This window comes from Mycolicibacter minnesotensis, assembly GCF_010731755.1.
Taxonomy (GTDB): domain Bacteria; phylum Actinomycetota; class Actinomycetes; order Mycobacteriales; family Mycobacteriaceae; genus Mycobacterium; species Mycobacterium minnesotense.
Genome location: NZ_AP022589.1, coordinates 225,274 through 450,428 on the forward strand (window position 1 = coordinate 225,274; position 225,155 = coordinate 450,428).

The 225,155-nt window shown below is 67.0% G+C and carries 227 protein-coding genes, 2 tRNA genes and 1 pseudogene (2 of these 230 only partly in view); 83 read left to right on the forward strand and 147 right to left on the reverse strand.

Annotated features, from left to right (window positions below):
- Positions 1–662: the end of a type I glutamate--ammonia ligase gene (gene glnA, locus G6N09_RS01160; protein ID WP_163752612.1), read on the forward strand. 775 nt of this gene lie to the left of the window's left edge; the window shows 662 of its 1,437 coding nt (coding positions 776–1,437); its start codon lies beyond the left edge, outside the window; it ends in the stop codon at positions 660–662.
- A gap of 22 nt (positions 663–684) precedes the next feature.
- On the opposite strand, the gene G6N09_RS01165 is transcribed toward glnA, so the two are convergent.
- The 6 genes from G6N09_RS01165 to G6N09_RS01190 all read right to left on the reverse strand — a co-directional run bounded on the left by G6N09_RS01165 (position 685) and on the right by G6N09_RS01190 (position 7,462).
- A complete protein-coding gene (locus G6N09_RS01165) occupies positions 685–1,170 on the reverse strand; it encodes an SRPBCC family protein (protein ID WP_083027906.1) in 486 nt (161 codons plus the stop codon).
- 30 nt (positions 1,171–1,200) lie between these two features.
- Entirely contained in the window at positions 1,201–2,223 is a 1,023-nt protein-coding gene (locus G6N09_RS01170; RefSeq protein WP_083027907.1) for a nitronate monooxygenase, read from the reverse strand.
- 4 nt (positions 2,224–2,227) lie between these two features.
- On the reverse strand, positions 2,228–3,550 hold the full coding sequence (locus tag G6N09_RS01175; RefSeq protein ID WP_083027908.1) for a M16 family metallopeptidase: 1,323 nt from the start codon (positions 3,548–3,550) through the stop codon (positions 2,228–2,230).
- Complete coding sequence (locus G6N09_RS01180; RefSeq protein ID WP_083027909.1) at positions 3,528–5,786, reverse strand: polyribonucleotide nucleotidyltransferase; 2,259 nt, start codon at positions 5,784–5,786, stop codon at positions 3,528–3,530. The genes G6N09_RS01175 and G6N09_RS01180 overlap by 23 nt, the downstream gene beginning before the upstream one ends.
- 311 nt (positions 5,787–6,097) lie before the next feature.
- The gene (rpsO, locus tag G6N09_RS01185) at positions 6,098–6,367 is read right to left on the reverse strand and encodes a 30S ribosomal protein S15 (protein ID WP_083027910.1); all 270 of its coding nucleotides are present in this window, start codon (positions 6,365–6,367) and stop codon (positions 6,098–6,100) included.
- Between the two features lie 117 nt (positions 6,368–6,484).
- Complete coding sequence (locus tag G6N09_RS01190) at positions 6,485–7,462, reverse strand: bifunctional riboflavin kinase/FAD synthetase (RefSeq protein WP_083027911.1); 978 nt, start codon at positions 7,460–7,462, stop codon at positions 6,485–6,487.
- 25 nt (positions 7,463–7,487) lie between these two features.
- On the opposite strand from G6N09_RS01190, the gene mntR reads away from it, so the two are divergent.
- Positions 7,488–8,186 (forward strand): manganese-binding transcriptional regulator MntR, encoded by a 699-nt coding sequence (gene mntR / locus G6N09_RS01195; RefSeq protein WP_083027912.1) that lies wholly within the window; start codon positions 7,488–7,490, stop codon positions 8,184–8,186.
- 6 nt (positions 8,187–8,192) lie between these two features.
- Positions 8,193–8,624 carry a type II toxin-antitoxin system Rv0910 family toxin gene (locus G6N09_RS01200; RefSeq protein ID WP_083027913.1) on the forward strand — a complete coding sequence of 144 codons (432 nt, stop codon included), beginning with the start codon at positions 8,193–8,195 and terminating at the stop codon, positions 8,622–8,624.
- A gap of 38 nt (positions 8,625–8,662) precedes the next feature.
- Here G6N09_RS01200 and G6N09_RS01205 read toward each other — a convergent pair whose 3' ends face one another.
- The 10 genes from G6N09_RS01205 to G6N09_RS01250 all read right to left on the reverse strand — a co-directional run bounded on the left by G6N09_RS01205 (position 8,663) and on the right by G6N09_RS01250 (position 17,738).
- Positions 8,663–9,922, reverse strand: coding sequence for an acyl-CoA dehydrogenase family protein (locus G6N09_RS01205; protein WP_083027914.1), 1,260 nt, complete (start codon positions 9,920–9,922; stop codon positions 8,663–8,665).
- A gap of 50 nt (positions 9,923–9,972) precedes the next feature.
- Entirely contained in the window at positions 9,973–10,839 is an 867-nt protein-coding gene (locus G6N09_RS01210) for an SDR family oxidoreductase (protein ID WP_083027915.1), read from the reverse strand.
- Between the two features lie 11 nt (positions 10,840–10,850).
- A complete protein-coding gene (locus G6N09_RS01215) occupies positions 10,851–11,717 on the reverse strand; it encodes a MaoC/PaaZ C-terminal domain-containing protein (protein ID WP_083027916.1) in 867 nt (288 codons plus the stop codon).
- A gap of 1 nt (position 11,718) precedes the next feature.
- Positions 11,719–12,159 (reverse strand): type II toxin-antitoxin system Rv0910 family toxin, encoded by a 441-nt coding sequence (locus tag G6N09_RS01220; RefSeq protein ID WP_083027917.1) that lies wholly within the window; start codon positions 12,157–12,159, stop codon positions 11,719–11,721.
- Positions 12,160–12,183: 24 nt separating this feature from the next.
- Positions 12,184–13,389, reverse strand: a complete 1,206-nt coding sequence (locus G6N09_RS01225; protein WP_083027918.1) for a lipid-transfer protein — start codon at positions 13,387–13,389, stop codon at positions 12,184–12,186.
- 113 nt (positions 13,390–13,502) lie between these two features.
- On the reverse strand, positions 13,503–14,138 hold the full coding sequence (locus G6N09_RS01230) for a TetR/AcrR family transcriptional regulator (protein ID WP_083027919.1): 636 nt from the start codon (positions 14,136–14,138) through the stop codon (positions 13,503–13,505).
- Between the two features lie 109 nt (positions 14,139–14,247).
- Positions 14,248–15,225, reverse strand: a complete 978-nt coding sequence (locus G6N09_RS01235) for a DUF2804 domain-containing protein (RefSeq protein ID WP_083027920.1) — start codon at positions 15,223–15,225, stop codon at positions 14,248–14,250.
- Between the two features lie 7 nt (positions 15,226–15,232).
- The gene (truB, locus tag G6N09_RS01240) at positions 15,233–16,120 is read right to left on the reverse strand and encodes a tRNA pseudouridine(55) synthase TruB (RefSeq protein WP_083027921.1); all 888 of its coding nucleotides are present in this window, start codon (positions 16,118–16,120) and stop codon (positions 15,233–15,235) included.
- A complete protein-coding gene (pptT, locus tag G6N09_RS01245) occupies positions 16,117–16,776 on the reverse strand; it encodes a 4'-phosphopantetheinyl transferase PptT (RefSeq protein WP_083027922.1) in 660 nt (219 codons plus the stop codon). Before pptT ends, truB begins: the two co-directional genes overlap by 4 nt.
- A complete protein-coding gene (locus G6N09_RS01250) occupies positions 16,773–17,738 on the reverse strand; it encodes an ACP phosphodiesterase PptH (protein ID WP_083027923.1) in 966 nt (321 codons plus the stop codon). The genes pptT and G6N09_RS01250 overlap by 4 nt, the downstream gene beginning before the upstream one ends.
- 125 nt (positions 17,739–17,863) lie before the next feature.
- Here G6N09_RS01250 and G6N09_RS01255 point away from each other — a divergent pair, with 125 nt between their 5' ends.
- Together G6N09_RS01255 and G6N09_RS01260 are read left to right on the forward strand one after the other, a co-directional pair.
- Positions 17,864–18,448: a DUF3558 domain-containing protein gene (locus tag G6N09_RS01255; RefSeq protein WP_083027924.1), complete on the forward strand. Its 585-nt coding sequence runs from the start codon at positions 17,864–17,866 to the stop codon at positions 18,446–18,448.
- A gap of 3 nt (positions 18,449–18,451) precedes the next feature.
- Positions 18,452–20,092: a CocE/NonD family hydrolase gene (locus G6N09_RS01260; protein ID WP_083027925.1), complete on the forward strand. Its 1,641-nt coding sequence runs from the start codon at positions 18,452–18,454 to the stop codon at positions 20,090–20,092.
- Here G6N09_RS01260 and G6N09_RS01265 read toward each other — a convergent pair.
- Both G6N09_RS01265 and G6N09_RS01270 read right to left on the reverse strand, forming a co-directional pair.
- Entirely contained in the window at positions 20,069–20,851 is a 783-nt protein-coding gene (locus G6N09_RS01265) for a DUF5642 family protein (protein WP_244959511.1), read from the reverse strand. The two genes, G6N09_RS01260 and G6N09_RS01265, sit on opposite strands and share 24 nt — an antisense overlap.
- Positions 20,848–21,099: a hypothetical protein gene (locus tag G6N09_RS01270; RefSeq protein WP_133053106.1), complete on the reverse strand. Its 252-nt coding sequence runs from the start codon at positions 21,097–21,099 to the stop codon at positions 20,848–20,850. The genes G6N09_RS01265 and G6N09_RS01270 overlap by 4 nt, the downstream gene beginning before the upstream one ends.
- Positions 21,100–21,463: 364 nt before the next feature.
- Here G6N09_RS01270 and G6N09_RS20190 point away from each other — a divergent pair, with 364 nt between their 5' ends.
- From G6N09_RS20190 to sfnG, 5 genes are all read left to right on the forward strand, one after another.
- Positions 21,464–21,592 carry a hypothetical protein gene (locus tag G6N09_RS20190; protein ID WP_264073103.1) on the forward strand — a complete coding sequence of 43 codons (129 nt, stop codon included), beginning with the start codon at positions 21,464–21,466 and terminating at the stop codon, positions 21,590–21,592.
- Between the two features lie 23 nt (positions 21,593–21,615).
- Entirely contained in the window at positions 21,616–21,849 is a 234-nt protein-coding gene (locus G6N09_RS01275) for a hypothetical protein (RefSeq protein WP_133053107.1), read from the forward strand.
- A gap of 118 nt (positions 21,850–21,967) precedes the next feature.
- Positions 21,968–22,276, forward strand: coding sequence for a hypothetical protein (locus G6N09_RS01280; protein WP_083027929.1), 309 nt, complete (start codon positions 21,968–21,970; stop codon positions 22,274–22,276).
- Between the two features lie 661 nt (positions 22,277–22,937).
- On the forward strand, positions 22,938–23,111 hold the full coding sequence (locus G6N09_RS01285; protein ID WP_163752615.1) for a hypothetical protein: 174 nt from the start codon (positions 22,938–22,940) through the stop codon (positions 23,109–23,111).
- Positions 23,112–23,140: 29 nt separating this feature from the next.
- Complete coding sequence (gene sfnG, locus G6N09_RS01290) at positions 23,141–24,271, forward strand: dimethylsulfone monooxygenase SfnG (RefSeq protein ID WP_083027930.1); 1,131 nt, start codon at positions 23,141–23,143, stop codon at positions 24,269–24,271.
- A 50-nt stretch (positions 24,272–24,321) separates the two neighbouring features.
- On the opposite strand, the gene G6N09_RS01295 is transcribed toward sfnG, so the two are convergent.
- Complete coding sequence (locus G6N09_RS01295) at positions 24,322–24,873, reverse strand: DUF1802 family protein (protein WP_109559037.1); 552 nt, start codon at positions 24,871–24,873, stop codon at positions 24,322–24,324.
- A gap of 33 nt (positions 24,874–24,906) precedes the next feature.
- Here G6N09_RS01295 and G6N09_RS01300 point away from each other — a divergent pair, with 33 nt between their 5' ends.
- Positions 24,907–25,665 (forward strand): enoyl-CoA hydratase, encoded by a 759-nt coding sequence (locus G6N09_RS01300; RefSeq protein ID WP_083027931.1) that lies wholly within the window; start codon positions 24,907–24,909, stop codon positions 25,663–25,665.
- Positions 25,666–25,840: 175 nt separating this feature from the next.
- Here the strand turns inward: G6N09_RS01300 and G6N09_RS01305 are convergent, their stop codons facing one another.
- From G6N09_RS01305 to rimP, 8 genes are all read right to left on the reverse strand, one after another.
- Positions 25,841–26,401 carry a sugar O-acetyltransferase gene (locus tag G6N09_RS01305; protein ID WP_083027936.1) on the reverse strand — a complete coding sequence of 187 codons (561 nt, stop codon included), beginning with the start codon at positions 26,399–26,401 and terminating at the stop codon, positions 25,841–25,843.
- An 11-nt stretch (positions 26,402–26,412) separates the two neighbouring features.
- Positions 26,413–27,729 carry an MATE family efflux transporter gene (locus G6N09_RS01310; protein WP_083027932.1) on the reverse strand — a complete coding sequence of 439 codons (1,317 nt, stop codon included), beginning with the start codon at positions 27,727–27,729 and terminating at the stop codon, positions 26,413–26,415.
- Positions 27,726–28,751 (reverse strand): DHH family phosphoesterase, encoded by a 1,026-nt coding sequence (locus G6N09_RS01315; RefSeq protein WP_272937510.1) that lies wholly within the window; start codon positions 28,749–28,751, stop codon positions 27,726–27,728. Before G6N09_RS01315 ends, G6N09_RS01310 begins: the two co-directional genes overlap by 4 nt.
- Positions 28,705–29,184 (reverse strand): 30S ribosome-binding factor RbfA, encoded by a 480-nt coding sequence (gene rbfA, locus G6N09_RS01320; RefSeq protein ID WP_083027934.1) that lies wholly within the window; start codon positions 29,182–29,184, stop codon positions 28,705–28,707. The genes G6N09_RS01315 and rbfA overlap by 47 nt, the downstream gene beginning before the upstream one ends.
- A 2-nt stretch (positions 29,185–29,186) precedes the next feature.
- A complete protein-coding gene (gene infB / locus G6N09_RS01325; RefSeq protein WP_163752618.1) occupies positions 29,187–32,012 on the reverse strand; it encodes a translation initiation factor IF-2 in 2,826 nt (941 codons plus the stop codon).
- Positions 32,013–32,078: 66 nt separating this feature from the next.
- The gene (locus tag G6N09_RS01330; protein ID WP_179959862.1) at positions 32,079–32,462 is read right to left on the reverse strand and encodes a YlxR family protein; all 384 of its coding nucleotides are present in this window, start codon (positions 32,460–32,462) and stop codon (positions 32,079–32,081) included.
- Positions 32,463–32,554: 92 nt separating this feature from the next.
- Positions 32,555–33,589 carry a transcription termination factor NusA gene (gene nusA / locus G6N09_RS01335; protein WP_083024031.1) on the reverse strand — a complete coding sequence of 345 codons (1,035 nt, stop codon included), beginning with the start codon at positions 33,587–33,589 and terminating at the stop codon, positions 32,555–32,557.
- Positions 33,586–34,119, reverse strand: coding sequence for a ribosome maturation factor RimP (gene rimP, locus G6N09_RS01340; protein WP_083024034.1), 534 nt, complete (start codon positions 34,117–34,119; stop codon positions 33,586–33,588). Before rimP ends, nusA begins: the two co-directional genes overlap by 4 nt.
- A gap of 247 nt (positions 34,120–34,366) precedes the next feature.
- Here rimP and G6N09_RS01345 point away from each other — a divergent pair, with 247 nt between their 5' ends.
- Together G6N09_RS01345 and G6N09_RS01350 are read left to right on the forward strand one after the other, a co-directional pair.
- Positions 34,367–34,822, forward strand: a complete 456-nt coding sequence (locus G6N09_RS01345) for a hypothetical protein (RefSeq protein ID WP_234806959.1) — start codon at positions 34,367–34,369, stop codon at positions 34,820–34,822.
- Positions 34,819–35,277, forward strand: coding sequence for a ferritin-like domain-containing protein (locus G6N09_RS01350; protein WP_083024039.1), 459 nt, complete (start codon positions 34,819–34,821; stop codon positions 35,275–35,277). Before G6N09_RS01345 ends, G6N09_RS01350 begins: the two co-directional genes overlap by 4 nt.
- Before the next feature lie 10 nt (positions 35,278–35,287).
- On the opposite strand, the gene G6N09_RS01355 is transcribed toward G6N09_RS01350, so the two are convergent.
- The 4 genes from G6N09_RS01355 to mqo form a co-directional block, all read right to left on the reverse strand.
- Positions 35,288–37,033, reverse strand: coding sequence for a proline--tRNA ligase (locus G6N09_RS01355; RefSeq protein ID WP_083024042.1), 1,746 nt, complete (start codon positions 37,031–37,033; stop codon positions 35,288–35,290).
- A gap of 79 nt (positions 37,034–37,112) precedes the next feature.
- Complete coding sequence (locus G6N09_RS01360) at positions 37,113–38,600, reverse strand: MFS transporter (RefSeq protein ID WP_234806960.1); 1,488 nt, start codon at positions 38,598–38,600, stop codon at positions 37,113–37,115.
- Between the two features lie 126 nt (positions 38,601–38,726).
- Positions 38,727–39,944: a uroporphyrinogen-III C-methyltransferase gene (cobA, locus tag G6N09_RS01365; protein WP_083024046.1), complete on the reverse strand. Its 1,218-nt coding sequence runs from the start codon at positions 39,942–39,944 to the stop codon at positions 38,727–38,729.
- 20 nt (positions 39,945–39,964) lie between these two features.
- A complete protein-coding gene (gene mqo, locus G6N09_RS01370) occupies positions 39,965–41,410 on the reverse strand; it encodes a malate dehydrogenase (quinone) (RefSeq protein WP_083024516.1) in 1,446 nt (481 codons plus the stop codon).
- 62 nt (positions 41,411–41,472) lie between these two features.
- Here mqo and mtr point away from each other — a divergent pair, with 62 nt between their 5' ends.
- The 3 genes from mtr (at position 41,473) to G6N09_RS01385 (ending at position 46,107) form a co-directional block, all read left to right on the forward strand.
- Positions 41,473–42,852 (forward strand): mycothione reductase, encoded by a 1,380-nt coding sequence (mtr, locus tag G6N09_RS01375; protein ID WP_083024048.1) that lies wholly within the window; start codon positions 41,473–41,475, stop codon positions 42,850–42,852.
- A gap of 12 nt (positions 42,853–42,864) precedes the next feature.
- Positions 42,865–44,661, forward strand: coding sequence for an acyl-CoA dehydrogenase family protein (locus G6N09_RS01380; RefSeq protein WP_083024050.1), 1,797 nt, complete (start codon positions 42,865–42,867; stop codon positions 44,659–44,661).
- A gap of 84 nt (positions 44,662–44,745) precedes the next feature.
- Positions 44,746–46,107 carry an HNH endonuclease signature motif containing protein gene (locus G6N09_RS01385; RefSeq protein WP_083024051.1) on the forward strand — a complete coding sequence of 454 codons (1,362 nt, stop codon included), beginning with the start codon at positions 44,746–44,748 and terminating at the stop codon, positions 46,105–46,107.
- A gap of 15 nt (positions 46,108–46,122) precedes the next feature.
- Here the strand turns inward: G6N09_RS01385 and G6N09_RS01390 are convergent, their stop codons facing one another.
- From G6N09_RS01390 to G6N09_RS01455, 14 genes are all read right to left on the reverse strand, one after another.
- Positions 46,123–46,899 carry a 3-oxoacyl-ACP reductase gene (locus G6N09_RS01390; RefSeq protein ID WP_083024054.1) on the reverse strand — a complete coding sequence of 259 codons (777 nt, stop codon included), beginning with the start codon at positions 46,897–46,899 and terminating at the stop codon, positions 46,123–46,125.
- Positions 46,896–48,260 carry an aldehyde dehydrogenase family protein gene (locus G6N09_RS01395; protein WP_083024518.1) on the reverse strand — a complete coding sequence of 455 codons (1,365 nt, stop codon included), beginning with the start codon at positions 48,258–48,260 and terminating at the stop codon, positions 46,896–46,898. Before G6N09_RS01395 ends, G6N09_RS01390 begins: the two co-directional genes overlap by 4 nt.
- Positions 48,261–48,309: 49 nt before the next feature.
- Positions 48,310–49,134, reverse strand: a complete 825-nt coding sequence (locus G6N09_RS01400; RefSeq protein ID WP_407662706.1) for a gamma-glutamyl-gamma-aminobutyrate hydrolase family protein — start codon at positions 49,132–49,134, stop codon at positions 48,310–48,312.
- A complete protein-coding gene (locus tag G6N09_RS01405; RefSeq protein ID WP_083024057.1) occupies positions 49,100–50,464 on the reverse strand; it encodes a glutamine synthetase family protein in 1,365 nt (454 codons plus the stop codon). The genes G6N09_RS01400 and G6N09_RS01405 overlap by 35 nt, the downstream gene beginning before the upstream one ends.
- 107 nt (positions 50,465–50,571) lie before the next feature.
- Positions 50,572–51,135: an alpha/beta hydrolase gene (locus G6N09_RS01410; protein ID WP_083024059.1), complete on the reverse strand. Its 564-nt coding sequence runs from the start codon at positions 51,133–51,135 to the stop codon at positions 50,572–50,574.
- Positions 51,136–51,203: 68 nt separating this feature from the next.
- The gene (gene map, locus G6N09_RS01415; protein WP_083024061.1) at positions 51,204–52,061 is read right to left on the reverse strand and encodes a type I methionyl aminopeptidase; all 858 of its coding nucleotides are present in this window, start codon (positions 52,059–52,061) and stop codon (positions 51,204–51,206) included.
- A gap of 22 nt (positions 52,062–52,083) precedes the next feature.
- On the reverse strand, positions 52,084–52,668 hold the full coding sequence (locus tag G6N09_RS01420; RefSeq protein WP_083024063.1) for a DUF1707 SHOCT-like domain-containing protein: 585 nt from the start codon (positions 52,666–52,668) through the stop codon (positions 52,084–52,086).
- A 115-nt stretch (positions 52,669–52,783) separates the two neighbouring features.
- Complete coding sequence (locus tag G6N09_RS01425; RefSeq protein ID WP_407662707.1) at positions 52,784–54,565, reverse strand: penicillin-binding transpeptidase domain-containing protein; 1,782 nt, start codon at positions 54,563–54,565, stop codon at positions 52,784–52,786.
- 134 nt (positions 54,566–54,699) lie between these two features.
- Positions 54,700–55,551 (reverse strand): GNAT family N-acetyltransferase, encoded by an 852-nt coding sequence (locus G6N09_RS01430; protein WP_083024067.1) that lies wholly within the window; start codon positions 55,549–55,551, stop codon positions 54,700–54,702.
- Between the two features lie 6 nt (positions 55,552–55,557).
- The gene (gene ispG, locus G6N09_RS01435; protein ID WP_083024070.1) at positions 55,558–56,709 is read right to left on the reverse strand and encodes a flavodoxin-dependent (E)-4-hydroxy-3-methylbut-2-enyl-diphosphate synthase; all 1,152 of its coding nucleotides are present in this window, start codon (positions 56,707–56,709) and stop codon (positions 55,558–55,560) included.
- 13 nt (positions 56,710–56,722) lie between these two features.
- On the reverse strand, positions 56,723–57,937 hold the full coding sequence (locus G6N09_RS01440; RefSeq protein ID WP_083024072.1) for a M50 family metallopeptidase: 1,215 nt from the start codon (positions 57,935–57,937) through the stop codon (positions 56,723–56,725).
- Entirely contained in the window at positions 57,934–59,115 is a 1,182-nt protein-coding gene (gene dxr / locus G6N09_RS01445) for a 1-deoxy-D-xylulose-5-phosphate reductoisomerase (RefSeq protein ID WP_083024074.1), read from the reverse strand. Before dxr ends, G6N09_RS01440 begins: the two co-directional genes overlap by 4 nt.
- Positions 59,116–59,119: 4 nt before the next feature.
- Positions 59,120–59,512: a VOC family protein gene (locus tag G6N09_RS01450; protein WP_083024077.1), complete on the reverse strand. Its 393-nt coding sequence runs from the start codon at positions 59,510–59,512 to the stop codon at positions 59,120–59,122.
- Positions 59,466–60,302 carry a helix-turn-helix transcriptional regulator gene (locus tag G6N09_RS01455; RefSeq protein ID WP_083024521.1) on the reverse strand — a complete coding sequence of 279 codons (837 nt, stop codon included), beginning with the start codon at positions 60,300–60,302 and terminating at the stop codon, positions 59,466–59,468. Before G6N09_RS01455 ends, G6N09_RS01450 begins: the two co-directional genes overlap by 47 nt.
- A 161-nt stretch (positions 60,303–60,463) precedes the next feature.
- Here G6N09_RS01455 and G6N09_RS01460 point away from each other — a divergent pair, with 161 nt between their 5' ends.
- Entirely contained in the window at positions 60,464–60,718 is a 255-nt protein-coding gene (locus G6N09_RS01460) for a DUF2631 domain-containing protein (RefSeq protein WP_083024080.1), read from the forward strand.
- On the opposite strand, the gene rlmN is transcribed toward G6N09_RS01460, so the two are convergent.
- The 4 genes from rlmN to pyrH are packed head-to-tail and all read right to left on the reverse strand — an operon-like array spanning position 60,715 to position 64,089.
- On the reverse strand, positions 60,715–61,824 hold the full coding sequence (gene rlmN / locus G6N09_RS01465) for a dual-specificity RNA methyltransferase RlmN (protein WP_083024082.1): 1,110 nt from the start codon (positions 61,822–61,824) through the stop codon (positions 60,715–60,717). The genes G6N09_RS01460 and rlmN overlap by 4 nt on opposite strands.
- Before the next feature lie 24 nt (positions 61,825–61,848).
- Complete coding sequence (locus tag G6N09_RS01470) at positions 61,849–62,715, reverse strand: phosphatidate cytidylyltransferase (RefSeq protein ID WP_083024084.1); 867 nt, start codon at positions 62,713–62,715, stop codon at positions 61,849–61,851.
- Between the two features lie 23 nt (positions 62,716–62,738).
- Positions 62,739–63,296 (reverse strand): ribosome recycling factor, encoded by a 558-nt coding sequence (gene frr / locus G6N09_RS01475; protein WP_083024086.1) that lies wholly within the window; start codon positions 63,294–63,296, stop codon positions 62,739–62,741.
- 43 nt (positions 63,297–63,339) lie between these two features.
- Positions 63,340–64,089 carry a UMP kinase gene (gene pyrH / locus G6N09_RS01480; RefSeq protein WP_083024088.1) on the reverse strand — a complete coding sequence of 250 codons (750 nt, stop codon included), beginning with the start codon at positions 64,087–64,089 and terminating at the stop codon, positions 63,340–63,342.
- Positions 64,090–64,289: 200 nt separating this feature from the next.
- Between pyrH and G6N09_RS01485 the strand changes: the two genes are divergently transcribed.
- From G6N09_RS01485 to G6N09_RS01520, 8 genes are read left to right on the forward strand one after another with little or no spacing between them, the layout of a single operon-like run.
- Positions 64,290–64,619: an ArsR/SmtB family transcription factor gene (locus tag G6N09_RS01485; protein WP_083024090.1), complete on the forward strand. Its 330-nt coding sequence runs from the start codon at positions 64,290–64,292 to the stop codon at positions 64,617–64,619.
- A complete protein-coding gene (locus tag G6N09_RS01490; protein WP_083024092.1) occupies positions 64,616–65,095 on the forward strand; it encodes an NADH-quinone oxidoreductase subunit B family protein in 480 nt (159 codons plus the stop codon). The genes G6N09_RS01485 and G6N09_RS01490 overlap by 4 nt, the downstream gene beginning before the upstream one ends.
- A 44-nt stretch (positions 65,096–65,139) precedes the next feature.
- Positions 65,140–67,047, forward strand: a complete 1,908-nt coding sequence (locus G6N09_RS01495; RefSeq protein ID WP_083024523.1) for a proton-conducting transporter transmembrane domain-containing protein — start codon at positions 65,140–65,142, stop codon at positions 67,045–67,047.
- Positions 67,044–68,006 carry a respiratory chain complex I subunit 1 family protein gene (locus G6N09_RS01500; RefSeq protein WP_083024094.1) on the forward strand — a complete coding sequence of 321 codons (963 nt, stop codon included), beginning with the start codon at positions 67,044–67,046 and terminating at the stop codon, positions 68,004–68,006. The genes G6N09_RS01495 and G6N09_RS01500 overlap by 4 nt, the downstream gene beginning before the upstream one ends.
- Complete coding sequence (locus tag G6N09_RS01505) at positions 68,003–68,659, forward strand: hypothetical protein (protein WP_083024096.1); 657 nt, start codon at positions 68,003–68,005, stop codon at positions 68,657–68,659. The genes G6N09_RS01500 and G6N09_RS01505 overlap by 4 nt, the downstream gene beginning before the upstream one ends.
- Positions 68,659–70,125: a proton-conducting transporter transmembrane domain-containing protein gene (locus G6N09_RS01510; RefSeq protein ID WP_083024098.1), complete on the forward strand. Its 1,467-nt coding sequence runs from the start codon at positions 68,659–68,661 to the stop codon at positions 70,123–70,125. The genes G6N09_RS01505 and G6N09_RS01510 overlap by 1 nt, the downstream gene beginning before the upstream one ends.
- Entirely contained in the window at positions 70,122–71,603 is a 1,482-nt protein-coding gene (locus G6N09_RS01515) for a hydrogenase large subunit (RefSeq protein ID WP_407662708.1), read from the forward strand. The genes G6N09_RS01510 and G6N09_RS01515 overlap by 4 nt, the downstream gene beginning before the upstream one ends.
- Before the next feature lie 39 nt (positions 71,604–71,642).
- Positions 71,643–72,062 carry a MarR family winged helix-turn-helix transcriptional regulator gene (locus G6N09_RS01520; protein ID WP_083024103.1) on the forward strand — a complete coding sequence of 140 codons (420 nt, stop codon included), beginning with the start codon at positions 71,643–71,645 and terminating at the stop codon, positions 72,060–72,062.
- Positions 72,063–72,089: 27 nt separating this feature from the next.
- Here G6N09_RS01520 and G6N09_RS01525 read toward each other — a convergent pair whose 3' ends face one another.
- The 3 genes from G6N09_RS01525 to rpsB form a co-directional block, all read right to left on the reverse strand.
- The gene (locus G6N09_RS01525; protein WP_083024526.1) at positions 72,090–73,523 is read right to left on the reverse strand and encodes an amidase; all 1,434 of its coding nucleotides are present in this window, start codon (positions 73,521–73,523) and stop codon (positions 72,090–72,092) included.
- A 113-nt stretch (positions 73,524–73,636) separates the two neighbouring features.
- Positions 73,637–74,452, reverse strand: coding sequence for a translation elongation factor Ts (gene tsf, locus G6N09_RS01530; RefSeq protein WP_083024106.1), 816 nt, complete (start codon positions 74,450–74,452; stop codon positions 73,637–73,639).
- Positions 74,453–74,467: 15 nt separating this feature from the next.
- A complete protein-coding gene (gene rpsB / locus G6N09_RS01535; protein WP_083024108.1) occupies positions 74,468–75,295 on the reverse strand; it encodes a 30S ribosomal protein S2 in 828 nt (275 codons plus the stop codon).
- 464 nt (positions 75,296–75,759) lie between these two features.
- On the opposite strand from rpsB, the gene G6N09_RS01540 reads away from it, so the two are divergent.
- The gene (locus G6N09_RS01540) at positions 75,760–76,245 is read left to right on the forward strand and encodes a M23 family metallopeptidase (protein ID WP_083024110.1); all 486 of its coding nucleotides are present in this window, start codon (positions 75,760–75,762) and stop codon (positions 76,243–76,245) included.
- Between the two features lie 6 nt (positions 76,246–76,251).
- Here the strand turns inward: G6N09_RS01540 and G6N09_RS01545 are convergent, their stop codons facing one another.
- The 6 genes from G6N09_RS01545 to G6N09_RS01570 all read right to left on the reverse strand — a co-directional run bounded on the left by G6N09_RS01545 (position 76,252) and on the right by G6N09_RS01570 (position 81,665).
- On the reverse strand, positions 76,252–77,112 hold the full coding sequence (locus G6N09_RS01545) for an alpha/beta fold hydrolase (protein ID WP_083024113.1): 861 nt from the start codon (positions 77,110–77,112) through the stop codon (positions 76,252–76,254).
- Entirely contained in the window at positions 77,112–78,011 is a 900-nt protein-coding gene (locus G6N09_RS01550) for a tyrosine recombinase XerC (protein WP_083024529.1), read from the reverse strand. The genes G6N09_RS01545 and G6N09_RS01550 overlap by 1 nt, the downstream gene beginning before the upstream one ends.
- A 34-nt stretch (positions 78,012–78,045) precedes the next feature.
- A complete protein-coding gene (locus G6N09_RS01555) occupies positions 78,046–79,206 on the reverse strand; it encodes an alpha-hydroxy-acid oxidizing protein (protein ID WP_083024115.1) in 1,161 nt (386 codons plus the stop codon).
- A 4-nt stretch (positions 79,207–79,210) separates the two neighbouring features.
- Positions 79,211–80,068: a siderophore-interacting protein gene (locus G6N09_RS01560; protein ID WP_083024117.1), complete on the reverse strand. Its 858-nt coding sequence runs from the start codon at positions 80,066–80,068 to the stop codon at positions 79,211–79,213.
- A 198-nt stretch (positions 80,069–80,266) separates the two neighbouring features.
- Positions 80,267–80,995, reverse strand: coding sequence for a GAF and ANTAR domain-containing protein (locus G6N09_RS01565; protein ID WP_083024119.1), 729 nt, complete (start codon positions 80,993–80,995; stop codon positions 80,267–80,269).
- 40 nt (positions 80,996–81,035) lie between these two features.
- The gene (locus tag G6N09_RS01570) at positions 81,036–81,665 is read right to left on the reverse strand and encodes an ANTAR domain-containing protein (RefSeq protein WP_133053078.1); all 630 of its coding nucleotides are present in this window, start codon (positions 81,663–81,665) and stop codon (positions 81,036–81,038) included.
- A gap of 1,062 nt (positions 81,666–82,727) precedes the next feature.
- Between G6N09_RS01570 and G6N09_RS20195 the strand changes: the two genes are divergently transcribed.
- Positions 82,728–86,000 (forward strand): PE family protein, encoded by a 3,273-nt coding sequence (locus G6N09_RS20195; protein WP_163752620.1) that lies wholly within the window; start codon positions 82,728–82,730, stop codon positions 85,998–86,000.
- A 249-nt stretch (positions 86,001–86,249) separates the two neighbouring features.
- Here G6N09_RS20195 and dprA read toward each other — a convergent pair whose 3' ends face one another.
- The 8 genes from dprA to rplS all read right to left on the reverse strand — a co-directional run bounded on the left by dprA (position 86,250) and on the right by rplS (position 92,329).
- A complete protein-coding gene (gene dprA, locus G6N09_RS01580) occupies positions 86,250–87,380 on the reverse strand; it encodes a DNA-processing protein DprA (protein ID WP_083024127.1) in 1,131 nt (376 codons plus the stop codon).
- On the reverse strand, positions 87,377–88,888 hold the full coding sequence (locus G6N09_RS01585; RefSeq protein ID WP_083024129.1) for a YifB family Mg chelatase-like AAA ATPase: 1,512 nt from the start codon (positions 88,886–88,888) through the stop codon (positions 87,377–87,379). Before G6N09_RS01585 ends, dprA begins: the two co-directional genes overlap by 4 nt.
- The gene (locus G6N09_RS01590; protein ID WP_179959863.1) at positions 88,889–89,257 is read right to left on the reverse strand and encodes a YraN family protein; all 369 of its coding nucleotides are present in this window, start codon (positions 89,255–89,257) and stop codon (positions 88,889–88,891) included. It abuts the gene before it with no gap.
- Between the two features lie 118 nt (positions 89,258–89,375).
- On the reverse strand, positions 89,376–90,038 hold the full coding sequence (locus G6N09_RS01595) for a GNAT family N-acetyltransferase (RefSeq protein ID WP_083024133.1): 663 nt from the start codon (positions 90,036–90,038) through the stop codon (positions 89,376–89,378).
- Between the two features lie 39 nt (positions 90,039–90,077).
- The gene (locus G6N09_RS01600) at positions 90,078–90,383 is read right to left on the reverse strand and encodes a DUF2469 domain-containing protein (RefSeq protein WP_012393608.1); all 306 of its coding nucleotides are present in this window, start codon (positions 90,381–90,383) and stop codon (positions 90,078–90,080) included.
- The gene (locus tag G6N09_RS01605; RefSeq protein WP_083024135.1) at positions 90,380–91,084 is read right to left on the reverse strand and encodes a ribonuclease HII; all 705 of its coding nucleotides are present in this window, start codon (positions 91,082–91,084) and stop codon (positions 90,380–90,382) included. The genes G6N09_RS01600 and G6N09_RS01605 overlap by 4 nt, the downstream gene beginning before the upstream one ends.
- Positions 91,085–91,086: 2 nt before the next feature.
- Positions 91,087–91,893, reverse strand: a complete 807-nt coding sequence (gene lepB, locus G6N09_RS01610; RefSeq protein ID WP_083024138.1) for a signal peptidase I — start codon at positions 91,891–91,893, stop codon at positions 91,087–91,089.
- 94 nt (positions 91,894–91,987) lie between these two features.
- Positions 91,988–92,329, reverse strand: coding sequence for a 50S ribosomal protein L19 (gene rplS, locus G6N09_RS01615; protein WP_046188543.1), 342 nt, complete (start codon positions 92,327–92,329; stop codon positions 91,988–91,990).
- Between the two features lie 393 nt (positions 92,330–92,722).
- Between rplS and G6N09_RS01620 the strand changes: the two genes are divergently transcribed.
- On the forward strand, positions 92,723–93,619 hold the full coding sequence (locus G6N09_RS01620; protein ID WP_083024139.1) for a serine hydrolase: 897 nt from the start codon (positions 92,723–92,725) through the stop codon (positions 93,617–93,619).
- Between the two features lie 34 nt (positions 93,620–93,653).
- Here G6N09_RS01620 and trmD read toward each other — a convergent pair whose 3' ends face one another.
- From trmD to G6N09_RS01645, 5 genes are all read right to left on the reverse strand, one after another.
- Entirely contained in the window at positions 93,654–94,343 is a 690-nt protein-coding gene (trmD, locus tag G6N09_RS01625) for a tRNA (guanosine(37)-N1)-methyltransferase TrmD (RefSeq protein ID WP_083024141.1), read from the reverse strand.
- A gap of 7 nt (positions 94,344–94,350) precedes the next feature.
- On the reverse strand, positions 94,351–94,872 hold the full coding sequence (gene rimM / locus G6N09_RS01630; protein WP_083024143.1) for a ribosome maturation factor RimM: 522 nt from the start codon (positions 94,870–94,872) through the stop codon (positions 94,351–94,353).
- Positions 94,873–94,883: 11 nt separating this feature from the next.
- On the reverse strand, positions 94,884–95,126 hold the full coding sequence (locus G6N09_RS01635; protein WP_083024146.1) for an RNA-binding protein: 243 nt from the start codon (positions 95,124–95,126) through the stop codon (positions 94,884–94,886).
- 8 nt (positions 95,127–95,134) lie between these two features.
- Positions 95,135–95,629: a 30S ribosomal protein S16 gene (gene rpsP / locus G6N09_RS01640; protein ID WP_083024148.1), complete on the reverse strand. Its 495-nt coding sequence runs from the start codon at positions 95,627–95,629 to the stop codon at positions 95,135–95,137.
- 156 nt (positions 95,630–95,785) lie between these two features.
- Positions 95,786–96,205: a nuclear transport factor 2 family protein gene (locus G6N09_RS01645; protein ID WP_083024150.1), complete on the reverse strand. Its 420-nt coding sequence runs from the start codon at positions 96,203–96,205 to the stop codon at positions 95,786–95,788.
- A 37-nt stretch (positions 96,206–96,242) separates the two neighbouring features.
- Between G6N09_RS01645 and G6N09_RS01650 the strand changes: the two genes are divergently transcribed.
- A complete protein-coding gene (locus tag G6N09_RS01650; RefSeq protein ID WP_083024151.1) occupies positions 96,243–97,112 on the forward strand; it encodes a D-alanyl-D-alanine carboxypeptidase family protein in 870 nt (289 codons plus the stop codon).
- 81 nt (positions 97,113–97,193) lie between these two features.
- On the opposite strand, the gene G6N09_RS01655 is transcribed toward G6N09_RS01650, so the two are convergent.
- Complete coding sequence (locus tag G6N09_RS01655) at positions 97,194–98,267, reverse strand: metal-dependent hydrolase family protein (protein ID WP_083024531.1); 1,074 nt, start codon at positions 98,265–98,267, stop codon at positions 97,194–97,196.
- Between the two features lie 8 nt (positions 98,268–98,275).
- Positions 98,276–99,835, reverse strand: a complete 1,560-nt coding sequence (ffh, locus tag G6N09_RS01660) for a signal recognition particle protein (protein WP_083024154.1) — start codon at positions 99,833–99,835, stop codon at positions 98,276–98,278.
- A gap of 358 nt (positions 99,836–100,193) precedes the next feature.
- Here ffh and G6N09_RS01665 point away from each other — a divergent pair, with 358 nt between their 5' ends.
- Complete coding sequence (locus G6N09_RS01665) at positions 100,194–101,036, forward strand: PE family protein (RefSeq protein ID WP_083024157.1); 843 nt, start codon at positions 100,194–100,196, stop codon at positions 101,034–101,036.
- Between the two features lie 36 nt (positions 101,037–101,072).
- Positions 101,073–102,260, forward strand: a complete 1,188-nt coding sequence (locus G6N09_RS01670) for a PPE family protein (RefSeq protein WP_109558862.1) — start codon at positions 101,073–101,075, stop codon at positions 102,258–102,260.
- Between the two features lie 849 nt (positions 102,261–103,109).
- Here the strand turns inward: G6N09_RS01670 and G6N09_RS01675 are convergent.
- From G6N09_RS01675 to G6N09_RS01695, 5 genes are all read right to left on the reverse strand, one after another.
- The gene (locus G6N09_RS01675) at positions 103,110–103,940 is read right to left on the reverse strand and encodes a [protein-PII] uridylyltransferase family protein (protein ID WP_308214797.1); all 831 of its coding nucleotides are present in this window, start codon (positions 103,938–103,940) and stop codon (positions 103,110–103,112) included.
- 178 nt (positions 103,941–104,118) lie between these two features.
- A complete protein-coding gene (locus G6N09_RS01680) occupies positions 104,119–104,457 on the reverse strand; it encodes a P-II family nitrogen regulator (protein ID WP_046191364.1) in 339 nt (112 codons plus the stop codon).
- Positions 104,363–105,838, reverse strand: a complete 1,476-nt coding sequence (locus G6N09_RS01685) for an ammonium transporter (RefSeq protein WP_083024164.1) — start codon at positions 105,836–105,838, stop codon at positions 104,363–104,365. The genes G6N09_RS01680 and G6N09_RS01685 overlap by 95 nt, the downstream gene beginning before the upstream one ends.
- 174 nt (positions 105,839–106,012) lie before the next feature.
- The gene (locus G6N09_RS20200; protein WP_163752622.1) at positions 106,013–107,554 is read right to left on the reverse strand and encodes a hypothetical protein; all 1,542 of its coding nucleotides are present in this window, start codon (positions 107,552–107,554) and stop codon (positions 106,013–106,015) included.
- Between the two features lie 48 nt (positions 107,555–107,602).
- Positions 107,603–108,943, reverse strand: coding sequence for a PE-PPE domain-containing protein (locus tag G6N09_RS01695; protein WP_234806949.1), 1,341 nt, complete (start codon positions 108,941–108,943; stop codon positions 107,603–107,605).
- A 204-nt stretch (positions 108,944–109,147) separates the two neighbouring features.
- Here G6N09_RS01695 and G6N09_RS01700 point away from each other — a divergent pair, with 204 nt between their 5' ends.
- Complete coding sequence (locus G6N09_RS01700) at positions 109,148–109,924, forward strand: SDR family oxidoreductase (protein ID WP_083024169.1); 777 nt, start codon at positions 109,148–109,150, stop codon at positions 109,922–109,924.
- Positions 109,925–110,025: 101 nt separating this feature from the next.
- Here the strand turns inward: G6N09_RS01700 and G6N09_RS01705 are convergent, their stop codons facing one another.
- The 8 genes from G6N09_RS01705 to G6N09_RS01740 all read right to left on the reverse strand — a co-directional run bounded on the left by G6N09_RS01705 (position 110,026) and on the right by G6N09_RS01740 (position 118,279).
- The gene (locus tag G6N09_RS01705; RefSeq protein ID WP_083024171.1) at positions 110,026–110,409 is read right to left on the reverse strand and encodes a DUF4267 domain-containing protein; all 384 of its coding nucleotides are present in this window, start codon (positions 110,407–110,409) and stop codon (positions 110,026–110,028) included.
- A gap of 36 nt (positions 110,410–110,445) precedes the next feature.
- Positions 110,446–111,165, reverse strand: coding sequence for an NUDIX hydrolase (locus G6N09_RS01710; RefSeq protein WP_083024173.1), 720 nt, complete (start codon positions 111,163–111,165; stop codon positions 110,446–110,448).
- Between the two features lie 46 nt (positions 111,166–111,211).
- Entirely contained in the window at positions 111,212–111,580 is a 369-nt protein-coding gene (locus G6N09_RS01715) for a SpoIIAA family protein (protein WP_083024175.1), read from the reverse strand.
- 79 nt (positions 111,581–111,659) lie between these two features.
- Positions 111,660–112,637, reverse strand: coding sequence for a glycoside hydrolase family 6 protein (locus G6N09_RS01720; protein ID WP_083024177.1), 978 nt, complete (start codon positions 112,635–112,637; stop codon positions 111,660–111,662).
- Between the two features lie 56 nt (positions 112,638–112,693).
- Entirely contained in the window at positions 112,694–113,950 is a 1,257-nt protein-coding gene (ftsY, locus tag G6N09_RS01725) for a signal recognition particle-docking protein FtsY (RefSeq protein ID WP_234806950.1), read from the reverse strand.
- A gap of 34 nt (positions 113,951–113,984) precedes the next feature.
- A complete protein-coding gene (smc, locus tag G6N09_RS01730) occupies positions 113,985–117,575 on the reverse strand; it encodes a chromosome segregation protein SMC (RefSeq protein WP_083024181.1) in 3,591 nt (1,196 codons plus the stop codon).
- A gap of 19 nt (positions 117,576–117,594) precedes the next feature.
- Positions 117,595–117,876, reverse strand: a complete 282-nt coding sequence (locus tag G6N09_RS01735; protein ID WP_083024183.1) for an acylphosphatase — start codon at positions 117,874–117,876, stop codon at positions 117,595–117,597.
- Positions 117,863–118,279 carry an OsmC family protein gene (locus tag G6N09_RS01740; protein ID WP_083024185.1) on the reverse strand — a complete coding sequence of 139 codons (417 nt, stop codon included), beginning with the start codon at positions 118,277–118,279 and terminating at the stop codon, positions 117,863–117,865. The genes G6N09_RS01735 and G6N09_RS01740 overlap by 14 nt, the downstream gene beginning before the upstream one ends.
- A 125-nt stretch (positions 118,280–118,404) precedes the next feature.
- Here G6N09_RS01740 and G6N09_RS01745 point away from each other — a divergent pair, with 125 nt between their 5' ends.
- Together G6N09_RS01745 and G6N09_RS01750 are read left to right on the forward strand one after the other, a co-directional pair.
- Entirely contained in the window at positions 118,405–119,034 is a 630-nt protein-coding gene (locus G6N09_RS01745) for a DJ-1/PfpI family protein (protein ID WP_083024187.1), read from the forward strand.
- A gap of 32 nt (positions 119,035–119,066) precedes the next feature.
- On the forward strand, positions 119,067–119,840 hold the full coding sequence (locus G6N09_RS01750) for a PIG-L deacetylase family protein (protein ID WP_083024189.1): 774 nt from the start codon (positions 119,067–119,069) through the stop codon (positions 119,838–119,840).
- A 21-nt stretch (positions 119,841–119,861) separates the two neighbouring features.
- Here G6N09_RS01750 and mutM read toward each other — a convergent pair whose 3' ends face one another.
- The 4 genes from mutM to sepIVA are packed head-to-tail and all read right to left on the reverse strand — an operon-like array spanning position 119,862 to position 122,796.
- Entirely contained in the window at positions 119,862–120,707 is an 846-nt protein-coding gene (gene mutM / locus G6N09_RS01755; protein ID WP_083024192.1) for a bifunctional DNA-formamidopyrimidine glycosylase/DNA-(apurinic or apyrimidinic site) lyase, read from the reverse strand.
- A 2-nt stretch (positions 120,708–120,709) separates the two neighbouring features.
- Positions 120,710–121,414, reverse strand: a complete 705-nt coding sequence (rnc, locus tag G6N09_RS01760) for a ribonuclease III (RefSeq protein WP_083024194.1) — start codon at positions 121,412–121,414, stop codon at positions 120,710–120,712.
- The gene (locus tag G6N09_RS01765) at positions 121,411–122,019 is read right to left on the reverse strand and encodes a YceD family protein (RefSeq protein ID WP_083024196.1); all 609 of its coding nucleotides are present in this window, start codon (positions 122,017–122,019) and stop codon (positions 121,411–121,413) included. The genes rnc and G6N09_RS01765 overlap by 4 nt, the downstream gene beginning before the upstream one ends.
- 39 nt (positions 122,020–122,058) lie before the next feature.
- Complete coding sequence (sepIVA, locus tag G6N09_RS01770) at positions 122,059–122,796, reverse strand: cell division protein SepIVA (protein ID WP_083024198.1); 738 nt, start codon at positions 122,794–122,796, stop codon at positions 122,059–122,061.
- 143 nt (positions 122,797–122,939) lie between these two features.
- Here sepIVA and purU point away from each other — a divergent pair, with 143 nt between their 5' ends.
- Both purU and G6N09_RS01780 read left to right on the forward strand, forming a co-directional pair.
- A complete protein-coding gene (gene purU / locus G6N09_RS01775) occupies positions 122,940–123,872 on the forward strand; it encodes a formyltetrahydrofolate deformylase (protein WP_234806951.1) in 933 nt (310 codons plus the stop codon).
- A gap of 41 nt (positions 123,873–123,913) precedes the next feature.
- Positions 123,914–124,468, forward strand: coding sequence for a DUF4334 domain-containing protein (locus G6N09_RS01780; protein ID WP_083024201.1), 555 nt, complete (start codon positions 123,914–123,916; stop codon positions 124,466–124,468).
- Here the strand turns inward: G6N09_RS01780 and G6N09_RS01785 are convergent.
- The 3 genes from G6N09_RS01785 to G6N09_RS01795 are packed head-to-tail and all read right to left on the reverse strand — an operon-like array spanning position 124,465 to position 127,819.
- Positions 124,465–126,450, reverse strand: coding sequence for a 5-oxoprolinase/urea amidolyase family protein (locus G6N09_RS01785; RefSeq protein ID WP_083024204.1), 1,986 nt, complete (start codon positions 126,448–126,450; stop codon positions 124,465–124,467). The two genes, G6N09_RS01780 and G6N09_RS01785, sit on opposite strands and share 4 nt — an antisense overlap.
- Complete coding sequence (locus G6N09_RS01790) at positions 126,447–127,064, reverse strand: urea amidolyase associated protein UAAP2 (RefSeq protein ID WP_083024205.1); 618 nt, start codon at positions 127,062–127,064, stop codon at positions 126,447–126,449. Before G6N09_RS01790 ends, G6N09_RS01785 begins: the two co-directional genes overlap by 4 nt.
- Positions 127,061–127,819 (reverse strand): DUF1989 domain-containing protein, encoded by a 759-nt coding sequence (locus tag G6N09_RS01795; protein ID WP_083024208.1) that lies wholly within the window; start codon positions 127,817–127,819, stop codon positions 127,061–127,063. The genes G6N09_RS01790 and G6N09_RS01795 overlap by 4 nt, the downstream gene beginning before the upstream one ends.
- A 78-nt stretch (positions 127,820–127,897) precedes the next feature.
- Here G6N09_RS01795 and G6N09_RS01800 point away from each other — a divergent pair, with 78 nt between their 5' ends.
- A complete protein-coding gene (locus G6N09_RS01800) occupies positions 127,898–128,623 on the forward strand; it encodes a TetR/AcrR family transcriptional regulator (RefSeq protein ID WP_083024210.1) in 726 nt (241 codons plus the stop codon).
- Here G6N09_RS01800 and coaD read toward each other — a convergent pair.
- The 6 genes from coaD to G6N09_RS01830 form a co-directional block, all read right to left on the reverse strand.
- Positions 128,570–129,049, reverse strand: coding sequence for a pantetheine-phosphate adenylyltransferase (gene coaD, locus G6N09_RS01805; RefSeq protein WP_083024212.1), 480 nt, complete (start codon positions 129,047–129,049; stop codon positions 128,570–128,572). The genes G6N09_RS01800 and coaD overlap by 54 nt on opposite strands.
- Positions 129,050–129,072: 23 nt before the next feature.
- Positions 129,073–129,627: a 16S rRNA (guanine(966)-N(2))-methyltransferase RsmD gene (gene rsmD / locus G6N09_RS01810; protein ID WP_083024215.1), complete on the reverse strand. Its 555-nt coding sequence runs from the start codon at positions 129,625–129,627 to the stop codon at positions 129,073–129,075.
- Positions 129,624–133,007 carry a pyruvate carboxylase gene (locus G6N09_RS01815; RefSeq protein ID WP_083024217.1) on the reverse strand — a complete coding sequence of 1,128 codons (3,384 nt, stop codon included), beginning with the start codon at positions 133,005–133,007 and terminating at the stop codon, positions 129,624–129,626. The genes rsmD and G6N09_RS01815 overlap by 4 nt, the downstream gene beginning before the upstream one ends.
- A 9-nt stretch (positions 133,008–133,016) precedes the next feature.
- Complete coding sequence (locus G6N09_RS01820; protein ID WP_407662709.1) at positions 133,017–133,586, reverse strand: vitamin K epoxide reductase family protein; 570 nt, start codon at positions 133,584–133,586, stop codon at positions 133,017–133,019.
- Positions 133,587–133,624: 38 nt separating this feature from the next.
- Complete coding sequence (locus G6N09_RS01825) at positions 133,625–134,380, reverse strand: DsbA family protein (protein ID WP_083024221.1); 756 nt, start codon at positions 134,378–134,380, stop codon at positions 133,625–133,627.
- A 65-nt stretch (positions 134,381–134,445) separates the two neighbouring features.
- Complete coding sequence (locus G6N09_RS01830; RefSeq protein WP_083024223.1) at positions 134,446–135,558, reverse strand: alpha/beta hydrolase; 1,113 nt, start codon at positions 135,556–135,558, stop codon at positions 134,446–134,448.
- Here G6N09_RS01830 and G6N09_RS01835 point away from each other — a divergent pair.
- Together G6N09_RS01835 and G6N09_RS01840 are read left to right on the forward strand one after the other, a co-directional pair.
- A complete protein-coding gene (locus G6N09_RS01835) occupies positions 135,557–136,402 on the forward strand; it encodes an aldo/keto reductase (RefSeq protein WP_179959864.1) in 846 nt (281 codons plus the stop codon). The two genes, G6N09_RS01830 and G6N09_RS01835, sit on opposite strands and share 2 nt — an antisense overlap.
- A gap of 1 nt (position 136,403) precedes the next feature.
- Entirely contained in the window at positions 136,404–137,243 is an 840-nt protein-coding gene (locus tag G6N09_RS01840) for an aldo/keto reductase (RefSeq protein ID WP_083024226.1), read from the forward strand.
- Positions 137,244–137,264: 21 nt separating this feature from the next.
- Here the strand turns inward: G6N09_RS01840 and G6N09_RS01845 are convergent, their stop codons facing one another.
- From G6N09_RS01845 to G6N09_RS01855, 3 genes are read right to left on the reverse strand one after another with little or no spacing between them, the layout of a single operon-like run.
- Positions 137,265–137,981: an HNH endonuclease family protein gene (locus G6N09_RS01845; RefSeq protein WP_083024228.1), complete on the reverse strand. Its 717-nt coding sequence runs from the start codon at positions 137,979–137,981 to the stop codon at positions 137,265–137,267.
- Entirely contained in the window at positions 137,978–140,209 is a 2,232-nt protein-coding gene (gene recG / locus G6N09_RS01850) for an ATP-dependent DNA helicase RecG (protein ID WP_083024230.1), read from the reverse strand. Before recG ends, G6N09_RS01845 begins: the two co-directional genes overlap by 4 nt.
- Positions 140,210–140,211: 2 nt before the next feature.
- Positions 140,212–141,855 (reverse strand): fatty acid kinase ATP-binding subunit FakA, encoded by a 1,644-nt coding sequence (locus G6N09_RS01855; RefSeq protein ID WP_083024538.1) that lies wholly within the window; start codon positions 141,853–141,855, stop codon positions 140,212–140,214.
- Between the two features lie 193 nt (positions 141,856–142,048).
- Here G6N09_RS01855 and rpmB point away from each other — a divergent pair, with 193 nt between their 5' ends.
- On the forward strand, positions 142,049–142,240 hold the full coding sequence (gene rpmB / locus G6N09_RS01860) for a 50S ribosomal protein L28 (RefSeq protein ID WP_046296269.1): 192 nt from the start codon (positions 142,049–142,051) through the stop codon (positions 142,238–142,240).
- A 73-nt stretch (positions 142,241–142,313) separates the two neighbouring features.
- Here rpmB and G6N09_RS01865 read toward each other — a convergent pair whose 3' ends face one another.
- Together G6N09_RS01865 and G6N09_RS01870 are read right to left on the reverse strand one after the other, a co-directional pair.
- A complete protein-coding gene (locus tag G6N09_RS01865; RefSeq protein WP_083024232.1) occupies positions 142,314–142,994 on the reverse strand; it encodes a uracil-DNA glycosylase in 681 nt (226 codons plus the stop codon).
- 6 nt (positions 142,995–143,000) lie between these two features.
- Positions 143,001–143,933 (reverse strand): thiamine-phosphate kinase, encoded by a 933-nt coding sequence (locus G6N09_RS01870; protein WP_083024541.1) that lies wholly within the window; start codon positions 143,931–143,933, stop codon positions 143,001–143,003.
- 83 nt (positions 143,934–144,016) lie between these two features.
- Here G6N09_RS01870 and G6N09_RS01875 point away from each other — a divergent pair, with 83 nt between their 5' ends.
- Positions 144,017–144,562 (forward strand): DUF3515 domain-containing protein, encoded by a 546-nt coding sequence (locus G6N09_RS01875; protein WP_083024235.1) that lies wholly within the window; start codon positions 144,017–144,019, stop codon positions 144,560–144,562.
- Positions 144,563–144,659: 97 nt separating this feature from the next.
- Here G6N09_RS01875 and G6N09_RS01880 read toward each other — a convergent pair whose 3' ends face one another.
- A complete protein-coding gene (locus G6N09_RS01880) occupies positions 144,660–145,772 on the reverse strand; it encodes a D-alanine--D-alanine ligase family protein (RefSeq protein ID WP_083024237.1) in 1,113 nt (370 codons plus the stop codon).
- Positions 145,773–145,851: 79 nt separating this feature from the next.
- Positions 145,852–146,880, reverse strand: coding sequence for an NAD(P)H-dependent glycerol-3-phosphate dehydrogenase (locus tag G6N09_RS01885; protein WP_083024239.1), 1,029 nt, complete (start codon positions 146,878–146,880; stop codon positions 145,852–145,854).
- Between the two features lie 163 nt (positions 146,881–147,043).
- Between G6N09_RS01885 and cofC the strand changes: the two genes are divergently transcribed.
- The 3 genes from cofC to mutT1 are packed head-to-tail and all read left to right on the forward strand — an operon-like array spanning position 147,044 to position 150,905.
- The gene (cofC, locus tag G6N09_RS01895) at positions 147,044–147,724 is read left to right on the forward strand and encodes a 2-phospho-L-lactate guanylyltransferase (RefSeq protein ID WP_083024242.1); all 681 of its coding nucleotides are present in this window, start codon (positions 147,044–147,046) and stop codon (positions 147,722–147,724) included.
- Positions 147,714–149,921 (forward strand): RNA degradosome polyphosphate kinase, encoded by a 2,208-nt coding sequence (locus tag G6N09_RS01900; RefSeq protein ID WP_083024244.1) that lies wholly within the window; start codon positions 147,714–147,716, stop codon positions 149,919–149,921. Before cofC ends, G6N09_RS01900 begins: the two co-directional genes overlap by 11 nt.
- 51 nt (positions 149,922–149,972) lie before the next feature.
- Entirely contained in the window at positions 149,973–150,905 is a 933-nt protein-coding gene (mutT1, locus tag G6N09_RS01905; protein WP_083024247.1) for an 8-oxo-(d)GTP phosphatase MutT1, read from the forward strand.
- Positions 150,906–150,964: 59 nt separating this feature from the next.
- Here the strand turns inward: mutT1 and G6N09_RS01910 are convergent, their stop codons facing one another.
- The 3 genes from G6N09_RS01910 to leuC all read right to left on the reverse strand — a co-directional run bounded on the left by G6N09_RS01910 (position 150,965) and on the right by leuC (position 153,916).
- Positions 150,965–151,684: an HU family DNA-binding protein gene (locus G6N09_RS01910; protein ID WP_163752624.1), complete on the reverse strand. Its 720-nt coding sequence runs from the start codon at positions 151,682–151,684 to the stop codon at positions 150,965–150,967.
- 188 nt (positions 151,685–151,872) lie between these two features.
- Positions 151,873–152,469 (reverse strand): 3-isopropylmalate dehydratase small subunit, encoded by a 597-nt coding sequence (leuD, locus tag G6N09_RS01915; RefSeq protein WP_083024251.1) that lies wholly within the window; start codon positions 152,467–152,469, stop codon positions 151,873–151,875.
- 28 nt (positions 152,470–152,497) lie between these two features.
- Positions 152,498–153,916, reverse strand: a complete 1,419-nt coding sequence (leuC, locus tag G6N09_RS01920; protein WP_083024253.1) for a 3-isopropylmalate dehydratase large subunit — start codon at positions 153,914–153,916, stop codon at positions 152,498–152,500.
- 54 nt (positions 153,917–153,970) lie between these two features.
- Here leuC and G6N09_RS01925 point away from each other — a divergent pair, with 54 nt between their 5' ends.
- On the forward strand, positions 153,971–154,672 hold the full coding sequence (locus tag G6N09_RS01925) for an IclR family transcriptional regulator (protein ID WP_083024256.1): 702 nt from the start codon (positions 153,971–153,973) through the stop codon (positions 154,670–154,672).
- Positions 154,673–154,722: 50 nt separating this feature from the next.
- Positions 154,723–155,223: a PPOX class F420-dependent oxidoreductase gene (locus tag G6N09_RS01930; RefSeq protein ID WP_083024259.1), complete on the forward strand. Its 501-nt coding sequence runs from the start codon at positions 154,723–154,725 to the stop codon at positions 155,221–155,223.
- Between the two features lie 53 nt (positions 155,224–155,276).
- Here G6N09_RS01930 and G6N09_RS01935 read toward each other — a convergent pair.
- The 4 genes from G6N09_RS01935 to G6N09_RS01950 all read right to left on the reverse strand — a co-directional run bounded on the left by G6N09_RS01935 (position 155,277) and on the right by G6N09_RS01950 (position 157,862).
- Positions 155,277–155,349 (reverse strand) — tRNA-Glu (locus G6N09_RS01935).
- A gap of 73 nt (positions 155,350–155,422) precedes the next feature.
- Positions 155,423–155,494, reverse strand: a tRNA-Gln gene (locus G6N09_RS01940).
- Between the two features lie 110 nt (positions 155,495–155,604).
- Positions 155,605–157,077 carry a glutamate--tRNA ligase gene (gene gltX, locus G6N09_RS01945; RefSeq protein WP_083024261.1) on the reverse strand — a complete coding sequence of 491 codons (1,473 nt, stop codon included), beginning with the start codon at positions 157,075–157,077 and terminating at the stop codon, positions 155,605–155,607.
- Positions 157,074–157,862: a fumarylacetoacetate hydrolase family protein gene (locus tag G6N09_RS01950; protein ID WP_083024263.1), complete on the reverse strand. Its 789-nt coding sequence runs from the start codon at positions 157,860–157,862 to the stop codon at positions 157,074–157,076. Before G6N09_RS01950 ends, gltX begins: the two co-directional genes overlap by 4 nt.
- 96 nt (positions 157,863–157,958) lie before the next feature.
- Between G6N09_RS01950 and G6N09_RS01955 the strand changes: the two genes are divergently transcribed.
- From G6N09_RS01955 to thpD, 6 genes and pseudogenes are all read left to right on the forward strand, one after another.
- Positions 157,959–159,215, forward strand: coding sequence for an MFS transporter (locus G6N09_RS01955; protein ID WP_083024265.1), 1,257 nt, complete (start codon positions 157,959–157,961; stop codon positions 159,213–159,215).
- An 84-nt stretch (positions 159,216–159,299) separates the two neighbouring features.
- Positions 159,300–159,410: pseudogene (locus G6N09_RS19760) on the forward strand (diaminobutyrate acetyltransferase); the annotation flags it as partial.
- Positions 159,411–159,692: 282 nt separating this feature from the next.
- On the forward strand, positions 159,693–159,980 hold the full coding sequence (locus G6N09_RS19765) for a GNAT family N-acetyltransferase (protein WP_234806964.1): 288 nt from the start codon (positions 159,693–159,695) through the stop codon (positions 159,978–159,980).
- A gap of 184 nt (positions 159,981–160,164) precedes the next feature.
- Positions 160,165–161,442, forward strand: a complete 1,278-nt coding sequence (gene ectB, locus G6N09_RS01970; protein ID WP_083024268.1) for a diaminobutyrate--2-oxoglutarate transaminase — start codon at positions 160,165–160,167, stop codon at positions 161,440–161,442.
- Positions 161,439–161,846 (forward strand): ectoine synthase, encoded by a 408-nt coding sequence (locus G6N09_RS01975; RefSeq protein WP_083024271.1) that lies wholly within the window; start codon positions 161,439–161,441, stop codon positions 161,844–161,846. Before ectB ends, G6N09_RS01975 begins: the two co-directional genes overlap by 4 nt.
- A complete protein-coding gene (gene thpD, locus G6N09_RS01980) occupies positions 161,843–162,745 on the forward strand; it encodes an ectoine hydroxylase (protein ID WP_197745889.1) in 903 nt (300 codons plus the stop codon). Before G6N09_RS01975 ends, thpD begins: the two co-directional genes overlap by 4 nt.
- Positions 162,746–162,770: 25 nt before the next feature.
- Here the strand turns inward: thpD and G6N09_RS01985 are convergent, their stop codons facing one another.
- The gene (locus G6N09_RS01985; RefSeq protein ID WP_083024273.1) at positions 162,771–163,574 is read right to left on the reverse strand and encodes an IclR family transcriptional regulator; all 804 of its coding nucleotides are present in this window, start codon (positions 163,572–163,574) and stop codon (positions 162,771–162,773) included.
- Positions 163,575–163,697: 123 nt separating this feature from the next.
- On the opposite strand from G6N09_RS01985, the gene G6N09_RS01990 reads away from it, so the two are divergent.
- Genes G6N09_RS01990 through G6N09_RS02040 form a run of 11 tightly spaced genes read left to right on the forward strand, consistent with a single transcriptional unit; the run spans position 163,698 to position 172,542 of the window.
- Positions 163,698–165,137: a Rieske 2Fe-2S domain-containing protein gene (locus G6N09_RS01990; protein WP_083024275.1), complete on the forward strand. Its 1,440-nt coding sequence runs from the start codon at positions 163,698–163,700 to the stop codon at positions 165,135–165,137.
- Positions 165,134–165,760, forward strand: coding sequence for a 3-phenylpropionate/cinnamic acid dioxygenase subunit beta (locus tag G6N09_RS01995; RefSeq protein ID WP_083024277.1), 627 nt, complete (start codon positions 165,134–165,136; stop codon positions 165,758–165,760). Before G6N09_RS01990 ends, G6N09_RS01995 begins: the two co-directional genes overlap by 4 nt.
- Positions 165,757–166,017: a dihydrodiol dehydrogenase gene (locus G6N09_RS02000; protein ID WP_083024280.1), complete on the forward strand. Its 261-nt coding sequence runs from the start codon at positions 165,757–165,759 to the stop codon at positions 166,015–166,017. Before G6N09_RS01995 ends, G6N09_RS02000 begins: the two co-directional genes overlap by 4 nt.
- Positions 166,014–166,829 carry a 3-(cis-5,6-dihydroxycyclohexa-1,3-dien-1-yl)propanoate dehydrogenase gene (gene hcaB / locus G6N09_RS02005; protein WP_083024282.1) on the forward strand — a complete coding sequence of 272 codons (816 nt, stop codon included), beginning with the start codon at positions 166,014–166,016 and terminating at the stop codon, positions 166,827–166,829. Before G6N09_RS02000 ends, hcaB begins: the two co-directional genes overlap by 4 nt.
- A gap of 4 nt (positions 166,830–166,833) precedes the next feature.
- Positions 166,834–167,562: a 3,4-dihydroxyphthalate decarboxylase gene (locus tag G6N09_RS02010; protein WP_083024549.1), complete on the forward strand. Its 729-nt coding sequence runs from the start codon at positions 166,834–166,836 to the stop codon at positions 167,560–167,562.
- Positions 167,559–168,308, forward strand: a complete 750-nt coding sequence (gene pcaH / locus G6N09_RS02015; RefSeq protein ID WP_083024547.1) for a protocatechuate 3,4-dioxygenase subunit beta — start codon at positions 167,559–167,561, stop codon at positions 168,306–168,308. The genes G6N09_RS02010 and pcaH overlap by 4 nt, the downstream gene beginning before the upstream one ends.
- Positions 168,301–168,852, forward strand: coding sequence for a protocatechuate 3,4-dioxygenase subunit alpha (pcaG, locus tag G6N09_RS02020; RefSeq protein WP_083024284.1), 552 nt, complete (start codon positions 168,301–168,303; stop codon positions 168,850–168,852). Before pcaH ends, pcaG begins: the two co-directional genes overlap by 8 nt.
- Positions 168,849–170,051 carry a 3-carboxy-cis,cis-muconate cycloisomerase gene (pcaB, locus tag G6N09_RS02025; RefSeq protein ID WP_083024286.1) on the forward strand — a complete coding sequence of 401 codons (1,203 nt, stop codon included), beginning with the start codon at positions 168,849–168,851 and terminating at the stop codon, positions 170,049–170,051. The genes pcaG and pcaB overlap by 4 nt, the downstream gene beginning before the upstream one ends.
- Positions 170,048–171,202: a bifunctional 3-oxoadipate enol-lactonase/4-carboxymuconolactone decarboxylase PcaDC gene (gene pcaDC, locus G6N09_RS02030; RefSeq protein ID WP_083024288.1), complete on the forward strand. Its 1,155-nt coding sequence runs from the start codon at positions 170,048–170,050 to the stop codon at positions 171,200–171,202. Before pcaB ends, pcaDC begins: the two co-directional genes overlap by 4 nt.
- Positions 171,203–171,871: a 3-oxoacid CoA-transferase subunit A gene (locus G6N09_RS02035; RefSeq protein WP_083024290.1), complete on the forward strand. Its 669-nt coding sequence runs from the start codon at positions 171,203–171,205 to the stop codon at positions 171,869–171,871. It begins immediately after the preceding gene.
- Complete coding sequence (locus G6N09_RS02040; RefSeq protein ID WP_083024292.1) at positions 171,868–172,542, forward strand: 3-oxoacid CoA-transferase subunit B; 675 nt, start codon at positions 171,868–171,870, stop codon at positions 172,540–172,542. Before G6N09_RS02035 ends, G6N09_RS02040 begins: the two co-directional genes overlap by 4 nt.
- A gap of 92 nt (positions 172,543–172,634) precedes the next feature.
- On the opposite strand, the gene G6N09_RS02045 is transcribed toward G6N09_RS02040, so the two are convergent.
- Together G6N09_RS02045 and serA are read right to left on the reverse strand one after the other, a co-directional pair.
- Complete coding sequence (locus tag G6N09_RS02045) at positions 172,635–173,651, reverse strand: 3-isopropylmalate dehydrogenase (protein WP_083024294.1); 1,017 nt, start codon at positions 173,649–173,651, stop codon at positions 172,635–172,637.
- Positions 173,648–175,234, reverse strand: a complete 1,587-nt coding sequence (gene serA, locus G6N09_RS02050; RefSeq protein WP_083024296.1) for a phosphoglycerate dehydrogenase — start codon at positions 175,232–175,234, stop codon at positions 173,648–173,650. The genes G6N09_RS02045 and serA overlap by 4 nt, the downstream gene beginning before the upstream one ends.
- Before the next feature lie 12 nt (positions 175,235–175,246).
- Between serA and G6N09_RS20415 the strand changes: the two genes are divergently transcribed.
- From G6N09_RS20415 to G6N09_RS02065, 3 genes are all read left to right on the forward strand, one after another.
- On the forward strand, positions 175,247–175,423 hold the full coding sequence (locus tag G6N09_RS20415; protein WP_163752626.1) for a hypothetical protein: 177 nt from the start codon (positions 175,247–175,249) through the stop codon (positions 175,421–175,423).
- Positions 175,424–175,448: 25 nt separating this feature from the next.
- Positions 175,449–176,882: a phytoene desaturase family protein gene (locus tag G6N09_RS02060; protein WP_083024299.1), complete on the forward strand. Its 1,434-nt coding sequence runs from the start codon at positions 175,449–175,451 to the stop codon at positions 176,880–176,882.
- Between the two features lie 189 nt (positions 176,883–177,071).
- The gene (locus tag G6N09_RS02065) at positions 177,072–177,593 is read left to right on the forward strand and encodes a hypothetical protein (protein ID WP_109558867.1); all 522 of its coding nucleotides are present in this window, start codon (positions 177,072–177,074) and stop codon (positions 177,591–177,593) included.
- A 122-nt stretch (positions 177,594–177,715) separates the two neighbouring features.
- Here G6N09_RS02065 and ilvC read toward each other — a convergent pair whose 3' ends face one another.
- The 5 genes from ilvC to G6N09_RS02090 form a co-directional block, all read right to left on the reverse strand.
- Positions 177,716–178,717, reverse strand: coding sequence for a ketol-acid reductoisomerase (ilvC, locus tag G6N09_RS02070; RefSeq protein ID WP_047319386.1), 1,002 nt, complete (start codon positions 178,715–178,717; stop codon positions 177,716–177,718).
- Between the two features lie 54 nt (positions 178,718–178,771).
- On the reverse strand, positions 178,772–179,284 hold the full coding sequence (gene ilvN, locus G6N09_RS02075; RefSeq protein WP_046187763.1) for an acetolactate synthase small subunit: 513 nt from the start codon (positions 179,282–179,284) through the stop codon (positions 178,772–178,774).
- On the reverse strand, positions 179,284–181,158 hold the full coding sequence (locus G6N09_RS02080; RefSeq protein ID WP_083024551.1) for an acetolactate synthase large subunit: 1,875 nt from the start codon (positions 181,156–181,158) through the stop codon (positions 179,284–179,286). Before G6N09_RS02080 ends, ilvN begins: the two co-directional genes overlap by 1 nt.
- Before the next feature lie 206 nt (positions 181,159–181,364).
- Positions 181,365–182,219: a metal-dependent hydrolase gene (locus tag G6N09_RS02085; RefSeq protein WP_083024305.1), complete on the reverse strand. Its 855-nt coding sequence runs from the start codon at positions 182,217–182,219 to the stop codon at positions 181,365–181,367.
- Entirely contained in the window at positions 182,216–182,983 is a 768-nt protein-coding gene (locus G6N09_RS02090; protein WP_244959512.1) for a TetR/AcrR family transcriptional regulator, read from the reverse strand. The genes G6N09_RS02085 and G6N09_RS02090 overlap by 4 nt, the downstream gene beginning before the upstream one ends.
- A 38-nt stretch (positions 182,984–183,021) precedes the next feature.
- On the opposite strand from G6N09_RS02090, the gene G6N09_RS02095 reads away from it, so the two are divergent.
- Entirely contained in the window at positions 183,022–183,360 is a 339-nt protein-coding gene (locus G6N09_RS02095) for a PH domain-containing protein (RefSeq protein WP_083024307.1), read from the forward strand.
- A gap of 21 nt (positions 183,361–183,381) precedes the next feature.
- Here G6N09_RS02095 and G6N09_RS02100 read toward each other — a convergent pair whose 3' ends face one another.
- Positions 183,382–184,197, reverse strand: coding sequence for a DoxX family protein (locus G6N09_RS02100; protein ID WP_083024309.1), 816 nt, complete (start codon positions 184,195–184,197; stop codon positions 183,382–183,384).
- 134 nt (positions 184,198–184,331) lie between these two features.
- Here G6N09_RS02100 and G6N09_RS02105 point away from each other — a divergent pair, with 134 nt between their 5' ends.
- Together G6N09_RS02105 and gjpA are read left to right on the forward strand one after the other, a co-directional pair.
- On the forward strand, positions 184,332–185,453 hold the full coding sequence (locus G6N09_RS02105; protein WP_083024311.1) for a PQQ-dependent sugar dehydrogenase: 1,122 nt from the start codon (positions 184,332–184,334) through the stop codon (positions 185,451–185,453).
- A gap of 332 nt (positions 185,454–185,785) precedes the next feature.
- Entirely contained in the window at positions 185,786–186,811 is a 1,026-nt protein-coding gene (gjpA, locus tag G6N09_RS02110; protein ID WP_083024314.1) for an outer membrane porin GjpA, read from the forward strand.
- 285 nt (positions 186,812–187,096) lie between these two features.
- On the opposite strand, the gene gatB is transcribed toward gjpA, so the two are convergent.
- Positions 187,097–188,599: an Asp-tRNA(Asn)/Glu-tRNA(Gln) amidotransferase subunit GatB gene (gene gatB / locus G6N09_RS02115; protein ID WP_083024317.1), complete on the reverse strand. Its 1,503-nt coding sequence runs from the start codon at positions 188,597–188,599 to the stop codon at positions 187,097–187,099.
- Positions 188,600–188,636: 37 nt separating this feature from the next.
- Positions 188,637–189,305, reverse strand: a complete 669-nt coding sequence (locus G6N09_RS02120) for a TenA family protein (RefSeq protein ID WP_083024319.1) — start codon at positions 189,303–189,305, stop codon at positions 188,637–188,639.
- Between the two features lie 37 nt (positions 189,306–189,342).
- Here G6N09_RS02120 and G6N09_RS02125 point away from each other — a divergent pair, with 37 nt between their 5' ends.
- Positions 189,343–189,729 carry a DUF2237 family protein gene (locus G6N09_RS02125; protein WP_083024321.1) on the forward strand — a complete coding sequence of 129 codons (387 nt, stop codon included), beginning with the start codon at positions 189,343–189,345 and terminating at the stop codon, positions 189,727–189,729.
- 18 nt (positions 189,730–189,747) lie between these two features.
- Here the strand turns inward: G6N09_RS02125 and G6N09_RS02130 are convergent, their stop codons facing one another.
- The 4 genes from G6N09_RS02130 to gatC form a co-directional block, all read right to left on the reverse strand.
- Positions 189,748–190,095: a hypothetical protein gene (locus G6N09_RS02130; RefSeq protein WP_083024323.1), complete on the reverse strand. Its 348-nt coding sequence runs from the start codon at positions 190,093–190,095 to the stop codon at positions 189,748–189,750.
- A 91-nt stretch (positions 190,096–190,186) separates the two neighbouring features.
- Positions 190,187–191,218, reverse strand: coding sequence for an ATP-dependent 6-phosphofructokinase (locus G6N09_RS02135; RefSeq protein WP_083024326.1), 1,032 nt, complete (start codon positions 191,216–191,218; stop codon positions 190,187–190,189).
- Positions 191,219–191,316: 98 nt separating this feature from the next.
- Positions 191,317–192,798 (reverse strand): Asp-tRNA(Asn)/Glu-tRNA(Gln) amidotransferase subunit GatA, encoded by a 1,482-nt coding sequence (gene gatA / locus G6N09_RS02140; RefSeq protein WP_083024328.1) that lies wholly within the window; start codon positions 192,796–192,798, stop codon positions 191,317–191,319.
- A complete protein-coding gene (gene gatC, locus G6N09_RS02145) occupies positions 192,795–193,094 on the reverse strand; it encodes an Asp-tRNA(Asn)/Glu-tRNA(Gln) amidotransferase subunit GatC (RefSeq protein WP_083024330.1) in 300 nt (99 codons plus the stop codon). Before gatC ends, gatA begins: the two co-directional genes overlap by 4 nt.
- A 102-nt stretch (positions 193,095–193,196) precedes the next feature.
- Here gatC and G6N09_RS02150 point away from each other — a divergent pair, with 102 nt between their 5' ends.
- A complete protein-coding gene (locus tag G6N09_RS02150; RefSeq protein WP_083024331.1) occupies positions 193,197–193,862 on the forward strand; it encodes an ACT domain-containing protein in 666 nt (221 codons plus the stop codon).
- A 6-nt stretch (positions 193,863–193,868) separates the two neighbouring features.
- On the opposite strand, the gene ligA is transcribed toward G6N09_RS02150, so the two are convergent.
- A complete protein-coding gene (gene ligA / locus G6N09_RS02155; RefSeq protein WP_083024555.1) occupies positions 193,869–195,959 on the reverse strand; it encodes an NAD-dependent DNA ligase LigA in 2,091 nt (696 codons plus the stop codon).
- Positions 195,960–195,992: 33 nt separating this feature from the next.
- Between ligA and G6N09_RS02160 the strand changes: the two genes are divergently transcribed.
- Complete coding sequence (locus G6N09_RS02160; protein ID WP_083024334.1) at positions 195,993–196,388, forward strand: MmcQ/YjbR family DNA-binding protein; 396 nt, start codon at positions 195,993–195,995, stop codon at positions 196,386–196,388.
- Positions 196,389–196,417: 29 nt separating this feature from the next.
- Here G6N09_RS02160 and G6N09_RS02165 read toward each other — a convergent pair whose 3' ends face one another.
- Complete coding sequence (locus tag G6N09_RS02165; RefSeq protein WP_083024337.1) at positions 196,418–197,431, reverse strand: methionine synthase; 1,014 nt, start codon at positions 197,429–197,431, stop codon at positions 196,418–196,420.
- A 57-nt stretch (positions 197,432–197,488) separates the two neighbouring features.
- Here G6N09_RS02165 and G6N09_RS02170 point away from each other — a divergent pair, with 57 nt between their 5' ends.
- Entirely contained in the window at positions 197,489–198,118 is a 630-nt protein-coding gene (locus G6N09_RS02170; RefSeq protein WP_407662634.1) for a sensor domain-containing protein, read from the forward strand.
- A gap of 29 nt (positions 198,119–198,147) precedes the next feature.
- Here G6N09_RS02170 and G6N09_RS02175 read toward each other — a convergent pair whose 3' ends face one another.
- Positions 198,148–198,780, reverse strand: coding sequence for a TetR/AcrR family transcriptional regulator (locus G6N09_RS02175; protein WP_083024339.1), 633 nt, complete (start codon positions 198,778–198,780; stop codon positions 198,148–198,150).
- Positions 198,781–198,953: 173 nt separating this feature from the next.
- Between G6N09_RS02175 and G6N09_RS02180 the strand changes: the two genes are divergently transcribed.
- Together G6N09_RS02180 and G6N09_RS02185 are read left to right on the forward strand one after the other, a co-directional pair.
- Positions 198,954–201,878: a DUF3500 domain-containing protein gene (locus tag G6N09_RS02180; protein WP_083024342.1), complete on the forward strand. Its 2,925-nt coding sequence runs from the start codon at positions 198,954–198,956 to the stop codon at positions 201,876–201,878.
- Positions 201,879–201,915: 37 nt separating this feature from the next.
- On the forward strand, positions 201,916–202,698 hold the full coding sequence (locus tag G6N09_RS02185) for an SDR family oxidoreductase (RefSeq protein ID WP_083024558.1): 783 nt from the start codon (positions 201,916–201,918) through the stop codon (positions 202,696–202,698).
- 10 nt (positions 202,699–202,708) lie between these two features.
- On the opposite strand, the gene mnmA is transcribed toward G6N09_RS02185, so the two are convergent.
- The 8 genes from mnmA to G6N09_RS02225 form a co-directional block, all read right to left on the reverse strand.
- On the reverse strand, positions 202,709–203,782 hold the full coding sequence (gene mnmA, locus G6N09_RS02190; protein WP_083024345.1) for a tRNA 2-thiouridine(34) synthase MnmA: 1,074 nt from the start codon (positions 203,780–203,782) through the stop codon (positions 202,709–202,711).
- The gene (locus tag G6N09_RS02195) at positions 203,779–204,963 is read right to left on the reverse strand and encodes a cysteine desulfurase family protein (RefSeq protein WP_083024347.1); all 1,185 of its coding nucleotides are present in this window, start codon (positions 204,961–204,963) and stop codon (positions 203,779–203,781) included. Before G6N09_RS02195 ends, mnmA begins: the two co-directional genes overlap by 4 nt.
- Before the next feature lie 62 nt (positions 204,964–205,025).
- Positions 205,026–205,844, reverse strand: a complete 819-nt coding sequence (locus G6N09_RS02200; RefSeq protein WP_083024350.1) for a lysophospholipid acyltransferase family protein — start codon at positions 205,842–205,844, stop codon at positions 205,026–205,028.
- Positions 205,841–206,707, reverse strand: coding sequence for a GNAT family N-acetyltransferase (locus G6N09_RS02205; RefSeq protein WP_083024353.1), 867 nt, complete (start codon positions 206,705–206,707; stop codon positions 205,841–205,843). Before G6N09_RS02205 ends, G6N09_RS02200 begins: the two co-directional genes overlap by 4 nt.
- A 172-nt stretch (positions 206,708–206,879) precedes the next feature.
- On the reverse strand, positions 206,880–207,608 hold the full coding sequence (locus tag G6N09_RS02210; protein ID WP_083024356.1) for an SDR family NAD(P)-dependent oxidoreductase: 729 nt from the start codon (positions 207,606–207,608) through the stop codon (positions 206,880–206,882).
- Complete coding sequence (locus G6N09_RS02215; protein ID WP_234806952.1) at positions 207,605–207,943, reverse strand: hypothetical protein; 339 nt, start codon at positions 207,941–207,943, stop codon at positions 207,605–207,607. The genes G6N09_RS02210 and G6N09_RS02215 overlap by 4 nt, the downstream gene beginning before the upstream one ends.
- Positions 207,944–208,027: 84 nt before the next feature.
- Positions 208,028–208,984, reverse strand: coding sequence for an electron transfer flavoprotein subunit alpha/FixB family protein (locus G6N09_RS02220; protein WP_083024358.1), 957 nt, complete (start codon positions 208,982–208,984; stop codon positions 208,028–208,030).
- Between the two features lie 35 nt (positions 208,985–209,019).
- Positions 209,020–209,811: an electron transfer flavoprotein subunit beta/FixA family protein gene (locus tag G6N09_RS02225; RefSeq protein WP_083024361.1), complete on the reverse strand. Its 792-nt coding sequence runs from the start codon at positions 209,809–209,811 to the stop codon at positions 209,020–209,022.
- A gap of 196 nt (positions 209,812–210,007) precedes the next feature.
- Between G6N09_RS02225 and G6N09_RS02230 the strand changes: the two genes are divergently transcribed.
- The 4 genes from G6N09_RS02230 to G6N09_RS02245 are packed head-to-tail and all read left to right on the forward strand — an operon-like array spanning position 210,008 to position 214,781.
- Complete coding sequence (locus tag G6N09_RS02230; RefSeq protein ID WP_083024363.1) at positions 210,008–210,805, forward strand: class I SAM-dependent methyltransferase; 798 nt, start codon at positions 210,008–210,010, stop codon at positions 210,803–210,805.
- Positions 210,802–212,337 (forward strand): 1,4-alpha-glucan branching protein domain-containing protein, encoded by a 1,536-nt coding sequence (locus tag G6N09_RS02235; protein ID WP_083024366.1) that lies wholly within the window; start codon positions 210,802–210,804, stop codon positions 212,335–212,337. Before G6N09_RS02230 ends, G6N09_RS02235 begins: the two co-directional genes overlap by 4 nt.
- Positions 212,338–212,392: 55 nt before the next feature.
- A complete protein-coding gene (locus G6N09_RS02240) occupies positions 212,393–213,637 on the forward strand; it encodes a glycosyltransferase family 4 protein (RefSeq protein WP_083024368.1) in 1,245 nt (414 codons plus the stop codon).
- A 10-nt stretch (positions 213,638–213,647) separates the two neighbouring features.
- Positions 213,648–214,781, forward strand: a complete 1,134-nt coding sequence (locus tag G6N09_RS02245) for a Zn-dependent alcohol dehydrogenase (RefSeq protein ID WP_083024370.1) — start codon at positions 213,648–213,650, stop codon at positions 214,779–214,781.
- 11 nt (positions 214,782–214,792) lie between these two features.
- Here G6N09_RS02245 and G6N09_RS02250 read toward each other — a convergent pair whose 3' ends face one another.
- The gene (locus G6N09_RS02250; RefSeq protein ID WP_234806953.1) at positions 214,793–216,589 is read right to left on the reverse strand and encodes a flavin-containing monooxygenase; all 1,797 of its coding nucleotides are present in this window, start codon (positions 216,587–216,589) and stop codon (positions 214,793–214,795) included.
- A gap of 74 nt (positions 216,590–216,663) precedes the next feature.
- The gene (locus G6N09_RS02255; protein ID WP_083024371.1) at positions 216,664–217,260 is read right to left on the reverse strand and encodes a TetR/AcrR family transcriptional regulator; all 597 of its coding nucleotides are present in this window, start codon (positions 217,258–217,260) and stop codon (positions 216,664–216,666) included.
- Between the two features lie 53 nt (positions 217,261–217,313).
- Between G6N09_RS02255 and G6N09_RS02260 the strand changes: the two genes are divergently transcribed.
- A complete protein-coding gene (locus G6N09_RS02260; protein ID WP_083024373.1) occupies positions 217,314–217,886 on the forward strand; it encodes a TetR/AcrR family transcriptional regulator in 573 nt (190 codons plus the stop codon).
- A 22-nt stretch (positions 217,887–217,908) separates the two neighbouring features.
- Here the strand turns inward: G6N09_RS02260 and G6N09_RS02265 are convergent, their stop codons facing one another.
- Both G6N09_RS02265 and G6N09_RS02270 read right to left on the reverse strand, forming a co-directional pair.
- Positions 217,909–218,232, reverse strand: a complete 324-nt coding sequence (locus G6N09_RS02265) for a TfoX/Sxy family protein (RefSeq protein ID WP_083024375.1) — start codon at positions 218,230–218,232, stop codon at positions 217,909–217,911.
- Positions 218,232–219,104 (reverse strand): alpha/beta fold hydrolase, encoded by an 873-nt coding sequence (locus G6N09_RS02270; RefSeq protein ID WP_083024563.1) that lies wholly within the window; start codon positions 219,102–219,104, stop codon positions 218,232–218,234. Before G6N09_RS02270 ends, G6N09_RS02265 begins: the two co-directional genes overlap by 1 nt.
- 60 nt (positions 219,105–219,164) lie before the next feature.
- On the opposite strand from G6N09_RS02270, the gene G6N09_RS02275 reads away from it, so the two are divergent.
- Positions 219,165–219,824 (forward strand): winged helix-turn-helix transcriptional regulator, encoded by a 660-nt coding sequence (locus G6N09_RS02275; protein ID WP_083024565.1) that lies wholly within the window; start codon positions 219,165–219,167, stop codon positions 219,822–219,824.
- On the opposite strand, the gene G6N09_RS02280 is transcribed toward G6N09_RS02275, so the two are convergent.
- Positions 219,787–220,734 carry an alpha/beta hydrolase gene (locus G6N09_RS02280; protein WP_083024377.1) on the reverse strand — a complete coding sequence of 316 codons (948 nt, stop codon included), beginning with the start codon at positions 220,732–220,734 and terminating at the stop codon, positions 219,787–219,789. The genes G6N09_RS02275 and G6N09_RS02280 overlap by 38 nt on opposite strands.
- Positions 220,734–222,203, reverse strand: a complete 1,470-nt coding sequence (locus tag G6N09_RS02285; RefSeq protein WP_083024380.1) for an aldehyde dehydrogenase — start codon at positions 222,201–222,203, stop codon at positions 220,734–220,736. Before G6N09_RS02285 ends, G6N09_RS02280 begins: the two co-directional genes overlap by 1 nt.
- 91 nt (positions 222,204–222,294) lie before the next feature.
- On the opposite strand from G6N09_RS02285, the gene G6N09_RS02290 reads away from it, so the two are divergent.
- Both G6N09_RS02290 and G6N09_RS02295 read left to right on the forward strand, forming a co-directional pair.
- Positions 222,295–223,266 (forward strand): LLM class flavin-dependent oxidoreductase, encoded by a 972-nt coding sequence (locus tag G6N09_RS02290; protein ID WP_083024567.1) that lies wholly within the window; start codon positions 222,295–222,297, stop codon positions 223,264–223,266.
- Between the two features lie 40 nt (positions 223,267–223,306).
- Positions 223,307–224,143, forward strand: coding sequence for a class I SAM-dependent methyltransferase (locus tag G6N09_RS02295; RefSeq protein WP_083024569.1), 837 nt, complete (start codon positions 223,307–223,309; stop codon positions 224,141–224,143).
- 15 nt (positions 224,144–224,158) lie between these two features.
- Here the strand turns inward: G6N09_RS02295 and G6N09_RS02300 are convergent, their stop codons facing one another.
- Both G6N09_RS02300 and G6N09_RS02305 read right to left on the reverse strand, forming a co-directional pair.
- Positions 224,159–224,557: a PPOX class F420-dependent oxidoreductase gene (locus G6N09_RS02300; RefSeq protein WP_083024381.1), complete on the reverse strand. Its 399-nt coding sequence runs from the start codon at positions 224,555–224,557 to the stop codon at positions 224,159–224,161.
- Positions 224,554–225,155, reverse strand: the 3' portion of a protein-coding gene (locus G6N09_RS02305) for an FAD-dependent oxidoreductase (protein ID WP_083024384.1). It continues 541 nt past the right edge of the window; 602 of the gene's 1,143 nt are visible here — the last part of the coding sequence; its start codon lies beyond the right edge, outside the window; it ends in the stop codon at positions 224,554–224,556. The genes G6N09_RS02300 and G6N09_RS02305 overlap by 4 nt, the downstream gene beginning before the upstream one ends.

A 225,155-nucleotide genomic window follows, 5' to 3' on the forward strand; every position in this document is an offset into this window, starting at 1 on the left:
CCGTCACCTTCATGCCCAAACCCCTCTTCGGCGACAACGGCTCCGGCATGCACGTCCACCAATCCCTCTGGCAAACCGGCACACCCCTGTTCTACGACGAAGCCGGCTACGCCGGCCTGTCCGACACCGCCCGCCACTACATCGGCGGCATCCTGCACCACGCACCCTCACTACTGGCCTTCACCAACCCCACCATCAACTCCTACAAACGCCTCGTACCCGGCTACGAAGCCCCCATCAACCTCGTCTACAGCCAACGCAACCGCTCCGCCTGCGTACGCATCCCCATCACCGGCACCAACCCCAAAGCCAAACGCCTGGAATTCCGCTGCCCCGACTCCTCCGGCAACCCCTACCTGGCCTTCTCCGCCATGCTCATGGCCGGCATCGACGGCATCAAGAACAAAATCGAACCCGCCGCCCCCGTCGACAAAGACCTCTACGAACTACCCCCCGACGAAGCCGCCCAAATCGCCCAAGCACCCACCTCACTGGCCCAAGTCATCGACAACCTCGAAGCCGACCACGAATACCTCACCGAAGGCGGCGTCTTCACCCCCGACGTCATCGACACCTGGATCAACTACAAACGCGACAACGAAATCACCCCCATCAACCTGCGCCCCCACCCCTACGAATTCGCCCTCTACTACGACTGCTGAGGCCGGGCGCTGAGTAGGGCACTCACGGAAGAGACTGGGCGCCCTGCTCCGCCTTCTCCTTGAGTCGTTCCAGGGTGAGCCGGATGTGATCGGCATTCGCGCCGTTGCGATCGGAGACGCCGCTGATCAGCCGACTGATCCCGATAATCCAGCGGGGCCGGTGATCCCAGGTGCTCTCGGTGACCTGGCAGCCGCCGTCGACAGGGGCGATGTCGTAGGCCCAGCGGGCCACCGGGATGACCGACGATCGCACGTCGAAGGCGAACCGCCGACCGGGCTCGGCGGCAACGACGGTGCAGGTGGTATTCCAGCTGTGTGAGCCGTTGCGGTTGGCGCCGCTGAACTTCGCTCCGGGGGTCGCCGAGTCGCCCTTGCGCCACTGCATGGCAACGGTCTCCTCGGCGCAGTCCGCCAGCGAGGTCAGGTCGGTGATCAGCGCGTAGACCGCCTCGGGGGCGGCCTGAATGTGCATGGTGCCGGTTGCTGAGGGTGGGGAGGTCTCACTCATTCGGCGATCATAACGACGCCGTACCGCTGTTTAAGGCGCCAGCGCAGCAATGATGTCGGCAGCTGAAGCCGCACGGGCACTTCGGTACCCGGTCCCCGCCCACAGGTTGGTCCCGTGCGGATCGTCGTGGGTCACCGCTGCCGCGCGGATCGGCGCGGTCATGTGATTGATCTCGGGGTATCCCACCGGTGCCACGTCCTCGAATGCCCTGGTGAAATCGTTTTCCAGGCCTCGTGCGTAGCGTCCGGAGAAGGCACACGTGACGGTGGTGTTGACGAATTCCGGATTAGTCAACGCAGCTCGATGCGTCGGATTGGTCCCCGCTTCGTGAGCCAGGAGCAGGGCGGTGCCCACCTGAGCGGCAACCGCACCGTTGCGCAGCACCCCGGCTACCTGTGCCGCGGTGCTGAGTCCGCCGGTCGCCACCAAGGGCACATCAGGATGAGCCCGGCCGATCTCAGCCAGCAGGTGTTCCAGGGAATCGGTGCCCGGCCGCACGTCCGGCGCAAAAGTGCCCCGGTGCCCGCCGGCGCCGGGACCCTGCACCACCAGCGCCTCGGCTCCGTGTCCCAGGGCAACACCGGCTTCGTAGGCCGAGGTCACCGTGACCATGGTCAGGATGCGCATCTCCCGCAGCCACTCCAAGTCGTCGGGCGGCGGTGTCCCGAAGGTGAACGACACTACCGTGGGCCGCAGGTGGGCAACCACGTCGAGTTTCTCGGGCCAGCAGTCGTCGTCGCCAAAGCGCGGCTCCCCCAGTTCCACCCCGTAGTGTTCGGCCAGCGGATCCAGCAGGTCAGCGTAATCGTCGAGAAGCACCACGTCGGCGTAACTGGGCTGGGGCACAAACAGATTGACCCCGATCGGTCCGGTGGTGAGTGCGCGCGCGGAGGTGATGTCGTCAGCTAGCTGCTGCGCTGTGCGGTAGCCGCCTGCCACGAATCCCAGTCCACCCGCCTCCGATACCGCAGCTGCCAGCGCCGGCGTGCTGGGCCCGCCTGCCATCGGCGCGCCGACCAGTGGGACTGCGAGTTCGGAGAAGCGGAACGCCATTGCCCTAGCCTGCCATCGACCGCAGCCGACGCGGCAGCGCCCCTTTCGAGCGGTAAGGACCCAAGACGGCGACTCCGTATGGCTGGCTCAGCAGCCGCCGCGCAACGGCATTGACCTCGTCGACGGTGACTGCGGACAGCTCCCGCAGCGTGCGCGCGATGGGCCGCTGACGCCCGTAGTTCAGTTCACTGCGGCCCAAACGATTCATCCGCGAACCGGAATCCTCCAAGCCCAATACCAGTCCGCCGCGCAGCGACCCCTTCGCGATCCGACACTCGTCGGCAGTGATGCCGTCGCGCGCCACGGATTGGAGTACCTCGGCGGTCACGGCCGCGACTTCGGCGAATCGGTCAGGTTGGCACGCGGTATAGACCGACAGTGCTCCTGCATCGGCAAACGTGTCCACCGACGAGTAAATCGAGTAGGCCAGCCCGCGGGTCTCCCGGACCTGTTGGAACAGCCGGGAACTGAGTCCACCGCCCAGAGCGGTGTTGAGCACCGCCAGCGCCTGGCGGTGCTGCCAACTGCGTCCGGGAGCGCGTACCCCCAGAGACATATGGGTCTGGTCGGCATCGCGGTTGACCAGGGTAAGGCCGGGAACACCCGGTACTCGCGCGGCACCGCGCCGCGGAGCGGCAGGCTCTCGACCTCGAACCAGGCGATGCCCGAAGTGTTCTCGCACCAACGCCACGACGGTGCTGTGGTCGATATTGCCCGCGACGGCCACCACCATGCGCTCGGGTGTGTATCGGCGCTGGTGAAATGACCGCAACTGTGCGCGAGTCATCGATGAGACCGATTCGACGTTCCCGATCACTGGGCGTCCGATCGGGTGGTCGCCGAACAGCGTCGACAAGAACACATCGCCCAGCGCGTCCTCGGGATCGTCGTCGCGCATGGCGAGTTCTTCGAGAACGACGTCACGCTCAAGATCGACATCGGCGGCCGCGCAAGAGCCATTGAGGACGACGTCACTCACCAACGCGACGGCCAGCTCGAGATCGGTGTCGAGCACGTGGGCGTAGTAGCAGGTGTGCTCTTTGCCGGTGAAGGCATTGAGCTCACCCCCGACGGCGTCCATCGCCTGGGCGATGCCGGCCGCTGTGCGGCTCGGGGTGGCCTTGAACAACAGGTGCTCAAGGAAGTGCGCCGCCCCGGCCACCGTGGCGCCCTCGTCACGCGATCCGACTCCGACCCAGACGCCCACCGACGCCGAACGAACCGCAGGGAGGTACTCGGTGACCACCCGCAGTCCGCCCGGCAGGGTGGTGCGTCTCAGTGTGGCGCGCGTGGGCGCCGGCGTGTCAGCTCTGGGCGGGCGCGGCATCGGCAGGCTCAGCGGAACCCGCTTCTTGGGTCGCGTCCGCTGCGTCGTCCACTGGCACCAGCGAGATCTTGCCGCGGTTGTCGATGTCAGCGATCTCCACGCGCAGCTTGTCGCCCACCTTCACCACGTCTTCGACCTTGGACACCCGCTTGCCCTTACCGAGCTTGGAGATGTGCACCAGCCCATCCCGGCCCGGCAGCAGCGACACGAAGGCGCCGAAGTCGGTGGTCTTGACCACCGTGCCCAGGAACCGCTCGCCGATCTTCGGCAGCTGCGGGTTGGCGATCGCGTTGATCATGTCGATCGCCGCCTGCGCAGAGGGGCCGTCGGTGGCGCCGACGAACACGGTGCCGTCGTCCTCGATCGAGATCGAGGCACCGGTCTGCTCGGTGATCGAGTTGATCATCTTGCCCTTGGGCCCGATCACCTCGCCGATCTTGTCTACCGGCACCTTGATGGCGGTGACGCGCGGCGCGTACGGGCTCATCTCGTCGGGGGCGTCGATGGCCTCGGCCATCACCTCGAGGATGGTCAGACGCGCGTCCTTGGCCTGAGCCAGCGCCCCCGCCAGAACCGAGGACGGGATTCCGTCGAGCTTGGTGTCCAGCTGCAGGGCGGTGACGAAGTCCTTGGTGCCGGCGACCTTGAAGTCCATGTCACCGAACGCGTCCTCGGCACCCAGGATGTCGGTGAGCGCGACGAACCGGCGCTCGGTCTTGCCGTCGACCTCGACGTCATCGGAGACCAGACCCATTGCGATACCGGCGACCGGAGCCTTCAGCGGCACACCGGCGTTGAGCAATGCCAGCGTGGAGGCGCAGACCGACCCCATGGAGGTCGATCCGTTGGAGCTCAACGCTTCCGAGACCTGACGGATGGCGTAGGGGAACTCCTCGACGCTCGGCAGCACCGGAACCAGGGCTCGCTCGGCCAGGGCGCCGTGCCCGATTTCGCGACGCTTGGGCGAACCGACCCGGCCGGTCTCACCGGTCGAGTACGGCGGGAAGTTGTAGTGGTGCATGTAGCGCTTGGACTTCTCCGGTCCCAGCGAGTCGATCTGCTGCGCCATCTTCACCATGTCCAGCGTGGTCACACCCATGATCTGGGTCTCACCGCGCTCGAACAGTGCGCTGCCGTGCGCCCGCGGCACGATCGCTACCTCAGCCGACAATGCCCGGATGTCGGTGATACCGCGACCGTCGATGCGGAAGTGGTCGGTCAGGATGCGCTGGCGTACCAGCTTCTTGGTCAGGCTGCGGTAGGCGGCACTGATTTCCTTCTCGCGGCCCTCGTAGGTCTGCGCAAGACGCTGGACGACCTCGGCCTTGATCTCCTCGGTGCGCTCGTCACGCTCGGCCTTGCCCGCGATGGTCAGTGCCTTCGCCAGCTCGTCGGTCGCGACCGAGGCCACCGAGTAGTAGACGTCCTCACCGTAGGGCGGGAACAGCGGGTAGTCGGCGGTCGGGCGGGCAGCAGCGTCGGCCAGCTCCTGCTGGGCCTTGCACAGCGCCGCGATGAACGGCTTGGCAGCCTCCAGGCCCTCGGCCACCACCGTCTCGGTCGGCGCCTGGGCGCCGGCTTGGATCAGCTCGATGACGTTCTCGGTGGCCTCAGCCTCAACCATCATGATCGCGACGTCACCGTCTTCGAGGGTGCGCCCCGCCAGCACCATGTCGAAGGCCGCGCCCTTCAGCTGCTCGACGGTGGGGAACGCCACCCAGGTGCCGTCGATCAGCGCCACCCGCGCGGCACCGACCGGGCCGGAGAACGGCAGGCCGGCGAGCTGGGTGGAGGCCGACGCGGCGTTGATCGCCACCACGTCGTACAGGTCGTTCGGGTTCAGGCTCAGCACGGTCACCACGACCTGCACCTCGTTGCGCAGGCCGTCGACGAACGACGGGCGCAGCGGGCGGTCGGTCAGACGGCAGGTCAGGATCGCGTCGGTGGACGGCCGGCCCTCACGACGGAAGAACGAGCCGGGGATACGACCGGCCGCGTACATGCGCTCTTCGACATCGACAGTGAGCGGGAAGAAGTCGAAGTGGTCCTTGGGGGCCTTGCTGGCGGTGGTCGCCGACAACAACATGGTTTCGTCGTCGAGGTAGGCGACGACACTGCCGGCGGCTTGTTGAGCCAGCCGGCCGGTCTCGAAGCGGATGGTGCGCGTGCCGAAGCTGCCGTTGTCGATGACAGCGGTGGCTTCGAATACGCCTTCTTCAATTTCAATTGCAGACATAAAAAGCCGTATGGCCTTTCCTGGTTCATTCAGCTGTTTTGCAACGTCAGACGTGCGTCAGCGAAGGACCTGGATGCGGCTACGGTCGTCGATCGAAGCGGCCGGATCTTTTTGAAACGTGCTTTCAGACCCGGCTGCCACTACCGAAGACCGCCCGACTCGAGGTCTGGCTGATCGCAGACGAACGTGTCTCGTCGTGACGTGCCGGAGTGGCCCACGCGGCTGCACGGGCCACACCGACGTCCGGACCTGGTAGGCCCGGAACGGTTTCACTCTAACAGGCAGCGACTGCTGCCGACCCTGATTCGTCGTCAGCGACGCAGGCCGAGGCGCTCGATCAGCGAGCGGTAACGCGCCACATCGGTCGCGGTCAGGTACTTGAGCAGACGACGGCGCCGACCGACCAGCAGCAGCAGTCCGCGCCGCGAGTGGTGGTCGTGCTTGTGCTGCTTGAGGTGCTCGGTGAGGTCGACGATCCGCTTGGTCAGCATCGCTACCTGAGCCTCAGGCGATCCGGTGTCGGTCTCGTGCAGGCCGTAGCTGGCCAGGATCTCTTTTTTCTGCTCGACGGTCAGCGCCACAACAAATCTCCATCAATCGGTACCGCGAATATCAACCTCAGTGGCCACCGCGGACTGCAGCGCACCGAGGCGCAACTCTAGCAGCGCAGCTGGCGGTCGTCCCAATCGCGCGGGCGATCACTCACCGGGGAGCAGGCCGCGCGTCTTCTCGACGTCGGTGTTCATCACCGCGACCAGGTCGGCCACCGAGTCGAACTTCTCCTGCCCCCGGATGCGGCTGACGAAGTCGACAGCGACTCGCTGTCCGTACAGATCGGCCGTTTCGTCGATCACGAACGCCTCGACGGTCCGCGCGCGCCCGGAGAAGGTCGGATTGGTGCCCACCGACACCGCGGCCCGACAACGCTGACCTGCAACGACAGTGCCGGGAACTTGGCCGTGCCCGAGCACGGTGAACCAGGCGGCGTACACCCCATCGGCCGGAATCGCCGCAAATGCTGACGGCGCGACATTGGCGGTCGGGAAGCCCAGCCCTCGTCCACGGCCGTCGCCGCGCACCACCAGCCCTTCGACCCGGTGAGGCCGCCCCAGCGCCTCGGCCGCCGCGGACACATCGCCGGCGTCCACGCAAGACCGGATATAGGTCGAGGAGAAGGTGACCGACTGCACGGCATCGGCGCGCTCGGCCACCAACGAGACCGATTCGACCCCGAAGCCGAACTGCTCCCCGGCCCGACGCAGCGTCTCGACATTGCCGGCTGCTTTACGCCCGAAGGTGAAGTTCTCGCCCACGACCACTTCCACCACGTGCAGGTGCTCGACCAGCAGCTGGTGGATGTAGCGGTCGGGTGTGAGCTTCATGAAGTCGGGCGTGAAGGGAATCACCAAGAACACGTCGATGCCGAACTGCTCCACCAGCTCGGCCCGTCGCGCCAGCGTGGTGAGCTGCGCCGGATGATTGCCGGGGTAGACGACCTCCATCGGATGCGGATCGAAGGTCATCAGCACCGTCGGCACGCCACGCGCCTGCCCGGCCTTCACCGCATGGGTGATCAACTCCGCATGCCCTCGATGCACACCATCGAAAACGCCGATGGTGAGCACGCACCTGCCCCAGTCTGTGGGGATCTCATCCTGCCCCCGCCACCGCTGCACGAGGACAAGCCTAAACTGTCGGGTTGTGAGCCCTTGGGAGCAGTCGGATGGGCTGAGTAGCGTCGCCCAGGACTATCTGAAAGTCATCTGGACCGCCCAGGAATGGTCACCCGACAGGGTCAGCACCAAAATGCTGGCGGAGAAGATCGGCGTGTCCGCAAGCACCGCCTCGGAGTCGATCCGGAAACTGGCGGACGCGGGCCTGGTAGACCACGAGAAATACGGGGCGGTGACCCTCACCGATGAGGGGCGACGGGCAGCCCTGGCGATGGTGCGCCGACACCGTCTGATCGAGACGTTTCTGGTGCGCGAACTCGGCTACGGCTGGGACGAGGTGCACGACGAGGCCGAAGTCCTCGAGCACGCCGTCTCCGACAGAATGGTCGCGCGGATCGACGCCAAGCTCGGTTACCCGCAGCGCGACCCACACGGCGACCCGATCCCGGCGCCCGATGGTCAGGTGCCCACGCCCCCGGCCCGGCAGCTGTGGGCGTGTGCCGACGGTGAGACCGGCACTGTGGCCCGCATCTCCGACAACGACCCCGAGATGCTGCGTTACTTCGCCCAGGTGGGCATCAGCCTCGACGCACGATTGCGGGTGCTGACGCGCCGCGACTTCGCCGGAATCATCTCGGTGGCTCTGGACGCACCCGAAGGCTCCGATCGCGCTCAGGCAACCTTCGATCTGGGCAGCCCAGCCGCCCAGGCGATTTGGGTGGTCTGAGCTCCCATGGCAAAACTTGAGCTGTCCCGTGAGCTGTCATTGCCGCCGGACGAAGCCTGGACCCATGCGTCGGATCTCGCCAAGTTGGGCGATTGGCTGTCCCTGCACCAGGGGTGGCGCTGCGACATCCCGGCCGAGCTCACCGCCGGTGCGACATTGGTCGGGGTGGCAGGCGCCAAGGGGATGCGCAATCGGGTCACCTGGACAGTCCGCAAAGTCGAACCCCCAGCTCTGCTGGAACTGACTGGGGACGGCGTAGGCGGCACCAAGTACGCACTGACGTTGGGTATCCGTCCCGCTGAGGCAGGATCGACGTTCGTGCTGCGGATGGACCTGGGCGGGCGGCCGCTGTTCGGGCCGATCGGCACCGCTGCCGTACGTGCGGTCAAGGGCGACATCGAGCGCTCAATCAAACAATTCGAATCGCTCTACACCTGAGATAGCGACCGGCCGCCATGCCGGGGAACAGCCGGCAGTCACCCGAGCAGACCCTTGGCGATGTGGGTGACCTGGACCTCGTTGCTGCCGGCGTAGATCATCAGCGATTTGGCGTCCCGGGCCAGCTGTTCCACCCGGTACTCGGTCATGTAGCCGTTGCCGCCGAACAGTTGCACCGCCTCCATCGCGACCTCGGTGGCCACCTCCGAGGAGTACAGCTTTATCGCCGATGCCTCGGCCAGCGTCGGGATCTTGCCGTGCTTGGCCTTCTCCAGCGTCTGGAACACCATGTTCTGCACGTTGATCCGGGCCACCTCCATCTTGGCCAGCTTGAGTTGGATCAGCTGGAATTGGCCGATGTTGCGGCCCCACAGGGTGCGACTCTTGGCGTACTCGACGCAGAGCCGGTGGCACTCGTTGATGATCCCCAGCGCCAGTGCGGCGACCCCGACCCGTTCGGCGACGAAGTTGGCCCGGGCACTGTCACGCCCGTCGCCGCCGGTGTGCTCTTCGGTCTCGCCTAGCAGCCGGTCGCGGCCCAGCCGCACGTCGTCGAAGAACAACTCACCGGTCGGCGAGGAGTGCATGCCCATCTTCTTGAACGGCTTGCCCTGGGTCAGGCCCGGCATGCCGGCGTCGAGGACGAAGGTGAGCACCTTGCGGGTGCGCGGATCGGCGCCGTCCTGTGCCGTCTCTTCGACGAGCTTGGCGTAGACGATGAGAGTGTCGGCGTAGGGACCGTTGGTGATGAACGTCTTCTGGCCGTTGAGGATGTAGTCGTCACCGTCGCGCCGGACATAGGTCTTCATCCCGCCGAACGCGTCGGAACCCGCATCCGGCTCGGTGATCGCCCAGGCGGCGATCTTTTCCAGGGTGACCAGCTCCGGCAACCAGCGCTCCTGCTGCGCCAGGGTGCCGCGCGACATGATCGTGGCTGCTCCCAGGCCGAGACTGACGCCGACCGCGGCGACCAATCCCAAGCTGACGCCCGCGAGTTCGCTGACCAGGATCAATCCCATCGAGGCCTGAGCGCCCAGATCGCCGAAGCCGCCTTCCGACGACGCCGCCGGCCTGCTCTCGCCTTCGGCGGTCTGCCTCGCGTGCGCCTTCTCCAGTCGGCTTTTGATGGCTTCGGCCGCGAGCACGTCGATCCCGAAGTCGGCGAACAGCTTCCGCAGGATCGGATACGGCGGCAGTTCGCCGCTCTCCAATGCGTCGAGGTTCGGCCGAACCTCCCGGTCGATGAATTCCCGGACGCTGTCCCGGATGAGTTCGTCGGTGTCGGACCACTCGATCATCTTTTACTCCGTCTCCTCAGCATCACTTCGTTCTGCATCGTCGCCGGCGGCTATGGCAACCTCGCCGCGATGTCGTCGATCTGCCAGATGCCTTCGGTCTCAATAGTGTCGGTGTCGTGCCAGCCGGCCAGCCGCGAGATGGCACCACCCTGCACCGCATACACCGCGCCGGTGATCGGACACTTCTCGGTAGCCAGGTAGGCCACCAGCGGTGAAATGTTGGCCGGACTGAACAGGTCCAACTCCCCGTCCTCCGGTTCTGCCATCAATGCGCCCATGCCGGGAGTCGCCAAGGTGAGTCGCGTACGGGCGATTGGGGCGATGGCGTTGACCCGCACCCCGTAGCGGTCCAGTTCCTCGGCGGCGATCAGGGTCAGTGCGGCGATCCCGGCCTTGGCCGCGCCGTAGTTCGCCTGCCCGGCGTTGGGCAGCGTAACCCCGGAACCCGAGGCGGTGTTGATCACGGCGGCGTTGGGCTGATCCCCTGCCTTGGACTGCGCCTTCCAGTAGGACGCGGCGTGGTGCAGCATCGCGAAGTGCCCCTTGAGGTGCACCTCGACCACGGCATCCCACTGCGCCTCTTCCATGCCCGGGATGAACGCGTCCCGCAAGATTCCGGCGTTGTTCACCAACACATCCAGCCGACCGAACTCGTCGATGGCCTGCTGGACAAGCCCTTGCGCGCAGGACCACTCGGAGACGCTGTCGGTGTTGGCCACCGCCCGCCCGCCGGCCGCCACGATCTCGTCGACGACCTGCTGCGCGGTGGTGGCGTCAGCACCCTCACCGGCATTGCTTCCGCCCAAGTCGTTGACCACCACCGCAGCCCCTTCGGCCGCGAAGAGCAGCGCGTGCTCCCGCCCGATTCCTCGGCCGGCGCCGGTGATGACGGCGACACGGCCTTCTAGTACACCCATTGATGTTCCCTTCAGTCGGCGATGACGGCCAGGCCGTCGGTGATCGCCATTTCGCCGGCGCCTACACGCGCGGTCTCGAATGCGTACGTCGTGGCGCCGTCGCCGCGACCGCTGGTCCAGATCCGGGTCTCCAGGTCGTCGCCGGGCAGCACCATCTTGGAGAACCGCACTGCCAACCGCCGTAGCCGGCTGACATCTGAGCCGGCCACCTCGGTGAGCACCGCCCAGGACGTGAACGCCATAGTGCACAGGCCGTGCGCGATGATCCCCGGCAGTCCGGCGTCGCGGGCGACGTCCTCGTCCAGGTGGATCGGCATCGGATCACCCGCGGCCGGCCCGTAGCGGAACGTCTGGTCGTGGTCGACGTGCTGGACGACCTTGGCCACCGGCGCCTGCTCGCGCAGCGCGTCATCGAACTTGTGTCCGGGGCTGAGTTCGCCGATCCTTTTGCCCGCATTGTGTCCGCGGAAGAAACAGGTCACGTATTGCTCGTTGACCAGTTCGCCTTCCTCGGTGCGGCATTCGAGCAGAATCGCCGCGCGGGTGCCTTTCTCCAGTCCTTCGTAGCCGATCATCTTGCCGCGGGAGATCAGCTTGTCTCCCGGTCGGATGGGCCGGTGGAACCAGAAGTCCTGTTCGCCGTGCACCACCCGCGGGATCAGCTCTACCGGTGCCACCTCGACGGCTGGGACCAGCAGTGACTCGAACACCGGCACGATCGCGAACACCGGCGGTGCGAGGTCGCCGCCGCGGTGCGCGGCGATCGGGTCGTTGGTCGCCTCGGCGTACTCGACGATCCGCTCGCGGGTGACCTCGAATCGGTCCTCGTCGCTCCATTTGTCCAGCCCGGCATCGTCGAATGCCAGATCGTCGGCCACCTCAGGCCGCCGCCGACGCCAGCGCCTCGAGCTGGGCGAGGGTCTTGTCGAGTTGCTTGGCGCCGTCCTTCTCGACCGCCTTGCCCAGCGCACCCTTGATCAGCGCGCCCTCGAAGTCGCCGGCCACGCTGAATTGGGAGCCGTCACCATCGGGCGTGACCGTGAAGTCGAAGCGGCACTTCACGCCCGCCATGCCGGTGCCCGACAGTGTCAGGCTGGTGGGTGCGTCGACCTTCTCGACGGTCCATTCGATCTTGTTCGCCATCCCGAGCATGACGATCTTGGCGGTCAGTGCCGTTCCTTCGGTGAGAGCGGCCGGCGGCTCGGTGAGCCACTTCTCGTGAATGGTGAACCACTTGTCCCAGCTGGACAGGTCGCCGATGGTGTCCCACAGCGCGTTCGGGCTGACGGCGAGGCTTTTGGTGGCTTCGATGTGTCCCATGGTGCGTCCTCCTCGGGTGATGGCTCAGCGCTCGGCGCGCTGGTAGGCGGTGACCACGGCGGCGCCGCCGAGGCCGATGTTGTGTTGCAGGGCGGCGGTGACATCCGGCACCTGGCGCTTGTCGGCGTCACCGCGGAGCTGCCAGGTCAGTTCCGAGCACTGCGCCAAACCGGTGGCCCCCAGCGGGTGTCCCTTGGAGATCAGTCCGCCAGACGGATTGACCACCCAGCGCCCCCCGTAGGTGGTGTCGCCGTCGTCGATCAGCCGGGGCGCATCACCCTGCGCGCACAGCCCCAGCGCTTCGTAGAGCAACAGTTCGTTGGCCGAGAAGCAGTCGTGCAGCTCGATCACTTGAAAGTCTTCGGGACCCAGGCCGGACTGCTGGTAGACGCGCTGTGCGGCTTGCACATTCATGTCGTAGCCGATGAGATTCTTTGCGCTGCCGTCGAAGGTGGAGCCGAAGTCGGTGGTCATCGCCTGTCCGACGATTTCGACGGCGCGGCCGGCCAGGCCGTGCTTGTCGACGAATGCTTCGCTTGCCAGGATCGCCGCTCCGGAGCCGTCCGAGGTCGGCGAGCATTGCAGCTTGGTCAGGGGGTCGTAGATCATCCGCGAGCCCAGGATGTCTTCGAGGCTGTATTCGTCCTGGAACTGGGCGTAGGGGTTGTTGACCGAATGCTTGTGGTTCTTGTAGCCGATCTTGGCGAAATGCTCGGCGGTGGAACCGTGTTGTTTGATGTGCTCGCGGCCGGCGGCGCCGAACATCCACGGCGCCACGGGGAACAGCACTTCGGAGATCTCGGCCAGCGCGAGCACATGCTTTTCCATCGGCTGGGCGCGGTCGTCGTAGGTGGACCCCAGCGAGCCGGGCTGCATCTTCTCGAAGCCCAGTGCGATGGTGCAGTCGGCCAGCCCGCCCCGGATCGCCTGGGCGGCCAGATACAGCGCAGTCGACCCGGTCGAACAGTTGTTGTTGACATTGACTACGGGAATCCCGGTCAGTCCCAACTCGTACAGTGCCCGCTGCCCCGAGGTGGACTCGCCATAGACGTAACCGACGTAGCCCTGCTCCACCTCGCGGTAGTCGATCCCAGCGTCGGCCAAAGCCTTGGTGCCGGATTCCCGGGCCATGTCGGGGTAGTCCCACGCCGATCCGTCGTCGTTGGTTCGCCGGCCCGGCTTCTCGAACTTCGTCATGCCGACGCCGATTACGTACACCTTGTTCGCCATGGTTCCCTTTCGCGTCCGACCAATGGCCAGAAACATACAGTCCTGACTGCATCTTTACAAGGGTGTCCAGAGCGACGCGGTAGGGCGAGGGTGATGTGTTGTCGGCCTGCGAATCAGCCGGACGGCGGCAAAACGCCGGCGGCGACCTGACGCAGGTGCACGCAGGCGCGATCCCAGCGTCGCCGGGCGCGCAGCGGATCGTCGTCGACGAAGTTTGACACCAGGATGCCGCGCAGCGCGTCCATCGCGGTGTAGACCACGTTGCGAATCGCCTTCTGCGCCGGGTGCCCGGGCATCAGCTGGGCGATCGCGGCAACCAAGGTGGCGTTGACGACGCCTTCTACCCGTTCGATGTGCTGCGCGAGGACCCGGTCGGTGCGGGCGGCGACCCAAAGTTCCACCGTGGCAATGAACATCGGCCCTTGATGCGCTTCCCAAAGGAAGTCCAGGGCGGTTGCCACCGGATCCGGAATCGACCGGACCTGGCCGAGTTCACGAATCGCGGCCTGCGTGCGCTGCTGGGCGAGGTGCTCGACGGCGGCGACGACAAGGTCTTCCTTCGAGCGGAAATGATGGATCTGGGCGCCCCGGGTGACGCCGGCCAGCTCGGCGATGCGCGGCGTCGTGGTGCCGGAGTAGCCGTAGTTCACCAGGCATTCGATGGTGGCGTCGAGCAGCCGCGTCCGCATCGCGGCGCTGCGCTCGGCCTGGGTGCGCCGCACCGCCGGTGCCGTATTGCTCGCCGCCATCCCACCACCTCCGACTCACCGACTCCCACAAGGCCCGCGCGTCAGCATAACGTCCGGGTACACCTTTACCTACGTTCGTGTCGGCATGTAACTGCCTCGGGCGGTCTCCTCACCACACCATGTGCACCTGTTCGGCCCAGCCGAGGAGACCGGTCACGGCGACATCGGTCCCGTCGTCGGTGCGGATGCGCCCGTCGTAGTGCCCGAAACACTGATGGGTGCCGGGCAATGGCGACCGGTGGTGAAATGGGGTGAACGTCAGCTGCACCTGATCGGAGTCGGGCGTTCGGATTGTCCAGGGCCCGCTGTACTCGGGGTAGTGCCAGTCCAACTCGGCGCCGATCTTGCTCAGTCGGCCATCGACGCAGAGCGCGTTTTCGGTGCTCCCGGTGCCAACTGTCCACTTGCCGCCCAGCTGTAGGCCGACCGTGCGTCCGTCGGTGCTACCGGAGGCCGCACCCCAGTTCCATACGATGTTGGCCGGCCAGCGGCCCCGCCCGTGGTCGAGCACACCCCACCCGCCGGCGAAGTCATAGGTCTGGGCTCCTACCCGAACGATTCCCGAAGCGGGCCGCGCGGTGTGCTTGGCGGTGTACTGGAATCTGCTCTCGCTCCACGGCACCACCACTGCCAGCGTCTCGTGCTCGGGCGGCAGCGTGACAAACAGGTCGCCGGCCATCGGGCCGGCAGAGGTCTTGCAGGAGAACCGAATCCGCGTGCCGTCAGGCTCGGTGGTGAGATCGATCGCGATCAGGCCACGAGCGGTTGCCGGTCCATCGCCGAGGCTCGACGGTAGCGCTATCCCCCACCCACCCGGGTGCAGACAACTCCGGCTCACCTCACGCCCGGAATAGTCCAGGAACAAGACGTTGCTCACCCCGAGATAGTCGAGGTCGGCGACGGTGACCGCGATCAGATGGGTGGGCGTCGTGACACACCAGTACTCCCACCGCTTCGTGCGGCCCCAGCCACGCAGGTTGCAGCGGTGCTGCGGAGTTCGGGTCCAACCGATGGCAGCCGGGTTCAGCTGCCCGGTCGAGGTACACAGATCGACGGCCTGAGTGATCTCGCACTCGTTGGTGGCCACCGGCGGACTATAGCGTCGCCGGACGGATGACGACCACCGATTTGGTCCGCCGTCCCGAGTCCTCCAGCAGCGCGATCACCCGGCCGTCGGGAGCGGTGGCCGCATAGATGCCCGCTATGTCGGCGGGCGCCAGCGGCCGGCCGTGGCCGGCATCGACGGCTTCCTCGGCGGAGAGGTCGCGGCGCGGAAACGTCTGTAGGCAGGCATCATCGAGGCTGTAGCTCAGCGCGGGACGCTCCCCCAGTTCCTCGAGGGTGCGGGCCTGGTCCAGCCCGAAGCTGCCGGCCCGGGTTCGCCGCAATGCGGTCAGATGCCCGCCGACTTCCAGGGCGTTGCCCATGTCGCGGGCAAGCGCACGGATGTAGGTTCCCGCTGAACAGTCCACCTCGACGTCCAGATCCACGAACTGCTCTTCGCGCCGTAGCGCCAGCAACGCGAAGCGCGTGATGTGCACCGGCCGGGCGGCCAGCTCGACGGGGTTGCCTTCCCTGGCCAGCTGATAGGACCGCTTGCCGGCGACCTTGATGGCGCTGACCGTCGAGGGCACCTGCGCTATATCGCCACGCAACCCGGCGATCGCCGCACCGATCTGCTGTTCGGTGACGTGCGCCGCCGGTGTCGTCGCCAGGACCTCACCTTCGGCATCCTCGGTCGAGGTGGTCTGCCCCAGGCGGATGGTGGCGGCGTACGACTTCTGCGACGTGGTCAGCAAACCCAGGATCTTGGTGGCACGTTCGATGCCGATCACCAGCACCCCGGTTGCCATCGGATCGAGTGTTCCGGCGTGGCCCACCTTGCGGGTGCCGAAGAATCTGCGACACCGCGCAACGACGTCGTGGCTGGTGATTCCCGCGGGTTTGTCGACGATCACCAGGCCGGCCGGCACTGCACTCACAGCACGATCGCCGTCAGCACCAGACCACCGGCCACCGACCATCGGCCACCCAGCTCGGTCAGCGGCGGTCCGGACAACGCCACGGGGTCAACGAGGATGCGCGAGGAAAACGTGCCGTCGGGATCGAAGGTGATGTGCGCATCTTCGAAACCCAGCCACCGCCTGGTCAACGGGAACCATGCCTTATAGGTGGCCTCTTTGGCGCAGAACAGGATTCGGTCCCAGTGCTGGCCTTCCGGCAACTCCGCGAGTTGGTCGCGCTCGACGGGCAGACTGACGGCTTTGAGCACGCCGTCGGGCAGTACGTCGTGCGGTTCGGCGTCGATCCCCACCGATCGCACCGCCGCGCTGCGGCCCACCACTGCGCCGCGGAACCCCGCGCAGTGCGTCAAACTGCCGACCACGCCCTCAGGCCACGAAGGTTCGCCCTTCTCCCCCTTGAGGATCGCCACCGGCGGCTGACCGAGCTCCTCCAGAGCCAGCCGGGCGCAGTAGCGCGCGGTGACGAACTCGTTGCGGCGCTTAGCAACCGAACGTGCGACCAGCGGCTCCTCCTCGGGGAGCGGCGCCAGTCCAGGCGGATCGTCGTAACGTTCGGCCCAGGCCAGCGATCCCGTCGGAACCCCGTCGAGCACCCTGTCCAGCAACCCGCTCATCGTGCCTGCCGCCTGCGTAGCCGCTCGGTGAATTTCGCGCTGGCCTCCCGCATCTCATCGGTGATGACGAAGTGCCCGCCGAACTCGTTGAGGTAGCCGGGAGCGTACTGCGGTTCCGGCAGGATCTGTCGCAGCCATCGATGCGGCCGGCGGCGGCGCCACTCCCGCGGATAGCCCACCGAAACCTCCTCGAAGCGCACCCCGTCGTAGTACGTGGTGCGCGGGATGTGCAGATGGCCGTAGACCGAACACGTCGCGTTGTAGCGGGTGTGCCAGTCGGCGGTTTCGACGGTGCCGCACCAGAGCGAGAACTCCGGATAGAACAGCGCATCGCAGGGCTGGCGCACCATCGGGAAGTGGTTGACCAGCACAGTCGGCGTCATCCAGTCCAGGTCGTCCAGGCGCTTTCGGGTGACCGCGACCCGGTCACGACACCACGCATCCCGGGTGCCGTATGGCTCGGGCGACAGCAGGAACTCGTCGGTGGCCACCACGTTGTTCTCCCGCGCGATCGCCAGGCCCTCGGCTTTGGTGGACGCTCCGTCCGGCAGGAAGGTGTAGTCGTAGAGCAGGAACATCGGCACGATCGTGGCGGGGCCGCCCTGCTCGGTCCAGACCGGGAAGGGATGCTCGGGCGTGAGGACACCCATCTGGTCGCACATGTCGACGAGGTAGTCATAGCGCGACCGGCCGAACACCTGCATCGGGTCCTTCGTGGTGGTCCACAGCTCGTGGTTTCCCGGAACCCAGATCACCTTCGCGAAGCGTTTGCGCAGCAGGTCCAGCGCCCAACGGATCTCGTCGGTGCGCTCTGCGACGTCACCGGCAACGATCAGCCAGTCGTCACCGGTGGCTGGATGCAGATCCTCGGTGATCGGCTTGTTGCCGAGATGCCCGGTGTGCAGATCGGAGATGGCCCACAGGGTGGGGCCGTCAGCGGCCCTCGGCGTGTGGGTGGTCACGAGGGTTCAGAGTAGCGACGATCAGTGGTCGCGCAGAATTAGAACGTGTTCTTGCCTTCGGGGCAGTGGCCGACGCCACAACTTGTAGACTCCCGGCAATAAACCGGGTGGAAGCGAGGAGTGTCATGCTCACCAAACTGCGCCTGATCACCGCGTTGGGGGCGCTGGTGATGGCCGTCGTGATGGTCTGGCAACAGACACCCCCAGGCCGCGACATCGCCGACGGCTCCGCGGTACAACTGCGCTCCACCGCGCTACCGCTGGCACCGCCGACCACGTCAAGCAAAGCGGTCAACCTCACCAACCCGCGTCCGTTCGACGCCTGCGAGGACATCCCCTACGACGTTATTGCGCAATTGGGGCTGGCATTCACGCCGCCCAAGCCTGTCGAGGGTGTGCGCTGCGAGTTCGATGCCGGCAACTACCAGATGGCCGTCGAGACGTTCGTGTGGCGCAGCTACGACGAGTCCATTCCCGCCGATGCCATCGAGATGGACATCAACGGGCACCGTGCGGCGCAGTACTGGGTCATGAAACCGACCGAATGGAACAACCGGTGGTGGTTCTCCTGCATGGTGGCCTTCAAGACCAGCTACGGGGTGATCCAACAGTCGCTGTACTACTCACCGGTGTATTCCAACCCCGACGTGGACTGTCCCACCGAGAATCTGATGCGGGCTCACCAGCTGGCACCGCACTACAAGTACTGACCCTTGGCCGCCTCCACACCGCGACCGACTGGCCCGCGGCTCACCGACGTTCTGATCAATCGGGCGCTGCGCCGGCTGCCGCCGCCCACCACCGGCTACACCGTGCGCCGCGAGCACATCCCGATGCGCGACGGGGTGCAGCTGCGCGCCGACCACTATCAGCCGGCCGGTGATGTGGCCGGCACGCTGCTGGTGCGCTGCCCCTACGGCCGCGGTTTCCCGTTCTCTGTGGTGTTCGCCCGGCTGTATGCCGCCCGCGGCTACCGGGTGGTCCTGCAGAGTGTGCGCGGCACCTTCGGCTCGGGCGGGGTGTTCGAACCGATGGTCAATGAGGCCGCCGACGGTGCCGACACGGTGGCGTGGCTACGGGCCCAACCGTGGTTCACCGGTTCCTTCGGGACGATCGGATTGTCCTACCTGGGTTTTACCCAGTGGGCGTTGCTGGCCGACCCCCCGCCGGAGTTGAAGGCCGCGGTCATCACGGTCGGAATGCACGATCTGCACCAGTCGACGTGGGGCGTCGGGGCGTTCGCACTCAACGACTTCTTGGGCTGGAGCCACATGATGGCCCACCAGGAGGATCGGCCACGGATCCGGGTGGGCCTGCGGCAGCTGACCGCGCAACGCAAGGTCAAACGCGCCGCGGCCGGTTTGCCGCTCGGTGCGGCGGGCCGGGCCCTGCTGGGCAGCGGCTCCCCCTGGTATGAGTCGTGGGCTGAGCATCCCGATCCCGATGATCCGTTCTGGGACCCGTTGCGCTATCCGGCGGCCCTAGAGCGAGCGCAGGTTCCGGTGTTGCTGCTCAGCGGCTGGCAGGACCTGTTCCTAGATCAGACGCTGACGCAATTCCACACGCTGCGTGACCGAGGCACCGATGTGGCTCTGACTGTCGGCCCGTGGACGCACAGCGAGATGGTGACCAAGGGGCTGGGCACCGTCACCACGGAATCGCTCGACTGGCTGGGCACTCACCTGGCCGGCGAAGACAGACCGTCGCGCACCAGCCCGGTCCGGGTCTATGTCACCGGCGCTGGAGAATGGCGCGAGTTCCCGGATTGGCCTCCCGAGACGAGGAGTCGCAGCTGGTGGCTACAGCCCGGCGGACGGTTGGCGGATGGCCCGTCGACCGCAGCCGGAGCCGAGACGGCCAGCTTCACCTATGACCCTGCCGATCCCACGCCCACAGTCGGCGGGCGGTTGCTCGCACCCGGTGGTGGATATCAGCGCGACGACGCGTTGGCGCGGCGCAACGACGTGCTGACTTTCACCAGCGAGCCGTTGTCCGACGCCGTCGACGTCTTCGGCAGCCCGGTAGTGGAGCTGGCGCATTCCAGCGACAACCCGCACGTCGACGTGTTCGTCAGGATCAGCGAGATCGACGCACGCGGACGTTCACGCAATGTCAGCGACGGATATCGCCGGTTGAACCACAGCGCTGGGACGATCCGCATCGATCTCGATGAGATCGCCCACCGGTTTACCTCCGGAACACGCATCCGGCTGCTGATCGCCGGGGGCTGCCATCCCCGCTTCGCGCGGAACCTGGGCACCGAAGAGCCGGCGATCAGCGGCGCCGCGCTGCGACCGGCGACGCACACCGTGCAGTTCACCGACTCACGGCTACTGCTGCCCACGCACAGCTGAGACGGCCTTGACCAGCAGGTCTGACATCAACCGCTGCGGGTCCAACTGCTGATCCGCACTGCCCATCACAACAACCGAGGTGCTGTCGTCCAGCGCCGCGGTGAACAGGTAGTCCGGCCCCTCCGCTGAGTCCATGACCGTCAGCTTTACCCCCGTCGTCCTGACGCCCCCGACCGCGGGTGCCGCGATACGCTCCACCGTCCCGGTCGCCTCCGGCGAGCCGGACAGCGAGATCCGATCACATCCGGCCGGATCAGGTTCGGCCGCAACAGGATGGGGCGACCGCAGTGCAACCACATACATGCTTCCCTGATCGCCCTGCCCGATCACGCCGACCGCCTCCGTGCCGACCGTCGGATCCGCGTAAGGCGGGATCACCACGGAACGACACTGTGGTGGGTCGAACTGCGCGCCGGTGAACGCAGCGACCGCCGAGCCCCCGAGGTCAGCGGGGCCCAGGGTCTTTGCCGGGTGCGCTTGCGGCGAGAAGCCCTGCGGAAAGTCGTCGACGACGGCGCCGACTCTGGAGATGTCGTACGGTTCCGGGCTGGATTGCCCGGCGGGCGGTGGGACCGCCGCCGGACCCGCCGGCGAGACCTGTGCGCTGGTGTCGCACCCGGCGAGGGCGGTCGTGACGCCGAGCGCGGCCAGCAGAATCGGCGCGCGGCCAGCGGCATGCCAGTCACTCGACATCGCGGTCACCACCACCACCAGTGGTGCCACAGATGGTGGTGCCGCCACCAGTGGTGCCGGCCTCACAGCTGCGGCATGGGTGCCGAGCGCCAATCCGTGGCGAACACGACCTGCGCTGGATCGCGATCTGCGGCGATACCGGGCCCGAGGGCTAGTTGCCCACCAGCCAGGTGGACCGCTGCCGGCGGCTCAACTACCTCCCCCGCGGATGCCTGCGCCGGTTCCATCGGCCCGGCCAACGCCGCGCCGACGACAGCGCAGGCGCCGAGAGCTCCGGCCACAACGCGTCGGCACGCTCTCCGTGAAATCACCATGATTTCCTCCTCGTCGCCAATTGCGAATTCCTTCTATGTTCGGACAATAGCACCGAGAGAAGCGGGCTACAACGGTCTGATTGACAATTTTTTCCCGCTCACGAATTTAGCGTTGGATACGCCCTATAAATGCTACAGATAGCCGTTTATGCAGCTCATAGTCGGTCTACTGATCTACTGATCCACTGATTTACGTAGCTCCGCATTTAATGAACTGCTGACCAAGCAAAGCGATCCACTATTTCATTTCACTTAGGCGGATAATGGTCCGATGGATTGATTGAATTGCGGTCTACGCAGCCGACTCCATCGCGTCCACGGGTCGGGCGTGCGAGTATGCGGTCACCACACGACAGGGAGCAGAATGAAACAGCTCTACGAACGCCACAGCACGGCGACGACCACCGCCCACCTCGATCCGGATCTTCGAGCGGCGATCGAGGACCACGCTCGGGCGACCCAGATCGCGAACACCGGACCGCTGCCCTGCTGACTCCTCGCTACCTGGTGATCGGTGTGGCCGGCGACAAGCGTGGGCTCCACGTCCGCTCCGCGCGCCTCGAGACCATCACCGTCAGCCCCGGCATCGTTGCGACGGCCGACTCCGGTATCAGTCTGGTGGCACAGTGGTCAGGCGAGACCGCCAACCAGGCGACCACTGCGTTCTATCTCGGTCTGGGGAACGACCCAAGCGGCCACGACTTCTCCGACCGGCTCCGCAACGCCATCACCGAGGCCAAGGCACGCTGATCTTCAGAACCCCGAGCCCACGTCCCTGCCAGAGCGCTTTCATCCAACGCCACGGTTGACGAGCTACCCTGGCGGAAGTCCCCAGGGTGAGGTTCCACCGCAACCGAAGGTCCACACGATGAGCGCTGGCAGCAATCCACTCGACAACCGCGGCTACGGAGCCCCGGCCGCCGATTGGACACCGCCACGCGAGAGTGGGATGAAGCCGACTGAGCCGATTCCGCTGCGGCAAACCCGAACCCGCCGCACCGTCGATCTGTCTCCCGCCCAACACCGCGGCCTCGATCTATGGCAACGCGACGCCGCCGACCGGGTGGGATGCGCTCGCATCACCGGGCAGGAAGTCATGACGGCGCTGATCGACCAACTTCTGACCGACCCGGACCTGTCGGCTCAGATCATCCGGACCCTGCGATCCCGGCGATAGCGTCCCGGCCGGCGCCCCCGGTCCCGTCTTCGCCCGAACTGCGGCAACAGAATGTCGATGTCCACCTTGTTCAACAGCGGCGGCTGCTCTTTGGTCCACAGCTCGACGTCCGCACCCAGCGCGCACCAACGGTCCCCCCACAACGGTGATCGCGCCGGCGACCACCAAGAGCTCCGCCACCGCTACAACCAGGAGCCCGCCTAAGAGATCCCTGCGCCTCATCGAATATCGAATGGGTTCTTCATCTTTCGATACCGGCATGCGCGGAATGACTCAGCGCGCGAAACATCGTTGCGCTGTATGGTGATTCAGACGGAATGAAATTCCAGCTATCACTCGTCCACAACTTGCGGCCCACCGTCATTTCACGTTCTCAGAGTCGTGGCCAGCGACTTAGCGCCTGATGAAGATGTGCTCCAGAGCGATCCGAAACGTCGCGTCATCGGCCCGGAGACCAGATCGCACGTCCATCCACCCGACCGGGGTCGAGGGAGTTGAAATCACCTTGCGTTTTGCCCGATTCTGCGATGAATCCGCTGGTCACCAGAGTTCAGCGGGCCTCTGAGGATGGCGGCGGTCTTGCCGCCCGGTAGGCCCTCGGCGTTGGATCTCGTGTCAAAGCCAGACATCCGTTGTGGCCGTTAGTTCCTGAGGAGCGACCATGACTAGCATCGCCGAGCCGGCGGCTGTCAGCGGTGTCTCCTTGGAGGCTGTGTTCGCCACCACCAACCGGGTGGCCGATCAGTTGCACCTTGAGGAGGCGTTCTCCTTCGGTGAAGGTGTACTTCCGATTCTGTCCGAGCGAGGTCCGCTCGCCGACACGCCGACTTGTTGAACCGCTGAAACTCCCAGGGAGACAACGACATGCTGACAGTCCACACCGGACCGCTGAGGTTCGCGTACTGGGTCCCCAATGTCAGCGGCGGACTGGTCACGTCCACGGTCGAGCAACAAACGGACTACCGACACGAATACAACGTCAGTGTCGCGCGCATTGCCGAACAGGCGGGCTTCGAGTACGCACTGACACAGGTTCGCACCATCACCAGCCATGAGGCGGAGTATCACCATGAGTCGACCAGTTTCGCCCTGGCGCTGCTCCTGGCCACCGAACGCCTGAAGGTGATCACAGCCGTGCAGCCGGGGTTGTGGCACCCCGGCGTACTGGCGAGTTGGTTGGCGACCGCTGACCATCTGTCGAACGGGCGGGCCGCGGTCAACGTGGTCAGTGGCTGGCTCAAAGAGGAGTTCACCCAGTTGGGTGAGCCGTGGCTTGAACATGACGAACGCTACCGGCGCAGCGCCGAGTTCATTCAGGTGCTCAAGGCGATCTGGACAGAAAGCCCCGCCAATTACGCCGGCGACTTCTACCGCGTCCACGACGTCACCCTCAAACCCAAGCCGCTGTCCTGGGTGGGCCGGCCCCACCCAGAGATATGTCAGGGCGGCAACTCGACCGCGGACCGCGGCAACGGGGCCCGCTATGCCGACTGGTACTTCTCCAATGGCAGTGACTTCGACGGCGTCACTGCGCAATTGGCCGATCTGCGCAGGATCGCCGCCGACTCGGGCCGCGCTGAGCCTCCCCGGTTCGGCCTCAACGGCTTCGTCATCGTGCGCGATACCGAGGCCGAGGCCCAAGATGCGCTGCGCGAGATCATCGCCAAGGCCCAGGTACCCGCGATTCAGGGGTTCGGAACTACGGTGCGACCGGCCGACGCATCGGCAGCAGACCACCGCAGTATCTGGGCCGATGCCGACTTCGAGGATCTGGCGCAATACAACGACGGCTTCCGCACGCGGCTGATCGGCACTGCCGAACACGTCGCCGAACGCATTGTCTCCTACCGGAAGCTGGGCGTGAACCTGATCCTGGCCGGGTTCCTGCATCCCCAGGAAGAGATCGAGGCCTTTGGCCGCACGGTGCTACCGCTGGTACGCGAACTCGAGGAACACGCCGGCTTGACTACCGCTCCCCTGCCCGCGCTGTCATGACTTTCGATCCGCGCTCCGCATGACGAACCACACCGATCCGGCCCCGCATGTCAGCCGACGGTGTCGCGGACCCGCGCAGTCACCGCATCCAGCTCCTCGAGGGTGCAGATCGGGGCGCCCAGTTCGGGGTCGGCGATCGGCAGCTGAACCCAACTGGCGCAGCCGGCGTAATCGGGGCTGCGATCCAGCCGGACTGGTTGGGACAGCCGGAACACCTGGACCACCAATGCCGTCAGCCGGTGTTTGGGGCGAAAGTCCAGCCGGTCGGCACGCACCGATTCGTCAGTCCAGATGTGCAGGTCAGCGATGCCCTCCAGCGCGTTGGGCCGCTCGACGGGCAGCGCTGCAACGACTTTCGCCGCCGCCCGTATCACCACCTGTTCGGCGGTGGAATCCGCCGACGCCGGCCCGAGCAGGTCGCGGTACTCGGCGCGGACTCGCTCGGCGTGACTGTGTACCGACGTCGGAAAGAGCAAGAACTCGGCCGCGCTGACATCAAACCGCTTCTCGTGAATGCCACCTTTGCGCAGCAGAATTCGTTGCCGACCGGCCAGCAGTGCGGCAACGACAGCGCTCCACTCTTTCAAGGCCATACCGTGCATTGACCTCAGCGTAGCCGGGGCTACGGTGATCCGGTGAGCGACGACATTCTGCTGGTCCAGACGCACGACCGAATCTGCACCGTGACCCTCAACCGCCCGCAGTCGCGCAATGCGCTGTCGGGGGCCCTGCGCGATGCCCTCTTCGCGGCACTGGCCGCCGCCAACGCCGACGACGACGTTGACGTGATCATCCTCACCGGCGCCGATCCGGTGTTCTGTGCCGGCTTGGACCTCAAGGAGTTCGGCAGTTCCACCACCCTTGCGGGGGACATCGCACCGCAGTGGCCGCCGATGACGAAGCCGGTGATCGGTGCCATCAATGGGGCGGCAGTGACAGGCGGGCTCGAATTGGCGCTGTACTGCGACGTGCTGATCGCCTCGGAGCAGGCTCGGTTCGCCGACACCCACGCCCGGGTCGGTCTACTGCCGTCCTGGGGCCTCAGCGTTCGGCTGCCTCAAAAGGTCGGCGTCGGCTTGGCCCGCCGGATGAGCCTGACCGGCGACTATCTGTCGGCGGCCGACGCGCTGCGGGCCGGCCTGGTGACCGAGGTGGTTCCGCACGCCGAGCTGCTGCCCGCGGCCCACCGGATGGCTGCCACGATCGTGGGCAACAATCAGGCCGCGGTTCGTGCGCTGCTGGCGTCGTATCACCGCATCGACGAATCACAGAACGCTGCCGGCCTGTGGATCGAGGCGATGGCGGCCAAGCAGTGGCTGAACACCGTGACCGGCGCCGATGTCGCCGCCAACCGCGCGGCTGTGCTGGAGCGCGGGCGCTCCCAGGTGCACTGACCGCACACGTCCCGGGCGGCGGATAGCCACCCGCCCGGGACCATCAACGGCGACGTCAGCTCCGTCCAGACCCTCAATGGATAGCGAGAATTCCTAGGCATTCTCCCTTCCTGATCACCTTCGTCGCCGGGGGCCGTGCTGTTGAACGCGGGCGTCGGCGGCTGACAACGTCGAATCAGCGCAACGGCCTCAGGACGCGGCAAGGGTTTCCGGCCGCGAGCACCCCTGCGGGGACGTCTCGGGTCACCACGCTGCCGGCCCCCACCACGGTGCCGGAGCCAATCGACACGCCCGGACACACGATCACACCGGCGGCCAGCCAGACGTCGTCGCCGACGGTGATCGCGGCGGCAGATTCCCAGCCGCCGCGGCGCGCATCGATGTCGTCGACGGGGTGCAGGGCTGTCAGAAGTTGGGTGCGGGGACCGATCTGCACGTCGTTACCGATGGTGATGGGCGCGCAGTCCAGAAAGACCGCGTCGTAGTTGATGAAGCAGTTGGCACCGATGGTGATGTTGATGCCGTAGTCGCAACAGAATCGGGGCAATATCTGCGAGTTCTCCCCGAACGAGCCCAGTAGCTCGGCCAGCAGGCCACCCCGCGCATCCGTCTCGTCGGGCCCAGTGGCGTTGAACGCCGTCACCAGGCGCTGACTTCTCAGGCGGCCGGCTACCAGGTCCGGGTCGTCAGGCCGATACAGCGCGCCACGCAGCATCTGATCCCGCTGATCGCTCACGCCCGCCGATCCTACGGCCGACCAGCCTGCACCCATCTACCCGACAGTGCCCGCCATCCGACGAACAGCAACCGCAACACGATGAACGCGCTCAAACCCGACCAGATTCCGGCCAGTCCCCAGTGCAGCGCCAGTGAGATCCAGATCAGCGGCAGAAAGCCGATCAGGGCGCTGAGCACTGTGGCGGTGCGCATGAACGCTGCGTCCCCGGCGCCCAACAGCACCCCGTCCAGTGCGAAAACTATTCCAGCGATGGGTAACTGAGCAACCAGGTACCACCACGGCACGGCGATCGCGGTCAACACCGCGCCGTCCCCGGTGAACAGGCCTGGCAATATCCCCGAGCCCGCGGCGAGCAGCGCGGCCAGTATCCCGGCGGCAAGGGCCGAGAACGCCGTGACCCGGGCCGCTACGGACCTGGCCTGGCCGCCGTCGCCGGCCCCGAGCGCCGCGCCCACCAGGGCCTGCGCGGCGATCGCCAGCGAATCAAGCACCAGTGCCAGAAACGTCCACAGCTGCAGCACGATCTGATGGGCGGCCAGCGCTGCGGCGCCGAACCGGGCCGCCACTGCGGCCGCCGAGACAAAGCAGGCCTGGAATGCCAGCGATCGGACGATCAGGTCGCGGCCCATCACCAGCTGAGAGCGCAGCACCGCCGAGTCCAACCGTAGCGAGATCCGCTCCGAGCCAAGTGCCCGCAAGAACAGCAGCGCCGACAGCCATTGACCCGCACAATTGGCAATCGCTGATCCGGCCAGACCCCAGTTGGGCAGACCCAGCGCTCCAAATACCAGCACCGGGCATAGCACTGCCGAAAGCGCAAAGCCCGCAACCACATAGAGCGGCGGCCGCGAGGTGTCCTGCACCCCCCGCAACCATCCGTTGCCCGCCAGGGACACCAGGATTGCCGGCGCGCCGAGGATCGCGATCCGCAACCACGGCAAGGCGGCCTGGGCAATGCTGTCCCGCCCGGCGACCGCCGCGACCACCGGTGCCGCCGAAATCTGGACCACCATCACGGTCAGCGCACCCAAGCCCAGCGCCAGCCACGTCGCCTGGACGCCCTCGGCGACCGCGGCGCGACGGTCACCGGCACCGAAGTGTCGTGCAGCCCGCGCCGTAGTGCCGTAAGACAGGAAGGTGGCCTGCGAGGCCACCAACCCCAGGATCAGCCCGCCGATCGCCAGGCCGGCCAGGCTCAGTGCGCCGAGCCGGCCGACCACAGCGGTGTCGAAGAGCAAATACAGCGGTTCGGCAGCCAGCACCACCAGCGCCGGCACCGCTAATGCCACGATCTGGCGGCCGCCGGCGGCGGTACCTTCCGTCACCGCCCGAGCGCGGCAACCAGCGCGGCGACCACGTCCTGCGCCGTACCGGTACCCGTGTATCCGGCCGCCAGCCGGTGCCCGCCGCCGCCGAATCGGCAGGCCACGGCGGCCAAGTCCACCGCCGACTTCGCCCGCAGAGACACCGCCCAGCTGCCTGGCTGGATCTCCTTGAACACCGCAGCAACCTCGGCCTCATCGGTGGTGCGGATGATATCGACGATGCTCTCCACCTCCTCGGACCGCGCCGAGGTCCACTCGGCATGATCGACCAGGGCATAGACCAGTCCGCGCCCGTCCACCGCCTCCGGCAGCAGGCATGCGCCGGCCAGCACCCGCGACAGCATCGTGAGCCAGCCGAATGGGTGGGTGTCCATCACGGTCCGGGTGACCTCGGCGTTGTCGACGCCTGCGTCCACCAATCGCGCCGCCAGGCGGTGCGCACGGGCGCTGGCCCACCGAAACGAGCCGGTGTCGGTGACCAAGCCGGCATACAGGCAGTGCGCCACGTCCGCATCGATTGGCTCGCCTAGGGCATCGATCAGCTCGGCGACCATCATTGTCGTCGAATCCGCTTTCGGGTCAACGAAATTAGCCGTCCCGAACAGTTCATTGGATGCGTGGTGGTCGATCACCAGCAGCGCACCGGCGGACATCGCCAGCGCCTGCAGCCCTCCGAGCCGGTCGGCGCTGGAGACATCGACAGTCACCACCAGATCGACATCATCGCGCACAGCGTCTGGGCCGACCAGCAACTCACTGCCGGGCAGCGACTGCAGCGACTGCGGCAACTGAGCGGGGTGAGCGAAGCTGACCGTCACCTCCGTGCCGCGCCGGCGCAGGACGGCCGCCAGAGCCAACCCCGCGCCGATGGTATCGGCATCGGGATGCACGTGACAGATCACGGCCAGCGAGGTCGCACCCGCCAGCAGTTCCGCGGCTCCGGCGACGTCGACCCGCCGGCCCGCGGGCAACGAGTCAGTCGCCCGTCTGCTCACCATCACCGCTGTCGTCGGCACCCGCATCTGCGGGAGCCTCCCGGTAGGGATTGGGGTCCCCCACCGGCTGCTTACCTTCCCGAATCCTGGCCAGGTCAGCGTCGGCGGCTTGAGCTGCGGCCAGCAACTCCGCCATGCGGTGCGCCGAGTCGGGCACCGTGTCGCGGACAAATGTCAGCGTCGGGGTGAACCGCACCCCAGTGCCGGCACCGACCTTGGAGCGCAGCACGCCCTTGGCCCCCTCCAACGCGGCAGCGGCGCCGCCGTAGTTGGGGTCGTCCTCCAGCGAACGTCCCAGCACCGTGTAGTACAAGGTCGCGTCGTGCAGGTCAGCCGTCACCTTCGCGTCGGTGATCGTCACGCCGGCCAGCCGCGGATCCTTGATCTCGTACTCGATCGCCGAGGCGACGATCGTGGAGATCCGCTTAGCCAGCCGGCGTGCCCGTGCCGGATCAGCCACGACTAGGTCCGCGCCTTCTCGACGAGTTCGTAGGCCTGGATGACGTCGCCTTCCTTGATGTCGTTGAAGGTCAGCGTCAGACCACATTCGTAGCCTTCGCGAACTTCGGTGGCATCGTCTTTCTCCCGCCGCAGCGAGGAGATCGTGACGGTCTCGGCGATCACCATGTTGTCACGCAGCAACCGGGCCTTGGCGTTGCGGCGCATGATGCCCGAAGTGACCAGGCAGCCGGCGATGTTGCCCACCTTGGAGGACCGGAACATGGCGCGAATCTCGGCACGCCCCAGCTCCTTCTCCTCGTAGATCGGCTTGAGCATCCCCTTCAGGGCGCTCTCGATCTCGTCGATGGCCTGGTAGATCACCGAGTAGTACCGGATCTCCACGCCTTCGCGGTTGGCCAGCTCGGTGGCCTTGCCCTCAGCACGGACGTTGAAGCCGATGATGATGGCATCCGAGGCCGACGCCAGGTTGACGTTGGTCTCGGTGATGCCACCAACACCGCGGTCGATGACCCGCAACTGCACCTCGTCGTCGATCTGAATTCCCATCAAGGCCTCTTCCAAAGCCTCGACGGTACCGGCGTTGTCGCCCTTGAGGATCAGGTTCAGCTGGCTGGTTTCCTTCAGCGCCGAATCCAGGTCCTCCAGCGAGATCCGCTTGCGCGAGCGCGCGGCCAGCGCATTGCGCTTGCGTGCGCTGCGCTTGTCCGCGATCTGACGAGCGATCCGGTCTTCATCGACCACCAGCAGGTTGTCGCCGGCACCCGGAACCGAGGTGAAGCCGATGACCTGAACCGGCCGCGACGGCAACGCCTCTTCGACGTCGTCGCCGTGCTCGTCGACCATGCGCCGCACGCGGCCATAAGCGTCGCCGGCGACGATCGAGTCGCCGACCCGCAGCGTGCCGCGCTGGATCAGCACGGTGGCCACCGGACCGCGACCGCGGTCCAGGTGCGCCTCGATCGCCACACCCTGAGCCTCCATGTCGGGGTTGGCCCGCAGGTCCAAGGCAGCGTCAGCGGTCAACAACACGGCCTCTTCCAGCGCCGCGATGTTGGTGCCCTGCTTGGCGGAGATGTCGACGAACATGGTGTCGCCACCGAAGTCCTCGGCCACCAGTCCGTACTCGGTGAGCTGCGACCGGATCTTGGTCGGATCCGCGCCCTCCTTGTCGATCTTGTTGACCGCCACCACGATCGGCACGTCAGCGGCCTGGGCGTGATTGATGGCCTCCACCGTCTGGGGCATCACACCGTCGTCAGCCGCGACCACCAGGATCGCGATGTCGGTGGCCTTGGCGCCACGGGCACGCATGGCGGTGAACGCCTCGTGGCCCGGAGTGTCGATGAAGGTGATGAGACGCTCGGAGCCGTCGAAGTCGACCGAGACCTGGTAGGCGCCGATGTGCTGGGTGATACCGCCCGCTTCGCCCTCGCGGACGTTGGCCTTGCGGATGGTGTCCAGCAGTCGGGTCTTGCCGTGGTCGACGTGACCCATGACGGTCACCACCGGCGGCCTGCTCTGCAGGTCGTCTTCGCCGCCCTCGTCCTCGCCGTAGGTCAGGTCGAACGACTCCAGCAGCTCGCGGTCCTCGTCCTCGGGCGAGACCACCTGGACGACGAAGTTCATCTCGCTGCCCAGCAGCTCGAGCGTCTCGTCACCGACCGACTGGGTGGCGGTGACCATCTCACCGAGGTTGAACAGCGCCTGCACCAGGGCAGCCGGGTTGGCGTCGATCTTCTCGGCGAAATCGCTCAGCGATGCGCCGCGGGCCAGCCGGATGGTCTCACCGTTGCCGTGCGGCAACCGCACACCACCGACGACCGGCGCCTGCATGTTCTCGTACTCGGCGCGTTTCGCCCGCTTCGACTTGCGACCCCGCTTGGGTGCGCCGCCGGGCCGGCCGAAGGCACCGGCCGCGCCACCACGCTGACCTGGCCGGCCGCCACCGCCACCGCCCCCACCGGGACGGCCACGGAAACCTCCAGCTGCAGCGCCCGCGGGACCGCCGCCGCCGCCGCCGGGACCGCCGGCGCCGCCGCCGCGGTAGTTACCACCGGGACCACCGCCGGGACCACCCGGACGGCCACCGGGCGCACCCGGACGGCCAGCGCCACCGGGACGTGGCGGACCACCGGGACGCGCCGGGCGTGCCTGCGCGCCGAAGTTGCTGCTGCGGCCGGGCATATTGCCCGGAGTGGCGCCACCGCCGGGACGAGGCATGCCGGGCCGGGGGGCTCCCCCTGGCCGGGGCGCCTGCGGGTGCGGACGCGGAATCGCACGCTCCACCGGCTGGGCCGAGGAGAACGGGTTGTTACCGACGCGCGGGGTGCGGGCGCCGGGCTTAGGACCGGGTGCCGCCGGCCGGGGGCCGGGGGCGGGCGGCGCGGCCGGTGACGCTGCTGCGGCGGCTGCCGCGGGCGGGGTCTCGGCCGGGGCAGCCGGTGGCGCAGCCGGAGCCGCTGGGGCAGCCGGTTTCGCCGGGCCCGGAGTCGCGGCCGGTCCCGGAGTCGCGGCCGGAGCCGGAGTCGCGGCCGGAGCCGGAGCTGCGGCCGGAGCCGGAGCTGCGGTCGGGGCAGGGGCCGGTTTCGCCGGTCCCGGAGTCGCGGCCGGAGCCGGGGTCGGGGCGGTCTTGGCCGGCGCTGGGGCCGCGGCCTGCGGGGCGGGCTTGCCGCCCCCGAAGGACTCACGCAACCGGCGCGCTACGGGGGCTTCCACGGTTGAGGATGCCGACTTGACGAATTCGCCCTGTTCGCTCAGACGGGCGAGAACTTCCTTACTGGTAACACCGAGTTCCTTAGCCAACTCGTGTACGCGGGCCTTTGCCACTACATCTCCTGTCTATGAGGCGACAGCGGTGGTGGGCCGCGCCTCGGGTTTAGCTATGACGCATGGTCATCGGGACTTCACGGTGTGCTCATGTTCTTCGCTACCTGTCCTGTTGACCGGGGCGGCGGATCGACCTTCAAGTCCTTCGAAGTACTCCTCCACCCCGGATACATCCGGGGAACTGCTGATCCGCAGCGCGCGTACGAATGCCCGTCGACGAATCGCCGCGTGCAGGCAATCCGGCGCGTGATGCAGCCATGCACCCCGCCCCGGTTGGTTGCCTACGTGGTCAACGATCACGGCTACGTTGCCGCTCTCGGTTGACCCCACGACCACCCGAAGCAATTCGACGGTCAACGCACGTTTCCGGCATCCGACACACGTGCGCACCGGTCCCTGCGGGGAGCGGTGCGTCCGCGAGCCGGCTGACGAAGTCTCGCGCTGGATCACGGCTCAGTCTACCCATACAACCGCGATGCCCCGAACCACTCGAATCCGAATCCGAACGGCGCGCTACCGGACGCTCCGTGGTGGGGTCTGGATCAATGCTCGTGTGCCACGCCGCGGCCCGCCTCATGCTCGGTGCCGGGCTCCGGGGTGTCACTGCGGATATCGATTCGCCAGCCGGTCAGCCGGGCCGCCAGCCGGGCGTTCTGGCCCTCCTTGCCGATAGCCAGGGAAAGCTGGAAGTCAGGGACCACCACCCGGGCGGCGCGCGCCACCGGATCGATCACCGTCACCGACATCACCTTGGCGGGTGACAACGCATTTCCGACAAACCGTGCCGGGTCCGCGTCGAAATCGATGATGTCGATCTTCTCACCGGCCAATTCACTCATCACGTTGCGCACCCGCTGACCCATCGGACCGATGCAGGCACCCTTGGCATTCAATCCCGCAACCTGGGACGCCACCGCGATCTTCGAACGATGTCCGGCCTCACGGGCGACGGCGACGATCTCCACCGACCCGTCGGCGATCTCGGGGACCTCCAGGGCGAACAGCTTGCGCACCAGGTTCGGGTGCGTACGGGACAGTTCGATGCGCGGCTCGCGCGGACCACGAGTCACGCCGATCACGTAACAACGCAGCCGATCGCCATGCTCGTAGGCCTCGCCGGGCGCCTGTTCAGCCGGCCGGATGACACCGTCGAACCCCTTGGCCTCGGTACCCAGACGCACCACGATGACACCGCGGGCATTCTCTCGGGCGTCTCGCTGGACTACCCCGGCGACGATGTCGCCCTCCCGGGCGGAGAACTCACCGTAAGCCTTTTCGTTCTCGGCGTCGCGCAGCCGCTGCAGAATCACCTGGCGGGCCGTGGTCGCGGCGATACGCCCGAAACCCTCTGGCGTGTCGTCATACTCACTGATGACGTTGCCGTCGGTGTCGGTCTCGCGGGCCAGCACGCGCACCACACCGGTTTTGCGGTCCACGTCGATCACGGCGGCGGACGAATGCCCCTCGGTGTGGCGGTATGCGGTGAGCAGCGCCGACTTGATCGTGTCCACAACCACGTCGACCGAGATGCCCTTGTCGGCCTCGATCGCATGCAGCGCAGCCATATCGATATTCATTCGCCGGCCTCCGTTCCCGCATCCCGGGCCTGTACGCCCGCCAACTCCAACTCACGTTCACTCGGCGGCGCGAACTCCACTTGAACCACCGCTCGGCTGATGTCACTCAGCGGCAGGCGACGCCGGTTCCAATCTCGTCCGGCGCGCACCACCAGCGTCAAGACGTCGTCATCGACGATGCCGACCCGACCCGTCAGGCCGGACCCGTCGGACAGCGTCAGGTCCACTTTGCGGCCATGCGCACGCCGGAAATGCTTCGCGGTCGTCAGCGGCCTGCCGACACCCGGGGAGCTGACCTCCAGCACGTATTGGCCGTCAAAGTCCAGCGCATCGAGCAATTCCGACGCCGAACGCGACAAGGCCGCAACGGTGTCCAGATCGAGTGGAGTGTCACCGTCGGCGATCACAGTGATGCGCGGCAACGGCTCGTGTTCGTCGATGACGACGTCTTCGATCTCGTATCCGGCGCGGGTGAACTCAGCGTCGAGCAGCTCGATCACCTGTGTCTGGGAAGGTAGCCCGGTGGCCACGGCGAGCTCCTCATCTTGAGTTGTCGTTCTCGGTGCGTTCCCACGCGCCAGGCGCGGCCGGGAACCAGTCACCAAGGATACGCCGTGGAAAACACAGCCACAGCAAACCAGCGAAAGCGCCCGTCAGCGTACCGCGCCCGGTTCGCGGCCACGCCGCGTCCCTGCGGCACCGCCGCAATGGCAGGATGTCAGGGTGCCCGGCCCCCTGTCCGCAATCGACCGACGGCGCGTGCTGACCGGAGCCGGGATGCTCGCCCTGATCGCCCTCGCCGCGCCGGCCTGCGGCTCGGCCCCCACCACGCCTGTCATCGACGACCTGGAAGCGCAACGACAGCTGGCGCTGCGCGACGGTGAGTTGGCTACGGCGGCCGGCGCCGCACTGAGCGATCCGGAAGCCAAAGACCTGGCCGCGGCACTGGAGCAAGTGGCCCAAGAACGGACCGACCATGCCGGGGCGTTGGCAGCCGAGATCGCCCGAGCCACTGGAAAGCCACCCGCCGACGACACCGAGACGTCCTCGCCTATCGCCGCGCCAGACACACCGGCGCCGACGGTCTCACAGGTGATCAACGCATTGCGGGCCTCCGCCGACAGCGCCGGAAAGCTGGCAGTCGCCTCGTCGGGTTACCGGGCGGGGCTGCTCGCGTCGATTGCGGCGTCGTGCACCGCCTCCTACGCCGTCGCATTGGTGGCTCAGTCATGACATCTCCCGAACCCCGGTCGGCCACCGGTCCCGACGCGGCTCTCAGCGATGCACTCACCACCGAGTATGGGGTCGTGTACGGCTACGGGCTGGTGTCGGCGTACTCGCTGCCGGAGTACAACCCCTTAGTCGTCACCACCATTCGGCAGCACCGTGAACGCCGCGACCGCACCATCGCGATGCTCACCGGCCGCGCCGTCGCAGTCCCGCCCGCGGCCGCGGGATATCAGCTGCCCATGCCGGTGACCACGTCCAACGATGCGCTGCGGCTCGCGGTCCGGATGGAGAACGACACTGCGGCGGCTTGGCGCGCGGTGGTGGAGCAGGCCCGCGACGCAGACGATCGGGAGTTCGCTGCCACCGCGCTGGGCCAGAGCGCTGTGCTTGCGGCGCACTGGAACCGCGCGTTGGGGAACTGGCCGATCACCCAGGCTTTCCCGGGTGGGGCGGAATAGACCGGCGGTCCTAGCGCCCCAATGCTGCCAATATCTGTCCGGCCAGGTCCGGGCCGGCCGTCAGCTCGCGGGTCTCGCCCGAGAATCGGTCCCGCAACTCAACGACGCCGTCGGCCCAGCCGCGTCCGAGTACAACGATCCACGGCACCCCGAGCAGCTCCGCATCTTTGAACTTCACCCCCGGCGAGGCCTTGCGATCGTCGAACAGGACCTCCAGACCGAGCCGATCCAGCTCACCAGCCAGTTCGGTAGCACCGTCGCGCGCGCCCTCGTCCTTGTTGGCGATCACCACATGCACGTCGAACGGGGCAACCTGCGAGGGCCAGCGCAGCCCCAGTTCATCGTGTTGTTGCTCGGCCAGGACTGCTACCAGCCGGGACACTCCGACGCCGTAGGAGCCCATCGTGAGCCGCACCGGGCGGCCGTCCTCGCCGAGCACGTCAGCGGTGAACGCATCGGTGTACTTGCGGCCCAGCTGGAAGATGTGGGCAATCTCAATGCCCCGGGCGCTGACCAGCGGGCCAGCCCCGTCTGGAGAAAGGTCCCCATCGCGCACCTCGGCTGCCTCGATGACACCATCGGCGGTGAAGTCGCGCCCGGCGACCAACCCGACGACATGCTTCCCGGGCGCGTCGGCGCCGGTGATCCAGCTGGTGCCCTCCACCACGCGAGGATCAACCAGGTAGCGAACCCCGTTGTCTTGCAAGGCCTTAGGTCCGATGTAGCCCTTGACCAGGAATGGATGCTTGGCAAAGTCACTGTCGCCGAGCAGCGCGTACTCGGCGGGTTCCAGCGCCGCGCCCAGTCGCTTGTCGTCGATGTCGCGGTCTCCCGGCACCCCGATGCCCAGAAGTTCCCACTCGCCGTCGGGTTGGCGAACCTTGAGCAGGACGTTCTTGAGGGTGTCGGCGGCCGTGACAGTGCGGTCCAGCGCACCATTGGCCCAGTCCACCAGGGTGGCGATCGTCGGAGTGTCACCGGTGTCGTGGATCTGCGGCGCTGCCAGGCCATCGATCGGCTGCGGCTCGGGGCGAGCGGTGATCACCGCTTCGACGTTGGCGGCGTAGCCGGACTCGAGACAACGCACGAAGGTGTCTTCACCGACCGCGCTCTCGGCAAGGAATTCTTCGGAAGCCGATCCACCCATGGCGCCCGACACCGCCGAGACGACGACGTAGCGCACGCCGAGGCGGTCGAAGATCTTCTGGTAGGCCGTTCGGTGTGCGTCGTAGGCGGCTGCCAGACCGGCGTCGCCGACGTCGAAGGAGTAGGAGTCCTTCATCACGAACTCGCGGCCCCGCAGGATCCCGGCGCGTGGCCGCGCCTCATCGCGGTACTTGTTCTGGATCTGATAGAGCACCACCGGGAAGTCCTTGTAGGAGCTGTACTCCCCCTTGACCGTCAGGGTGAACAACTCCTCGTGGGTGGGGCCCAGCAGGTAGTCGTTGTCGCGGCGGTCCTTCAGCCGGAACAAGCCGTCGCCGTATTCCGTCCAGCGATTGGTGGTCTCATACGGTCCGCGCGGAAGCAGTGCGGGAAACAGGATCTCCTGGCCGCCGATCGCATTCATCTCCTCGCGCACCACCCGCTCGATGTTGCGCAGCACACGCAGTCCGAGCGGCAGCCAGCTGTACAGCCCGGGTGCGATCGGCCGGATGTAGCCGGCCCGGATCAGCAGCTTGTGGCTGGGGACTTCGGCGTCGGCGGGGTCGTCACGCAAGGTGCGCAGGAACAGTTCGGACATCCGGGTGATCACAGCGCGCCAGCCTATCTGCCGCCGCGTCTAGACGCGGAATTGCCCGGTGCGCCTACAGCTCCGCAGAGTTCTACCGGGGTCAGAGGTTCCCGGCGCCGAAGGCGTCCTGCACGTCCTGGGCGTGCGCAACCTGCTTCGCGGTGTAACCGATCAGCAAGGAGATGGCACCGACCAGCATCGCCACCGCGGCAATCCAGAGCAGGCCATAGGTGTAGCCGGCATCCAGCGCGGCGATCTGCGCGGGGTTCATGGTTTTGACCGGCATGTTGGTGCCACCGAGATACAGGGTGCGCGAGGTGATGACGGCCTGGATGATCGCCAGCACGATCGGTCCACCCAGGCTTTGCAGCATCAGCGCGATCGCCGAGGTCGGGCCGATCTGGTCGAACCCCACGCCGGCGATCGCCGACAGGGTCAACGGCACCACGATCACGCCGATCCCGAGCCCACCGAGCACGATCAACGTCACAAAGTTCGGGAAGTACGGGAGGTTCCGGTTGATCGTCGAGCCGTAAATCATCGCGCCCAGCAACACGACGCCACCGGCGATTACCAGCACCCGGGGCGGGAACCGTCGCACCAACTGCGAAGACAGCCCCAGTCCGACGCCCAGCCCGATCACGAACGGAATGAATCCGACTCCAGCGCGCAGGGCCGAGTAGCCCATCAGATCCTGCACGTACAGACCGATGGTCACGGTCAAGGTGAACAGCACGCCGCCGGCCAGGAAGATGGCGGCGAAAGTCATCAAGCGGTTGCGGTCCTTGAACAGGCTGAACGGCACTACCGGATTCTCGGCGGTGCGCTCCACCACGGCGAACGCCAGCAGCGCCAAGACCGCGACCACACCGGAGCCGATAGTGATCGTCGAGACCCAACCCTTCTCCGGGCCGATCGTGAACGCGAACACCGCGGCAGTGCAGCCCAGGGTTGCCAACAGCGCCCCAGTGGCATCCAGCTTCATCCGCTCCCGGTGGGTCTCGGTCAGCGCGGTCCGCGCCAAGTAGATCATCAGCAGGCCGATCGGCACGTTTATCCCGAACGCCAGCCGCCACGACACCTCGGTCAGCGCGCCGCCGACCACCAGGCCCATCACCGAACCGACGGCGGTCATCGCGCCGAATATCGCGGTGGCGGTATTGCGAGCCGGCCCCTTGGGGAAGGTGGTGGCGATCAGTGCGAGTGCGGTCGGCGAGGCGATCGCCGAGCCGACACCCTGCAACAGACGCGCGATCACCAGCGTGGGCGCGTCCCAGGCCACCGCACACAGCACCGAGGCGATGGTGAACAGCGCGACACCGCTGATGAAGGTCCGTTTGCGGCCAATGGTGTCCCCGAGTCGACCGCCCAGCAGCATCAGACCACCGAACGTCAGCACGTAGGCACTGATCACCCAGCCACGGCCGGCGTCGGACAGTCCCAAGTCGTCCTGGATCTTGGGCAGCGCGACGATGGCGACCGTGCTGTCCATGGTGGCAAGCAGCTGCATCCCACCAATGGCGATCACGGCATAGATGAAGCGACGAGACGGCAGCCAGGACGACACGTACTTACTGGTCCGGCTCATAAGTTCGGAGCCGGCGCGGCCCGGCGGAACCGACCCGGCGGCGTCTTGTGACCACTGCGTGGCCCCCCGCCCTGCATCATCGAGTGCAGTCATAACCGGCTACCCTACAGTAATATTAAGAGCTGTTTAAACCCCAAAGCCGGCGACAGCCCCGATTATGACGATCGCCGGTGGTCGGATGCCCTCCGCGCGGATTTTCTCGGGCGCGTCCGCCAGGGTCGCTCGCAGGGTGTGCTGGGCCGGCGTGGTGCCGTGCTGCACCACCAGAACCGGCGTATCCGCAGGTCGACCGCCTTTTTGCAGAACCGCGCTGAATTGTTCGATTCGTTCGACGGCCATCAGCAGCACGATGGTGCCGCCCATGGCGGCCAGGGCGTCCCAATTCACTAACGATTCGGGATCGTTGGGCGCGAGGTGGCCGCTGACCACCACGAACTCATGGTTCACGGCCCGGTGGGTGACCGGTACACCGGCCAGCGCGGGTACCGCTATGGCACTAGTCACACCCGGTACCACCGTCACCGGGATACCGGCGTCGGTGCAGGCCTGTACCTCTTCATATCCGCGGGCGAACACGAACGGGTCGCCGCCCTTGAGTCGCACCACGAACTTGCCGGCTTTGGCACGGTCGATCATCAACGCGTTGATCGCGTCCTGCGCCATGGCCCGCCCATAGGGAATCTTGGCGGCGTCGATGACTTCGACATTCGGCGATAGTTCGGCGAGCAGCTCGGGTGGGGCCAGCCGGTCGGCCACCACGACGTCGGCGTGCAAGAGCATGCGACGGCCGCGCACGGTGATCAGTTCCGGATCGCCGGGGCCACCGCCGACCAACGCCACCCCGCCGCGTGCCACATCGGCAGTCACGTCGATATCCAAGGCGATAGTGCCGGATTGCAGCGCCTCTCGGATGGCTGAGCGGATCGCGGCCGATCGGTTGTGTTCCCCGCCGGCCAGGACACCCACCGACAGACCGGAGTACGCGAAGCTGGCCGGCGTGACCGCGGATCCTTCGACGGCCAGATCAGCGCGTACGCAGAAGATGCGGCGCCGATCGGCCTCAGCCACGATGGCGGCGTTGACCTCAGGGTCGTCGGTGGCTGCGATCGCGTACCAGGCGTCGGCCAGGTCCCCATCGCGGTAAGTGCGAGTGAGCAGGGTGATGCCGGGCTTACGTTCACCCAGCGCCTCGACCGCGGGGGTGGCGCTGGGTGAGATCACCAGCACGTCCGCGCCACTGTCCACCAGCAGCGGCAGGCGGCGCTGCGCGACGCTTCCCGCGCCCACGACAACAACCTTGCGGCCGGCCAGCCGTACGCCGACCAGGTAGGGGTTCTCGGTCACCCGACAACTCTAGTGGCCCGTCAGTCGAGCTGAAGCTGTTGGCTGCCCCACTCCCACACCTGCTTGAACAACTCCGGCTCGTCGCTCAGGCGGACACCCCACGAAGGCACCATCTGTGTGAGCGTCGGCAGCCACGTGCCGAACCTCCCGGCGAAACAGCGCTCCAGGACCTCCAGCATCGCCGGTACCGCGGTCGACGCACCCGGCGAAGCGCCGAGCAGCCCGGCCATGCTGCCGTCTGCGGTATGCACGATCGTGGTGCCGAAATCGAGCTGTCCACCGCGGATCACCTGCACCCGCTGGCCTGCTCGGACCTCATGCCAGGCAGCGTCCTCGGCGTCCGGCAGGAACTCCCGCAACGCCTGAACACGTGTGCCATGGATCCGTCGCAGCTGAGAGAGCAGGTAACCGACCAGTTCGCGTTCTCGGAGCCCCGCACCCAGCGTTGACGCCAGATTGTCGAAACGGATCGATCTCGGCAGATCCGTGGCGCGGCCGTGCTTGAGGAACTTCGGCGACCAGGCGGCGAAGGGTCCGAACAACAGCCAGGAAGCACCCTTGACCCGGCGGGCGTCCAGATGAGGCGCGGTGGTCGACGGGGCGCCCGGGACCGGTAAGCCGTACACCTTCGCGCGGTGGGCAGAGGTGAGCTCAGCAGCCCCGCAGCGCAGGAATACCCCGCCGATCGGGAAGCCTCCGATTCCGCGCACTTCGGGGATCCCGGCGCGCTGCAGCAACCCCAGGGTCGCTCCGCCGGCCCCGATGAAGACGAATTTCGCAAGGATTCTGCGGGTTTCACCGGTGCGGAGGTCGACCAGCCCCAACCGCCAGCGGCCATCGGATTCCCGGTCGAGGGAGCGCACCTCATGGCCGAAGTGCACGGCGGCGCCGTGGCGAACGCAATAGCCGATGAGCTGCTGCGTCAGCGCTCCGAAGTCGACGTCCGTGCCGTGCGACGCCCAGTCCAGACCCACCGGTACCGCCGGATCGCGGCCGGCGGCCATCGCCGGCAGGCGGGCGGCGAACTCCCCGAAATCGGTGATGAAGTCGGTTCCGGCGAACAACGGGTTGTCGGCCAGGGCACGATGGCGCCGACGCAGGTAATCCACCGCGCCGACGCCGTGGACAAAGCTCACGTGCGGGACGGGGTGCAGAAAGTTGCGCGGATGTCCTATCAGGCCGTTCTCCAAGGCATGTGCCCAGAACTGGCGGGTCACCTGAAACTGTTCGTTGACACGCACCGCTTTGGTGATGTCGATGGAGCCATCGGGCCGCTCCGGTGTGTAGAACAACTCGCACAGTCCGGCGTGGCCGGTGCCGGCGTTGTTCCAGGGGTCGCTGCTCTCCCCCGCAGCCGCGTCCAACCGTTCGACGACTGTGATTGAGGCATCCGGCTGCAGCCGGCGCAGGAGCGCTCCCAGTGTGGCGCTCATGATGCCCGCGCCGATCAGCGCTACGTCGGTCATCTCGGCCTGAACCGATGTGGACACGCCATCAGACTAGCCCGCGCACCGTTTAGGCTGACGCGATGGAGAGCTACGACCTGGCGATCATCGGAACCGGTTCGGGCAACAGCATTCTCGACGAGCGCTACGCGGACAAGCGGGTGGCGATCTGTGAGCAGGGCACTTTCGGCGGCACCTGCCTCAACGTTGGCTGCATCCCGACCAAGATGTTCGTCTACGCGGCCGAGGTGGCCAAGACCGTCAAGGAGGCGTCGCGCTACGGGGTCGACGCCCATATCGACGGTGTGCGGTGGGACGCGATCGTGTCGCGGGTGTTCGGGCGGATCGACCCGATCGCCGCGGGCGGCGAACAGTACCGCCGGAGCCTGCCCGGCGTTGACGTCTACAACGAGCACACCCGGTTCGAAGCCGTCGACCCCGAGGGCCGCTACGTGCTGGTGACCGCCGGCGGTGAAAAGTTCAGCGCCGCACAGGTGGTGATCGCGGCCGGCTCCCGATCATCGATTCCGCCCGCCATCGCCGACAGCGGGGCGCGCTACTACACCAGCGACGACATCATGCGGATCGCCGAGCTGCCCGAGCACCTGGTGATCGTCGGCGGGGGCTTCATCGCCGCCGAATTCGCCCACGTGTTCTCGGCCCTGGGCGTGCGGGTCACCGTGGTGATCCGCGGTTCGACGCTGCTGCGGCATTGCGACGAGACCGTTGCGGAGCGGTTCACCCGGATCGCCGCCGCCAAGTGGACACTGCATTCGCATCGCAACGTGGCCCACGCCCGCAACGACGGGAACGGGGTGGTCGTCGAGCTCGACGACGGCACGGTGGTGCGGGCCGACGCGATGTTGGTTGCTACCGGGCGGGTGCCCAACGGCGACCTGCTGGATGCTGAGCAGGCCGGTGTCGCGGTCGCCGACGGTCGGGTGACCGTCGACAGATACCAACGCACCTCGGCGCGCGGAGTTTTCGCGCTCGGTGACGTGTCCTCCCCCTACGAGCTCAAGCACGTCGCCAACCACGAGGCCAGGATCGTGCAACACAACCTGCTGTGCGACTGGGACGACGTGGAATCCATGCGCATCACCGACCATCGCTACGTCCCGGCCGCGGTCTTCACCGACCCCCAGATCGCGGCGGTGGGGCTGACCGAAACGCAGGCGATGGCAAAGGGTCTCAATATTTCGGTGAAGGTCCAGGACTACGGTGATGTCGCCTATGGCTGGGCGATGGAAGACACCACCGGATTTGCCAAGCTGATAGCCGAGCGCGGTACCGGGCGGCTGCTGGGCGCGCACATCATGGGCTACCAGGCATCGTCGATCATCCAACCGCTGATCCAGGCGATGAGCTTCGGTCTCACCGCGCCGGAGATGGCCCGGGGTCAATACTGGATTCACCCAGCGTTGCCCGAAGTCGTGGAGAACGCCCTGCTTGGACTGGAGTGAAAGGTTCGCCAGATGAAGTCCACCCTCCTGTCCCGGCAAGACCTCGATTTCTTGCTCTTCGATTGGCTGCGCGTTGACGAACTGACCGGACGGGACCGGTTCTCCGAGCACTCCCGTGAGACCTTCTCCGACACGCTGGATCTGTGCGAACAATTGGCGACGCGCTACTTCGCCCCACACAACAAGAAGAGCGACGCCCACGAGCCCACCTTCGACGGCACGAAAGTCACCATCATCGGTGAGGTCAAAGAAGCACTGGCTGCGTGCGCCGAGGCTGAACTGATGGGCATGGCGATGGACCACCACCTCGGCGGCTCCCAGTTGCCGACAACGGTGGCCCAGGCCGGTTTCGTGTGGTTGATGGCCGGCAATGTCAGCACCGCGGGCTATCCGATGCTGACGATGGCCAACGCCAATCTGCTCGCCAAGTTCGGCACCGACGAGCAGATCGCCGCCTTCGTCAAACCCATGATCGCCGGCCGCTTCACCGGGACGATGTGCCTGTCGGAGACACAAGCCGGATCGTCCCTGGCCGACATCACCACCCGCGCAGAGCCGAGCGCCGACGGGACCTTCCGCGTGTTCGGATCGAAAATGTGGATCTCCGGTGGCGATCACGAATTGACGGACAACATCGTGCATCTGGTCCTGGCCAAGATCCCCGGCGGCCCGGCCGGCACCAAAGGAATCTCACTGTTCATCGTGCCGAAGTATCTGGTGAATCCCGATGGCACGCTGGGTGAGCGCAACGACGTCACATTGGCCGGACTCAATCACAAGATGGGTTACCGCGGAATCACCAACACCGTGCTCAACTTCGGCGAGGGCGTTCACCGGCCCGGCGGCGAGGCGGGCGCCGTCGGCTACCTGGTCGGCACCGAGCACCGCGGCCTGAGCTACATGTTCCACATGATGAATGAGGCTCGGCTGGGCGTGGGCATGGGCGCGATCGCGCTGGGCTACACCGGATACCTGAAGTCGGTCGACTACGCGCGCAGCCGACCCCAGGGTCGGCCCCTCGCGACGAAAGACCCAGCGGCGCAGCAGGTTCCGATCATCGAGCACGCAGACATCCGACGCATGCTGCTGGCGCAGAAGTCCTACGTCGAGGGAGCACTCGCCTTGGCGCTGTACTGCGCACGACTCGTCGACATCGCCCACACCGCTCAATCCGACGACGAACTCGACCACGCCACCGCACTACTGGACATCCTCACCCCGGTCGCGAAGAGCTGGCCGTCACAGTGGTGCCTGGCCGCCAACGACCTGGCAATCCAGGTGCACGGCGGCTACGGCTACACCCGCGAGTACGACGTGGAGCAGCACTACCGCGACAACCGGCTCAACCCGATCCATGAAGGCACCCACGGCATCCAGAGCCTGGACCTGTTGGGCCGCAAGGTGGTGCAACATGGTGGAGCGAGCCTGGCTGCGCTACACCAGGCGATGACGGACAGCATCGCGGCCGCGCGTCGCGCCGGCAGCGAACTGGCAGACATGGCCGACCAACTCGACGCGGTGATCCAGCGGCTGGTGACCGTCACCGCAGGAATGTTCGCCGCTGGTGACATCGAGGCCGCCCTGGCCAACAGTGCGATCTACCTGGAGGCCTTCGGGCATGTGGTGATCGCGTGGATCTGGCTGGAGCAGTTGTTGGCGGTCGATGGCCGACCCGGAGATTTCTACGACGGTAAACGCCAAGCGGCCCGCTACTTCCTTCACTACGAGCTGCCCAAGACCGGCCCGCAGCTCGATCTGCTGGAAAGCCTGGACCGCACGACCCTGGAGATGCGCCCGGAGTGGTTCTGATACCACTGCATTCACTTGTGTCACAGTAGTTTTGGTTGTGGATCAGTTCTGCGACGTGTCAGTGGGTCTCGCTAGTATTAGCACATGCGTTCGAGCAGTCGTGAAGAGGTCGTCGAAGCCTTCGACGCGCTGGCCGCTGACCTCGATCGCGCGCTGGATCTGGACTTCGATTCCCTCACGCCGCGGGAATGCCTGGCCCTGCTACGCCGCTGCGAGAAGCTACGCCGGCGGCTTCCCGCGGTGGAACACCCGCTGGTCAACCGGCTCGCCACCACCGACCCGGGTGAATTGGGCGGCAAACCCCGCTGGGTGCTCGCCGATGAGTTGCATCTGACCCGCGGTGAGGCCGGGCGGCGTATCGCTGAGGCTGCCGAACTCGGTGACCGTCGCACCCTGACCGGCGAACCCCTGCAACCGGTACGGCCCGCCGTCGCCACCGCCCAACGCGACGGGCAGATCGGAGCCGGTCACATCGCGGTGATCCGCTCCTTCTTTCACTACCTGCCCACTGATATCGATGCGGGCACCTTGGCCCAAGCCGAACAACACCTCACCGAACTAGGCACCACGTGTCGCCCCGACGAACTCGCGAAACTCGCAACACGGTTAGCCGACCACCTGCACCCCGACGGCAACCACACCGAAGACGACCGCGCCCAACGCCGCGGGATCCTGCTCGGCCCCCAAGGCCGTGACGGCATGAGCCCCATCAAAGGATTCCTCGACCCCCAAGCCCGCGCCACCCTCGACACCGCCCTGGCTCGCTGGGCCGCCCCCGGCATGTGCAACCCCAACGACACGACTCCCTGCACCAGCGGCACAGCCACACAAGCCCAGATCGACACCGACACCCGCAACACCGCCCAACGCAACCACGACGCCCTCACCGCCATGGCCCGCGCCCTGCTCGCTTCCGGAGACCTCGGTCAGCACAACGGGCTACCGGCCACCATCATCGTCTCGACCACACTGACCGACCTGCAAACCGGCACCGGCAAAGCCCACACCGGAGGCGGCACCTGGCTCCCGATGCGCGACGTCATCGCCATGGCCAGCCACGCCCACCACTACCTACGCATCTACCAGGGCGCCCAAGAGTTGGCCCTATTCCACACCAAACGCCTGGCCTCACCCGGACAACGGATCGTGCTCTACGCCAAAGAACGCGGCTGTAGCCACCCCAACTGCCCGATCCCCGGCTACCTCTGCGAAGTCCACCACGACACCGACTACGCGAAAACCCGCCGCACCGACATCACCGACCTCACCCTGCGCTGCGGCCCCCACCACCAACTCATCACCACCGGCGGCTGGAAAACCCGCAAACACCACAACGGCACCACCCAAACCCTGCCCCCACCACACCTAGACCAAGGCCAACCCCGCACCAACCACTACCACCACCCAGAAAGGCTGCTGCAGGACAGCGACGACGACGGCCCGTAACCGGGCGGGTGCGCGCTACAGCGGCGTCACGTAGGCCGAGCTGATCCCGCCGTCCACCAGGAAGGTTGAGCCGGTGATGAACGAGGCGTCATCGCTGGCCAGGAAGGCCACCGCGGCGGCGATCTCCTCCGGCTCGGCGAACCGACCCACCGGAACGTGGATCAGACGGCGAGCGGCACGCTCCGGGTCGGCAGCGAAGAGCTCCTGCAGCAACGGGGTATTCACCGGGCCGGGGCACAGCGCGTTCACCCGGATGCCCTGCCGAGCGTATTGGACCCCCAGCTCACGCGACATGGCCAGCACACCGCCCTTGGAGGCGGTGTAGGAGATCTGGGAGGTGGCCGAACCCATCACCGCGACGAACGAGGCGGTGTTGATGATCGATCCCCGCCCGGCGGGCGCCATGTGCCGCAGCGCCGCACGGCAGCACAGGTACACCGACTTGAGGTTGACGTCCTGAACCCGCTGCCAGGCAGGCAGTTCGGTGGTCTCGATGAGGTCATCGTCGGGCGGCGAGATGCCGGCGTTGTTGAAGGCGATGTCCACTGAGCCGAAGGTCTGGGCCGCGGTGTCGAACAGCGCGTCAACCTGGTCCTGATCGGCGACATCCACCTGAACGAACAGACCGTCAAGTTCGTCGGCGACTGCGGTGCCGGCCGCCTGGTCGAGGTCACCGACCACGATCTGGGCGCCTTCGGCGCGCATCCGCCGCGCGGATGCCAAGCCGATTCCTCCACCGGCACCGGTCACCACGGCCACCCGTCCGGCCAGGCGTTGGGTCAGGTCGGTCACTGCGTCTCCTTCACTGCGATGAACACATTCTTGGTCTCGGTGAACGACAGCGGGGCATCTGCACCCAACTCTCGCCCCAAACCCGACTGTTTGAAGCCCCCGAACGGGGTGGTGAAACGCACCGAGGAATGCGAATTCACCGACAGGTTGCCAGCTTCCACCGCCCGCGAGACGCGCAGCGCCCGGGACAGGTCGTTGGTCCAGATCGAGCCGGACAGACCGTAAACGGTGTTGTTGGCCATGGCGATGGCGTCGGCCTCATCTTCGAACGGCAGCACCGTCACCACCGGACCGAAGATCTCCTCGGTGACACATCGGTCGGTGGCCGCGGGTGTCAGGACGGTGGGCGGGAACCAGAAGCCGGGGCCGGTGGGCGCCTTACCGCGGAAGGCGACCGGCGCATCGTCGGGCACGTAGGAGGCCACCTTCTCCCAGTGCGGGCGCGACACCAGCGGGCCCATCTCGGTGTCGCGGGACGTCGGGTCGCCGACGACGACACCAGCCACCGCGGGCTCCAACAACTCCATGAAACGGTCATAGACGCTTGCCTGCACCAGGATTCGGCTACGTGCACAACAGTCCTGCCCGGCGTTGTCGAACACACCGTAAGGCGCCGTCGCCGCCGCCTGCTCCAGGTCACAGTCGGCGAAGACGATGTTGGCGCTCTTGCCACCGAGCTCCAGCGTGACCCGTTTGACCCCGGCTGCACCCGCCTGCAGCACCCGGGTACCGGTGGCGGTAGACCCGGTGAACACGATCTTGGCCACATTGGGATGGGTGACCAGGCGCTCCCCCACCTCCGCGCCCCGACCGGGCAGTACCTGCAGAAGGTCGGGGTCCAGGCCTGACTCGACGGCCAGTTCGGCCAGCCGCAGCGTGGTCAGCGGAGTCCACTCGGCGGGCTTGATCAGCACCGCGTTTCCGGCGGCCAGCGCCGGAGCGAAGCCCCATACCGCGATCGGCATGGGAAAGTTCCACGGGGTGATGATCCCGACGACGCCGAGCGGCTCGTGAAACGTGACGTCGAGACCGCCGGCCACCGGAATCTGCTTGCCGGACAGCCGCTCCGGACTGGCCGCATAGAACTGCAGCACATCGCGGACGTGCCCAGCCTCCCATTCGGCGGCCGATATCGGATGTCCGGAGTTCGTGACCTCGAGCGCGGCCAGTTCGTCGATGTGGGCGTCGACGACCGCGGCGAAGTCCCGCAGCGCGGCGGCCCGCTCGGCCGGGGCGCGCTTGGCCCACCGCTTCTGGGCGGCCTGCGCGCGGCTCACTGCGTCGTCGACGGCGCCGGCGTCCAGGTGTTCGACGGTGCTGAAGACCGCCCCGGTTGCCGGGTTGATCAGTTCGGTGGTTATGACTGCGCTCCTTGCCCGCTCGTGCCTCGCTCGCCGTCGCCTTCGTGACTCATTCGGCCACCCGCGCTGACGCGTATTTACCCGCTTCAGCCACGATCGCGGTGAACAGCCGAAGATCTTCCGGCGACTCCTCGGGATGCCACTGGACCGCCAGCACGAATTCCTCCCCGGGAAGCTCAATCGCCTCGATGACTCCGTCGTCATCGCGCGCACTGACCACAAGTTTGGCACCCACATCGGCGATGGCCTGATGGTGGTAGCACTGCACCCGGCAGCTCTCCCCGAGGAGGTCGGCCGCGCGAGTACCGGCTACCGTGCGCACCGGCATCGGAGTGAAGACGCCGTTGCCGGCGCGGTGCCCGGTGTTGCCGATCACGTCGGGCAGGTGCTGGTGCAGTGTCCCGCCAAGCGCGACGTTGAGCACTTGGGCGCCACGGCAGATGCCCAGCACCGGCATCCCGCGCTTCATCGCCTCGGCCAATAGAGCGAACTCCCAGGAATCCCGGGTGGTGTCGGGACGATCGGTCTCGGCGTGCGGTGTCTGGCCATAGCCCTCGGGGTCGAGGTCGCGACCACCGGTGATCACCAAGGCATTGACTCCGTCGAGCACCCGGGCCGCGATCTCGGCCGTCACCGGCTGGGGCGGCAACAGCACAGCGATCCCACCGGCGGCGGTGAGGCTCTGGATGTATTGGGCCGGCAGCAGCCCGGCACGCGCATCCCAGACACCGAATCGCGCCCGGTCCAGATAGGTCGTCAGTCCGATGACCGGTCGGGCGGTTTCATGCGGCGGTCCCAGCTTCGCTTCTCCTCCGTCGAGGCTCGCTGAACCGCCGGGTTCAGAACCGTTCAAATCCTCGGACCCTCTCCCAATCGGTCACCGCGGTGTTGAACGCGTCCAGCTCGACTCGGGCGCTGTGCAGGTAGTGCGTGACGACCTCGTCGCCGAACGCCTTGCGCGCGACTGCGGACTCGGCGAACAGGTCTGCGGCACCGCCGAGCGTCGTGGGCAGGTGAGGCAGGGCCGCCTGGTAGGCGTTGCCGGTGACCGGGTCAGGCAGTGCGAGTTCGTTGTCGACGCCGTGCAGTCCCGCAGCGATCAGCGCCGCCACCGCCAGGTAGGGATTGACGTCACCGCCGGGCACCCGGCACTCCACCCTCATGGAGTCGCCGTGGCCGAGAACCCGCAGTGCGCAGGTTCGATTGTCCAGACCCCACGCGATCGCCGTCGGCGCGAAGCTACCCCCAACGAATCTCTTGTAGGAGTTGATGTTCGGCGCGTAGCACAGGGTCAACTCGGGCAGCGTGGCCAGCATGCCGGCCAGGAAGCTCCGGAAGAGTGCCGACATCCCGTGCGGCGCGGACGAGTCAGCGAACACCGGAGATCCCTCGGTGCTGCGCAACGACAGGTGCACATGACAGCTGTTGCCTTCACGCTGGTCGTACTTCGCCATGAAGGTCAGGCTCTTGCCGTGCTGGTCGGCGATCTCCTTGGCACCGCTCTTGTAGACGGTGTGGTTGTCGCAGGTGGTCAGCGCTTCCTCATAGCGGAAGGTGATCTCCTGTTGACCGTTGTTGCATTCCCCCTTGACGCCCTCGCAACGCAGACCGGCGCCGGTCATGCCCAGCCGGATGTCGCGCAACAGTGGCTCCAGCCGAGTACTGGCGACCAGACCGTAGTCGGCGTTGTAGTCGGTTCCGGGGGTCAGGCCTCGATACCCGCCCGCCCATGCCTGGCGATAGCTGTCCTCGAAGACGAGGAACTCCAGTTCCGTTGCCGCATAAGCGACTAGTCCGCGTTCGGCCAGGCGTGCGACTTGAGCGGCCAGAATCTGGCGGGGAGCGACCGCCACGGGGCCGCCGTCGGGCCAGTGCGCGTCGGCCAGCACGAGGGCCGCGCCGGGTTGCCATGGCAGCCGACGCAGCGTGGCGAAGTCCGGTTTGAGCACCAGGTCGCCGTATCCGGTTCCCCAGTCCGCGATGGAATAACCCGGGACGGTGTTCATCTCCACGTCGACGGCCAACAGATAGCTACAGGCCTCTACGCCATGCTCGGCGACCTCGGCGAGAAAATGCTCGGCGCCAACTCGCTTACCCATCAGCCGGCCCTGCATATCGGCGAACGCCACCACGACAGTGTCGATCTCACCTGAAGAAACCAGCTGCTGCAGCTCGATCTGGGTCAGCATCGCAGGTCGGGTCATTGTGCTCCTTCGCCGCCGGCGATCGGTTCTGACATTTGAGTGCTGTCAGGCTACCCGCCCACCGTCAGTCGATGAGCCCCAGCCGACGGAATTGCGCCTGTTTGGCGCTACCAGGTACTGGCCCGCAACACGATCTCCATCGCGAATTGCGCGGTGAACTCACTCGCACTGCGCCGTCCCGGCAATATCACCAGCCGGTGATCGCCATAGACAAACCGCTGGCTGGCGTTGGCCACCGACGCCGTGGCCCGGGAACTGACCAGGACCGTGGTGTTGATCTCCACCGGAGGGCAGCGCTCGTCGCGGATCACACCGCTCAGATCGGGGGCGCGCGGATGGCCCCGGTCGAGCGCCACCAGCCCGGTGAAGCGGTCCGGACGTGTCGCCGCGAGCTCCCATGCATTGTCCGCACCGGTCCGGTCGCCCACCAGGACACCGCACTGCACCCCGAGGGAATCGAGGATGCCGATCACCGACTTGGGCGTCAGGCGCGGATCCGCGCCGATCACGATGGTGCGCAACGAGGCGGTGTGCAACCGTTGGCAGACCGCGTCATACGCGGTGAGCGGGTGCTGGGCAGCGGCGAGCACCACAACAACTGCCCCGTTCTGCGGGCCTGCGACATCGACGGGGATCGGGAACCCGTCGATGGTCATCATCGTGCCCGGCATCTTGGCAACGCTACAGCCCGCCGGTCGGCATCGGGGTGGTTTTGGCGGGCCCCTCAGGCCTCAGCGATTCAGGGCAGGGTGAGGATCTCCGCGCCGTCGTCGGTGACCACCAGAGTGTGCTCGAATTGGGCGCTCCACCCTCCGTCGCTGGTGACCACCGTCCAGTCGTCGTCCCAGATCTCGTAGTCCAGACCGCCCAGGTTGATCATGGGCTCGATGGTGAACGTCATCCCGGGCACGATGATGGTGTCGACCTCAGGCTGGTCGTAGTGCAGGACCACCAGTCCGTTATGGAAGGTCGGGCCGATGCCGTGGCCGGTGAAGTCACGAACCACGCTGTAGCCAAATCGGTTGGCGTAGGCCTCGATAACCCGGCCGATCACCGACAGTGCCCGCCCTGGCTTCACCGCTTTGATCGCCCGCATGGTGGCCTCGTGCGTGCGCTCGACGAGCAACCGGTGCTCCTGGGACACATCACCGGCCAAGAAAGTGGCGTTGGTGTCGCCGTGCACGCCATCGATGTAGGCGGTCACGTCGATGTTGACGATGTCGCCGTCGGCGATCACTGTCGAGTCCGGGATGCCGTGGCAGATGACTTCGTTGAGCGAGGTGCAGCACGACTTGGGAAATCCCTTGTAGCCCAAGGTTGATGGGTAGGCACCATGGTCGACCATGTACTCGTGGGCGATCCGGTCCAGCTCATCGGTGGTCACGCCGGGCGCGACGGCTTTGCCGGCCTCGGCGAGTGCGCGCGCGGCGATCCGGCTTGCCACCCGCATCTTCTCGATCACTTCGGGCGTCTGAACCCACGGCTCGCTGCCTTCGGCGGCCGTGGAGCGGCCGACGTATTCCGGGCGCGGGATCGAACGAGGCACCGGCAGCGTCGGAGACAGCACGCCGGGAGACAGCGGGGCACGAACAGGCATTACGCCAGCTTAACGGAGCTGGTCAGCGCCGCCATCGCAGCTTGCGACGGGGGCCCCTGATATCCACCGAACCGCAGACCACGCGTCCGGTCAGTACCAGGTGCGGGACGCCTTCGGCGGGTGGATCACTGCGTCGGTCCCGCGCACTGCCGCCGTAGACCTCCACGTCGTCGATCGAGACGCTGGCGCCGTCGGGCAAGCGGATGTCCACCGAACCGAAGCGAATGTCGAGTTCGATGACGACGACCGGCCCGGCGAAGCGCGCCTTGGTGAGGTCCAGGTCGACCGAGCCCAGACGCCGCACCACCGCCAGCTGGGTCGGCACGATCCATTCGCCGTGGCGCTTCAACGAACCGGCCCAGCCACGCAGCTCCACCCGATCGGCCGCCGACGAGACGATGGCCCGCGGGCCGGGTAGGTCACCGATCAGGGTGTCCAGCTCCGAGCGCATCCGAGCCTGGGAAACCTGCGCCGCGCGTTCCTCGAACTCCCCGATGTCGATCAATCCGAGGGAGACAGCGTTGTGCAGGCGGCGAAGCGTGCCGTTGCGGTCCGCATCAGAGATGCGTAAGGCCACGTCGGCCATGTCGTCGCTGAGACCCGTCATGGCTACCCAATTTACCGGTGCCGGCCAGGTCGTGCGTTGCACGGAAGACCGGTGGCGGGTCAGAGTTGAGGCCGTCGCCCCGCAGCGCCCGGCTACGCCGCGCTTGCGATCGCCGCTACAGCAGGAAGTTGTCCGGCAGCGAGTCGAACATCACCTTGGTCATCCGGACCGCGTACTGGGAGCTGCCACCGCCGACGATCAGCGAGGCGAAAGCCATGTCTCCGCGGTACCCGGCGAACCAGGAATGCGAACCGCCGGCGAACTCAGCCTCTCCGGTCTTGCCGAATACCGGTCCGCAACCGGCGATATCGCGTGCGGTGCCGTCGGTGACCACCAGCCGCATCATCTCGCGCAGGCCGTTGAGCATCTCGGAGCTGACGGGGGCACTGGCCGGGCCGTTGACCGCTGTCGGCCGGCCCTCGATCAGCCGGGGCACCGGGGTTCGGCCGGCGGCCACCGTCGCCGCGGCCAGCGCCAGGCCGAAGGGGCTGGTCAGCACCTTGCCCTGCCCGAATCCGTCCTCCGTACGTTCTGCCAGATCCACGGTCGGGGGGACGGATCCGGTGACCGTGGTGATCCCGTCGACCAGGTAGTCCACCCCGATTCCGTAGCGCGTGGCTGCCTGCGACAGGGCGCGTGGGGGCATCCGGCTGGCCAGCTCGGCAAAAGTGGTGTTGCACGAGTTGGCGAAGGCCCGCGACATCGATACCAGGCCGAGGTCGAACCCGCCGTAGTTGGGGATGGTGCGCTGGCCGATGTCGAGTTCGCCGGGACAACCCACCATCGAATTCGGTGAGGCCATGTCTCGTTCGATCGCCGCGCCCGCGGTCACCATCTTGAAGGTGGACCCTGGCGGATACAGGCCACTGGTCGCGACCAGCCCGTCGGCGTCGGCGGCGGCGCTCTGCGCTACGGCGAGCAGCTCCCCGGTGGAGGGCTTGATCACCACCATCATCGCCTTGTCGCCGCGGGTGTTGACCGCATTCTGGGCGGCACGCTGTACCGCTCGGTCCACGCTGATGGTCAGCGAGGGGGCCGGCGCCGGATCGACCTCGTGCAGTACCGCGACGTCGACCCCGTTCTGGTTCACGCTGACCACCCGCCAGCCCGCGGCCCCTTCGAGTTGGGTCCCGACGGCCTTCTTGACCTCGTTGATCAGCATCGGCGCGAAGTGGTCATCGGTGGGCAGCAGGTCGGGGCGGGGGGTGACCAGCACCCCGGGAAGAGCGCCGATCACTGGTTCGACCCGGTCGTGATCGACCTTGCGCAACGTGATCAGGTCCAACGGGGTCACCGAGGAACTGGCCTGCTCTGCCAGTCGCTGCGGGTCCCCGAGTGCGTCGTCGAAGACCCGCAAGGTGTCGACCACACCGCGCGCAGTGCGCATCAGGTGCTGGCCGGCCCGGGTGGCGTCGAGCTGGTAGTGATACACGTAGCCGGGCACCAGTACGTCGGTGCCGCCGATCTCGTTGACGGCGGCGCGTCGCGGGGGGTCGGCCCGCAGCGCGAAGGTCTGGTGCTCCCCCAGTTTGGGGTGCAGGCCGGTAGCCGCCCAGCGAACCGTCCAATGTCCTTCATTACGAACCATTTTGAGCTGGCCGTCGTAGGCCCAGATCCGGTTCTTCGGCAGCTTCCACGTGTAGCGGAAGGCGACACTTCCGGTGTCGTCGTTGTAGCGCGAGCTGAGCATCTGTGCATCCAGATGTTCAGCCTGTAACCCCGCCCAGGCGGCGTTGAGGGCACTGCGCGCAGTGGACGGGTCGTCGCTGAGTTCGGCCGCGGCCGCGGTGTCACCGGCTGCGAGGGCGGAGAAGAAGCGCTCGGCGACAGGCCCAGGGCCGTCGGGGCGCGGGGTGCAGGCCGCCAAGCCCGCGGCGGTGAGCAGCACGGTGAACATACCCGTGACGCGTGTGACGAATGAGATCCCAGTTGTCATTGGGGCTGATGTTAAAGACTGCGACCGTCAGCGGCGTGGAGGCGCACCGAGATCTGTTCGTGTCCGGCCCGAGATGTTGCGAGACGCGGCTGGGATCAGTCGAGCAATACCGTCGCGAAAGTGCCGACCCGAGTGAACCCGACCCGCTCGTACGTGGCGCGGGCCACCTCATTGAAGTCGTTGACGTACAGGCTGGCGATGCGCCCGGTTCCCACGATGACCGCGGACAGCATGGCCGTGCCGCCGATACCCAGCCCCTGCCCGCGCCGTTCCGGGTGCACCCAGACGCCCTGGATCTGTCCCACCGACGGCGACTGCGAGCCCACCTCGGCCTTGAACACCACCTCGCCATTCTCGAAGCGCGCCCAGGCCCGGCCCGCTGCGATCAGATTGGCCACCCGCCGACGGTAGGCCCGGCCGCCGTCCCCGGCACGCGGGTCCACGCCGACCTCACCGATGAACATATCGACGGCCGCGACCAGGTATGCGTCGAGCTCGGCGGGGCGCACCTGGCGTACTTCGGGATCCATCGCGCACGTGGGCATGCTGTGCAACGCCATCAAGGGCTGGCTCTCACGCACGTCGCGGGCCGGACCCCAGGAGTCGGCGAGGCGCTGCCACATCGGCAACACCAATTCCGCGCGTCCTACCAGGGATGAGCAGCGCCGAATCGCACCGACTGCCTTGTCGGCGAACGCGGCAAGGTCGGCGGGTGTTCCACGCAGTGGTATCAGGTTCGCGCCTGCGTAGCACAGGGATTCATCGACGCCGCCCCGCGTCCACAGTTCTCCGCCGATCGACCGGGGATCGACGCCGTAGTCGGCGACGCGAGCGGCCACCATGCAGGAGCCGATCGGATCCTCTTGGAGAACGCGCCACACTGCCGCGGCATCGCGCGCCACGGACACGCGAGCCTGCTCGAGGCGGAAATCGGGCGGAGCCGACATGGTGACTCAGCTTACGGCGACGGTGGGCGAGCCGCTGGGAGAACCGTCACCCATCTGCTCGGCCAGGCGCATGGCCTCTTCGATCAGGGTCTCGACGATCTGCGCCTCGGGAACGGTCTTGATCACCTCACCCTTGACGAAGATCTGTCCTTTGCCGTTGCCGGATGCCACGCCCAGATCCGCCTCACGGGCTTCGCCGGGGCCGTTGACCACACATCCCATCACCGCTACGCGCAGCGGTACGTCGATCCCCTCCAGCCCGGCGGTGACTTCATTCGCCAGCCGGTAGACATCGACCTGTGCCCGGCCACACGAGGGGCACGACACGATCTCCAGACCCCGTGGCCGCAGATTGAGCGACTCCAGAATCTGGTTGCCGACCTTGACCTCTTCCACGGGCGGCGCCGACAGCGACACCCGGATGGTGTCGCCAATGCCGCGAGAGAGCAACGCGCCGAACGCCACCGCAGACTTGATGGTGCCCTGGAATGCCGGACCGGCCTCGGTGACACCCAGATGCAGCGGGTAGTCGCAGCGCTGTGCCAGCAGCTCGTAGGCGGCCACCATCACGACCGGGTCGTTGTGTTTGACGCTGATCTTGATGTCGCCGAAGCCATGCTCTTCGAACAGCGACGCCTCCCAGAGCGCGGATTCCACCAGCGCCTCTGGAGTGGCCTTGCCGTACTTGGCCAGGAATCGCTGATCCAGCGAGCCGGCGTTCACACCGATCCGGATCGGAATGCCGGCGGCGCCGGCGGCCTTGGCGACGTCGCCGACCCGGCCGTCGAACTCCTTGATATTGCCCGGGTTGACCCGCACGGCGGCGCAGCCGGCGTCGATCGCGGCGAAGATGTACTTGGGCTGGAAGTGGATGTCGGCGATCACCGGAAGCTTGCTCTTGCGGGCAATCTCGGCCAGCGCGTCGGCGTCCTCCTGCCGCGGGCAGGCCACCCGCACGATGTCGCAGCCGGCGGCGGTCAGCTCGGCGATCTGCTGCAATGTCGCATTGACGTCGTGGGTCTTGGTGGTGCACATCGACTGCACCGGAATCGGGTGGTCGCTGCCCACTCCGACACCACCGACCATGAGCTGACGGGTCTTACGCCGCGGCGCCAGCGTGGGCGGTGGAGCGGCCGGTATTCCGAGGCCGACGCTCATGCGGGGACTCCCATCAAAACAGCCTGATCGGATTGACCAAGTCGGCAGTCACGGTGAGCAGCATGTAGCCGACAACCACCACCAACACTACGTAGGTGGCCGGCATCAGCTTGAGATAGTCCACCGGCGCAGCCGCCACCTTCCCGCGGGCCGACCGGACCACATTGCGGAGTTTCTCGAACAGCGCGATCGCGATGTGGCCGCCATCGAACGGCAGCAGCGGCACCAGGTTGAGCACACCCAGGATGAAGTTGAGCTGCGCCAGGAAGAACCAGAACGCCACCCACAGGCCATGATCGACAGTGTCGCCGCCGATGATCGACGCGCCCACCACACTGATCGGGGTTTCGGGATCACGCTCCCCGTGCGGGTTTCCGATCGCGTGCATCAGTGCGCCGACCTTCGACGGGATGTTGGCCAACGACTTGCCCAACAACACCGCCAGATCCCCACTGAAGGCGAAGGTGGCCGGAACCGCACTGATCGGCCCGTATTCAGTCGGCCCGAATTGGGCGGCGCCGACGCCGATAGCACCGACGGTGCTGGGCACCGCCTCCCCCGAGCCGTCGGAGATCCACCGCTGTGTGGCTGTCACGTCGACGTAGGTGGTGAGCCTGGTGCCATCGCGTTCGACCACGATCGGTGTGTTGCCGTGCTGCTTGCGCACGGCGACGGCCATCTCTTCGAAAGTCGAGACGGACGTGTCGCCGACCTTGACAACCACGTCACCGGACTGGATTCCGGCCTGCGCCGCCGGGCCCGGACCCGAACAGGTGCCCAGTTCGCCCTTGGTGATCTCGGGGGCCACGCAGGCGGTATCGCCGATCACAGCCGTGGTGGGCGCATGCAGATTGGGCAGGCCCCAGATCACCGCGATGGCATAGACCAGCACCAAACCGATGATGAAATTCATCGCGGGCCCGGCGACCAACACCGCCACCCGTTTCCAGGTCTTCTGCTTGAACATGGCACGGTCGAACTCGTCAGGAGCGAGCTCCTCCACGGCGGTCATGCCGGCGATGTCGCAGAAGCCACCGGCCGGTACGGCCTTGAGGCCGTACTCCGTCTCGCCGCGTCGCGTCGACCACAGCGTGGGGCCGAAGCCGACGAAGTAACGGCGAACCTTCATGCCGGTGGCCCGCGCCACCCACATGTGTCCACACTCGTGCAGGGCCACCGAAACCAGGATGGCCAGCGCGAACAGCGCGATGCCGACCGCGAACATCATCGGTTGCTTCCGACCTTTCTCGTAGCTGTCGCCTCAACGGCGCGAGCCGCCCGTTCCTTGGCCCAGCGCTGCGCGTCGAGTACCTCATCCACGGTAGCGGGTTGTGCGGCCCACTGGTCGGCGGCGCCCAGCACCTCGGCGATGGTGTCCACGATCGCGGGGAAGCCGATCCGGCCGGAAAGGAACGCCTCTGCTGCTTCTTCATTGGCCGCGTTGTAGACCGCGGTCATGCAGCCGCCGATCGTTCCGGCGCGACGGGCCAGCTGTACTGCCGGGAAAACCTCGTCGTCGAGCGGCTCGAATTCCCAGGTGGAAGCCCGCGTGAAGTCACACGCCGCCGCCGCGCCGGGCACCCGTGCGGGCCAGCCGAGCGCCAGCGCGATCGGTAGGCGCATGTCCGGCGGGCTGGCCTGGGCGATGGTCGATCCGTCGGTGAAGGTGACCATGGAATGCACGATCGACTGCGGGTGCACGACGACATCGATGCGCTCGTAGCGAACACCGAACAGCAAGTGCGTTTCGATGAGTTCGAGGCCCTTGTTGACCAGCGAGGCGGAATTCAGGGTGTTCATCGGGCCCATCGACCAGGTCGGGTGGGCGCCGGCCTGTTCCGGCGTGACGTGCTCCAGCTCGGCGGCGGTAAAGCCCCGGAACGGCCCGCCCGAAGCCGTGAGCACCAGCTTGGCGACTTCGTCGGGAGTGCCGCCGCGAAGGCACTGCGCCAGCGCGGAATGCTCGGAGTCCACCGGCACGATCTGGCCCGGCTGAGCGGCCGCCAGCACCAAGGGACCACCGGCGATCAGCGATTCCTTGTTGGCCAGCGCCAGCCGAGCCCCGGTCTCCAGCGCGGCCAGCGTGGGCCGCAGCCCCAGCGCGCCGACCAGGGCGTTGAGCACCACGTCTGCCTCGGTGTCCTGCACCAGACGGGTCACGGCCTCGGGGCCGCAGTACGGGACCTCGAGCGCCTCACCGACCCGGGCGTCGGCGACGGCGATGTTGGTCACGCCGGTTTCGGCTCGCTGGGCGGCCAACAGCTCAGGGTTACCGCCGCCGGCGGCCAGCCCGACGATCTCGAAGCGATCCGGATTCGCCGCGATGACCTGCAATGCCTGGGTTCCGATCGAGCCGGTGGAGCCCAACAGCAGAACTCTGGTCCGGCCCCCCGAAGACGCGCTCACCCACCTATTGTGCGCCCGGGTAGTTCCCGAAGCTCCACAGGTTGCCTTCGGGATCGCGCACCGCGAACTCACGAGCTCCGTAGTCGGTGTCGGTCAGCGGTCGAATGACATCGGCCTGGTGTCGCAGGACCCGCTGGTAAAGACCGTCCGGGTCACCGGTGACGACGAAGCCACCGGCGGTACCGGGTTCACGGCACCAGTCGTTTCCGGGCTTGTGACTGCCCAGCATGATGCCGCCGGTCCCTTCCGGCCAGCACAGCTCCGCATGGTCGACGGTGTCCGCGTCCCCGTACCGAGCCGTGACGACAAAACCGAAGGTGTCAACGTAGTAGTCGATGAGCTTGGGCGCGTCATGCGCTTGCAGGGTCAACCAGACGGTCGGGTTCGTTGCAGTCATCCCCCCACGGTGAGCGCTGCCCATGCCCGCCGTCTTGAATGTTTTGGAACTCCTCGACCAGCCAGGCTCCGGGCGTGGTCCCGGTGTAGCGAACGAATTCTCGGGTCAGGTGGGCCTGGTCGGCATAACCGGCTGCCACCGCAATGTCTGCCAGGTCGACCCGCGGGCCGCGAGCGGCGTTGGCCATGCGGGCGGTCGCGTACTCGAAGCGCATCAGCATGGCCACCTCCTTCGGGCTGCGGCCCACCTCGCGGCGAAACAGCGTGCTCAGGTGGCGCTGGCTCAGGCCGACCTGCTCGGCGACGCGCGCGATCGGAGCTGTCCCCCGGCTGCGCCGCAGCAGCTCCCAGGCGGCGGCCACCTCGGTCCGCACGCCGACCCGATGGCGATTGCACTGCGCCACCAGATATCGAGATGCCAGCGTAAAGGCGTCCGACCAGCACGGCGCGGAGGCCAGCTGCTCATGCAGACGCTGCGCATGCCGGCCCAGCATCGGCGCCGCATCGAAGTCGGTGAGACTGAGCTCGGCAGCCGGCAGGCCGAACAGCGCGCGTGAGGCCAGCGGATGCACCGCCAGCTGAACGCCGGCCTGACCGCGGCGCTGCCGGACGTGGCTGGCCTCCACATGCAGGCCACCGAGGATGACGGGAATCGGCCGCGCCGCGGCCAGCGCGCCGAGGGTGGCGGCGGCCTCCACCCCGTCATCGAGGCTGACGATGAACGTCAGCGTCGATGACGGCAGACCCCGATGGACGCTCTCCGGCACGTCAAGCGCGCGATAGCCGACCATGGACGCCACCCCCGGGGCGAGATGCGGCGGGGCCATCGCGAAATCCCAGATCGGTGGCGTCTGTTCGGCTTGCTGGGCCATACCGTCCACGGTAGGTCGACCGCATCGCGATATGTCAGAATGGCGCGCAGCAGTTGCACACGCGAACTTGAGGAGTCGAAGTGGCCGGTACCGAGCTGGAGCGCCACACCGAGGCTGACCCTGTCGAGGTGCCGTCTGCGGCGTGGGGCTGGAGCGCGATCAACTACCGCACCTGGCACATCGTCGGCTTCGTCATCGTCGGGTTCCTGCTGCTCATGCTGCGCGGCAACCACATCGGCCACGTCGAGGACTACTTCCTGCTGGGCTTCGCCGCCCTGACGCTGTTTGTCGTGGTTCGCGACATCGTCGGCCGCAACCGCGGTTGGCTGCGCTAGCTGTTCTCCGCGGCTAACTGACCACACGCCGCCGCGATCTCACGGCCGCGGGTATCGCGCACCGTGCATTCCACGCCCTGGGCACGGACCCGGCGGACGAACTCCCGCTCGACCGGCTTAGGACTGGCATCCCATTCGCTGCCGGGAGTGGGGTTGAGCGGTATCAGGTTGACGTGCACCAACTGCCCCAGGACTTTGTGCAGCTTCTTGCCCAACAGGTCTGCCCGCCAGGGCTGGTCGTTGACGTCACGGATCAACGCGTATTCCACCGAGACGCGCCGGCCCGTCTGGTCCGCGTAGTAGCGCGCAGCATCAAGGACCTCGCTGACCTTCCACCGATTGTTGACCGGCACCAAGGTGTCGCGCAGCTCATCGTCGGGCGTGTGCAGCGACAGCGCGAGGGTCACGCCGAGCCGCTCGTCGGCGAGCTTTCGGATCGCCGGCGCCAGCCCGACCGTCGACACCGTCACCGATCGCGCCGAGATCCCGAACCCGTTCGGTGGCGGCTCGGTGATCCGCCGCACCGCGGCCACCACCCGGGCGTAGTTGGCGAGTGGCTCCCCCATGCCCATGAACACGATGTTGGACAGCCGGTCCCCCGCGGGCCGAGCTGCACCCTGCTCACGCAATACCACTGCCGCGGCCCGTACCTGCTCGAGAATCTCCGCGGTGGACAGGTTGCGGGTGAGGCCGGCTTGGCCGGTCGCGCAGAACGGGCACGCCATGCCGCAACCGGCCTGTGAGGAGATGCACACGGTGTTGCGGCGCGGATAGCGCATCAGCACCGATTCGAACTTCGTCTGGTCGTGGGCGTGCCACAACGTCTTTCGGGTTTCCCCGGCGTCGCATTGGATCTCGCTGGCTGCGGTCAGCAGCGTGGGAAACAGCGCTTCTGCCACCGCCGAACGCACCGCGGCAGGCAGGTCGGTCATCTGCTGCGGGTCGGCGATGAGCCTGCCGTAGTACTGCTGGGCAAGCTGGTTGGCCCGAAACGCCGGCAATCCCAGATCCGCCACGGCCGCTGCCCGGCCGGCCGCATCCAGGTCAGCCAGATGGCGTGGCGGCAGGGCTCGTTTGGGTGCGGTGAACACCAGCTGTTGCGTCATGATCGGTTCCAGTATGCCGGTGAATCAGGGCAGAACGGTCAGGACGATCCAGGTCACCACGGCCGAAGGCAGCAGCGCGTCGAGCCGGTCCATGATCCCGCCGTGGCCCGGCAGCAGCCGGCCCATGTCCTTGATCCCCAGATCGCGTTTGACCTGGGATTCGATGAGGTCGCCGAAAACCCCGGTGAGCACGAGCAACAGCCCCAGCGGCAGGCCCACCCACCACGGCCGGTCCAGGAACATCGTCACCGCGAACACCGCCGCGGCGACACCGAGAACCAGCGATCCCGCGAGGCCCTCCCAGGATTTCTTCGGGCTGATCGCCGGCGCCATCGGATGCTTTCCGAACAACACACCGACGGCGTACCCGCCGATGTCGGAGAAGACCACCGGGAACAGCAGACACAGCACGCGACCGGGACCGTTGTCGCGGAAGACCAGTAGGGCCGCAAAGCTCATGCACAGGGGCACCCAGACCGCGATCAGGATCATCGCCGACATGTCGCGCAGGTAGTTGACCGGGGCATGGTTGAGCCCCTGGCCCACCAACCGCCACATCATGGAGATCACTACGGTGGCACCGAAGGCACCCAGCACTCCCCTAGCCCCGAACGGCAGCGACAGCCACAACATCGCCTGGCCGCCGAGCGCCAGCGGGATGAACGGCACGTCGTAGCCGACTTCGCGCAGCCGCCGGGTGATCTCATGGGTGGCGACCGGGGCGGCCACCGCAAGAATCAGCACCCAGAAACGCGGGGCGAACAACAGCGTGTAGACCAGGGTTGCGCTCAGTACGGCGCCCACGGCGATGGCCGCGGGAAGATTGCGTCCGGCTCGCGACTGTTTCGGTTGTGCATTCGCGGCGTCGACGCCGGTGTCATGGTGTGCCACGGGGGGTGCCTACTGGACGGCCGCTAGACCTCCAGCAGCTCGCCTTCTTTGTGCTTGACCAGCTCGTCGATCTGAGTCACGAATTGCTGGGTCGATTTGTCCAGGTCTTTCTCGGCCCGGCCGACCTCGTCCTCGCCGGCGTCTCCGTCTTTGCGGATGCGGTGCAGCTCTTCCATCGCCTTGCGGCGGATGTTGCGCACCGAGACCTTGGCGTCCTCGCCCTTGGCCTTGGCTTGTTTGACCAGGTCTTTGCGCCGCTCCTCGGTGAGCTGCGGCACCGAGACCCGGATCAGCGAACCGTCGTTGCTGGGGTTGAGGCCCAGATCGGAGTTACGAATGGCGGTCTCGATGGCCCCCAACGACGAGGCTTCGTAGGGCTTGATCACCACCATCCGCGCCTCGGGCACATTGATGCTGCACAGCTGGGTGATCGGAGTGGTCGACCCGTAGTAGTCGATGACGATCCGGGAGAACATGCCCGGGTTGGCGCGGCCGGTGCGAATGGTCGCGAGATCGTCACGGGCCACCGACACGGCCTTTTCCATTTTCTCTTCGGCATCGAAGAGAGCCTCGTCGATCATCTGCCCCGCTCCTCGCTATCGCTTGCCTGCAGCACCCCGCCGTTCAGCTGGTGACCAATGTCCCGATCTTCTCACCCGCGACCGCCCGCGCGATATTTCCGTCGGTCAACAGGTTGAACACCAGGATCGGCATGCCATTGTCCATGCACAGGCTGAACGCGGTGGCATCGGCCACCTTGAGCCCCTGATCGATGACCTGGCGATGGGTGATCGTGGTGAGCAGTTCGGCGTCCGGGTGGACGCGCGGATCCGCGGTAAAGATGCCATCGACGGCCTTGGCCATCAGGACCACCTGCGCGCCGATCTCCAACGCCCGTTGGGCGGCGGTGGTGTCGGTGGAGAAGTACGGCAGTCCCATGCCGGCACCGAAGATCACGACCCGGCCCTTTTCCAGGTGCCGTTGGGCCCGCAGCGGGATGTAGGGCTCGGCGACCTGGCCCATGGTGATGGCGGTCTGCACTCGGGTGTCGATGCCTTCCTTCTCCAGGAAGTCCTGCAGCGCAAGGCTGTTCATCACCGTTCCGAGCATGCCCATGTAATCCGAGCGCATCCGCTCCATGCCACGCTGCTGCAACTGCGCACCGCGGAAGAAGTTGCCTCCGCCGATCACGACCGCAACCTGCACCCCGTCGCGGACGACTTCGGCGATCTGGCGGGCCACTTGGGCGACGACGTCGGGGTCGAGACCGACTTGGCCGCCGCCGAACATCTCTCCGCCGAGCTTCAGCAATACCCGGGAGTAGGGGGGACGGCCGGCCGGTTGGGTTCCGTCGGTACTCGTCGGCTCCGTCATCAGGCTCCTCCGGGCTGCGCGCATATGACAGCGCCATCGCGGGAATGGTCCGCGACGGCATTGTCATCCTGCACTACCGGGACGGTCAAACGAAGCCCGGGGTGCAAGCTCACTCGAATCCCGATCCGCGACGACCCACAGCAACTCCACAACATCTGAAGATATTTTCAATTGATGCTTTCATCGCTAAGGTTGGACGGGTGCCGAACTCGCTACATCAGGTCAAAGCCGAGTTCTTCAAGACGCTGGGGCACCCCGCCAGGATCCGGATCCTGGAACTACTCGCCGAGCGCGACCACACCGTCAGCGAGCTGCTGCCCGAGATTGGGCTGGAAGCATCGAATCTGTCCCAGCAACTCGGTGTCCTACGCCGCGCGGGCGTCGTGACGGCGACCAAAGACGGCAGCACGGTGGTCTACTCGATCGCCTCGCCGGTGATCACCGAACTGCTCGCCGTGGCGCGCAAGGCCCTGACCGGACTGCTCAAGGATCAGGTGGCCATCCTCGACGACCTGCGGGCCCGGCAATGAGCTGGCTCACCAGGATCCGCGCGCTGGGCCGGGTGACCGAACCGGCCGGCCCCCGGCCGCCGGCCGCCACCTGCGAGCCATCCGGTGTGGCTGGGTCGTTGCAGATCCGCCATGTCGACGCCGGCTCGTGCAATGGCTGTGAGATCGAGATCTCCGGGGCGTTCGGCCCGGTGTACGACGCCGAACGATTCGGCGCCCGACTGGTGGCGTCGCCGCGGCACGCCGACGCCCTCCTGGTCACCGGGGTGGTCACACGCAACATGGCCGAACCACTGCGCAACACCTTGGAGGCCACGCCACAACCCCGAAAGGTGATTGCCTGCGGCGACTGCGCACTCAACCGCGGAGTGTTCACACAGGCATACGGGGCTGCCGGCTCAGTCGGTGAGATCGTCCCGGTCGATGTGGAGATCCCCGGCTGTCCGCCTACGCCCGAGACGATTCTCGCCGCGCTGCGCTCGGTGACCGACAGGTGAGCGCACTGAAAATCGCTGCACCCGAAGCGCCACACCAGCAGGGGGTGACAGCGGCCCTCAGCGGCGCCGCCACAGCCGGGATTGGGGCGGCCGGAGCCGGTCTGGGGCTGGCCGGAGCTTTCGGCACGCTTCCTGTGATCCGCATCGAATGGCTCGTTCCCTTGCTGGGCGTGGTGCTGCGCATCGATCCACTCGGCGGGTTCTTCATGGTGCTGACTGGAACGGTGGCCGTGGCGGCCGGGCTGTACTGGATCGGCTACGCACGTCACGAGCGATACGGCGCGGTTCCGCTGCTGGGCTTGCCGCTGTTCGTCGCAACCCTGCTGGCCGTCCCGGCAGCGGGTTCGGTGACCACGTTTCTGCTCACCTGGGAGCTGATGGCGCTGACCTCCCTGGTGTTGGTGCTCACCGAGCAGCAGCGCAGCGAAGTCCGATCTGCCGCCCTGATCTATGCGGTCATGACCCAGTTGGGCTTTGTGACCCTGCTGCTGGGATTGGTGGTGCTGGCAGCACACGCCGGCGACGAACTTGCCGGTGTCGGTGCGCTCTCCGACGGGGTGCGCAACGCGGTGTTCGTTTTGACCCTGGTCGGCTTCGGCTCCAAGGCCGGCCTGCTGCCGCTCCATGCGTGGCTGCCCAGGGCGCACCCCGAGGCACCGAGCCCCGTGTCGGCGTTACTCAGTGCCGCCATGGTCAACCTCGGTGTCTACGGGATCATCCGCGTCGATGTGCAGCTTCTCGGTCCGGGTCCGCGGTGGTGGGCGTTGACGCTGCTGATCGCCGGCGGAGCGTCGGCGATGTACGGCGTGCTGCAGGCATCGGTGGCTACCGACCTCAAACGGCTGCTTGCGTATTCGACGACGGAGAACATCGGGCTGATCACCCTGGCCCTGGGCGCGGCCATGTTGTTGTCAGGTACGGGCTCGCGCGATGCCGCGGCGGTCGCCACCGTGGCGGCTTTGCTGCACCTGTTCGCCCACAGTGCGTTCAAGTGCCTCGGATTCCTCGCTGCCGGGTCGGTGCTGGTCGCCACAGGCCTGCGCGACCTGGACCGGCTCGGCGGCTTGGCTCGCCGAATGCCGGGCACCACGACACTCTTCGGGGTGGCCGCTCTCGGGGCGGCCGGTCTGCCACTGGGCGCCGGTTTCGTCAGTGAATGGCTGCTGATTCAGTCGTTGATGCACGCCAGCGGCGATCACGACGTCACGATCGCCCTGGTGACACCGTTGGCCGTAGCTGGGGTTGCGTTGACCGCGGGATTGGGGGTGGCCGCCATGGTCAAAGCTTTCGGGATCGGCTTCCTGGCCCGCCCGCGCAGCGACGCCGCCGCGACAGCCCGCGAAGCTCCCGCCTCGATGCTCGCCGGCATGGTCCTGGCCGCGCTGGCCTGCGCGGTGCTGGCCGTCGCGCCGGGCACCATGGGGCCCTTGCTGCACCGCACACTCGAGACACTGCCGGTGACCGGCCCGGCTCCACAGCTCGGGACGTATCTGCGCATCCCGGGCCTTGACGCGTCCATGTCGCCCAGCCTGCTGGCCGCGGCGCTGGCGGCAGCGGCAGCGGTGGTGCTGATCGGTTCCCGGTGGCGTGCGCGGCACCGGCCGAGCGCTGCCGCGGTGCCACTGTGGGCCTGCGGCGCCGACGAACTGAGTCCGCGGATGCAGTACACCGCGACGTCGTTTGCCCAACCGCTGCAGCAGGTCTTCGACGACGTGCTGCACACCGACGCCTCAGTAGAGGTGACCCGCCAAGCGCCGTCGAGCTACTACGTGGATCGGATCGCCTACCGGGCGCGCGTGGCCGACGTCGTCGAGGACCGCTGGTATGCCCCCGTGCTGCGTGGTGTGGCCGCCGCAGCACAGCTGGTGCGTCGCGCCCACACCGGCAGCGTGCACCTCTACCTCGCCTATGGGGCCGTCGGCGTGCTGATCGCGATGGTGGTGGCGCGATGAGCGCAGTTCTCCTGGTCGCGGGTTTCGTACAAGTCGTGGGCGTCATCATCGGCGCCCCCCTGGTCACCGGGCTGATGCGCCAGGTGCGCGCCCGCGCCGAAGGACGCGCAGGTGCCGGAATCGGACAACCGTGGCGCGACATCCGGAAACTGTTGGGCAAGCAGAACCTCAAACCCCGCGGCACCACCTGGGTATTCGCCGCGGCCCCGGCCGTCCTCGCGGCCACCACGTTGGTCATCGTCGCAGCGTCCCCCCTGGTTGCGACAGGCTCGCCGCTAGACCCGGTGGCCGACCTGATCACCGTTGTTGGCCTGCTGTTTCTGGGCACGGTGGCTCTCACCCTGGCCGGCATCGACACCGCCACCGCCTTCGGCGGAATGGGCGCGAGCCGCGAGATCACCATCGCCGCCCTCGTCGAGCCGACCATTCTGGTGGCCGTATTCGCGCTGTCGATCCCGGCGAACTCCGCCAATCTGGGTGCCATCGTCAGCGCCACCAGCCAACATCCCGGCCAGGTGGTCTCGCTGGCGAGTGCGTTGGCGTTCGTCGCACTGGTCATTGTGATCGTCGCTGAGACCGGCCGGCTGCCGGTGGACAACCCGTCCACCCACCTGGAGCTGACCATGGTGCATGAGGCGATGGTGCTCGAATACTCCGGCCCGAAACTGGCGCTGGTCGAGTGGGCCGGTGGTATGCGACTGACCGTGCTGCTGGCCCTACTGGCAAACCTGTTCATTCCCTGGGGCATAGCCGGGTTTGACCCCGGTCTGCTGGACGTGGTCGTCGGCACCGCCGCGATCGCACTCAAGGTGGCCGTCCTGGCCATCGCCCTGGCCACCGCCGAGGTGTTCCTGGCCAAGCTGCGCCTGTTCCGGGTGCCCGAACTGCTGGCGGGCTCCTTCGTGCTGGCCCTGCTCGCGGTCACGGCGGCGAACTTCTTCACGGGGGCGGGCGCGTGAACTACGTCAACTTGCTGGATCTGGCTGCCGGCGGCGTGTTGCTGGCAGCGGTGCTGGCGGTCTGGCACCGTGATCTGTCGGTGGTCGTGCGCCGGCTGTTAGTCGCCCAAGGCGCTGCGCTGGCCGCCATCCCCATGATTCGTGGTGTGCACGAACAGGATCAGGCCCTGCTACTCGTCGGGGTCGGGGTGTTGGGGGTGCGTGCCGTACTGCTGCCGTGGCTGCTGAACCGGGCGTTGGGGGCCGAGCGGCAGGAACGCCGCGAGTCAGCTCCCCTGGTCAGCGCAACGGCGTCGCTGCTGATGGTGACCGCGCTGGTGGTCACGGCCTTCACTATCGCCCAGCCCGTGGTCGCGCTGGCACCCAGCGCCGCGACCAACGCCGCACCGGCGGCCCTGGCCACCGTGCTGATCGCGCTGTTCATCATGGCAACGCGCCGCCACGCGATATCTCAGGTGGTCGGGCTGTTGATGCTGGACAACGGGATCGCTGCGACCGCGTTCCTGCTGACCGCCGGCGTGCCACTGATCGTCGAGCTAGGAGCCTCCCTTGACGTGCTGTTCGTGTTGATCGTGCTCGGGGTCCTCACCGGTCAACTGCGCAACGCCTTCGGCGGCGTGGACCTGGACCTGCTGCGGGAGTTGCGCGACTGATGACACCTCTGATTCTGCTCCCACTCATGGCTCCGGCATCGGCGTCGGTGTGTGCGGCCGTGCTCGGTTGGCGACGGTGTAGTGCAGTCGTCACGTTGGTGTCGGCGCTGACCATCCTGGGATGCGGCGTCGCCCTGGGCTTCCAGATCGGCGACAACGCCCACTTGGCGCTGAACGGCCTGCTTCGGGCCGACGCGCTGTCGGTGACCATGCTGCTTGTCATCGGCGTTGTCGGCAGCCTGGCCACCTGGGCCAGCATCGGCTACGTCGATGCCGAACTGTCCCACGGGCACACCGACAAACGTGGGGCCCGCCTCTACGGCATTCTGACTCCGGCGTTTCTGGCGGCCATGGCTCTTGCCGTGTCCGCCAACAACATCGGCGTGGTGTGGATTGCGGTCGAAGCCACCACCGTGGTGACCGCGTTTCTGGTCGGGCACCGCCGTAGCCGGGCCGCTCTAGAGGCCACCTGGAAATACGTCATGGTCTGCTCGGTGGGAATCACCATCGCTTTCCTGGGCACAGTGCTGTTGCACTTCGCCGCATTGCACGCCGGCGCCGGGAGCGGGGACGCGCTGGACTTCGATGTGCTGGCCGCCCATGCCGGTGGGCTCGATCCGGCGGTGACCAGGCTGGCCGGCGCACTGCTGCTGATCGGCTATGGCGCCAAGATGGGGCTGGCGCCCTTTCACACCTGGCTCGCGGACGCCCACAGCCAGGCGCCGGCGCCGGTCTCTGCGTTGATGAGTGGGGTGCTGCTGTCCGTCGCGTTCTCGGTGTTGATCCGGATCAAGCCGATCATCGACGTCGCGGTGGGGCCGCAATTTCTCCGGACGGCATTGTTGGCCGCCGGGTTGACGACACTGATCATCGCGGCGCTGTTGCTCACCGTCACCAGCGATCTCAAGCGGATGCTGGCGTATTCCTCAATGGAAACCATGGGTCTGATCGCCGTGGCCGCAGCGGCCGGCACCGGGCTGGCGATCACCGCACTCCTACTGCACGTCACGGCTCATGGGGTCGGCAAGACGGTGCTGTTCTTGGCCGGCGGACAACTGCAGGTCGCCCACGGCACGACTGCGATGAGCGAGATCACTGCGGTGCTCGGCAGGTCACGGCTGATCGGCGGGGCCTTTGCAGTCGGCATGGTGATTCTGCTGGGGCTACCCCCGTTCGCGATGTTCGCCAGCGAGGTCGCGATCGCGATCTCGCTGGCTGACGCGCGGCTGTCGTGGGCGCTCGGGCTCGCATTAGTAGCCCTGGTGGTGGCGTTCGCCGCGCTGCTGCGCAACTCCGGCCGGATGCTGTTGGGCACCCCCACGCCCGACAGCCCGGCGATCCGGGTGCCGGCGACGATCGCGGGCGCGCTGGTGGCCGGAGTTCTACTATCCCTCGCCCTGGGCATCACCGCGGGGCCACTGTCCGACCTGTTCGCCGGCGCAGCAAGCCAACTCGGAGTCCGCTGATGAGTCCGATCACATACGCGCAGCCGATCACCGATACTGAACTCCTCGGTACGGTCACCGACCTGCTCGCCGACGGGTTCCGGCTGGCCCTGGTCGCAGCCCACGATGACGGCGACAGCCTCCGGGTGGTGTACCTGTTCGTCGCTGCCCGCCCTGACCGTCGCACCGAGCTGACTCTGACTGTTCCGGCGGACAACCCGACGATCCCGTCGCTGGCCCGGTTGTCTTTCCAGGCAGGCAGATTCGAGCGCGAGATGCTCGACCTGTATGGGATCACCCCGGTCGGTCACCCGCAGCCACGCCGGCTGGTCCGGCATGCGCACTGGCCGCAGGACTGGCACCCGATGCGCAATGAGGCCGGCGACCCCGGAGACTTCGTTGCGGCGGATCACTTTCCCTTTCTCACCGTCGACGGCGCTGGGGTCTACGAGATTCCGGTCGGACCGGTACATGCCGGACTGATCGAGCCGGGCCACTTCCGGTTCTCGGTCGTCGGTGAGTCGATTCTGCGGCTCAAGACACGGCTGTGGTTCGTGCACCGTGGAGTGGAACGACTATTTCAAGGCCGGGACGCCGCGGCGGCAGTCGATCTCGCCGAACGGATCAGCGGTGACACCTCCGCCGGCCACGCGCTCGCCCACAGCCTGGCCGTCGAAGAGGCTCTCGGTGTCGAGCTGGCAGACCCAGTGCACCGGCTGCGCGCATTGCTGATCGAGCTCGAGCGCCTCTACAACCACGCCGCCGACCTGGGCGCACTGGCCAACGATGTGGGCTTCGGACTGGCCAACGCACACGCCCAGCGCGTCCGCGAGCTTTTGCTGCGCATCAATGCGCAGGTGACCGGTCACCGTCTGCTGCGCGGGGCGATCGTCCCCGGCGGCGTTGCGCTGCAAGCACTCCCCGACCCGAACCGGCTACAGGAGCTGGCTGACGATGTCGCCGAGATCGCCGAGCTGACGTTGGCCAACTCGGTAATCTACGACCGGTTCGCCGGGACATCGGTACTGCGGCGCGACGACGCCGAGGCGATGGGCACCCTGGGGTACGTGGCTCGCGCCAGCGGGGTCGGCACCGATGCCCGAATCGATCACCCCACTATCGAACTCCCCGTCACCGAAGTGACGGCGACGGCCGGTGATGTACTCGCGCGCTATAGCGTTCGCCGCGATGAGTTCGCAGCCTCGGTGGCCCTGTGCCGCAACCTCATCGAGAGCCACCGCGGGCGGCTCGATGCCCGCGCCCAGCTCCCTGTGGTGACCTCACCGCGCACCGGGGTGGGCATCGTGGAGGGCTGGCGCGGCAGCATCGTGCACCGCGTGGAGATCGCGGCCGGCGGCGTGATCAGCCGCGCCAAGATCGTCGATCCGTCGTGGTTCAATTGGCCCGCACTGCCGGTCGCGATGGCCGACACGATCGTGCCCGACTTTCCCCTGACGAATAAGAGCTTCAACCTCTCCTACGCAGGAAACGACCTATAGCCGCTCGACGCAGACACCTTGTATGTCAGGATATTTGACATGGGTGATGTGGACGGAGCTCCGCTGGGCTATTTGCTGTACCGGGTCAGCTCGGCACTGCGGCCGCAGGTGACCGCGGTACTCGGCCCGCTGGGACTGACGCTGCCCGAATTCGTCTGCATGCGGGTCCTTTCGCTACGACCGGGACTGTCCAGTGCAGAGTTGGCCCGCCATGCCGGCGTCACGCCGCAAGCCATGAACACCGTGTTGCACAGGTTGGAGAACCGCGGTGCGGTGAGTCGGCCAGACTCGGTGCCGTCGGGGCGCGCACTGCCCGCGACGTTGACCGACGCAGGCCGAACTCTGCTGAGTCAGGCCGAGGAGGCTGTGCACATCGCCGACGGCCGCGTGTTGGCCGCGTTGAGTGCAGCCGAACAGCACCGGCTACGACAGATGTTGGAACGAATCGGCGCGGAGTAAGTGCCGCGCCTTGACGCCCGATCCCCGCTAGGTCAAAGGCGCACGGCCCGCGAGGGTCGGCCAGGGCTTGGCCGCCTCGAGTTCGTAGGCCAGCTCCAACAACCGGGCATCGTGGCCCAGCGGCGCGCTGAACATCATGCCGACCGGCAGCCCAGCCGCTGACTCGGCCAACGGCAACGAGATCGCCGGTTCACCAGTGGCGTTCTGCAGCGGAGTGAACGCCACCCAGTCCATCAGCCGGTCGATGATCTGCTCATAGTCGGCGGTGGGGTCGAGGTGGCCCACCCGCGGGGTCTCCTGTGCCAGCGTCGGCGTCAGCACCACGTCGTAGCCGCCGTACAACCGTGACGTGTGCCTGCGGCGCACAGCCGAAAGGCGGGCGATCGCCAACGGCAGCCGGTACAGGTGGCGGGTGGCATGGCGATCCAGCCCCAGTGTCAGGTTGTCCAACCGACTGCGATCGAAGGTCGGACCGAACATCCGGCGCCCACCTCTGACCAACGCGGTGGCCAAAAACGCCCAGTAAAGCAGGAAGTCATCGGCGAAGTACGCGGGTACCGGCGGTGAGTCGAGGTATTCGACGCGGTGGCCGAGTTCCTCCAGCAAGGCCGCGGTCTTGCTGGTCAGTTCGCGCATCTCCGCCGACGTCTCCCGGTCGATCGACTGGGCGACCACGGCAACCCTGAGCCGCTGGGTGCCGGGTCCTCGGACATCACCGATCGGCGGCAGCTTCTTGTTCCGTGAAATCCGTTCCGCTTCCGCGTAAAAGGCAGCGGTGTCGCGCACCGAGCGGGTCACCACCCCGTTGAAGACGATCCGCACCGGCATGGCACGAAGGTCCTTGTCCAGCGGCAGTCGTCCCCGAGACGGCTTCAAGCCCACCAGTCCGTTGCAGGCCGCAGGAATGCGGATGGAGCCGCCGCCGTCGTTGGCGTGCGCGATGGGAACCGCCCCCGCAGCGACGAACGCCGCCGAGCCCGACGACGATGCCCCGGCCGTGTAGTCGGTGTTCCACGGATTGCGCACCGCACCGATCCGCGGGTGCTCCGCGGCGGCACTGAACCCGAATTCGCTCAACTGCGTCTTACCCAGGGCGATCATGCCGGTGTTCAGATAGAGGCGGGCGAAATCTCCGTCGGCGGTGGCCGGGTGCGGCTGCCAGGCATCGGTGCCCTGCATGGTCGGCATCCCGGCCACGTCGACGTTGTCCTTGATGAAGGTGGGGATGCCCCGGAAGTACCCCGAGCGCCCATCCCCCGCACCCTGGCGGGCTGCCTCACGAGCTCGATCGAAGGCCCGATATGCCACGCCGTTCAATTGCGGGTTGACCGCCTCGGTGCGCGCGATCGCGGCGTCGACAAGCTCGGCCGCCGATACCTCGCCCGACTGGAGTCGTTCAACCAGACCAACTGTGTCGGAGTCGCCGAGCGCGTCATTACCGAATGCGTGCACATGTTGCATTCCGGTCACACTAGCCGACGGAGCGCACGGTTCCCCACCGACTCGGCCCAAACGAAAATCACCGCCTGCGCCCGATTATGGGGCGCCGGCGGTGATGTTCGTACGACGAAGAACTAGGCCTGGCCGACCTCAAACCGCACAAAGCGGGTGACGGTCACGCCGGCCTCGTCCAGCAGCGCCTTGACGGTCTTCTTGGAGTCCGACACCGACGACTGGTCGAGCAGCACCACGTCCTTGAAGAAACCGGTGACCCGGCCCTCGACGATCTTGGGCAGGGCAGCCTCGGGCTTGCCCTCCTCCTTGGCCGTCTCCTCGGCGATGCGACGCTCGTTGGCCACCAGGTCCGCGGGAACGTCGTCCCGGGTCAGGTACTTGGCCTTGAGCGCGGCGATCTGCAGCGCCACCGCATGGGCCGCCTCGGTGTTGTCGCCGCTGTACTCCACCAGCACGCCGACGGCCGGCGGGAGGTCGGAGGCCCGCTTGTGCAAGTAGGTCTCCACGGTGCCGCCGAAATAGGCGACGCGGCGCAGTTCCAGCTTTTCGCCGATCTTGGCCGACAGCGCCGCGATCGCCTCACCGACGGTGCGGTCGCCGGCCTTGGCAGCCAGGAGGGCCTCGACGTCGTCGGTCTTTGCGGCCGCAGCAGCCGCGACGACCTCGTCAGCCAGCGCCTTGAACTCGTCGTTCTTGGCGACGAAGTCGGTCTCGGAGTTCAGCTCGATCAGGGCGCCGTCCTTGGCGGCGACCAGACCTTCGGCGGTGGCACGCTCCGCGCGCTTGCCGACGTCCTTGGCGCCCTTGATGCGCAGTACCTCGACAGCCTTGTCGAAGTCGCCGTCACTCTCGGCCAGCGCGTTCTTGCAGTCCATCATGCCGGAGCCGGTGAGTTCCCGAAGCCGCTTGACGTCGGCAGCGGTGTAGTTCGCCACTATTGTGTGCCTTTCCTACGATGCGTCGGTGGTGGTTTCGGCGGCGGCAGCAGCCTCGGGTGCCGTAGCGGTGGCACCAGCCAGCAACTCCTGCTCCCACTCGGCCAGCGGCTCGACCGCTTCGGCCTCCGCCTTGCCCTCGCCGTTGCCCTGACCAGCACGGGCCTGAAGGCCGTCGGCCACTGCGGCGGCGATGACCTTGGTCAGCAGCGCCGCCGAGCGGATCGCGTCGTCGTTACCCGGGATGGGGTAGTCGACCAGGTCGGGGTCGCAGTTGGTGTCCAGGATCGCGATGATCGGGATGTTCAGCTTGCGGGCTTCTGCGACTGCCAGGTGTTCCTTGTTGGTGTCGACGACCCAGATGGCCGAGGGCACCTTGGCCATGTCGCGAATACCGCCCAGGCTGCGCTCCAGCTTGTTCTTCTCACGGGTCAGCATCAAGATTTCCTTCTTGGTGCGTCCCTCGAAGCCACCGGTCTGCTCCATGGCCTCGAGCTCCTTCATCCGCTGAAGGCGCTTGTGCACGGTGGAGAAGTTGGTGAGCATGCCGCCGAGCCAGCGCTGGTTCACGTACGGCATCCCCACCCGGGTTGCCTCGGCCGCGACCGACTCCTGCGCCTGCTTCTTGGTGCCGACGAACATGATGGACCCGCCGTGCGCGACGGTCTCCTTGACGAATTCGTACGCCTTGTCGATGAACGTCAGCGTCTGCTGCAAGTCAATGATGTAGATGCCGTTGCGGTCGGTGAAGATGAACCGCTTCATCTTGGGATTCCAACGACGGGTCTGATGCCCGAAGTGGGCGCCGCTGTCGAGCAGCTGCTTCATGGTCACTACGGCCATGGCGATACCCAGCTTTCTTGGTGTCGGTTGTCGCCCGGCGTCGGGTGAGGCCGGGCCCTGGTGCCTGCTGAGATGCCGGACCCCTGTCGGGGACCATCCGGCATCCGGTTGTGGTGCAGACACGCGAAGTCAGTCCGCATAAGCGAACTGCGCAGATGAGTTTACACGGTTCGAGCGGGTGGTTTAGCAAGCCTCGAGGAACGAGAGGCGAAGCTGGGACCACCCCATGAACCGAGCGGTTCAGCGAGGCTCGACAGAGGAGAGCCGAAGCTGGGACCGCCGCATGAACCCGGCGGTTCAGCGAGGCTCGAGGAACGAGAGGCGAAGCTGGGACCGCCGCATGAAACCGGCGGTTCAGCGAGGCTCGACGGAGGAGAGCCGAAGCTGGGACCGCCGCATGAACCGAGCGCTTTGTCCACAGCGGTGACTGGCCGAATTCGCCGACGACGGAGTGCACTGGAGACATGCGAGGTACCACGTTATTGCTGGTCGGAGGCCTCCTCTTGGCCGCACCGGCGCACGGCGACCCGGTTCGGCTGGATTGGCCGTTGCGGCCGGACCCCGCGGTGCTGCGGGAGTTCGACGCCCCGCGCCCCGATTGGCAGCGCGGCCACCGGGGCGTGGACCTGGCCGGCGAACCGGGCCAGCCGGTCTATGCCTCCGGTGCTGCGACGGTGGTGTTCGCGGGGCGCGCCGGCGGGCAGCCGGTGGTGTCGCTGGCCCACCCGGGCGGCCTGCGCACCAGCTACCAGCCGGTGGCCGCGGCGGTGCGGGTCGGCCAATTGGTGGCCGCCGGATCGGTGATCGGAACCTTGGAGCCCGGCCATCCGGGCTGCGTTTCCTGCTTGCACTGGGGCGCGATGTGGGGGCCGGCGTCGCGGGCCGACTATGTCGATCCGCTGGGATTGCTGGCCTCGACTCCGATCCGGCTCAAGCCGCTCGCACGGTGAGCGCGGCTACGGCGCCGGTAGCCGACGCAGGAAGTCCACGACGGCGGCGATCACCACATCAGGTTGGTCTCGTTGAACCCAATGGCCAGCTCCAGCAACAACTTTAAGCTCGGCATGTGGAATCAGAGCGGCGGCGGCGCGGGCGCGCGCGAGGGGCACGCCGGCGTCCCGGTCGCCGTGGACGATCAGCGCCGGCCTCGGAAATGTGGGCAGCTGGGGCGTGTAATCGGTCTTCAGCCTGTTCCACAACAGCTCGTCGCTCTGCCACTGCTCGAAGGCGGCGAAGCCAGGGTTGTGCGCCGCGACCAGGACCGCCGCGATCAGTTCCGGGGTGCGTCTGGCCGAGTCACGGATCAGCGATGTGAGGCTCCAGGACAACATTGTGCGGTTGGTCGCCATCCAGCGGGTAGTGCTGTCGAGCAGCCCGATGCGCTGCATCGCCCAGGCCAGTATCTGTCGGCCACCGGCCAACCGCGGCATCAGCCCGTAACTGTCCAGCAGCAACGCCGCAACGACCCGCTCCGGACGCGCTAGCACATGTCCCATCGACAGCCCGCCGCCCAGCGACAGCCCCCCGATGGCATAGCTATTCAGGCCAAGCGCGTCGACGAGCTCCCCCACGTAGGCCACCAGCCGCTGCTGGGTCACGCGCCAGGACGGCAGTGGGCTCTCGCCGCAGCCGGGATGATCGGGGGCGATAACGCGGAAGCCACACGTAGCCAGCCGTGGACCGACTTCCCCCCAGGACAACTCGGCGCTATCGGTACCGCCTCCGTGCAGCAGCACCACGGTGCGGACCGCATCAGCCGGGTGAAAGTCCAGGTAGGACACCCGACCGCACGGCAGATCCAGTATTGATCGCATCATCACGCCCGCGGGTGAGCCTGGTCGTGTACGGCGCGCAGCCGGGCGACTGTGACGTGGGTGTAGAGCTGAGTGGTGGCCAGGCTGGAGTGCCCAAGCAACTCCTGGACGATCCTCAGGTCCGCTCCGCCCTCCAGCAGATGTGTGGCGGCCGTGTGGCGCAGCCCGTGCGGTCCCATATCCGGTGCTCCACTGACCGCGCCGACAGTCTGGTGCACCACGGTGCGCGCCTGACGTGGGTCGAGCCGGCCGCCGCGAGCGCCGAGCAGCAGCGCCGGACCCGATTCCTCCGTCACCAGTCGCGGGCGTCCGCGGACCAGCCACACCTGCAGCGCGTCGGCCGCCGGCTCCCCGAAGGGAACGGTCCGCTGCTTGTTGCCCTTGCCCACCACGCGCAACACCCGTCTCGAGCTGTCCACGTCGTCGAGGTCCAGGCCGCACAGTTCACTGACGCGAACGGCAGTGGCGTAGAGCAGTTCGGCGATCAGCCTGTCCCGCAACGCGAGGGGGTCATCTTGCTGGGCACCGGATTTGGCAGCGTTCATCACTTGGTGCGCCTGGTCTCGTCGCAAGACCGCCGGCAACGTCCGGCGAGCCTTGGGCAGTTGCAGACGTGCGCCGGGATCCGACTCCAGGAGTCCGCGTCGTGCAGCCCAGGCCGTGAAGGTCTTGATCGTCGACGTGCGGCGCGCCAGGGTGCTGCGGGCTGCGCCTGAACCGGCCTGCGCCGCCAACCAGCTGCGGAGCACCGGCAACGTCAGACCGGCGAGACCGGTATTTCCCTGCTCGGTAAGAAATCCGAACAGCGACCGCAGGTCACCGAGATAGGCCCGCCGGGTGTGGTCGGATCGACCTCGCTCCAGGGCCAGATACTCGTCGAACTGGTCGAGAATCGCGTCCACACCGACCACGGTCTCAGACCGCACCGGACAGCGCTCAGGTGACGCGCCGCAGCGCGTCGGGGGTGAGATCAAGCCGTGACGGATAACCGTCGACCGCCATGATCAGGTCCGCCTCCGCCAACAGGGAACGCAGCACGTGCACGATCCCGGCCGTACCGCCGAGGGCAAGTCCGTAGGCATAGGGCCGCCCGATGCCCACCGCCGTGGCCCCCAGCGCGAGAGCCTTGATGATGTCGGCACCGGTGCGAATCCCCGAATCGAAGAGAACCGGCATCCCGTCGGCGGCGGCCACCACGTCGGGCAGGCAGTCCAGGGCCGGGAGTCCCCCGTTGGCCTGGCGCCCGCCATGGGTGGAGCAGTAGATGCCGTCGACGCCCCCGTCTCGGGCACGTCGTACATCGTCGGGGTGGCAGATCCCCTTGACGATCAACGGTAGGTCGGTCAGTGACCGCAACCAGGGCAGGTCATCCCAGGTCAGCGGGTTCCCGAAGGTCTGAATCCAGGACAAGATGGCGGCTTGTGGGTTCTCCTCGGGTGCCTGAGCCAGGCTCGCGCGGAACACCGGGTCGGAGAAATAGTTGGACAGGCAATGCCCGCGCAGTTGCGGGAAGTTCGACGTCGACAGGTCGCGGGGACGCCAGCCCGGGACCCAGGTGTCCAGGGTGACGACGATGGCCTTGTAACCGGCCGCCTCGGCACGCTGCACCAGGCTGGCGGCCAGATCACGATCCTTGGGCGTGTACAGCTGGAAAAACCCAGGCGTGCCGCCGAACTCGGCAGCGACGTCTTCGAGCGGGTCGGCGGTGAGGGTGGACACCATCATCGGCACTCCGGTGGCCGCTGCCGCGCGTGCGCTGGCCAGGTCGCCGTGTCCGTCCTGGTCGCAGATACCGATGACACCGATCGGCGCCATGAAGATCGGTGAAGGCAGCCGCATTCCGAACATGTCGATCGACAGGTCACGCTCGGCGGCGCCGACGAACATCCTTGGGATAAGACCCCAGCCGTCAAAGGCAGTGACGTTGATCCGCTGGGTGCGCTCGTCGCCGGCACCACCGGCCACATACGACCACACCGAGGGCGACATCGCCGCAGCGGCTTTGGCCTCCAGTTCGGTATAGGTCATCGGGAAGGCGGGCTGCACCCCGGCCAAGCCCTGCAGATAGATCTCGAACTGATAATCCCCGAATGCCATGGCGTCAGCCTGTCTTTTCTTCGGCCGCCTCGGTGGCGGCGAGTTCCTTCTTCCACTGCCGGAAGGTCTCTTCGGTGCGCCCGCGGCGCCAGTATCCCGAGATCGACGCCCACTTGGCGTCGACGCCGCGCACCGTGCGGACATAGGGCCGCAGGTTATGCATGACAGCCTGCGCCTCGCCGTGGATGAACACCTGAACCTGTCCCGGCGGCCACGCGGCGGTGGTGACGGCTGCGACCAGAGGGGCGTTGTCCCCGGCCCGCTCCTGCCCCACCAGGTCCGCGCGCCCGCCGCGGTGCAACCAGGTCAGCTCCACGCCGTCCGGGACGGCCAGCGCGACCTCGTCCTCGGGACCGGCGACTTCGATGAACACCTTGCCGACCGCATCGGACGGCAACGCCTCCAGCGCGGCCGCGATCGCCGGCAGCGCACTCTCGTCGCCGGCCAGCAGATGCCAGTCGGCTGCAGGGTCTGGCGCGTAGGCGCCGGCCGGACCCATCACGTAGGCCGGGTCGCCAGGTTGCGCGTTGCGTGCCCAGGGTCCGACAAGCCCGTGGTCACCATGTACGGAGACGTCGATGGTGAGCTCGCGAGTGAGCGGGTCGGCGCGTCGAACGGTGAGGGTGCGGATCACCGGTCGCTGCTCGTCCGGCAGACCTGCGAAACTGTCCAACGTCAGCGGCTGCGGCAGCGCTGCGACGTCGACGTCGTAGCGCACGAAAACCACTTTGACGTACGCATCGACGAAAGCGCTGGGTTGGAACGTGTCGAAACCTCTGCCGCCCAACACCACTCGAATCAGATGTTCGGAGAGCGGCTCGGTGCGGACAACCTCGAAGGTGTGTACCGGTCGTCCCGCCACGCTGTCTCCCGTCGTCGCCCTGCCCAGCCGACTATACGAGGCGCGCACCTGGGTTTCGCAGCGCCAGACGTTTTGATCAGGTGGTGCGAGCCGTGGCCCGAGACGGGGCGATGTCGTCAGTATCGTCGGTCTCAGAGGTCAGGTCCCAAGCGGTGTGCTCAGCCCGCTAAGTGACAACGCCCAGCTCCGGCGGAAGGATTACCGCGTTCCCGGGTGGAGAATGTCTTCCGCGGCGGCACCGTCAACGACTGCGCGTGCAAGGTCGACGAGACGCTGGTTCGTCATTCGGGCGTGCGCCCGCAGCAGGTCAAACGACTCATTGACGTCAACTGCGCCGCGTTCGGCAAGCACACCCTTGGCCTGTTCGATGATGACCCGCGTGTTCAGCGCCGTCTGCAACTGCTGCTTGACCAACTCCGATCGCGTCAGCACTCGTTGGTGCAGAATCCCGATTGTCGCCACATCCGCGAGAGCCTGACCCACCGCAACGTTGGCCCCCGAGAGCACTTTTGCTTCGGCGCTGAACAGGTTCAGGGCACCGATGCACTCATCGCGTAGCCGCATCGGTAACGCGCACACCGCATGGAAGCCGTAATCGAGGGCTCGCTCGGCAAACCCCGGCCATAGATCCCGTTCTGCGCTCAGATCACCCACCAGCACGGCGGTTCCGCTCCGGTAGGCCTGCAGGCAGGGGCCGACATTGGCCTGGATCTGAAACAGTTCCAACAGCCGGGTTTGTTCACTGCTGGAAGCCAAGACTCGCAGGGTGCCCCACGCGTCACCGAGCAAGATCCCAGCCGCGGCGATCGGCAAAAATTCCATGGAACCGTCGATGAGTTGCTGCGCCAGTTCCACCACGTCGTAGTCGGCAACAAGCGTGTCCGCCAACCCGACAAACGCATGTGCCAAACCTTCGTAGCGATCCATCTAAGTTCCCTTCTGTGCGCATCTTCCCACGCGGGAAGCGTCAAGGTCCCGGGTTTAAGGGGCCCGAGGCAACGTCTGGGTCGAACCGAAGACGCCGGTGCACCACCTCGTGAGCGATGTCGCCTAGCAGCCGCCCCTCCGCGTAGGCGAAGGCCTGCATTCGGACGTATGCCTCTCGGGCGCTGACGCCGAGTTGGACCGTGACCATGCCGGTGGCCTGATGCACTTCCCGTGCAACCAAAGCCTGGTCCCACCATGAACTCAACTGTCCATCGATTCGCTCTGTCTGGGTCAGCAAGATCGCCGTCAGAAGGTCCGCGACGACAACCGCGTCGGCGAAGTCTTCTGCGGTCAGAGGGGCCGCCACATCGCGATACAGGTCCAACACACCCACTTGGATTGCACCCACCTGCAACGGCATTGCGTACATCGCTGCTATCCCAAGCCCAACCGCCTCTGTGGCGAAGGCGGGCCAACGCCCTTCTTTCACAGTCAGATCTGATGCCAGTACCGGCCCGCTGCTGGCGATCGCGTCGAGCCCAGGCCCTTCGCCCAACGTTGCTTGCAGCCACTCCACACGCTCAACGACATCGTCACTCGCACACAGCACCTCAGCCCGCATATCCGGCTGCTGAATAGTGATACCCGCCCGCGCAATCGGCAGCACCAAAACGCACACCTTGCACAACTGAGCTGGCTCCTGGAATCGAGCGGAAGCCCTTTCAACCTCCGCTAGGAACCGGGCTCGAATGCCAGACGGGGCGAAGCTATTCACCGCGCATGCCCACGTCGGACTCGCGCGAGGCCGCGACGCTGCCAACCGCAGAGGCCGGGATCCATGTGTGGACGATCACCCCCTCTGCCATTGGACCGCAACTCTCGCCCCGCGCCATCGGCGAGCTGCCGATCCCATGCGCCATGGAAGCCAGTACCGTTCCACGAATTCCCTAAGAGCGAAAGGAATTCGCACCGTTCCGAGGCTACTCCTGAATCGACAAGTGGCATTGCTGGTCGAGTGGAGCCAGCCTGACTGCGAGGCAATCCCTGGGCTACCTTCCGGGGGCCGGGGCGCCCTCGCACACGGATAGCGTCCTTGTTGCTGGCGCTGTGACGGTGGCCGGCTCCGATCACGCGGCCACCAGTTGGGGGGCCAGCCCGGGCATTTTTGACAGTTTTCCGCGTTTCGTTGACAGCCGCCGGCTGAGGACGTAGCTTATCAAAATCTAGGCATTATCATGCAGTACTCTCGGCTCCAGACCTCGGTCGAGCGAATGTCGTCAGGACGAATTCGCCGCGGGGAAGGGCAAGACCGATGATTGCTAAGCACCAAATCCAGGGCAACCGCCATTCAAGCAACGTCAAGGCGCCCCGTGGTAGTGAGGTGATTGGCGCGGCATCGGTTGTGGGGGCATTTTTAGCGTTTGGAATGGCACCGTTGGCGGCGGCCCCGGCTGCCCACGCGGACTTCGAGGACCTCTTCGGGGACATATTCAACCAGGCTGGGACGTGGTTTGAACCGTCTGCTGCGGATGCGCCGGCGTTCGACTGGACGGCATTTGACTGGGCGTCGTCGTTGCCAGGCGCGGCCCAGAGCGATCCGCTGGCCGCGCTTGATGAATTCGTGGCCAACGTGTTCAACCAATTGATCTACACGCCCATTCATAACTTCGGGGACAGCCTGATCGCCTCGGGAGTGTTCGACTCGATCAACCAGGCGTTCGCTAGCGAAACTGTGTGTGGCCTGATCTGTAACGGCGTCGATGCGACCCTGGACGGCAGCACGCTAGTGCAGGCCACCGCAGGTGGGTACCTTTTCGGCGATGGCGGCGATGGCATCGACGGCAGCCTCGGTGGTTCGGCCTGGCTGATTGGCAACGGTGGTTTCGGTGGCGACGGTGTCGCCGGGGTTGATGGAACTAATGGTGGTGTCGGCGGTGATGGCGGTGCCGGCGGCGACGGTGGCGCGTGGATGGGCAACGGTGGTAACGGCGGTGACGGTGGTGCCGGCGCTGACGGTGTTGGAGCTGGCGGGGCAAACGGCGGCAGCGGTGGTGTGGGCGGTAGCGCCGGGCTGTTCGCAATCTTCGGTAATGCCGGTGCCGGTGGTGCCGGCGGTGCCGGTGGTGCCGGCGCCGCAGGTGTTGACGGCAATGACGGTGCGATAGGCCTGTCCCCGCTCGCCGATGGTGCCGCCGGGATTGCCGGGGGTCCCGGTACCAACGGTTCGGTCGGTTTTAACGGCGGTGCAGGTGGCGCCGGCGGTGCCGGTGGGGCGGCCGGGTTGTTTGGTAACTCCGGGGCCGGGGGTCTCGGCGGCAACGGCGGTGTCGCTGGCGGCGGCGGCGCCGGTGGCGATGGCGGTCTCGGCGGTGACGGCGCGGCCAGCGTGGAAGGGGTCGGCGGTATCGGCGGCGACGGCGGCGACGCCGGTAACGGTGCAGCCGGTGGGGTCGGCGGCGCTGGCGGTGTCGGTGGCAATGGCGGCGCGGGCGGTTTCTTCGGCCTGCACACCGCCGGTGCTGCCGGTGACGGTGGTGACGGTGGCGCCGGTGGTGCCGCGGGTGCGGCCGGCAACGGTGGTGCCGGCGGCACCGGTGGCGACGGCGCGCTGGGCGGTGGCGACGGTGGCGCCGGCGGCACCGGTGGCAACCTGGGTACGGTCGGCGCCGGTGGTGTCGGTGGCGCTGCGGGCACCAGCTCCGGCCTTTTCGCGGGCCCGCCGGGTACCGCCGGTACTCACGGTGCGACCGGCGTGTTGCCGGCCGTACTCGGCGGCAACGGCGGCGCTGGCGGTGGCGGCGGTGATGGCACCGGTGCGGGCGCGGCCGGCGGAAACGCTGGCGTCGGTGGCAACGGCGGTGACCATGGCAACGGCGGCGCCGGCGGCAACGGCGGCAATGGCGCGGCCGGCTTGGACGGCAGCGCCGCGGGCGATCCGGATGCCAACGGCCAGGCCGGCGGTGCCGGCGGTAACGCGGGTGCCGGCGGTAACGGCGGCACGATCGCCGGTAACGGCGGTGCCGGCGGTAACGGCGGCACGGGCGCCGACGGCGGCGCCGGCGGCATTGGCGCCGACGGCGCGGCCGGAGTGTCCGGCATCAACAACGGCGCCGGCCAGGCCGGTGGCAACGCCAACGGCGGGGCCGGCGGGGCCGGCGGCAACGGCGGCGCCGGCGGCACGGCCGCGCACGGCACCGCGGGCAGCCAGGGTGTCGGCGGCAACGCCGGCAACGGCGGCGACGGCGGGACTCCCGGCGACGGCGGCGCTGGCGCGGCCGGTATGAGCGGCGTGGCAGGTTCAGGCGGCAACCTCGGGGCCGGGGGCAACGGCGGCGACGGCGGCAACGCCAACGGTGGGGCCGGCGGCACCGGCGGCACCGGCTCAACCGCCGGCAACAACGGCACGACCGGCAGCACACCCACCGGTCCGCTCGGCAACGGCGGCAATGGCGGCAACGGCGTCAACGGTGTCAACCCGGGCGACAGTGGCGGCAACGGCGGGGCCGGCGGCAAGGGCGGCTCGGTCGGCAACGGCGGCGCCGGCGGCACCGGCGGCAACGGCGTGGCTGGCGGGCCCGGAGCGGTCGGCACCGAGGGGGCCACCCCAGGCGCGAACGGCGGCAACGGCGGTGTCGGGCAGGCCGGCGGGTCGGGCGGCAACGGCGGGATCGGCGGCGAAGGCGGCTCGATCTCCGGCAATGGCGGCGCCGGCGGCAACGCCGGCAATGGCGCCAACGGCGGCAACGGCGGTATCGGCGGCAACGGCGCAACCGGTAGCTTCGCCAACGGCGGCAGCGGCGAGGGCGGGAACGGCGGTACCGGCGGCGCCGGTGGTGCCGTTGGCGCAGGCGGTATCGGCGGAGCAGGCGGCACGGCACCCAATGGCATCGCGGGCGGCGGCGGGAACAACGGCGTCGGTGGTACCACGGCCGGCAACGGAGGCGCCGGGGGCACCGGTGCCAACGGCGGCACCTTTGTCAGTCCCGGCGCTACCGGCACGGTGACCGCTGGCACCGGCGCGGTAGGTGGCACCGGCGGTCTAGCCGCCGGCACCGCGCCCGGCCAGGGCGGCGGCGGAGGAGGCGGCGGCGGCGGCGCCGAGGTCGCCACCGTCGCGGGTGGCACCGCCACCGGCACCGCGACCGGCGGCGCCGGCGGGGTAGGTGGCAACGGCACCGGCACCTCCGACGGCGGCACCGGCGGCAGAGGCGGCAACGCCACCATCGTCTCCGACGGCGACGGCAGCGCCGCCACGGGCACCGCTACCGGCGGGGCAGGTGGGGCAGGCAGCACCGACGGCGGTACCGGCGGCACGGGCGGCGAAGCCGGCGTCACCACGGCCGGTGGCAGCACCATCACCACCGGTACCACCACCGGCGGGGCCGGCGGCAACGCCGGCAACGGTCTTGACGGCGGGAACGGCGGCAACGGCACTGTTGGCGCCGCCGCAGGCAGCACCATCACCACCGGCACCGGCACCGGCGGGGCCGGCGGCAATGCCGGCACCGGAATTAACGGCGGCGCCGGCGGCACCGGCGGCGAGGCCGGCGTTATCGCCTCCGGTGGCGGTAGCGTCACCACCGGCGTCACCACCGGCGGGGCCGGCGGTGACGGTGGCGTCAGCGGCACCAACGGCGGTAGCGGCGGGGACGGCGGAGCAGGCGGAGCGGGCGCGGTCACCTCGACCGGCCAAACCGGTGTCGCCGGGACCGGCACCGGCGGGGCCGGGGGCACCGGCGGCAACGGCGGCAACGGCGCCGACGGCGGCACCGGAGGTATCGGCGGTATCGGTATCGGCACCGGCGGCAACGCCGGTACGGGCGGCGCCGGCGGCGTCGGCGGCAACGGCGGGACACCCGGGAATGCCGGCTCCGGTATCGGCGGCAACGGCGGCAACGGCGGCAACGGGACCGGCGCCACCGGCGGCGTCGGAACACCCGGCGGCCCCGGCGGTGCCAACGGCACCCCCGGCACGCCCGGCACCGACGGCGCAAACGCGCCGTAGAAGTTGCGGTCAACTCGGCGCGGCAGTGTCGCCGATGCGCCTCGAGGCCAGCTTGGGGCGGAGGGCAATCGAGTCCACGGGACCGTGGAAGGTTGCCCTCGGCCCGAACCAAAGCGCTAGTGATCAACCAACCCGAAACGCTCGGCTCTTCCGGTCGCCGCCGACGCCAGTTCAACAGGCGTGGCCTTCTCTCGTTGGGTGTGCTACTTGAGCTGGACGCGATCCACATGGCCGAGGGACATGAATGAACTAGCGGGCCCGAGTGATCCGCCAAGAACCGTCGCGCCGCTCGGCCAGCCCTGCCACCTCCAGCAGTGCCAGTGGGCCGAACACCTGCGCGGGGGCCAGCCCGGATGCGACGGCGATCTGATCGACGGTGAGCACGCCGCGGCCGGGCAGTGCTTCATAGACCTGACGTTCAGCGACGCTGAGTCCGTCCAATGGGGTGACCGGCCGTGGCGGGTCTTGCGCCAGCTCCCCGACGCGGCCCACCAGCTCGATCACCTCGTCGGCCCGGGTCACCAGTTCCGCACCCCCGCGCAGCAACACATGGCACCCGGCTGAGGCCGCACTCGTGACCGGACCCGGAACCGCGGCCACTGGCCTGCCCAACAGCCGCGCCCATGCGGCGGTGTTGGCCGCTCCGCTGCGCAGTCCGGCCTCCACCACCACCGTCGCCCCTGCCAGCGCCGCCACCAGCCGATTGCGGGTCAAGAAGCGATACCGGGCCGGGCGGACCCCGGGCGGGTATTCGGTGACCAGCAATCCGTGGGTGCCGATACGGTGCAGCAGCGCCGAATGGCCTGCTGGGTAGGCGATGTCGATTCCGCCGGCGAGCACGGCCACCGTTATGCCGGCGGCGGCAAGCGCGGCCCGGTGCGCCACGCCGTCAATTCCGTAGGCTCCTCCGGACACCACTGCCACGTCGTGTTCGGCCAGACCGCCGGACAGGTCCGCGGCCACCAGCTCCCCGTAGCTGGTCGCAGCGCGGGTACCGACAATCGCGGTGGCCCGTTCGGCGACCTCGTCCAGATGTGCCGGGCCCAGTGCCCAGAGCACCAGGGGCGGCCGGCAGTCCGGTCGGGAGGCGCCAGCGCCACCGAAAGCGGCGAACGCCAGCACGGGCCACTCCGGATCGTCGGATGTGATCAGCCGGCCACCACGGCTTGCCAGCAGCCGCAGATCGGCGGCGGACACATCGATATCTCGCCGGGCTTCGGTGTGCCGGGCCAGTTCGGAGCCAACGGCACCACGACGAATCCGCTCCGCGGCTTCCACCGGCCCGACCTGCCCGACCAGTGCGGCGAGTTCGCGGCTCGGCGGCTCGGCAACGCGCGACAGGTAGGCCCACGCCAGCATCGTGGTGTCTGCGACGCTCATCGGGACGCACCTGGTTGGCGGAAGCTCAGGGCTGCGGACACCTCGTCCAGCCCGGGCGAGCTCCGGCCGGCGAGATCACTCAGTGTCCACGCAACCCGCAGGGTGCGGTTGGCACCCCGAATGGACAACAGACCGCGGTCCAGCGCCCTACGCAGCGGAGCCATTGCTGCGGAACCGAGCCGAAACCTGCGGCGCAGCAGCGCCCCGCTGACTTCGGCGTTGGTGTGGAAACCATGCGGTTCCCAGCGTTGGGCCGCAGCGGCACGTGCGCTGGCTACCCGCGCCCGCACCGCGGCGGTGGGCTCACCGTCGATGGCCGAGAACGCGCCGGCCCGCACCGGGTGCATCTCCACCCGCAGGTCCACCCGGTCCAGCAGGGGGCCCGACAGCCGGCCGAGGTAACGCCGCTTCTCGATCGACTTGCAGGTGCAGTCCCTGGGGTCCGCGGGTGCACAAGGGCAGGGGTTGGCCGCCATCACCAATTGGAATCGGGCCGGATAGCAGGCCACGCCGTCGCGGCGGGCCAGCCGGATCTCACCGTCCTCCAGCGGTGTTCGCAGCGCTTCCAATGCGCTGACCCGGATCTCGGCACACTCGTCGAGGAACAGCACGCCGCGGTGCGCGCGGCTCACGGCGCCGGGGCGCGCCATTCCCGAGCCGCCACCCACCAGCGCCGCCACACTCGCGCTGTGATGCGGCGCGATGAAAGGCGGCCGGGTGATCAGCGGCGCGCTGCCCGACAGCAGTCCGGCCACCGAATGGATAGCGGTGACCTCGAGTGACTCGGCTTCGGTCAAAGGCGGCAGCAGTCCGGGAAGCCTTTGGGCCAGCATGGTTTTGCCTATTCCGGGAGGTCCGGTCAGCATCAAATGATGTGAACCGGCAGCGGCCACCTCGACGGCGAACCGGGCTTGGGCCTGACCGACCACGTCGGCCAGGTCCGCAACCCGATCGGCCACCGGAGCCGCGGTGGTGACCCGACCCTGGAGGCGGTCCGAGCCTGTCATCCAGCCGTACAACTGACCCAACGTGGCCACGCCGTAGACCTCGATACCGTCCACAAGGCTGGCTTCGGCGAGGTTGTCCACTGGGACCACGGCTGCCCTCCAGCCCGCGTTCTTGGCGGCAAGCACGGCGGGCAGCACTCCGTGTACTGGCCGCACCCGCCCGTCGAGTGCCAGCTCACCGAGCAACACGGTGTTGGCCAACCGCGGCCACGGCGCCTTTCGATCCGCGGAGAGCACCGCGGCGGCCAAGGCTATGTCGTACACCGAACCCATCTTCGGCAGGGTCGCCGGCGACAGTGCCAGGGTCAGCCTGGCCGCCGGCCACCGTTGACCGCTGTTGGTGATCGCTGCCCGGACGCGATCGCGTGACTCGTGAAGCGCGGCATCGGGTAGCCCCACCAGATGCACGCCGGGCAGTCCCGAGGAGATGTCCGCCTCGATCTCCACGATCAAGCCGTCGAGACCGCGCACTGCCACCGAGAATGCCCGCCCCAGTGCCATTCAGCCCACCCCCTGCAGGTGAGTGATCTCCGGGGCGCGGCGCCGGCCGATCCGCACCGTGATCACGTCGAGCCGGATCTCGTCCCAGTGGGCCTGCTGGCCGCCCAGCCACGCGCCCGCCAGCCGACGCAACCTGCGCACCTTCTCGGGTGGTACCGCATACGCCAGCCCGCCAAAACCGTCTCCGCTGCGGGCCTTTACCTCGACGAAGACCACCGTGCGCGCCACGGGGTCGGCGACGATCACGTCCAGTTCGCCGTACCGGCAACGCCAGTTCCGGGCCAGAATGGCCCAGCCCTGCGCCATCAGATGGTCGACGGCCAGTTGTTCTCCGAGCGCTCCCAGCTCGGAGCGGGTCATGGTTGTCATGCCCGTCAGGGTCGGTGGCAACTCCGACAGAGTGCAGCCCAGCCAGACCGAAAACGTGTGGCGGGCGTTGAGTTATCCCCAACCGCGGCTTCGTCCACAGCCGCCAAGACCGGCAAGATCAGCCGTGCACCCCCGGCGCCCGAACGATCAACGGCACGCCAGGAAAGTAGGCCGCCATCTCAGCCCGCGCGCGCCGCAAAGCCGCGGTGCCGTACCCCTTCTTGCGGTGATCGGGGTGAATCCAGATCCGCACGTTCACCTCGCCGTGGTTGAGGTCACCGAAGACCATCCCCACCTTCTGCCCACCGTCGATGGCGACGAACAAGGCGGCGTCCTCGTCATCCACGCGGGCCAGCGCTGAACTGATCTCGTCACCGAGATCACCGGCGGGCCGGCCGGTCCCGTCAGCACTAGCACCGACATCCACGGTCCGATCGGCCAGAATGTCGCGGTCTTGCTCACCGGAGAACAGTCGAAGCGCCAACGACTCTCCTGAACTGGCCGGCCGGTCACCGAGGATGAAGGTCAGCTCGTTGTTGAGGTCTTCGAGCTCGTCGGCAATCCGGCTCCGGGAATCTTTGGTCAGCTGACCCAACGACATCCCGATCACCGCTTCGCAGCCCAGCGGCGAGACGCTGAGCAGCTCGGCGATCGCGTGCACGGCCGAGTCACGGTCGTCGGAATCGACGATAACGTCGAGCACCTCATGACGGCGTTCCATGGCCTTGAGCAGGGCATCTGTGATTTCACGGCGGGTGACGGCACGGTCGACAGCGGTCATGGGAGTCAGCCTAGACCGAAGCCGGCGCCGCCGCGATGTCTACTCCGGCAGCCGCAGCTCGGGCTTCTCTACCTCTTCGATGTTGACGTCTTTGAAGGTGACTACCCGCACCTGCTTGACGAACCGGGCCGGCCGGTACATGTCCCACACCCAGGCGTCGGCCAGCCGCAGCTCGAAATACACCTCACCGTCGGCGTTGCGGGGCACCATCTCGACGCTGTTGGCCAGGTAGAAGCGCCGTTCGGTCTCCACGACGTAACTGAACTGCCCCACGATGTCCTTGTATTCGCGGTACAGCGAGAGTTCCATCTCGGTTTCGTACTTCTCGAGATCCTCGGCACTCATCGGCTCAGCTGTCCTTCTGCTCGGTTCGTCCCCATTGTCGTCGCGCCCGCCATCGCCCGTGCGACGTTGCGCACGTTGATAAACGAGTAGCGATGTTGGCTGCTCGGTCCCAACTCCGCCAAAGCTGCGGTGTGCGCCGCAGTGGAGTAGCCCTTGTGCACCGCGAAGCCGTAGCCGGGATCATCCAGGGTTGCCATGTAGCGGTCACGACAGACCTTGGCCAGCACGCTGGCCGCGGCGATACAGGCGGCTGCCCCGTCACCGCCGATCACCGGGAGCGACGGCATCGGCAGGCCCGGCACCCGGAAGCCGTCGGAGAGCACGTAGCCCGGCCGCACTGCCAACCCGGCGACCGCACGCCGCATGCCCTCGATGTTGGCGGCGTGCACCCCGCGCACATCGACATCAGCAGGCTCGATGAACACCACATGGTAAGCCAGCGCGTACCTGCGGATCAGCGGGAACAGCTGCTCGCGGGCCTTCTCGGTGAGCTTCTTGGAGTCGTCGAGCACCGCCAGGGCGGCGGGTCTTCCCGGCCCGAGCACGCAGGCGGCCACTACCAAGGGTCCAGCACAGGCGCCGCGGCCCACCTCGTCCACTCCGGCGACCGGGCCCAGCCCGCTGCGGTAGAGCGCCGACTCCAAAGTGCGCAGCCCCGGTGAGCGGCGGATCACCGTGCGCGGCGGCCAAGCCGGGGCCATGGCTACGGGCCCTGCTGCGGGTTTATCGCTCTCACCAGCCCCCAGCGCGACGGTGGCCAGGCGATGAACCGGGTCTTGCCGATCACGTTGGCCACCGGCACGGTGCCGGCGTCCAGGTCGTCTCCGGTACACAGGATCCGGTGGGCCAGGTCGGGCTGGACCTGCACCGAGTCGCAGTGAGCGCGCGAGTCTGAAGAATGGGTGCGGTTGTCACCCATCACCCACAACCGGCTCTCGGGCACGGTCACCGGACCGAACTCGTTGCCCAGGCAGGGATAGACCATCGGATCCACCATCAGCGTGGCCGGGTTCAGGTATGGCTCATGCAGCCGTTTGCCGTCGACAGTCAGGCCGGTGTCGTTGCGGCACTGGACCGTCTGACCACCCACTGCGATGACCCGCTTGACCAGATCGTTCTCGTCGGGCGGCACGAATCCGATGAATGACAGCGCATTCTGCACCCAGCGCACCGGCGTGTTGGTAGACCGGATCGACTTGTAGCCCACGTTCCACGACGGGGGGCCGCGGAAGACGACGACGTCGCCGGGCTGCGGCGTAGTGAACCGGTAAGTGACCTTGTCGACCATGATCCGGTCACCGACACAACCGTGGCATCCGTGCAGCGTCGGCTCCATCGACTCCGACGGAATCAGGTAGGGACGCGCGACAAAGGTCAGCATCAGGTAATACAGCACCAACGCGATCGTTACCAGCACGACCGACTCGCGGAGGGTGCTGTGCTTACCGTCCTCGACTGGCTCGGCCGTCTCGGAGGCACTCTCGGGCGATGAGCCCGTGGATTCGGTCACGGGATCAGCGTAATGACCGCGTCGGAGTTACCCGAGACCGCCCGAAGACCCTGGCGGCCGTAGCCCCACAGGAGCGGGGCCGCCGAGGGCAAGCTCAGCGCTTTTCCTTGATCTTGGCCTTCTTGCCGCGCAGCTCACGCAGGTAGTACAGCTTGGCGCGTCGCACGTCACCGCGAACCAGGACGTCGATGTGGTCGACGTTCGGCGAGTGCACCGGGAAGGTCCGCTCCACGCCGACGCCGTAGCTCTCCTTGCGGACGGTGAACGTCTCGCGGACGCCACTGCCCTGTCGCCGGATGACCACACCCTTGAACACCTGGATGCGCTCCTTGGAGCCCTCGATGACCTTCACGTGCACGTTGACCGTGTCGCCGGGGGCGAAGGCCGGGATGTCGTCGCGCAGCGACGCCTTGTCGACGATGTCCAGCGTGTTCATTGCGGAAACACTTCCTCGCGAGTCGCGGCTGCGGGCCGTCCGGACGCGGAATACGCGTGCGGTCGGTAACCGAGCCGATGGGTTCGGGCACGTTGTCGCGCTGTGAGGACCGGGACGCCAGGCCCCCGCTGCAGAGTCAACTGCCGGGCGACAACTGCTCAATTGTGCCAGACGCGGCGCAACCAGTGAAATCGTGCAAATCGCCGCTGGTCGTTCTGCGAGAGGCGCCCTCTCCGTGATAATTCTGGACAGTCCGAACTGCGCGATCTGAGCGCCCACGCGGTAACCTATGCCGCGGGCCGATGGCTGCAGTGTGGCGAGCCCGTAACCCCTAGTTCGGTGCGATCACGCAACTGACAACTGTTGAGGAGGCCACCCGCCGTGCGGCCATCGATGCTTCTGCTGACCATCGTGATGGTGATCTCCACCGTGGTGTTCGGCTGCGACGAGAAGGTCTATGGAGCCGATTCGGTGCGACCGATGCCCAACCATGCGCCCGAGGTGGCGCCGGTGGCCACCACCATCGAGGTTCCCCGGGCGCCGGCGATCCAACCGGCCGCGGTGGTCGACGGGCTCGCGACGCGCATGCAGGAAGCCACCGACGATGCCGCCAAGGTAGGTGCCAACATCTCGGTGGCCGTCCTGGACCGGATCTCACACCAGCTGGTCACCAACGGCAACACCCGGCCGATCGCCACCGCCTCGGTGGTCAAATTGTTCATCGCCGACGACCTGTTGCTGCGGCAGCCGGAAGGCGGACTCTCCGCTGACGACAAGGCCGCCCTGGATTCCATGCTGCGTTCGTCGGACGACGGTGCCGCCGAAACCTTCTGGAACCAAAACGGGCGTAACGCGATCATCACCCGGGTGGCATCCCGCTATGGCCTGGCCAACACCTCGCCACCGTCGAACGGGGCCTGGTGGAACACGATCAGCACGACGCCGGACCTGGCGCGCTACTACGACATGCTGCTCAACGGCTCCGGCGGCCTGCCACCAGCGCAAGCCGCCATGATCGTGAACAACCTCGCACAGTCCACCCCGAACGGTCTCGACGGCTACCCACAGCGGTTCGGACTGCCTGAGGGCCTCTATGACGAGCCGGTAGCGGTCAAGCAGGGCTGGATGTGCTGCATCGGCAACAACTGGATGCACCTGTCGACCGGAGTGGTCGGGGCGGATCGTCGCTACATCGTGGTGATCGAGTCCCTGCAGCCCAGCGACGAAGCGACCGCGCGCGACACGATCACCGAGGCCGTCAAGACCATCTTCCCCGGCGGGCGGATCTAGGCGGCGTTTTCTACCGCCGGCTAAGCCGCCTCAGCTACTCCCCCAGCAGATCCGGGCGACGTTCGCGGGTCCGCTCCAGAGCAGCCTGGTGGCGCCAGGCGTTGATCCGGGCATGGTCACCGGAGAGCAGCACCTCGGGCACATCCAATCCGCGCCAGCTTGGCGGTCGGGTGTAGCTCGGACCCTCCAGCAGTCCTTCGCGATCCGGCGAATGCGAGTCGTCGCGCTGCGATGCCGGGTTGCCGAGCACACCGGGCATCAGCCGCAGCACAGCCTCCAACATCACCAAGACCGCGGGCTCACCGCCGGCCAGCACATAGTCGCCGATCGACACCTCCTCGACCCGCATGCGGCGCGCGGCATCGTCGGCCACGCGCTGGTCGATCCCCTCATAGCGACCGCAGGCGAACACCAGGTGTTCCTCGTGACTCCAGCGTTGCGCTGTGGCCTGGTCGAAGAGCGTTCCGGCCGGGGTCGGAACTATGAGAACTGTTTTCTCCGAACAGATTTCATCGAGCGCTTCGCCCCACACCGGCGCCTTCATCACCATTCCGGGTCCGCCGCCATACGGCGTGTCGTCCACCGAGCGATGCACGTCGTGGGTCCAACTCCGCAGATCGTGAACACCCAGTTCGACAAGCCCGGTCTCTATCGCCTTGCCAGGCAGGGACTGCCTGATCGGGTCCAGGTAGGCCGGAAAGATCGTCAGGACATCAACTCTCACGCGACGCCTATCCCTCCAGATCGAGCAGACCCTCAGGCGGGTCGATCACCACAGCACCGTCGGCCAGCGACACCGACGGCACGAATGCGGCGATGAAAGGCACCAACAGTTCTCGCCCATCGGTTCGCTTGATCGCGAGCAATTCCCCGGCTGCGGTGTGCAACACCTCAGTGACCGTGCCCATCGGCTCCCCCGCCGTGCTGCGCACTGCGAGGCCCTCGAGCTGATGGTCGTAGTAGGTGTCTGGCTCGGCGATCGGCGGCAGATCTGCGGAATCGACCACGAACAGACTGCCGCGCAGCGCGTCGGCGCCGTCACGATCACCGACACCGACGAGCCGCACCAGCAGACGCGCACCGTGCGGGCGCGCCGCCTCGATGACGTAGTCGCGCTGCGGCACGCCGGATTTACGGGCGTGCAGCGTGGCGCCCCGGGCGAACCGGAGTTCGGGATCGTCGGTCCGGACATCGACGACGAGCTCGCCGCCGATGCCATGGGCTTTGACCACACGCCCGACCGTCAGCTCCATGAGCCGCTCAACTACCGGTCGGTGTCCACCACGTCCACGCGGATTCCACGTCCGCCGATACCGGCGACGAGGGTGCGCAACGCAGTGGCGGTGCGACCACCCCGACCGATCACCTTGCCCAGATCCTCGGGATGTACGTGCACCTCGACAGTGCGGCCACGACGATTGGTCACCATGTCCACCCGTACATCATCGGGATTGTCGACGATGCCGCGCACCAAGTGCTCGACGGCGTCCGCCACCACTGCACTCATGGCCGCGATCAGCTCTCGGTGGCCGGCTCGGCGGCCTCAGCAGCGGGAGCCTCGGCAGCGGCTTCCTCGGCGGGTGCCTCAGCCTTGTCGGCCGCCTGCTCAGCCTTCTTTGCCGGCGCCTTCTTCTTCTTGGCGGTGGTGGCCTCGGCGGTCGGACCACCCTCGGCCTCGGCCAGCGCGGCGTTGAACAGCTCCAGCTTGCTCGGCTTGGCCGGCTTGACCTTCAGGCGACCCTCAGCACCGGGCAGGCCCTTGAACTTCTGCCAGTCACCGGTGATCTTCAGCAGCTTGAGCACCGGCTCGGTGGGCTGGGCACCGACCGACAGCCAGTACTGGGCGCGCTCCGAGTCGATCTCGATCAGGCTGGGCTCTTCCTTCGGGTGGTAGCGGCCGATGACCTCGATGGAACGGCCGTCCCGGCGGCTGCGGGCGTCGGCGATCGCAATGCGGTACTGCGGGTTGCGGATCTTGCCGAGGCGGGTGAGCTTGATCTTGACAGCCATGAATCACTCCTGGGGTAGCACGCTGCAATTCAGCGACCGGGGCGGATTTGCCCCATCCGGTTTTGCCTCGCGTGTTGCGCCGCGGCCGCGCAGCCGTAGTCGCGCGGCGGACAGCCGCCTATTGTGCCAGAACCGGACCGGTCAGCAGAAATCGGCTCAAGGCAGCTTCTCGAAGCACTTGATCTCGCAACGCCGGCTCATCCGCCAACCCTGGGCGGTACGGACGAACTCGTCGTCGTACCACAGACCCAACAGCATGGTGGCCGGCGTCTCACCGCCGAATACCATCGGGTTGAAGCAGAAAGTGCGCGCGGTGGCGCTGTCGCCATCCACCCGAATCGACGGAAGGCCCAGCATGTGGGCGTAACTCGGGAAATTCGGCAGCACCTCAGCCAACCAGGCCTTGACCTGAGGGAAGCGGCCGTCGATGCCACCCATGGCGCGGTAGTCGATGTAGGCGTCCGCGGTGAAGACGGCATCCAGACCGTCGAAGTCGCGGGTGTCGATCGCGGTCGAGTAGTCGACCAGCAGTTGCTGGATCTCCCAACGGTCCGAAATCTCTTGTTGGCTCAGCATTACTCGATTCAACACCACGCCGGTAAGGTAAGCCGCCATGCGGAAAATCTTGGCCGCAATCGCGGCTCTGGCGACCGTGTTCGCCGCTCCGGCCCTGACCGCCTACGCCGATGCCGCGCAACCGGTCGGCTCGGCACCTATACCGGCTGGCCCCGCCCCGAACTGGCTGATCGCCGACCTGGATTCCGGGCAGATTCTGGCCGAGCAGAACGGTTACGCGGCCACACCCCCGGCCAGCACGATCAAAGTCCTGCTGGCATTGGTGGCCCTCGATGAGCTCAGCCTGGACGACACCACGGTCGCCACGGCCGCCGACACCCAGGTGGAGTGCAACTGCGTCGGGGTCAAGCCCGGCCACAGCTATACCGCGCGTCAGCTGCTGGAAGGCCTGTTGCTGGTGTCGGGTAACGACGCGGCCAACGCCCTGGCGGACATGCTCGGCGGGCCCGCGGTGGCCGTGGAGAAGATGAACGCCAAGGCCGCCGCGGTGGGCGCCACCGATACCCATGCCAGCACCCCGTCGGGATTGGACGGCCCGGGTGGCCCCGGCGCGAGTACGCCACACGACCTGGCCGCGATCTTCCGGGCGGCCATGGCCAATCCGGTCTTCGCCGCGATCACCGCACAACCGTCGGCGGCGTTCCCGACCGATTCCGGCGAACGTCCAATCGTGAACATGAACGAGCTGCTGGCGCGCTATCCGGGGGCCTTCGGCGGAAAGACCGGCTTCACCGATGCGGCCCGCAAGACCTACGTCGGTGGGGCCGCACGCGATGGCCGACGACTGGTGGTCGCGATGATGTACGGCCTCATCCACGAGGGTGGGCCGACGTACTGGGACCAGGCGAGCGCACTGTTGGACTGGGGTTTTGCGCAGGGGCCGATGTCGAGCGTAGGCAGCCTGTAGGCCGAGCATCACCGAACGTGTAATCAGCACGAAAAATCGCCGGAAATATCGCGCTGTGTGCACGTTCGGCGCTGATTCCCCTCAGTACACGCGGCCGCGCAGAATCACCAGGTCGGGACGCCCGAGCACCTCCGGGCCGCCGCGCGGGTCGTCGGCGAAACACACCGCGTCGGCCGGGGCGCCCTGCTCCAGCGCCGGTGCACCCAACCAGCGTCGGGCATCCCAACAGGCTGCACCCAGCGCTTCGGTCGCACTGAGGCCGACCCCGGTCAGTGCCTGGACCTCGTCGGCGATGCGGCCGTGGGCCACCATGCCCCCGGCGTCGGTGCCGGCATAGATCGGCACCCCGGCCTCTCGAGCGGCGCCGATCCGTGATCGGCAGCTGGCATGCAGGGCGCGCATGTGTGCGGCGTAGGTCGGGTACTTGGCGGCCGAGTCGGCGATGCCGGGGAAATTGTCGATGTTGATCAGAGTCGGCACCAAGGACGTGCCATTGGCCAGCATCAGCTCGATGATGTCGTCGGTGATGCCGGTGCCGTGCTCGATGCAGTCGATGCCGGCGTTGATCAGACCAGGCAGTGCATCCTCGCCGAAGACGTGCGCGGTCACCCTGGCACCGTGGGCATGAGCGGTGTCGATGGCGACCTTCAGCACTTCATCGGACCACAACGGCGCCAGGTCACCGACACTGCGATCGATCCAATCCCCCACCAGCTTGACCCAGCCATCGCCGCGAACCGCTTGCTGGGCAACAGCTTCGGGAAGCGACGCCTCGTCATCGACGTTGACCGGCAACCCGGGGATGTAGCGCTTGGTACGGGCCAGATGCCGCCCGGCGCGGATGATGCGGGGCAGCTCGACACGGTTGTCGAACTCTCGGGTGTCCACCGGCGAGCCCGCGTCGCGAATCAACAGCACTCCGGCCCTGCGTTCGGTCTCGGCCTGGCGCACCGCCTCGTCGCTGGAGACCGGGCCGCCAGGCCCGATCCCGACGTGGCAGTGCGCGTCGACCAGGCCTGGAAGTATCCAACCGCCGGAGAACACGGTCTCAGCACCGTCGACGGGCTCGATGCTGAGGGTGCCGTCGACGATCCAGAACTCCACCGCCTCTTCGTCAGGCAGTGAGCGGCCTTGCAGATGAAGGGGGCCGTGCAGCGCCAAAATTACTTCTGTCCGGGGAAATTCAGCTTGGACAGGTCGAAGTCGGCAAGCCCGGGCGGCAGTTCGTTGAGGCCCTCGGGCAGCTGTGACAGATCGGGAAATCCGGCCGGCATCCCGGGACCACCGGGCCCGAACAGGCCCCGCACCTTCGGCGGTGTCGGGCCGCGGCCCTTGCCCTTCTTGCCGGATTTGCCCTTCGGCTTACGGCTGGCGCTCTTGCGGCCCAGCCCCGGCAAGCCCAGGCCGCCCATCATCGACGACATCATCTTTCGGGCCTCGAAGAACCGGTCGACGAGCTGATTGACTTCCGAAACGCTCACGCCCGAACCGTTGGCGATGCGCAGCCGCCGGGAGGCGTTGATGATCTTCGGGTCGGCGCGCTCTGCCGGCGTCATACCCCGAATGATGGCCTGCAGGCGATCCAGCTGACTGTCGTCGACGGCCGCCAGCGCGTCCTTCATCTGACCGGCACCGGGCAACATTCCCAACAGGTTGCCGATCGGACCCATCTTGCGGATCGCCAGCATCTGCTCGAGGAAGTCCTCCAAAGTGAGCTCGCCGGAACCGATCTTGGCCGCTGCTTCCTCTGCCTTGCGGGCGTCGAAGACCTGCTCGGCCTGCTCGATAAGGCTGAGAACATCACCCATGCCCAGGATTCGGCCGGCCATCCGATCGGGATGGAAGACATCGAAGTCTTCCAACTTCTCACCGGTGGACGCGAACAGGATGGGCGCGCCGGTGACTTCCCGCACCGACAGCGCCGCGCCACCGCGGGCGTCGCCGTCCAGCTTGGTCAGCACGACGCCGGTGAAGCCCACACCTTCGCGGAACGCATCGGCGGTGGTGACGGCGTCCTGACCGATCATGGCGTCCAGGACGAACAGCACCTCGTCGGGCTGGACCGCGTCGCGGATGGCGGCAGCCTGGGCCATCATCTCCTCGTCGATACCCAGACGCCCGGCGGTGTCGACGACGACGACATCGAAGTGCTTGGCCTTCGCTTCGGCCAGACCAGCAGCGGCCACGGCAACCGGGTCGCCGGGGGCATCCGTGCCGCCGGCGACGGAAGTGCCCGGATGCGGGGCGAACACAGCCACTCCAGCACGCTCACCGACGACCTGGAGCTGATTGACCGCGCCAGGGCGTTGCAGGTCACATGCCACCAGCAGCGGTGTGTGCCCCTGGCCGCGCAGCCAGGTGGCCAGTTTCCCGGCCAGCGTGGTCTTTCCCGCCCCCTGCAGACCGGCGAGCATGACGACCGTCGGCGGGGTCTTGGCGAACACCAGCTGGCGGGTCTGCCCACCGAGGATGCCGACAAGTTCCTCGTTGACGATCTTGACGACCTGCTGGGCCGGGTTGAGCGCCCCGGAGACCTCGGCACCTTTGGCTCGGTCCTTGATCCGTCCGATGAACGCCCGCACCACCGGTAGCGATACGTCGGCCTCCAGCAGGGCCAGCCGGATCTCCCGGGCGGTGGCGTCGATGTCGGCGTCGGTGAGACGACCCTTACTGCGCAGCCCCTGCAGGGCCCCGGTCAACCGGTCGGAGAGCGATTCAAACACGTCGCCAGCCTATATGCGGCCACCCAACCCGCGGGCAGGCCGACGTGACACGACACGGCATCGGGTTCGCGGACCCCGGACACCGGACCACCCCAGGACAGCCTGGCAGGGCACCTTCTCGACAGCCAATTGTAACGGCCACGTTAGATCAATTGCACAGTTAATGCAGCAATTCCCTACCGTTAATCGGTTGTTTCGGACCATTCACAGTGAATGCACATCCGTTAAGGATTCACACCCAACCGCTAAGTAATTGTTACCAACCACGGTGTGGGCTCATGTTTCTGCCAGGCTTTGCCCATCGAAGCCAGCACGCCGGATAACCAATGACGGGACCGGCCACTTGCGAGGAGGACGCATGTCATTTGTTAAGGCTCTCCCCGAAGCCATGACCAACGCCGCAGGGCAATTGGCAGGTATCGGTGAAGCGCTGGCTACTGAGAATGGTGCCGCAGCGATCCCGACCACTGTTATTGCCCCCGCCGGTTTGGACCCGGTGTCGGCACTGCAGGCCGGGGTGTTCACGACTTACGGGACGCTTTACCAGTCGATCAGCGAGCAGGCCGCCGCCGTGCACCAGCAGCTGGTCCAGGTGCTCGGCCTCAACGCCAGTGCTTACAACACTGCCGAGGCCACCAACCAGGCCACCGCCCAGGCCGACTCGGTAATGGACTGGATCTTGCACACCTTGCTCGGTGTTCCGACTTCGGGCAGCAGCTCCATTTTGTCGAGCAACGGGGCCAACCTCGCCAATATCGGCTTGGGCAACTGGGCCTCGGCAGGTTCGGCAATCCTGGGGCTGGCCGGTGGTGGTCTGCTCGACTTCCCGGAGGAGATCGCCGCCGAAGGCGCCGCGGGCCTCGTGGGGTACGAAGCACCCGTGTACACCCCGATTGGCGCAATGCCCGTGGCGGCCGGCATGGCGCAGGCCACCACCGTCGGCGCCCTGTCTGCGCCGCCCGCCTGGGCCGCTGAGACCGCGGCAGCCTCGGCAGCCACCAACGCTGCGGGGCCCGGCCGTTTGGCCGCAGCAGCAGCGGCGAGCAGCGTGGTTGCCCCGCACGGCATGTCTGGCATGCCCGCCATGGGGGCCGTGCCGGCAGCCATGGCCGCCGCCGGAGCCGGCCACGCGGCCGGAAGGTTCGGCGCCCCGCGCTACGGCGTCAAGCACACCGTCATGCCCAAGCCCAAGGCCGTTTAGCAAACCTGCCCCACCGACGAGAATGGGATTACGTATATGTCTTTTGATTTCGGAGCGTTACCCCCGGAGGTCGTCTCGACCTGGATGTACACCGGAGCAGGTTCTGCACCCATGATGTCGGCTGCGGGAGCCTGGAGCAGCCTGGCCGCTGAGCTGGAGACATCGGCGGCATCGGCCCAACTGGTGATCGCCGAGCTGGTCGGCGCAGACTGGACCGGTCCTGCGTCGGCAGCGATGGTCAGCGCCGTCGAGCCCTATCTGACCTGGTTGCAGACCACTGCGACGGCTGCCTTCCAGGCCAGCGCCCAGGCGATGGCCTCAGCGGGAGCGTTCGAAGCCGCCCGCGCGTCCGTCGTGCCTCCGCCGGTGATCGCCGCGAACCGGGCACAACTGGCCGCCCTCGTCGCGACGAACTTCCTGGGCATCAACACCCCGGCGATTCTGGCCACCGAAGCCCACTATCTGGAGATGTGGGCGCAGGACACCATGGCCATGCTCGGCTACACCACCGCATCCTCCAGCGCCTCGGCGCTGACCCCGGTGGCTCCGGCACCCCAGACCAGCAACCTGGCCGGCGCGGCGCTCGCCACTGCCGGCTCTGCCAGCGGTGGGGTTCAGCAGGAGTTGACTCACACTCTCGGATCGCTGCAGGGCGTCCTGTCGGGGCTCTCCTCGCCCTTTGCGGGGGCGGCCGACGCAACGGGCGGCCTGGTGAATGCGGCCGACCTGTTTATGGGCACTCCCCTGTTCGCCAATATCATCAACGGCGGCGTGAACACCGCGGCCTGGTTCGTCTGCACCGCCATCCCGACAGCGGTATCGCTGGGCCACACCCTGGCCCTGGCCCCCGCTGCGGCCCTGGCATCCGACGTCACCGGCGTCGACGGCCTTGCGGCCGGCCTGGGCTCCGGCGTCCTGGCCGGTATGACACAACCGGTAGGAGCTCTGGCCTCCGCCGGGACACCGGTACTGGCCGGACTCGGTCAGTCCGCAACGATGGGTGGCATGTCGGTACCGGCCGGCTGGTCGTCTGCGGCGGGCGCTCAGCTCGCAGCGTCGACGGGTTCTGGTTGGACCGTGGCCGCGGAAGAGGCGACGGGCATGGGTGCCGCGCCGGCCGCCGGAATGGCGCCGGTGGGAGCGGGCGCAGGACGCTCCGGCGGCTCCGGCGGCCCGCGCTACGGTTTCCGTCCTACGGTAATGCCGAAACAGGTGGTGGTGTAACAAAATTCGGTGCGCCCTCCTGAGGGTCGCCGGCGACGACGGGAGCCCCGTCGAGCCGGACCTCAGGGGGGCGTACTGCATTTCTGCGACGGTCGCCGGGGCACGTGCGGCCACGAATGCATCCACAGTTGAGGCCGATGATGCAGGCCTCCGGCTTAACGGGTGCCACGCCCGGCGCCGACGCTACGCCGCCTACCGGAACAGGCGCCGCCGCCGCGATGCCGGCCATCTCGGCGCCGGTGAGCTGAACAGTCAGGGCCACCCCTACCGTGCCCAACAACGCGGCCGTCATCCTGCCGAACTGTGTCATCACCATCGCCATCCCTACGTTTCGCTATGTTTCGTCATGTTTCGGTTATGTTTCCCCCTGCTCACACAACGTACGACCCCTTTCTGGGATCTACCTGAAGCTTGGGAGGTAACTGGCCGGGCGAAGACAAGCCGCTGCAGGGCCATGCAACAAAGAGCTCACGGCCGCCCCAGGCGGGCGCCGCTGTGCCCGAGGCCGGCTTCCTGCAGTCGCCGGTAGCTCGTCGTCGGGTACCGCGCTCTGCCTACCCGGAGCCGTCTAGTCGGCCGACAATCCGCACGCTGAAAAGCCCGCGCGATACATCGTCTGGATTTCTCAATCGCACGGTAGATCGGGATCGTCGCGATATGCCCAGATAAATACCGTCTCAGGAAAATGGAGAGCCAGTCGCCAATACGCGCCCGCGATTATCAGGACAGGTTGCTACGCGAACCCATGTGCTCCACACGGCGCGAAAGACCCCGGGGAAGGTGCCGAGAACGGCAACGCGGGAGGCGCGACTACATCAGCGCGCGGAAAGCAGGGAGAATTCCGGGGGCTTACGCCCGCGCCGCTGACATCCGGCGATACGGCAAGTTGTCTGACATCCGGCGATACGGCAAGTTGTTGAGTGCGGCGTCGACGCATTGGCTGATCCGCTGAGCCGCATCGAAGAGCCGGGCCGCCAGATCGTGCCTGTCGTCCAGCCCCAATGCGCCACTGATCTCGTCGGCGTATTGGGCCGAGAGTACGTCGTGACCGCGACCGCAGGCCCGGTGAAGTTCGGTACGAACGTCCAGCACGGTGCGATAGGCGCTCCGTAGCGAAGTCCTGCGATCGTGTAGCCGCCGCACATTAGAACGGCCGGCGACATCTGCGACGGCAAGCGCATCGAGCAGCTGAACATCGCGGAGCCCGCCGCGGCCGCATTTCAGGTCGGGCTCGGCGCTGGAGGCGATCTCCCCGCTGCGGTGCCATCGGGAATGGGTGATGTCGAGAAGTTCTTCGTAGCGGGAGCCGATGCCGTGGCGCCATTGCTGCTGGACGCCGGCGATGAGCCGCGCTGAAAGCTGCTCATCGCCGGCGATGTGACGCGCGTCCAGCATGGCCAGGCCCGCGAGGATATCGGAGCCCGCGACCTCGAGCGCCTGCGGAATGGTCCGCACGCTGTGATCGAGACGAACGTTGGCGTCCCACAGCGGATACCACAGTGCTTCCGCCATCACACCGACTGCATCTCCAGGCATGTCGTCATGCAGGAGAAGCAGATCCAGGTCCGAGTGCGGTAGCAGTTCGCGGCGGCCAAGAGAGCCGGTGGCGATGACCGCGAAGCCGCTGCCGGCCACCGCCCCGATCTCTCTAGCCTTGGTGACCAGCCACGACTCGTGCACCTGCCGCCAGGCGGTCCGCAGCGCGCCCGAATCCCACTGGGTTGCTGTAGCGCATCGCAATGATGCGCGTACAGCAGCCAGGTCGGGTGCGGGGCAACTGCGTTGGCGCTGCCGGGGGCTCGTGACTGGCACCGTGGCGCTCATGGCCGGCTAGATCGCTTCGGATCGGTGTGCGGACTCACACCGCATCGGCTCCGCGTTCACCGGTGCGTACCCGGACCACCGAATCCACCGGGCTGACCCACACCTTGCCGTCGCCGATCTTGCCGGTCCGTGCTCCCCGCACGATGACATCGACGATCTTGTCCACCGCGAAGTCGTCGACCAGGACTTCGATCCGGACCTTGGGGACGAAGTCGATCGAGTACTCAGCACCTCGATAGACCTCGGTGTGGCCCTTCTGCCGGCCGTAACCCTGGACATCACTGACCGTCATCCCCATCACGCCGGCTTCTTCCAGCCCAGTCTTGATGTCCTCCAACGTGAACGGCTTGACGATCGCGGTGATCAACTTCATGTTCTCTCCTCTCTTCACCCGAGTAAGCAACAACCGCACTGCCGGTGCCCGCGAAGTCGTATCCGCTTTGGATGTGCTCGGCCTCATCGATGCCCGACGCTTCATCCTCGGCGTCCACGCGCAGGCCGATGGTGTATTTCAGGGCCAGCGCCAAGATCGTCGTTGCCACTGCCGAGTACACCAGGACACTCGACGCCCCGATGGTCTGGCGCCACAGCTGGTCGAAACCGCCGCCGTAGAACAGGCCGGGCGATACGTCGGACTCTCCGTAGATGGCAGCAGTGGTCGGCGCCGCAACCAGGCCGATCAGCAAAGTTCCGACGAGCCCGCCCACCAGGTGCACCCCGACGACATCGAGCGAGTCGTCGAAACCGAAGCGGTATTTCAGACCCACTGCCAGGGCACAGGCGACACCGGCAACAGCACCCACAACCAGCGCACCGACGACGTCGACCGACGCACACGCGGGAGTGATGGCCACCAAGCCGGCCACGATGCCCGAGGCTGCACCCAGCAAGGTGGCGTGGCCGTCTCGGATCCGCTCGGCGAGCAACCAGCCCAACATCGCGGCAGCGGTGGCGACCGTTGTGGTGACGAAGGTCGAGCCGGCCACGCCGTTGGCGCTACCCGCCGACCCGGCGTTGAATCCGTACCAGCCGAACCACAGCAAGCCGGCGCCGAGCATCACCAACGGAAGATTGTGCGGCCGTATCGGGAGTGTCGGCCAGCCTTGGCGTTTGCCGACGACGATCGCCAGCACCAGAGCGGCGACACCCGCATTGATATGGACCGCTGTACCACCGGCGAAGTCGATCGCGTGGAGCTTGTTGGCGATCCAGCCGCCGTGCGGCGCGGTGCCGTCGTCGAAGGCGAAGACCCAGTGCGCCACCGGGAAGTACACGACGCTGACCCACAGCGCGGAAAACAGCAGCCAGGCGCCGAATTTCATTCGGTCGGCCACCGCTCCAGAGATCAATGCGACCGTGATGATCGCGAACATCATCTGGAAGCCCACAAAGACCGTTGCGGGGATCGATCCGATGAGCGGAATCTCCACCGCGGCGGCTCCGCTGGCCGGATCGGCGGCTGTCGCGTCGATCCCGATCAGACCTTTCAGGCCCCAGTAGTCACTTACATTTCCGGCGAAATTGCCGACATCATCACCAAAGGCGAGCGAAAATCCGTAGAGCACCCACAGGATGGTCACCACACCCATGGCGCTGATGCTCATCATGATCATGTTGAGAACACTCTTGACTCTGACCATGCCGCCATAGAAGAACGCCAGACCGGGCGTCATCAAAAGCACCAAGGCGGCGCTGATCAGCATCCAAGCAGTGTCACCGGTGTCAGGCACTCCCATCGTCGGGAACTGATCCATGCACCAAACCTCCTCTGCCGCGACCGGTTGCCATATGAACCAGGCTGGTCATAACAATGCGCAACAGTTGTTTCGGCTCGAACGCCGCTCCGTTGCGGATGTGTGACCACCTGCTCACAGAAATCAACCCGGCGAGCAGAAAGGAAGCTTTCAGGGTGCCCTCAGCGGCACCCGTCAGGCGGGCGGTTGGGGTGCTCCCCCGGCTCCCCCGGCGCCCCCGGCACCGTTGACGTTGGGCGCGCCGGACTGCCCCGGAGTGCCGGGGGTTCCTCCGGTGGTCCCGCCGTCGCCACCGTCGCCGCCGTCGCCACCAGCACCGACAGAACCGTTACCGCCGGCTCCACCGTTTCCGCCACGGCCACCGGAATTTCCGAGCTGGCCAGGAGCGGCGCCGCCATTGCCGCCGTCCCCGCCGTCCGCGCCGAACCGGCCACTGCCCCCGGCACCGCCGATGCCCCCGGCACCGCCGTTTCCACCACTGATACCACTGCCCCCAGCCCCTCCGGAGCCGCCGTTGCCGCCGTGCCCCCCGGTGCCGAACGGGTTGCTCAGGCCTGCGCCACCCGCGCCACCGGCGCCGCCGTCGCCATCGGCGCCGGCCTGCCCTGCTCCGCCGAGCCATCCCACGCCGACTCCGGCCGCACCGCCCTGTCCGCCGTCTCCGCCGTCTCCGCCGTTGCCACCCAGTGGCTGGCTGGCCGTTCCGGCGGCCCCTGCCGCGCCAACCCCACCGAGACCGCCGGCACCGCCGTTTCCGCTGAAGCCCAGGAGCCACCCAGCGTTGCCGCCGACCCCGCCGTTGCCGCCGTCACCGCCGTGCAGGGCGGTCACATAGGGACCGTTGACCCCGGCCCATCCGGAACCACCTCGACCACCGGTGCCTCCGAAGCCCCACCCGGAGACCGCGTCACCGCCGGCGCCGCCGGTACCCCCGTCATGTGATACCAGCGACGTGCCGTTGAACGTGTCGTAGAAGCCGGTACCACCTCGACCACCGACGCCACCGTCGCCGAACCACATGCCGCCGTTGCCGCCCTGACCACCCGCGCCGGCCTCGATCACCACGCCGCCGGCACCGAGATAAGCCGCCGCACCCTGACCACCCGCGCCGCCGTTGCCGAACAATCCGGCGTCGCCGCCGTCACCGCCGACGCCACCGTTGACTCCTGCTACGCCGGCCGCACCGTCGCCGCCGTCGCCGAAAAGGAACCCGCCGTCGCCGAGGTTGCCGAAACCGAGCCAACCGAACAGCGAGATGTTGGGGCCGTTGAAGCCATCGATTCCATCGCCGATCAGGTACCTGCCGAACGTCAACACGAAGGGTGTGTTGATCAGGTCGATCACCAGTTGATTGCCGGCGGAATGCAGGAAGTCTTCCAATGAGTCATGGATCGGCAGATAGAAGCTGTCCTGATAGAGCTGTGCCCAATCGGCCGGGTCCAGTGCGTCGAAGCTCGCCAGGCCGAGGGTGTCCGGATCGAAGCTCGCCAGGCCGATGTCACCGAGTTCGACGCCTGCCGGCGTGAGGTCGGCGGGGTCGAACCAGGTTGCGGGATCGAAGAAGTCGAAGTCCGCCCCTGCCGACGGCGCGGTCACCACCGGCGCCAGGGCCAGGGCCAGAGTGAACGCCGCCGCAGCACCGCCGACCGCCCGGTTCATCCGGCCGACCGAACCACGACCACGGTGCCCGGCGTTGCGGCGAAGGCGACGATTCATGCAAGAGACCTTTCTACGACTAATCCGTACTGACCGGGCGGATCTGACCTAGGCGGACGCGATTGCGTCGGGCCCGAGGAGATCGCCGATCCAGGACAGGCCAGCTGGGCCGTCCAACAAGGATCCGAGGGAGTTCCAGGACTCCGCAGAGGCGGCGGGCTCGGTCGCCATCGCCGACCCGCCGAACAGCCCACCGAAGAACGGGGTGGGGTTCTGGATGTCGAGGAGCACGCGCTGAGCCGCATTCCACAACGTGGCGAACGGTTCCTGCTCCATAAACGATCCGGATATGTAGTTGGCCGGATCCTGCAGCGCGCGGAAGGCGTTCTGGACACCTTGCGACCACGCATCCGACAGGGCCGCGTTGAGCTGCTCCATGCTGATGTGACTGGGCAATAACTCGAAACTGAAAGAGGACAGCTGGTTGGCAGGGCCCTGATTCCAGCCTTCGGTAAGGCTGCCGTAGCCGAGGTTGACCAGGATGCGCATGCTCGGCTCCAACAACTCGGCCAGGGGGGTGCCCCAGACCGGGGTGAGCTTCAACAGGTCGGTCAGCGGCAGCGACTCGTTCGGGATGATGTAGTAGTTCGTCAGGCTGTCGCCGGTGGTCTCCAGCTGAATCGCATTGGCGATATCGTCGGCGCTGAGCCCGAAATACCCGATGTGGGTCGAGAACATCCCCACGATGGCGTTGAGATCGGCCAGCAGGTTCAGCGGATACCGCGGAAAGTCGGCATAGCCGTCGTATTCCAGGGTGTAAACGTCGGTGGTGAAGTAGTCCGGGGTCGGATGCCCCAGAGTCATCCCGTTCCAGAATGTGAGGTCCCCGCCCCAGAAGTTGAGCAGTTGAAGCAGGCCGCCGTTCGGGTTCGCGGAATTACCCACAAGCACGAAATGAACGTCTTCGGGCGCGACGCCCTCGTGGCGGAGCTGTTCCATGGTCATCGACGACATCGCCGAACTCTGCGAATAACCGAAGACATAGACGGGGTTGTCGGTGTTGGCTTCTCCGACGGCGAGCTGCTGCTTGATGGCATCGGCAAGAATCTGCGCGCCCTGAACCATCGAGAGATTGCCCGGGAAGGACAGCTGAGGCGTGAACAGTGACTCTGGGGTTCCGGTGAAGCCGTGCGATTGGAGATACAACAGGTCGGCGGCGTTGACGTAACCCGCCGACGGCAACGGAATACCGCTGCCGCCCATGACGAACGCCACCTCGCCGGCGGCCAGCTGCACGTCCGCGGCGGCTGCGCGCGACGATGTCGGTGCGATCGTGGCACACCCAACCATTCCGGCTGCGACGAGAACTCCGACGAGACCGAGAACCGTTAGCCCACGCCGGGGAGAACGCCCCCCGTGCGGACCGGTCATCGCGACGACACCAGCCATGGAAACCCCTTGAAATGCCCTTCAGCGCACCGCTGAACGCGGAGGCCCACCCGAAATTAGATCACCCGCAACAGTTTTAGTCATTAGTTCACAGGAAAGCCAACCCAGATTGACATAACCTCTTCTATTGCGTGCTGATAATGATTCGAGCTTTCAGCTTGGCCGAAACAGGAGGCGAACCACCGTCCAAGTAAGGTTCCTCACGTGGATATTAACGGAGCAAGCGCGATCGTCACCGGTGGCGCATCAGGAATCGGCGCGGCCACTGCCCGCCAGTTGGCCGACCGGGGCGCGCGGGTCGTCGTCGCCGACCTACAGGCGGACAAGGGCGAGGAACTGGCCCGCGAGATCGGCGGCGTGTTCGTGTCCGTCGACGTCACCAGCACCGAGCAGATCATCGACGCGGTCAACACCGCAACGGACCTCGGCCCGCTGCGGGCATTGGTGAACTCGGCCGGTATCGGCTGGGCTCAGCGCACCATCGGCAAGGACGGCGAGTTCGAGTCGGCACACAACCTGGACCTGTACAAGAAGGTGCTCGCGATCAACCTGGTCGGCACCTTCGACTGCATCCGGATCGCGGCCACCGCAATGAGCCGCAACGAGCTGACCGACACCGGCGAGCGGGGCGCGATCGTCAACATGACCAGCGTGGCGGCATTCGACGGTCAGATCGGCCAGGCCGCCTACTCGTCGTCCAAGGGCGGCGTCGTGGGCCTGACCCTGCCGGTAGCCCGCGACCTCTCGGCGGCGGGGATCCGCGTCAACACCGTGGCTCCCGGCCTCATCGACACCCCGATTTACGGCGAGGGCCCGGACTCCGAGGCGTTCAAGGCCAAGCTCGGGCAGTCCGTGTTGTTCCCGCACCGTCTGGGCAAGCCCGAAGAGCTGGCGTCGATGGTGGTGGAGCTGCTCACCAACTCCTACATGAATGCCGAAGTCGTCCGCGTGGACGGTGGCATTCGGATGCCACCGAAGTAATCCCCCACCTGACGTTGAGATTGCGTCCAGGGTCGCGAATACCGCGAAATGCACTGCCCTGGGCGCAATCTCAGCACCAATGTCGGCGTGAACGTACCGTTCTAGGGGGCCGCCGCAGGGCGGCGGCGCGTGGCACCCCAGAGCCCGACGCCGACGCCGACCACAGCTCCACCGATGCCGACGATCTGCTGTCCTCGCTTGAGGTCGGCGTGCACGCTGATCCCGCCCAGCAGGTCGGCCGCGTCGGCACCGCCGGAGGCCAGAAACCAGCCGCGGGTGTCGCGGCCGCGCAAGGCCGCAGTCAGCAGTAGTCCGCCGATCAGGGCGTCGCGGTAACCCATCGAACGAAGCAGCAGGCGCGCGGAAGGCCCCGGATCATCCGGCTCTCCCCACCACCGGTTCGCCCGCAGAGGATCCGCGAGAAACGAGATCCCCGACGCCAGCCGGATACTGCCCGCGATCAGCGCGGCACGGTCTTTGATCATGGACCGCAGCCTAGGGCCCAGCGACATCGGCCGAAACTACTTCCAGGCGAACACCGGTTGCTCCAAATTATCGACCCGGTCGCCTCGGCCCTCCAGACACAGCCACCGCACCTGCAACAGCACCGCGCCCGTCGGCGCATGAATGAGGTCATTACCCAACGGGATCTGCACGACCGGACGCGGGCTCTCGGGGATGCCGACGTAGCGCGGCGAATCATCGCGTTGCAGCTGATGCAGCCCGACGCGGTAGACCGCCACCACCTCCGCCGCCGCGGGACGGAGATCGAGCCGACCCCCACCCCAGATCACCACCGGTGTGATCACATATCCCGAACGCGTCGGATAGTCGTCCAGTACACCCAGCACAGCCGAGTCGGACAACCGGACGCCGACCTCCTCGTGCAGTTCGCGCAGGGCGGCATCGACCGCGGTTTCGCCAGGATCAAGGCGGCCGCCGGGTAGCGCCCACTGAGCGGCATGCGACGTGAGACGAGATGCTCTGCGGCACAAGAGAAAGGCGGCACCCCCGGAGACATCGACCATGCGCCCGTCCAGGCCCGCCTCGGACATCGACCGCCCAGCCATCCAGTCATCCACGTGTGCGGGGTCGACCCTGTCCTCGGCGACTTCGGAATCCACGATCACCACCGCTACGGCAGCCCGTCGCTTCGACGGGTCGTCCACGGCGCGGCGGTCGTGCGCGTTCAGGTGCGCCCGGATCCGTTCCCGCAGCACCTCGTCATAGCTGATCGTCACCGCTTGACCCTACGACCGGGGCGCTGCCGCGACGACCCTCCCTGGCTCAGCCCGCGGCCCACTCCTTGGCACGCTCAACGTCCCCGAGGCCGAACACCGCGAGCTCACCGGGAATCATCCACTCAAGCGCATGCAGCACGTGGGCGACCCACTCTTTGTCAGACACCACGGCGATGCGTTTGAAGGCGGAGTGATGCGGCAGTACCGCGCCCAGCCCGAGTTTGATGTCCTCGGCCAGCCCGCCGGGCCCGAAACCCTCGTAGTCGGAGTCGATGACCTCGACGATCCGCACATCCCCGTCCCGCAGAAGCTCGTGCAGTGCGGGCTTGATCTCGCGGAGTTCGTCGCCGCGAAGCCGTCCCGAGACGCGAATCCCGGTTACTCCCTGCGGCATGTCCGGCAATAGCTCGATCATGGGAGACCTCCCTTGCAGCCGATGCCGCCACTGTAGTCCGGGCCCGCCGACTACGCGGTTCGGTCACCCCGCCAAGGGGTCAGCCCGCGTTGCGCGCCAGATTGATGGCGTAGTCGCTGACGAAGTGACCCGCGGCGGGTTCACCGGAACCACAGCTGCCGTCGGACTCCCCCACCCGCTTGACCCACAGGTAGGCGTCGGCGTGCTGCCCGGCCGTGTCCGCGGTGGGCGGTGTACCCAGGGCCCGCCCGCTGGGATTGCACCAGCCGTAGGGGTCGCCTTCGGCAGGGCCGGCACCGTTGCGGGAGGTATCGACCACGTAGTGTGCTCCGCCGGTCATGCCCGAGATCTCTTCGCCGTAGCCGATTTCCTCTTCGGTGGTGAAGTAGTTCGTGCTGTTCAGGGAGAAGCCTCGCGCACGCCCCACACCGGCCGCGTTGAGCCGGTTGGCCATCTCGCCGGCGCTGACCCAACGCGAGTGGCCGGCGTCGACGTAGACGGCCGTGGCCGGGTTGCGGCCCAGCGTGTCTACGGCGTAGCTGATCAGGTCGTAGCGCTCCTGACGCGCATCACCGGAGAGGCAGTCGGCCATCGCGAGCGCGTCGGGCTCCAGGATGATCGCGGCCGGGTTGCCGCCGATCCCGTCAGCGACGCTGTCGACCCAGGCGCGGTAGGACGCGCCGGAGGAGAATCCGCCCGCCGCGTAGCTGCCACAGTCACGGTGCGGGATGGCGTAGAGCACCAGCACCGGCATGGCGCCGGCCGCCGCGGCGGCGCCGGTGTGCCGCGCCACCGTCGAGCCGACCGATCCCACCCCAAACGCCTGGTCCAGCCAGTACGCCTGCGGAGTGTTGGCCACCCGAGCCAGCTCGGCGCTGTCCGGCTGCGCATTGGACGCGTGCATCGCCTTCGAGATCGGATCGACGTAGAAGGGCCGGCCGGCCAGCGGGTTGTCCCCGTCGGCCTGGGCGGGGGCGGCGCCGGCCAGGGCCGCCAGAGCAAGGAGCGGGGTGACGCAGCGCGCGACTGCACCAAACAGTGAGGGGGTCACAGGCAAAAATTACCCTACGGCCGTCCCAAGGTCACGAGAAGGTCACGGTCAACACCGAACGCTCAGCCCAGCAGCGCGTCGACGAAAGCGCCCGGCTCGAACGGAGCCAGGTCGTCGGGGCCCTCACCGAGCCCCACCAGTTTGACCGGCACACCCAGCTCTTGCTGCACCCGGAAGACGATCCCGCCCTTGGCGGTGCCGTCCAGCTTGGTCAGCACCACGCCGGTGATGTCGACGACGTCGGCGAAGACCCGAGCTTGGGCCAGGCCGTTCTGCCCGATGGTGGCGTCGAGGACCAGCAGTACCTCATCGACGGCCGCCCGGCGTTCCACCACGCGCTTGACCTTGCCGAGCTCGTCCATCAGCCCGGTCTTGGTGTGCAGCCGTCCCGCGGTGTCGATGACCACGACATCAACGCCCTCGGCGATGCCCTTGTCGACAGTGTCGAACGCCACCGAGGCCGGGTCCGCGCCTTCGGCGCCGCGGACCACCTCCGCACCCACCCGTGCCGCCCAGGTCTGCAGCTGGTCGGCCGCCGCGGCCCGAAAGGTGTCGGCCGCACCCAGCACCACGCGACGCCCGTCGGCCACCAAAACCCGGGCCAGTTTGCCGACGGTGGTGGTCTTGCCCGTGCCGTTGACGCCCACCACCAGCAGCACCGAGGGGTGGTCGTCGTGGGGCAATGCCCGAATGGACCGCTCCAGGCCGGGTTGCAGCTCGCCGATGAGAACGTCGCGCAGGACGGCACGCGCCTGTTCCTCGGTGTGCACCTGGCCGCCGGCCAGCCGCGCGCGAAGCTGAGTCACCACCGATTCGGTGACCACGGGACCCAGATCAGCCACCAGCAAGGTGTCCTCGACGTCCTGCCAGGAGTCATCGTCGAGATCACCGCCGCCGAGCAGCCCGAGCACACTGCGTCCCAATGCGCCCTGCGATTTGGCCAGCCGACCACGCAATCGGTCCATCCGGCCTGCCACGGGCTCGATGTCCGGCTCGGCAGCGGGCTCGACGGCTACCGATTCAGGGGCGGTTTCGGGCAGTTCGACGTCGGTGATGGTGCGCCGGGGCGCGTCACGCGGAATGGTCGCGTCGTCTCCGATGACGGGGGCCGGCGCCTCATCCGGCTCCAGCGTCTCGGCCCGACTGAACGCGATGCCCGAAGAGGCCGCGTAGCCGCCGGAGCGGTCCAGGCTCTCGCGTTGCGGCGCAGACAGACTGATCCGGCCCCGCCGATGGCGTACCAGGCCCCAGACCAGCGCACCGATGAGGCCCAGCACGACAACGACCGCCGCGGCGATCACGAGATATTGAGACGACACGACTGTCATTGTGGCAGCAGCGACTTAGCCGGGTTCACGACGAGCTGGAAACAAGCTCCTCGCCCCGGATGCGCTGCGAGATCACCGCGGTGATCCCGTCGCCCTGCATGGTCACCCCGTACAGGGCGTCGGCGACCTCCATGGTGGGCTTCTGATGGGTGATGACGATGAGCTGCGAGCGGGCCCGCAGCATTTCAAACAGCGCCAGCAACCGGCGCAGGTTGGTGTCATCGAGTGCGGCCTCGACCTCATCCATGATGTAGAACGGCGACGGGCGGGCCCGGAAGATCGCCACCAGCATCGCGATGGCCGTCAGCGATTTCTCCCCACCGGACAGCAACGACAGCCGCTTGACCTTCTTGCCGGGCGGACGGGCTTCGACGTCGACCCCGGTGGTCAGCATGTCGCTGGGGTCGGTCAGCAGCAGTCTGCCCTCCCCGCCGGGGAACAGCGCAGCGAACACCTCAGTGAACTCGCGCTCCACATCGGCGTAGGCGTCGGTGAACACCTGCAGGATGCGTGTGTCGACCTCGGCCACCACATCGAGGAGATCCTTGCGGGCCCCTTTGACGTCTTCGAGCTGCGTGGACAAGAAGTTGTAGCGCTCCTCGAGCGCGGCGAACTCCTCGAGAGCCAGCGGGTTGACCCGGCCCAGCTCGGCGAGCTCGCGTTCGGCGCGTTTGGCCCGGCGTTCCTGGGTGGCGCGGTCGAACCGCATCGGGGCGGGTGCGGTGACCTGTTCGCCGCGTTCTCGAGCCTGCTCGAACTCGGCCATCTCCAATTCCGTCGGCGGAAGCGCGACGTCTGGACCGTATTCGGCGATCAGGTCTGCCGAACTCATGCCGAACTGTTCGAGCACCGTCTGCTCGAGTTGCTCGATGCGCAATGCCGCCTGCGCCTTGGCGACCTCGTCGCGGTGCAGTGACTCGGTGAGCGCGCTCAGCCGGGTACTCAGCGAGTTCACCTCGTCACGGACGGCGACCAACGCACCGGCCCGCTGCTGACGTTCACCGGCGAGCCCGTCGCGGATCCGTGCCGCTGCGGTCACCACGTGTTGCAGGCGCCGAGCCAGTGCGCTGCCCGCTTCGGCCACCGCGGCGGCCGTCGTGGCCGCGCGGGCACGTGCAGCGCGCGCCTGCTCGGCCCGGATCCGCGCCTCGCGCTCGGCGGAGGCCGCCCGGCGCAGGGAGTCGGCTTTGCCGCGCACCGCATTGGCACGTTCCTCGGCGGTACGCACCGCCAGCCTGGCCTCCACCTCGATGCCGCGGGCGGCCTCCGCGGCGGCCGCGATCTGCTGGCGGTCCACCGGCTCGGCGGTGGTGGTCGGCTGATCCTCTTCGGCATTGCGCAGCCGGGCCTCGAGTTCGCCCAGCTCGGTCACGGTCTGTGCCCGGCCGGCCTCCAGTTCGTCACGCTCGCGCAGCCGCCGGCGCCACTCGGCGTCGGCGGCGCGGGCCTCGTGCCCGAGACGGCCCAGCTGCTCGTGGGTGGCGGCGATCGCGGCGTCGGACTCGTTGAGCGCGGCCAACGCCTGCTCGGCGACGTCGCGGCGCGCGGCCTGCTCGGCCAGTGCACCGGAAAGGGCGGCGCCCAGTTCGCCGACCTGTGTCTCGGAGGCGGCCAGTTCGCCGCGGGCCTTGTCGATCTCGCTGTTGATCTCCAAGGTGGACGGTTTGCGGTCCGAACCACCACTGACCCATCCCGCGCCCACCAGGTCGCCGTCCAGCGTGACTGCACGGACTCCGGGCCGCTCCGCCACCAGATCCAGCGCTGCGGGCAGATCGGCGACCACCGCGACCGCCGACAGCATCGCCGTCATCGCGCCACGCAACCGCTCCGGTGCGTCGATCAGGTCCACTGCCCACAGTGCCCCGTCGGGGAGCGTCGCACGCTGTTCGGGGGCAGGCAGCGGCCAGTCTCCCAAGACGATCGCGGCCCGGCCACCGTCCCCGGTCTTCAGTGCGTTCAGCGCCGAGCGGGCGGCGCCGGCGTTCTCTGCGGCCAGCGCGTCGGCGGCCGAGCCGAGGACCGCGGCCAGCGCGGACTCATACCCTGAGCGCACCTTGACCAGCTTCGCGATCGACCCGAAGAGCCCGGGTCCGCTGTGGTTGGCCGTGAGCCAGGCGGCGCCGTCTCGGCGTTCCAGCCCCATCGACAACGCCTCGATGCGCGCGTGCAGCGAAGCCACCTGCCGCTCAGCGCTTCGCTCGGCCGCCTGCAGTTCGGAAACGCGCTGATCGGCCAGCCGCAACGCCGCGACGGTCCGCTCGTGGTGCTCGTCGAGCCCAACTTCGCCCTGATCGAGCTCGGCGACTCGGCCCTGGACGGTTTCGAACTCGGCCTGCGCAGTCTGAGCGCGGGTAGCGGCCTCCTCGATACGCGTGGACAACTGCCCGACATTGGTGTCGATCGACTCGACCCGGGCCCGAATCGTCTCCACCTGGCCGGTCAGCCGGGCCAGACCCTCGCGCCGATCGGCTTCGGCTCGGACTGCGGCCAGATGCGCCTTCTCCGCCTCGGTGCTGCGCCGCTCGCGCTCGGCCAACTCTGCGCGGGCCGCCTCCAGCCGGATGCCGGCCTCGGCCAGCTCGGCCAGCAGCTGCTGTTCGGCCGCTGCCACCTGCTCGGCTTCCGCCTCCAGGGCGTCTGGATCGACTCCGCCGGTGGTGATGGGCTCGTCATCGAGATGGTGTGCCCGTTCGCTGGCGATGCGGACCGTGGCGCTGACCCGTTCGGCAAGCGCCGAGAGCGAGAACCAGGTCTGTTGGGCAGCCTCGGCGCGCTGGGTCAGGCTGGCGACCGCGGACTCATGGGAAGTCAGTTCCTCGGCTGCCACCGCGAGCCGCTCGGTGATCAGGTCATGTTCGCGGCGCAGCGTCGCCTCGGCGTCGGTGGTGCCGGCGAACTCGGCCTGCCGCGAGACCAGGTCGTCGGCGGTCAACCGCAGCTTGGCGTCGCGTAGGTCAGCCTGGATGGTGGCCGCTCGCCGCGCCACCTCGGCCTGGCGGCCCAGCGGCTTGAGCTGGCGGCGCAGCTCCGTGGTCAGGTCGGTCAGGCGGGCCAGGTTGGCCGCCATCGCGTCCAGCTTGCGAACCGCCTTCTCCTTGCGTTTGCGGTGCTTGAGCACCCCGGCGGCCTCTTCGATGAATGCCCGGCGGTCCTCGGGCCGCGACTCCAGGATCTGCGCCAACCGGCCCTGCCCGACGATGACGTGCATCTCGCGGCCGATGCCGGAGTCGCTCAGCAGCTCCTGGACATCCATCAACCGGCAGCTCGCGCCGTTGATCTCGTACTCGCTGGCCCCGTCGCGGAACATTCGCCGGGTGATCGACACCTCGGCGTACTCGATCGGCAGGGCATTGTCGGAGTTGTCGATGGTCACGGTGACCTCGGCGCGACCGAGCGGGGCCCGCGAAGAGGTGCCGGCGAAGATGACGTCTTCCATCTTGCCGCCGCGCAGGGTCTTGGCGCTGTGCTCCCCCATCACCCAGGCCAGGGCGTCGACGACGTTGGACTTGCCGGACCCGTTGGGTCCGACGACCGCGGTGATGCCCGGTTCGAAGCGCAGAGTCGTCGGCGCGGCGAAGGACTTGAAGCCCTTCAGCGTCAGACTCTTGAGGTGCACGGGGTGTGAGACTACCGGGCTAGCGTTCGGCGAATCCGTCGATCGGGTCCCCGGCGTCTGCCCAGTCGGCAACCACGGTGTCCACCCGGCCCGGGGTGCCGTCGCCCCGGAGCAGTTCCAGCAGGTGCTGGCAGTCCGCGCGCGATCCCTGCGCGACGACGTGCACGCGACCGTCCGGGCGGTTGGCGGCGTATCCCGTCAGGCCGAGTTCCAGTGCCCGCGACCGCGTCCACCACCGAAAACCCACGCCTTGGACCTGGCCGTGCACCCAGGCGTTGAGACGGACGTCAGGAGTGGTCACCGGAATCGATCTCGAAGCGGACCTCGGTGCCGGATTTCAGGGTGCGGCCCACGGTGCAGACCTGGTCGATGGCGCGGCGGAGCACCGTCAGCAGCCTTTGCCGGTCGGCCGCGTCGAGATCCGACAGGTCCAGTTCCAGAACCTCTTCCAACAGCGGGTATCGCTCCTGCTCGCGATCGGCAGGCCCGGACACTCGAATCGTCGCGGCATAGTCGTCGCCGAGGCGGCGGGACAGCGGTGCGTCACTGGACATTCCGCTGCACGCCGCCAATGCGATCTTCAACAGTTCACCCGGGGTGAAGACGCCGTCGACGTCTTCACTGCCGATCAACACCTGCGCGCCCCTCGAACTGTGGCCCGTGTAGCGCCGGGTACCGGTTCGTTCCACCCACAACTCCGTCATAGGGACATCTTGGCAGCCTCAGGCCTGCCAGCGCCCAACGTGTACTCAGCGCGAAATTGCTGCCCGCTTTTCGTCCCTACGACACGCTCGGCGACCGACGCTCGGGCGCGTAGGCTCTGCTGGACATGCAGGTCGCGATTCCGCTGTTTCCCCGGTTCACCGCATTGGACGCGGTCGGGCCGTATGAGGTCCTGCAGCGGATCCCCGATATCGATGTGCTCTTCGTCGGGCACAGTCGCGGTGAAGTTCGCAGCGATAACGGCATGCTCGGCATGATCTGCGACGCAAGCTTCGAGGAACTGCCCAGACCGGATGTCGTCGTTGTCCCCGGAGGTATCGGGACAAGGGTGCTTCTCGACGACGCGACCTTGCTGGATTGGATTAGCACGGCACACCACCACACCCGATTCACGACGTCGGTGTGTACCGGGTCGCTGTTGCTGGCCGCTGCCGGGTTGCTGGACGGGCTGACCGCGACCACTCATTGGGGGGCCGTCGAGCTGCTGGAGCACCTGGGCGCGCGCTATGTCGAAGAGCGCGTCGTCGAGCATCTGCCGCAGCGGATCATCACCTCGGCGGGTGTTTCCAGCGGCATCGATATGGCCCTGCGGCTCGTCGAACTCGTCGCCGGCGCCGAGGCCGCCCAAGCGGTCCAGCTGCAGCTCGAATACGACCCCCAGCCGCCGTTCGACTGCGGGTCGCTGGCCAAGGCCGGCGAGGCAGTTCGGCTACGCACCACGCAGCTGCGGCGCTGAGGCGCCGGCCCGCTGGGGACGGGGGAAGGATCATGTCGACCGTCGTCGTGTTCCACGCTCACCCCGACGACGAGGTGGTGCTGACCGGTGGCACGCTGGCGCGGGCGGCCGCCGAAGGACATCGAGTGGTCGTCGTGGCGGCGACCGACGGGCGCGTCAGCAACGACGACGTTGATCGCCTGACCGAATTGCACTCAAGTGCAGGCATTCTCGGTGTACATCGCGTCGAGTGCCTGGGTTACGCAGACAGTGGATTCGGGCCGGAGTTTCCTGCCGACCCGCCGGGTCGGGTCAGGTTCGCGCGGGCTGACGCCGAGGAGGCGGCGCGGCGACTGGCGCGGATCCTGTGCGAGGAGGACGCGGATCTGCTGCTGGGCTATCAGGCCAACGGCGGCTACGGCCATCGCGATCATGTGCGAGTTCATCAGGTCGGAAAGCGGGCGAGGCAGATCGCGACCACCCCGCGAGTCCTCGAAGCGACCATGCCCCGGGAAATGCTGACCCGGATCGCCCATGTCGCCCATACATTGCGGCTACCGGCCCCCTATGGGCGTGAAGTGGTGCGCACCGCCTACTCACCGGAGGCGAGTATCACGCACCGGATCAACGTGTTTGGGTACGCCCGGCAAAAGCGAGACGCCCTTGCCGCGCACCGATCCCAGATCGGCGCGAGCGCTTCCGTGGAGCGCCTGTTCGGGGCACTCATGCGACTTCCGCCGCAAGTGGCCGGTCTGATGCTGGGCCGGGAATGGTTCGTGGATCCGGCGCTGCCACCGGGCCGGGTTCACCGCGACATCTTCGGTTGACGACCTGATCCGGTCGTCAGTTCAACGTTGGCAATTCGGGCAGTAATACGACGAGCGATTCATGAATTTCGCCCGGCGGATCGGCGTCCCACAACGCCGACACGGCTGGTCTTCGCGGCCATAGGCGTCCAGCGACCGGCTGAAGTAGCCGGACTCACCGTTGACGTTGACGTAGAGCGAGTCGAACGAGGTACCTCCCGCGGCCAGCGCGTCGTTCATCACGTCCGCGGCAGCTCCCAGTAGCGCCCGCAACCGCGGCCGGGACAGTTTGTCGGCCGTGCGCGTGCCCCGAATACCGGCCCGCCACAATGCCTCGTCGGCGTAGATATTGCCGATTCCCGACACCACGGTCTGGTCGAGAAGCTGGCGTTTGATCTCGGAGTGCTTGCGGCGCAGGACCTCGACCACCGATTCGGCGTCGAAGTGCGGGTCCAGCGGATCGCGAGCCAGGTGCGCGACCGGCAGCGGCACCACGGCACCGTCCACCTCGATCAGATCGGTGAGCTGCCACCCGCCGAAGGTCCGCTGGTCGACGAAGCTGACTTTCGTACCGTCATCGAGCAGCGCAGCGATGCGCAGATGCCGGGTGTCGGCGAGCTCCCCCAACAGCATCTGACCACTCATCCCGAGGTGCACCACCAGCGCCTCGTCGGCAGCGGCACCGTGCAGCAACAGCCACAGGTATTTGCCGCGCCGGTCCGTACCTGCGATTGTCGCGCCCAGCAGCCGGCCGGTCAGATCGGCGGGGCCGGCCTCATGCCGGCGAACGGCCCGCAGGTGATGCACACGCACCGCGGTGATCGTGCGACCGACCAGGTGCCTGTCCAGACCGCGCCGAACCACCTCGACCTCGGGAAGTTCAGGCATCGTCAGGCCTGCGGCCCTAGAGCCTCCAGTGCCTGCCAGGCTGCCGCCGCAGCCTTCTGCTCGGCTTCCTTCTTGCTCCGGCCGACGCCGGTGCCATAGGCGGTGTCTGCCACCACGGCCGTGGCGGTGAACTCGCGGTCGTGGTCGGGTCCGGTGGAGCTGACCTGATAAGACGGGACACCCAGGCCGCGAGCGGCGGTCAGCTCCTGCAGGCTTGTCTTCCAGTCCAGGCCCGCGCCGAGGGTCGCCACGGTGTCGAGCAGCGCGCCGAACAGGCGCAGGATGACGTGTCGGGCGGTGTCGATTCCGTGCTGCAGGTAGACCGCTCCAAGCAGCGATTCCATACCGTCGGCCAGGATGCTGGATTTATCGGCACCGCCGGTGTTCTCCTCGCCCCTGCCGAGCAGCAGATGTGCCCCTAGCCCGTGCTCGGTCAGCCCGCGAGCGACATCGGCCAGCGCCGAGGTGTTGACGACACTGGAGCGCAGCTTGGCCAGGTCGCCTTCGGGCCGGTCTGGGTGGCGGTGGAAGAGCTCGTCGGTGATCGTCAGGCCCAGTACGGCGTCGCCGAGGAACTCCAGCCGCTCATTGGTGGGTAGGCCGCCGTGCTCGTAGGCGTAGCTGCGGTGCGTGACGGCCAGCGTGAGCAGCTCATCGGGAAGATCCACGCCCAGCGCATCGAGCAGGGCCTGACGCGGACGGCTCACCGCTCACCGTCGTCGCTGCGCCCGGTCTCCTCCTGGGAGGCGACCATTCCCGCCAACTTGGCCCAGCGCGGGTCGATCTTGTCGTGATGGTGGTCGGGTTCCGCGGTGGCCAGTGCCGCTCCGCAGTCCGGGCAGAGTCCCGGACAGTCGGGTGCGCACAGCGGGGACAACGGCAAAGCCAATCCGACCGCGTCGACGATGACCTGTTCGAGGTCCACGGTGTCGTCGACGACCCGGCCCATGTCGTCTTCGTCGGTGGTGGCGTCGGTGGCGCTGTCGGGGTAGGCGAACAATTCCGTCAGCTCCACCTCGATGTCACCGGTCACCGGTTGCAGGCAGCGGGCGCATTCGCCGTCGGTGAGCGCTGAGACCACGCCGGTGACCAGGACTCCCTCGGACACCGACTCGACCCGCAGGTCCAGCTCCACTGCGGCGTCCACCGGAATAGCAACCAGATCCAGCCCGATGCGGGCGGGGTTGGTGCGCTGTTCGTGGAGCTGCATCAATGACCCGGGCCGCCGTCCGAGCCGGGAGACGTCGACCACGAACGGCGCAGGCGGCTTTCGCCGCGCTGCCTTCATATCTGCGCCGGAGTGCCTTGCCATGCCGCGATTCTACGCAGCGCTTCAGGTGGCGTTCGCCGGTCAGCGAGTTGCGTAGTCGTGAGTGCCCGCGGCGGTGCGCAGTTGGTGACGGCCGCGGTTGATCGAGCGCAGCGTGCCGTTGAGGAAGTCCTCGAACTCGGCCAGCTTGGCATCGACGTAGATGTCGCATTCACCGCGCATCCGGTCGGCCTCGGCGTGCGCCGAGTCGATGAGCCGGGTGGATTCGGCACGTGCGGATGTCACGACCTCGTTCTGCGAGACCAGCCGCTGCTGTTCCTTGATGCCTTCTTGCACGGCCTTTTCGTAGGCCGCGTTACCGTTCTCGACCAACCGGTCGCATTCGGCCTGCGCGCGGCTGGTTGCGGTCTCGAACTCACGTTTGGCGGTGGCGCTCAGCCGAGCTGCTTCCTCTCGGGCTTCGCCGACCATCCGCTCACTGTGTCCGCGCGCTTCGGCGACCATCCGGTCGGCCTGCCCCTTGGCGTCGGCCAGCAGCCGGTCGGCTTCGGCGCGCGCATGGCTGACCAGCGAGTCCGCTTCGGCGGTGGCCGAGCCGACCATGGACTCGGCGTGCTCCTTGGCCTCGTTGAGCACCGAGTCGCGGGCGTCGAGCACGTCCTGGGCGTCGTCCAGCTCTCCGGGGATGGCGTCGCGGATGTCGTCGATCAACTCCAGGACATCGCCGCGGGGCACCACGCAACCTGCCGTCATCGGCACGCCACGGGCCTCTTCGACAATGGATCCCAGCTCGTCAAGGGCTTCGAACACTCGGTACACGGCAGCACCCTCCAGACATCGTTGTTGTTACTAGTGTGCCCTGTGTTACGTGTGTGACTGTGTTAGTCGCCCGGTGTGTCGGATTCTCGTCCAGGTCACCGGTAGCCTGACCGGTTGAAGTCGGCGATCGGCGAAGGGCGGCCATGACACACGGTTCCGCGGGTACTGCGACATCGGGGCAGGTCCAGCCGGGCTACCCGCACCAGGCCGGCAGTCATCAGGCCGGCGACATCGGCCGACTGTTGCTGCGCTGCCCGGACAGTCACGGCATCATCGCCGCGGTCAGTGCATTTCTGGCCGAAGCTGGAGCCAACATCATCTCGCTCGATCAGCATTCGACCGCGCCCGAAGACGGAACCTTCGTGCAGCGCGCGATCTTTCACCTACCTGGGCTACCGGCCGCCCTCGACGGGCTGCAAGAGCAATTCGGCACCACCGTGGCGCAGCGGTTCGCGATGGACTATCGATTCACCGAGGCGGCCAAACCCAAGCGGGTGGCGATCATGGCCTCCAAGACCGACCACTGCCTGCTGGATCTGCTGTGGCGCAACCGCCGCGGCGAGCTGGAGATGAACGTGGTGATGGTGATCTCCAACCATCCGGAACTGGCCGAGCAGGTGCGCCCGTTCGGGGTGCCGTTCTTCCATATTCCCGCAACCCGCGACATCCGCACCGAGGCCGAGCAGCGTCAGCTCCAGTTGCTCTGCGGCAACGTGGATCTGGTGGTGCTGGCCCGCTACATGCAGATCATCACCGGCGATTTCATCGAGTCGGTGGGATGCCCGCTGATCAACATCCATCATTCCTTTCTGCCGGCGTTCATCGGCGCGGCGCCGTATCAGCGGGCGCGGGAGCGCGGCGTGAAATTGATCGGCGCCACCGCGCACTACGTCACCGACGTGCTCGACGAGGGGCCGATCATCGAACAGGACGTGGTACGGGTGGACCACACCCACACCGTCACCGATCTGGTGCGCTTAGGTGCCGACGTCGAGCGGGCAGTGCTGTCGCGGGCGGTGCAATGGCATTGCCAGGACCGGGTACTGCGGGTGGGCAACGAAACCGTGGTGCTCTAAGCCGCTCGCCCGGTTGACAGCTGTCACGTACGGTGTTGCGCATGCACATGGAGGAACTGTTTCCCGTCGTGCCGACGACCACCGTCGAGGCTCTGGAGATCTTCGACTCCGCAGACCCGGTGGATCCGGAGTTCATGTTCGGCACCTGGCACGGCGCCGAGCTGCCCACCGGTCATCTACTGGACGGCCTGCTGGCCGCCACCGGTTGGTGGGGCAAGCAGTTCGTGAATGCTGAGACCGTGCATCCTCTGCTGTTCCCCACCCGCGACGGATCCGCACTGTGGGCGTTCAATCCGGTGCTGGCCTTCAGCATCCTCGGACCCGCGACCAAGCTTCCAGCCCTGAAGAGGCGCTCGTTTCTCGGACAGCTCAACACCCTGCAACCACTGCTGCGGACCCGCTCGCCTCGGGCTCGGCTGCGCACCACCCGCTACCGCGGAGTCGACAGCGCCACCATGGTCTACGACCAGGCGCCGGTCAACGACGTCTTCCGTCGACTCTCCGATGACGCGGTGATCGGCGCGATGGACCTGCGGGGTTCGGCCTGGCCGTACTTCTTTGTGCTGTACCGCGACGAATCGCTGAAACTGATTTAACCGCAGGCGATTTCGCCGGACTCGTGCCACGCATTGCGCTCCGCGGCGAACGCGGCCGTTTGTTGCCGACGGAATCCGGCGATGCTCTCGGCGTTGCCGTCCAACAACTGGTGGTAGGCCGGCAGCGAGAACACACCGTCGGTTATCTTCACCCGGCCACGCCCGGCCGCCATGTCGGCACGCAGCTCTAGGAGCTCGTCGGCGTGCACCGGATAGAAGCTTATGCGGTCGAAGTAGCGCAGCAGCCACGGAGTTTCAAGATCGAATAGGCCTGTGGTGGCGTGCCGGTGGTTCCACACCTGGGTGGTGCGCCCGACGAACTGGTAGCCGCCGGGTCCCTCGATACCGTAGATGCATAGGTAGGCGCCGCCGATCCCGACGGCGTTCTCCGGGGTCCAGGTGCGGGCGGGGTTGTATTTGGTGGTCACCAGCCGGTGTCTGGGATCCAGCGGGGTTGCCACCGGTGCGCCGAGGTAGATATCACCTAGGCCGAGCACCAGGTACTGCGCGTCGAACACGATGTCGTGCACCCGCGCAATGTCGTCGAGTCCGTTGATGCGCCGGATGAATTCGATGTTCGACGGGCACCACGGCGCATCGGGTCGCACGCCGTACATGTAGCGGCGAATGGCCTCGTGTGTCGCGGGGTCGTCCCAGCTCAGCGGCAGGTGCACCGAGCGGCTCGGCACCACCAGTTCATCGCAGGGCGGCAGCGCGTCGTCGATGGCGGCGACCTCGTCGATCACCTCGGCACACGAGGACTGGTCGGGGTCGAATTGGATCTGTAGTGATCGCACACCGGGAGTCAGTTCGGCCAGCCCGGGCAGCCCGCGTTCACGGAGTTGGTCGTAGAGCACCTGTACCCGCGCCCGTAGCGCCAAATCCAGTGTCATCGGCCCGTATTCGAGGAGAACTCCGCAGTCACCGGCGCGCCGAAGGGTAACGGCCGTCCCGTCGCGGCCGGTGTAGCGCTGCAGCACTCCGCCGTCGCCGTCGCCGGAGCGGGAGATCACGACGGGCAGTGCCGCGCGCCGTTGCACACTCAGCGCTGCCGTCGATGGGGCATAGTCGGCACGGATCGGCACCAGCCGCACAGTGTCGCCGGGTGTGAGCTGGCCCAGTTTCCATCGGTCGCCACGTACCACTGTCACCGGGCAGACGAACCCGCCCAGACTGGGCCCGTCGGGACCGAGCAGGATCGGAGTGTCACCGGTGAAGTCCAGCGCACCGATGCTGTACGCGGTGTCGTGAATGTTGGACGGGTGCAGGCCGGCGTCGCCGCCGTCGGGACGGGCCCATCGTGGCTTCGGTCCGACGAGCCGCACACCGGTGCGGTCGGAGTTGAAGTGCACGGTGTAGTCGGTGGTGGTCAGGGTAGTCATGTCGGCGCGGGTCATGAACTCCGGCACGGCGTGCGGCCCTTCGGTCACCGCGAGCTCCCAGCGCCGCCCGATGCTTGGCTGAATCTGGCCGGGGGCGCGCGTGAGCTTCGGTGGGGCACCACCTCGGCCGACGGCGCTGAGTCGATCCGATTCGCGCAGCGCCCGGCCGTGGTGGCCACCGAACATGCCCTGGGTGAATGTTGCCGCGCTGCCGAGGAATTCCGGCGCGGCGATGCCACCCTCGACCAGCACGTAGCAGCGCATTCCGGGCCCGGGAATCACCCCGATCTCGAGCAGTCCACCGGCGGAAATCTGCACCGACTGCCATTGCGAAACAGGAGCACCGTCCAGACTGACCGGCACCGCGGCACCGGTGACGCAGACCCAGGCCGGGCTCGAAAAGCGCAGGGCAGGTCCGGCTTTGGTGCACTCTAAACCGGCCGCACCCTCGGGATTTCCCAGTACCTGGTTGCCGACCCGAAACGACAGGTCATCCATCGGCCCGGACGGCGGCACCCCGACATGCCAGTAGCCGACCCGCCCGGGCCAGTCCTGCACCGTGGTGAACAAGCCCGGGGAGACCACCTCGATGCCAATCATGTTCGGGTGATCACCATCCGCACCGGCGTCGGTTCAAAGCCGTTGCACGGGTTGTTGACCTGCGGGCAGTTCGACACCAGGACCAGTGTGTCGGTCTCCGCGCGCAGGGTCAGACTCTTGCCCGGCGCTGAGAGGCCGTCAACGATGCCCAGCGTGCCGTCGGCTTCAACGGGGACGTTCATGAACCAGTTGATGTTGGAGACGATGTCGCGTTTGCCCAGACCCCACCGGGCTCCCTCGGCGAGGAAGTTCTCCACGCACGCGTGCTGGTGGGCCGTGTGGTGCCCGTAGCGCAGGGTGTTGGATTCCTGCGAGCACGCTCCGGCGATGGTGTCGTGGTTGCCGACATCATCGGCGACCACGGTCATCAGGGCAGTGCCGTCGGCGCTGCGCAGCACCGATTCGGTGCTCAAGAAGATGTTGCGCGCTGCGGCGACGGTGGCCTGGGCACTGTAGCGGCGGGAGTGGTCGGCGGCGTCGTAGAGCAGGCAGTCCACAGCCTGGTTCCCGTGCAGATCGATGATCTGCAGCAGGTCGCCGGCGCGCAACACTGCCGACCAGGGCGCCCGGGCCGCCACCACCTCGTCAGAGATGAGCTGCGATTGGTTCGTCATGAGTGTTTCCCCGATCCGGCGGCCCAGGCCGACTCCGTGTTCTGCACCGCGCGTAGGTATTCCGGGTCCCAGTTGGCCCGGTCGGCCAACTGCTCGCTGGCCTGCCAACCGAGCACGTGCAACTCGGTGGACGGCGGGTCGGGATCCAGCGGATGCGCGGCATTGGCGACCACCAGCACCACCGGAAGGTGGATCAGCAGGTCGACCGCGGCGCCGGGCCCCGCAGACCCGGTGAATTCCAATGAGCCGCTGACGGGGTCAACGCGTACTCCGCGGAACAGTGAAACCGACGGCGCCACGTCTCGAATTCCCATACCGTGTTTGATCGCGCCCAGCAGTAGCAATTGGCGGCCGGTGGCGTCCGGGCCGCAGAGCATGTCGTGGCGCCCCGAGGAGTCGGCGACAACAGTCGCCAGCACCCGCCCCTGATCGGACAACAGCGGAGTTCCAACGCCGAGATAGGCCTGCCACGGCACCTTCATGGTGTCGGCGACGTTGAGCCGCTCCCAAGGCGCCTCGGCGCGGTACAGCAGCAGATTCGCGCACGCGCCGCCCTCGGTGTCGATTAGCCGGATCCGGCTGCCGCGGGCCAGCACCGTGGTGGCGTAACCGTTCGCCGGGATCGACTCGGCCCAGATCATCGTCGCCGGGTCGACGCAGTCCGGGGCAGCCGGTATGCGCATCGACGCATGCTGCGCCTGAGCGCGGGCATGCTGGCGTGCGCCATCGGTGGAATCGGTGCGTGCGTTGTCCATGACCAGGAAGCTAGCACATTTTCTATCAACCGATAGTTTTTAGCGCTCCAGGCCGCGCAGCGTGATAAGCAGTAGGGCGTGCAGACCGATCGACGAGGGCGTCCCCGGCTGGTGGCTTCCAGCAGGCCGGGCAGCAGCGCGCGCGATGAGATCCTCGATGCCGCGGCGGAGTTGTTCACCACCGTCGGCTTCGCCGCAACTTCGACTCGACGCATCGCCGAGAGTGTCGGGATTCGGCAGGCATCGCTGTATCACCACTTCGCCTCCAAGGACGACATCCTCGACGCCCTGCTGGCCGACACCGTGGATACCTCCGTGCAGCTGGCCGCCGAGCTGCTGGCCGAGGGTGGGCCGAGTGCGCCTCGGTTGCACACGCTCGTCGTCGCCGATACCGCGCAATTGTGCGGCGGTGCCTGGAATCTGGGCACCCTGTATCTGCTTCCGGAACTCCGCCTCGAGCGCTTCGCCGCCTTCCGCCGGCGCCGCGGCGAGTTACGCAGCCACTATCAAGACCTCTCACGTGCGGTGATCGCCGACCACAACGGCGTCGCCGACGCCGACGATCTGCCATTCCGGTTGGTGGAGGCGGTGATCAACCGCCGCTCCGACGACGGCGCCTGCCCGCCGGACTATCCGTGGACCATTGCCGAAGCGGCACTGCGCATCCTTGGCTACGCGGGCGACTTTGCCCGGATGCGCACGCTGACCACCGAGCGTTTGGCTCCACGGCCGGACCAGGGAGCAGGCGACTCAGCGCTCGGCGAGCTTTGCCGCCAACCGGCGGTTCACCGGCGCGGGCAATAGGTCGGCAACATCCCCGCCCATCGACGCCACTTCTTTTGCCAACGACGACGACACGAACGAATACCGCGGCGCGGTTGCCACGAAAAACGTGTCGACGCCGGCGATGTGCTTGTTCATCTGGGCCATCTGCAGCTCGTACTCGAAGTCGGTGCCGGTACGCAAGCCCTTGACGATCGCGGTCAGCCCCCGCTCGCGGACGAAGTCGACCACCAGCCCCTGACCCGACTCCGCGCGCACGTTGGGCAGATGCGCGGTGGCTTCGGCGATCATCTCGAGCCGCTCATCGAGGGTGAACATGCCCTTCTTGGCGGGATTGACCAGCACGGCGGCCACCACTTCGTCGAACTGGGCGGCCGCACGCTCCAGGATGTCGACGTGTCCCAACGTCACCGGGTCGAACGAACCGGGGCATACCGCACCACTCATGGTGCTCGACGCTAGCAGCACACTCACGGCAGCTCGGCCAGCTCCAGGCGGGTGTCGCCGTACCGGCGCGTGGGCCAGGCCTGCCAGCCCTGCGGCCAGCCCACCGCCGGGCTGGAGGCGGCCCGCTCGATCATCACGACGGTGCCCGGTGCAGCCCATCCACCGGTCGTCAGCAGTACGGGCAGGGCGTCGATCTCGGCAGCCGCCACCTCATAGGGAGGATCGGCCAGGACCAGGTCCACCGGATCCTCGGTACCCGCGGTGAGCACCGCGGCCACCGTGCCGCGACGCAGAGCGGCTCCGGGCAGCCCCACGGCAGCGATATTGGCGGCCAGCACGTCGGCGGCGCGCCGGTCCGATTCCACGAACAGCGCGGTGGCCGCGCCCCGTGACAGCGCCTCCAAACCCAGCGCACCCGACCCGGCGTAGAGGTCGAGCACCGCCATGTCGGTCAGGTCCATCCGGGCATCCAGCACGTTGAACAGCGCCTCACGTACCCGGTCGGTGGTCGGCCGGGTACCACGCGGTGGTACCGCGATGCGCCGGCCACCCGCCGCACCGCCCACAATGCGAGTCAGCTCAGTACCACCAGCAAGTCGCCGCCTTCGACCTGAGCGGTTCTGGCAACGGCCACCCGGGCGACGGTACCGTCGGCGGGTGCGGTGATGGCAGCCTCCATTTTCATCGCCTCGATGGTAGCGACGGTCTGCCCGGCGGTGACCTGCTCGCCCTCGGCCACCCCGACGGTGACCACGCCGGCGAACGGGGCCGCAACATGACCCGGCTTGGTGCGGTCGGCCTTCTCGGCTACGGGCACCTCACTGGCGACGCTACGGTCGCGCACCTCCACCGGCCGCAGCTGACCATTGAGGATGCACATCACGGTGCGCATCCCTCGCTCATCCGGTTCGGAGATGGCCTGCAGCCCGATGAGCAGCTCCACCCCACGTTCCAGCCTGACCCGGTGTTCCTCACCTTGGCGCAGGCCGTAGAAGAACTGGTTTGCCGACAACCGGGATGTATCGCCGTAGAGTTCGCGATGCGCCTCGAATTCCTTTGTCGGACCAGGGAACAGCAGACGATTCAGTCGAGCCTGGCGTTGCGGACCCGACGTTGCCAACACCGCCTCGTCGTCGGCCGACAGCTGCTGCACCCCGCGTGCCGGACCACGACCCTCCAGCGCCTTGGTACGCAGGGGCTCCGGCCAGCCACCGGCCGGGTCGCCCAGTTCGCCTCGCAGGAATCCGATCACCGAGTCTGGGATGTCGACCCGAGACGGGTCGACGGCGAACTCGTCGGCGCTCACCTCTGCACCGACCAGCGCCAAAGCCAGATCTCCGACCACCTTCGAACTCGGGGTGACTTTGATCAGCCGGCCCAGTACCGCGTCCGCGGCGGCATAGTTGGCCTCAACGTCCTCGAATCGGTCCGCCAGCCCGAGAGCCTTGGCCTGCTGATGCAGGTTGGACAGCTGGCCACCGGGTATCTCGTGGCGATAGACCCGCCCGGTGGGCGCCGCCAGCCCGGATTCGAACGGCGCGTATACCTTTCGCAGCGCCTCCCAGTACGGCTCCAAGTCCCCGACGGCGTCCAGCGATATCCCGGTGTCGTGGTCGGTGTGAGCCGCGGCGGCGATGATCGAACTCAGTGCCGGCTGACTGGTGGTTCCGGCCAGCGGAGCGGCCGCACCGTCGACGGCGTCCGCGCCTGCTTGCCAGGCTGCCACGTAGCTGGCCAGCTGACCGCCCGCGGTGTCGTGGGTGTGCACGTGGATGGGCAGATCGAAACGGCTGCGCAGCGCGCTCACCAGGGTGGTCGCCGCGGCGGGTCGCAACAGCCCCGACATGTCCTTGATCGCCAGCACATGGGCACCGGCGTCCACGATCTGCTCGGCCAGCCTCAGGTAGTAGTCCAGGGTGTAGAGCGTCTCGCCCGGGCTGGCCAGGTCACCGGTGTAACACATCGCGACTTCGGCTACCGCAGTACCGGTTTCGCGCACCGCGTCAATGGCCGGGCGCATCGAGTCCACGTTGTTGAGTGCGTCGAAGATCCGGAAGATATCAATACCGGTCTCGGTCGCCTCCTGGACGAACGCCGAGGTTACCAGCTCCGGATAGGGCGTGTAACCGACGGTGTTGCGGCCGCGCAGCAGCATCTGCAGGCAGATGTTGGGCAATGCCTCACGTAGCGCGGCCAGCCTCTCCCACGGTTCTTCCTTCAAAAAGCGCAGCGCGACATCATAAGTCGCTCCACCCCAGCACTCGACCGACAACAGTTGCGGCATGGCTCGGGCCACATAGGGGGCCACCTTCACCAAGCCACTGGTGCGCACCCGGGTGGCCAGCAAGGATTGGTGGGCGTCCCGGAACGTGGTGTCGGTCAACCCGACAGCCGGCGATTCCCGCAGCCAGCGGGCGAATCCCTCCGGCCCCAGGGCGGCCAGTCGCTGCTTGGAACCCGCCGGGGGCGCCCCTGAAAGGTCCAACTCCGGCAACTTGTCCCGGGGATATACCGCGGTGGGCCGGGTCCCATGCGGACTGTTGACCGTGACGTCGGCCAGGTAGTTCAAGATCTTAGTGCCGCGGTCGGCCGAAGATCGCGCGGTCAACAGCTGAGGGCGCTCGTCGATAAACGATGTCGTGACTCGGCCCGCCGAGAAGTCTGGATCATCGAGCACTGCCTGCAGGAAAGGAATGTTGGTGGCAACGCCGCGGATTCGGAACTCGGCGATCGCTCGGCGGGACCGGTTCACCGCAGTGGAGAAATCACGGCCCCGGCAGGTCAGCTTCACCAGCATCGAGTCGAAATGGGCACTGATCTCAGCGCCCAGGGTGGTGCCGCCGTCGAGCCGGATCCCGGCTCCGCCCGGGCTGCGGTAGGCACTGATACGACCGGTGTCGGGACGAAATCCGTTGGCCGGATCCTCGGTGGTGATCCGGCATTGCAGCGCCGCGCCGTGCAACGTGATCGACTCCTGGGTCAGCCCCAGGTCGGTCAGCGACTCACCGGCCGCAATCCGAAGCTGCGCGGAAACCAGGTCGACGTCGGTGATCTCCTCGGTGACGGTGTGCTCCACCTGGATGCGGGGGTTCATCTCGATGAACACGTGGTGGCCGCGTTCGTCGACCAAGAACTCCACCGTGCCGGCGCAGGTGTAGCCGATCTGGCGTGCGAAGGCGACGGCGTCGGCACAGATCTTCGCGCGCAGAGCCGGATCCAAATTGGGCGCCGGAGCCAGCTCGACAACCTTCTGATGCCGGCGCTGCACACTGCAGTCCCGCTCGTAGAGGTGGATCACATTGCCGTAGGTGTCGGCCAGGATCTGCACTTCGATGTGGCGCGGGTTGAGCACGGCTTGCTCGAGATAGACGTGCGCGTCGCCGAAGGCCGAATCCGCTTCCCGGCTTGCCGCCTCGATCGCCTCGGCCAGTGCCTCGATGTCGGCGACACGGCGCATCCCGCGCCCGCCGCCACCGGCGACCGCCTTGACGAACAGCGGGAAGGTCATGTCTTGGGCCGCGGCCAGCAACTCCTCGACCGACGACGAGGGCGCCGACGATGCCAGCACCGGTAGGCCCGCCTCTTGCGCGGCCGCGACTGCGCGCGATTTGTTGCCGGTCAGCGCCAGTACCGCCGCACTGGGTCCGACGAAGGTGATGTCGGCCTCCGCGCACGCCTGCGCCAGTTGGGGGTTCTCCGAAAGAAATCCGTAACCCGGGTACACCGCATCAGCACCGCATCGCACTGCGGTACTGACGATCTCGTCAACCGACAAGTAGGCGCGGACCGGATGGCCCTCTTCACCGATCTGATAAGACTCGTCGGCCTTGAGCCGGTGCAGCGAGTTGCGGTCCTCGTATGGGTAGACGGCCACAGTGCCGACCCCGAGCTCGCAGGCGGCACGGAATGCACGGACGGCGATCTCTCCGCGGTTTGCCACCAGCACTTTGGAGATCACAATCCACCCCTACAGCAGCGTTATCCAGTAGTCCTGAAACCGAATAAATACCAACAGAAATAACGCGATAAACCATAACGCAGCAATGGTCCAACGCCATCGGTGCAAATGCTGCAAATTTTTGCGTATACCACCCTGCTCAGATGCTAGGGCTGCGAATATCACCAGCAGGCACAGCGTGACCGCCCACACCACCATGCAGTACGGACACAGCGCACCGATCCGGTACAGGCTCTGGAAGATCAGCCAGTGCACGAAACCTGCACCGGCCAGCGTGCCGAGCGACAGTCCTGTCCAATACCATTGCGGCAGTGGAACGTTCGCCACAGCGAGGACCCCGGTCACCACCACCACCGTGAAAGCAACGATCCCCATCAACGGGTTCGGGAAGCCCAACACCGACGCCTGCGGGGTGACCATCACCGATCCGCAGGACAACACCGGGTTGAGGTTGCACGACGGCACGTACCCGGAGTCCAGCAGCAGTTTGATCTTCTCGACGGTCAGCGTGACCGAGGCGGCCAATCCGATGACTCCGCCGATGAGCACGGCCCAAGCCCGGGACGCGGCCACGGGCACCGCCGGGGTGGGCGGCTCGACCGCCGAGGCCGTGACGGTCACGACTGCGGGGACGGTGGGTCCATGCCGGGCAGGTCACCGACAATCTCGCGGATCTTCGAGACCAGGGCTTCCGGCGTCGAGGGGCGGTAGTCCTCGCCGTTGATACGCAGTGTCGGCGTGGCGTGGATGCCCCCGGCGGCAGCCATCCCGCCCACCATCTTGAGGTACTTGCCGCTGTTGATGCACGCCGGAACGGTGCCGACTACGCCGGCCTGGCGCGCCAACTCGATCAGGCGGTTGTTGTCGGGGAATTCTGTCCCGATCTCCGACGGCTGCAGCTGCTCGGTGTAGAGCGCGGTGTGGAATCGGCGGAAGGCGTCGTTGTCCTCGTCGGCGACGCAATAGGCAGCAGCGCCGGCACGCGAGGAATAGTCGTCGTTCTGCGGCCGGTCCAGGATCGCGACCATGTGATAGTCGGCGGCGATCGCCCCACTGTCGATCAGCCGGGATACCGTCGGACCGAACGCCCGCTCGAGGTTGCCGCAGGCCGGGCAGAGGAAGTCCTCGTAGAACGTCAGCACGGCCTTGGGCTCGTCGGTGCCGTCCTTGGTGACCAGCTTGCTGGACGTGACCCGGATCGCCTCGCCGGCGCCGGCGCCCTTCTTGTGACCGTTGGACATCACGATGTAGCCGATGAGGCCCACCGCGAACACGACCACGATGGCGACGAGCCCGATCTGCATGGCGAGATTGCGCTTCTGGTCGCCGGCCCTCAGGCCGGAGGCGCCGGGGCGTTTGGGTTTGGTGGCCACAGTCCGTTCGTCCTCGTCTTCGCTGGTCGGTTTGCGGTTCAGCGTACCGGCGTGGGCGGCGGGCCTCAGCCGCGGCTGAGGTGCGCCCGTAGCGCCGAGATCAACTCACTGGTCGCGGCCGCGCTGCCGCCGCCGAGCCCGAACAGGTTGATGAAGGCGTGTGTCAGCGACGGCATCCGCCGTAGGTCGACCGCCACCCCGGCTTCGCGCAGTGCTGCGGCGAACAGTTCACCCTCGTCACGCAGCGGATCGAAGCCGGCGACCGCCACCAGCGCGGGCGGTAGTCCTGACAGGTCGTCGGCGTACAGCGGCGATACCCGGGGGTCTGTGGGCTCCAGCCCCGAGCGGCTCACGTATTGGTCGGTGAACCAGTCGATGTCGTGCTTGGTCAGCAGAAAGCCGTCCGCGAACAGGGTGCGCGAGCGGGTCTGGGCGGTGCAATCGACCACCGGATAGATCAGCCACTGCAGTACGGGCGCCGGGCCGGAGTCGTCACGGGCCCGCAGTGCCACCCCGATGGCCAGATTGCCGCCGGCGCTGTCTCCTCCCACGGCCACCTGACCCGGGATTCCGCCGAGCTCCGTGACGTGGTCATACGCCCAGCGGAACGCCGCGTAGGCGTCGTCGAGTGCAGCGGGCGCGGGATGCTCGGGTGCCAGCCGGTAGTCGACGGACAACACCGCGACGTCGCCGTCCCGACAGGTCAGCCGACAGATCGCGTCATGGCTGTCCAGGTCGCCGATCACGAACCCGCCACCGTGGTAGAAGACCAGCAGCGGCTTGGCTTGCCCCTCGGGGCCACCGACCGGCCGGTAGTGCCGGGCGGCCAGCTCACCTGCGGGTCCCGGTATCACGATGTCGCGAACGTCGACGTGGATGTCACCGCCGCTGAGTCCGGCGGAGGTCTCGCGCAGCTGGGCGCGTGAGGCAGCAGCGTCATCCCGGGTGACCAAGCCGGTGATCCCCATGGCCTGCTGCCCGGCCAGTGCCAACCGGAGGGCGGGGTCAAGGGTGTTGCCGTCGATGGTCACCGACCGCCCGCCAGCCAACATCCGCTGTACGCCGATCGGCAGCATCGGCATCGTCTTCATCCCGACACTCAACGCGGAGCTCTGCAGTTGCGCGGCCCACCGCGTGCCCCTCCGAGAACGGGAACCGCCTGGCAGACTTCGTGTCATGGCTGCTGGAACTGACTTGCGTTCGGTCACGCTCAACGACGGTAACTCCCTTCCGAGCGTCGGTTTCGGGGTTTACAAGATTTCACCCGAGGAGACGGAGCGAGCGGTGCGTACCGCACTCGAAGCCGGGTACCGCCACATCGACACCGCCGCCCTCTACGGTAACGAGCGGGAGGTGGGCCGCGCGGTCGCCGCATCCGGGCTGCCACGTGAAGAGATCTCTGTGGTGACCAAGCTGTGGAATGCCGATCAGGGATACGACTCGACCCTGACGGCATTCGACACCAGCATGAAACTGCTTGGCCTGGAATTTCTGGATCTGTATCTGATCCACTGGCCGCTGCCGGCGTACGGAAGGTTCGTCGAGACTTTCCGGGCATTGGCCCACCTGCGCGACCAGGGCCGGATTCGTTCGATCGGCGTCAGCAATTTCGAGCCCGAACACCTCGAGACACTCATCGACGGGACCGGGATCGTTCCCGTCGTCAACCAGGTCGAACTGCACCCGCGCTTCAGCCAGGCCGAGTTGCGGCAGGTGCACGCCCGCCTCGGGATTGCCACCGAGGCCTGGGCGCCGCTGGGCAGGGGTTCAGTGCTGGCACATCCGACGATCATCAAGGTGGCGCAGCGGTGTCACAAGACACCTGCCCAGGTGCTGCTCCGGTGGCACCTGCAGCTGGGTAATATCGTGATTCCGAAATCGGTGAACCCGGAGCGCATCGTCGGCAACATCGACGTCTTCGACTTCGAACTCGGCGCCGCACAGATGGCCGAGATATCCTCGCTCGACGACGGCGCCCGACTGGGGCCCGATCCACGCACATTCGATTACACAGGTAGGTGACATGACGTCGGGCACCGCGATCCCCTCCGTGACGCTCAATGACGACCACACCATCCCCACTCTGGGCATCGGTGTGGCGGAGTTGTCCGAAGCCGAGACCGAGCGGGCGGTCTCAACCGCGCTCGAACTGGGCTGCCGGTTGATCGACACCGCCAAGGTGTACGGCAACGAGGCCGCCGTCGGCCGAGCGATCGCCGCGTCGGGGATTCCACGCGACGAAGTGTTCGTCACCACCAAGCTGGCCAACGCCGACCAGGGCCTGACCGCCGCCATCGAAGCCTGCAAGGCCAGCCTCGAGCGGCTCGGCATGGACTACGTGGACCTGTACCTGGTCCACTGGCCGGCGCCGTCGCTGGGCATGTACGTCGACAGCTACGGCGGACTGATCCAGGCCAGGGAGCTGGGCCTGGCTCGCTCCATCGGCGTCTGCAACTTCACCGCGGACCACCTCGACGACGTGATCGACCTCGCATTCGACACGCCGACGGTCAACCAGATCGAACTACACCCGCTGCTCAACCAGGCGCAGCTGCGTGCAGCCAACGCCGAGCGCGGCATCATCACGCAGGCCTACAGCCCGCTGGCGGTCGGCCGCCTGCTCGATCACCCGACCGTCACGTCCATCGCCGGTGAATACGGCAAGACGCCGGCGCAGGTGCTGATCCGCTGGAGCCTGCAACTGGGCAATGTGGTGATTCCCCGCTCCGCCAAGCCCGAGAACATCGCCGCCAACCTCGACGTGTTCGGCTTCGAACTGGCCGACGAGCACATGGCGAGCCTCAGCGGCCTCAACGACGGCACCCGGGTGCGAGAGGACCCGCTGACCTACGCGGGTATCTGATCCGCCCCGGCGGACCCATTCCTAAGCGATCGGGCAGGTGCCAGCAGCCACGCGCAACGCATCGGCTGACGGCTGGTCGACCCGCAACGCATAGCCGCGGAGAACCGCCAGGTAAGCAATGGCGTACTGGCAGGCGAACGCTCTGTTGGGCGGCATCCACTGCCCGGGCCCGCCGTCAGCCTTGTCCTGGTTGGCCTGACCGGCAACCGCCAACAAGTTGGCCGGGTCGTTGGCGAAGCGCAACCGCTGACGGTAGGACCAGGCAGACGCCCCCATGTCCCAGGCGTAGGCCAGCGGCACGATGTGGTCGATCTGTACAGCCTCGCCGACCTTTGCGCCACGGGTGAAGGCCACCACGGCATTGGTGTAGGGGTCATGCAGGGTTCCGGCGGCCACCGCGTCGGCGCAGCGCCTGGTCGATACGTGGGTGATATCGACCAGATCCCGGTTGAGGATGTCATCTCGGGTGTCGCAGCCGTTATGCCCGCCGGGCGCATCGTTGTCGTCGTCCCAGGCGTTGCCGAACTGCGCCCGCCGGTAGTCGTAGCGGTGCGTTCGGGCCGGAACCACCGTGATGCCGGCCAGGACGTCGACGCCAGGTGCGACGGTGGGCATGCCTGCCGACGCGGCGAGAGCGCGGCTGCGGTGGCCGACGGTCGTGACCGTCTGGTAGGCCACGACGACCGCCAGTACCGCCGCCACGGCCAGCCACAACAATGTCCGGCGACTCGGACTCATGCCTTGTCCAGGTATTCGATATCGGCGAAATACGCTGCAAGGGAAGCTAACCCGGAGTCACTCGAGTTGACATCCCAGGCCTTCTCACACCAGGCCCGAGCCGCCTCGATGACCTCAGCATGGTCAACCAGCGAGAGCAGCTTCAGGCCGCCCCGCCAACCGGACTGGTTACGGCCGAGCACATCGCCCTCACCGCGCTCCCGAAGGTCCAGATCTGCCAACGCGAACCCGTCGAGGGTTCCGGCGACGGCCTCCAGCCGCTTGCCCGCCCGGGACCCCTCACTTGCCGCAGTGACCAGCAGACACAGGCTGGCGTGCTCGCCCCGTCCGATCCGGCCCCGCAACTGGTGCAACTGACTGATCCCGAACCGGTCGGCATCGGCCACCAGCATGACCGTCGCATTGGGTACGTCGACGCCGACCTCGATCACGGTGGTGCACACCAGTACGTCCACCGCGCCGGACCGGAACGCACTCATCACGGCATCTTTCTCATCGCCGGAGAGCCGGCCGTGCATCAGGCCGAGACGCAATCCGGCCAGCGGACCAGACTTCAGCCGCTCGTAGAGCTCTACCGCTGTGGCAGACGGGCGGATCGCGCCTTGATCCTGGCCGCCGGTCTGCGCGGATTCGTCGGTCTCATCGATGCGCGGCGCCACCACATAGGCCTGCCGGCCTGCGGCCACCTCTTCGCGAATGCGTTCCCAGGCCCGCTGGAGCCACGTCGGTTTGGATTTCTCAAAGATCACCGTGGAGCGGATCGGCTGTCGCCCGCGGGGCAACTCACGCAACGTGGACGTCTCGAGGTCGCCGTAGACGGTCAGTGCGACAGTGCGCGGGATCGGGGTTGCGGTCATCACCAATAGGTGCGGGGTAATGCCCTCGGGCGCCTTGGCGCGCAGCTGATCCCGCTGCTCCACACCGAACCGGTGCTGTTCGTCGATCACCACCATGCCCAGCCGGTGGAACTCGACAGAGTCCTGCAGAAGTGCGTGGGTGCCCACCACGATTCCGGCCGATCCGTCGATGATCTGCGCACGGACCTTCTTCTTGGCGGGCAACGACATCGACCCGGTCAGCAATGCCACCGCGGTGGCGTTGTCGGCGCCGCCAAGCTGCCCGCCCAGCGCGAGCGGGCCCAACATGTCCCGCATCGACCGGACATGTTGAGCAGCAAGAACTTCCGTCGGCGCAAGCAGCGCGCACTGATAGCCGGCGTCAACCATCTGCAGCATGGCCAGCAGCGCCACGATCGTCTTTCCCGAGCCGACTTCGCCCTGCAGCATTCGGTTCATCGGTCGAGCGGCAGACAATTCGGCGTGCAGCACGTCGAGCACGTCGCACTGTCCGGCCGTCAGCTCGAAAGGCAACCGCTGCAGCATTTCTGCGGCCAACCCGTCAGCGCGGGGCGGGGCAGGCGGCCCCGATTCGGACAGCTCGCCATGGCGGCGCACCGCCAGCGCCCACTGCAGCCCGACGGCCTCATCGAAGGTCAGTCGTTCCCGGGCTCGTGCCCGCAGGCTCGCACTCTCCGACAGGTGGATCCCGCGCAGCGCCGCATCCTCACTGATCAGGTCACGCTCGGCCAGCAGCGCTGCCGGCAGCGGATCGGGCACCGGCTCAAGCACCTCAAGAACCTGTCGCACACAGGCGAAGATGTCCCAGCTCTGCAATTTGGTGCTGGCCGGGTAGATCGGATAACACGCGCGTTCGAACTCCGACTGCAGCACTTCGCCGCTGATGGCCTGCGACGCGTCGGCGATGTTGCGCAGGGAGTCACTGCCGAAGTTGTCCTTGTCCGGCGCGTCGAGAATCAGGAAGTCGGGGTGCGTGAGTTGGAGTTTGCGGTTGAAGTAGCCGACCTCGCCGGAGAGCATCACCCTGGTACCGGGGGTCAGCTTGTATTTCAGGCCGCGCGCATTGAAGAACGTCGCGCTGACCTTCTTCTGGCCACTGCCGAGTGTGATCACCAGATACTCGTTGGGACGCCGCCCGGCCTGTCGCCGCATCGGTTTGGCCACTGCGGTGGCGATGGTGTCCACCAGGGTGATGTGTTCGCCCTCCATCGCCTGGGCCTCGTCGAGACCACGCTTCGTCGCGCCCTCGACGTAGCTGCGTGGATAGTGGCGCAGCAGCTCGGCGACAGTGCGGATGCCGAAAAATTCCTCGAGTTTGCCGGCGGCGTCCGCGCCCACCACGTAATCGAGCCGGTCGGCCAACGTGACCATCGCTACTCCACCCCGATCAGCAGCGCGTCCCCTCGATGCCCCGTGCAGTAGGTCGCCAATTCGGTTCCCGGATGCTGGTCGTGCACGTGCCGCGCCAGGACCGCCACGACGTCCCCGTCGAAGCCTGCCCCGACCAGCACGGTCACCAGCTCACCGCCGGCCGCCAGCAACAGGTCGATCAGTCCGATCGCCGCGGCCCCGACATCGCGGGCCACGATCAGCACCTCGTCGCCGGCGATGCCCAGGCCGTCGCCCGGGCGGCAGGCGCCCGCCCAGGTCAACGCCTGTTCGGTGGCGACCCGGACCGATCCGAGCCGAGTGCTGCCGGCCGCCCGGGCCATGGTGTACCCGTCGTCGACCACCGGCCGGCCCGGATCGTGGACTGCCAGGGCGGACAGCCCCTGCACCATCGAACCGGTCGGCACCGGGACCACCTCGATACCCCACCCGATGGCCGCGGTGGCGCCTGCGACCAGCTCTTCGGCGGGCACGTAGCCGTTGGGCAGCAGCATCACCTGCGCCGCCCCGGTGTCCACCACGGCGCGCAACAGCTGCTGGGCGCTGACCATCACGACCGGCTCGGCGCTGTGCGGGTCGGGCCGCAGCACGCTGGCGCCTTCGGAATCGAACAGCGCCTCGGCGCCGTCGCCGTCGACCACCGCCAGCACCGCGCGCTCCCGGGCCCAGCTTCCCGGCGACACCCCGGTGGCTCCGGCCAAGGCCGAGATCTGGATGCGCCGTGGTCGACCGAAGGCCAGCCCTGCCTCCACGGCCGCGCCTGCGTCGTCGGTGTGCACGTGCACCGAATACCCACCGACCACCCCCGCGGTCGCTATCGCGACCGATTCGCCGAGCTGAGTGAGGCGCTCCCGCAGGGCCTCGGTGTCTTCGGGGCTGCACTCACCGAGCAGGTACATCACCTCGAACTGGGGCGCCGGCGGCACGGTGCCCGCTTCGGGCGGCCAGGGCCGTGGCGATGGCTGATACACCGTCCGCACCGGAGCCTGCCCGGTGATGGTCGAGCGCAGGGCGTCCAGCAGCACCAGCAGGCCGCGACCGCCCGCGTCGACCACGCCGGCCTCGGCGAGCACATTGAGCTGTGCGGTGGTGGCCTCCAGTGCCTCAGCGGCCGCATCGGTGCCCGCCACCAGCGCCGGCCCCATTTCGTTGCCCTGCGTCGCGCAGCGTTCGACGGCGGCCGCCGCGGCCTGCAACACCGACACGATGGTGCCCGGGACCTCCTGGCCACCCATCGATGTGACCACCAGTTCGACGCCGTGGCGCAGCCCCTCGGCGAGCAGCGACGCATCGATCACGGTGGTTTCGCCGCGCTGGCCGGCGGTCACATCGGCCAGGCCACGCAGGATCTGCGACAGAATCACCCCGGAATTCCCGCGCGCGCCGTGCAGCGCCCCCGACGACAGCGCGGCCGCAACCCGGCCCACTTGGCCGGAGGCCGCCTCGGTGTTGGCCTCGGCCAGGGCCGACCGCATGGTGAACAGCATGTTGGTCCCGGTATCCGAGTCGGCGACCGGGAAGACATTGAGCTGATTGATCTCGTCGGTGTGGGTGATCAGATCACCGACAGCGGTGTGTGCCCAGTCCCGCAAGGCCGCCGCATCCAGCAGACGATCGGGGTTTCCCACCTCCACCCACCTTCCTGCCGCCACCTCCGGTGGCCGCAAGCCTAATCACTCCGGGCGACAGCACAGATCACCTCTGTACAGCCGAGACGGGGCGTTTTGGTGGTTGCACCGCCGTCCGGGTATCCTGATCAGGTTGTCGGGCCACCCGCTGAGGTCGTTGGCCCTCAAGCAGACGTTTTGAGGAGTGTCACATATGGCTGCCGTGTGCGATATCTGCGGAAAGGGCCCCGGCTTCGGTAAGTCGGTGTCCCACTCGCACCGTCGGACCAGCCGTCGGTGGGACCCGAACATCCAGGTCGTGCACGCCGCCCGTCCCGGTGGCAACAAGCAGCGCGTGAACGCCTGCACCTCGTGCATCAAGGCCGGCAAGGTCGCGCGCGGCTGAGTCCGCCTTTCCTCGCCTGCAAGCAGGGACGCACGTCCCTGCTTGGCGAGTCTGCGCGACCGCCTCACCGGCGTTACTCCAGTCGCCAGTCGATCGGTTCGGCTCCCAACTGGGCCAGCAGTGCGTTGGCGCGGCTGAACGGCCGCGATCCGAAGAATCCTCGCGACGCCGACAGCGGCGACGGGTGCGGTGATTCGATCGTCAGGCAGTGCTCGTTGAGCATCGGCTTGAGTGTCCCGGCATCGCGCCCCCACAGGATCGCCACCATCGGCTGACGGCGGGCCGCCAACGCGCGGATCGCGCATTCGGTGACGGCCTCCCACCCCTTGCCCCGATGCGATGCCGGGGTTCCCGGTGCCACGGTGAGCACTCTGTTGAGCAGCAGCACACCACGCTGCGCCCACGCCGACAGATCTCCGTTGGACGGTTTGGGATAGCCGAGGTCCGCGGTGTACTCGGTGAAGATGTTCGCCAGACTGCGCGGCAATGGCCGCACATCTGGTGCCACCGAGAAACTGAGGCCCACGGCGTGGCCAGGAGTCGGGTAGGGGTCCTGCCCCACGATCAGCACCCTCACCTTGTCGAACGGAAAGGTGAAGGCACGCAAGATATTCTGACCTTCGGGCAGATAGCCACGTCCGGACTTCGTCTCGTCGCGCAAAAATGTCCCCAGTGCGGTGACCTGATCGGTGACCGGCGCCAGCGCAGTGGCCCAACCGCTTTCGACGAGTTCAGGAAGTGGACGTGCACTCATGGTGTCTCAAGGTAACGGGGCGCCGGAATCGAACGACTGCCAGCCCGGCAGCCCGTCCCACACCGCCCCGTCGACCAGGACCTGCGCCGGCCCCTCAACGACATGCCCAATGGCTCGCCAACCGCCGGGCACGGCACCGGGAAACGCGGCGACCAGAGCGTGATCCTCTCCCCCGCCAAGCACCCACGACCACGGATCGGCTCCCACCGCAGCACCCGCGGATGCCAGGGCACCATAGTCGGGCGCCAATGCCGCCCTGGACACGTCACAGGTCACCCGCGACGCCGCGGCCAGATGACCCAGGTCAGCGATCAACCCGTCGGACACATCGGTCATTGCCTGCGCTCCGGCGTCCGCGGCGACCACGCCCTGCCCGTACGGCGGCTGCGGGACCAGATGCCGCCGTCGCAGTTCGGCAAAGTCGCCTGTGCCGACGCCGTCGCGCAACAGCTGCAAACCCGCCGCCGAGCGACCCAGCTCGCCGGCCACCGCCAGCGTCGCCCCTGGACGCGCCCCGGAGCGCAACACCGGGCTCCGGCCGGCCAAATCCCCGAGCACCGTGACCGAGACGACCCACCGGTCCGCCTGAACCAGATCACCGCCCACCACGCCAGCCCCCAGCTGCTCCGCCTCAGCCCACATCCCGTCTGCGAGGGCGGTGCAATCGGCGGCGGAAGTGTGGGCGGGGGCGCCGAAACCCACCACGAATGCGGTGGGACGTGCTCCCATCGCCTCGATATCGGCGGCGTTCTGCGCGATCGCCTTGCGGCCGACCTGCTCTGGCGTGGACCAGTCCAGGCGGAAATGGCGGCCTTCCACCAGCATGTCAACCGAGACCACGGCGCGACCGTCGGCACAGCGCACCAGTGCCGCGTCGTCACCGGGACCCAGTTGGGTGGTGTTGGGCTGGCGGCGCCCAGCCACCAGCCGGTCGATCATGGGAAACTCTCCAAGCTGACCCAGCGTGGGCTCGTTACCGCGCACAGCCTGGAGTGTAGGTGTGCTGGACGGAAAGGCGGGGCTTGACTAATCCCGGGAACGACACCGACGGGCCGGCGCGCCTCGCGCTGCTGGTCGCCCTGGTGGTTGCCGTCATCGCGGTGGGGGGCGCGCTGGCCGTCGCGGCGACGCACCACCCGAGCCGGCGGCCGGCCCCACCGATGCCGCTGGCCACGGTGCCGGCCCCGTATGCCGACAGCGCGCAATGCCGCGCTGTGCTCGAAGCCCTGCCGCCGGATCTGGGCGAGTATCAGCGCGCCGAGCTCGCCGCGCCGGCTCCGCAGGGCGCGGCGGCCTGGACCGCCGGCGACGGCGCAGCGGTGGTGCTGCGCTGCGGACTGGACCGGCCGGCCGACTTTGTCGTGGGCTCACCGCTGCAGGTTGTCGATCAGGTGCAATGGTTCGAGGTCCGCGAAGGCGACCGCGCCACCTGGTATGCGGTCGACCGGTCGGTGTATCTGGCCCTGACGCTCCCGCCTGGATCAGGCCCCACTCCCATTCAGGAGCTCTCGGATCTGATCACCGAGAAGCTGGACGCCGTGCCGATCCGGCCGGGCCCGCCACGCTAGGGAGTTCCTGCCGCCGAACGTGTAGCCAGACTGACTTTGAGGCCGAATCTTCCGGCCTGAGTGCACGCTCGGCGCACCCTGGTACCGCGCCTGCCCGTCAGCGCAAACCCACCCCGCGGGCCACGGCCGTGTCGACCATCGTCGCCAGCAGGGTCGGATAGTCGACGCCGCTGGCCGACCACATCCGCGGATACATCGAAATCGTGGTGAATCCGGGCATGGTGTTGATCTCGTTGATCACCGGGCCGTCATCGGTCAGGAAGAAATCCACCCGGGCCAGGCCCTGGCAGTCCAGCGCGGCGAACGCCCGAATCGCCAACTGCTGCAGCGCCTCGGCCACATCGTCGTCGATCTTGGCGGGAACATCGAGTTCGGCGGCGTCGTCGAGGTACTTGGTGGCGAAGTCATAGAACGAGTCGTCGCGGTCGGCCACGCCGGCTACCCGGATCTCCCCCACCGTGCTGGCACCCACCGTGCCGTCGGGGAATTCAAGTACGCCGCATTCGATTTCACGGCCCACGATCGCGGCTTCGACGATGACCTTGGGGTCATGCTTGCGGGCCTCGGCGATCGCGGCGGGAAGCTCGTCATACGACGTCACCCGGCTGACTCCGATCGACGAGCCGCCACGTGCCGGTTTGACGAACAGTGGCAGACCCAGCCGTTCCCGGTCGCCGACGGACAGCGTGTCCTGAGTGGCCCGTAGCACCGCATACGGGCCGATCGGAAGGCCGTCGGCGGCCAGCAGCTTCTTGGTGAACTCCTTGTCCATACCCGCCGCGCTGGCCAACACTCCGGCCCCCACGTAGGGAACCCCGGCCAGCTCCAGCAAGCCCTGCACGGTGCCGTCCTCACCGTAGGGACCGTGCAGCACCGGGAATACGACATCGACGGACTCCAGCACCTCCGCGGGCCCTGCGGCGGAGAACGCAACCAGCTGGCCGGCCCGCTGCGGGTCGGCCGCCAGGGCCAGCTCAGCACCCGAGTCGTTGCTGACCGCAGGCAGTTGGCGGTCGGTGATGGCCAGTGCATCGGGGTTGCCGTCGGTGAGCACCCACGCCCCCTCCGGGGTGATGCCTACTGCGACCACCTCGAAGCGCTGTGGGTCCAGGTTACGCAGGATGCTGCCCGCCGAGACACAGGAGATGGCGTGCTCGCTACTGCGGCCACCGAAGACGACGGCCACGCGGGTGCGTTCGTGGGAATTCACACGCCAGAGGCTACCGGGCGGTTAGCGAACCTCGACGAAGGAGAGGCGAAGCTGGACCGCCCCATTAACCGGGGCCTGCTCACTCCGGTTTGGTGCGACGTCCCAGCAGCAGGGCCACCGCCTCGGTGACCGACGACCCGGTGTGGCAGACCCGGTGCACGGCTTCGGTCAACGGCATCTCCACGTCGTAGCTGGAAGCCAGCGCCAGCACCGACTGGCACGACGTCACTCCTTCGACTACGTGGCCGCCGGTGGTGCTCACCAGCCCCGCCGACCCGGGCACCTGCGGCATCGCCTCGCCCCGGCCCAGGCGCTCGCCGAAGGACCGGTTGCGGGAATGCGGTGACGTGCAGGTGGCCACCAAGTCACCCACGCCGGCCAGGCCGGCCAGGGTGGTGTCCTTGGCGCCCAGGGCGACGCCCAGGCGAATGATCTCGGCCAGGCCCCGGGTGATGATGGCGGCCGCCGTGTTCTCGCCCAGGCCCACCCCCGCCGCCATTCCACACGCCAGGGCGATGATGTTCTTGCAGGCGCCGCCGATCTCGGTGCCGACCACGTCGGAATTGGTATAGGGCCGGAAGTAGCCGGTGTTGAGCATCCGCTGCAGCGCCACCGCTCGGCCGGAGTCGGTGCAGGCGACCACGGTGGCCGCCGGTTGACCAGCAGCGATCTCCGCAGCGAGGTTGGGGCCCGACACGACCGCGACCTGCCCGGTGTCGAATCCCGTCACCGCCGCGATCACCTGGCTCATGCGCATCAGCGTGCCCAGTTCGATGCCCTTAGCCACGCTGACCAGGGTGGCGCCTCCGTTGAGATGCGGGGTCCACGTCTGAAGATTGGCGCGCATGGACTGCGCCGGGACGGCCAGCACCACCGTGGTCAATCCGTCCAGGGCTTCGGCGGGATCACTGGTGGCGTGCACCGCGTCGGGCACGATGAAGCCGGGGAGGTAGTCGGGGTTGGACCGGGTCTGGTTGATCTGCGCGGCGATGTCGGGACGACGTGCCCACAGCCTGACCTGACTGCCGGCGTCGGCGAGTACCTTGGCCAAGGCCGTGCCCCACGCGCCTGCACCCATCACCGCGACAGTGCCCTCAGTGCCGGCCATCGCACACCACCTCCCTGTAAGCGCATCACCCTAGCGGGGATCGCGAGCGCGGCGGAGCCGGGCGAAGCGGATCACCGCCATCAACCCAGCGGGGATCGCGAGCGCGGCGGAGCCGGGCGAAGCGGATCACCGCCACTGCACCCGGCGCTGGCAGGATGTCTGTGTGCAGTCAACACAGGCCGACGAATCCGGCATCGGCCTGATCATCGCCGTCAAACGGCTCAGCGTGGCCAAGACCAGGCTGGCGCCGACATTCCCGGCGCCGCTGCGCGAGGCCGTGGTGCTGGCCATGCTGGTGGACACCATCACCGCGGCCTTAGCCGCCCGCGGGCTCGAACACATCACCGTGGTCACCCCCGATGAGGCCGCGGCTGCGGCCGCCGCAGAGCTGGGAGCCGAGGTGCTGGCGGACCCGACGCCCGACGGTCACAGCGACCCGCTGAACAACGCGCTTATCGCGGCCGAATCATCGGTGTCGGAATCTGTGCCGAATATCGTTGTTTTGCAAGGTGATCTGCCAGCCCTGCAGACCTACGAACTCGACGAGGCGATCACCGCGGCACGGACACACAGGCGCAGCTTCGTCGCCGACCGGCATGGGATGGGCACCGCGGCGCTCTTCGCGTTCGGCACCGCACTGGAACCTCGATTCGGTCGGGATTCCTCGAATCGGCACCGGCAATCGGGCGCTCTGGAGCTGACCGGCGCCTGGCCGGGCCTGCGGTGCGACATCGACACAGCCGAGGACCTGGCGGTGGCACGGCGCCTCGGTGTGGGTGCCGCCACGGCCCGCGCGCTCGCTCGCGCAAAGTCCAGTGGCAGTGCCACGCGCGATGAGCAATGATTTCGGAGTGGACGAAATAGAGGGCAGCGAACTCACCGAGACGCGTATCGACACGACCGACTGGCGTCCCAACGACGCAACCCCGACCGCCCCACCGGCTGCCACCGCCGCGCCAGCGGCCTGCGATGACGACGAACTGCCCCCGGACCGCTACCTCAACCGGGAATTGAGCTGGTTGGACTTCAATGCGCGAGTGCTGGCATTGGCCGCTGACACATCGCTGCCACTGTTGGAGCGCGCCAAGTTTCTGGCGATCTTCGCTTCGAATCTCGACGAGTTCTACATGGTCCGCGTCGCCGGTCTCAAGCGCCGCGACGAGATGGGGCTCTCGGTGCGTTCGGCCGACGGCCTTACCCCGCGTGAGCAGCTGCGCCGGATCGGCGAGCAGACCCAGCGGATCGCCACCAGTCACGCCCGCGTGTTCCTCGACTCGGTTCGTCCGGCACTGGCCGCCGAGGGCATTCATATCGTCACGTGGGCGGACCTGTCGCCGGCCGAGCGGGAACAGCTCTCCGTCTACTTCCACGAGCAGGTGTTCCCCGTGCTGACGCCGCTTGCCGTCGATCCGGCCCACCCGTTCCCCTTCGTCAGCGGGCTCAGCCTGAACCTGGCAGTGACGGTCAAGCGTCCCGAGGATGGCGGAAGTCACTTCGCCCGGGTCAAAGTTCCCGACAACGTCGAGCGCTTCGTCGAACTCGATGCAGGCGCCAGCAGCACCGAAAGCCGTGACGGAGTCCGCTTCCTGCCGATGGAAGAGTTGATCGCGGCGTTCTTGCCGGTGCTCTTCCCCGGCATGGAGATCGTGGAGCATCACGCATTCCGCATCACCCGCAACGCCGACTTCGAGGTCGAAGAGGACCGCGACGAAGACCTGTTGCAGGCGCTCGAGCGGGAGTTGGCGCGGCGACGGTTCGGCTCGCCAGTGCGCCTTGAGGTTGCCGACGACATGACCGAGAACATGCTGGAGTTGTTGCTGCGCGAACTGGACGTGCACCCCGGAGACGTCGTCGAGCTCCCCGGCCTGCTCGACATGTCGTCCTTGTGGCAGATCTACGGGCAGGACCGTCCCGACCTCAAGGATCGGACATTCGTCCCGGCCACCCACCCCGCATTCGCCGAACGGGAAACTCCGAAGAGCATTTTCGCCACCCTGCGCGAGGGCGACGTGCTCGTGCACCACCCATATGACTCGTTCTCCACCAGCGTGCAGCGTTTCATCGAGCAGGCCGCCGCCGACCCGGGAGTACTGGCCATCAAGCAGACCCTGTACCGCACCTCGGGTGATTCGCCGATCGTCACCGCGCTGATCGACGCTGCCGAAGCCGGTAAGCAGGTGGTGGCCCTCGTCGAGATCAAGGCCCGCTTCGACGAGCAGGCCAACATCAAATGGGCACGCAAACTGGAACAGGCCGGCGTCCACGTGGTGTACGGCCTGATCGGGCTGAAAACTCACTGCAAGGTCTGCCTGGTGGTACGCCGCGAGGGCTCGGCCATCCGGCGCTACTGCCATATCGGCACCGGCAACTACAACTCCAAGACCGCACGCCTCTACGAGGATGTGGGGTTGCTCACCGCGGACCCCGATATCGGCGCCGACTTGACCGACCTGTTCAACTCGCTGACCGGTTATTCGCGGAAAGTCGCCTACCGCAACCTGTTGGTCGCACCGCACGGAGTGCGGACAGGGATCATCGAGCGCATCGAGCGTGAGGTCATTGCGCACCGCCAGAGCGGCAGCGGCCGCATCCGGCTCAAGCTCAACTCACTGGTGGACGAGCAGGTGATCGACGCGCTCTACCGGGCCTCTCGGGCCGGGGTGCGGGTCGAGCTGTTTGTGCGCGGTATCTGCGCGCTGCGCCCCGGAGTCGAAGGCTTCTCCGAAAATATCTTCGTCCGGTCGATTCTCGGCCGTTTCCTGGAGCACTCCCGCATCATCCACTTCCAGGCCATCGATGAGTTCTGGATCGGCAGCGCCGACATGATGCACCGCAACCTGGACCGGCGCGTCGAGGTGATGGTGCAGGTGCGCAACCCGCGGCTGACCGCTCAGCTCGGTGATGTGTTCGACTCGGCGATGGATCCGGCTACGCGTTGCTGGGAGCTCGGATCCGATGGCCAGTGGTCGGCCGAACCGCAGACCGGCGCCACGGTGCGCGACCATCAGGCATCGTTGATGGAGCGACACCGCAATCCCTGACGCCATGCCCAAGCCGTCCGCGTAGCCCCAATTGACCTGCAGGAGTGCAAGGTGCTCGAAACGACAGTCGCGGAAGGCTCTGAGGCCACCGGCAAGCTGGTCCATGCCGCGGGCGCGGTGCTGTGGAGGCACCGACGCAATGCTGTCGAAGTCGCTCTCATCCACCGGCCGCGTTACGACGACTGGTCACTGCCCAAGGGCAAGGTGGATCCCGGTGAGACCGAGCCCGTGACGGCCGTGCGCGAGATTCTGGAAGAGACCGGCCAACACGCGCACCTGGGCCGTCGGCTGGGGGCGGTCAGCTATCCGGTAACCCAAGGCCTCAAAAAGGTGCGGTATTGGAGCGCGCGTGCGCTCGGCGGCGACTTCGTGCCCAATCACGAAGTCGATGATCTCGTCTGGCTACCGATCGAGGCCGCAATGAAGGAATTGCAGTACGCCTTCGATCGGAAGATCTTGCGGCGGTTCGCCAAGAAGCCCGCCGATACCGACACGGTGTTGATCGTCCGGCACGGCGCTGCCGGGCGCCGGTCGCGGTTCTCCGGCGACGACCGTCTTCGACCGCTGGACAAAACGGGCCGCGCCCAGGCGGAGGCGCTCACCGATCAACTGCTGGCCTTCGGCGCCACCTCGGTCTATGCCGCCGACCGAGTGCGCTGTGAACAGAGCGTGGAACCCCTCGCTGCTGAGCTGGGGGTGGCAATACACAACGAGCCGGCCCTGACCGAGGAGTCCTACGCCGACAACCCCAAACGGGCCCGTCGCAGGGTGCTCGAGATCGCCGGACTTGCCGGTACACCGGTTATTTGCACACAGGGCAAGGTGATTCCGGACTTGATCGCGTGGTGGTGTGAACGCGATGGGATCAGCCCTGACAAATCACGCAACCGCAAGGGCAGCACTTGGGTGTTGTCCCTGTCGAACGGCCGTCTGATCGCCGCCGATCATCTCGGTAGTCCACTGGCGGCACGCGTACTGGCCTGAACGACCGAGCGCCGCGGGGTTGGACCCCGCGGCGCTCGGCTGTTCGTTGCTACGACCGGCTATTTGCGGCCCTTGCGGGCCGGGGCCTTGGTGGCCTTCTTGGCCGGAGCCTTGGCGACGACCTTCTTGGCCGGAGCCTTGGTCGCTACCTTCTTAGCCACAACCTTCTTGGCCGGAGCCTTAGTGGCTGCCTTCTTCGCCACGACCTTCTTGGCCGGAGCCTTGGCGACGACCTTCTTGGCCGGAGCCTTGGTCGCTACCTTCTTAGCCACAACCTTCTTGGCCGGAGCCTTAGTGGCTGCCTTCTTGGCCACGACCTTCTTGGCCGGAGCCTTGGTCGCAGCGGCCTTGGTCGCCTTGGTCGCCTTTGTTGCCTTGGCGACGGTCTTCTTCGCGGCGGCCTTGGTGGCCTTCTTGGCGGGGGCCTTCTTGGCGGCCTTCGCGGCAGTTGCACTGGCGCCCGCACCACGCTTGACGGCGAGACCCTCGGACGGGACACGCTGTGCGCCCGAAACAATTGCCTTGAACTGCGCACCGGGCCGGAACGCGGGAACGGACGTCGGCTTCACCTTGACCGTTTCACCGGTGCGGGGATTGCGGGCCACGCGCGCGGCGCGACGACGACGCTCAAAGACGCCGAACCCGGTGATGGTGACGCTCTCACCCTTGTGGACGGCGCGCACAATGGCATTGACGAAATGCTCGACGGCCTCGGTCGCCGACCGACGGTCGGTGTCCAATTCCTTTGTGAGCACCTCGATGAGCTCTGCTTTGTTCATCCAATCCCTCCGAGACCAGTGGCCCTACTTGAGCCGACTAGAGCACACGGTAAACCCTGATAGCACTGATATCCAAGAGCCACGCGCAATTTCAGATGAGATTATGGGCGAATTCGGCAATCCGGTTACCGCCCTTGGGCGCTGACGAGAGCGCCATGAAGACCGGAATTAAGCTCCGGCACAGGCCCTCAAGAAGTGAGCAGTGTGCGCGGTTTCCAGTCCGGACGAGCCGCTTCGAAAGAATCGATCTCATCGAGTTTCCGCAGCGTAAGGCCTATATCGTCAAGGCCTTCGGACAGTCGCCAGGCGGTGTAATCGTCAATCGTGAACGCCACCACCACTGTTCCTGCGGTGATATTCCGATCTTGAAGATTGACAGTGATTTCCAGCCCGGGGCTCTGCTCGATAACTTTCCACAGCAGTTCCACATCATCTTGAGCAACCTGGGCTGCCAGCAGGCCGGCCTTGCCGGCATTGCCGCGGAAGATGTCGGCGAACCGCGAGGAGATCACCACCCGGAACCCGTAGTCGAGCAGCGCCCACACCGCGTGTTCGCGCGACGACCCGGTACCGAAGTCCGGCCCGGCCACCAGCACCGAACCCTGGTCGAAAGGGCTGAGATTCAGCACGAAGGACGGATCGGTGCGCCACGTGGCGAACAGGCCGTCCTCAAATCCTGTCCGAGTGATCCGCTTCAAATAGACCGCAGGAATGATCTGGTCGGTGTCGACATTGGACCGCCGCAGCGGTACTCCGATTCCGGTATGAGTGCGGAAAGCTTCCATGACTAGGCTCCTTTAAATACCGTGGCGGTCAGTTCAAGTCAGCGGGGGACGACAACGTCCCGCGGACGGCGGTGGCGGCGGCTACCACCGGCGACACCAGATGGGTCCGCCCCCCCTTGCCCTGCCGCCCCTCGAAATTGCGGTTGGAGGTCGACGCCGACCGCTGTCCCGGTTCCAGCTGATCCGGGTTCATCCCCAGACACATCGAGCAGCCGGGTTGGCGCCATTCGGCTCCCGCGGCGGTGAAAACCTCCGCAAGCCCTTCATCTTCGGCCTGATTGCGAACCCGCATGGAACCCGGAACCACAAGCATCCGCACCCCTTCGGCGACCTGACGTCCGCGCAGCACACCGGCCACCGCCCGCAGGTCCTCGATGCGGCCGTTCGTGCAGGAACCGACGAAGACGGTGTCCACCGCGACGTCGCGCATCGGCATCCCCGGCGCAAGGTCCATGTAGGCCAACGCCTTCTCCGCGGCGCGCCGCTCATCCTCGTCGTGAATCGACTCCGGGTCGGGCACCGTTGCCCCGAGCGGGATTCCCTGACCAGGGTTGGTACCCCACGTCACAAAAGGTGTCAGCGCGTCCGCATCCAGGTAGACCTCGGTGTCGAAGACGGCCCCGGGGTCGGTGCGAAGGCTGCTCCAATACGCCACCGCGGCGTCCCAATCCGCGCCGGACGGCGCGTGCGGCCGGCCCCGCAGATACTCATAGGTGGTCTCATCGGGAGCAACCATGCCGGCTCGGGCGCCGGCCTCAATGCTCATATTGCAGACCGTCATCCGGGCCTCCATCGACAGTGCCTCGATAGCGCTGCCGCGGTACTCGATGACATAGCCCTGGCCGCCGCCGGTGCCGATCTGGGCGATCACGGCCAAGATGATGTCCTTGGCCGTCACCCCGTCGGCGAGCTGCCCGTCGACGTTGACCGCCATGGTCTTAAAAGGCTTCAGCGGCAGCGTCTGGGTGGCCAGCACGTGCTCGACCTCGGAAGTGCCGATACCCATTGCCAGCGCGCCGAATGCGCCGTGGGTGGAGGTGTGACTGTCACCGCAGACCACCGTGGTGCCGGGTTGGGTGAGACCCAACTGCGGCCCGATGATGTGCACGATGCCCTGATCGATATCACCCATGGGGTGCAACCGGATACCGAACTCGGCGCAGTTGTGCCGCAACGTCTCGACCTGGGTCCGTGACACCGGGTCCGCGATCGGCTTGTCGATGTCGGCAGTCGGGACGTTGTGGTCTTCCGTGGCGATGGTCAGATCCGGGCGCCGGACGGGGCGGCCGGCGAGCCGCAGGCCTTCGAACGCCTGCGGACTGGTGACTTCGTGGACCAGGTGCAGATCGATGTAGATGAGGTCAGGTTCGGTCCCACCGCCGGAGACCACCACGTGGTCCGCCCAGACCTTCTCGGCCAGGGTGCGAGGCTGCTCGGTCTTGGACATTGCTGCCATCCCCAATCTTTACCGTCTTACATTGTGAGACGCTAGTATCTGTATATGGGACAGCATAGCGGCATCGGCGTTCTGGACAAAGCCCTGGCGGTACTGCATTCCGTGGCCGAATCGCCCTGCGGCCTTGCTGAACTGTGCGACCGGACCGGACTGCCGCGCGCCACCGCACACCGGCTGGCGGCGGGCCTGGAAACCCACCGGCTGCTCGGACGCGACACCGAGGGCCGTTGGCAGATCGGCCCCGCGGTGAGCGAACTGGCGGCCCGCGGCGACGATCCACTCCGAGCGGCCGGTGCAGCGGTGTTGCCCCGACTGCGGGAGATCACGGGAGAAAGCGTGCAGCTGTATCGCCGAGAGGGCAACGAGCGGGTCTGCGTCGCGGCATTGGAACCGCCCGCCGGTCTGCGCGACACGGTTCCGGTGGGTGCGCGGCTACCGATGACCGCAGGTTCGGGCGCCAAAGTGCTGCTGGCCTATGCCGATGCCGCCGTTCAACAGGAGGTGTTGATGGCGGCCAAGTTCACCGGTCGCACCTTGTCGGACGTTCGTCGCCGGGGCTGGGCGCAAAGCGTCGCAGAACGCGAGCCTGGGGTGGCCAGTGTGTCGGCTCCAGTACGCGATCAGCGGGGCACGGTGGTCGCGGCGATCTCGGTGTCGGGACCCATCGACCGGATGGGGCCCCGCCCGGGCGCACGCTGGGCTGCCGACCTGCTCGCCGCGGCCGGCGCGGTCTCCGAGAGGCTCTAGCCCTGCCGTCTGCTCGGCAGGGGCTCCGGACCGCCTGACAGACTGCAGAGATGGGAACCAAACAGCGCGCACAGATCGTCATGACCGATGCCGAAGTCGCTGACTTCGTCATCAACCACCGGACCGGGACGCTAGCCACCATCGGGCCCGACGGGCAGCCCCACCTGACCGCGATGTGGTACGCCGTACTCGACGGCGAGATCTGGCTTGAGACCAAGGCCAAGTCCCAGAAGGCGGTCAACCTGCGCCGTGATCCACGGGTCACCTTCCTCCTGGAAGCCGGCCAGACCTACGACACCCTGCGCGGCGCGGCCTTCGAAGGGATCGCGGAGATCGTCGACGACCCGGAGGCCATCTTTCGGGTCGGCGTCAGTGTCTGGGAGCGCTACACCGGCCCCTACACCGACGAGATGAAGCCGGGCGTGGACGCCATGATGAACAATCGGGTGGCTGTGCGCATCGTCACACGGCGTACCCGCTCATGGGACCACCGCAAGCTCGGTTTGCCGGCCATGCCGTTGTCCGGTTCCACCGCTCCGGGCAGCGAGTAAGCCCCGGTCAAAACAAAAGGCCCGCACTGTGAATGTGCGGGCCTTTTGCGATGTACCCCCGATGGGATTCGAACCCACGCTACCGCCGTGAGAGGGCGGCGTCCTAGGCCGCTAGACGACGGGGGCTAGAACAATTCCGGGTTGCCAGCATAACTCAACCCGTGCAGCCCGCCTAATCGCTTGCGGCGGACTGCTTTTGCTGGGGTACCAGGACTCGAACCTAGAATGGCGGTACCAGAAACCGCTGTGTTGCCAATTACACCATACCCCAAAGACCAGCAAGGTCCCGGCCATTACCGCTGGTCAGAGTGCCGCTTGGACACTTCCGGCCAGCCGTTCTTGGGCCGACGAGCAGACTACCAAACTTCTAGCGCGAAGTTGTCATCGCGCTTGCCCAACGCCGTCTCGGGCGCTCCGCAGCCTGGTCAGGCTACGTGCCGAGCCCAGCAGTTCCAGCGACTCGAACAGCGGCGGGCTGACCAAACCGCCGGAGACCGCGACCCGAATCGGCCCGAAGGCCTTGCGCGGTTTGAGCTCCAGGCCGTCCAGGAGCGCGGCTTTGAGCGCGGCCTCGATGTTGGCGGTCGTCCACTCCCCTACGCCGTCCAGCGCAGCGATGGCGGCGTCGAGCACCGGTGCGGCGTCGGGCCCCGACTCCTTGGCAGCGGCCCGCGGGTCCAGCTCGTAGTGCTCGTCGTTGAAGAACTTCAGCAACCCCCAGGCGTCCCCGAGCACCACGATGCGGGTCTGCACCAATGCAGCGGCCGTCGCGAAGCCGGCGTCGTCCAGGCCGGTGTCGTGTCCGTGCCCATCGAGGTAACCGCGCAACCGCGCGGTGAAGTCCTCCAGGTCCAGCAGCCGGATGTGCTCGGCATTGAGTGCATCGGCCTTCTTCTGGTCGAAACGGGCCGGGTTGGAGTTCACGTCCACCACGTCAAAGGCGGCGACCATCTCGTCGAGGCTGAACACATCGCGGTCGTCGGCAATGGACCAGCCCAGCAGAGCCAGGTAGTTCAGCAACCCTTCGGGAATGAAGCCCCGGTCGCGGTGCGCGAACAGATTCGACTGCGGGTCCCGTTTGGACAGTTTCTTGGTGCCCTCACCCAAAACGGTTGGCAGGTGCCCGAACTCCGGGATGCGGTCGGCCACCCCGATGCGCATCAGTGCCTGGTACAGCGCGATCTGACGTGGCGTGGAGGGCAGCAGGTCTTCGCCGCGCAGCACATGGGTGATCTTCATCATGGCGTCGTCAACCGGGTTGACCAACGTGTACAGGGGATCACCATTGGCGCGGGTGAGCGCGAAGTCGGGCACCGTGCCCGCCGGAAAAGAGGTAGGTCCGCGCACCAGATCCGTCCAGCCGAGCTCGGTATCGGGCATGCGCAGGCGCACGACGGGCTTGCGGCCCTCGGCGAGATACCCGGCTCGCTGCTCTGCGGTGAGCTCGCGATCGAAGTTGTCGTACCCCAGCTTGGGGTTGCGGCCGGCGGCAAGGTGGCGGGCCTCAACTTCGTCTGGCGTCGAGAAGGCCTCATAGGCCTCCCCCGCCGCCAGCAGCTGCGCCACTACGTCCCGGTGGGTGTCGGCGCGTTCGGACTGCCGGTAGGGGCCATAGAGCCCACCCACCTCGGGCCCCTCGTCCCAGTCCAGATGCAGCCAGCGCAGCGCGTCCAGCAGCGCCAGGTAGCTTTCCTCGCTGTCACGCTCGGCGTCGGTGTCTTCCACCCGGAAGACCAAGGTGCCGCCCGTGTGGCGGGCGTAGGCCCAGTTGAACAAGGCGGTGCGAATCAGCCCGACGTGCGGCGTGCCGGTCGGCGACGGGCAGAACCGGACGCGAACACCAGATGCGGTCACGACTTTCCTTTGCGAATTACCGGATTGGACAGAGTGCCAATGCCTTCGATGGAGATGGACACGGTGTCGCCGTGCTCGATGGGACCGACACCGTCGGGGGTGCCGGTAAGGATGATGTCGCCGGGCAGCAGTGTCATCACCGCGGAGATCCACTCCACGATGGCACCGACGTCGTGCATCATCAGCGAGGTCCGACTGTCCTGCTTGACCACCCCGTTGACCTCGGTCCGGATGGCCAGGTCGGCCGGGTCGAGGTCGGTGACGATCCACGGTCCGACCGGGCAGAAGGTGTCATGCCCCTTGGCCCGGGTCCACTGCCCGTCGGACTTCTGCTGATCACGGGCGGACACGTCGTTGCCGATCGTGTAGCCCAAGATGTTGTCTTTGGCGCGCGCGGCCGGAACGTCTTTGCACGGACGCGAGATGACCACGGCCAGCTCCCCTTCGAAGTGGACCGGGGAAGCGTTGGCGGGCAGCTGAATCGGAACATTGGGGCCGATGATGGCGGTGTTGGGCTTGAGGAACATCATCGGATTGGCTGGTGGGGAGCCACCCATTTCGGCGATGTGGGCCGCATAGTTCTTGCCGATGCAGACCACCTTGCTGGCCAGAATCGGGGCGAGCAGACGCACATCGGCCAGCGGCCAGGACCTGCCGGTGAACTCCGGTGTGCCGAAGGGATGCTCGGCGATCTCGCGGGCGGTCATCTCATGTGGCCGGTCGGGGTCTCCCTCAAGGCTGACGAAGGCGACACCGTCCGGGCTGGCAATTCGACCTAGGCGCATTCGAGCAAGCCTAATCAACCAGGACAACTTGATCTCCAGCGCGGCCGAGCCGGGCGAAGGCATCCCTGGTCGGCGGGGCTGTGGAAACATAGCCGGATGTCTACCGAGCCGATCGGTACGGCCGCTCGCTGGTCGGTGGTGATCGTCGCGCTGATCGCCACGTTGTGCTCGTTCGTCTTCATCAACGGCATCGCCTTTGTCATCCCGATGCTGGAGACCAAGCGCGAGACCAACCTGGCGATGGCGGGCCTGCTGGCCTCGATGCCCAGTTTCGGCATGGTGCTGACATTGTTCGCCTGGGGCGCCCTGCTGGACCGCATCGGCGAGCGAATCGTGCTGACCATCGGCTCGGCGCTGACCGCCTTGGCAACATTCGCGGCCGCTTCCATGCAATCGCTGGTCGGGGTCGGTGCATTCCTGTTTTTGGGGGGAATGGCGGCCGCCAGCGCCAACAGCGCCAGTGGGCGGCTGGTGACGGGTTGGTTTCCGCCCCACCATCGCGGCCTGGTGATGGGCATCCGCCAGACCGCGCAGCCGTTGGGTATCGCGTTGGGGGCCGCAGTGATTCCCGAGTTGGCCGAGCACGGACTGGCACGTGCACTGATGTTCCCGGCGACGCTGTGCGCGGTGTCGGCGGTGGCATGTGTGATCGGGGTGGTCGATCCGCCACGTGCGCCCCGTTCGGCGGCCACCGGCGCCGAACTGGCCAATCCCTACAGCGGCTCGAAGGTGCTGTGGCGCATTCACGTGTCGTCTGCGCTGCTGATGGTTCCGCAATGCGTGCTCGCGACGTTCATGCTGGTCTGGCTGATCGTCGACACGCACTGGTCGATCGCCGCGGCGGGCGGGCTGGTGACGGTCTCGCAGCTGCTCGGCGCCGCGGGCCGGGTGGCGGCCGGCCGATGGTCGGACCGGGTGCGGTCTCGGCTGCGGCCCATCCGCAGCCTCGCAGTCGCCGGAGCATTGGCGATGCTGGCACTGGGGGCCGCCGATCACGCACATTCCCATGTCGCCGAGGCAGTGATGGTCGTTGCCGCGGTGATCACCGTGCTGGACAACGGATTGGCTTCCACCGCGGTCGCGGAGATCGCCGGGCCGTATTGGAGCGGTCGCGCGCTGGGCATCCAGAACACCACCCAGCGGCTAACGGCAGGGATCGCGCCCCCGATATTCGGTGCGCTGATCGGCACTGTCGGCTATCCGCTGGCTTTTGCGCTGTGTGGACTGTTTCCGCTGGCCGCACTGCGATTGGTACCGGTGAGCGCCGAGCCCCAAGGGCGCAGTGTTCGCGAGGCGCGGCGAACCCTGCGAGTGCCGCCCGGACCGCCGCCCACCCCGCCGCCGCCACCCTGAGGTCTGGCGCCACGTACCGTCGAAACGATGACGGATACGGATCATGTCCGGCTTCGGACACCAACTGTGGCGGACGGCCCAGCCCTGTGGCAGATGGCCGTCGACAGCTCAGCACTCGACGTGAATTCGCCCTACTCGTACCTGTTGTGGTGTCGCGATTTCGCCGCGACCTCGGTGGTCGCCGAGGTCGACGGGGAGCCCGGCGGTTCAGCGAGGCTCGATGCAGGAGAGCCGAAACTGGAACCGCCGCATCGACTGGGCGGTTCAGCGAGGCTCGACGCAGGAGAGCCGAAACTGGAACCGCCGCATCGGCCCGGCGGTTCAGCGAGGCTCGACGCAGGAGAGCCGAAACTGGAACCGCCGCATCGGCCCGGCGGTTCAGCGAGGCTCGACGCAGGAGAGCCGAAACTGGAACCGCCGCATCGACTGGGCGGCTTCGTCACCGGCTATCGACGCCCGGAGCGGCCGGCGACTCTGATGGTCTGGCAGGTCGCCGTCAACGCCGCACACCGCGGAGCGGGGCTGGCAGGGCGGATGCTCGATCATTTGGTGCGGGCCCAGGTGATCGACGGCGTCACGCATCTTGAGACCTCAATCACACCGGACAACGAAGCCAGCCGGCGATTGTTCGGCGCATTTGCCCGGCGATGGGAGGCGTCGCTGGAGTGTTCGGAGCTGTTCGGCGCGGGTTTGTTCCCGGAATCGCATCTGGCCGAGGAACTGTTTCGCATCGGACCGCTCCGGGTACCCGCACGCCGCCACTGAGGCGTTGCGATGTTGAGATCACAAAATGGTCTCGGTAAGGTTACGAACGCGCAAACGTGAGCCCCGGCGAACCTCGCTGGGGGCATCCGAGCGGGGTGGCAGGTCGAGCCGAGATCACCCGCGGCACACGTATGAATTCGACCCGTCGTTCCGTTCCGTTGTCTGACCGACGGACGGAGGATCCATGACGATTTTTGAAACCCTTGAATCCGAGGTACGAAGCTATTGCCGTTCCTGGCCGGTGATGTTCGACCGTGCCAGTGGCTCCCGGATGTGGGACGTGGACGGCCGTGAGTACCTGGACTTCTTCGCCGGTGCCGGCGCGCTCAACTACGGCCATAATCATCCCGAGTTGCGGGAGCCGCTGTTGAAGTACCTGAGTTCGGACCGGGTGGTGCACAGCCTCGACATGAATACGGTGGCCAAAGCCGAGTTCCTGGAGCGCTTCGAGCAGGTGATTCTCAAGCCTCGGGGGCTCGACTACAAGGTCCAGTTCCCGGGGCCCACCGGAACCAATGCGGTCGAGTCGGCACTGAAGCTGGCCCGCAAGGTCACCGGCCGCGAGAGCATCATCAGCTTTACCAATGCCTTTCACGGAATGACGCTGGGATCGCTCAGTGTGACCGGCAATTCGATGAAGCGCGGTGGCGCCGGAATTCCGTTGGTGCACGCCACCCCGATGCCCTACGACAACTACCTCGACGGCGTGGTGCCCGACTTCTTGTGGTTTGAGCGGCTGCTCAAAGACAGCGGCAGCGGGCTCAACGACCCAGCTGCGGTGATCGTGGAGACCGTGCAGGGCGAAGGCGGGGTCAACGTGGCTCGCCTCGACTGGTTGCGCGGGCTGTCCGAATTGTGCCGGCGCCACGAGTTGCTGCTGATCGTCGATGACGTTCAGATGGGTTGCGGGCGTACCGGACCGTTCTTCAGCTTCGAAGCGGCGGGCATCGATCCCGACATAGTCTGCCTGTCCAAGTCGATCAGCGGATACGGGCTCCCGATGGCGCTGACGCTGTTGAAGCCGGAGCTGGACGTCTGGGAACCCGGCGAGCACAACGGCACGTTTCGCGGCCAGAATCCTTCCTTTGTCACCGCCGCCGCGGCGTTGAACTTCTGGACCGACAACAGGTTGGAGAAGTCCGTGCTGCGCAAGGGTGAGCTGATCGAGCAAGCGCTGACCGAAGTTGTCGATCCGATAGACGGTGTCAGCACACGAGGTCGCGGTCTGATCCGCGGTGTGGCTTTCGAACGTCCGGAACTGGCCGCAGCGGTATGCCGCGAAGCGTTCGATCGCGGCCTGCTGCTGGAGACCTCCGGGCCGAATGGAGAAGTCGTAAAACTTATGCCGGCGTTGGTTATTGACGATGATGACCTGACCGAAGGCCTGACAATCGTCGCCGAATCGATCGAATCTGTCGCCGCCCGTGAACTCACCCCAACCTCGTCAGGAGCCAGCCGATGATCGTTCGTACCCTCGCCGAGATCAAAGGTACCGACCGTGACGTCACGTCCAAGACGTGGAACAGTCAGCGACTCCTGCTGGCGCGCGACGGGCAGCGATTCTCCCTGCACGAGACGATTCTGTATGCCGGCACCGAGACCTCGATGTGGTACGCCAACCACGTCGAAGCGGTGTACTGCGTCGGCGGCGAGGGAGAGCTGATCAACGACGAGACCGGCGACTTGCACCCGCTGAGCGACGGCACCCTCTACCTGCTCGACGGCCACGAGCACCACCGCGTCATCGCCCACACGGACCTGCGCATGGTCTGTGTTTTCGACCCGCCGGTCACCGGGCGGGAGGTGCACGACGAGACCGGTGCGTATCCCCTGCTGACCGAGCCGGTCCAGGAGGTGGTCTCTTGACCCCTGCCCTGACCGACCTCCGCACCGACCGCTACCCCACCCGCAACGACGTCACGATCGGGATCGAACCCCGACACGACCCGGTGGTGTGGACCCAGCAGCCCACCGGCGGACCTTTGAGCCCTGCCGGTGTCGCGCAGTTCGAGACCGCGGGCTACCTGGCCGTCAAGACTTTGGTGGACGCCGATGTGGTGACAGACCTGCGCAACGAGTTGGACCGCTTGCGGGCCGACTCCGCGTTGGCCGCCGACGAACGTTCGATATGCGAACGTGACAGTGGGCAGATCCGGTCAATCTTCGAGGTACATCGCATCAGCCCGGCGTTCGCAGCCCTGGTGGCCGACCCGCGCCTGGTGGGTCCGGCCCGTCAGCTGCTCGGCTCAGATGTGTACGTGCACCAAAGCCGGGTCAACTTCAAGCCGGGATTCAATGGCCGGGAGTTCTACTGGCACTCCGATTTTGAGACGTGGCACGCCGAAGACGGCATGCCCTCGCCACGCGCGGTCAGCGTCTCGGTGGCCCTCACCGAGAACCTGGACAGCAATGGTTCGCTGATGATCATGCCCGGCTCACACCGGTGGTTCGTGTCGTGTCCGGGCCGCACGCCCCCGGATCACTACCGCTCGTCGCTCAAGCAGCAGCAGATCGGCACGCCCGACGACGCGAGCCTGGCGTGGCTAGCCGACCAGCACGGGATTCGGCAGATCACCGGCCCGGCCGGGTCGGCGGTTTTTTTCGACAGCAACTGCATGCACGGTTCCAGCAGCAACATCACGCCGTATGCGCGCTCGAACGTCTTCGTCGTCTACAACAGCGTGAACAACACGTTGGTGGAACCGTTCGGTGCCACCGCGCCACGACCGACGTTCATCGCCAGCCGCGTCTTCGACCCGGTATAGATCGGCCACCGCAGGTCGATTGGGGTTAGCCGATCTGGTCGCCGATCTCTTTGGCCGCCTCCACCAGCACCGCAGCCACGGCGCGATACTGCGAGCTGTTCAGCCGGTGGACCGGCGCGGCGGCATTGAGCGCCAGGAGCACGCCGGGCGCACGCGTGGGGACGGGGACAGCGACCGAGGCGACCCCTTCCTCACTGCCCTCGCGATTCACCGAGTAACCCTGTTGGCGTATTCGGCGCAGCTCCTTGTGCAGCTCCGCCCTGGTGGCCACCGAATGCGCCGTGACACGCCGGAGCTCGTTGTCGGGGTACAGATGGGCGATGTCGGCGTCGGACAGACGAGCCAACAGCGCCATCCCCGTCGACGTGCAGTGCGCGGGCATCGTGCGACCCAGCCGAGACGCCACCCGAACCGCTGTCGGCCCCTCCGCGGCGGCGATGAAGCGGACCTGGGCGCCCTCGAGCATGCCCAGGTGGACGGATTCCCTGAGCTGTTCGCTGACGCGGTGCAGGACAGGGCCTGCCGTGGCGTCGATATCGATGCGGTTGAACACCGACAGCGCCACGCTGAGCAGCGCGGGACCAGGATGGTAGGTCTTGGAGACCGGATCCTGACGCACGAAGCCCCGATATTGCAGCATGGCCAGCAATCGGTGGGCTGTGGATGACGCGACCTCCAGGTGCGCCGCCGCGTCAGTGAGGCGGACCTGTGGCTGCTGCCCGAAGAGCAGGATGAGCTTGAGTGCCCTGTCAACCGATCCGATCGGATACTGCGGAGCGGCGGGCCCAGCGGCGCCGCCGGTCGGCCATTCAGGGGCATCACTCTGCATAGCAGAGACAGTACTCACCCTTGTTGACCTCCAAACGGTCTTCCTGGCAGAGTTTTCGCGAATGTGCTGGAGGCTTTCTCTGCACACCAGACATCACGGACCCCGAGACTGGAGTCGCAACACATGAGTGATCACCGGCAAGTCTTCGACGAGGTCCGGCGCGGCATGATCCCTGCCCACATCTACAACGACGCCGCGATCTTCGAACTGGAGAAAGAGCGCCTGTTCCGCCGCGCCTGGATGTTCGTCGCGCACGAATCGGAGATCCCCCATGACGGCGACTACGTCGTGCGCCGCGTACTCAACGACTCCTTCATCATCGCGCGCGACTCCAAAGGCGACGTTCGGGCCATGTTCAACATGTGTCTGCACCGGGGAATGCAGGTTTGCCGCGCCGAGATGGGCAACGCCTCGAACTTCCGGTGCCCGTATCACGGCTGGTCCTACCGCAACGACGGACGGATCCTCGGCCTGCCCTTCCATCAGGAGGCCTACGGCGGCGATGCCGGATTCCAGAAGCGGGGGCAAACGCTGCTGCCGGCACCAAACCTCGCCAGCTACAACGGGCTGATCTTCATCAGCCTGGACCCGCAAGCGCCGCCGCTGGAGGAGTTTCTCGGGGACTTCATGTTCTACCTCGACTTCTACACCAAGCAGAGCCGAAGCGGTCTGGAGGTGCGCGGCCCGCAGCGCTGGCGCATCAAGGCGAACTGGAAGATCGGCGTCGAGAACTTCGCCGGCGACATGTATCACACGCCGCACACCCACGCCTCGGTCGTCGACATCGGGCTGTTTCGTGAACCGAAGGCGCAGAAGCGCAAGGACGGCGCCACCTACTGGGCGACCTGCGGCGGCGGAACGACGTACAAGTTGCCGCCGGGCAGCTTTGAGGAACGGATGCGCTATGTCGGTTATCCCGACGACATGGTGGAGCGCATCAAGCAGGTGTGGTCACCGGACCATCAGCGCGTGGTCAGTGACGACGGCTTCATGATCTCGGCTGCATCGTGTTTCCCGAACATGAGCCTGGTACACAACTGGCCGAAGATCCAAGACAGCGAAAAGGTGTTGCCGTTCATATCCCTTCGCACCTGGCAACCGATCAGCGAGAACGAAACCGAGGTGTACTCATGGTTTGCGGTCGACGCGGCGGCCCCAGAACAGTTCAAACAGGACTCTTACAAGGCCTACCTGATGTGCTTTGGCTCCACCGGAATGTTCGAGCAGGATGATGTCGAGAACTGGGTCTCGCTGACCAACACCGCCGCCGGTTCGATGGCCCGCCAACTACTGCTCAATGGCCGGATGGGTCTGCTCGCCGACGACACACCCGTGGTCAATTCCCTTTCCCCTGAACAGTTCCATGGCCCAGGCACCGCGCAAGTCGGCTACAACGAGAACAATCAGCGTGCAATCCTTCGGATGTGGGCGGACCACCTCGAGATGCCTGCCGTGGCGACGACAACCGCGGCCATGGGGGTCCATCGCGAGGCCATCACCCCGCTGGTGCAGACCAACGGCACATCGGCCTGCGAGGCGACTTATGAGGAGGCCCCGGCATGACATCTGCGCAACCGAGCCAGCGTCCAGGGTTTCCCCGACCGAACTCAACACATAACCCCTGGGAGCTGGCAGTCCTGGGCGGTGCCGCGCCCAAGCACGTCCGTATCGGTAATCCCCTGCCCTTCAGCGATGCCCGCCACCTGCAGGCACACCAATTCCTGGTCGATGAGGCCTATCTGCTGGACGCGCAGCACTACACCGACTGGCTCGACACCCTTACCGACGACATCCACTACTTCATGCCGGTGCGGGTGACCACCGCCGCCGGCGCCGGATTCGACACCTCTCCGGGAATGGCGCACTTCGATGAGAACAAGTACTCCCTGAGCCGACGGGTGGCCCGTTTTCAGACCGAACACGCGTGGACCGAGGATCCGCCCTCACGCCTGCGGCATCACATCACCAACGTCCGCACCTTTGCCTGCGACGACGAAACGCACGTGATCGTCGAGTCAGCGGAACTGCTGTTCCGCAGCCGCGGCGACGTGAACGAGGCGGCACTGGTCTCCTGCGGCCGCGAAGACCTACTCCGGCTGACCGAACACGGCTGGAAGTTGGCGCGCCGCACCATCTATGTCGACGAGTCTGTCCTGCGCATGCAGAACCTGGCGGTATTCCTGTGAGTGAACTCGATGACCTCCTGGCCCGTTCGGTCGGCGACACCATCACCATCGCGAACGAATTCACCGAAGTGACCCTGCGCCGCGTCGATACCCGCAACGGGTCACGGCTGCTCATCACGTCACCAAGATCCGGCCAGTGGATCAGCCTCGATGCCCTCGAACTTGAGGCGCTGACATGGCAGAACGCCTACACTCTGGCCGCGATGGTCGGCAACATGCACCAACCCCTGCTGTCAGACGACAGTGACCTGCCGTGACCGGATGGCTGGACGGCAAACGAGCGCTCGTCGTCGGCGCCGGTTCGGGCATCGGTCGTGCCGTCGTGGACGCATTTCTCGATGAGGGCGCCCGCGTCGCGGTGTTGGAACGCGATGCCGCCAAGTGCGCCCTGCTGGAAAGTCAGCTGCCGCAGGTCCCGGTGACCCAGGGAGACGCCACCACAGCCGAGGCCAACGAGCAGGCGGTAGCAGCGGCGGTAGCCGAGTTCGGCGGACTGGACACCTTGGTTACCTGTGTCGGAATCTTCGACTTCTACAAGGGGATCACCGATATCTCGACGCAGGAACTGGCCCCAGCCTTCGACGAGATGTTCACCACCAACGTGCTCAGTCATCTGCAGTCGGTAAAAGCCGCTGTACCGGCCCTGCGGGCCCAGACCGGGTCCTCGATCGTCGTCACGGAGTCTGCGTCGTCGTACTACCCCGGCCGTGGTGGCGTCCTCTACGTCGCCTCGAAATTTGCCGTTCGGGGCCTGGTCACCACCCTCGCCTATGAACTCGCTCCGCACATCCGGGTCAACGGCGTGGCGCCCGGTGGAACCCTCAATACCGACCTGCGGGGTTTGCAGAACCTGTCGCTCGACCACATCCGCCTAGACGACACCCCCAACCGGGCCCGCGACCTCGCGGCACGCACCCCACTTCATGTCGCACTCACTCCGCAGGACCACGCCTGGAGCTACGTCTTCCTGGCCTCGGACCGCGCTCGTGGCATCACCGCCGGAAGCACCCACCCCGACGGTGGATTCGGCATGGGTCCAGCACGATCCGCTCCGCCGGCGGAAGACTGAGAACGTGAACCACAACGATCTGGCGAAGTTACGGCACGACGTTGCGCAGGCATGCCGAGTCGCCGCCGCCCGGGGCCTGGTGGACGGCATTCTGGGACACATCAGTGTCCGGGTCGACGACGACCACCTGCTCATCAGGTGCCGCAGCGACTCTGACGACGGCGTGGCGTTCACCCGCGCCGACGACATTCGGCTCATCCGCTTTGACGGAACGCCAGGCTTACCAGGCGAATTGGACGGTTATCGGGTGCCCAACGAGCTGCCGATCCACGTCGAAACGCTGCTGGCGCATCCCGAATACCGAGCGGTGGCCCACTTGCATCCGCCGGCCGTGGTGGCAGCCGACCTGGCGGGCATTACGATCGAACCGATCTACGGAGCCTTCGATATCCCGGGCGCATGGCTCGCGCGCCGGGGCATCCCGGTGTACCCGCGGGCCGTACTGATCCGTACTGCAGAACTCGGCAGGGAAATGGTCGCCGCCATGCAGGGTAAGCCGGTGGTGATCTGTCGCGGCCATGGGATCACCAGTGCCGCCGCCACGGCTGCCCAGGCGGTACTGCAGGCGATCAGCCTGGACCACTTGGCATCGATGTCACTGCGGATCCGCTCCGCGGGCGGCACGTGCACCCCGATCCAGGAGGCGGATTGGGCCGATCTACCTGACCTCGGCCCCTCATTCACCGCGGACGCCGCCTGGCGTCATGAACTCGCCCGGCTGGAGTGCCGATGACTGGTCAAGCCGAGATCAGTTCAGAGATAGCGGAAATCCAGGCCGATTACGAGCGCGCGGGCGTCGAGGAAAGCCAGCCCAAGCTTGACTATCCGCCCTACCGCAGCAGCACTCTTCGACATCCCCACCGTCCGCTGCAGCTGACCGACCCCGAGGGCATCGAACTCTGGTCCCCGTGTTTCGGTGAGGGTGATGTCGGTGACCTTGATGCCGACCTGACACTCCAGCACGCAGGCTGCCCGATCGGCGAGCGGACGGTGGTTACCGGGCGGATCGTCGACGGCCAGGGCCGGCCAGTCCGCAGACAGCTCGTCGAGATCTGGCAGGCCAACGCCAGCGGCCGCTACATCCACCAGGGGGATCAGCATCCGGCGCCGCTGGACCCCAATTTCACCGGGGCCGGGCGGTGCCTCACCGACGATGAGGGGTTCTACCGGTTCACGACGATCAAGCCGGGACCGTACCCCTGGCGCAATCATCACAACGCATGGCGGCCCGCTCATATCCATTTCTCTTTGTTTGGAAACGATTTCACCCAGCGGATGATCACCCAGATGTATTTCCCCGGCGACCCGCTGTGCGACTTGGACCCGATCTACCGATCAGTTGCCGACCGCCGGGCCCGCGAGCGTCTGGTCGCGGTTTATGACCACGACACCACCACTCATGAATGGGCTACCGGATACCGCTGGGACATCGTGCTTACCGGGCCGGCCGCGACGCCCTTCGAGGAGCATCATGGCTGAGCTCACCGCAACGCCGGGTCAGACGATCGGACCATTCTTCGGCTACGCCCTACCTTTCGACCTCGGCAACGAACTGGTCCCGCCGGGCTCGCCCGGTGCCCTTGCATTTCACGGCACCGTCACCGACGGCGCGGGGGCACCCGTCCCCGATGCCCTGGTGGAGATTTGGCAGGCCGATAGTCGCGGTGCCCTACCCACCGCCACCAGATCACTCCGCCGCGACGGCCACACCTTCGCCGGATGGGGACGCGCAGAGACCGGACCCGACGGCCACTACACCTTCACGACCGTGACTCCTGGGGCCCAACGAGATTCGTCGCCGTTCATCGCGATCACGGTGTTCGCACGCGGCCTACTGAATCGGCTGTTCACCCGCGCCTACCTACCCGGTGGCCACCTCGGCACGGATCGACTGCTGAACTCCGTGCCTGCCGACCGCCGCCACACCCTGATCGCGGCGCCCGACGAACACGGCTTTCGCTTCGACATCAGACTTCAGGGCCCGAACGAGACCGTATTTCTGCGCTACCGGGGGCAGCCGTGACCGACCTGTTGTGGCCCGGCGACCACCGCGCGGGCGATGTGTTCAGCGACGCGGCCTACCTCGCCGCTATGGCGCGGACCGAAAATGCCTGGCTCAGAGTGCTTGTCGAGGCAGGAATCGCTCCATCCTCGGCGCGCGCGGACTTGAACTCGGTGGTGTCGGCATCTGACGTCGAGACCGTGGCCGCAGCTGCCGAGGCGATCGGCAATCCAGTGCCCGGCCTGCTGGAGCTGCTGCGGCAACGCACCGGGGGCGAGACGGCGCACTGGCTGCACCGTGGACTGACCAGTCAAGACGTCATCGACAACGCGCTGACACTCTGTCTGCGCGATGCACTAGACCGGGTTCATGGCGAACTGCGCAAGCAGGTAAGCAGATTGGCCGCGCTGGCCGATACCCACCGCGACAGCCCCATGCTGGCCCGCACGCTGACCCAGCCGGCGTTGCCCACGACGGCGGGCATGAAGATCGCACACTGGCTCCACGGGGTTCTGGATGCCCTCGACGGCGTCGCAACGCTGCCGCAACTCCCCGTTCAGGCCGGTGGTGCCGTCGGCACGATGGCCGCTGCCACCGAACTCATCGGCTCGCCCACCGATGCTGTCGCCCTTACCCGGCGACTGGCCGAGGAACTGGGCCTGGCCGATAGCCCACCGTGGCATACCACCAGGTCGATCATCACCCGTGCGGGCGACGCGCTGGTGACGTGCTGCGACGCGTGGGCTCACATCGCCAACGATGTCGCGACGGGTAGCCGGCCCGAGATCGGTGAGCTGGCAGAAGGCCGGGGCGGCGGCTCATCGACGATGCCGCACAAGAACAATCCGGTGCTGTCCCTACTGATCCGGCGCACCGCTCTGACCGCACCCGCCCTGGCCGCCACCCTGCACACCGCCACGGCCGCCAGTGTCGATGAGCGCTCCGACGGCGGTTGGCACGCTGAATGGGCCGCGTTGCGGACATTGTCACGCCACGCCGTGTGCGCTGCAGCGCAGACGACCGAACTGCTTGCCGGACTTGTCATCGATACCGATCGTGCCGCGGCGAACCTGGCCGCCGCCGGCGACCTCCTCGGGGAGCAGCGCACCATGGCCGCATTGACCGGACATCCGGTTCGTCCGGACTACGTCGGGGCGGCCAGTCACCTGATCGATGCAGTGCTGCTACGCGCACAACACCATCTGAGGGAGGCGACATGAGCGTGCCGCAGCTCGTCGGCACCGACTTCGGCGGCCCCCAGGACGCAGACCTGCTGCTGCTCGGCCCATCCCTGGGCACATCGGCAACCGTCCTCTGGGGCGCCGCCGCAGAACAACTCGCGAGGCACCTGCGCGTAGTGGCCTGGGACCTGCCCGGCCACGGTCGCAGTCCGGCGGACACATTCCGGATACCGGATCTCGCGGCCGGCGTACTGGCGCTGGCCGGCCAAGTCGCACCAGGAGCCTCGTTTCATTACGCCGGAAATTCCATCGGCGGCGCGGTGGGCCTGCAGTTGCTGGTCGACGCCCCCGAACGGCTACGCAGTGCCACATTGCTGTGCACCGGCGCCACCATCGGCCGCGCCGAGGATTGGATTGCGCGTGCCGCCACGGTGCGCGCAACGGGCACCAGCGCGCTGATCGAGGCATCACTGCAGCGCTGGCTCACTGCCGGTTTCCTCGAGAGGAAACGGGAGCTGACCGCAGCGCTGGCCGATGCGCTAGGCCGGACCGACGACGAGTCGTACGCCCAGGCCTGCGAAGCCCTGGCTCACTTCGATGTTGCCGCAGCCTTGCCGAACATCAGCACCCCGGTGTTGGCCATTGCGGGTTCGGAAGATATCGCCACACCACCAGAATCTCTGCGACGCATCTCTTCCGGCGTCAAGAATGGCCGCCTGGTGATCCTCGACAGCGTCGCTCATCTGGCACCGGTTGAGTCACCCAGCGCGACCGCCAACCTCATCCTCGACCATGTTCTGGTGCGCGACCCGGTCTACACCGCGGGCATGTCGGTTCGCCGGGATGTCCTGGGCGACAAGCATGTCGATGCTGCGATCGCCCGAAGCACCGAGTTCACCGCTGACTTTCAGGAGCTGATCACCCGATATGCGTGGGGAACCATCTGGACCCGAGACGGCCTGGACCGGCGCAGCCGATCGATCGTCACTCTGACGGCACTGGTGGCCCGTGGCCACCACGAGGAGCTGGCGATGCATCTGCGGGCGGCACGCCGAAACGGACTGAGCAGCAACGAGATCAAAGAAGTGCTCTTGCAGACTGCCATCTATTGCGGGGTACCCGATGCCAATACCGCCTTCCGGATCGCCACGGAGGTATTCGCCGAGGATGACGGCAAGGGTGGTTCTTAAGTGAGTCGCACCGTCATCTGCGATTCCGCAGCCGAGGCCGTGTCGGGCGTCGCGGACGGCGCAACGATCCTGGTCGGCGGATTCGGTATGGCCGGGATGCCCACCACGCTGATCGATGCATTGATCGCTCAGGGCGCCGATGATCTCACCGTCGTCAGCAACAATGCGGGCAATGCCGATACGGGCCTGGCGGCGTTGTTGGCCACCGGCCGAGTTCGCAAGGTGATCTGTTCGTTTCCGCGTCAAGCGGATTCCTACGTTTTCGACGGCCTCTATCACGCCGGCAAGATCGCTCTGGAACTGGTGCCGCAGGGCAATCTGGCCGAACGCATCCGCGCTGCCGGCGCCGGCATCGGGGCGTTCTACTGCCCCACGGGCGTGGGCACCCTGCTCACCGAGGGCAAGGAGATACGGACCATCAACGGTAGGGACTACGCCCTGGAGTACCCCATTCACGGCGATGTCGCCCTGATCCGTGCCCACACCGGTGATCGCGCGGGCAACCTGGTCTATCGCAAGACCGCACGGAACTTCGGTCCCGTGATGGCCAGTGCAGCCACCCTGACCGTGGCCGAGGTCGCGCACGTCGTCGACACCGGTCAACTGGATCCCGAAGCAGTTGTCACGCCCGGAATCTACGTCGACCGGCTCCTAGAGGTGAGCGCGTGACGCAGGCTCCCCCAACAACTGTCGAGCATCTTGACCGCGGGCCGCTGACCCGCGACGAGCTGGCCGCCGTGATCGCTCGTGACATCCCCCCGGGCTCCTACGTCAATCTCGGCATAGGACAGCCGACCCTGGTAGCTGATCACCTCTCGGCCCAGGCCGCGGTGGTCCTGCACACCGAGAACGGCATGCTCGGTATGGGGCCCGCGGCGCGGGGCGAGGACATCGACCCCGATCTGACCAATGCCGGCAAGATTGCGGTCACCGAGCTGCCCGGGGCCGCATATTTCCATCACGCCGACTCCTTCGCGATGATGCGCGGAGGGCACCTGGACGTGTGTGTGCTCGGCGCGTTGCAAGTCAGCCAGCACGGCGATCTGGCCAACTGGCACACCGGTGAGCCCGGGGCGATTCCGGCGGTCGGAGGTGCGATGGACTTGGCCATCGGCGCCAAGAACGTGTTCGTGATGATGGACCTGTTCACCAAGGACGGTGCCGCGAAACTGGTTCCGTCGTGCAGCTATCCGCTGACCGGCCTGCGGTGTGTCAGCAGGGTCTATACCGAGTACGCGGTCATCGACATCGATAGGACGGCGGGAATGCCGCGGGTGCGCGAAACCTTCGGCATTACGCTGGCCGACCTCGCGGCGAAGTTGCCGGTCAGTTTGCGCTGACGGGAGCAGATCACCGCTTTCGAGCCGAAATATCACGACGCGACACGCCTGCGCCACGTCGTCAGATTCCGGCTGGGCGCACCACTTCCGCGTCAGAGCAGGCTCAGGATCCGATCGCCGGCAGCGCTGGTCGACAGCTTCTGATCTCCCCGCGTCGCCAAGTGCTTTTCGACGGCCGCGTCGACCCGGACGGCGGCGTCATGCTCACCGATGTGGTCAAGCAGCATCGCCACCGAGGTCACCGCCGCGGTCGGGTCGGCGATGCCCTGGCCGGCGATGTCGGGCGCGCTGCCGTGCACCGGCTCGAACATCGAGGGGTTGACACCGGTGGCGTCGATGTTGCCGCTGGCTGCCAAGCCGATCCCACCGCAGACCGCACCCGCGAGGTCGGTGATGATGTCGCCGAAGAGGTTGTCGCTGACGATGACGTCGAAGCGGCCGGGATCGGTCACCATGTAGATCGTCGCGGCGTCGACGTGGGTATAGGCCGTCTCGACGTCCGGGTATTCCTTGCCGATCTCGGCCACCGTGCGGGTCCACAGCGAGCCTGCGTAGGCCAGCACGTTGTTCTTGTGCACCAGGGTGAGGTGCTTGCGGCGCGCGCGAGCCTTCTCGAACGCGAAGCGCACCACCCGGGCAACCCCGAATGCCGTGTTGACGCTGACCTCGGTGGCGACTTCGTGGGGGGTGCCGACCCGCAGCGCCCCACCGTTTCCGGTGTAGGGCCCCTCGGTGCCTTCACGTACCACCAGGAAGTCGATCTCACCCGGATCGGCCAATGGGCTGGCCACCCCCGGGTACAACCGGCTGGGACGCAGGTTGACGTGGTGATCCAGGGCGAAACGCGCGCTCAGCAGCAGACCACGCTCGAGCACCCCTGAGGGCACCGATGGATCGCCGATGGCACCCAGCAGGATCACGTCGTGACCCCGGATCTCTTCGAGCACCGAACCCGGGAGGATCTCGCCGGTGGCGTGATAGCGCCGGGCACCCAAGTCGTACTCGGTCTTCTCGGTGCCCGGCAGCACCGCGTCGAGCACCTTGACGGCTTCGGCGATGACTTCCGGGCCGATCCCGTCGCCGGGGATGACGGCAAGTTTGAGGCTCATGTGAGGTCGACCTCTTCAATCTTGTTGGCGCCGACAGCAGCACTGATGGCCGAGTGGACCTCCGCGGGCACCTTGCGGTCGACCCTCAGCAGGACCGTCGCGGCGGGGCCTTCGGCGTCCTCGGACAGCTGCGCGGCGTGGATGTTGATACCGGCTGAACCCAGCAGGGTACCGATCTTGCCCAGCGCGCCGGGCTGGTCGGAGTAGTTGATGATCAGGTTGACACCCTGAGCTCGCAGGTCGAAATGCCTGCCGTTGATCTCAACGATCTTCTCCACCTGCTGGCTGCCCGACAGCGTGCCGGCCACGGTGACGGCTGCCCCGTCGGCGGTGACCGCCCGCAGCTCGACGACGCTGCGGTGGTTGGGGCTTTCGGTGGCGGTGCCGATCTCGGCGTCCACACCGCGTTCGGCAGCCAGGGCCGGCGCGTTGACGAACGTCACCGGGTCTTCGATGACGGCCGAGAACAGGCCGCGCAGCGCTGACAACCGCAGCACGCCAACATCTTCGGCGGCCAATTCGCCACGCACCTGGACTGACAGTGACACCGGCAGCCCATCGGAGAGCGCACCCGCCAGCAACCCGAGCTTGCGCACCAGGTCCAGCCAGGGCGCGACTTCCTCACTGACCGCGCCGCCACCGACGTTGACCGCATCGGGCACGAATTCGCCCGCTAGCGCCAGTTTCACGCTCTTGGCGACATCCGTTCCGGCCCGGTCCTGAGCTTCCGCGGTCGATGCGCCCAGGTGCGGGGTCACCACCACCTGCGGCAGGTCGAACAGCGGCGAGTCGGTGCACGGCTCGGTGGCGAACACGTCGAGGCCGGCGGCCCGGACGTGGCCGCTGGTGATCGCCTCGGCCAGTGCGGCCTCATCGATCAGACCACCGCGGGCCGCGTTGACGATGATCACCCCGGGCTTGGTCTTGGCCAGGTTTTCTTTGCCGATGAGCCCTGCGGTTTCGGGGGTCTTCGGCAGGTGCACCGAGATGAAGTCGGCGCGACCGAGCAGCTCGTCGAGGCTGAGCAGCTCGATGCCGAGCTGGGCGGCGCGGGCGGCCGACACATAGGGGTCGTAGGCCACGATGTGCGCGCCGAACGCAGCGAGCCGCTGGGCGACCAGCTGTCCGATGCGGCCCAGGCCGACCACCCCGACGGTGTGGTCGTAGATCTCGGTGCCGGAGAAGGACGACCGCTTCCACTGCTTGCCGTGCAGCGAGGCGTCGGCCGCGGGGATCTCCCGGGCGGCGGCGAGCATCAGCGCGATCGCGTGCTCAGCCGCACTGTGGATGTTCGAGGTCGGGGCATTGACCACCAGCACACCGCGGGCGGTTGCGGCATCGACGTCGACGTTGTCCAGGCCGACACCGGCGCGCGCCACGATCTTGAGCTTGGTGCCGGCCGCGAGGACCTCGGCGTCGACGGTGGTGGCCGAGCGCACCAGCAGCGCGTCCGCTTCAGGCACCGCGGCCAGCAGCTTCTCCCGGTCCGGGCCGTCCACCCAGCGAACCTCAACCTGGTCGCCGAGGGCGGCAACGGTGGATTGGGCGAGTTTGTCAGCGATCAAAACCACGGGCAGAGTCACCCGGACAGCCTAGTGGCCGGTCGCCAGCCCGGCGGAGCCGGGCGCAGCGGGCCGGACACCATCAAGCACAGCGCCGGTCGCCAGCCCGGCGGAGCCGGGCGCAGCGGGCCGGACACCCGGTGCCCCGACTTCGACAACGGTGGCGTCCGACAGCCGGTACTGGGGGTGCACCCGGATCTGGCCGCGTAGCGCGGGGGCTCCTTAGTATCGACGAATGGACGTCACCGTCGTCGGTAGTGGACCCAATGGCCTGGCCGCAGCGGTCATCTGTGCCCGCGCAGGTCTCTCGGTTCAGGTTCTGGAGGCCCAGGACACCTTTGGAGGCGGCGCGCGCACCGCCGCGGATCCGGAGTTCTCCGGCGTGAGCCATGACATCTGCTCGGCGGTCCATCCGCTGGGCTTGGCGTCGCCGTTCTTCACCGAGTTCGATCTTGCCGCCCGTGGCGTGCAACTGACCGCACCCGAGATCTCCTACGGCAATCCGCTGGATGGCCGGCCCGCCGCGATCGCCTACCGCGACTTGGACCGCACCTGTTCGGAGTTGGAGCATGGTTCGTCTTGGCGGCAACTGCTTGGGCCGTTGGTCTCGCACAGCCAAGCTGTGGTGGAGTTTCTCCTGGGAGACAAGCGGTCTGTGCCGTCGGGGATTGCGACCGTGGCCCGACTGGGTTTGCGGATGGCCGGACAGGCCGGCCCAGCCTGGAACGCGACGCTGGCTGGACATGATGCCCGCGCGCTCTACACCGGGGTCGCCGCGCACACGATCTCGCGATTGCCGTCGGTGACCTCAGCCGGGGCCGGCATGATGCTGGCGACCCTCGGCCATACCGTCGGCTGGCCGATACCCGTGGGGGGCAGCCAGGCGATCACCGATGCGCTCATCGCAGACCTGATCGCACATGGCGGCCAACTGGCCGCCGGTTCCCCGGTGCGCTCAGCGCCCGGTGGCGTGGTGTTGTACGACACCGCCCCGACCGCGCTGCTGTCGATCTATGGGGATGCACTGCCGGCACGGTATGCGCGGGCGCTGCGGCGATATCGGTACGGATCCGCCGCGGCCAAGGTTGATTTCGTGCTCAGCGACGAGGTGCCGTGGAGCGATCCCCGACTGGCGCTGGCGCCCACCCTGCATCTCGGCGGTGACCGCAGGCAGATGGCCCAGGCCGAAGCCGCGATCGCCGCCGGCCGGCATGCACAGCAGCCGATGATCCTGGCAGCGCTGCCGCATCTCGTCGACGCATCCCGCGTCGACGCCACGGGGCGGCGTCCGATGTGGGCGTATGCGCATGTTCCGGCCGGGTCGACTATCGACCAGTCCGAGGCCGTCATCGCCGCTATCGAGAGGTTCGCTCCAGGATTCCGCGACGTCGTGGTGGCGGTCCGGTCCGTCCCGGCCGCACGGCTGGCACACCACAACGCCAACTACGTGGGCGGCGACATCGCCGCCGGAGGCAACAATGCCTGGCGGGCTCTTGCCGGGCCGACCCCTCGGCTGAATCCGTGGGCCACACCAATTCCCGGGGCCTACCTGTGTTCGGCAGCCACACCGCCCGGCGCCGGCGTCCACGGAATGGCGGGTTATTACGCCGCCCGCACCGTGTTGCGGCGCGAGTTCGGAATTGACCGGCTGCCCAGCCTGGCCCCCTGAAAATCCAGTCCCGCGGCGGCCGCATGGGCCGCCAGCGAACGTCATGCTGTGCAACGCTCCATAGATTGCACAGATTTTTCCCAGATAACTAGAGACTTTTTGCCAGCTTTGCTATAGCCTCCAGCTAACTCGTGTCGGGCATCACACCTTTGGCTCAATGTGGCGCGAGTCATAACGTAAGGAGAGGCTATGCACACCACCCTTCGCCCGCTTGCCCTGGCGGGTGCAGCAGTTATCGGCGCTAGCGCAATCGCCGCCACTCCCGTGGTCGTCGCCCCCCCGAACTTGCACATGCCGGCCATCGCGCTCACCGCTGACGGCGGCCTACCAGGAGGCATCCTCGACGGCCTCGGCAGCATCGACTTCGCAGGCATTTTCTCCGGCCTGGGCGACATCTTGAGCAACTTCGACCTGTCCGGGATTTTCAGTGACCTGTTCGCCAACTTCGACCTGTCGGGCATCCTCAACGACCTGTTCAGCAACTTCGACCTGTCGGGCATCCTCAACGACCTGTTCGCCAACTTCGACCTGTCTGCGATCTTCAACGACCTGTTCGCCAACTTCGACCTGTCTGCGATCTTCAACGACCTGTTCGCCAACTTCGACCTGTCCGGGATCTTCGACGACCTGTTCGCCAACTTCGATCTGTCGGGGATCTTCGACAGCTTCGATCTGTCGGCGTTATTTGACGGCCTGTTCGACGGACTGTAGACGCCGGCGGCGATGGATCGGGGCGGATGGGAGACCTCCCCGAGCCCGTCGAACCGGTGACATAAAGCGAGTGGCCCCTTCCGCGGAAGGGGCCACTCGTTCTTCTATGACGTCGCCGTCGGTCAGGCGGTCTCGGTGATGGGCCGATCCACCCAGCTCATCAGGTCGCGCAGCTTCTTGCCCGTCACCTCGATGGGGTGCTCGGCGTTCTCCTTGCGCAGGCCTTCTAGCTCCTTGTTGCCGCCCTCGACGTTGGCCACCAGCCGCTTGACAAAGGTGCCGTCCTGGATGTCGGACAGGATGTCGCGCATCCGCTGCTTGGTGTCGGCGTCGATCACCCGCGGTCCGGACAGGTAGCCGCCGAACTCCGCGGTGTCGGAAACCGAGTAGTTCATCCGGGCGATGCCGCCCTCATACATCAGGTCGACGATCAGCTTGAGCTCGTGCAGCACCTCGAAGTAGGCCATCTCCGGGGCGTAACCCGCCTCGACCATGACCTCGAAACCGGCCTTGACCAGCTCTTCGGTGCCGCCACACAGCACGGCCTGCTCGCCGAACAGGTCGGTCTCGGTCTCTTCCTTGAAGGTGGTCTTGATGACGCCGGCCCGGGTGCCGCCGATGCCCTTGGCGTACGACAAGGCCAGGGCCTCGCCCTCGCCGTTGGGGTCTTGCGCGACCGCGATCAGCGAAGGCACACCCTTGCCGTCGACGAACTGCCGGCGCACCAGGTGGCCCGGGCCCTTGGGTGCGACCATCCCGACGGTGATGTCGGCGGCCGGCTTGATCAGACCGAAGTGGATGTTGAGGCCGTGGCCGAAGAACAACGCGTTGCCGGCAACCAGGTTCGGCTCGATGTCATTGGTGAAGATCTCGGCCTGAGCGGTGTCGGGCGCGAGCAGCATGATCACGTCCGCCCACTTGGCGACCTCGGCGGGGGTGTCGACCTCGAGGCCCTGCTCGGCGACCTTGGCGCGCGACTTCGAGCCTTCCTTGAGGCCCACCTTCACCTGCACACCGGAGTCCCGAAGGCTCAGCGAGTGCGCGTGGCCCTGGCTGCCGTAGCCGATAACCCCGACCTTGCGGCCCTGAATGATCGACAGGTCGGCGTCGTCGTCGTAGAACATCTCAACTGCCACTGGTTTTCTTCCTAACTATCTTTGCTGGCTATTTCTGGGGGACTATTTGGTGGTGCCGATGCCGCGCGGACCGCGAGACAACGATACGAGACCCGATTGGACGATTTCGCGGATGCCATAGGGCTCCAGCACTCGCAGGAGCGCATCGAACTTGGCCGGGGTGCCGGTTGCCTCGACGATCAACGACTCCGGGGACACATCGATCACCCGGGCGCGGAACAGATTCACGGCCTCCACGATCTGCCCGCGGGTGCTGGCATCCGCACGGACTTTGATCAGCGCTATCTCGCGGGAGACGGAGTTGTCCTCTTCCTGCTCGACGATCTTGATGACGTTGATCAGCTTGTTGAGCTGCTTGGTGATCTGCTCCAGCGGGGTGTCCTCGACCGAGACGACGATCGTCATGCGCGACATGTTCTTGGTCTCGGTGGCGCCGACGGCCAGGGACTCGATGTTGAAACCACGCCGGGAGAACAGCGCGGCCACCCGGGCCAGCACACCGGGCTTGTCCTCGACGAGCACCGAGAGGGTGTGGGTCTTCCAACCAGTCGACATCAGGCGTGCCCCTCGTTGTTGGCGTCGTCGAACAGCGGCCGGATACCGCGTGCAGCCTGGATCTCGTCGTTGCTGGTGCCTGCGGCGACCATTGGCCACACCTGCGCATCCGCCCCGACGATGAAGTCGATCACCACCGGTCGGTCGGTGATCGCCCTCGCCTGGTTGATCACGTCTTCGACGTCTTCCTCACGCTCGCAACGCAATCCGACACAACCGTAGGCCTCGGCCAACATCACGAAATCAGGGATGCGGCGCGAGTGCGTGGCCAGGTCGGTCTGGCTGTAGCGCTCCCCGTAGAACAGGGTCTGCCATTGCCGGACCATGCCCAGGTTGCCGTTGTTGATCAACGCAACCTTGATCGGCACTCCTTCGATCGCGCAGGTGGCCAGTTCCTGATTGGTCATCTGGAAACAGCCGTCTCCGTCGATCGCCCACACCTCGGCGTCCGGACGGCCCATCTTGGCGCCCATAGCCGCGGGGATGGCAAAGCCCATGGTGCCGAGCCCTCCCGAGTTCAGCCAGGTGCGCGGCTTGTCGTAGGTGACGAACTGCGCGGCCCACATCTGGTGCTGCCCGACGCCGGCGACGTAGAGCGCGTCGGGTCCGGCGATGCGTCCCAGCGTCTCGATGACGTATTCCGGGGAGAGACTCCCGTCGCTCTGCGGCCCATAGCTCAGCGGGTAGGTCGAGCGCACCTCGTCGAGATAGGTCCACCAGTCGGAGATATCGAGAGAGTCCAGCGCCTTATCCTGCCGCAGCACCTCCAGCAACTCGATGATGACGGCCTTGACGTCGCCGACGATCGGGACGTCGGCGTGCCGGTTCTTGCCGATCTCGGCCGGGTCGATGTCGGCGTGGATCACCTTGGCGTCCGGGGCGAATGAGTCCAGCTGGCCGGTGACTCGGTCATCGAAGCGAGCACCGAGGGTGATCAGTAGATCCGAGCGCTGCAGGCCGGCGACGGCGGCCACTGTGCCGTGCATGCCGGGCATGCCCAGGTGCTGACGGTGACTGTCCGGGAAGGCACCCCGGGCCATCAGGGTGGTGACGACCGGGATACCGGTCAGTTCGGCCAGTTCGGCCAACTCCTCGCAGGCTTCACCACGGATCACCCCACCGCCGACGTAGAGCACCGGCCGGCGCGCCGCCGCGATCAGCTTGGCGGCCTCGCGGACCTGGCGACTGTGCGGCTTGGTGGTGGGCTTGTAGCCCGGCAGGTCCAACCGCGGCGGCCAGGCGAAGGTGCACTGGCCCTGCAGCACATCCTTGGGGATGTCGACCAACACCGCGCCCGGACGTCCCGAAGCCGCGATGTGGAATGCCTCGGCCAGCGCACGCGGGATGTCGTCGCCGTTGCGGACCAGGAAGTTGTGCTTGGTGATCGGCATGGTGATACCGGAGATATCGGCCTCTTGGAAGGCATCGGTGCCGATCAACTGACGGCCGACCTGGCCGGTGATGGCGACCACCGGGATGGAGTCCATCTGCGCGTCTGCCAGCGGGGTGACCAGGTTGGTTGCGCCCGGGCCCGAGGTGGCCATGCACACCCCGACCCGCCCGGTGGCGTGGGCATAGCCGCTGGCCGCGTGGCCGGCGCCCTGCTCATGGCGCACCAGAACGTGGCGGAGCTTCTCGGAGTCGAACAGCGGGTCATAGACCGGCAGGACGGCACCACCGGGGATGCCGAAGATCACGTCGACGTCGAGTTCCTCCAGGGACCGGATCACCGACTGAGCACCGGTCATCTGCTCTGGCGGGACCCGCTTGGATGACGGTGTGACCTTGGCGGCGGCCGTCTCCACGGCCGAAGCTCCGGTGTCGTCGTGCGGCGGTGCCGACCGCTCCGGCGGTCGGGTGGTGGGTGCGCTCACGGTTTCCTCTTTGTCTTCGACGACTGTGTCTTTGGGCACTGGTGGCAACAAAAAACCCCCGCCAGCTCAGCTGCTGCACGAGGGTTGCGCGTTGGTGGTTGAAGTTCAGGCAACAACCAACGCGCAGTGGGCTACTACGAGCATGCCGTTGTCCATAGCACACGACGGTAGCCGCTAGACCGAGCGTGCGTCAAATGAGCGAGCGCTCAGTTCAGGTGGTCGACCAGGGAACCCCGCTCGCCGAACAGCTCGGCCTCCCAGTGCTGCAGCAGTGCCGCATTGTCTTGGTCATCGGGATGGAAGCCCGGACGCATGTACTCCGCCAGTCGGCGGAAGACCGAGCGGGTCAAGAACGGCGATCGCCGCAGGGCCGCAAAGCTGCGGACGGTTCGCACCGGGTTGTAGGCCGCCCGGTCCGCGAAGAGCGAGATGATGGTGTTCGCCACGACGGCGAGGGGAAAGGTGAAGCGGATTATCTTCATCACCTTGATCCGGCGGGCCTCGTCGCCTCCGACCGCCCGATACACGTCGAATGCCACCGAGCGGTGCTCGGATTCCTCGATGGCATGCCACAACAGCATGGACCGCACTTCGGTGGTCCCGAGCAGGGCCTGCGCCCGCTCGTCGGAGAGCAGGGTCTCGGCGAACACCGCGGTGAAATGTTCGAGTGCGGCGGTGATGGCCAGGCAGGTCAGCGGGGAGAACCGTCGTTCAATGGCCTTCTGGCGGCGATTCACCAGCCGGTCGATCCTGCGGGTCGGGTAACCCATCTCGTGCAGTCGCTCATTGAGCGCACGGTGCTCGCGCCCGTGAGTGACCTCCTGGCCGATGAATCCCTTGACCTGATCTTTGAGGTCGGGGTCGGTGATCTGGTCGGAGTAACGACGCACCGAACGAATGAAGAAGTCCTCGCCCTCCGGGAACACCGCCGACAAGTGCGCGATCATGTGACTCATCACCAAGTCGCCCTGCACAAAGTGGCGATCCAGTGCCGCCACCGGGTAGTTGAACCGAATGCGACGCGGCTGTACCACGGGGTGGCGGTTCTCGTTGGCGGTCATGACTCTCTCTCGGGTTGTGGGTCTGCAAAGCCGGTCACCAGTGGCCGAACCAGCATTTTGAAAGTGTCGAGAATGTCGGTGGTGGCCACCGGTTCGTGGCCCTCTATCGACCGCGACATCGCCAGGCCGTTCATCAGCACGAAAGCCATCTGCAGGCCGATGCGCGACCGTGGGACGGCAACATCGGCCGGGTCGGCCGGGCCGAGCAGTTGGTCGTAGACCCGCTCGCAGGCTTCCGCGAACTGCCGATCCGTCTCGATGACCGCCGGGGCCAGCTCCCGGTCGGTACGCGCCGCCACCCACAGCTCGTGGGTTGCGGTGAAGGTCGGACCGGAAAACATCGACCACAGCAGATCGAAGGCCTCATCGAGCTTGTCGGCGGACGCGTCCAGTCCGGCCATCAGCACCTCGAACTCTTCGATGCGCCGGCTCAGCGCGAATTCGATGGCCGCGGTCAGCAGCCCCACCTTTGTCGGGAAGTGCCCCTGCAGCGCCCCCACCGAGACGCCGGCGCGGCGAGCCACCTCGGTGGTGGTCGTTCCCTTGAAACCCACCTCCACCAGCGCGTCGAGTGTCGCGTCGAGCAACGCATGCCGGGTCTCGGCAGTACGTTCCGCCTGGGTCCGGCGGGGCTTTGTCGGCGGCACGGGTCCATCATGCTGCATGAAAAATAAGTAGTCAATATTTATTGTTTTCAGGGGCGGAAACTGGCCACCCCCTCCAAACTCTCCGACGGTGACATCATGCGGGGGTGGCATCTCCATCACCCGACCCCGCGCCCCTGGTGATCCGCATATCGCCGATGGCCCATTTCGCGGTGGGCTTCCTGACACTCGGCCTGCTGATCCCGGTGACGACGTGGCCCGTGACAGCCCCCCTGCTGGCACTGCCGGTCCTGGCCTCGGCACTCATCGCAAGGTGGCGAACGGTCGCCGACGCCGAACAGATCACTGTGCGGACGCTTCTCGGCAGCCGTTCGGTGCCGTGGGACGCCATCGCCGGCTTGGGCTTCACGCGGGGATCGTGGGCGCGGGCACACCTACGGGACGGCGAGGTTCTTCGCCTACCCGCGGTGAGCTTCGCGACGCTGCCGCTGTTGACCGAGGCGAGCGGCGGGCGGGTACCGAACCCCTACCGCTGACCGCCCCCACCACGCCCGGATTTAGCCGAGCGGGTTCGCCCCGTTGAGGAAGACCCACATCGCGATGCCGCCAGCGATCCCGAGCAGCAAAGCCGCAATGGATCCGATGAAAGGCCGTCGAGCCCACCCACGGTCGCCGTCGAGTCCGTAACGGCCCGGTCCGACCAGCACGATCGCCACCGCCACCACAATGAGAATGAGGTGGAATTCGTGACCGTCGGGCAGGAAGAGCCCGAGCCGGCCCTGGTTGTCCGACGAGACACCGGTGAGAACCCCGTTGATGAAATAAGCCAGCGCACCGGCCGCGGCCAACGGGGTGAACAGTCCGAGCACCAACAGCAGACCCGCTGCGATCTGGCCGCCCCCGGCCACGTAGGTCAGGATGTCGGCGTGCTGATAGCCCGCAGCCGCGATTGAGCTCTTGAATCCGCTCAGACCCTGGCCACCCCACCAACCGAACAGTTGGCGCAGCCCGTGCGCCACCAACAGCACACCCAGGCCCATGCGCAGAACGAGCAGACCGAGGTCTTGGGTACCGCGCCGGTCGACTGCCCGGAACGGCTCATCGATATCGGGGTCTGGACCGATGGAGACGCCCACACGCCCCGGACTGGCCTGCGGTTCGGCGTAGGGCAGCGGCTGGTAGCCGCCTGCCGCCACCCGGGCGCCAGTGGGGTCGTAGGCCGGAATGGCGGCGGTCTCGAAATCACCGGTGTAGGTCGGCGATGGCATGTCGTCCTCCGGATCTACCAGACGCGCCGACTTGGGACGTCCTTTGCCTGCGTCGGCAGTCTCACCCGGCCGTCGCCAGTGTGAGCCCTCACCATGACTGGTCACCCTGCAAGAGTAAGGGCAACCCCCACGGTATTGGGGATTTGAACGCCTTCGTTAGCGAATCGAATCCGGCCCGGCGGGGGCGGTGCGGTGGGCGTCGTGGCGAAACCCAACCCGGTGTCCGTAACCTGACGGGCATGCGGATGCGCGGGGCGGTTCACCGGGTGCCTGTCGTTTTGGGCGCGGCGCTGCTGGCTCTGACCGGCTGCGCGCACTTCGACGACGCTCAATCTCAGCCCTTCACCACCGTGCCCCGGCGCGGAATGGCGCCTGCCACGACTCCCCCGCCGCCTCCGCCGCTGCCCGCCAACCCATTCCCCAAGCAGTGCCCGGCGCCCGGGGTGATGCAGGGCTGCTTGGAAAGCACCAGCGGGCTGATCATGCACGGCGACAGCAAATCGGCATTGGTCGCCGAACGCACCACGGGCGCCGTCAAGGAAGTCTCTTTGACCGCCGAGCCGAAGGTGAAGACGGTCATAGGCGTCGACCCGGCCGGTGACGGCGGGCTCATGGACATCGTGTTGTCGCCGACCTACACGCAGGACAGGCTGATGTACGCCTACATCAGCACGCCCACCGACAACCGGGTGATCCGAATCGCCGACGGCGATGTCCCCAAAGACATCCTGACCGGCATTCCCAAAGGCCCGACCGGCAACACCGGTGCGTTGATCTTCACCAGCCCGACCACCCTGGTGGTGCTCACCGGGGACGCGGGCAATCCGGCCGCAGCCGCTGACCCAGGATCCACCGCAGGCAAAGTCCTGCGTATCGAGCAACCCACGACCATCGGCCAGGCGGCACCGACCACTGCACTGAGCGGAATGGGAGCCGGCGGCGGAATGTGCATCGACCATGTCGACGGTTCGCTCTACGTCACCGACCGCACGCCGAGCGGGGATCGACTGCAGCGCATCACCAAGGATTCGCGGGTCTCGACCGTGTGGACGTGGCCGGACAAGCCCGGTGTCGCCGGCTGCGCCGCGATGGACGGTGTCGTGCTCGTCAATCTGGTCAACACCAAACAGACGGTGGCGGTGCGCCTGGCTGCCGGCACCGGATCGGTCACCAGCGAGCCCGAGGTCATGCGCCAGGACACCCATGGTCATGTCTGGGCAGTCAAGATGTCGCCGGACGGCAACGTCTGGGGCGCGACGGTGAACAAGACCGCAGGGGACGCCGAGAAGCTCGACGACGTGGTGTTCCCACTGTTCCCCTCCGGCGGCGGGTTCCCGCGCGCCAACGACGACAAAGACTAGGCGCACGCCCGGCGCGTTCCGCGCGATCGTTCTCCCCCACTCCCTCGCACGCCTCAAGCCGCGTTGCTCGAGGGCCGAGCTCTTCCGCGACAGCAATGCTCCCGAGCGCCACTGTGGTCCACCGACTGCGGCAATCCTTCCGCTTGGCGCCACTAAGTTTCTGGGAATTCTCTGTCAATCTTTTGGCCGATTCCGAGATATCTGCAGGTCATCCAGGGTGAATATTGATTCACCTGGGTTTTTGTTAGCGATCAGTTCATTTGCACCTAAGCTACTTTCAAGTAACCTTTCGCTGTCGTGGCAGCCGTCACGCTTACGTAACGAGGAGACCTATGCAACACTTCGCCCCCGCTCCCTGGGTAGCAGCAGGCGTCGCGCTCATCGGCGCCGGCGCCGTCGCCGCCACCCCGGCCGTCGTCCCACTGCCAGGCCTGACTGCCACGCATTCAGCCACGGTGGCCCTCACCGCCGACTTCGACCCCTTAGGCGCCTGGCAGGACGTGTTCGCCACCGCCAAAGACAACGCCACCACGCTGTGGGACACCATGTCGGCGGCACCCTTCGTCGCCGGCCAGCAGCTGATCGCGGACCTCATTAATGGCACGTCGATCGACCCGCAGGCGGTCCTTGATGCGATCGTCCAACCCAGCATGTCCACCGACCTACCGATCTCCCCGCTGGGGCTGAGCAACGATGGGTACCACACGCTGATCGCGCTGGTTCTGCCGCAGATGCTGCCCAGCGACTTCCCCATCCCCACCGACCAGCTCGAGCCGATTCTGTCGTTCGCGGCCTCGCCGCTGAGCGGTGTGCTGATCGGTGCGCTCAGTCCATCCATCAGCCCGCTGGTGGCACTGGGCAACAGTGTCAACGACATCAGCACCGCACTGGCCGGTGACAACCCGGACTGGACGGCAGCGCTGCAGGACGTGGCCAACATGCCCGCCAACATCGTCGGCGGATTCCTGAACGGGGCCACAGTGAACCTCGATGCACTGCTGCCGTTGCTCGCCGACCAGTTGCCCGAGGGCATCACCATCAGCTCGCTGAGCTACACCTTCGGCGGGCTGCTATCACCCGGAGAGACGGGCACCGACGTGTACGGCTATGTCAACGACATCTTCGATGGCAGCAGTCCGGGAATCGGCGGCTCGCTCCTCAACGGTCTGGGCATCAACCTCGACTTGGGCTTCCCGTTGGACGTTCCCGGCCTGGGCGTCGGACCCATCGGCGCCTGGGAAAGCCTGCAGGAGATCATCGCCGGTGCACTGGGCTGGGACGGCGCGGGCAACCCGCTGGACGACGGGGCCGACTCGCTGGTTCAGCTGGTCAGCGACATCTTCAACACCAGCGTATAACCCGATCAACGCAGTTGGCCCCCTTCGCTTGTGAGGGGGGCCACCTTCGTTGGGGGCGTCGGGACACGGGTTCTCACAGAAGTATTACTGACTCCGCCCGAGCGCCTTAAATATGCGACTTACCTTGGAACTCAGGTCAGGGGGTCACCACTTGACCACCTAGCGAAAAGGAGCCGACAATGCTGATCGACGTTCGGTGGCTGCGGTTCATGTTCGACCACCGGGGCCACCAGCCAGTCCGCCAGCTGCCGTAGCTCTCCGATAGCGGGAGCTGGGCGGCCGCGGCTAACCGCAGGCGGCGAGCACCAGTTCACGCACCCGGGCGGCGTCGGCCTGGCCTTTGGTGGCTTTCATCACCGCACCCACGATGGCTCCGGCCGCCTGAACTTTTCCGCCCCGAATCTTCTCGGCCACATCGGGATTGGCTGCCAGCGCCTCGTCGATGGCGGCCTGGATCACCGAGTCGTCACGCACCACGACCAATCCTCGGTCGGCCATTACCTGGGCCGGCTCTCCCTCTCCGGCCAGCACGCCCTCAACCACCTGTCTTGCCAGCTTGTTGGACAGCTCACCGGAGTCCACCAGCGCCACGACATCGGCGACCTGCTGGGGCGTGATAGCCAGCGCGTCCAGTTCGATACCGGCTTCGTTGGCCTTCTGCACCAAGAAGTTTCCCCACCAGGCCCGGGCTGCCTCACTGGAGGCCCCGGCGGCCACCGTGGCTGCGACCAACTCGACCGCGCCTGCGTTGACCAAGTCGCGCATCACCTCGTCGGAGACGCCCCACTGCTCCTGGATCTTCTTGCGGGCCAGCCACGGCAGTTCCGGGATGGTGTTCCGAAGCTCGGCGACCAGCTCGGTTGGCGGAGCCACCGGCTCCAGATCGGGCTCGGGGAAGTACCGGTAGTCCTCCGCGGTCTCCTTGGCCCGGCCTGGGCTGGTGTAGCCGGCCTCATGGAAGTGCCGGGTCTCCTGAACGACAGTCCCGCCGCTGCTCAACACCGCCCCTTGGCGCCGCATCTCGTAGCTCACCGCCACCTCGACACTCTTGAGCGAGTTGACGTTCTTGGTCTCGGTTCGAGTGCCGAATTCGGCTGCACCGGTGGGCTTCAGCGACACGTTCGCGTCGCAGCGCATCGAACCCTGGTCCATGCGCACGTCAGAAACGTCCAATGCCCGCAACAGATCCCGCAGTGCGGTCACATATGCCCGGGCGATCTGGGGTGCACGTTCGCCAGCGCCAGTGATCGGTTTGGTGACGATCTCTATCAGCGGCACACCGGCCCGGTTGTAGTCCACCAGGGATTCGCTGGCGCCCTCGATCCGGCCGGTGTCGCTGCCCACGTGAGTGAGCTTGCCGGTGTCTTCCTCCATGTGGGCACGCTCAATGTCCACCCGCCACACCGAACCGTCCTCCAGCGGCACGTCCAGGAAGCCGTTGAAGGCGATTGGCTCGTCGTACTGGGAGATCTGATAGTTCTTTGGCTGGTCGGGATAGAAATAGTTCTTCCGGGCGAACCGGCACCAGGAGGCGATCTCGCAGTTGAGCGCCAACCCGATCCGGATCGCCGACTCGACCGCAGTGGCGTTGAGCACCGGCAGCGAACCGGGCAGCCCCAGACACACCGGACACACCTGGGTATTCGGCTCTGCGCCGAAGGCCGTCGAGCATCCGCAGAACATCTTGGTGGCCGTGGACAGCTCGACGTGCACTTCCAGGCCCAGAACCGGGTCGAAGCGGGCGAGGACGTCGTCGTAGTCAAGCAGTTCGGCGACAGCAGCGGTCATAGACGCAAAGTCTAGGTGACTCCTTTGTCCGGCTTGGTCACACCGGCCAGTCCTCCAGCCGGTGGGCAGCGTCGAAGAACATCCACTCATAGCGTGCGGCGGTGCGCAGATGCCCGAGCATCAACTCCCACTCTGCGGCCGGCGCGTACATTCCGACCCGGTCGGCGACGGCGAGCACTTCCTCGACCACGGCCTGGTACTCCTCACCGGCATAGGTGTCGATCCAGCGCTGGAACAGCGGCTCCGGGGAACCGTGACGCTGCAGGTGCTCCCCCACCCGGGCATAGATCCAGTAACAGGGCAGCACTGCGGCCACGGCCTCGGCGTAGGAGCCCGACGCGGTGACGGACATCAGGTAGCTGACGTAGGCCTGCGTCGTCGGGGCGAGCAGCCCAGCCGCGGCAGGATCGACCCCCGCCGCCAGCTCTGCGAGCAGTCCGGAATGCAATTCGGCTTCGGCAGTGATCGCCACGTCGGCATGCTCGGCGAACATGGTCTGCTCCGAGGCGATCGGGGCCATTGCCGCGCAGCCCTTCAATGCCCGTGCGTACCCCTGCAGGTAATGGGCGTCCTGCACCAGATAGTGGTGAAACTGGTTGCGGCCCAGAGTCCCGTCGGTAAGGCCCGCGATAAATGGGTGCTCGCAGATCTTCCAGTAGATACCGTCGATGCTCCCCCACAACTGCTCACGATTCTGCTCCGCCATACCTCACCGTAGGCGCCACCGCCCTAGACTGGCCTCCATGCCCGACCGCAACGTACTGGGCGGCCCGCTGGAGCCGTGCGGCAACGACCCGATCACCGGCTTCTATCGCGACGGCTGTTGCTCGTCAGGGCCCGAGGACATTGGGCTGCACACTATTTGCGCTGTCGTCACGGGCGAGTTCCTGGAACACCAACGCTCGATCGGTAACGACTTGTCCACGCCGATGCCGGCCTACCGATTCCCCGGGCTCACACCCGGAGATCGGTGGTGCGTCACCGCGTTGAACTGGTTGCGAGCCCACCGCGACGGCTGCGCCGCGCCGGTGGTACTGGCAGCCACCCATGAGCGCACGCTCGACGTGGTCAGCCTTGAGGTGCTGGCCGATTACGCCGTGGACGTACCCGACGACCCCAGCGACCTCTGACCGGGAGCGGCCGTGCGGTCAGGGTCCGAGCGTGACGCCGACACCCGGGCCGTTCTGCTGCCGGAGCCTTTCGTACAAAACGAATTCCTGCACCAGCGGGCCGTCTTGGGGGCAGTCGGCGATCACCGAACTGGCCAACAGCCGCCCCGTCTGGTCCTCCGGTAGGCCGCTGGTCGCCAGGATGTGACTGACCGCGTGCTTGACGCCGGCCAAGCTCGGCTGGTCGTTGATGAATGCGCAGACATCGTTGCCGTGATCGGTGACGTAATCGCCGATCTGGTCCCCACTGGCGAAAGCCGGTGCGGCGAGCACCAGTCCCATCGGCAGTCCGCACAGCGCCACGGCGGACAACACCATCTTTCCCATACTCCACCCCCAGCCTTCGTCAATCAGGCACCAGAAAACACAACTTCACCATTGTGAAGCCATTTCGCAGCGTTGTCACGCCACACGCGAACTAGCCGAAGAATGCCGCCGCGTCGTCGTAGCGGCTCTGCGGCACCACCTTGAGCTGGCGGACCGCGTCGGCCAGCGCCACCCTGCCGATCTCCTGGCCGCGCAACGACACCATCATGCCGTATTCGCCGGCGTGCGCGGCGTCCGCGGCATTGACGCCGAATCGGGTTGCAAGGACCCGGTCATAGGCGGTCGGAGTGCCGCCGCGCTGCACATGGCCCAGCACGGTGGTACGGACTTCCTTCTTGACCCGCTTCTCGATTTCGATGGCCAGTTGCGCGGCAACCCCGGTGAACCTCTCGTGGCCGAACTCGTCGACACCACCGGCCCGCAGCTCCATCGATCCGGCAGCGGGTTTGGCCCCCTCGGCGACAACGCAGATGAAGTGCGACGAGCCGTGCTGGAAACGCTGTTTGACCAGCCGGCAGACCTCTTCGACATCGAAGGGCTGCTCGGGGATCAACGTCATGTGCGCACCGGTGGCCAAGCCGGCGTTGAGCGCGATCCAACCAGCGTGACGCCCCATCACTTCGACCAGCATCACCCGCTGGTGCGATTCAGCGGTGGAGTGCAGCCGATCGATGGCGTCGGTTGCGACCTGAAGTGCGGTGTCGTGACCGAAAGTGACGTCGGTGCAATCGATATCGTTGTCGATGGTCTTGGGCACACCGACCACCGGAACGTTCTCCTGCGACAACCAGTGCGCCGCAGTCAAAGTCCCCTCGCCGCCGATGGGAATGAGCACGTCGATGCCGTTGTCATCGAGGGTCTGCTTCACCTGATCCAGTCCGGCGCGCAGCAACTCCGGGTTCACCCGAGCGGTGCCCAGCATGGTGCCGCCCTTGCCCAGCAACCGATCGTTGCGGTCATCGTTGGCCAACTGGATGCGACGGTTCTCCAGCAGGCCGCGCCAGCCGTCCTGGAAACCGACCACCGTCGATCCATAGCGCGAGTCGCAGGTGCGCACCACCGCCCTGATCACCGCGTTCAATCCGGGACAGTCACCGCCACCCGTGAGCACTCCGATCCGCATGGGACCATCTTGCCGGTTCGGTCACCCCGAGACGGTGGTTAGTGGCGAGCTCCACTCGAACTTTCCTCGCCGAAAGCACGCTCGGGGGTCAAACCGGCTCAGATCGCGGCGGGCAACTCCCCGCGGGCGGCCTCGTAGGCCGCGCCCACCCGGTACAACCTGTCGTCGGCCAAGGCGGGCGCCATGATCTGTAGGCCCACGGGGAGCCCGTCGTCGCCGGACAGCCCGGACGGTACCGACATGCCGCAGTGCCCAGCCAGGTTCAGCGGCAGGGTGCACAGGTCGAACAGGTACATCGCGAGCGGGTCATCGACCTTCTCACCCAGCCGGAACGCCGTGGTGGGCGTGGTAGGGGAGATCAGCACGTCGACGGACTGATACGCCTCGTCCAGGTCGCGGGCGATCAGGGTTCGCACCTTCTGCGCCTGGTTGTAGTAGGCGTCGTAGTAACCCGCGGACAGCGCATAGGTGCCGAGCATGATCCGGCGTTTGACCTCAGGTCCAAAGCCTGCCGCCCGGGTCAGCGCCATCACCTCCTCGGCACTGTGGGTGCCGTCGTCGCCGACCCGCAGCCCGAAGCGCATCGCGTCGAAGCGAGCCAGGTTGGACGAGACCTCCGAGGGCAGGATCAGATAGTAGGCCGACAGGGAGTAGTCGAAGTGCGGACAGTCCACCTCAGAGACCTGTGCGCCCAACGCTTTCAACTGTTCGACGGCGGCGTTGAACGACGCCAGCACACCCGGCTGGTAGCCCTCCCCGCTGTGCAGCTGGCGCACCACGCCGATCCGAACACCGGACAGATCACCGGTGGCACCGGCGCGTGCGGCGCCCACGACATCGGGCACGGGCGCGTCCAGTGAGGTGGAGTCGCGCGGGTCGTGTCCAGCGATCACCTGATGCAGCAGCGCAGTGTCGAGCACGGTGCGTGCGCACGGCCCGCCCTGGTCCAGTGACGACGCACACGCCACCAGTCCGTAGCGGCTCACGGTGCCGTAGGTGGGCTTGACGCCTACCGTTGCGGTCAGCGCGGCCGGCTGCCGGATCGAACCGCCGGTGTCGGTACCGATGGCCAGTGGGGCTTGAAACGCCGCCAGCGCCGCGGCGCTACCGCCACCGGATCCCCCCGGCACCCGCTCGACATCCCACGGGTTGCGCGTCGGACCGAATGCGGAGTTCTCCGTGGACGAGCCCATGGCGAACTCGTCCATGTTGGTCTTGCCCAGGATCGGGATGCCGGCCGCACGCAGTCGGGCAGTGACGGTGGCGTCGTAGGGAGGCTGCCAGCCGTCCAGAATCTTCGATCCGCAGGTGGTGGGCGAGTCGACGGTGGTGAACACATCCTTGAGCGCCAACGGAACGCCGGCCAGCGCCGACGGTGCCTCGCCGGCGGCAATGGCCTTGTCGGCGGCTTCCGCCGCGACCAGCGCGGCGTCGGCGGCGACGTGCAGGAAGGCCCCGTACCGGTCATCGGTGGCCGCGATCTGGTCCAGATGCGCGCGGGTGACCTCGACCGAGGAGACCTCACGGGCGGCGATCTTGGTCGCCAGAGTGGCCGCGTCGAGGCGGATCAACTCACTCACTGGCCCTCCCCCAGAATCTGCGGGACCGCAAAGCGGTTCTCGGCGGTGCGCGGCGCGGCGGCCAGCGCTTGAGCCTGGGTAAGCCCTGCGACGATCTCATCGGGCCTGGTGACGTTGACGTCCTTGAGCGGATTGTCAGTGGCCTCGACGCCGGTGACGTCTACGGCCGCAATCGTGCTGACATGAGTCAGAATCGCATCGAGTTGGCCGGCGAAGCCGTCCAACTCGTCGTCGGTCAGCGCCAGCCGAGCCAAGCGGGCCAGGTGCGCTACGTCGTCACGGGAGATCTGGGACACGGGTGCAAAGCCTAGTCGCCACCGTTGAAGCCCCGTGCGGCGGCGAGCGTGAGACCGGCCTCACTTTCGGCGACGCGGCCTGGCACTGTGGGAAAGTTGCCCATGCCTTCCTATCTGCTGCGCGTCGAACTCGACGACCGCCCCGGCAGCCTCGGCTCCCTCGCCGTGGGCCTGGGCTCAGTGGGGGCCGACATCTTGTCCCTGGACGTTGTCGACCGCGGCACCGGTTCGGCGATCGACGATCTGGTGGTCGAGCTGCCGCAGGGATCGATGCCCGATGTGCTGATCACCGCCGCCGAGCGGCTGCCCGGGGTTCGGGTGCACAGCATTCGTCCGCACACCGGCCTGCTGGATGCGCACCGTGAGCTTGAGCTGATCGATCATGTCGCGGCCGCCGGAGACCGCAGCGCCAAGCTGGCGAAGTTGGCCAACGAAACGCCCCGTGTGCTGCGGGTCAGCTGGTGTGTGGTGCTGCGCGCCGAGGGCTCCGACGGGGGATTCCGCCGCCTGGCCGGCAGCCCGGGAACGCCGGAGACCCAGGTCGAGGCGGTGCCATGGTTGCCGATCGAGCGGCCGACCGCCCTGGACAACACCGCCACATGGGTGCCTTCGGTCTGGCGCGAGATGGATGTCGCCTTGGCCGCGGCACCGCTGGGCAACCCGCGCACCGCGATTGTGCTCGGACGTACTGGAGGCCCGGATTTCCTTCCCGCGGAAGTGGTCCGGCTGGGGTATCTGGCAGGGATCGTGGCGACGCTGCTGCGCTGATCGGCGCTAGAGCTGCGGCGCCGGGTCCTCGGGATCCCCCGGCCCGTCGGCCAGCAGGTGGACGAAACCCTGTTCGTCCAGGACCGGGACCCCGAGCTCGATGGCCTTGTCGTACTTCGAGCCGGGCGCATCGCCGGCCACCACATAGGCGGTCTTCTTCGACACCGAGCCCGCCGCCCGGCCCCCGCGGGCGATGATCGCCTCCTTGGCCTCATCACGCGAGTAGCCGGTCAGCGAGCCGGTCACCACAATGCTGAGCCCCTCCAGGGTGCGCTGGATGCTCTCGTCTCGCTCATCGGCCATCCGCACGCCCGCGGCCCGCCATTTGTCGACGATCGCACGATGCCAGTCGACGTCGAACCATTCGGTGACCGCCGCGGCGATGGTCGGTCCGACGCCTTCAACAGCGGCCAACTGCTCGGTGGTGGCCGCCGTGATGGCAGCCAGACTGCCGAATTCGGTAGCCAGGGCCCGCGCCGCGGTCGGGCCCACGTGACGGATCGACAACGCCACCAATACCCGCCACAGCGGTTGCGCCTTGGCCTTGTCGAGGTTGACCAGCAGCTGCCGACCGTTCTTCGACAGCGCGCCGTCCTTGGTGGTGAACAGGTCGGTGCGCAGCAGGTCGTCTTCGGTGAGCGTGAACAGATCACCCTCATCGCTGATTGCCCCGGCCGCCAACAGCGCCGTTGCCGCCTCATAACCCAACGCTTCGATGTCGAACGCCCCACGGCCAGCCACATGAAACACCCGCTCGCGCAGCTGCGCCGGGCAGGACTGGGAATTGGGACAGCGAATATCGACGTCGGCTTCCTTCGCCGGCGCCAACAGAGTTCCGCATTCCGGACAGTGGGTCGGCATGACGAAGGGGCGCTCACTGCCGTCGCGGAGGTCGACCACGGGTCCGAGTACCTCGGGAATGACATCTCCGGCCTTGCGAATCACCACGGTATCCCCGATCAGCACGCCTTTGCGCTTGACTTCCGAGGCGTTGTGCAACGTGGCCAGCGCCACCGTGGAACCGGCGACCTTGACCGGGGACATGTGTGCGAACGGCGTGACCCGTCCGGTGCGCCCGACGCTGACTCGGATGTCGAGCAGGGTGGTCTGGGCCTCCTCGGGCGGGTACTTGTAGGCCACCGCCCAACGTGGCACCCGCGAGGTAGCGCCGAGCCGGCGCTGCAATGCGCGGTCATCGACTTTGACCACCACACCGTCGATTTCGTGCTCCACGTCGTGGCGGTGTTCGCCCCAGTAGCTGATGCGCTCGGCCACTGCGGCCATACCTTCGACACGCGCGGTATGGGCTGATACCGGCAGGCCCCAGGATTTCATCGCGGCGTAGGCGTCGTGCAGGGTGTCAGGGTTGAAGCCGTCGGCGAAACCCAGTCCGTGACAGACCATGCGCAGGTTGCGCCGGGCGGTGATCGCGGGGTTCTTCTGCCGCAGGGATCCAGCCGCACTGTTGCGGGGGTTGGCAAACGGCGGCTTTCCTTCGGCTACCAGCCCGGCGTTGAGGGCTTCGAAGTCTTCCAGCCGGAAGTAGACTTCGCCGCGTACCTCCAGCACGGCCGGGATCGGGAATTCGGTGTCCGTGTTGAGGTATTCGGGGATGTCGATGATGGTGCGCGCGTTCAGCGTGACGTCCTCACCGACCCGGCCATCGCCGCGGGTGGCGCCGCTGCTCAACCGGCCGTTGCGATACACCAGCCCGAGCGCCACGCCGTCGACCTTGAGTTCACACAGATAGCTGGTGTCGCCGCCGATCTCACCAGTGACCCGGCCAGCCCACGCCGTCAGCTCATCGGGCGAGAAGACATCTTCCAAAGACAGCATGCGCTCCAGATGCTCGGCGGGCGCGAACTCCGTGGTGAACCCGGCGCCGCCTACCAGCTGAGTCGGCGAATCGGCGGTGCGCAGTTCCGGATGTGCTTCTTCCAATGCGAGGAGCCGGTTGAACAACTGGTCGAATTCGCCGTCGGTGATGATCGGCGCGTCTTTGACGTAGTAGCGGAACTGATGTTCTCGGACCTCTTCAGCCAGGTCGTGCCACTGCCGCCTGAGGTCCGGGGTCACGCTGTCGGCCTCTGGACTCACCACCGCAGGTTATCTGCTCGCTACCCTGGCGGCATGCCGCACCCAGTCATGTTCCGCGACGGCGATCCAGGTCTGGCGGAGCTGCGCAGCGTCGCGCTGGGCTTTCCGGAGGCGTTCGAGAAGATCTCTCACGGTCGCCCGGTGTTCTGCGCCCCCAAGATGTTCGCCGTCTACGGCGGTGCCAGCAAGGCCACCAGCGCGGTGGTGCACTATCCCCATGCGCTTCTGATCAAGGTTGATGAGTCCGAGCGGCGTGCGCTGGAACAGGACAGCCGGTTCTTCTCACCCATGTATTTTGGCCCGTCCGGCTGGCTTGGCCTGGATTTCACTGCGACGGAGGTGGATTGGGACGAGGTTAGGGAGCTGGTCGATGCGTCGTTTCGGCTGACCGCGCCGCAGCGGCTGATCAGGCTGATGGACGGGTCCTGACGCTGCGGCGTGCAGACCTGCCGCTGCAGCTATAGCGCCTCGGGGTCGTTGACCAGCGCCTCGCCGACTTTGCGGACCAGACCGACCGCGGTGCGGGCCCACACCGCACTGGCCCCGGCCAATCCGCAGGTCGGGCTGATACCAACGCGCTCGGCCAGGACCGCGCGGGAAAATCCGATCCGGTCGGTGATCGCCGCCACCGAGGCCGCCAGCTCTTCCACGGCGAGGACCCGCGCCGGGGCGAGCGCAGGAACGAGTCCCACCACCACGGTGCGGCCGGAGTCGACGAATGCGCCGAGCTGGTCGTAATCGCCGGGCGCCAACGCGGTGCAGTCCAACGACAGCGCCGTGATAACACTGCGCTGCAACACGTTCCACGGAAGATCCGTTGCGCAGGTGTGCACCAGCACCTCGCCGCCGATCGTTTCGAAGCAGGTGTCGAGCAGCGCGGTGGCCACCAACTCATCGATGGCGGCCACTGGACTGAAGGCGGTAACTCCAGCCAGTCGGCCGGCGACCGCCGCGGCAAGGGACGGCTCATCGAGCTGCACCACCACCGGCGTGTCCAGTCGACGGGACAGCTCGGCCCGGTGCGTCTTGAGCCCTTCGGCCAGTGACGCGGCCAGGTCACGCACCGCACCAGGATCAGTAATCGCCCGGTGCCCATTGGCCAGTTCCACCTGCGCAGCCAGGGTCAACGGCCCAGCCGCCTGCACTTTGACCGGGTGCGAGCTCCCGCGTAGTCCAGCGACTTCCCACGCCTCTTCCAAGGCGTCGATGTCCTCGCCGAGCAGGCTCGCGGCGCGGCGACTCACCGCGCCGGGGCGGGCCACCAACCGATACCCACGCGGGGCGGTGTCGACGGCGATGTCGACCAGCAGTGCGCCGGTCCGGCCGATCATGTCTGCGCCCACGCCGCGACCCGGCAACTCGGCCAGATGGGCCAGGCTCCCGCCCAGCTCACCGACCACCACCTCGGCCGCCGCACGCGCCGAGGTGCCCGGCCACGACCCGAGTCCGGTCCCGGTGGCGAAAGCACTCACCGGGCAACCGTATTGAAGTGACATTGCCCTCGGCACAGCGGGGCTAGCCTTCGGTGCGTGAGGAAGTGGGGACTGGTGCCGGTCTGGGCGGCGATGGCGGCCGTGGCGAGCTGCAGCCGTGTGGTCAGCGGAACGGCACTGCCGCCGGTGGCACTGCCCATATCCGACGGGGGCGTGCAGCTCGGCCGGATCATGCTCGGCACAGCGCGGATGCGGGCCATCCTCGGCGCCGATGAGCAGTTGACGATCATCCCCACCATGGATTCAGCCTCGCCCACAGACGTCGACGACCTTGCTGCCACCGTCCCCCCGCCGTGCCGCTTCATCTTCGCTGATACCGCGGTATTCGGCTCGGCTGCAACACTTTTCCACAAGACCACCTACCAATACCCGCCTCAGGCCGCGATGATCTCCGAGGGGGCCGCCGTCTACCCCGATGCCGACGCCTCCCACCATGCACTCACAACGCTGGAGGCCGCCGTCGGCAAATGCGCCGACACCTCGGCCGGGCCGGGGTTGGTCACCGAGTGGGCCTCCGACGACGAGTCCCTCCATACCCGCGCCGGCGCCTGCGGCCGCTCGTACCGAGCCAAGTCGGTAGTCCTCCTGGAGGTCACCTACTGCGGCTTTTCCGAGCCCGATGCCGACCTGGTGGTGACGAACATGGCCGCGGCGATACCTGACTAGACGTCACGCCTGACCGTCTAGCCATGTGGCTACGCGGACATGGCACGGGCCCGTGCGGCGATGCCGTCGGCGCGCCGGCGGGCAACACCGAGCAAACGCAGATGCGCCACCGCGATCGCCTCGCCGGTGTCATCGGGGTCCGCCCCGGCCAGGACCTCTCGGGCACCCACGGCGAGTACGGCGACCAGGATGTCCACCACCAGGTGACGCGGACTGATGATGTCGAACTCACCGGCGTGGACACCGGCACGGACGTCATCGTCGATCTGAACCGAAGAACGCCGTGCTGCGTCGTGGTGCTGCTCCAGATACTGCGTCATGATCGCGCCGAGTTCCCGGTTGGCTGCGATCGCCCGCATGGTCCCGACCGCACCTATGGCGATTCGGGCTGAATAGCTTCCGGTGCGCTGGACCTCGGCCAGGCGCGCCACGTGATCGCCGAGTACCACCGCAGCAACGGCTTCCTCGAGCTCCTGCTTGTTGGAAAAGTAGTGATAGAAGATGCCGTTGGAGACTCCGGCGGCCTGAGTGAGGCGTAGCACGGAGGTGGCTGCCACGCCGTCCTCGGCGAACATGGCGATCGCGGTTCGGATCAGGTGATCACGCCGTTGATCGGGACTGAGGCGGGCCCGCTTCTTCGCCTCGCCAGCAGGGCTGGGCACATCTACTCCTTCACTGCGGCGACGTCCAGGATCGCCCCGCTCTGCAGGTTATCAACGACGCCAGCTGGCACCGGTGGTTTCCGTGACCTTTGCTGAGATCCTTGTCAATAACTATTGAGATCATTCTCAATACTAGCTACGGTGGAGGTGTCGTCACAGCGAAAGGACCTCAGATGGCTGCCACAGATACTCAGGAAGGCGTTCCGGTCGTTGTGGCCGGCGGCGGGATCGTCGGCGTGACCCTCGCCCTGCTACTGGCCCGCCGCGGCGTCTCGACCGTGGTACTCGAGCGTGACGAGCAGCCCCGCACACTGCCGCGAGCGCACGCAGTCAACCCCCGCACCATCGAGATCCTGCGCGAGCTCTCCGTGGATGTCGGCGCGCTGCGTGATATCGCCGCGCCTGCGGAGTTGACCAGTGAGGTCCGATTTGTGACCACCTTGAGCGGGGTGTGCTTCGGGTCGCTGCCCTACGAAAGACAAGGCGACGGCATCGGCGACCTGGCCGCTACGGGGACGTTGAACATCCCGCAGCCAGACCTGGAGGCCGTTTTGTTCGATCGCGCTGCCGCCGAACCGCTGATCGATCTGCGCCGCGGCCACGAGTGGGTCTCGGCCCAGCAGGATCGCGATGAGGTCACCAGCACCGTGCGCGGCCCCGGCGAGTGCTATCGGGTGACCTCGCAGTTCCTGGTGGCCTGCGACGGCGCAGGCAGCACGGTCCGCGCCGAACTGGGTGTGCCGATGTCGGGGGTTGCCAACATCGCCTCCGCGGTGTCGATGACCTTCGCCGCCGACCTGACCGAGGTGGTGCGTACCCGTCCCGGAGTGCTGAACTGGGTACTGGCCCCGTCGCTGAAAGGCACCCTGTTGGCCTACCAACCCGAAGGGTTGTGGACCTACAACGTCGCGTTGCCGCCGGGGCGAGTCGATATGTCCGGCTTCACCCCGGAACTGGCGCTCGGACATATCCGGGCGGCCCTGGGGCCCGGTGCCGAACACGTAGCCGTTGAGGTCATCGCCTCGACCCCGTGGACGCTCAACGCAGAAGTCGCGCAGCAATATCGGATCGGCAACATCTTTCTGGCCGGCGACGCGGCACACCGATTCCCGCCTACCGGAGGCCTCGGCCTCAACACCGGACTTCAAGACGTCCACAACCTTGCTTGGAAGCTGGCCGCCGTCTCAGACGGCTGGGCACCGTCGTCGCTGCTGAATACCTACCAGGCCGAACGGCAGCGGGTGGCGCGGCGCAACGCCGACCAGAGCCTGACCAATCTCGGGGCGATCCGGGCGCTCGACATCTTCAACCCGGTCGCCCAGGACGACGTCAAGGCCGCGGCTTTCACGGCCGATCCGGCAAACGCCGAAGTCATCGCGGAGGTGATCGAGCGTCAACGCCCCCACTTCGACTCGGTGGCACTCCAGCTGGGCTTCTCCTATGACCCGGGCGAGCCCGAGGTCGCCGACGTCACCGATTTCCAGCCCCGCGCGATCGCCGGGCGGAGATTGCCGCACGGCTGGCTCGACGCAGGCGGAGCCCGCACAGCGGTCCTCGATCTGGTGGATCCCGGGGCCTTCACTGTGTTGCTCCTCGACGCGACCACTGCACCGGCGATCAACTCCCGCTACCCGATCAAGGTGGTGCGCCTTGACCGTGACGCACCCGACGTCGCCGACTGGATCAAAGCGGTAGAGCTCACCGATACGGCAGCGCTGCTGATTCGCCCCGACGGCCATATCCTGGCCGTCGCTGCCCAGCCTGCGGAGCTGGCAAGCTTCGAACCGGCAATCGACGTGCTGCTGGACGGCCCCGCATCCGACGATTCGACGCATCGCGATCCGCCTCCGGAGGGCTTCCGTCGGTATCTCTACCCGCCCAATCACCCGCGGCTGGCCGGTCTCGACCACTACGACGCCGCCGGCTACTCCGACGCCATGTGTCATGCGCCGCTGCTCGGCGATGCCCTCAAGTGGTGGAAGCACCTGTTCGAGTCCGGCACTTTCACCGGTATCACCAACGACGGCAGCCGCCGCGACGACCTCTACCCGGTGGGGGGCCACGAGGACGCCCCCACCGGCGCCGCCCTCACCGCCGCCAACGCGTTGATCGAGGCCGTCTCCGAGACCGACCGCCGACAGCTGGTACACCCGGTCAACAGCAAGGTGTGGCGGGCGTGGATGAATCCGGAGTTCTACGTGAACCGGTTCGGGCTACGCCTCGAAGAGCACGATGAAACCGTTCGGGCTCGTGCCCACGAGCTGATCCGGGCCAGCGTCAGCGCGGAGGGTTACGACCTGATTCGCAGCATCATGGCCACCAACGGCTTTCTCGGCGAGTTGGTCCAGCTTCCCCGGCTGCTCAACGAAAACAGCTACAACATCAATATCTTCGGCACCCCTTCGGCCGACGAACCATGGGGCTGGAACCTCTACGGTCACCACCTGTGCCTCAACTGCCTGTTCATCGGCGACCAGCAGGTGTTCACCCCGATCTTCCTCGGCGCCGAGCCCAATGAGATCGACACCGGCGCCCACGCCGGTACCGTGCTGTTCACCGAACACCAACTAGGCGGGCTGAACCTGGTGCGATCACTGCCCTCCGAGCTTGCCGCGCAGGCGATTCTGTACCACGCCAAGCGCGATCCCACGATGCCTGCGGGCCGGGTGCACCCCGCTGACGAGCTTCATCTGGCCGGCATGTTCCAGGACAACCGCGAAATTCCCTATGAAGGCCTGAACCTGGCGTCCTGCCCGGAGCCTCTCCGCGAAGCCACGCTGGAACTGGTCGAGGTCTTCCTGCGCTACCAGCCCGACGGGCCGCGCAGCGCCCGGCTGGCCAGCGTTCGTGACTATCTCGACCAGACCTGGTTCTGCTGGATAGGTGGCACCGACGACAGCTCCCCGTTCTACTACCGGATCCAAAGTCCGGTCATCCTGATCGAGTTCGATCATCACGCGGGCGTCTTCTTGAGTAACAGTGAGCCCGAACGCTTCCACGTCCACACCGTGGTGCGCACACCCAACGGCAACGACTACGGCGCGGAGCTGGTCTGTCGCCACACCGGAAGCCCCCAGTCACTCGATGGTCCGCAATGACGTCGACCGTGCCGAACACCCACGGAAGGGCACTCTCATGGATCTAGGTATCGCCGGCCGCTGGGCAGTAGTGGGAGCCTCCAGTAGGGGTCTGGGGCGCGCCTGCGCCCAAGCCCTTGCCGCCGAAGGGGTCAACGTGGTGATCAACGGCCGCGACCGTGTGTCGCTGCAGGCCACTGTGGCCGACCTGTCCGGCGCCCATCCCGACGTCGCTGTCCGGGCGGTGGTCGCGGACCTGGCTACGGCGACGGGTCGCGCTGAGCTGCTCGACGTCTGTCCCAATCCGGACATCCTGGTAACTAACAACGCAGGGCCGCAACCGGGTTCGCTGCTCGATATCGACGACGCGGCACTGACCCATGCCCTGGAAGGGCATTTCTTTGCGCCGATCGCTCTGGTCCGGGCCGTGATCGGCGGCATGCGCGAGCGGCGGTTCGGTCGGATCGTCAACATCACCTCGGCGATGGTGGCCACCCCCAACCCGCTGATGGCCGCGTCCTCAGGTGCACGTACAGGTCTGACTTCGGTGATGAAGGGTCTGCAGCGCCAGACGGTTTCCGACAACGTGACGATCAACCAGCTGATGCCGGAGCGGATCGACTCCGGCCGTCAGCAACAGCTGGCGACGTTGGAGGCTGCAGCTCTGGGGATCAGTGTGGAGGCTGCCCGGCAACGCCAAGCGGCGTCGATCGCCGCCGGTCGCCTCGGGGAGCCCGCCGAAGTGGGTGCCGCGTGCGCGTTCCTGTGCAGCGCGCACGCCGGCTACATCTCCGGAGTCAGTCTGCGCCTGGACGGCGGCAGCTATCCGGGACTGCTGTGAGACGGGTCGGCTAGGCCGTGTCTCCGATGGTCGCGCTGGCGATCACCTCGTCGCCGTGCGCGTCCGGGCGGTAGCAGGCCAGGGTCTGTCCGCGGGCCACGCCGCGCAACGGCTCACGCAGTTGCACCCGCAACTCCTCGCCGACCAATTCGGCGACCGCCCCGACAGTCTCACCATGGGCGCGCACCTGTACCTCGCACTCGACTGGGCCAGACCACGGCTGCCCGGCGGTGAACACCGGTGACCGCCCGATCAGCTCGACCACGTTCAAGTCGGTGGCCGACCCGACCGTGACCGTGCCGGTCGCGGCATCGATACCGGTGACATAACGCGGCTGACCATCCGGGCCGGGTCCGGCGATGCCGAGGCCTTTGCGTTGCCCGATGGTGAAACCGTGCACGCCGTCGTGCTGCGCCAACACCGACCCGCTGCCGTCCACCACAGCTCCGGGCCGTACTCCGATATGGCCACCGAGGAAGGTGCGCGTGTCGCCGGTCGGAATGAAGCAGATGTCGTGACTGTCGGGCTTGCTCGCCACCGCCAGGCCGCGTTCGGCGGCTTCGGCACGGATCTGCGGCTTGGGGGTGTCCCCGATCGGGAACGCGGCGTGACGAAGCTGTTCGGCGGACAACACCGCGAGCACGTAGGACTGGTCCTTGCCGGCGTCCACCGCGCGACGCAGCCGACCATCGGTGAGCCGAGCGTAATGACCGGTGGCCACCATGTCGAAGCCGAGCGCGAGAGCCCGGGCAGCCAGCGCGGAGAACTTGATCTTCTCGTTGCACCGCATGCAGGGGTTGGGGGTCTCGCCACGTGCGTAGGACTCGACGAAGTCGTCGATCACCTCGTCCTTGAACTGCTCGGAGAAGTCCCACACGTAGAACGGGATGCCCAGTACGTCGGCGACCCGGCGGGCGTCGTCGGAGTCCTCCCGCGAGCAACAGCCCCGCGAACCGGTCCGCAAGGTGCCTGGGTTGCGCGACAGTGCCAGATGCACGCCGACCACGTCATGCCCGGCGTCAACCATGCGGGCCGCAGCCACCGAGGAATCCACTCCGCCGCTCATCGCGGCGACCACCTTCATCGCAACACCCCCGCGGCGGCCAGCATTGCGTGGCGGGCCCGTTCCACCGCGCCGGGAAGTACCGACAGCACCGCGTCCACGTCACTGTCCACGCTGGTGTGGCCCAACGACACGCGCAGCGAGCCGCGGGCGGCCACCGGGTCAGCACCCATGGCAGTCAGCACGTGTGAGGGTTGCGGCACACCGGCGGTGCACGCCGATCCGGTGGAGCACTCGATACCGTTGGCGTCCAACAACATCAGCAGGGAATCGCCCTCGCAGCCGGCGAAGGTGAAGTGCGCATTACCCGGCAACCGCTGGGTAAGTGACCCGTTGAGGCGAGTGTCTTCGATGCCGGCCAGCACGCCCTCGACGAGCCGATCGCGCAGCGCCGCAACGCGCGCGGAGGTCTCCGCCAACGAACCCACGGCAATGCTCAGCGCCGTGGCCATCCCGACCGAGCCGGCGACATCGGGAGTGCCCGAACGGATGTCGCGCTCCTGTCCCCCACCGTGTGTGAGCGGAACACAGGCCACATCGCGACGAATCAGCAGTGCGCCGGTCCCGCAGGGCCCACCGAATTTGTGGGCGGTCAGGCTCAACGCTGACAGTCCGCTGTCACCGAAATCGACCGGTAGCTGCCCGACGGCCTGTACGGCATCGGAGTGCACCGGTACCCCGAACTCACCGGCGATCGCGGCCAGTTCGGTGACCGGCAACACCGTGCCGACTTCATTGTTGGCCCACATCGCCGTCACCAGGGCAACGTCCTCGGCCCGGCCGCCGTCCAATTCCGCACGCAGCGCATCCGGTGACACTGACCCCTCGGCGTCAGTGGGCAGCCAGGTGATCTCGGCACCCTCGTGTTCGGCAAGCCAGCCCACCGAATCCAGGACCGCGTGGTGCTCAACCTCGGTGGTGATGATCCGACGGCGCCGGGCGTCGGCGTCGCGGCGGGCCCAGTAGATGCCCTTGACCGCCAGGTTGTCGCCGTCGGTGCCGCCCGCGGTGAACACCACTTCCGAGGGGCGTGCACCGAGCTGCGCGGCGATCGACTCCCGGGACTCCTCCATCCGGCGGCGGGCGGCGCGGCCGGCCGCGTGCAGGGAGGACGCGTTTCCCACTGTGCCCAGCACAGCCGCCATCGCCTCGATGGCTAGCGGGTGCATCGGGGTGGTGGCAGCGTGATCCAGATAGACCATGACCTGCCCAGGATACCGGGCAGCTGCCGAGCGCCCGGCGCAGCGGCGGGCGGCCGCGCAGCTCAACAGGCCACACGCGTCCGCCGGCGCCGCTGCGCCCGTGATCCCGCCGCCGCCTGGCAGCGGGCGGCCAGCTCGCGCCGATCGGTTCCTGGCAGTTGAAGTGCCGCGACGTGGACCAGCGCGACCGTTCGTCGCGTCGTGATCAGGCGACGCATCGAGGCGAGCAGGGTGTCGTCGCCGACGAAGGCCGGCACGGTCGACACAGCACCGTCGTGGTGGTGGTAGCTCAGTTGCAGCGGCTGTACCGGCCGAGCCGCATCTACGGCAGCCTGGAACATCGCCGGGTAGAACCGTCCGCGGGCACGCCCACACCAGGTGGTGCCTTCCGGAAACGCCACGACGGTGCGGCCGGCCCGCAACCGGTCCGCGACGGTGTCCACCACGGCCGGCAACCGCCGCAGACTGTCCCGCTCGATGGGAATGATTCGCATCATCCGGGCCAGCGTTCCGATACCGGGCCAGCTGATCAGGTCGGCGCGCGCAACAAATGTGCCCGGCGAAATCGCGCCGATCACGAACACGTCCAGCCAGGAGACGTGCGGGCTGACCACCAACATGCCGCGCAGGTTGCGGACCGGCCCGCCGGTCGCGGTCACCCGCACCCCGAACACGCGCAACACCAGTCGGCAACAACCGCGCTGTAGCCGCACCCGCCCAGGGATCGGCGCCGCCAGCAGCGGCAGCAGCGGTGCCACCAGCATCACCAGCGCAAGCCGCAGCCCAACCACACCCGGGAACGGCCGGTCGCCGCCGCTGCGCACGCAGCTGGGCGTACAGACCGCCTGGGGCGTCCAGGCACCCACCGCCCTGGGGTTCACGCCGGCATCGTGGCGTCGCCGGCTTGCGCGGTCCCCGACACCGCCGATGCCGCGGAGACCGATCGCAGTCGCCGCAGGTAGCGGGTGTCGGCCTCGCTGCGGCGCAGCAGGGCCGGGAAGTCCCCCACCCCGAAGTCCGGATCGTGGGCGGGGTCACCGCAGACTCGGGCACCCAGCCGCAGGTAGCCGCGCAGCAGCGGCGGCATGGTGGGGCGTGCCGGCGACGCGATGTCGTCGAGGCTGCGACCGTCGACCTCCACCGGCCGATACGGCGTCACTCGGTAGTCCGAGGCGTGCCGTCGGCGCACGAAGTCGCGGACCCCGCGGATCTGGCTGCCCGGGGCACCCTCGCCGCGCACCGGCACCGAGACACAGCCGGTGATGTAGTCGTACTGGTAGCGGTCCAGATAGGCCAGGATCCCGGCCCACATCAACAGCACAACGGCGCCGTTGCGGTGTCCGGGCCGAACCACTGCGCGCCCCATTTCCACCAGCGAGGGCCGCAACGGATCCAGTGCGGTGACGTCGAATTCGCTTGCACTGTAAAGACCTCCGGCAGCGATGGCGCCCGTCGGGGGCAGCATCCGGTAGCAGCCGACCAGTTCGCCGGTGGCGTCATCACGCACCATCAGATGGTCGCAGTACTCGTCGAATCGGTCGGCGTCGATGCCTGGGCGGCCGCCGGTGTCGGTGAGGCAGAACCCCGGCTCGGTACTGAAGACCTGGTACCGCAACCGCTGCGCGGCTTCGATCGTGGCCGGGTCGGTGGACAGCAGTAGCGAGTAGCGGGGGTTGTCGGTCCCGGACGAGGCGGGAGAGTCGGTGGCGGGCTCGGGGGCGATGAGAACAGAACCAGTGCTCACACTCAGACACGGTCGCGTAGCCAAGCGGCGACCAGGCAAGCACCGTATGACTTGTCGGTGCACGCTTGGTGACGACTTGTGCTGCAACATCTGGCGCTGAGATTGCATCCAGGGTCGTCGATTCACGCCGCGTTGCGGCCCTGGATGCAATCTCAGCGCAGGCCGGACCGGCTCAGGCTGCGGCTCCGCCGCCATCGGCATGCAGTGTCGAGCCGGTGATGAAGCTGGCCCGCGGCGAAGCGAGGAAGAGCACGGCTTCGGCGATCTCGGCGGCGCGTGCGGTCCGCCGGAGCGGAAGCGCCTGGCCCAGTTCGTCATTGACGTCGCCCCACTGTGCGACGACGCCCTCGGTGGCGGTCGGGCCCGGGGCCACGCTGTTGACCCGAACCCCGTGTGGGCCGAACTCAGCGGCCCAGGTGCGCGTCAGGGATTCCAACGCGGCTTTGGAGGCGCTGTAAGTCGACGCGCCGGGGACACCTTTGTGCGCGACCATGCTGGTGACGTTGACGATGCTGCCCCGCACACGGCGCAACATGCCCGGCACCAGCCCGGCGACCAGGAAATAGGCACCGCGCACGTTGGTGTCGAACGTCGAGGTGAACGACGCCACGTCCTGTTCCACCGTCAGTGCACCGGGGAAGCCGGCGGCGTTGTTCACCACGATGTCCACGGCGTCGCCGCACTGCCTCACCAGAGAGCCCACAGAATCGAGGTCGGCGAGGTCGGCGGCCACGAATCGCACCGCACCGCCGAGTTCGGCGACGGCGGCGGCGCCACGCTCCCTCGAACGGCCGGTGATGATCACCTCGGCGCCATGGCGTGCCAGCAGCCGCGCGGATTCCAGCCCGATGCCCGCGGTCCCGCCGGTCACCAGTGCGGTCTGGCCCGCCAGGTCGTTCATCGCGCCGCCGCCTGCCAATCGACCAGACGGGTGGGGGCCAGGGTCGCGTCGTCGCCGGTGACCAAGCCGGTGCGACCGATCTGGGTGCCGAAGTAGAGCGCCGACGGATCCACGGTGATCGGCAGGGTCTCGCCACGGTCGGCCAACACCAGGGCGGCCAGTTCGGCGAAGGTGAGCTTCTCGGGTCCACCGATATTGACGATCCCGTCAGCGGGCACGCCTTGAGCGGCACGGGCCACTTCGGCGGCCACCTCGGCGCCGGCGATCGCCTGGATCAGGCCTTCGGGGGCCCGCACCTCACCGTCGGCGATGAGGGAGGCGACGATACCTCGCATTCGGCGTCGCGGCCCCGCAAAGACGTCAAAACCCCCGACACGCTAGGCGTGCGGGGGTTCTGACGTCTGCTCACACGGACGAAATTAGCCCTTGCGAGCCTTGACCGCCTCGGTCAGCTGCGGGGCGACCTTGAACAGGTCCCCGACGATGCCGTAGTCGGCGATCTCGAAGATCGGCGCTTCCTCGTCCTTGTTGACCACCACGATGGTCTTGGACGTCTGCATGCCGGCCCGGTGCTGGATCGCGCCGGAGATGCCCAGCGCGATGTACAGCTGCGGCGACACCGTCTTGCCGGTCTGGCCGATCTGGAACTGACCCGGGTAGTAGCCCGAGTCCACCGCGGCACGCGAAGCGCCAACAGCGGCGCCGAGCGAGTCGGCCAGCTCCTCGACCACCGAGAAGCTCTCCGCACTGCCGACGCCACGACCGCCGGCCACCACGATGGGGGCCTCGGTGAGCTCCGGGCGGTCACCGGCCACGGCCGGCTGACGCGAGGTGATCTTGGTGGCGTTCTCGGCGGCGGCGGGCACCTCGACGGTGACCTGCTCACCAGCACCCGCGGCCGGAGCGGGCTCAACTGCGCCCGCCCGCACGGTGATGATCGGAGTGTCGCCGGTGGGCTCGGCCTCGACGGTGTAGGCACCACCGAAGATCGAGTGGAGCACCTTCGCGCCGGCCTTGACCTCGACCACGTCGACCAGCAGCGCCGAACCGATCCGGGCCGCCAGCCGTCCGGCGACCTCTTTGCCGTCGGCGTTCGCCGCGATCAGCACAGCGGCCGGGGCCGCCGACTCGGCCAGCCCGGCCAGCACGTCGACGACCGGGGTCAGCAGGTAGCTGTCCGCGACGTCGGACTCCGCGACGTAAATCTTGGCGGCGCCGGCCTCTTTCAGCCCGTCCACCAGCGGAGCGGCGGTGCCGGGGGCACCGACGACGACCGCGGACGGTTCGCCGAGCTCACGCGCGGCGGTGATCAGTTCGGAGCTGACCTTCTTCAGCGCTCCATCAGCGTGCTCCACGAGCACAAGTACTTCAGCCATGTCTGTTTCTTCCGTCTTCTGGGTCCGGGGATCGCTTAGATGATTTTCTGGCCGACCAGGTACTCGGCGATCTTGGTGCCGCCGTCGCCCTCGTCGGTCACCTTCTCACCGGCGGTCTTGGGCGGCTTCGGGATCGAAGCGGTCACCTTGCAGCCGGCGTTGGCCAGACCGACCTCGTCGGCCTCGACGCCGATCTCGGCCAGGGTGAGCACGGTGACTTCCTTCTTCTTGGCGGCCATGATGCCCTTGAAGGACGGGAAGCGCGGCTCGTTGATCTTCTCGGTGACGCTGACCACGGCCGGAAGCGAGGCCTCCAGGGTGAACAGACCCTCGTCGGTCTCACGCTCGCCGGTGACCTTGCCGTCCGCGACGGTCAGCTTGCGCAGGTGGGTCAGCTGGGGCAGGCCCAGGTACTCGGCGATGATCGCCGGAACCGCGCCGCCGACACCATCGGTCGACTCGTTGCCGGCGATGACCAGCTCGGTGCCCTCAATGGCACCCAGCGCACGCGCCAGCGCCCAACCGGTCTGGACGACGTCGGAACCCTTCATGCCGTCGTCGAGGATGTGCACGGCCTTGTCAGCACCCATCGACAGCGCCTTGCGGATCGCCTCGGTGGCCCGCTCCGGGCCGGCGGTCAGCACCGTGACGGTGCCTTCGGCGCCTTCGGCCTCGCGGATCTGCAACGCCTCTTCGACGGCCCGCTCGTTGATCTCATCGAGCACGGCGTCGGCAGCCTCACGGTCCAGCGTGAAGTCGCCATCGCTGAGCTTGCGCTCCGACCAGGTGTCTGGGACCTGTTTGATCAGGACCACGATGTTCGTCATGAGTGTGGTTCGTCCTCCTCGAAGGGGTCCTGCGGCGGCGGGCCACAAGACTGGGTAGCGATTCACGCAGCCGCACAAGAATGTTACTCACCGGTAACTTAGTGCGGTTCGCGTGTACAGCGTAGCGGGTCGTGATATTGCCAGTGCGGGGTAGCCGGTTCGCGGACCGCGCCCTTCGCGTTAGCCTGCCTGTGCGATGAAATCTACGAATCCCGCCGGAGACCCCACCGGCACGCCGCCCGGCGACGCCGCGCTGCCCCTGACCGGCGAGCGCACCATCCCCGGACTCGACATCGAGAACTACTGGTTCCGGCGTCACGAGGTGGTCTATCAGCACCTGGCGCCGCGCTGCCGCGGCCGTGACGTCCTGGAAGCCGGATTCGGCGAGGGTTATGGAGCCGACCTGATCGCGGGAGTGGCCCGGCGGGTGATCGGCGTCGACTACGACGACTCGGCAGTGGCCCACGTACGGGCCCGCTACCCGCGCGTCGAGGCCGTCCAGGGCAACCTCGCCGAGTTGCCCCTGCCCGACGCCGCCGTGGATGTCGTGGTCAATTTCCAGGTCATCGAGCACCTCTGGGATCAGGCACAATTCATCGCCGAATGCGCCCGCGTGCTACGGCCCGGTGGCCTGCTGATGGTCTCCACACCCAACCGGATCACCTTCTCCCCCGGCCGCGACACGCCGATCAACCCGTTCCACACCCGCGAGCTCAACGCCGCTGAGCTGACCGAACTGCTGCTCGAGGGAGGCTTCGTCATGGACGGCATGTACGGGGTCTTTCACGGACCGGCGCTGGCCGCGATGGACGCCCGCCACGGCGGCTCGATCATCGACGCTCAGATCGCGCGGGCCGTCGCCGACGCGCCCTGGCCGCCTGAGCTGCTGGCCGACGTCGCCGGTGTCACCAGCGACGATTTCGACATCCTGAACGCTGCGGACCGCGACATCGACGAAAGCCTGGACCTGGTGGCAATCGCGGTGCGACCGTGAAAGAACAATCCAGCGGCTCAGTGCCGGGCCTGTTCACCCTGGTACTGCACACCCACCTGCCCTGGCTGGCGCACCACGGCCGCTGGCCCGTCGGCGAGGAGTGGCTCTACCAATCCTGGTCGGCGGCATACCTGCCACTGGTACGCGTGCTGCGGACGCTGGCATCCGAAGGCCGGCGGAACTTGCTGACCCTGGGCGTCACGCCGGTGGTCGCAGCCCAGCTCGACGATCCCTACTGCCTGGACGGGATGCAGCACTGGCTGGCGAACTGGCAATTGCGCGCCGCCCAGGCCACCACCTTGTCCGACATCCGTCCCTTCGGGCTACATGAATGCGCCGCCGCCGAACAGGCCCTTGAGGAATTCGCACTGCTGTGGCGCCACGGTGCCAGCCCCCTGCTGCGAGAGCTGGTGGCGGCCGAGACGGTGGAGTTGCTCGGCGGTCCACTGGCTCATCCCTTCCAGCCCCTGCTGGCGCCACGTCTGCGCCAGTTCGCACTGCACGAGGGACTGGCCGACGCACGGGCACGCTTAGCGCACACCCCCACCGGGATCTGGGCGCCCGAATGCGCCTACACACCTGGCCTGGAAGCCGAGTACGCGGCTGCCGGGATCTCGCACTTCATGGTCGATGGCCCGTCGCTGCACGGCGACACGACGCTGGGCCGGCCCGTCGGCGACTCCGACGTGATCGCCTTCGGCCGTGACCTCGCAGTCAGCTACCGGGTGTGGTCACCGAAGTCGGGGTATCCGGGCCATGACGCCTACCGGGATTTCCACACCTACGACCATCGCACCGGGTTAAAGCCGTCCCGGGTCACCGGCCGCAATGTCTCCCCCGAGCAGAAGGCTCCGTATGACCCGCAGCGCGCCGATGCCGCCATCGACGCTCACGTGGCCGACTTCGTCGCGGTGGTGCGCAAGCGGCTCCAGGCGGAATCGGAGCGGATCGGCCGACCGGCCCACGTGGTCGCCGCATTCGACACCGAGCTGTTCGGCCATTGGTGGTACGAGGGCCCGACCTGGCTGGCCCGGGTCTTGCGGGCGCTGCCAGCTGCCGGAGTTCGCGTCGGCACCCTCTCGGATGCCATCCATGCCGGTTACGTCGGCGCGCCGGTCGAGCTGCCACCCAGCTCCTGGGGCTCGGGTAAGGACTGGCGGGTGTGGTCCGGCGAGCAGGTCGCCGACCTCGTTCAGCTCAATTCCGAGGTAGTCGAGACCGCGCTGGGCGCCGTGGACAAAGCGCTGACGCAGACGGCGACGCCGTCCGGCCCCACCCCACGCGACCGGGTCGCCGACCAGATCCTGCGCGAGGCGCTGCTCACGGTATCCAGCGACTGGCCCTTCATGGTGAGCAAGGACTCCGCGGCCGACTACGCCCGCTACCGCGCGCAGTTGCACGCCCACGCCACCCGAGAGATCGCCGACGCACTGGCAAGCGGCCACCGTGACACCGCTGTGCGTCTGGCCGACGGCTGGAATAAGGCCGACGGTCTGTTCGGCGCCCTCGATGCCCGTAGGCTGCCACGGTGACCCCCCGCTTCCGGACCTCGCACCGCGACCGTGCGCGTCAGAACGGATCCGCCACGTGAAGATCCTGATGGTGTCGTGGGAGTACCCGCCCGTGGTGATCGGCGGATTGGGTCGCCATGTCCACCACCTGTCGACCGCGCTGGCCGCCGCCGGGCACGAAGTGGTCGTGTTGTGCCGACGACCCTATGGCACCGATCCCAGCACCCACCCGTCGTCGGACGAGGTCAGCGAGGGCGTCCGGGTGATCGCGGCCGCGCAGGACCCGCACGAGTTCTCCTTCGGCGACGACATGATGGCTTGGACGCTGGCGATGGGCCATTCCATGGTCCGCGCCGGCCTGTCACTGAAAATGGATGGCGGCCAGAGCGTGTGGCGGCCCGATCTGGTGCACGCCCACGACTGGCTGGTGGCACACCCGGCGATCGCATTGGCCGAGTTCTACGACGTGCCTTTGGTCTCCACGATTCACGCCACCGAGGCAGGTCGTCACTCCGGCTGGGTGTCGGGGACGTTGAGTCGTCAGGTGCATGCGGTGGAGTCGTGGCTGGTACTCGAATCGGACTCGCTCATCACCTGCTCGGCCTCCATGCGCGACGAGATCACCGATCTGTTCGGCCCTGGGCTGGCCGAGACCACTGTGATCCGCAACGGAATCGACGCCGCCCGCTGGCCGTTCGCCCTCCGGCAGCCTCGCAGCGGACCGCCGGAGATCCTGTTCGTCGGGCGACTGGAATACGAGAAGGGCGTCCACGACATCATCGCCGCCCTGCCGCGAATCCGGCGGGCGCACCCGGGCACCACGCTGACCATCGCCGGCGACGGCACCCAGCAGGACTGGCTGATCGAGTGTGCCCGAAAGAACCGGGTGCTCAAGGCAACCCGGTTCGTCGGGCGGCTCGACCACGAGGAACTGCTGGCACGACTTCATTCCGCCGATGCCGCGGCGCTGCCCAGTCACTACGAGCCGTTCGGCCTGGCGGCACTGGAAGCCGCCGCGGCCGGAACACCGCTGGTGGTGGCCAATGTCGGTGGCCTGGGCGAAGCGGTCATCGACGGCGAAACCGGGATGTCGTGCCCACCGCGCGATGTGCCGGCCCTGGCCGCCGCGGTCTGCCATGTTCTCGATGACCCGGCCGCGGCCCAGCGCCGCGCCGTGGCCGCCCGGGAGCGACTCAGCTCCGACTTCGACTGGCACACCGTCGCCGACGAGACCGCCCAGGTCTACCTGGCGGCCAAACGCCGCGAGCGAGAGCCGCAGCCGCGCCGGCCGATCATCGAGCACGCACTGCCGGACCGGTAGACCCGGCGACATGCGAAGTCGCGCCGCGATCCTGCGAACCTACGGCGCCCCCTGGTCGGTCGAGGAATTCGAGCTCGATGCGCCGCGTGCCGGTGAAGTCTTGATCCGCATGGCCGCGGCGGGTCTGTGCCATTCCGACGAACACATCCGTCAGGGCCATCTGGCCCCACCGGATCAGGTCGCTCCCAGCACGCCGACGATCGGCGGCCACGAGGGCTCCGCCGTGGTAGTCGAGGTGGGCGAGGGCGTGACCGGGCTGTCCCCCGGCGATCATGTGGTGACGTCATTCGTCGCCGTGTGCGGTCAATGTCGTTGGTGTTCTTCGGGTATGGAGTACATCTGCGATGCCGGTGCGGCAACGATGCTGCCCGGAATGCCCACCGACGGCACCTTCCGCCACCACGGCCGCGACGGCCGGGATCTGGCGCATGTCTCCAAGATCGGTGCGTTCGCCGAACACACCGTGGTGTCGGCCGCCTCGCTGGTCAAGATCGACCCGCAGCTGCCCCTGCTTCCGGCAGCCCTGTTGGCGTGCGCGGTGCCGACCGGGTACGGCTCGGCGGCGTATCGCGCCGGTGTGCGCGGCGGCGACACCGTCGTCGTCATCGGGACGGGCGGCATCGGCACGGCCGCCGTCCAAGGCGCCCGCATCAACGGCGCCGTCCGGATCGTCGCGGTGGATCCCGTTGCCTTCAAGAGAGATTCGGCCCGCACCTTCGGTGCCACGCACACCGCGTCCAGCGCGGCCGAGGCCTTCGAGATGGTGCGCGACCTGACCCGCGGGGTGATGGCCGACGCCGTGGTGCTGTCGCCCGCCGTCGTCACCGACTCCGACGTCGAGGACGCCCTGCGACTGACCCGCAAGGCCGGGACCTGCGTGCTGACGGGAATGGCGGAGCAGGGCACGCGGACCGGCATCGATCCCCAGGACATGATGCTGATGAACAAGACGCTGTGCGGCACCGTCTTCGGGTCCTGCAACCCGCGGACGGACATCCCGCTGTTGGCCACCCTCTACGAGGCCGGTCACCTGCAACTCGACGAGATGGTCACCAAGCGTTACCGGCTCGATGAGGTGAACCAGGCCTATCAGGACTTGGCTGCCGGCGAATTGATCCGGGGCGTCATCGACTTCAACCTGTAGCTGCCCTTTCGCTACCGGGTGAGGGTGAATCCTTCGAGCGTTCCGGATTCTCGCCATGCCGCAAGGATGTCGGAGTATTCGGTGGGGCTGCCGAAGAAGAAACTGTCCTGCCGCAGGCGTGCGCTCGCGTGGCCCTCACGGTTGTAATAGCCGGGTGTGCACGTCTCGCGCCGGCCGGCAATGACGTCAGAACGCGCCACCACGGCATCGACCCAGCCCTGTTCGGCCTCCGCGGTGACCTCCAACGCGGCCACCTCCCGCCGCAACGCCTCGGCGATCACCCACGCCACGTGCCGGGCTTGGGTGTCGATCAGGTAGGGGAAGTTCACCGTGAAGCCGGATTGGGCGATGCTCTCGATGAAGCAGTTCGGGAAGCCGCTGACATGCAGGCCGTGGAAGGTGCGAACACCATCGGCCCACTTCTCGGTCAGGGATACGCCGTCACGCCCGATGACCTCGAACCCGGTGCGCCGGCAATAGTCGGTGCCCACCTCGAAGCCGGTCGCGAAAATCAGGGCTTCCAGCGCGTATTCGACGCCGTTGACCACCGCGCCAGACGAGGTGACCTGCTCGACACCGCGCCCCCGGGTGTCGACGAGGGTGACGTTGTCGCGATTGAAGGCCTGCAAGTACTCGTCATGGAAGCAGGGCCGTTTGCAGAAGTAGCCGTACCACGGCTTGAGCGCCTCCGCGGTGCCCGGATCGGTCACCAGAGCGTCGATGCGGCCGCGGATCTGCTCCATCTTGGCGAAGTCGGCGAGTTCAGCCCGCGCCGACTGGTCGACCGGACCGTCACCGCTGACGATCGGCAGCGTTTTGGTCAGGCTGGTCCACGCGTCGTCGACGAGGTCCTCGTCGGAATGGCCGCCCGCGGTGAGGATCTGAAAGTTCTCCATGCGGCGTTGTTGCCAGCCCGGCTCCAACTCGGCCGCCCACCGCGGGTCGGTCGGCTGGTTGCCACGCACATCGACCGTCGACGGTGTGCGCTGGAAGACGTAGAGGTGGCCCGCCGCTTCGGCCAGTCGAGGAACACATTGGATCGCGGTGGCCCCGGTGCCGATGATCCCGACTCGTTGATCGGCCAGCCGCGTCAGGTCTGCCCCGGTGTAGTCGTAGTCCCAGCGACTGGTGTGGAACGTGCGGCCGCTGAACTGGTCGATGCCGGCGATACCCGGCAGCTTCGGCTTCTGCAGGTAGCCGTTGGCCAGGGACACGAATCGGGCCCGGATTGCGTCGCCGCGATGGGTCGTGATTACCCAGCGTGACACCGACGGGTCCCACCGTATTTCGGTCACCTCGGTTTGCAGGCAGGCGTCGGAGTACAAGTCGTAGTGGCGGGCAATGTGCTGGCAGTGCGCGAAGATCTCGGGGCCCTTGGCATATTTCTCGGGAGGCACATAGTCGAGTTCCTCCAGCAGCGGCATGTAGACGTAGGACTCCACGTCACATGCGATGCCCGGATACCGGTTCCAGTACCAGGTGCCGCCGACGTCGGCGGCCTTGTCGATCAGCCGGATGCTTGCCACCCCGAGCTCGCGCAGCCGGGCGCCGGTCAACAGTCCCCCGAATCCGGCTCCCACGATCGCTACGTCGACCTCATCGAACAGCGGTTTCCGGGTGAATCCCGGGTTCGCCCAAGGGTCGTGCGCGAATCGGGCGAAGCGGCCTGCCACCTCGACGTACTGGTCGATCCCGTCGTCGCGCAGGCGCCGTTGGCGTTCCCGGCTGTACTTGTCGCGCAGGGCGTTCGGATCGAAGCCCTGGCTCACGGCCGCACCGTCCTCATCCCGATCCCGGACGTCGGTCACGATCAGGCACCTCCGGAACGCCACACTGCCGGTTCAGGGACGCCGATCAGCATAGAATCAATCAGTTGATCATATCAATGGTCGGCGAACAGAGTGCCTCTGATCAGGCGCTTCGCGGCGGCCAACGCGGCCTGATAGGCCTCCGGAGACCCGGTCGCCGCCAACTCGGTCAGGCCGTAGACCAGGGCATAGATCACCTCGACTGCCGCCCGGTCGCGGCCGACTTCCGCATCGACGATCCCGGTGATGATGTCGCGCAGGGCCTTGAGTCCCTCGCCGTCGGCCTCCCCGGGATAGACGGTGACGGCGTTCTGAGCGCGTATCGCCCACTCGAACGTCGCGAGATCGGGATGCTCACGCATGAGGTTGCCGGACTCGTCCAGCACGGCCTCGATGCGGTCGACCATGCTGCCGGGGCGCTCGGCGGCGCGGCGCAGCCGGGGCAACGCGATGTCGGCGCGAGCGGAGATCGCGGCGGCCACCAGCTCGGCCTTGGCCGGAAAGTAGTTGTAGAGGTTGGCGCTGGTGACGCCTGCGGTGCGCGCGATCTGACGGATCGTGGTCCGCGCGTAGCCCAATTCAGCCACACACGCGATGGTGGCGGAGATGATCCGCTGGCGGGTCTGCCCCCCGTCGGCGCCGACCGGGCGGCCCAGCTGCGGTGTCGACATGGAGACATCCTCGCAGCCTGCGACAGCGGAGTGCGGACTAATCTGAGGCGATCATGCCCCTGACGTCCTCGCCGCGGGGTCGACCGGCTGGAACCAGCAGCGCACAGACCCGCCAGCGGATCATCACCGCAGCGATCCGGCGCGTCGCCGAATGCGGCCGTTCGGGCGCCACGATCCGGGAGATCGCCTCTGCCGCCGAGATGACCAGTGCCAGTCTGTACCACTACTTTCCGACCAAGGACAAGCTGATGGCGGCGGCCGTGGCCGCTGCGCGGGAGATCGCGCTGCCCCGTTTGCATGACGCGGCACAGCGCGGCGCCACCGTGGCAGATCGGCTGGCCGCGGTCGTTGCCGAAGCCGACCGGGTGAGCCGCGACCACCCCTACCTGGCCGCTTTCGAACGCGCGACCGGCGCGGCCTCGCCGTTACACCTTGTCCTCGGCGAGATCGTCGATGAGGCCCGGCGCAGCGGATCGTTGGCCGCCGATGTCGACCCCCGGGGCGCCGCGAATGCCGTGTACGCGTTGACGCGGGGGCTGACCGAGCAGGCCGCTCGGCTGTCGCCGGAGGCCTACCGTGCCACGCTGCGCTGCGCAGAGGATCTCCTGCGCGGCAGGCTGTTCTAGGCGCCCTACGGGCAACGGCGTGCTAGGCGCTTGCCGCGGCGGCGATTCCGATGTCCAGCCATTCGGCGAGCTGGTGACGCGAACCGACATGCTCGCCATCGATATGGACCCAGCCACGCATGGTCCGCCCGCCCATCTCCATGGGTTGGGCCGCGGTGGTGCGCATCAGCTCGTCGGCGCGGGCGACGCCGGCGCGCACCAGCAATCCGCCGGCCATCGCGGCGACCGCGATCTTGCCGGCGACCATAAAGGCCAGTCCGCCAAACATCGCCTTCTCGAGCACCGGCGGACCATCGGAGGCGAATATTGCCCGCACACGCTGCGCCAACTGCGCGTCGTAGGCCACTACGCCCCCGGGTGCCAGTCGCGGATCGCCGCCGCGAACCGCTCGGGCGCATCCGAGGGAACGAAATGACCGGCACCGCTGATGATGACGGTCTGCCGGTTGGTCAACGTCGCTTCCCACTGCCGCAACTCATCGTCCCCGAAGGCGAAGTCGGCATCGCCCCAGACGATCAAGGCCGGACGTTCGGCGATCGCCGGCAACCCGGCCGCGACGTCGGCGAGAAAGGCCCGGCTCGCGGTGATCTCGCGCGGAAAGACCGCTGCCGCCTCACGCCGCGACGGGCTGTCCAGGGCCTTTTCGTAGTGGGCCATCTCCGCGCCAGTCGGCTTCGACAGCCGGTGGCCGACGGGAATCATCACCTTGACGAAGAGATTGAACTGCCGGATCAACAGGCGCCCGACAGGTCCGCCGAAAACGTGGGACATGATCTGCACCAACGGTGCATCGACCGGCCACGCCCACGTGTTGGACAGCACCAGCCGATCAAAGAACTCCGGGCGCTGTTGCAGCACGGCCAGTCCGATGGGGCCGCCCCAGTCGTGCATCACCAGCGTGGCCCCGCTCAGCGCAAGGGCGTCGACGAAGGCCCCGATCACCGCCACGTGTTCGGTGGGCAGGTACCGGTAGCCCGATGCTGCCGTCGACAGTCCGAATCCGGGGTAATCCACTGCGATACAACGAAACTCTGATCGCAGCTCCTCGATGATCTGGCGGTAGTCGAATGACCAGGTCGGGTTTCCGTGCAGGAAGAGCAGCACCGGACCTGATCCCTCATCGACGTAGTGCACCCGGTTGCCGCCGAGGTCGAGGAACCGACTCTCGAACGGGAACAAGGCGTCATCGACCCATGCTGGCCTTTCCGTGACCGTCATACCCATCTCCCTCATCGCTTGATATAGTCAAGTTGACTTTAAATTAGCAAGTAGATGGTGATGAGTCGAGACTACGGTCAGTACTGCGGACTTGCCCGGGCCCTGGATGTGGTGGGTGACCGGTGGAATCTGTTGATCGTGCGCCAGCTCCTGATGGGCCCCGCGCGCTACCGAGAGCTGCACGACGGGCTGTCCGGAATCGCGACCAACCTACTGACCGACCGGCTCCGAGATCTCCAATCCGCCGGTGTGGTGCAGCGGCGGCTGTCCGAGGACGGCAAGGCGTCCACCTACGCCCTCACCGACTGGGGTGAGCAACTGCGCGAGCCCATCTACGCGCTGGTCCGCTGGTCGACCCCGCTGATGATCCGGGGCCCCGGGGGCGACGAATTCCGCGGCGAATGGCTTCGGCTGGCACTGCCCGCCTTGTTCGCCGGTCGCAGCACTCTTGGCCGGTCGGTGGTGGTCGCAGTGGCGGTGGACGGCGGCACGGTTCAGCTGCAGGGCACCCCGGCCGGAATCGAGGTCGGTGCGCCGGATGGGAGCGCACTCGACGCGGTTCTCACGGCCGAGGCGCCGTTGGTCCTCGGGCTCGCGGCGGGCGCCTTGTCGCTGGGTGACGTCACGGCGCTGGTCGAGATCGACGGGGACGAATCGGCGTTGCGCGCGGTCTTCGAGGCGCCTACAGCGCTGCCAGGAATCTCGCGCGGTGCGCCATGACGTGCTGCGCTACCTCGGCATCGGGCGCCAGCAGGTCGAAGGCGTGCGGGCATCCGGGGTACACGTGCAATTCGACGGGGACGCCCGCAGCGATCAGCCGCTGCGCGAAGGCGACATCCTCCGGCGCGAAGATGTCCAGTCCGCCGACATCGAGGTACGTCGGGGGCAAACCGGCCAGGTCGTCAACTCGGGCCGGCGCGGCGTATCCGTCGGCGCGATCGTCGCCCAGCAGCGCCGACCAGCCGGTGACATTGTCGTCGTAGCTCCAGGTGAGCAGCGTGGCGCCCGCGGCGCCGGCCTCGCGGGTACGGTCGTCGAGCATCGGGTAGATCAGCAGCTGAGCTGCGATCGCCGGGCCACCCCGGTCACGGGCCAGCAGCCCCACACCTGCGGCCAGGCCTCCGCCGGCACTGTCCCCCATCACCGCCAGCCGCGACGCGTCGACGCCCAGCTCATCGGCATGGTCGCAGAGCCAGCACAGCGCCGCATAACAATCCTCCAGTGGAGTCGGATGCGGGAATTCCGGGGCGACCCGGTAATCCACCACCAGCATCGGAACCCCAGACGCCGCAACGTAACCGCGCACGGCCGCGTCGTAGAGCGAACCCAGATGTCCCCAGTCCATGATCATGCCGCCGCCGTGCAGATACAGCGCCGCGCTGCCGGGCGCTGCCGCGCCGATTCGCCGGTACCAGCGCAACCCAAGCGTGCCACCGTCGTAGTTCAGCGAAAACTCTTGTGTCGCTACGCCAGTGATCGGCGGCCACGACGCCAGCACCCGAGTGAACATCCGGGCGGCATTGCGCCGGCGGGTGGCGACGTCGCCCACCTGCGGCGCCGGTGCGGTGTCGGTAGCGTCGCGCATCGCCAGCAACGCCGCCAGCACCTGCGGATCGGGTGCCCCAGCCATCAGTGTTGCGCCCCGCGCACCGCGGTGGCCACCACCTTGGTCTCGAGATACTCCTCGAAGCCGGCCAGCCCCATCTCGCGACCTACTCCGGACTGCTTGTAGCCCCCGAACGGCACGTCGGCGCAGTACCACGTGCCGCCGTTGACGTTGACGGTGCCCACCCGCAGCCGCGAAGCCAGTCGGGCGGCACGCTCATCGGAGCCGAACACCGTGGCGGACAGCCCATAGGGTGAGTCGTTGGCGATGCGCAACGCGTCGGCGTCACCGTCATGGGCCAGCACCACCAACACCGGGCCGAAGATCTCTTCGCGGGCCACCCGCGCCTCATTGGTCAACCCGGCGATCACCGTCGGCTCGATATAGAAGCCCCGGTCCAGGCCGGCCGGTCGGCCACCGCCACAGTGAAACCTCCCGCCTTCGTCGATCGCAAGGTCCAGATAGGCCTGCACCCGGTCTCGTTGCTTCGCCGAGATCAGCGGGCCGCAGAGTGTCTTCGGATCGTTGGGGTCGCCCACGGCGATCCGCGACATGGCAGCAGACACCATGTCGAGTGCGTCGCTATAACTTTCGCGCGGCACCAGCAGCCGTGTGGTCAGCGCACAGCCCTGCCCGGCGTGCATCGCCACCGTCGACGCGGCCGCGGTGCATGCGGCGGCCAGGTCGGCGTCATCGAGGACCACGAACGCTGATTTGCCGCCGAGTTCGAGGAAGACCTTCTTGATGGTCTGGGCAGCCGCAGTCATCACGGAGCGGCCGGTGGCCGTGGAACCGGTGAAGGAGACCACGTCCACCCGGGGGTCCCGCGCGAGCTGGGCGCCGATGCGGTGATCGGATGCGGTCACGATGTTGATCACGCCCGGGGGAAAGTCGGTCTTCTCGGCGATGATCCGGCCGACTTCGGCTGCGCACCAAGGGGTATCGGGAGCCGGCTTGAGGACGACAGTGTTGCCCGCCGCCAACGCGGGTCCGATCTTGGCGAAGGTCACTTGATGGGGGAAGTTCCACGGCGTGATCGCCCCGACCACGCCATAGGGTTCACGCATCAGGGTGCGCGCCGTGCTGATACCCAGCGGCGCTGCGACACCCAGGTCGACCTGCCAGGGGTAGGTCTTCGCGGTGGACGCGGGAAAACTCAAGTCGTCCACGGGGGTTTGCAGCTGGCCGCGATAGGTCAGCGCACGCGGCGCGCCCACCTCGGCGATAGTGATCTCCCGGAGAGTCTCGATCTCGTCGTTGAGCGCCTCGCGCAATTGGTCAAGGCAATGCACCCGCAGCGCGGTATCGCGGCCCCAGTCCGAGGTGTCGAAGGCCGTTCGGGCGGCGTCCACGGCACGGTCGAGGTCTGCGCTGTCACCGTCTGCGGCCACCCCGATGGGCTCTTCGGTGGCCGGATTGATTGTGGGAAAGACTCCCCCGCCGCCGCCGACCAACGCGCCGTCAATCAGCAGTGGGGTCGGCGAGCCGGGCACAGCCCTTAGGCTAGCGGCGGCGTGCCGACGGAATCAATCGATTGATCATTTCGTGCGCTACGGTGACGCGCAGGAGGTGCAGACCGATCCCATGCCACTGTTGAGCGCCCTGCGCCTGAACATGACAGGAATCCCCGGCGCCGGCAACACCGAGCGATATCGGGCGGCGTTGGAGATGGCTTCCTACGCCGACGCCAACGGAGTCACCGCGGTGGGCTGCGAAGAACATCACCTGGCGGCCACCGGCTGGTTGCCCGCACCGCTGCTGGTGGCCGCCGCGGTAGCGGGATGCACCACCAACATCCGCATCAGCATCAACGCCTTGCTGGTTCCGCTGTATGACCCGGTGCGCCTGGCCGAAGACATCGCAGTACTCGATCACCTGTCCGCGGGGCGGGTCAGCTACGTGGCGGGCATCGGCTACCGCGAGCAGGAATACCACGCTCTCGGCAAGGACTTCCGGCGTCGTGGCCGGCTGATGGACGACTGCCTGGACGTTCTGCTCAAATCCTGGCGCGACGAACCGTTCGAGCACCACGGGCGATTGATCGACGTGACACCCAAGCCCCACACCAAACCGCATCCGATGTTGTTCATCGGGGGGATGTCCGCCGCGGCCGCCCGCCGCGCGGCCCGGTTCGGATTGCCCTTCTCGCCACCGATGCCGATGCCCGAAGTCGAAGCCGTGTACCGGGAGGAGCTGGCACGCAGCGCCAAACAGGGATTTGTGTTCAGTCCGGAGAACGGCAACACCGTGACCCACCTGACCACCGACCCAGAGGCTGCGTGGGCGCGCTGCGGTGACCATTTCCTTTACGAGGCAGCCGAATACAGTTCCTGGGCAGTGCCGCAGGTACCGCGCCCCAACGAGAGTCCGGTCGCAACGATCGATGAGCTGCGCGCGTCCGCGAAGGTCGAGGTACTCACCCCTGACGAGCTCATCGCGCAGTGCCGTTCCGGCCGCACCGGGGTGACCCTGCACCCGTTGATCGGTGGACTACCGCTGGACGAGGGCTGGGAAAGCTTGCGCCTGCTGGCCGAACAGGTGCTGCCCGCCCTGTAACTGGGGCGACTCCACGGCGTGCTCGGATAGCATGGTCGCGATGGACCGTTCCGGCCAACCCAAGATCGACGCCCGTGCGCTCAACGGAGTGTCGGAAACCGCGCTGATGACTCTCTACGGTCGGGCACACCAAGCGGCGCTCCCCGACGCCATCCTCGACGATCTGGAGGCGGTTCGACTCGTCGAGTCCATCGCGTTCGACTTCGACAAGTTCGGTCGCCGTGGCCAGGAGATGGCACTGCGGTCGCTGGCCGTCGACGACTGCGCCAAGGCCTACCTCCAGGACCACCGGAACGCGACGGTTGTCGCGCTTGCCGAGGGCTTCCAAACCAGTTTCTGGCGCCTCAACAGTGCATTGCCCGATGCGGGTTTCTCCTGGGTGTCAGTCGACTTGGAGCCGGTGATGCGGCTTCGGGAAAAGCTGCTGCCGTCTTCACCACGCATCACCAATCTCGCGCAGTCGGCGTTGGACTACAGCTGGATGGACCGGATCGACACGCGCGCCGGTGTTTTCATCACCGCCGAGGGTCTGCTGATGTACCTGCAGCCACACGAGGCCCTGGATCTCATCGCCGCGTGTGCCGAGAGATTTCCCGGCGGCCAGATGTTCTTCGATCTCCCGCCCACCCTGGTCAAGAGGCTGGCTCCGCGCGGGATGCGTTCGTCCAAGCATTATCGCGTGCCGCCGATGCCGTTCAGCCTGTCGATGCGCCAGCTTGCCCGGCTGCCGCAGACGGTGCCCGGTATCACCGCCGTGCACGACGTGCCGATGCCCAAGGGGCGTGGCCTGTTCTTCGGAACCCTGTTTCCCGCCGTCTGGCGGTGGGGTCCCACCAGGAACCTGCGGGGTGCCTACACGCTCCTGGAGTTCGGCTGAGAGCCCAAACCGGGATCAGCTAGTGGCAGGGACGGCAGTGATCTCCAAGCCGACGTGCACCTTGTCGATTCCGCCGCGCACGAGCGAGTGCGGAACAAACCACCACGCGTGCCACCAGAACCGCTTGACCACAGCGTCGTAGACCCGGCGGGTCTCGCTCTTAGGCAGCACGCGAGCAACCCCCTCCACCGGTTCGCCTTTGGGCTTGCCCAGTACCCCGCACTTTTGAATGGTCACCCGCGGGGTGTTGTTGATCCGCTTGGTTTTCCATGACCCGTCATCGGTGATGACCAGGAGCCGGCCCTCGACCGGGACGCCCCACACCGGAGTCGGCTTGGGTTTGCCGTCCTTGGTGAAGGTGGTCAGCAGCAGGTATTTTTCCCGGTACACATCGGAGAAAGCCGGTGTCGTCATGACTCGATTGTTGCAGCATCGAGCGGATCGTTGGGCCGTACGCCCCGGTAGATGCCCCGCCGGACGATCCAGGGATAGAGCACTCGGTCGATCGACCAGGCCGGGAACCGGAATGCCCGTCCCGACGGCGCGAACACCTCCAGCCCCTCGGGCTGAGCCCCGAGGACCGACCCCCAGCGTCGGGTGGCCGGCCGGTAATCGCGCAGCGGTCGGCCGGTGAAGGTGGCACGAACGTTGCGAGCCAACAGGCCGTCAGCACGGTTGCGGGCCGAGCTGCGCAACGGGTCTGTCGCCGCAACGTCACCGATGGCGAACACGTCCCGATGTCCCGGGACCCGCAGGTCGGGCATCACTCGGACGAAGCCGCCGTCGTCGAGCAGCTCGGCAGGCAGCCATCCGGTGTTCGGCCGTACCTTTCCGATCGCCCACACCACGGCGTCCGCCGTCGCGGGATCCTGACCGGTGCTCCAGTGCACCGGGTCATCGCCGATGTGGTCGCATTCGAAATCTGCGGGCACCACGGCGCGGTGCCCGGCGTGCAGCACGACTCCGGCGCCGGCCAACCTGCGCTCGATGGTGTTCCAGACCCGCGGGTGGT

What these genes read in the sequence shown, in the direction of transcription:
- leuC (WP_083024253.1), bottom strand. Translation starts at nt 153,916, where the DNA reads ATGTCCAAGACCGAGCAGCCTCGCACCCTGGCCGAGAAGGTCTGGGCG.
- G6N09_RS02295 (WP_083024569.1), top strand. Translation starts at nt 223,307, where the DNA reads ATGGACCGTTCCGGCCAACCCAAGATCGACGCCCGTGCGCTCAACGGA.
- G6N09_RS01910 (WP_163752624.1), bottom strand. Translation starts at nt 151,684, where the DNA reads ATGAACAAAGCAGAGCTCATCGAGGTGCTCACAAAGGAATTGGACACC.
- rimM (WP_083024143.1), bottom strand. Translation starts at nt 94,872, where the DNA reads ATGGAGCTGACGGTCGGGCGTGTGGTCAAAGCCCATGGCATCGGCGGC.
- leuD (WP_083024251.1), bottom strand. Translation starts at nt 152,469, where the DNA reads ATGGAAGCTTTCCGCACTCATACCGGAATCGGAGTACCGCTGCGGCGG.
- mutM (WP_083024192.1), bottom strand. Translation starts at nt 120,707, where the DNA reads ATGCCTGAACTTCCCGAGGTCGAGGTGGTTCGGCGCGGTCTGGACAGG.
- pyrH (WP_083024088.1), bottom strand. Translation starts at nt 64,089, where the DNA reads ATGACGGAGCCGACGAGTACCGACGGAACCCAACCGGCCGGCCGTCCC.
- G6N09_RS02105 (WP_083024311.1), top strand. Translation starts at nt 184,332, where the DNA reads ATGCGGATGCGCGGGGCGGTTCACCGGGTGCCTGTCGTTTTGGGCGCG.
- G6N09_RS01590 (WP_179959863.1), bottom strand. Translation starts at nt 89,257, where the DNA reads ATGACAACCATGACCCGCTCCGAGCTGGGAGCGCTCGGAGAACAACTG.
- G6N09_RS01380 (WP_083024050.1), top strand. Translation starts at nt 42,865, where the DNA reads ATGAAGTCCACCCTCCTGTCCCGGCAAGACCTCGATTTCTTGCTCTTC.
- G6N09_RS01795 (WP_083024208.1), bottom strand. Translation starts at nt 127,819, where the DNA reads ATGGACAACGCACGCACCGATTCCACCGATGGCGCACGCCAGCATGCC.
- G6N09_RS02185 (WP_083024558.1), top strand. Translation starts at nt 201,916, where the DNA reads ATGGATCTAGGTATCGCCGGCCGCTGGGCAGTAGTGGGAGCCTCCAGT.
- G6N09_RS01175 (WP_083027908.1), bottom strand. Translation starts at nt 3,550, where the DNA reads ATGCCGCGCCCGCCCAGAGCTGACACGCCGGCGCCCACGCGCGCCACA.
- G6N09_RS01885 (WP_083024239.1), bottom strand. Translation starts at nt 146,880, where the DNA reads ATGGCCGGCACTGAGGGCACTGTCGCGGTGATGGGTGCAGGCGCGTGG.
- nusA (WP_083024031.1), bottom strand. Translation starts at nt 33,589, where the DNA reads ATGAATATCGATATGGCTGCGCTGCATGCGATCGAGGCCGACAAGGGC.
- G6N09_RS01830 (WP_083024223.1), bottom strand. Translation starts at nt 135,558, where the DNA reads ATGACACGAAGTCTGCCAGGCGGTTCCCGTTCTCGGAGGGGCACGCGG.
- G6N09_RS01695 (WP_234806949.1), bottom strand. Translation starts at nt 108,943, where the DNA reads ATGGCTGGTGTCGTCGCGATGACCGGTCCGCACGGGGGGCGTTCTCCC.
- G6N09_RS01170 (WP_083027907.1), bottom strand. Translation starts at nt 2,223, where the DNA reads ATGGCGTTCCGCTTCTCCGAACTCGCAGTCCCACTGGTCGGCGCGCCG.
- G6N09_RS01315 (WP_272937510.1), bottom strand. Translation starts at nt 28,751, where the DNA reads ATGCGGGTGCCGACGACAGCGGTGATGGTGAGCAGACGGGCGACTGAC.
- G6N09_RS01975 (WP_083024271.1), top strand. Translation starts at nt 161,439, where the DNA reads ATGATCGTTCGTACCCTCGCCGAGATCAAAGGTACCGACCGTGACGTC.
- G6N09_RS01255 (WP_083027924.1), top strand. Translation starts at nt 17,864, where the DNA reads ATGCTCACCAAACTGCGCCTGATCACCGCGTTGGGGGCGCTGGTGATG.
- G6N09_RS01985 (WP_083024273.1), bottom strand. Translation starts at nt 163,574, where the DNA reads ATGCAGAGTGATGCCCCTGAATGGCCGACCGGCGGCGCCGCTGGGCCC.
- G6N09_RS02125 (WP_083024321.1), top strand. Translation starts at nt 189,343, where the DNA reads ATGCCCGACCGCAACGTACTGGGCGGCCCGCTGGAGCCGTGCGGCAAC.
- G6N09_RS01835 (WP_179959864.1), top strand. Translation starts at nt 135,557, where the DNA reads ATGGCTGCTGGAACTGACTTGCGTTCGGTCACGCTCAACGACGGTAAC.
- G6N09_RS01270 (WP_133053106.1), bottom strand. Translation starts at nt 21,099, where the DNA reads ATGGTGATTTCACGGAGAGCGTGCCGACGCGTTGTGGCCGGAGCTCTC.
- G6N09_RS01865 (WP_083024232.1), bottom strand. Translation starts at nt 142,994, where the DNA reads ATGAGTGCACGTCCACTTCCTGAACTCGTCGAAAGCGGTTGGGCCACT.
- G6N09_RS02225 (WP_083024361.1), bottom strand. Translation starts at nt 209,811, where the DNA reads ATGACGAACATCGTGGTCCTGATCAAACAGGTCCCAGACACCTGGTCG.
- G6N09_RS01225 (WP_083027918.1), bottom strand. Translation starts at nt 13,389, where the DNA reads ATGGCGAACAAGGTGTACGTAATCGGCGTCGGCATGACGAAGTTCGAG.
- G6N09_RS02230 (WP_083024363.1), top strand. Translation starts at nt 210,008, where the DNA reads ATGAAATCTACGAATCCCGCCGGAGACCCCACCGGCACGCCGCCCGGC.
- G6N09_RS01230 (WP_083027919.1), bottom strand. Translation starts at nt 14,138, where the DNA reads ATGGCGGCGAGCAATACGGCACCGGCGGTGCGGCGCACCCAGGCCGAG.
- G6N09_RS01595 (WP_083024133.1), bottom strand. Translation starts at nt 90,038, where the DNA reads ATGACCGCTGTCGACCGTGCCGTCACCCGCCGTGAAATCACAGATGCC.
- G6N09_RS01455 (WP_083024521.1), bottom strand. Translation starts at nt 60,302, where the DNA reads ATGGTCGGCTATCGCGCGCTTGACGTGCCGGAGAGCGTCCATCGGGGT.
- G6N09_RS02210 (WP_083024356.1), bottom strand. Translation starts at nt 207,608, where the DNA reads ATGAACGACCTGGCGGGCCAGACCGCACTGGTGACCGGCGGGACCGCG.
- G6N09_RS02045 (WP_083024294.1), bottom strand. Translation starts at nt 173,651, where the DNA reads ATGAGCCTCAAACTTGCCGTCATCCCCGGCGACGGGATCGGCCCGGAA.
- G6N09_RS01585 (WP_083024129.1), bottom strand. Translation starts at nt 88,888, where the DNA reads ATGGCACTGGGGCGGGCATTCTCGGTGGCAGTGCGCGGTCTCGACGGC.
- G6N09_RS01765 (WP_083024196.1), bottom strand. Translation starts at nt 122,019, where the DNA reads ATGGCAAGGCACTCCGGCGCAGATATGAAGGCAGCGCGGCGAAAGCCG.
- ispG (WP_083024070.1), bottom strand. Translation starts at nt 56,709, where the DNA reads ATGAGCGTCGGCCTCGGAATACCGGCCGCTCCACCGCCCACGCTGGCG.
- G6N09_RS01925 (WP_083024256.1), top strand. Translation starts at nt 153,971, where the DNA reads ATGGGACAGCATAGCGGCATCGGCGTTCTGGACAAAGCCCTGGCGGTA.
- G6N09_RS01430 (WP_083024067.1), bottom strand. Translation starts at nt 55,551, where the DNA reads ATGTCGGCTCCGCCCGATTTCCGCCTCGAGCAGGCTCGCGTGTCCGTG.
- pcaH (WP_083024547.1), top strand. Translation starts at nt 167,559, where the DNA reads ATGACTGGTCAAGCCGAGATCAGTTCAGAGATAGCGGAAATCCAGGCC.
- mtr (WP_083024048.1), top strand. Translation starts at nt 41,473, where the DNA reads ATGGAGAGCTACGACCTGGCGATCATCGGAACCGGTTCGGGCAACAGC.
- sfnG (WP_083027930.1), top strand. Translation starts at nt 23,141, where the DNA reads ATGCTGACAGTCCACACCGGACCGCTGAGGTTCGCGTACTGGGTCCCC.
- G6N09_RS01645 (WP_083024150.1), bottom strand. Translation starts at nt 96,205, where the DNA reads ATGCTGAGCCAACAAGAGATTTCGGACCGTTGGGAGATCCAGCAACTG.
- G6N09_RS01715 (WP_083024175.1), bottom strand. Translation starts at nt 111,580, where the DNA reads ATGATCGAGCTATTGCCGGACATGCCGCAGGGAGTAACCGGGATTCGC.
- G6N09_RS01490 (WP_083024092.1), top strand. Translation starts at nt 64,616, where the DNA reads ATGAGCTGGCTCACCAGGATCCGCGCGCTGGGCCGGGTGACCGAACCG.
- map (WP_083024061.1), bottom strand. Translation starts at nt 52,061, where the DNA reads ATGCCTGTTCGTGCCCCGCTGTCTCCCGGCGTGCTGTCTCCGACGCTG.
- mnmA (WP_083024345.1), bottom strand. Translation starts at nt 203,782, where the DNA reads ATGAAGGTGGTCGCCGCGATGAGCGGCGGAGTGGATTCCTCGGTGGCT.
- G6N09_RS02215 (WP_234806952.1), bottom strand. Translation starts at nt 207,943, where the DNA reads ATGCGAGGTATCGTCGCCTCCCTCATCGCCGACGGTGAGGTGCGGGCC.
- G6N09_RS01745 (WP_083024187.1), top strand. Translation starts at nt 118,405, where the DNA reads ATGCAGGTCGCGATTCCGCTGTTTCCCCGGTTCACCGCATTGGACGCG.
- G6N09_RS02065 (WP_109558867.1), top strand. Translation starts at nt 177,072, where the DNA reads ATGCACACCACCCTTCGCCCGCTTGCCCTGGCGGGTGCAGCAGTTATC.
- G6N09_RS01790 (WP_083024205.1), bottom strand. Translation starts at nt 127,064, where the DNA reads ATGACGAACCAATCGCAGCTCATCTCTGACGAGGTGGTGGCGGCCCGG.
- recG (WP_083024230.1), bottom strand. Translation starts at nt 140,209, where the DNA reads ATGGTCACGTTGGCCGACCGGCTCGATTACGTGGTGGGCGCGGACGCC.
- G6N09_RS01740 (WP_083024185.1), bottom strand. Translation starts at nt 118,279, where the DNA reads ATGACGGAGTTGTGGGTGGAACGAACCGGTACCCGGCGCTACACGGGC.
- purU (WP_234806951.1), top strand. Translation starts at nt 122,940, where the DNA reads ATGACACACGGTTCCGCGGGTACTGCGACATCGGGGCAGGTCCAGCCG.
- mqo (WP_083024516.1), bottom strand. Translation starts at nt 41,410, where the DNA reads ATGACCGACGTAGCGCTGATCGGCGCGGGCATCATGAGCGCCACACTG.
- G6N09_RS01420 (WP_083024063.1), bottom strand. Translation starts at nt 52,668, where the DNA reads ATGACGGGTCTCAGCGACGACATGGCCGACGTGGCCTTACGCATCTCT.
- dprA (WP_083024127.1), bottom strand. Translation starts at nt 87,380, where the DNA reads ATGAGCGTCGCAGACACCACGATGCTGGCGTGGGCCTACCTGTCGCGC.
- gatB (WP_083024317.1), bottom strand. Translation starts at nt 188,599, where the DNA reads ATGACCGCTGCTGTCGCCGAACTGCTTGACTACGACGACGTCCTCGCC.
- G6N09_RS01360 (WP_234806960.1), bottom strand. Translation starts at nt 38,600, where the DNA reads ATGAGCCGGACCAGTAAGTACGTGTCGTCCTGGCTGCCGTCTCGTCGC.
- rplS (WP_046188543.1), bottom strand. Translation starts at nt 92,329, where the DNA reads ATGAACACGCTGGACATCGTCGACAAGGCGTCGCTGCGCGACGACATC.
- G6N09_RS02270 (WP_083024563.1), bottom strand. Translation starts at nt 219,104, where the DNA reads ATGACGGTCACGGAAAGGCCAGCATGGGTCGATGACGCCTTGTTCCCG.
- G6N09_RS01840 (WP_083024226.1), top strand. Translation starts at nt 136,404, where the DNA reads ATGACGTCGGGCACCGCGATCCCCTCCGTGACGCTCAATGACGACCAC.
- G6N09_RS02180 (WP_083024342.1), top strand. Translation starts at nt 198,954, where the DNA reads ATGGCTGCCACAGATACTCAGGAAGGCGTTCCGGTCGTTGTGGCCGGC.
- G6N09_RS19765 (WP_234806964.1), top strand. Translation starts at nt 159,693, where the DNA reads ATGGTCTGGCAGGTCGCCGTCAACGCCGCACACCGCGGAGCGGGGCTG.
- G6N09_RS01545 (WP_083024113.1), bottom strand. Translation starts at nt 77,112, where the DNA reads ATGATGCGATCAATACTGGATCTGCCGTGCGGTCGGGTGTCCTACCTG.
- G6N09_RS01540 (WP_083024110.1), top strand. Translation starts at nt 75,760, where the DNA reads ATGCGAGGTACCACGTTATTGCTGGTCGGAGGCCTCCTCTTGGCCGCA.
- G6N09_RS01870 (WP_083024541.1), bottom strand. Translation starts at nt 143,933, where the DNA reads ATGATCGACCGGCTGGTGGCTGGGCGCCGCCAGCCCAACACCACCCAA.
- G6N09_RS01785 (WP_083024204.1), bottom strand. Translation starts at nt 126,450, where the DNA reads ATGATTGGCATCGAGGTGGTCTCCCCGGGCTTGTTCACCACGGTGCAG.
- G6N09_RS01600 (WP_012393608.1), bottom strand. Translation starts at nt 90,383, where the DNA reads ATGAGTGCCGAGGATCTCGAGAAGTACGAAACCGAGATGGAACTCTCG.
- ilvN (WP_046187763.1), bottom strand. Translation starts at nt 179,284, where the DNA reads ATGTCGACTGGTTGGAAGACCCACACCCTCTCGGTGCTCGTCGAGGAC.
- coaD (WP_083024212.1), bottom strand. Translation starts at nt 129,049, where the DNA reads ATGAGTGGTGCGGTATGCCCCGGTTCGTTCGACCCGGTGACGTTGGGA.
- ectB (WP_083024268.1), top strand. Translation starts at nt 160,165, where the DNA reads ATGACGATTTTTGAAACCCTTGAATCCGAGGTACGAAGCTATTGCCGT.
- G6N09_RS01165 (WP_083027906.1), bottom strand. Translation starts at nt 1,170, where the DNA reads ATGAGTGAGACCTCCCCACCCTCAGCAACCGGCACCATGCACATTCAG.
- G6N09_RS01930 (WP_083024259.1), top strand. Translation starts at nt 154,723, where the DNA reads ATGGGAACCAAACAGCGCGCACAGATCGTCATGACCGATGCCGAAGTC.
- G6N09_RS02135 (WP_083024326.1), bottom strand. Translation starts at nt 191,218, where the DNA reads ATGCGGATCGGAGTGCTCACGGGTGGCGGTGACTGTCCCGGATTGAAC.
- G6N09_RS01680 (WP_046191364.1), bottom strand. Translation starts at nt 104,457, where the DNA reads ATGAAGTTGATCACCGCGATCGTCAAGCCGTTCACGTTGGAGGACATC.
- G6N09_RS02090 (WP_244959512.1), bottom strand. Translation starts at nt 182,983, where the DNA reads ATGGAGATGCCACCCCCGCATGATGTCACCGTCGGAGAGTTTGGAGGG.
- G6N09_RS01955 (WP_083024265.1), top strand. Translation starts at nt 157,959, where the DNA reads ATGTCTACCGAGCCGATCGGTACGGCCGCTCGCTGGTCGGTGGTGATC.
- G6N09_RS01990 (WP_083024275.1), top strand. Translation starts at nt 163,698, where the DNA reads ATGAGTGATCACCGGCAAGTCTTCGACGAGGTCCGGCGCGGCATGATC.
- rpsP (WP_083024148.1), bottom strand. Translation starts at nt 95,629, where the DNA reads ATGGCTGTCAAGATCAAGCTCACCCGCCTCGGCAAGATCCGCAACCCG.
- G6N09_RS02245 (WP_083024370.1), top strand. Translation starts at nt 213,648, where the DNA reads ATGCGAAGTCGCGCCGCGATCCTGCGAACCTACGGCGCCCCCTGGTCG.
- G6N09_RS01900 (WP_083024244.1), top strand. Translation starts at nt 147,714, where the DNA reads ATGAGCAATGATTTCGGAGTGGACGAAATAGAGGGCAGCGAACTCACC.
- G6N09_RS02260 (WP_083024373.1), top strand. Translation starts at nt 217,314, where the DNA reads ATGCCCCTGACGTCCTCGCCGCGGGGTCGACCGGCTGGAACCAGCAGC.
- G6N09_RS01425 (WP_407662707.1), bottom strand. Translation starts at nt 54,565, where the DNA reads ATGTTCACCGTGCTGCTCACCGCCGCGGGCTTGGCGGCCTGCACCCCG.
- G6N09_RS01180 (WP_083027909.1), bottom strand. Translation starts at nt 5,786, where the DNA reads ATGTCTGCAATTGAAATTGAAGAAGGCGTATTCGAAGCCACCGCTGTC.
- G6N09_RS01950 (WP_083024263.1), bottom strand. Translation starts at nt 157,862, where the DNA reads ATGCGCCTAGGTCGAATTGCCAGCCCGGACGGTGTCGCCTTCGTCAGC.
- ilvC (WP_047319386.1), bottom strand. Translation starts at nt 178,717, where the DNA reads ATGTTCTACGACGACGACGCCGACCTGTCGATCATTCAGGGCCGCAAG.
- G6N09_RS02085 (WP_083024305.1), bottom strand. Translation starts at nt 182,219, where the DNA reads ATGACCGCCAACGAGAACCGCCACCCCGTGGTACAGCCGCGTCGCATT.
- G6N09_RS02255 (WP_083024371.1), bottom strand. Translation starts at nt 217,260, where the DNA reads ATGTCGACACCGCAGCTGGGCCGCCCGGTCGGCGCCGACGGGGGGCAG.
- G6N09_RS01635 (WP_083024146.1), bottom strand. Translation starts at nt 95,126, where the DNA reads ATGAGTGCAGTGGTGGCGGACGCCGTCGAGCACTTGGTGCGCGGCATC.
- G6N09_RS01620 (WP_083024139.1), top strand. Translation starts at nt 92,723, where the DNA reads ATGCTTCTGCTGACCATCGTGATGGTGATCTCCACCGTGGTGTTCGGC.
- rpsB (WP_083024108.1), bottom strand. Translation starts at nt 75,295, where the DNA reads ATGGCCGTAGTGACCATGAAGCAGCTGCTCGACAGCGGCGCCCACTTC.
- G6N09_RS02130 (WP_083024323.1), bottom strand. Translation starts at nt 190,095, where the DNA reads ATGGGAAAGATGGTGTTGTCCGCCGTGGCGCTGTGCGGACTGCCGATG.
- G6N09_RS01405 (WP_083024057.1), bottom strand. Translation starts at nt 50,464, where the DNA reads ATGACCCGACCTGCGATGCTGACCCAGATCGAGCTGCAGCAGCTGGTT.
- pcaG (WP_083024284.1), top strand. Translation starts at nt 168,301, where the DNA reads ATGGCTGAGCTCACCGCAACGCCGGGTCAGACGATCGGACCATTCTTC.
- G6N09_RS01510 (WP_083024098.1), top strand. Translation starts at nt 68,659, where the DNA reads ATGACACCTCTGATTCTGCTCCCACTCATGGCTCCGGCATCGGCGTCG.
- G6N09_RS01200 (WP_083027913.1), top strand. Translation starts at nt 8,193, where the DNA reads ATGGCAAAACTTGAGCTGTCCCGTGAGCTGTCATTGCCGCCGGACGAA.
- G6N09_RS20200 (WP_163752622.1), bottom strand. Translation starts at nt 107,554, where the DNA reads ATGAATCGTCGCCTTCGCCGCAACGCCGGGCACCGTGGTCGTGGTTCG.
- frr (WP_083024086.1), bottom strand. Translation starts at nt 63,296, where the DNA reads ATGATCGACGAGGCTCTCTTCGATGCCGAAGAGAAAATGGAAAAGGCC.
- G6N09_RS01345 (WP_234806959.1), top strand. Translation starts at nt 34,367, where the DNA reads ATGCTCGCCCTGATCGCCCTCGCCGCGCCGGCCTGCGGCTCGGCCCCC.
- G6N09_RS02220 (WP_083024358.1), bottom strand. Translation starts at nt 208,984, where the DNA reads ATGGCTGAAGTACTTGTGCTCGTGGAGCACGCTGATGGAGCGCTGAAG.
- G6N09_RS02290 (WP_083024567.1), top strand. Translation starts at nt 222,295, where the DNA reads ATGCCACTGTTGAGCGCCCTGCGCCTGAACATGACAGGAATCCCCGGC.
- G6N09_RS01210 (WP_083027915.1), bottom strand. Translation starts at nt 10,839, where the DNA reads ATGGGTGTACTAGAAGGCCGTGTCGCCGTCATCACCGGCGCCGGCCGA.
- G6N09_RS01280 (WP_083027929.1), top strand. Translation starts at nt 21,968, where the DNA reads ATGAGCGCTGGCAGCAATCCACTCGACAACCGCGGCTACGGAGCCCCG.
- G6N09_RS01295 (WP_109559037.1), bottom strand. Translation starts at nt 24,873, where the DNA reads ATGCACGGTATGGCCTTGAAAGAGTGGAGCGCTGTCGTTGCCGCACTG.
- G6N09_RS01205 (WP_083027914.1), bottom strand. Translation starts at nt 9,922, where the DNA reads ATGATCGAGTGGTCCGACACCGACGAACTCATCCGGGACAGCGTCCGG.
- G6N09_RS01525 (WP_083024526.1), bottom strand. Translation starts at nt 73,523, where the DNA reads ATGCAACATGTGCACGCATTCGGTAATGACGCGCTCGGCGACTCCGAC.
- pptT (WP_083027922.1), bottom strand. Translation starts at nt 16,776, where the DNA reads ATGAGCGGGTTGCTGGACAGGGTGCTCGACGGGGTTCCGACGGGATCG.
- G6N09_RS02150 (WP_083024331.1), top strand. Translation starts at nt 193,197, where the DNA reads ATGCCTTCCTATCTGCTGCGCGTCGAACTCGACGACCGCCCCGGCAGC.
- G6N09_RS01450 (WP_083024077.1), bottom strand. Translation starts at nt 59,512, where the DNA reads ATGACTGCAACGAACCCGACCGTCTGGTTGACCCTGCAAGCGCATGAC.
- G6N09_RS02095 (WP_083024307.1), top strand. Translation starts at nt 183,022, where the DNA reads ATGGCCCATTTCGCGGTGGGCTTCCTGACACTCGGCCTGCTGATCCCG.
- G6N09_RS01780 (WP_083024201.1), top strand. Translation starts at nt 123,914, where the DNA reads ATGCACATGGAGGAACTGTTTCCCGTCGTGCCGACGACCACCGTCGAG.
- G6N09_RS01285 (WP_163752615.1), top strand. Translation starts at nt 22,938, where the DNA reads ATGACTAGCATCGCCGAGCCGGCGGCTGTCAGCGGTGTCTCCTTGGAG.
- G6N09_RS02120 (WP_083024319.1), bottom strand. Translation starts at nt 189,305, where the DNA reads ATGGCGGAGCAGAATCGTGAGCAGTTGTGGGGGAGCATCGACGGTATC.
- G6N09_RS01555 (WP_083024115.1), bottom strand. Translation starts at nt 79,206, where the DNA reads ATGGCATTCGGGGATTATCAGTTCGAGATCTATCTGCAGGGCTTGGCC.
- pcaDC (WP_083024288.1), top strand. Translation starts at nt 170,048, where the DNA reads ATGAGCGTGCCGCAGCTCGTCGGCACCGACTTCGGCGGCCCCCAGGAC.
- G6N09_RS01605 (WP_083024135.1), bottom strand. Translation starts at nt 91,084, where the DNA reads ATGGCCCCGGCTTGGCCGCCGCGCACGGTGATCCGCCGCTCACCGGGG.
- G6N09_RS01650 (WP_083024151.1), top strand. Translation starts at nt 96,243, where the DNA reads ATGCGGAAAATCTTGGCCGCAATCGCGGCTCTGGCGACCGTGTTCGCC.
- G6N09_RS01350 (WP_083024039.1), top strand. Translation starts at nt 34,819, where the DNA reads ATGACATCTCCCGAACCCCGGTCGGCCACCGGTCCCGACGCGGCTCTC.
- rpmB (WP_046296269.1), top strand. Translation starts at nt 142,049, where the DNA reads ATGGCTGCCGTGTGCGATATCTGCGGAAAGGGCCCCGGCTTCGGTAAG.
- G6N09_RS02195 (WP_083024347.1), bottom strand. Translation starts at nt 204,963, where the DNA reads ATGGTCTATCTGGATCACGCTGCCACCACCCCGATGCACCCGCTAGCC.
- G6N09_RS01410 (WP_083024059.1), bottom strand. Translation starts at nt 51,135, where the DNA reads ATGCCGGGCACGATGATGACCATCGACGGGTTCCCGATCCCCGTCGAT.
- G6N09_RS02280 (WP_083024377.1), bottom strand. Translation starts at nt 220,734, where the DNA reads ATGGCTGGGGCACCCGATCCGCAGGTGCTGGCGGCGTTGCTGGCGATG.
- G6N09_RS01385 (WP_083024051.1), top strand. Translation starts at nt 44,746, where the DNA reads ATGCGTTCGAGCAGTCGTGAAGAGGTCGTCGAAGCCTTCGACGCGCTG.
- G6N09_RS01520 (WP_083024103.1), top strand. Translation starts at nt 71,643, where the DNA reads ATGGGTGATGTGGACGGAGCTCCGCTGGGCTATTTGCTGTACCGGGTC.
- G6N09_RS01995 (WP_083024277.1), top strand. Translation starts at nt 165,134, where the DNA reads ATGACATCTGCGCAACCGAGCCAGCGTCCAGGGTTTCCCCGACCGAAC.
- G6N09_RS01845 (WP_083024228.1), bottom strand. Translation starts at nt 137,981, where the DNA reads ATGAGTCCGAGTCGCCGGACATTGTTGTGGCTGGCCGTGGCGGCGGTA.
- gjpA (WP_083024314.1), top strand. Translation starts at nt 185,786, where the DNA reads ATGCAACACTTCGCCCCCGCTCCCTGGGTAGCAGCAGGCGTCGCGCTC.
- G6N09_RS02160 (WP_083024334.1), top strand. Translation starts at nt 195,993, where the DNA reads ATGCCGCACCCAGTCATGTTCCGCGACGGCGATCCAGGTCTGGCGGAG.
- G6N09_RS20190 (WP_264073103.1), top strand. Translation starts at nt 21,464, where the DNA reads ATGAAACAGCTCTACGAACGCCACAGCACGGCGACGACCACCGCCCAC.
- G6N09_RS01685 (WP_083024164.1), bottom strand. Translation starts at nt 105,838, where the DNA reads ATGGATCAGTTCCCGACGATGGGAGTGCCTGACACCGGTGACACTGCT.
- G6N09_RS01750 (WP_083024189.1), top strand. Translation starts at nt 119,067, where the DNA reads ATGTCGACCGTCGTCGTGTTCCACGCTCACCCCGACGACGAGGTGGTG.
- G6N09_RS01565 (WP_083024119.1), bottom strand. Translation starts at nt 80,995, where the DNA reads ATGGATCGCTACGAAGGTTTGGCACATGCGTTTGTCGGGTTGGCGGAC.
- G6N09_RS01670 (WP_109558862.1), top strand. Translation starts at nt 101,073, where the DNA reads ATGTCTTTTGATTTCGGAGCGTTACCCCCGGAGGTCGTCTCGACCTGG.
- G6N09_RS01500 (WP_083024094.1), top strand. Translation starts at nt 67,044, where the DNA reads ATGAGCGCAGTTCTCCTGGTCGCGGGTTTCGTACAAGTCGTGGGCGTC.
- G6N09_RS01440 (WP_083024072.1), bottom strand. Translation starts at nt 57,937, where the DNA reads ATGATGTTCGCGGTCGGCATCGCGCTGTTCGCGCTGGCCATCCTGGTT.
- G6N09_RS02300 (WP_083024381.1), bottom strand. Translation starts at nt 224,557, where the DNA reads ATGACGACACCGGCTTTCTCCGATGTGTACCGGGAAAAATACCTGCTG.
- rlmN (WP_083024082.1), bottom strand. Translation starts at nt 61,824, where the DNA reads ATGACGCAACAGCTGGTGTTCACCGCACCCAAACGAGCCCTGCCGCCA.
- G6N09_RS02275 (WP_083024565.1), top strand. Translation starts at nt 219,165, where the DNA reads ATGAGTCGAGACTACGGTCAGTACTGCGGACTTGCCCGGGCCCTGGAT.
- G6N09_RS02060 (WP_083024299.1), top strand. Translation starts at nt 175,449, where the DNA reads ATGGACGTCACCGTCGTCGGTAGTGGACCCAATGGCCTGGCCGCAGCG.
- G6N09_RS01705 (WP_083024171.1), bottom strand. Translation starts at nt 110,409, where the DNA reads ATGATCAAAGACCGTGCCGCGCTGATCGCGGGCAGTATCCGGCTGGCG.
- G6N09_RS01665 (WP_083024157.1), top strand. Translation starts at nt 100,194, where the DNA reads ATGTCATTTGTTAAGGCTCTCCCCGAAGCCATGACCAACGCCGCAGGG.
- G6N09_RS01220 (WP_083027917.1), bottom strand. Translation starts at nt 12,159, where the DNA reads ATGGGACACATCGAAGCCACCAAAAGCCTCGCCGTCAGCCCGAACGCG.